Raw genomic sequence first — 230,686 nt, 5'->3', positions numbered from 1 at the left:
GAACGTGGCTACGGCTGCCCTGTGCGCGGAGATGACAGGCGGCATGCAGCGCGCGCTGGAGTTGACCGTGGCTTACGCGAAGACACGCAAGCAGTTTGGCAAGCCGATTGGAATCTTCCAGGCCGTGCAGCACCTCTGCGCTGATATGTATCTTGAAACCGAAAGCTCACGGTCGGCGACTTACTACGCGGCGTGGGCGCTGGAAGAGAGTACGCCGGACGCCGGTACGTCCGTTTCAGTGGCCAAAATGTATGCGAGTGACGCGGCGCGCAACGTGGGCAATCGCGGCATTCAGGTCCACGGCGGCATGGGCTTTACCTGGGAAAATGACATTCATCTTTATTACCGGCGGGCCAAGGCTTCAGAAACCATGCTGGGCGACGCGTCGTTTCATCGTGAGCGCATTGCGCGGCAGATTATTGACGCAGCATCAAGCGGAAAAAACAAGGAACGCCCGCAGCAGGCGGCACTCGCATCCAGATAGGTTGCTTCATGCACGGGGCCTGATTGGAACGCCAGCGGTTCACTAAATCGCTGGCGGCATCTGGCCAATCTGCAAAGTTGAACTTGAAGCCAGCTTCGAGGAGTCTCTGTGGGACAACGCGACGGCTTTTGAGAATCAACTCGGTTTCCGTCCGCAGTAAAACCGCTCCTAATTCCAGCATCCAACGGGTCGCGGGAAGGCCGATGCTGGTTCCCCACGCTTGACGCAAGACGCGCATAAACCTTGATTAGGGAGGGGGATCGCAATCGTTGCCACACAATGCTGGTCGGGCAACGTACCCCAATTCCGCAGCCGAGAGCGGCTGTTGCTCCACTTGTTTTGGGCGGGGTCGTTCCAGATCGGGACAGGGTCTGCACCCTGGAGTGGGCAGATTGCGGAGCCGGGAAGCAGCTGATCCCGCAGGGGTTGCGGGTCGTCCCAGGATTTCCCAAGTGTCCGAAAATGGGATACTCTCAGCTTACGTATCAATGCCCGGGCCGTCCAAGTAATTGCAAGGAGAGAGGATTACAGAGGACAGAATAGATGCCGGCCGACTCAGCATTTATAGGGGTGGCGGTTGGCGCGAGCGGTGATACAAGAAGCTCCCATTCTTCCGGAGAGATGGTGAGTCAAGCCCTAAGTCGAATCAACGACAGTGAGCTGATACGCGCCGCTCAGCGCGGAGACCGTGCAGCTTTCGAGACACTCGTGCGCCAGTACGACCAGGCCGTGCTGCGCCTGGCCATGCACCTGACTGGATCGGACGCGGACGCGCACGACATCTATCAGGAAGCCTTTCTCAAGGCTTATCGGCATATTGGAAATTTTCGGTTCGAATGCTCGTTCTATACCTGGATCTATCGTATTGTGACTAATCTCTGCCTGGACCATCTGAGGAAACGGCAGACGCGCAAAGAAGATCCGCAGATGGTGATGGATTCAAGCGGACAACCGGTGGACGTGCTGGAACGCGTGTCCGATGACCGAGCGGGCGCGAACCCGGAACGCGACCTGATGCGGCGCGAGCTGGGAGCAAAGATCAACCAGGCGCTTACAAAGCTGACTCCGCGCGAGCGCATGGTGTTTGAGTTGAAACATTATCAGGGCCTGCGGCTGCGGACGATTGGCGAGATGCTGAATACGACGGAAGAGACGGCCAAGAATACATTGTTCAGGGCGACGCAGAAGTTAAGAGGAGCGTTGGGGCCAATGCGGTAGTTGGTAATTAGTACTTGGTATTTGGCCAAGGACGGTACGAACCGAAGTCAAGAAATTTTGAACGAGTTAAGAACTGCGATAGGACCAAAAGTTATGACCTGCGATTGGACCAAAGAAAACGTTGTTTTATACATCTACGACGAGCTGGCGGACGACGCCAAATTCGAGTTTGAACAGCACGTGCGCCATTGCCTCGGGTGCAGGCGCGAACTTGAAACAGCGCTTGCCTATAAAGACGCCATGGCCGCGGCGCCGGTAAAAGATGTTTCGCCCAGCTTTTTGGCGGCCAACAGAATGCAGTTGCAGGAAGCGCTGGAGCACGCGGAGCAGTCACGCAATATTTTCAGCTCGTTTATCTTTGATGCCACAGGATGGTTCCACCAGATTAAGCTGGCCCCGGCACTGACAGTCGCGCTGCTGATGCTTGGCTTTGTGGGTGGCGTGGGCACAACCTACAAAATGATGGAGGCGAGCAGACCTCCGATTGCGGCGAATGGCAGCGGCAATACGATTGATGTCCCGGCCACAGAAGCGAACATCGCCAACATTGAGTCCATCGCTCCCGCACCAAATTCCAACCAAGTCCAGATCAAATACAACACATTGCAGCCGCAGATATTGAACGGATCAAGCGATGATCCGCGCATACGGCAATTGCTGGTGCTGGCAGCGCGTAACACGCGCAACCCCGCCGTAGCATTGGATTCCATTGACGTGCTGACGCGCGGCTCAGAAGATGACGCGGTGCGCGAAGTGTTGATCGAAGCCTTGCGATATGACAAAAATCCCGGCGTGCGGCTGAAATCACTGGATGCGTTGAAAGGCTACGTCCGCAATGACGTTCATGTGCGCGATGCGGTGGTAGAAGCGTTGCTGCATGACAACAATGCGGGCGTCCGACAGGAAGCCATTAGCCTGCTGGACGCGGTAAAGGCCGATACCAGCGTGCGCTCCGCGTTGACGGTGCTGGCTGATCGCGACCCGAACAAGTTTATCCGTGAGGAGTCGAAGCGGTATCTGGCAAGCATGCCGCATTTGGATTAAGGCAGCAATTAGCAGTTGGCAATTAGCTTTGTTTGGAAGATGAAAGCGGCTTGGAACCGGAAGGGAAACGGTTTGCAGCCCTTACCAATGAACTGATCGAAAGAGAAGAAACCAGCAGCGATGAAGAAGAGCCTACAACTCGCGACGATGATTCTGGCGGCCACGGCTGCTGCCGTCGCGCAGGGCCCGCGCCTGTACCACGCGCAAGGCAATGAGTGGGTACAGGAAATCTCCGGGACATTTTCCGCGGGGAAGATCGTGCGAGTGAAGTCAAGCAGCGGTTCGATTCACATTGAAGGCGCGCAGCAGAATAACGTTACGTATACGATTCGCGAGCATGTGCACGCCGCCCGTGAAGATCGCGCGCGGCGCGAGTTGAGCCACATGAAGTTTACGACCTTTAGCTCCGGTGATGCAGTCGTATTGCAGGCGGACTGCGAAGGATCAAAACAGGGTTCGATTGATTTTGATATTAAAGTGCCGGCGCAGACTCAGCTTGTCCGGTTGCAGACTGAAGGCGGCGCGGTGGCGGCAAAGAATTTGTCCGGGCGCGTCGAGGCGAAAACGGGTGGTGGCGGAATTCAGCTGGACAGCATCACCGGCGTGATCGCGGTGAGCAGTGGTGGCGGGAATATCGAGATTGGCAAAGTAGGGAATGATGTTGAAGCTTCAACCGGTGGCGGAAGTATCCGGCTGGTGTCTGCGGCGGGGCACGTTACGGCGCGGTCGGGCGGCGGGAATTTGAATATCGGATGGGCCAAGGTGATGACGCTGCAAACTGCGGGCGGGTCAATCCAGGTAATGAAGTGCGATGGCAAGATCAAGGCCGAAACTGGTGGCGGCAATATCGAGCTGAATGACACCGGCGCGGCGGAAATTGAGACGGCGGGCGGAAGCATTCATATTGGGCCGGTGAAAGGCGGAGTGCGCGCGGAAACGGGCGCAGGCGCCATCATGGCCAAGCTGGCGTCGGGCGGCGCGCCATTTACGGATTCAAAGTTGGAAACCCAGATGGGTGACATTATCGTGTTTGTGCCGGAAGGCCTGGGCGTGAACGTACGCGCGGCGGTGGAGTCGGCGCGGAGTTATGGCATCCGCAGTGAGTTTGGCGAGCTGAAGATTACTCATCCTGCAGCCACGATGGGGCCGCGCGAGTTTTATGCTGAAGGCAGCCTGAACGGCGGCGGCCCGCTGCTGCACGTCCACACCACGGCTGGGAATATCGAGATCAGGAGAGAAGCAAGACCGTAAAAGAAAATTTTGGAGCGTTCCCCTATGATTCAGAAAAAGACAGTTGCGCTGTTGCTGGTTGGGCTGGCGCTGCCGTTGATTGCAGCCCAGCCTTCGTCCACACCGGACGCGCTTCCCCACACGGCTGAAGGTTACTTCTCTGCCGCAGGCCGGTCGTACCTTGGGGTGGATATTCGCGATGTGACCACGGACCGCATGTCCGCGCTCAAGCTGAAAGAAGAACGCGGAGTGGAAATCACAATGGTGGACGCTGATGCTCCCGCCGGTAAAGTAGGGTTACGCGAGCACGATGTAATTCTCGATTTCAATGGTACCGCGGTTGAAAGTGAAGAGCAGATTCGCCGCCTGATTCGTGAAGTGCCGCCCGGACGCACTGTTACGCTTGGCATCAGCCGTGACGGCGTTCCCATGAAGATCAACGTCCAACTGGCCGACCACGGCGCGGTCGTGGCGCAGGCTTTTCCGCACATCGTTGTTCCCACGCCGCGCGCGCGCGACTTCCCCCGCAACAGCATGGACCTGCCCTTCCAGATTCAGACGTACTCTTCCGTGCTCGGTGTCCAGACAGAAAGCCTGACGCGCCAGCTGGGTGAATATTTTGGCGTGAGAGATGGCGAAGGCGTTCTTGTGCGCTCAGTGGAAAAAAACAGCGCTGCAGAAAAAGCAGGCCTCAAAGCCGGTGACGTGATCGTGAAAGCCGACAATGAAAAGCTCACTGACCGCAGCGACTTGAGCCACATTCTCCGCAACCATCGTACTGGCGGCAAGATGATTCTCGTCGTCATGAGAGACAAGCACGAGCAAACGCTTACCGTAACGCTGCCGGACCGCGGCTCGCGTGACTCGTCTTTCCTGAACCTCGACGCCGACGAGTTCCAAGCCTCTCTCGCTAACGTGGAAGATATGGTGCAGGGTTTGAATACCGAAAATATCATCTTCCTCGATGACAATATGGCTTCACTCAACCGCAACATGGCTTTTCTGGATCTGACGCGCCAGGGAAAAAGCTTGCTGGAGTCACCAGAAATCCAAAATGCCATGCGGGAAGCGCAAAAAGCTTTGCAAGACTTGAAGATCGGTTCGGACCCCATCTAAGGCTCTTTCATGCTCCTCTCTCAGCTTGAGCGTGGCCACCAGTGGTCACGCTTTTTTTTGCGAAGAGCATCATCCAGACAAACGGAACAATCTCTAACTTCCCGGCGGATGTAATTCCAGCAGCGTGCGCGGATCCAGATATTCACCGCGCCAACGCACGGCAAAATGCAGATGCGGCGCTGTCGCCCTTCCGGTGCCGCCGCTAAGACCCAGTACCTGGCCTTTCTTCACCGTTTCGCCTTCTTTCGCTTTGAACTCAGAAAGGTGTAGATACATCGTCAGCAGCCCCTGCCCGTGATCGATCATCACACAGTTGCCTTCAAAGTAGAGCGGGCGGGCCAGGATCACAGTTCCGCTGTTTGTGGCGACGATGGGGGTGCCCGTCGTCACGCGAAAATCCAGACCGGTGTGCTGGCTTTTCTTCACACCGTTAAACACTCGCGCTGATCCAAACACGCCTGAGACTTCCGCGTCCGCCGGGGGCTCAAAACGTCCGGACCAAAGCGTCTCCGGCGCCGTGGTGGAAAAAACTTTCTTCTTTTCGGCCTGTTCTTCTTCAATGCGCGGCAGCGTTTCTTTCGGCGGTTCCACAAATCCGGGCGCTACTTTAAGAGTGCTGGTTGGATAATGCGCCGCGACCACACGCACCAGGTAACTCATCGCGGCATCTTTTCCGTCTTTGGTCTTTCCCTCGATGCGTAACGTGTACGTGCCCGGCTTCGTCGCCAGGCTCACGCCGGCAAAGCCATACCAGCAATGGCATGCCTGACTGGGGCGAAATGAAAATTCCTGCCCCAGAAAATTTCCCCTTAATTTTTCAAGTTGCAGCGGGGCCGTCACGCGGAACAATACAGGAGAGCCATTCACCAGCTTCGTCGGTTCCCACTGAGCGCCCCATTTTGCTGGCGGAGCAGCGCTGGCAGAAAAACTTGCCCATAGCATAAAGCCGAGAATCGAGAGTTGCCGGCGGAAGGATGACATGTAGTTAATCACCGATAATTTAACTGCAAAGCCGATCTAGATTCAGATCGGCTTCTATCAGTGTAAATCAGTGATGAGATTGCCTTACTCCGTCCATCTTCTGAAGATAAGCGATCCATTCGTTCCGCCGAAGCCAAACGAATTGGAAAGCGCAACATTCAGCGGCGCTTTGCGTGCCACGTTCGGTACGTAGTCCAGGTCGCATTCGGGATCAGGATTCGTGAGGTTGATCGTCGGTGGAAGAATCTGGTCGCGTAGCGCCAGGATTGTAATGCCCGCTTCCAGTCCGCCCGCGCCGCCCAGCAAATGGCCTGTCATGGATTTCGTCGAGCTCACGGGAATTTTTGTGTCTGCGCCGAATGTCCGTTTAATGGCCATGGTTTCCAGCACGTCACCAATCGGCGTGGACGTTCCGTGGGCATTCACGTAATCAATGTCAGACGGACTAAGCTTCGCGTCGTGAATAGCGGTCGTCATCACGCGCCAGCCGCCTTCGCCTTCCTCTGCTGGCTGCGTAATGTGGTAGGCGTCGGCGCTCATGCCGTAGCCAATAATCTCAGCCAGAATGTTTGCACCGCGCTTCTGTGCGGACTCCAGATCTTCCAGCACTACAATGCCGGCGCCTTCGCCAATCACAAAGCCATCGCGGTCGCGGTCCCACGGCCGGCTGGCCGTTTCCGGGCTGTCATTGCGGGTGGAAAGCGCGCGCATGGCGGCAAATCCGCCCACGCCCATCGGCGTAATGGCCGCTTCTGATCCACCGGCAATCATCACGTCCGCGTCGCAGCGTTGAATAATCTTGTAAGCGTCTCCAATCGCGTGTGCACTCGTGGTGCACGCCGTGGCTGTGGCTTCATTTGGACCCTTGGCCCCGTAGCGGATGCTCACGTGTCCGGCCGCCAGGTTCACAATTGCCGCCGGAATAAAGAAAGGAGATATTTTGCGCGGGCCGCCTTTCAGCAGCTCTGCATGTTCGCGCTCAATCACGTCAAAGCCGCCCACTCCGGAGCCAATGTGCACGCCCACGCGCGTGGCATTTTCCGGCGTGATCTTCAGCCCTGACATGTTTATCGCTTCATCCGCCGCCGCCAGGGCGAAATGGATGAAGCGTCCCATTTTCTTAACTTCTTTTTTCTCGATGAATTTTAGGGGATCAAAGTCCTTGACTTCCGCCGCAATCTGGCAGGCGAACTGTGTGGTATCAAACCTGGTAATCTTGCTGACGCCACTTTTTCCGGCAATAATATTTTGCCAGACCTCGGTGCTGGTCTGCCCCAGTGCGCAGATCAGCCCCATGCCTGTTACAACAACCCGCCTGGCCAATCACTTGCCGCCTTTCGCGTGTTTTTCAATGTAATCAACCGCGTCTTTTACGGTGCGGATCTTTTCCGCGTCCTCGTCTGGAATCTCAATGTCAAAGGCTTCTTCAAACGCCATGACCAGTTCCACAGTGTCCAGTGAATCCGCGCCCAGATCGTCCACGAAGGAGGCATTGGGCGTAACTTCGCCTTCGTCCACTCCCAGCTGCTCAACAATAATTTGTTTCACTTTATCTTCAACGGCTGCTGCCATAGGCTTAGCGTCTCCTTCTGTTGTGTACTTAAAAAATGTGTGCTGAAAATTTCCCGATCTGTTATTGCTTAACTGACTTCGCGTTCTTCTGGATGTAATCAACGGCGTTCTGGACAGTTACAATCTTTTCCGCATCTTCATCCGGAATCTCAATTCCAAAAGTTTCTTCCAGCGCCATGATCAATTCCACGCGGTCCAGCGAATCGGCGCCCAGGTCATCCACAAACGATGACGCCGCGGTCACGTCTCCTGCGTCAACGCCCAACTGGTCCACAATAATCTGTTTTACCTTGTCCTCGACTCCCGGCATAGAGGCTCTCCTGCGTACATGTCAAACCGGTTAGTGTAATTGCTCTAAAAATGCTGTGTAAAGGGCTGCCTCAAAAAGGTCTTCTCGCCACCACCAGGGACTGCGGCATCGGGTCCAGCGCAACCAGTCGCGGCGTTTCCAACCCGGCATTGCGGCACATCATGGCATACTCCGCCAGCGTGTAGGCATCTCCCTGCGGAGTATTGCCAAGCATCGACAGGCTAAACAGAGCGGGCACCGGGGGTGAAACACGATCATCGTTCGGCACAAACTCTAAGATTACCACCTGTCCGCCGGGGTTGAGGGCGTTATACGCCTTTTTCAGCATTTTTTCATTAGCGGCTGGGTCGAAATGATGCAGCAGGTTGGTGATCAGGATTGCGTCAAAGCCCGTGCCATAATCCACCTCAAAGGCGCTGCCCGGCAGCAGGTGGTATCGATCAGACAATCCCTGTTTTGCGGCATTTTCCCTGGCTACCTCAAGCACATTGGCCCAGTCCAGGGCGTAAATGTGGGCCTTGGGCAGCCGCTGGGCCACTGTTATGCCAAACAGGCCATGGCTGGCGGCAATGTCCAGAATCTTGGCTGAGGGCCGGGAGCTCAGCTCTCCTGCCAGCAAGACGGCGATCGCCTGCGCTGGCGGGACCATCAGCGGGGCCATGCCCCTGGCAAACTCTATCCAGATTGGGTCGTCCGGCGCCAGCGTGCTGTGCTCTTCCGGAGATCCCCCTTTTCGTACCGCTTTCCCCAAATGCTCAAAGCTCGCTAGTTGTGTTGGATGCAGCAGAAAATTAAACCCCAGTCCCAGATATGCGGGTGATCGACTGTCCAGAAAGAACGCCGTGTCAGGCGTCAGCGAATAACTGTTGCCGCTCTTGGTCAGGAACCCCATCACTACCATTGCATCGCTCAGAATGCGCACACCACGCTCAGACGCATTGCAACTTTTCGCGATCTCGGCTGCTGTGTGACTGCCTTTGGCAATCGCCGTAAACAGGTCAATATCCACGGCTGCCTTTAAGGCAAACGCGCGTTGGTATCCCTGTATTGTGCTGAATATCTGTACCGGATTGGGTGGTGTGCCGGGCTGCTGCTGTGCGGACATGAAATGTTTAAGACCTCCTTACCATTCTATCTGTTTGTGCAGCTTCCAGCAGTGCGGGAGGGGCTTTACAATACATGCTTGTCCGCTCCAAAGTTTTTCCTTAAATACACTGCATGGCTCGCCGCTCTCAAGACGCTTGGGGCGTGGGGCGTCTTTATCATCTCTATTCTCGACTCAGCGGCTTTCGGTGTTCCGATGGACCCTTTGGTTGCCGGATACGTTTACTCCAATCCGCATAAAGCCTGGCTGTATTGCCTTGCAGGATCAATAGGCTCAGCCCTGGGAAGCCTGGTCCCTTACGGCCTGGGACGCGCCGGTGGCGAGCTGTTTTTGCTCAAGCGCATCGACGAAGCCCGCCTCAAGCGCATTCGCGACCGTTTTGAGCGCCAGGAATTTCTGGCCCTGATGGTCCCGGCTATGCTCCCGCCACCGACGCCATTTAAGCTGCTGGTCTTTTCCGCCGGAGTATTTGAAATGAAGCCGGTCGCATTCCTGCTGGCCATCATCAGCGGCCGTCTGGTGCGCTTCGGCGTACTCTCTGTTCTGGTTGTGATCTTCGGGAAGGAAATCGTGAACGAGACAAAAAACCTGATCAAGAAGCACCCGTCATATCTGGTGCTGATCGGCATTGGATTGATTCTGGTTTGTTATCTCATCTACAGACTACTGCGCCAGCCGGCAAAAGAAATTGCCGAAGAAATAAAGTACGAGGAAGAAGCGGAAGCTGAATAGCTCCAATTCGCCCGTGAATTCTCGCGGACCAAGAAAAATACCGGCCACGGATGACTGAGATAAGACGGATTGAATCGATTCCGAAATCTGTGGAATCCGTGTTTACCGCTGGTGAGATTTTTTGAATCTGCGTTTATCTGCGCAAATCTGCGGCTAACAAGGTTTGCCTACGCTGCCGCGCTCTTGCTCACAACGCGTTCATGCTGGCCCTGCGCTACCAGCGCCCCGATACCAAAGAACACCAGCGAGAACAGCACGTCTGAGATCATGCCATTGCGGAAGAACGGAATCGCTTTGGTGTAGCACTCAATCAAACCGGCCAGGTTCTTGGCGTACGCGATGTTGCCAAACGCCCAAACAGCAAAGTTGCTGGTCAGGAAGAAGCCAACGCCCGTTCCAAGCCCCGCGCCAAGAACGTTCAACGGCTTGATGCGATCGCGCAGCAGCAATCCGATGAAGCAGGGAACCAGATACCAGCTCCACATCACAATCTGGTCCAGCGTGAGCGGCAATTGGTAAACGCGGAGGGTCAAATAGATATCGGAGCCTATGAAAAGCGCGGCGGGAATCCAGAAGTGCTTGCGCGGCATTCGTGATCCAAAAAACAGCAGTGAAGCGCCCACCAGGCTGAAGCCCAGGGTCGCGAACGCGCCGGTACCGGCCACTAAACGCAATAACACCGCAAGAACCACAAACAGATAAGCGAGCATACGCACCTCAGAAGTATTGTGACGGCTTGAAACTGTAAACGTCAAGCACCCGCTATTCCCGATTTGGAACTGTCTCCGGCGGTGTTCCCATAAACATCTCTTCCACCCTGAGCTGCGGGTCGAGCACCACATAGCCAGCCAGCGGCGGCCGCCGCTGATGCACGGCGCCTTCAGCGCTATCAAACCGCAGGTCTTCAAACTGCACCTGATATCGTTCGCCTTCCAGCTTCTCCACTGTCAAGTAAGGGTATTTCGCCCAATCAAGGTACACGCGACCCAGGCGCGACTTCTTGGCCGCCAGCGTTATCGGCGTCTCTTCCGGCTTGAAACGCACAACGGCTGTATTTTGTGGATCGACATCACCCGAGCCGGAATCCACGGGAACCATCTCCAGAAAATCCTGCGTCTCCACCATGCCGTTCCACGAAAAAGGATTGATAGGCTGGGGGAAGGCCGACGCGCGCAAAGGATCTTCACCACGATACGTCCGCGCATTCAGCGCATTTACCGCGCGCCGATGTTCGAAGTCGCGCACAAGGATCACCGCAGCCAGGCAGATCAGGGCAAAAATAGCTGCGCCGCGCCCGCGAAACTGCGGCTTGCGCGAGCCAATCTCCTCGGTGACCAGGGCCATCAGGCCGGGCAGCACCAGCGCAAGAACCATCGCGAGCAACATAATGGGATCGACGATAAAAACAATGTCCCACGAGTACCACTTTTCACTGAACGGCGCGAACGGACGCACGCCATAGTTGTTGGTGAAATCCTGGAATAAATGCACCAGCGATCCGAGTAGCGCATATGCGAACAGCAGCTTCCAATTCGGGGCCAGTTTAGGAAACGCGCTGCCTGAAATGCTTTCAACCACGATCTTCTGGCGCGAGCTTCTCCAGCGATAGAATCCATAAACAATCGCAACCACACCGGCTGCTATAAACGGAGCGCCAACCAGGCTGTGCGTAATGCCGCGATGGTGTTCCAGTCCCGCAATCGAGTCCTTGAAATAGAACACCGAATCAATGTCCGGGGCCTCAAAGGCCAGCACCAGCGTGAGTGTTGCCAATGCGGTTTTACGATTCAGTCCGGCGCGGCTCACACAAGCGCCGGTCAGCATGTGCGTGACAGGGTCCAAAGAAATACCTCAAAAAGCAAACTAGCATTCTAAACATGGTTCCGGTCTGCCCCTAACTCCAGACGCCAACAGCCTCTGGGGCTGCTTTTGTTGTTCCGCGATATGTTGTCTGATTGGTAAACAACATGGAATAATAAACATATTCTGGTCATGAACGTCGCCCAAAGATCGAATACGCGTCTGCTCTTATGCTCCCGCCATACGGATTCCGTGCTTGCCATGCAGAGTGAGGTATTCCGCGACTCCGGCTATAGCGTGGTTGCAGCCGCTGCAAAAGAGGAGATTCACGATCACATTGAAAACACGGATTTTGACGTAATCATTCTGAACCACACGCTGAGCTTTGCGGATCGCAAAGCCCTCGCCCGAAAAGCCAAGCAGAGCAATCCTAACAATGGCGTTCTGGTGCTGCACCATAGCGGCTCTCTCGGCAGTCCTTATGTCGATCTCGCGGTGGATTCCCGGGCCGGCGTAAAGCCCATGCTGGACACGCTGAAGCGCATTGAGGCCATGCGCCATGCCCGCACTCACCACGGTCCCGGCGCCGACGGAAAATATGTGGTGGTGGCAGATCTCAACCGCAACTATACCTTTGCCACCGATCCGGTCTGTGAACTGCTGGGCTATGATCGCGCCATGCTGCTGGAACTCCGCATTGATGACATTGTCGATGGCTCAACCCACGTGGCCGCTCCGCTCTTCCAGCAATTTGTGGCCGACGGAAAACAGACTGGAAGAATCACGCTCAAGCATCGCTCCGGCAGGAAGATCCAGGTGCGGTATTCCTCTGCGGTAAAACCAGACGGTTGCGTGGTGGCGCACTGGGAACCTCTGGAATCTTCAATGACCGCCTGATCTCAGGCTTCCAGTCATTTCATCAACAGCTTCACCGGCCTGCTTTCGATCGTCAACTCCGCCGGCAGCACGCCCAGCAACTCGCCATCGGCTTGGGAATGCACTGCGCGCATGCCCGGAATCGCCGTGCAGCGAAACCATTTGGTATGGATGGCGTCCACGCTTTCAACTTTCCAGTTGCGCCCAGTAGCCACGCTGGCAAAGTATGAGAGGAAGCGGCGGATTTTGTTGGTCCTGAACAGCAGCAGGCAAAAATCGTGGCGCAGAAGGCTTGTTCCCAGGTTCACCAGGCTCAGCAGTCCGGGAAACTTGCCCGCGCGGACGCACATCGCCAGCATGGCCGCGCCCTGCTGCCGATTGCCTTGCTCATCTTCCCACTCCACATGAAACATTGGATAACGGCGGCGCACGGCCATGCGCGCCATCTCCAGAAAATATGCGTTTCGTCCCCAGAATTCCTTCGCTTCAACTTCCGTGCGATACATCAACTCCGCATCCGCTCCCACGCCGGCAGCGACTAGAAAATATCTCTTCTCCGGCCCGTTTTCCCCTTGCGAACACACCACTCCAGGACGAAACTCACGCGGCTGATACGTGAGCAGTTTTTTTGCCGCTTCTACCGGGTCCGACGGCAATCCGAGATCTGACGCCAGCAGATTTCCGCTCCCCATCGGCACCAATCCGAGCGCTACATCGACACAATCGCGCGTCGAGCAAGCCCGCATGATGCCGTTGAGTACCTCATTGGCCGTGCCATCGCCTCCACAGGAGATTACCGTGTCAAAGCCTCTGGCGGCAGCTTCCTGCACCTGTTGGGTTGCGCTGCCGATGTGCGTTGTGGCGCACGTCTCAACTTCCACGCCCGCTGCCCGCAGAACTTCCTCCACGTGTGCGATGTCATGCTTGCGCTTCTTGCGCCTGCGTCCGGAAGCCGGGTTATAAATAAGGAAAACCTTGCGCACGGCTGGATTATAGTAGGCTCTGTGCCGGAGAAAGTTTGGAAAGCATGATGTCGCTCATGGAGAAGCTCGTTTTTTGAAACAGCTCGAGCGTGGCGAGATGGTCTGTACAGCTACTATGATCTACTAGGAGTATTTCGCGATAGGAATCTCGTTTCGGAGCAAGCTCAGAGCCGGAATTTCAGAAAAACCGGTGCTCCGGACAAAAAATCGTATCTATAGGGTTCCCTCGCCTCGCTCGGGATCAAAAAGATGACGACACAAGCCTTCCGCGCCGCCCGCGACTTCCTTCTAGCGCACCGCGACGATTACGCCACGGCCTACGCGGGATTCCAATGGCCAAAACTTGACCGTTTTAACTGGGCGTTGGATTGGTTTGACCAGATCGCCGCCGGAGACCGTCGCAACCAGACGGCTCTATGGGTGGCGTATGAAGACGGCCGCCAGGACAAGCTCACTTTCGTGGAACTCTCTGAGCGGTCCAATCGCTTCGCTAACTACTACCGCGGCCTGGGCGTGAAGCGTGGCGACCGAGTGTTGCTCATGCTTGGCAACATCCCTCCGCTGTGGGAGACGATGCTGGCCATGATGAAGCTGGGCGCGGTGATTATCCCAGCTACAACCCTGCTCACGGCGAATGATGTTTCTGACCGCATTGCGCGCGGCCATGTGCGTCATATTGTCTGCGCCGCCGAGCTTGCGCCAAAAATTGAATCTGCTTGCGGAAGATGCACCCGCATCGCCATCGGCGGAAAAGTGCCGGGGTGGCAGGAGTATGAACCAGGCTACGCATTGCCCGCCACGTTTCAGCCCGATGGCGAGACCCGCGCCAGCGATCCCTTGCAGCTCTATTTCACTTCCGGCACCACGGCCAAACCCAAGCTGGTCATGCACTCACACACCAGCTACCCGGTGGGCCATCTTTCCACCATGTATTGGATCGGCATCAAGCCTGGCGACATCCATTGCAATCTCTCTTCGCCGGGTTGGGCCAAGCACGCGTGGAGCTGCTTTTTTGCGCCCTGGAACGCCGAAGCCACAGTCTTTGTGATCAATCAATCCCGCTTCAGCGCGCGCGGCCTGCTGGACGCCATTACCGGCTGCGGCGTAAACACCTTTTGCGCGCCGCCCACCGTCTGGCGCATGCTGATCACGGAGAGCCTGAGCGACTGGAAGGTCCGTCTGCGTGAGCTGGCCAGTGCCGGTGAGCCGTTGAACCCCGAAGTCATCGAACAGGTGCGCACTGCGTGGGGACTGACGATCCGCGATGGCTACGGACAGACCGAGACAACTGCGCAGGTCGGCAATCCGCCGGGACAGAAGCTCAAAGTGGGAGCTATGGGCCGTCCGCTGCCCGGCTATCACGTGCGTCTGCTTGATCCCGATGAGAAAGACGCTGATGAAGGCGAGCTGTGCCTGCCGCTCGATCCTCCACCAGCAGCGCTGATGCCCGGCTACCAGGGTGACGATGGCAAGCTGATTCCGCTGGAAGGGCCGGTCTATCGCACCGGCGACGTGGTGCAGCGCGACGCCGAAGGCTATCTCACGTTTGTGGGCCGTGCAGACGATGTCTTTAAAGCGTCTGACTATCGCATCAGCCCTTTTGAAGTTGAGAGCGCGCTGATCGAGCATCCGGACGTAGTTGAATGCGCCGTGGTTCCCACGCCTGATCCGCTGCGCCACGCGCTGGTGAAAGCCTTCATCACGTTGCGCGCAGGATGCCAGCCGTCGCGCGAGACTGCGCTTTCCATCTTCCAGCACAGCCGCAAAGCTCTTGCGCCGTATAAGCGCGTGCGGCGGCTTGAGTTTGTTGATCTGCCGAAGACAATTTCCGGCAAGATCCGGCGCGTGCAGTTGCGGACGGCGGAAGAGGAGCGAGTGCACAGCGAGCAGCGTCACGAGGAATTTCGCGAGGAAGATTTTCCGGAGCTGAAGTAATTCAAAACCTTTCGCCCCAAAGGAACACGAAAGAACACAGAGCAAGATTCCAAAAATCTGATTGCTGAAATCAACACAAGCCACCATTCGGGTAGACTCACTGCCGAAAGAGCAGATTAAATGCCTGTCGTAGTACTCCGATAAGATATTTCAAATTATTTCTGCTTCGGCCTGCTTCTATTTTCCAAACAAATCGAATACGCAATCGCGAATATTAAAGAGCTCTTAACGCCGCGAAATGCTCCTTCTTTTCGTCTAAATACAAAATCGGCAAGCGTTCTTCTTCTCGAAAACCTTAAAAACGATGCTGTCATGTTTCTTTCATTTGCCAATGCGCGATCATAGGTCGCGGTCCCGCTTGAAGCAAAAATGGGACTTAACCATGTACAACGTTTAGATAGAACGAAAGGAAGAAAATAGTATGAATAACACACTATATGGTACGGAGTTAGTTGAGCATTGGCGTAATGGCGGCGGACAGAATAATCCTGCAGGTCCGCTCTTTGCTGCCGGGGAGTTTGCACAAGCAGATATCGTGAATGCAATGGGCAAGAACACCAGCTGTTGTCTTTGCACTGGCTCACACACGATACAGTGCTGCTAAATTGGCCATGGCATCGCGTTACTTTGATGCGTCACTGGGTTGCCTGCTTTCGCCCGCTTTGGACGAGTTGGCAACCCGGCTTTCTTCTGTTGCGGGCTTGAGCGAGCGAGAGCGCAATGTAATCGCGGACGCAGCCCGGGAATCGCTTTATACGGTCCTTCACAATAAACTCAGCCGATTGCTCGTTCTTGAACTCAATGCCGCGCGGGAGATGGGGCACTTAAGCGGCGAGAGTCCGGAACAGCGTTGGCAGCAATTCATTGAGCTTTCAGCCCGGAAGTTATTCTGGGACGACTTAGCCAGCCATTACCCCTCATTATGGCGAGTAGGAGCGCTCGCTCGAAAGCGATGCGCCGCGACGTTGCGCTTTGCGAAACGTTGGGCTGCGGACCGGCATCGATTGAAAAGGCTGTGTACTGGTGAAACACAAGAATTGAGCGAACTCAGCTTTGGCGCTGGTGACAGCCATTGTGGCGGGGCGACCGTGGCAATTGCCAGCGGCTCAGGCTGGCGTGTGGTCTACAAACCGCGCTTGTTGGCAATCGATAATGCATTGCGCAACTTTATCGTGGGGCTTGCAGACGATCATGGCAGTGCTTTGAGTGTCCGCGTTCCTGCGGTCATCGACTGTGGCGATTACGGGTGGTCTGAATTTGTGACTCACCGCTTCGCGGGAGGGAACGATGAGCTGATTGGTTTTTATCGAGGCATTGGCCACTTACTGGCATTGATGCGGTTGCTCCGCGGCAGTGACCTGCACGCTGAAAATGTGATTGCCCAGGCCGGAAGCCCGGTGGTAATAGACTGCGAAACTCTCTTCACGCCCAAAATTCCGCCGCCGCCATCTGGTTACGGAGAAGCTTATGACCGAGCTAGCGAACTAATAGCTCGAACGGTCATCGCCATAGGCTTATTGCCACGCCGCGCCATCAATTTTGGCTGGCGTGGCGCTGATGTTTCCGCGGTAGGCATGCTTCCCGGTCAGCAGCCCATGCAGCAACAGCAGGGAATCCTTAATGCGGGTTCGGACAAAGCTTACGTCGGCCCAGTCCTTGTGGAGGCGTCGGTATCGCAGAACCATCCCAGCGCGGAACCGGCACTCGCCAAATACTGGCCGGAAGTATTGCGCGGATTTGATGAGTTAACCGCCACCCTGCAACGCCTTGACGCAGCCGGCGTCTTGCAGCCGCGTCTGCGGGCGTTTGAGGATTGCCGTGTTCGCGTGGTGCTGCGTGCAACAGAGGTCTATGCCGAGATCGGTCGTATGCTGTGGCATCCCGTGTCATTGCATGATCCCGGACCAGCGCGGCAGCAAGCGTTCGGCCTGTTGCAGAAAATGGCGGAGAATGTCTCCATGTCGCCGAGTGACCCAGCGGTTATCAACGCTGAGATTGATGATTTGCTGGAGGGCGATATTCCATATTTTTCCACCGTGGCGAGTGATGGTCGCTTGCACGGGCCGGGTGATACAACCTGGCTTCCACCATGCAATCTGCTTGAGGCCGCCCTGGCAGACTGGCGCACTGCAGATTTTGCTTTTGAACACAAAGCCATCCAGTCCTCGCTGGTAAGCGCCTACCTCAATGATGGATCGCCAGCTCAGGGAACATCAGTAATGCGAACGCGTGGACGCGGGGGTGATCTGGAAGGGCGCCGCCGCCGACAAACTGAGCAAATTATCCGATCGATAATGACAAATGCGATTCATGCCGACGACGGCAGCGTGGCCTGGATTGCGCCGGTGCTTACGGCAACTGGCTGGTCCATGGAACCTCTGGGGCAGGACCTCTACAACGGAATCTCCGGTCTGGCGTTGTTGTTTGGCGCTTATCTGCGTGAAGTGGCGGCCGGACGCGCCGATCATATCGCAGATCTGGACAGGTTGTTTGCCGCGGCGCTGCATACCTTGCACCTGGCTGAAGCCAAGCGGGAACGTGCGGCCCAGGAAGGTTGGAAGGTGAGGCCCGAACCGCCCGGCGCATATCTTGGAATTGGCTCGCAAATCTGGACCTACATTGTGCTGGCGCAATGGGAGTTGGATGGCAGCGATGGTTTAGAGCGCGCCGGGAAACTGGCACAGCAAGTTCCTGTAGCCGCTGCAATGGACGATGCCCATGACCTTCTCTCAGGGTGCGCGGGCGCAATTGTTCCCTTGCTGGCGCTTGCAGGCAAAACGGGAGATAAGAGTTACGTCGGCATTGCTTCGAAGCTTGGTGATCTGTTGCAGGAACGTTCTAAACACCGGAACGAACACGCTTACTGGCCTTATGGCAATCTGCCGGAAGGAGTAGGCGGCTTTGCCCACGGAGTTACCGGAATCGGCTGGGCGTTGACTCACCTTGCACGCGCAACTGGCAATACTCAATATGAGCAACTGGCGCACAAGGCATTCGCATACCAGGACGCTCTCTTTGACGAGCAGGAACAGAACTGGCGTGACCTGCGCAAGCTCGGAGGCGATACGTCCATAGCAGCATGGTGCCATGGCGCGGTCGGAATTGGCCTGGCACATCTAAATCTGGATTCGACGCTCACTCGGGAATCCACACGGAAATTCGTACGTCGGGCAGCAGCAGCAACCTGGCGGATGGGGATGGGCTGGAATCATTGCGCGTGCCATGGCGATCTTGGCGCCTGGGAATTGCTGAATCATGCGATCGCCGCCGGAGAGGCGCCGAAGGAGCTAAGCGCCTCATACCTGCTTGACGTAATCCTGACCAGTCTTGAGCAAGATGGACCCTCCTGCGGCATGGGCCGAACTGCGTTTACACCCGGCCTGTTACCTGGACTGGGAGGAATTGCCTACCAACTGATGCGCGCTCATCCTGAGCATGATGTGCCTTCGATCCTGACGCCGGGCGGAAAAGTGCTCTGAGTAGCAACGCTGGGACTCGGATCAATCATGGTGCATGGGCAAATTGAGCGCCTGAAAAAGATGAGGGAGCCTTTTGTTGCAATCCCAACAACAACACATTGCTCCCTCGCCTCGCTAGGGATGGGAAACTATGCCGCTTTGTCCTGTGACGCGCAATCGGGGCAGTCCACTACAATCTTGTCCCGCCGTGAACGCAGATTCTGCTGGAACTCATTCCATCGTCGGCCACGATCAAGATTAGCGAGCCGTTCCGTTGGACCAGCGCCCTGTTCGGTTTCCACGATCGGATCGACTTTATAAACGCCGGGCTCACCGATAGTTTCTGAGCGGACACCTTCCAGGCGGCTGCCAGGCTCTTCCCGTTGAAATTCAATCTCGCCGCCCATGGGGTTCATCACTTCGCGCGGTTCACGATCGCGCCGCATCATCTCAACGTCTTCTCTTCCGCCAATAGAAGGCTTCTTTGGCCGCAGCGTCGTTTTGTTCACTCCGGAAGCTACGCCGAGCAGGTCATCTTCCTTGCCTACTTTCTCCTGTTTCAGATCCAGCCTTCTGCCGGAAGCGGGCGCGCTGCCGCCAACCGCGGGACTTACAACTTCTTCAGGCGGCGGTGTTATCAACCGGCCAGTGTTCTTGTTGTACATAACGGCGCCATCGTTCCAGCGCTTCTCATAGTCCTTTTCATACGTGGGCCAGTCGCCCTGCGCCTTCATGGTGTCTTCATTGAATTCAGGCAACATCTCCAGGCGCTCTTTGTCCAGTTCGGCGTAAAACTTGTCGTCATGGTTTCCATAGGGTTCAACGCGGTTGGCCGGAACCATGACTTTCTTGCGGGAAAGCATGCCTCCGGTCTTAAGCACGATGTAGCGAATGTCTCCGCTGGAATGGTCGAAAATCACGTCGTCGATGGTTCCCAGCTTCTCGTCGTTCACGCCGTAAACGTCCGCTCCACGCAGATCGTCAACGTCTTCCATTTTGTGATCACGAAGAATGCCGTAATGAGGCATAGCTGCTCCTTTTTGAATGTGTCTTTTATTTGAGATGCGGAGGCGCAATCTGGTGAGGCTTGAAAATCGGGAGCTGCGGGGCGGCAGCGCTGCTTTTTTTACTTGCGATGGACAGCAGCAGAACGCGTGCGAACAAGTTTGCGCGAATTGAATTTATCTTTGATTTTTCTTACGATCCCGGCGACGGAGCAACTCTGAACGAATACAGATATTTTTGTTTGTCGGCCAGAGTGATGGAAACGGTAATGATTGCCTCCGCGGGCGCGCTCTTGGCAACCTGCACCATGAAAGCGCCATGCTCGCTCACGATTGTGGCCGGGCCGGCGAAGATGGTTGCCGTTGAGTTCTGCGTGTTGAAGCGCGGATCTAGAAAGTGAATGGGCACCGCACTTCCTGCCCTGCCCTGGGGCAAGGCGGCGATGAAGAAGTGTTTGAAGTCGCATCCGAGGCGCGCGTGCGAAGAAAGCGCGGGCGCTTTTACCGCGCCCCTGCTCAGAATCCGCTCCAGCAGCTCAATGTCATGCGCGTTGATTGAGCCGTTGTCATCCAGATCGGCGGCTGCCAGGCAGGAGATGCCTGCTGTGCCCGGATGCCCAACGTAAGCCCGCAGCAGCTTGGCGTCTTCCTGATCGACCGTTCCATCTTCATTCAGGTCACCTAAGATAAAGAGCGGAACCACGCCCGTTTCAAAGTTGCTGATGGCCTCGCGTTTTTTTTCATAGTCCGGCGGAAGCTTTTTCTGCTGCGCATACATTTCTGCAAAGAACAGCGCGGTGGCGCACAGCAGTGAAACAGCGGCTTTGTGGTTGATCGGCATGGTTATCTTCTCATTCGTCCACTTTCATTGCAGCCTCTCATCGGCCGCTTCTCATTCGGAAAAATCAGGCTAAGGCTGATCATAACCTCCGTGCGTATGCGCTGGATGCTTGTCTTTGGCGTATCCGTGGTCGGCATAGCGGCTGGTGGAAGATTCGCCGGCTTTAGTCCGCAGTGCATCGATCAAGCCGGAATAGCTGGAGGCTGAGCCGGCCTTGCGACGGTCAATTTCCGCATCGAGCGGATCGCCAATGTAACTCTTCTGCCAGCCGATGCTGCCGTTGCTGCACGTTTGGGTGTTGGTCGCGGTAGAAGTGGAAGAATCGGCTTCCCAACCGGCATGGTTCGGGCAGGCCACAGCCGAGGCCTGCGAGCAGGTAGAAGTCGTCAGGTTCTCCAGTTCGTCCACCACTTTGGGCGTAAGCCCGCCGTAGCAGCTGAAATCCGAGGTAAACCACCCGCAGACATTTTTGTTGGCGGCGCGGTAATTGCCTTCATGGAAGCGCGCGCGATAGAGATAGTCGCCGGTGTACTCTTTCCATTCCCAGTCACCACAGGCCAGAATGTCTGAGCCGGTCTTTGGCCCGCCGTGGCCGTTCACGATCTCAATAGCCAGTTCAACGCCCTTGGCTACTTTTTCCTGGTGCTTAGCCACGGCATCGCGGACTTTCTTCCACTCCGGATCGTTGTGTTTGCGGGCCGCGTCCTGGTCCTTGGGATCGGGCTTGGTGGTGTAAGAGGCCACGCCTTCATAGCCGTAAGTCTGCGGCAGCGGGATCTCCATCAGATCGGGCGCGACGTAATCGGTATCGCAGCCTGCGGCGGTGAGCTTTTTGCTGAGGCTCTCCATGTCAAATTCCCAGGTCACATTATGGCTGAAGTCGATGACCAGGGCCACGCAGCCTTTGCCGCGCTGCGGACAGTCTTCTTCTTTCTTCTTCTTTTCATTTGTGACTGCAATCGGTGTGGGCGTTGGAGAAGGCGTGTGTACTGGAGGATTGCCGACGTTGTCATTGTTGTTGCCGCCGGAAACCGTGTTGTCCACCAGTTCTGGCTGATCATGCAGGAACGGGATCAAAGTTCCATCAATGTTGAAGCTGCCTGCGCGCGTGGCCGTGATGACGCCATGATATTCATACTTCGGCTGGCCATATCGAAAGGTGAGCGCGACTTTGTTTCCTCCGCTCATCACCACCGTGCCGGCGGACATGTTTTCCAGCGTCAGCACCAGAACGCCCGGCTGCGATGGCGAAGGCGGCTTGAAGTCAGGAAGAAATTTGCGAATGATGGCGGGATCGATAAAGTCGGGCACTTCGCCGCTGCCGAACCATGCTTCCTGCGGAATTGTCTCGACGCCTTTTACATAGACGTGGAACGCGGTAGACTCGCCTTTCATCAGCTTGAGCTTGTCCGCCGACATCTGCAGCGCCAAGACCCAGCTACGCAGCCGCACGCTGCGCTGCTCATCATGAATGCTCCAGTCGGCGGGGCCGGGCGGCAGGTCAGCAGGCAGAAGGCAATAGACCCCTCTTGGCGATTCAGCCAGGAGTTTGGCCGGCAGATTATTCACGCGTATGACGGTGTGATTGCCGTCGCCGGAGAACGGCCCATGAATGCGCTGGATGGCTCCCGCCAGATTCAGCGGCGGAAGGCTGAAATTTTTGGGCGCCGGAAAGCTTTGGCCGCTGGTCGGCGACAGCGGGATCGTTGTGCTCCAGCCCTCGTCGGCGCGGCCGCCGGTGCGGAAGATGCGAACTGGCAGTTCATTTGTGACCGTAAAACTGAAAGAATGATCGGCGGGCGTCGTCGCCGCGCCGCCAGAACCAATTTGCAGCGAGTAATTGCTGAGCAGGTTTGCGGGAGTGGATCCTGCAACGCCGGGAACTTGTCCGTTGACCACGTGCAAGCCGGGAAGGCTTGCGTAGTCATTGGGATTTAGAACAATGCTGCCCGAAACTGTCTCGCCGGTAATTACATCCTGCGGCAGGACCACGCCGACATCGACCATGGGCGGCTTTTGGGCATGCGCGATGGTTGACAGGATCAAAGAGAAAGCAAGCAGCGTCAATTTGCGCTGCGCGAAAACGGCCCATGACGCGGATGAAGCCAATGTTTGAACCCCCTGACAGAAGCAGTGGTCCCCAACTGTGGTATGAAGCGGATTATGCTACCACTTCTTGCAGCGAAATTTGAGATGAAAGCGGGAAAGCGGAGCCATGAAAAGTTGTCGGTTTTTGAAAGATTCTGATTGATCTAAAGACTCAATTTCAGAATCTCCAGGGCTTTAACCAGATCCGGATCGTCCTCTTTCAAAACGTCAGTTCGTTTGGACAAAATTGCGACCGGCTCGAAAAAGGCCCAATTTTCAAGATCATGTCCGAATCTTGAAAGATATCTGATCCCTTCCGCGCCGCTCTCGTAAGCCACTCGAGAAATTAACTGTGTGAGGCGTCTGGGACTGCTGCTTTGCAATACGGAGGCATCAACGTCAGTCAAGACAAACTCTTTGGCATATGCCAGAAGTTTTGTTCTAAGCCTGGCAAGCCACTCGGCGCTTCCCAGATCCACACACTCAGCCTGCACTTTAGCGATTCCAATTGTGCGAGTACTCAAATAATCCGGCGGAACTTTTCCTCGCGGGTAAAAGTCATCTTCGCCTGCGATTGCAGCTAATTCGGCGGCTGCTAACATGTCCACCCGATAGCACGCCAGAGTTTCAATGAAGCAGCTTAGGCGCTGCGTGGATGCGTAAATAACGCGGTATTTCGCCTGGGGGTCGTCATACCGGTTATAGAATGTTCCATCGTCGTGCGCCCATATCCAGTCAAGCAGCGCCCACGGATCTGGCTTGCGCGCGACGCGATACACCTCGTTCGGCGGTTGCAAATCGCGATCTAGCCTCCAGCCAAAAATGCTCGCCCTGCGCCCAGAACAGCGGGGCCGGCGATCGCTATGTCCTCATCGCGCAAAAGCCGGGCCGGTGAAACGTCACCGAGTTGAGGATTTAATCCGAGAATCCAGCTTTGTACCACTCTGTTTGACTCGTGGTCGCTCAGCAACTTGACAAGGTGATAAGTCGCACGGAGCTTTACTTCCACGCCTTTGTAAGGCTCGCCACCTTCAGCCCATCGATCGACGGTACGCACATCCTTGGCATTGCATATATAAGCCACGATCTTCTTTCCCAGAATTTCAACCAGCCCAGCGACGACTTTTGGAAGGGGTAGTGTTACAGATTCGCGCTGTGCGATCAGGTCTGGCTTCGCGGGTGGGTGAGCGATGACTGCCATGTTGCAACCCTCTTAGATCTCGATCTTTTAACCAGTATACAACAAAAACCCGTCATAAATCCGTTAAAATATACAACATAATAGCCATATAATATACCATGTATATCAAAAAAATAAATCACCATTATTCCATGCATCTTATTGATTATAAAAGACAAGTTGTTTACCTTTGAGTTGTCTGGCGTCCCATATCGTTTGTGAGCTTTGTGGAATGGGACCCGCCTTTTTACGGCGGGCCTTGTCGAGTCAAAGAATTTTACTCATTTAGGTGCTGCGAAAGGGCGGCTGCGAGAACCGCTCGCGGTCGCGCTCTTCAATGCGGCCTATGGCTCCGAGCAGATGGTAATTTGCGCCTGCCCGAAGATGCTCAGACTGGCGTTAAGATTCTGATCATCAGCGGATCGAAAATGCCGACTTCCTGCAATGCAGCCATGTTGCGATGGACGCGAGCGAAAGCTGCGTTGAGACGGTTGAGAAGATGGTAAATGGGCACCTGCCATAATGCATTCTCTGTTAACGCGGGAATGTGTCGAATTCGGCCAGTCTTTCGTGAATCTCTTTCAGGATTTCTGGCTCACTTTCTTTCAACGCTTTGCGATCCTTAGCACTGCCTAGAATCTCATTTCGCGGACGAAGATATTTTCCCCAGACTTTTGTAATTGGCGATCCATCAATTTCTAAGGGATAAAATCCATGTGTCTCGTCGTGCTTTTCTCGTTCACTCTGAGTTTGCTGCTTTCGTAGTGCGATTCTCCTAGCCAAGTCGGCCTTGAGATCAGGCCCCCAAACGAACGTGTTATTGCCAGAAGTCGCAACCCACAAATCGCGATGAAATTTGTCACTTGAGACAAATACGTTTGCAAACGGCGCGTAGAAAAGGTATTGCAGATCGAGATAGTGACTTGGCCGTGGTCCAATAAAGCCACGGCCCAGTCCGGCAACGAACACAAAAGCAAGCCGCGCTACGGAAGCAGCGTAGGGCGCCAGGTCCCCAATGCGCGGAATCAACCCCGCATTCGACAGCATCAGGATTATCGTTCCTGGCCCGGGGGCGACCCGGAGAAACCCGAGTGTTGTTTGCAGAACTTCCCTTTGGGTTGTAAGACTGAAATCGGCAAATAGAGCGTTAACACCCTGCACAAGAGAGGGGATGCTCTTGGCTGACGCAAAATGTTCTTGGACGAAATCCTTCCAGTCGTCGCGTATTCTGTCGAGCCGGATTCTCTCAATGCCCTGGCGCCACACTGTAGCGCTTAGCTCATCCGAGGTATTGAAATTTCCAGCAGCCCATCGATCCCAAAGCTTCTGTTCGGGCGCGGAGTCATACAGCAACCCCTTGCCGCTACGGGAGATGTGAACGTTGGGAGCGTCAGCATCAACAGGAACTTGCCCGGTCAGTGGAACTGAACGGGTAAGTAGGTTGCCGATCGCGGCCTTGCGAAAATTGACCGGCGTCAGACCATGGATATTGCCGAGCTTGGAAGCCAGAGCCTTAACTACATTGTGTGGCACGGTGTGGGCGGTCGGTTCCTTTTTGAGATCACTAATGATCTCGCGAATCAGCACCGGCACAATAACTGGCCGAAAGAACAAACTGAATTCGAAGACTTCTTCCGGATTCAGCATCTGCAAAAACGACTTGTCGATGATTGCATTTGGTCCCATCATTTCGCACCCCCGCACACAGCCGGCCACATCGGGGTTCCGCGTGGCGCCCGCATAACTCCGAGCATGGCCGCGGCCCACCGCTTCCTTTTCCCTGGGAATGTGGCGCGCGGCGACTCCAATCGCCCATTTTTCAGATTTCGTGTTGGATTAAATTGCCCTTCTTTCATCAATTTTCTCCTTGATTGATGAGCGAACAAATGGTAAATTGTTACACCATCCTCCAAGCGAGGACCGCCTGTGCGGGAGGGATCTTTGAAAATTAGCATTCAGCACTCAGCCATCAGCATTCAGCCAAGACAAAAAACCGGCTCAACCTTACACGGGGATACGGATCAGAACAAGACCGGGATAAAATCCCACCGCCGAGGGCGGCGGTGCCACATGGATTACAGATCGCCAGCATCGCCGAGACCGGCAAGGCAGGTGATCAGAATTTGGAACGTAACTTCTTATACGTCGTTTGCAAATCTTCCGGCAGCACGCGCGTCTCGCCGATGGCACTCATGAAATTTACGTCGCCGAACCAGCGGGGAAGGATATGCATGTGGATGTGACCGGCCACGCCGGCGCCCGCGGCCTTGCCGATGTTCATTCCGAGATTAACGCCGTCAGGCCGATAGAGTTCGCGCAGGACGCCTTCCAGCCGTCGCGTCAGCTCCATCATCTCCTGCGCTGCGGGTGGTGAAAGTTTGGATAATTCGTCAACGTGATCGTACGGCACCACCATCGTATGACCGGACGTATATGGAAAAGCGTTAAGCATCACAAAGCAGTATTTTGCGCGATGGACGATCAGCGCCTGCTCATCGTTTTTGGTCTGCAGAAGAGTGCAAAACAGGCAGTCGCCCGGGGCATTTGCGCCGGTGATGTAGGCGTATCGCCAGGGTGTAAACAGATAGTCCATGGGCCTTAAAAACGATACCAGAAGGATTAGGGTTCTAAGCCAATTTTCCCGTTTTGAAGCGTTTGACAGCGTACTGAGCGGTTGTTATAGTCGAAGGAGTCTTATGGCCCTTTCAGGACTGCCGTAAGATCCGGCCGCTGGTTTCTGAAATCATACCAGTGGGACTCGGGGTCCCGAGTCCGCCTTCAGCACTACTGCCTCTCTTCAGTGAGTTCCAGATGTGTTTTGGGTCCGTTGGCAATTATAGGAATGTGGGTCGAGCATACAGCCCGTAGCGAGCACCATGGTTCCGACGCTGAATCCAACAGCTCAACCGATTCCGCCCAGTCCTACGAAAATTCAACAACTATGTCCGGGAACGAATCTCAAACTCAATCTCCTGAGCAGCCCAGCGCGGGCGTAGCTCACAAAGAAGAAACTCACATGGAAGACTTCGCCACAGCTCTTGAATCGTACACCCTAGAAACTGAGCCGGCGCCAAGTGAAGACAACGTCTTTAAAGGCACCGTGATCAAGATCACCGCAACCCATGTCGTCGTTGACATCGGCTTCAAGTCAGAAGGCCTTGTGCCGATTGCTGAAGTCACCGATGCTCACGGTAACGTGAAGTTCCAGCCAGGGCAGGACATTGAAGTGATGGTCCAGCGCGGCGAGAACGAAGAAGGCTCCGTTCTGCTTTCGCATGAACGGGCCGAGCGGGTGCGGGTGTGGGAGAACATCGAGAAGGCCTACCACTCCAAGGAAGCCGTTAAAGGCACGGTGGTGGAGCGCGTAAAGGGCGGCGTCTCCGTGGATATTGGCGTAAAGGCGTTTATGCCAGGATCGCAGGTGGATGTCCACCCGGTGCGCAACCTGGAAACGCTGAAAGGCCAGGAGATTGAAGTTCGGGTCATAAAGCTCAATAAAAAACGCGGCAACATTGTGGTTTCACGCAAGGCCATCCTGGATGAAGAAATTGCCTCCAAGCGCGGCAAGACCCTTGAGAATCTGGCGGAAGGCGCAATCCTTACCGGCACGGTAAAGAACCTCACTGACTACGGCGCATTCGTCGACATGGGCGGCATTGACGGCCTGCTGCATATCACTGATATGTCGTGGGGCAGGCTCACGCACCCGCGCGATCTCGTCCACGTGGGCGATCAGATCCAGGTAAAGGTTCTGAAGTACGATCCGGAAAAGCTGCGCGTTTCACTTGGCTTTAAGCAGCTCACGCCCGATCCGTGGCTTGACGCTTCCGAGCGCTATCCCATTGGCGCGCGCGTCAAAGGCCGCATTCTGAGCGTGACCGATTACGGCGCATTCGTCGAGCTGGAACAGGGCATTGAAGGCCTGGTCCATGTAAGCGAAATGTCGTGGTCCAAGCGCATGAAGCATCCTTCAAAGCTGGTCAACGTTGGCGATGAAATCGAATGCGTTGTGCTCAACGTAAATTCCAACGAACGCCGCATTTCGCTCGGGCTGAAACAGCTTGAGTCGAACCCATGGGAACGGCTGCATGAGAAGTATCCCATTGGATCGACCGTTGAAGGCCGCGTTCGCAACCTGACCGACTTCGGCGCCTTCATCGAGATTGAAGACGGAATTGACGGACTGGTCCACGTGAGCAATCTGAGCTGGACCAAGCGCGTCAAGCATCCTTCTGAGGTCTTGAAAAAAGGCGAGAAGGTAAAAGCCATTGTGCTGGGCATTGAGCCGGAGCAGCGCCGCTTGTCGTTGGGCGTAAAGCAGCTCCAACCCGACGCCTGGGAAAGCTTCTTCCAGACGCATCGCATTGGCGATGTGGTCCACGGAAAAGTGCTGCGGTTGGCGCAGTTCGGCGCTTTCGTTGAGATTGCTGAAGGCGTTGAAGGCCTTTGCCACAACTCTGAAGCCACTGATTCCTCTGGCGCTGGCGTGAAGCTGGATGCCGGCCAGGAACATGACTTCAAGATCATCAAGATGAATGCCGAAGAGAAGAAAGTCGGCCTGAGTCTGCGGGCAGTGGGCGAGGAAGCCAGCCGCGCTGATGTGGAAGCCTACAAACATCCGGCGTCGAGCGCGACGGCTACCACCACACTGGGTGACATCATCAACTGGAAGCGTGCCGGCAACGACCAGGACTAGCGGCTTCGAATCTTGAGCAATCAAAAGGGCCGTTCCGAAATGGGACGGCCCTTAAATTTTCTCCCAAAAACTATTTGCCTTTGATCTTCAAGGTCATGTTCACCTGGCGTCGGCTGTCAAAACCGCTCAGCGTTTTGGTGTCACTGCGCGCGCCTTGATGCTCCGCATAAACTTCGTAGTCGATATTGGCGGAAAGCCCTGAAAACCTGAAAGTACCATCCGGCTCGGTGATGTAGGTCTTGATTGCCAGATTTTTCGTATTCTTCAGATACACAATCGCCTTTTGCAGCGGCTGCTCCCGATCGTCCAGGACGTGCCCTACCAGCGTCCGCGTTTCACTCTGGCCTCGCTGGAACAATGCTGTAGCTCCGGCAACGGGGACGGCAAACGAGGCCCCAAAAGCCAGCAAAATTGCGGCTATAGCGGTAAGCCTTTTCATCGTCTCCACCCCCCTGCCCTGTCTTTTTGAAATTGAGCTACTCTGTCAGATGCAAGCTGATATCGCGCCGCTCCTCGTTATCAATATGAACCCTGGTTTCGCCCTTAAGTCGCACCTTTTTCGATAGTTGCGGCTTGCCATCGTCTCCCAGCGGAGCGTATTCGGCTTCTCCGCGGACCAGGTAGTCATTCGTTTTGGCCGGCACGCGCTGAGCAAACTCGCCGCGATGGTCGGAAATCAAGTCCCAGCTGGGATGCTTCTTCTTTTCCGGTCGGATCGAGATCTTCACGCCGTAAAGAGGCCGGTCATTCGGCCCATAGGCGGTGCCAAAGATCAAAGCATAGGGCTTTTCCTTTTGCGGCTTATCCTTGCCTGCAGCGACGGAGGTTGAGAAGAGCGCCAGAAGCACACACATTCCCAGACGCGCGGCCGTGTTCCGGCTCCAGCGCGGGTTAGTAGTCACCGTCCTCGTCATCCTCGTCGTCTTCGTCGTCGTCCTCATCCTCGTCCAGTTCGTCTACCGGATTTAATTCGAGCGGATGTTTCGTAATCACTTCAAAATCCGAGCCGCATTCCGGACAGGAAACAATTTCGCCTTCGTCGAGTTCTTCCTCATCCAAATCGAGGTCCGTATCGCATTCCGGGCAAATCGGCATTTCTTCCTCCATGGGATATTGTTACAAAGTGGCGGGGGCCATGTGATTATATTTAGAATCTCTTGGGATTGTCGTCAAGCTCTGAAACCGAGGAACTGAATGTTACTCATGGATTCCCTTAAAGATTCCCGCATACGAATTTCCTTGTTTGTCTCGATTGCGCTTCTGATGCTGGCAGCGCCTTTCGCCGTTGCCCAAAAACATAAGCCCAAAACCCGTGCTGCTGAATCCGCTGAAAAACCTTCAGCCACGGCCAAGCGGGACCGAGACCCCGCTATCATTCAGATCATAAAAGATGTTTCGCCACAGCGCGCCCAGCAGACCGACGAGAAGCTGGTTAGTTTTGGCACGCGTAGCACGCTCTCCGTCAATAATCCTGGCGCTGCCAGCTCCCCGCAAGGCATTGTAGCTGCCCGCAACTGGATCAAGTCAGAATTTGAAAAAATCTCCGCAGAATGCAACGGCTGTCTGGAAGTCAAGACTGACACCTTCATTGAGCAGCCTAAGGGGCCCAGAGACCGCATCACTCAACCCACGGAAATCCAGAATGTCTACGCCATCCTGAAAGGCACAGATCCGGCTCAGGCCAAGCGGATTTATCTGGTCACGGGACATTACGACTCGCGCAATTCCAGCAATGAGAACTCTACCGATCCCGCTCCCGGAGCCAATGACGATGGCAGCGGCACCACGGTTTCGCTCGAATGTGCGCGCGTGCTCAGCAAGCATAAGTTTCCCGCCACCATCATCTTTCTCACCGTCGCCGGCGAGGAGCAGGGGCTGAATGGAAGCACTCATTTTGCCAAAATGGCCAAAGAACAAGGCTGGCAACTTGAGGGCGTGCTTAACAATGACATCGTCGGCGGCAACCGCACACCCGGCGACACAATGCAGAACAACAACTGGGTGCGCGTGTTTTCTGAAGGTATTCCAGCCGCCGCCACCGATGCCGATTTGCGCCGCATCAAGGCAATTGGCGGAGAGAATGATTCTTCCTCGCGCGAACTGGCCCGCTACATTCACTCCGTGGGCGAAACTTATGATTTTGGGGCATTTTCTCCCAAGCTGATCTTCCGTCGTGACCGCTACCTGCGCGGTGGCGATCACAGCGCCTTCAATGAGCAGGGCTTTGCTGCTGTCCGCTTTACCGAATATCGTGAAGATTACAACCATCAACACCAAAACGTGAGGACAGAAAACGGCATCGAATATGGTGACCTGCCGAAATTTGTGGATTTTGAATATGTCGCAAATGTGGCGCGCCTGAATGCCGCGACACTGGCGAGCCTGGCTTCATCGCCTGCGCCGCCCAGCGACGTACATTTGTTGACCAAGCAGCTTGAAAACGATTCCAAAATCCAATGGAAGCCCGCGCCCGGAGCTACAGCCTATGAAGTGCTTTGGCGCAAGACCACTGACGCGGATTTCCCGGAAGAAAACTTGTTGCGAACGACCGAGCCAAAAGTTGACCTTCCGGATTCCAAGGACAATGTGATTTTTGGAGTACGATCAGTGGATGCCAAGGGTCACCGAAGCCTGATCGTGATTCCTGAACCGGAAAGATAACAGCATGGCGAGAACAATGACGCTTTCATTCCCGCCGTTTACGCGGGCCATCAAAATATTGGTCGCAATCAACGGCGGTATTTACTTTCTTGGGCTGATACTCGTTGCCATAGGCCAGGGACGTCTTGCCAATGCTATCTTTAATCCGCTGGCTCTCCGTGCGCATGACGTTGTCCATGGACATATTTATCAGTTATTGACGTATGGATTCGTGCACGCTGGTTTTTTTCACGTATTTTTCAACATGCTGATGTTGTGGATGTTTGGCTCCATGCTGGAAGTTCCTTGGGGCAGCCGCCGCTTCCTGGAGTTTTTCCTTTTCGGCGTGATTGGCGCGGGACTGGGCACGGTCGCTCTGGCTTACACGCTCGGGCCTATCGTCCATCTTGTTCCGCAAACTCCAACCGTTGGTTCTTCTGGCGGAATCTATGCAATTTTCATGGCCGCCGCCATGTTGTTTGGCGATCAGGAAGTCTTCATGTTTCCGCTCCCGTTCGCCATCCGGCTCAAATATCTGGTAGGAATACTCGCATTTGTGGCTTTGGCTGGCGCGCTGGGCGATGCCAGTGGGACCGCAAACGTCGCGCATTTGAGCGGTCTGCTCTTCGGTTATCTTTATGTCAAGTTCGTTCCCAGGAGAGGGCTGCTGTTCTCGGCATCTGAGGTCTCTTACGGACTCACGAATCGCTATCACCGCTGGAAACGTCGCCGTGCCGGCAAAAAATTTCAGGTTTACATGAAGAAGCACAACCAGGACGCCAAAGACTATTTCGACGAGTACGGCAATTTCCGTCCGCCTGATGACAAGGACAAGAAAAATGGCGGCAGCACAGGTGGATGGGTGAATTGAGTTTTTATCCCGACCCTGAGCTCGCCGAAGGGGAGGGAGCCCTGTCTCTACATCACCAATTCTCTTCGTGGCTAAACTGAATTTCTAAAGCGCGAAGTGCACCTCTCCACTTTTTGATTCGCGTTCTTTCGCGAAATTCGCGGCTAAGCTGTTCTTTATCCGCTCGATCTGCGCAAATCTGCGGCGACTATCTTTTCCGCCGCTCCAGCGGACTCACCGGTTTTATCCGTGGCGCTTTGCGTCTCTCCTCGCGAACCTGAACCGGATGCTCACCTGTGCCGACCACATGCAATCGCATAAAATTTGTTGACCCGCTGCTGCTGCGCGTCCCTGCTACCACGGCAATGATGTCTCCCGGCTGTACGGCATGCATCTGCAAAAGATATTTTTCAGCTCTGTGCACCATGTCTTCGGCATCTGGCGTCATTTCGCAAGAAAGCGGTGACACGCCCCACATCAGGTTCAGCCGCGCACAAACAGTAGTATTTGCGGCAAACGCAAAGATCGGCGCTGTAGGTCGATACTTGGAAATCAGCCGTGCCGTGGTTCCTGTCTCCGTATAGACGGCGATAGCTTTCATCTCCAGGTCCTGCGCGGCGTGCGCCACGGATTCACAGATCGTCTCTGAGATGGAAAGCTGCCGGTGTTGGCGGCGTCTTTGGATAGGCTCTTCCTTGGCCGACTCCGCTTCCAGCACAATCTTCGCCATCATCGCCACGGTCTCGCGCGGATATTTGCCGCTGGCCGTCTCGGCAGAGAGCATTACCGCGTCGGAGCCATCAAGGATCGCGTTGGCCACGTCGCTGGCCTCAGCGCGTGTGGGTCGCGGGTTTTCAATCATTGATTCGAGCATCTGCGTCGCAGTAATCACCGGCTTGCGCCAGTCCGAGGCGCGGCGGATCACGTGCTTCTGTATGATCGGAACTTTCTCCGGCGGCACCTCCACGCCGAGATCGCCGCGCGCCACCATCACTCCATCTGCGACATCAAGGATCTCTTCCAGATTTGCCGGATCAATGGCCTGAGGCTTTTCCAGTTTGGCGATCACCCATGCATCGGAGTTGTGCAGGCGCACCATGCGCTTTACCAGGCGCACATCATCGGCCGTGCGGATAAATGAAACAGCCACAATGTCCACGCCATGCTTCAGGCCAAACTCAAGATCTTTTTCGTCTTTCTCCGTCAGCGACGGAACGCTCACCACGGTCCCGGGCAGGTTGATCCCCTTGTGCTCGCCCAAAAGGCCGCCGTTGATCACTTCGCACTCAACGTCATCACCGCGAACCGCTGTCACGCGCAATTCAATCAGCCCATCGGAAAGCAGTACCCGGGAACCGGGCTCCACTTCTTTGGCCAGCGTCTTGAAAGTAGTTGAAAGCACTGCTGCTGTTCCGGAAATATCTCTCGGCGTGATGGTCAACTTCGCTCCGCTTTTGATGGCGATCGGCGTCCTGTATTTCAGCCGCCCGGTGCGGATCTTGGGCCCTTGCAGGTCTTGCAGAATGCAGATGGTACGGCCTTCTTTGTCGGCAACTTTGCGCAGCCTGTCAATCATCCGCGCGTGTTCTTCATGCGTTCCGTGGGAGAAATTCAGCCGGGCCACATCCATCCCTAGGCGCATCAGGTCGCGCAGCACCGCTTCTGAGCCGCTGGCCGGCCCAATGGTGCATACGATCTTGGCTTTCCTTATTGTGGGCACAATGCCCGTTTCCAGAGCCTTCGTTCCAGCGGTCACCCGTTCATACCTTCTTTTCCGTGGCGTCGCCTTCCGCCAGCTTGGGATAGACTTGCGCGTTCAATTCCGCTCCCAGCAACACGATCACGGAAACGATGTACAGCCACACTAACAGCGCAATGGCCGCGCTCAGTGAGCCGTAAACCACCGTGTACGTGGCATAGACCCTCACATACCAGCCAAACAGCACTGTCGCCGGAAACCAGAGCACCGCTGCCATCACTGCGCCGGGCAAGACACGCTGCCAGGATTGTGTCTTGGGAAGTCCGTGGTGATAGACCAGCGCGGTGAGCGCAATCGCCGTAAGTAACGCGATGCCCCAGCGCACGCCATCCCATACCAGCAGGATCAGCGGTTTGAAGAGATGCATGGTACCGCTTTGCACCCAGTTCTCTACCTCCGTGCCAAAGGCCACCAGGATTGTGGCAAAGCCCAGCGGAACCAGTCCCAGCAAGACCAGGTAAAGAGCAATCGCGCGCTCACGCCAGAAGCCCCATGTATTGGCCATGCCATAGGCTTTGCGGAAGCCGTCCATCCAGGAGATCATCACGCCCGTGGCCGCCAGCAGCGTCACGATGGAAGCCGAGTATATGATGCGCGTGGCATGGTGCTGCTTGCTCTGAAAGAACGCTAGCGCCACGGATCGCGATCCCGGCGGCAGCACCCAGCCCACGGCATCGCCAATCTGCTCCAGAAAGCCCTCTGTGTTGTGAGAGGCCTCCAGCACAGAAGTGATAACTAGGAATGCGGGAAACAGCGTAAGGATCGACGAATACGCCGCGCCTTTGGCGATGGAAAACTGCCCGTGTTGGAAGGCCTGCCAGAAGGCCCGACGAAGCCGCGTAAAGTGCATTAGCTGAATAGGTTAAAGGGGATTCGGTGCGTTAGCAACTGGGGATTGTGCCCAAAGCAGTTGTTTTTTTATCTGCGGCCATCAGCGCAGATCTGCGGCAAAAAGTAAAACGGGCTGGATCTCTCCAGCCCGCCATAGTTTATCGATCAGTAAATAGTTGTTTACTCTGCTGCCATCTCTTCGGCTTCGCCTTCCTGGCGCAGAAGCTCCAGCGCACGCTCTGCTTCGGCATATGCCTGGGAAACTTCTTCCTGCACCTTGGCGGCGGCCTGCTCGAGTTCCGGAGCCAGCTTCACATTGCGATAGTGCTCCATGCCCGTGCCAGCCGGAATCAAGCGGCCCACGATGACGTTTTCCTTGAGTCCGCGCAGGTGGTCCACAGCGCCCTGGATTGAGGCTTCTGTGAGTACCCTGGTGGTCTCCTGGAATGACGCCGCGGAGATGAATGACTCGGTTGAGAGAGACGCCTTGGTGATACCGAGCAGCAGCGGACGGCCCGTTGCCGGACGGCCACCGTTGGCGATCACACGCTGGTTCTCTTCAGTAAAGCGGAACTTGTCAATCTGCTGTTCCAGCAGGAATGTGGTGTCACCCACGTCCTCCACTTTCACCCAGCGCATCATCTGGCGGACAATCACTTCAATGTGCTTGTCGCTGATGGTTACGCCTTGCAGACGGTAGACTTCCTGAATTTCGTTCACCAGGTAAGCCTGCAGTTCCTTTTCGCCGAGTACGGCCAGAATGTCATGCGGGTTCAGCGGCCCGTCCATCAGCGGTTCACCCGCCCGGACGCGCTCGCTTTCCTGCACGTTAATGTGGACGCCCTTCGGCACCGAGTATTCTTTCTCCGTGCCGTTATCGGCCACCACGTAGATTTTGCGCTGGCCTTTTGAAACCTCACCGAATTTCACCACGCCATCAATTTCGCTGATGATTGCGGTTTCACGCGGCTTGCGCGCCTCAAACAATTCGACCACGCGCGGCAGACCACCGGTAATATCTTTGGTCTTGGTGGTTTCACGTGGGATCTTCGCCAGCACGTCGCCGGGGTGAACTTCATCGCCATCCTGCACCATCAAGTGAGCGCGTGAAGGCATGAGGTAACGCCGGGTTGATTTCGCCTTGATCACAATTGCCGGCTGGCGCTTCTCGTCCGGTGACTCACCCACCACGTGGCGAGAGAGGCCGGTGACTTCGTCCACTTCTTCATGGAGCGTCACGCCTTCCTGCAAGTCTTTGAACTGCACGGTACCGCCGACTTCTGTGAGAATGGCAAAGGTGTAAGGATCCCACTCACCCATTACCTGTCCCACAGTTACCTGCTGGCCATCTTGGACTTTGAGCCGCGCACCGTAAACCACTGAGTAGCGCTCTTTTTCGCGGCCCTTGTCGTCCACGACTGCGATTGACATAGCGCGATTCATTACCACCAGATCGCCTGATTTTGCTTTAACGGTCTGGGGATTGATGAAGCGCACCATGCCGGCCGTGCGTGCTTCCAGTCGAGACTGTTCAGACACGCGCGATGCCGTACCGCCGATGTGGAAGGTACGCATCGTCAACTGCGTGCCCGGCTCACCAATGGATTGCGCCGCGATCACGCCTGTGGCCTCGCCAAGTTCAACCATGCGGCCTGAAGCCAGGTTGCGCCCGTAGCATGCGATGCAGACGCCGCGTTTCGATTCGCAGGTCAACACGGAGCGGATCTTTACCCGCTCGATTCCGGCAGCCTGAATTGCGCTGGCCAGCTCTTCCGTGATGTCCTGGTTCACGTCCACAATTACGTTGCCTTCGTAGTCTTTGATCTTCTCGAGCGATACGCGGCCCACAATGCGGTCGCGCAACGGCTCAATAATGTCGCCCGCTTCCACAATGGAACCTACGTAAATGCCGTCGACGGTTCCGCAGTCCTGTTCGCTGATGATCACGTCTTGCGCCACGTCCACCAGGCGGCGGGTCAGATAGCCTGAATCGGCGGTCTTAAGCGCCGTGTCAGCCAGTCCTTTGCGCGCGCCGTGCGTCGAGATGAAGTACTGCAGCACGGTCAACCCTTCACGGAAGTTCGCCGTGATGGGCGTCTCAATAATTTCGCCCGACGGCTTCGCCATCAGTCCGCGCATGCCGGAAAGCTGGCGAATCTGCTGTTTTGATCCGCGAGCGCCGGAGTCAGCCATAACGTAAATCGGGTTCAGCTGTCCGACTTTATCCAACTCCTGCATGTTGTTGAACATTTCGTCGGCAACTTTTTCAGTTACGTTTGACCAGATTTCAATCACCTTGTTATAGCGTTCGCCGTTGGTGATGGCTCCGTCCAGATATTGCTGTTGAACGTTGATGACCTGCTTTTCAGCCTCTTTCACCAGACCTTTTTTGTGCTCAGGAATGACCATGTCATCAATGCCAATGGACAATCCCGCGCGCGTTGCGTAGCGGAATCCCGTTTCTTTCACTTCGTCCAGCATCTTGACCGTGGTTTCAAGGCCAAAGCGCAGATAGGTATAGTTCACCAACTGGCCAATGCCTTTTTTCTTGAGCAGGCCGTTGATGAACGGCATGTTCTCCGGCAGATGATCGTTCAGGATCGTGCGGCCCACGGTTGTGTTGATGAACTGGCGTTCAAAGTTCACCGGCTCCGTGTGGACGATATCCTGGTCGTCATAAGCCTGGGTCAGGTCGATGACTTCACCGCTATAACGCAAACGGATTGGGGTAAGCGTTTCCACTTCGCCCGCTTCCAGCGCCAGCAGAACGTCTTCAGTGTTGGCAAAAGCGCGGCCTTCACCCTTCGCGCCCGGCTTGCCTTTGGTCAGGTAATACAGACCAAGCACCATGTCCTGTGTGGGAACGGTGATCGGCTGGCCTGATGCCGGCGAGAGAATGTTGTGCGATGACAACATCAGCACGCTGGCTTCAACCTGCGCTTCCGGAGAGAGCGGAATGTGTACCGCCATCTGGTCGCCGTCAAAGTCTGCGTTGAACGCAGTGCAAACCAGCGGATGGATCTTGATGGCCTTGCCTTCCACCAGCACCGGCTCAAAAGCCTGAATGCCAAGGCGGTGAAGCGTTGGGGCACGGTTCAAGAGCACCGGATGGTCTTTAATCACCTCTTCCAGGATGTCCCAGACGATCGGTTCCTGCTGCTCCACCATTTCCTTTGCTTGCTTGATGGTGGTGCAATGCCCTGTCTGTTCCAGCCGATGGTAGATGAATGGCTTGAACAGCTCCAGCGCCATCTTCTTGGGCAATCCGCACTGGTGCAGCTTGAGCTCCGGACCAACCACAATCACTGAACGGCCGGAGTAGTCCACGCGCTTGCCTAGCAGGTTCTGGCGGAAGCGTCCCTGCTTGCCTTTCAGCGTGTCAGAGAGTGACTTGAGCGGGCGATTGTTGGCTCCACGCAGCACGCGGCCACGGCGACCATTGTCGAACAGGGCGTCCACTGACTCCTGCAACATGCGCTTTTCATTGCGCACGATCACTTCAGGAGCATGCAAGTCCATCAGCTTCTTCAACCGGTTGTTGCGGTTGATTACGCGGCGATAAAGGTCGTTCAAATCGGACGTGGCAAAGCGGCCGCCATCCAATGGAACCAATGGACGCAGTTCCGGCGGAATCACCGGGATCACGTCCAGGATCATCCATTGCGGCTTGTTGCCGCTCTTGCGGAATGCCTCGACAACTTTCAGCCGTTTGGCGTACTTGAGCCGTTTCTGCAGAGAAGTTTCGTGCTTCATCTTCTCGCGCAGTTCGACCGAAAGCTCTTCCACTTCAACGCGCTTCAGGATTTCCTTAATGGCTTCAGCGCCCATCATGGCCTTAAAGCCTGTGGCGCGGTACTGCTGGTCAAGCTCGCGGAAGCGTGTTTCTTCCTTGATCACTTCACGCTCTTTTACCGGGGCCTCGCCGGCGTCCACGACGACGTAGGACTCAAAGTACAGGACCGATTCCAGGTCGCGCAGTGAAATGTCCAGCAAGTGGCCAATGCGTGAAGGCAGGCCCTTGAAAAACCAGACGTGCGAGCACGGCGACGCCAGCTCAATGTGGCCCAGCCGTTCACGGCGCACTTTTGACAGTGTGACTTCAACGCCGCACTTGTCGCAGATCACGCCGCGATGCTTCATTCGTTTGTATTTGCCGCACAGGCATTCCCAGTCCGTCACCGGACCGAAGATGCGAGCGCAGAACAGGCCGTCGCGCTCCGGCTTGAAGGTGCGGTAATTGATGGTTTCCGGCTTGGTCACTTCGCCGTGAGACCAGCTGCGGATTTTCTCCGGCGAGGCCAGGCTGATTCGTATGGAATCAAAATCAGTAATCGTGTTACCCAGATCAAATGGACTTGAACGGTACAAGGTGTCCTCCTGCGTCGCTTAACGCGCGCCGCGCTGCGGCTTCCGGTTGCTGCTGATTTCCTGCTCTGCTCTCAACTCCGGCCGGAAGCGGTCCGGAGTTGAGTTGGGCTCGACTAACGGGGCGATGAAGCCCGGTTAGTCAGCCGCCGCGGCAACCTGTTTTCTGCCGCCTTCAGTCTTGATCAGCTCCACATCCAGGCAGAGCGACTGCAATTCGCGGATCAGCACGTTGAATGACTCAGGCACGCCGGGTTCAATGGCGGCTTCGCCCTTCACAATGGCTTCATAAATCTTGGTACGGCCAAATACGTCGTCTGATTTCGCGGTAAGCAGCTCCTGCAGAATGTAAGCCGCGCCATATGCCTCAAGCGCCCAGACTTCCATTTCTCCAAAGCGCTGTCCGCCGAACTGCGCCTTGCCGCCCAGCGGCTGCTGGGTGATAAGCGAGTACGGCCCAATGGAGCGGGCGTGGATCTTGTCGTCAACCAAGTGGGAAAGCTTCAGCATGTAGATATAGCCCACCGTCACCGGCTGTTCGAATTTGTCTCCGGTCATGCCGTCATAAAGATCCGTCTTGCCTGATTCAGGCAGGCCGGCTTCACGCAGCATGGATTTGATTTCCACTTCGCGCGAACCGTCAAACACCGGCGAGGCAAAGAACACGCCTTTAGTCAACGTCTTGGCTACGTGCACCAGCTCGTCGTCTTCCAAAGCGGTGATCTTGTCGCCGAACGGAGTGTCTTTGAAAATGCTCTTCAATTCGCGACGAATGGTTTCTTCGCGCGAGTTCTCTTTCAGGAACTCAGCAATGCGCTCGCCCAGTTGATGACCGGCCCAGCCCAGGTGCGTTTCCAGGATCTGGCCCACGTTCATACGGCTGGGTACGCCGAGCGGGTTGAGAACGATTTCCACCGGAGTGCCGTCTGCCAGATACGGCATATCTTCTTCAGGCAGAATGCGGGCAATCACGCCTTTGTTTCCGTGACGGCCTGCCATCTTGTCACCCACGCTGAGCTTGCGCTTCATGGCCACGTAGCACTTCACCAGCTTGATTACCCCCGGAGGTAGCTCGTCGCCTTTTTGCAGTTTGCCGATTTTCTCATTGGTGATCTTGCGCAGCACGTCAATCTGGCGCGAGGTCATCTCTTCGATTTCGTCAATCTGCTCGTTTACGCGCGGGTCCTTGTCAGCGTATTTAATGCGCTTCAGGTTGCGCGTGGAAATCCGCTCAATGGTTTCGCGATCAAGAATCGCTCCCTTCGTCAACAGGCGCTTGTTTGTGCGCTCGTCATGCAGGTCAGCCTGGACTTCTTTATTTCCCAGGATGGCCTCAAGACGCTTCAAGCGCTCGTCGGTCAGGATTCGGATTTCGTCAGCCAGGTTCTTTTCCAGCCGCTCGATCTGCGAAGCCTCAATGGCCTTGGCGCGCTCGTCTTTTTCCTGTCCCTTGCGGGAAAAGATTTTTACGTCGACGATCGTGCCTTCGATACCCGGAGGGCACGTAAGGGAAGCGTCACGCACGTCGCCGGCCTTTTCGCCGAAGATCGCGCGCAGCAGCTTCTCTTCCGGTGTGAGCTGGGTTTCGCCCTTGGGTGTTACCTTACCCACAATAATGTCGCCCTGCTTTACCGTCGCGCCAATGCGGATCACGCCGCTCTCATCCAGGTCGCGCAGCGCAGATTCGCTCACGTTCGGGATGTCGCGGGTTATTTCCTCAGGACCAAGTTTCGTGTCGCGAGCTTCAATCTCAAACTCTTCAATGTGGACGGAGGTGTAGTAATCCTCCTTCACCATTTTCTCTGAGACCAGGATCGCGTCCTCAAAGTTGTAACCGCGCCATGGCATAAAGGCCACCAGCACGTTGCGTCCAAGAGCCAGTTCGCCCTTGTCCGTGCAAGGCCCGTCAGCGATGACCTGGCCTTTCAGGACTCGGTCGCCTTTCTTGACTACCGGCTTCTGGTTGATGCAGGTGTTCTGGTTGGAGCGCTTAAATTTCGTGAGCTGATAAATGTCACTGCCCACTTCACGCGAGAGCTGCGTGGGATGATGCTCGCCTTCCACGCGCACAATGATTCGCTCAGAATCGACGGAATCAATGATGCCGTTGCGGCGGGCCAGAACCACTGCGCCGGAATCTCGTGCTGTAACGCCTTCCATGCCTGTTCCCACCAGCGGAGCCGCGGCACGAAGCAGCGGCACAGACTGGCGTTGCATGTTGGCGCCCATCAGCGCGCGGTTCGCATCGTCATGCTCCAGGAACGGCACGAGTGACGCGGCCACGGAAACTAGCTGTTTCGGGCTCACGTCAACGTAATCGACTTCATCCCGAGGCACGAGCACAAAGTTGCCGTTTTTACGGGCATCCACGATCTCGCCCACGATCTTGCCTTTATCGTCCAACTCAATATTGGCCTGGGCGATGACGTGTTTGTCTTCTTCCCATGCCGAGAGATAGAACGAGAAGGGTTCGGTCTCCAGCGGCTTCTTGCGGCGCTCTTTCAGGTCAGCCGTAACTTTCTCGGCTTCCTTCATCTCAATGTGATCGCCCACGCGGTATTCGCTATCACCGGCATTCACAATCGTCACAAAGTCCACCACGCGTGAGTCTTTCACGCGGCGGTAAGGCGACTCGATAAAGCCGTAGTCATTAATACGCGCATAACAGCTCAGTGAGCTGATCAAGCCGATGTTCGGACCTTCCGGCGTTTCAATCGGGCATATGCGGCCGTAGTGCGTTGGGTGAACGTCGCGGACTTCAAATCCCGCGCGCTCACGTGACAATCCGCCCGGCCCAAGAGCTGAGAGACGGCGCTTGTGCGTAATCTCTGACAGCGGATTGGTCTGATCCATGAACTGCGAGAGCTGCGATGATCCAAAGAACTCGCGGATCGCCGCCATTACCGGCTTGGCGTTCACCAGGTCATGCGGCATGGCCGTGGACATTTCCTGGTACACGCTCATCTTTTCCTTGATTGCACGTTCCATGCGCACAAGGCCGATGCGGAACTGGTTTTCCATCAGCTCGCCCACAGCGCGAACGCGACGGTTGCCCAGGTGATCGATGTCGTCCACTGCGCCAATGCTCTTGCGCAGCTTCAGGAGGTAGCGGATGGTCGCGTAAAAATCTTCCGGATCAAGCGTCCGCTTGTCCAGGCCAGTCGCTTCGTTCTTGTCATACAGCTTGATGTTGAACTTCAAGCGCCCTACGCGGCTAAAGTCATACTTCCGCGGATCAAAGAACATTCCGTGGAAGAGCGCCGTAGCGGTGTCCAGCGTTGGCGGATCGCCCGGACGCAGCTTGCGGTAGATTTCGATCAACGCTTCCTGCGGCGTCTTGACGGAGTCGCGGCGCAGCGTTGCGCTGATCACGTTGCCCACGTCGTCTCGCTCCGGGAAGAAGACGTGAATTTCTTCCACGCCCGCATCCATGATCTTGCTGAGCTTGTCGGCCGTGACTTCGCTGTTCGCTTCAAGCAAGACTTCGCCGCTAGCCGTGTCGACAATATCGGCCGCGGTAAATGCGCCTTCCAGATCAGTGGTGTCAATATCGATCTCAGTGATCTTGGCTTTTTGAATTTCTTTCAACACCGCCGGCGTAATCTTGCGTCCCGAGTGCGCGATCTCATGTCCGCTCTTGTCCTTGATGCTGTGTGCCAGCTTCAGGCCCAGCAGATTCGTCGGCTTCTCAATGGCGCTTTCCAGCGTCCAACGCAGCTTCTTCTCTTTCAGGCTGATGCGGTCGACTGTGTAGAACGTGCGGAGAATGTCTTCATCGGAACGCAGGCCAAGGGCGCGCAAAAAGATCGTTCCCAGGAATTTGCGCTTGCGATCAATGCGGACATAGAGAACGTTCTTCTGGTCGTATTCAAACTCCACCCATGATCCGCGGTAGGGAATGATCTTGCCCAGGAAATACGTGCGGTTGTTCGCGGTCTCAAAGAAGACGCCGGGCGAACGGTGCAACTGGCTGACGATCACGCGCTCGGTTCCGTTGATGATGAACGTGCCGTTCTGCGTCATCAGCGGAATATCGCCGAAGAACACTTCCTGCTCTTTGATGTCGCGAATGCTCTTGTTGCCGGTCTCCGGATCTTTGTCGTAAATCGTGAGTCGAATCGTGACCTTGAGCGGCGCGGAGTAAGTCATGCCGCGCTCTTCGCACTCGGCTACGTCGTATTTCAGCTGCAGTCCCACGGGGTCGCCGCACTTGTTGCAAAAGTCTGGCGTGTTGGCGTTGTAGGTGCCGCACTTCTGGCAGAGCACGTCGCCGGGGTGGAACGGATCGGTAATCACCGTGTTGCCGCAATTGCGGCAGGTGGTGCGCAGGTGATGGAGACCCTTCAGGTGGCCGCACTTGCACTCCCAGTTGCCAATGGCGAAATCGACAAAGGCCAACTCAGAGACATTGCGGAAATCGGTGATGGGGAAAACGGATTGAAACACTGACTGGAGGCCGCTGTCGTCACGCTCGCTCGGCAGCTTGTCCATTTGCAGAAAGCGATCGTATGAACGCTTCTGGACCTCGATCAGGTTCGGGATCTGGAGAGCTACCGGAATTTTGGAAAAATCGAGACGGTAACGTGCGGCACCATTCTTGTTCGGCATGAATAACTCCTAAAGACTTTTCTGCTTCATCGCGCGGCGGAGCGGATTGAAGCGGCTTGCTCGAAGATCTTTCTTCGTTAAAAGCAGGCCTTTGTTGACCAACGCCATTTCCAATCAGGCGTTAGCTTGCGGCCAAATTCACTGCGAAGCGGAAAAAACGAATCGCGCCAACAGGAGACAAGAGTTCCCGTTGACGCCGTCACAGCGTTGTGCGATATCTAAAATGTTTTTATCCGCGCCCGTCTGAATAGACCGTTCTTGTCCGCCCAATGCGGACCTGTTCAAGAGAACAACAACTGGCAGGTCTGGCTACGACTCCGAGCAAGGCGAATATTGCGGGAGCACCACGCCTGTCCTGCGTCAAAAAAAGATTTGTAAATACCGGTTTGGAGAAGATCTACCGTATCTATTTGATAATAGTAGTGTACTCCAGGATTCAGCCAAATGAAAGATTCAATCTTAATAAAGGCCTTTGCGCCGGGATAAGCGGCCAGCGGGCCCTAAAGCCCGCCGATCCGCTACTTTACTGAGCCAGCTACTTAATTTCGACCGTTGCTCCTGCGTCGGTGAATTTCTTCTTGATCGTTTCCGCTTCTTCCTTGGAAACGTTCTCTTTCACGTTCTTCGGTGCGCCATCCACCAGGTCTTTGGCTTCTTTCAGTCCGAGGCTGGTGACTTCACGTACCGCTTTGATTACATTGATCTTATTGGCGCCAGCGCCGGTCAGGACCACGGTGAATTCGGTCTTTTCCTCAGCCGGTGCCGCGCCCGCTGCCGCTCCGCCGCCGGCCATCATCACCGGGGCTGCTGCCGCTGCGGAGACGCCAAGGCGCTCCTCAAGCTTCTTTACGAGCTGGGCCGCGTCAAGCAGGCTCAACCCTACGATTGAATCTTCTAACTGCTGCAGATCTGCCATGTGTATCTCCACTCTTATTCAGTTTGTGCTGATTCGCCGCTTCCGCCCACCGTGTTCCAATGCGCCCAGACTAGCGCCACGTTGAGCTTCCGTCAGCGATAAACCCATGCCTGGAGGCCGCACTACGTCCCCCAGAAAAACCTTTTCAAACACTACTTACGCCGGGCTGCCGGCTTCTGCCGGAGCAGCTTCAGAAGAAGCGCCGCCCTCGTCTTTGAACTTTTTCTTCTCCACGCCCTGGCTCACCACCACTGCCAGGTCTCGGCCAACGGCATTCATTACCGTGACCAGACGCTGCGCCGGTGCGTTCATCAGGAACAGCAGCTTGGAGTAAATCTCTTCTTTCGACGGCATGGTTGCCAGCGCCTTGATCTCTTTCATGGAGATCACGCGGCCTTCCAGCACACCTGACTTGAAGGAAAATTCCGGGTTGTCGTCAACGTACTTGCTCAGCGCTTTGGCTAGCGCAACCGGATCCCCGCTGGTATAGGCGATCGACGTGACGCCTTTCAGCCCTTTTAGCGCTTCACCCACCTGCGTGCCTTCTGAAGCTCGCTTGGCCAGCGTGTTCTTGACGACTTGATACTTGCCGCCTGCCGTGCGCACCGTCTTGCGCAGCTCAAAATCCTTTGACACCGTGAGCTTGGAGAAAGTGCCCACAATCATGCTGCTGGCCTTTTGCAGGTCCTGGTTCAGCTTTTCAATCTGTTCCGCTTTTTTCGCTTTTGTGACCGCCATTGTCAGAATCCTTTTCTGTTCTGCGATGTCCTTGTGGCACAGCCGCCCTCGGCTGTGTCTTCTTTATCTATTCACACCAGCGAGGGCGCCGGTGCCACAAGTCTTACGCCTTGGCCGCTGTCTCCACCGGAGTAGTATCCACTGAAATTCCGGGGCCCATGGTGGACGAGATGTACGCGCCCTTGATGTACTTGCCCTTGGCCGCCGACGGCTTTGCCTTCACCACGCTCGTGATCACTGCGGTGGCATTCTCAACCAGCTTGTCCGGCGTGAATGAAATCTTTCCCACGGGCACATGCACCAGCGCTGTCTTGTCCGTGCGGAATTCGACTTTACCGGCTTTGATTTCTTTTACCGCGTTGGCAATGTCAAACGTAACGGTGCCGGTCTTGGGATTGGGCATGAGGCCTTTGGGACCAAGCACTTTACCCAGCTTACCGACGGATTTCATCATGTCGGGAGTTGAGATTACGGCGTCAAAATCCGTCCAGCTTTCTTTCTGGATTTTTTCGACCATCTCCTCGCCGCCGACAATGTCCGCTCCGGCAGCTTCGGCTTCGCGGACTTTTTCTCCGCTGGCGATCACCAGGACTTTTTTCGACTTGCCCAGCCCGTGCGGCAGGACCACCGTGCCGCGGACCATCTGGTCAGCGTGCTTTGGGTCGACGCCCAGACGGAGCGTGACTTCCACCGTCTCGTCAAACTTGGCGAACTTTACTTTCTGGAGCAGCGGCACGGCATCACTCAATAGATACTGGCGCTTCTCAATTGCCTCACGCGATTTCGTTATGTTCTTTCCTGCCTTGCGACTCATTTGTTTTTTCCTTATCTCCCACCGCGCCGGGCTCTTCTCCGTCGCCGTAGTACATGCGATTTAACTAACTATCCAACGACTTCAATCCCCATCGACCGCGCCGTGCCCTTCACGCTTTTGATCGCCGTTTCCAGCGATGCGGCGTTCAGGTCCGGCATTTTCTGCTTGGCGATATCGGCAACTTGCTTCTCGGTCACCTTGCCGACTTTATCTTTATTGGGCGCGCCTGAGCCTTTGGCGATGCCCGCGGCCCGTTTCAGCAGAATCGACGCCGGCGGCGTCTTGGTGATGAACGTGAACGACCGATCGGTATAGACCGTGATCACCACAGGAATAATCAGCCCGGCCATCTCTTTATTGTTAGTGCGGGCGTTGAACTGTTTGCAGAATTCCATGATGTTGATCTGCGCCTGGCCCAGTGCCGGGCCGACGGGAGGAGCCGGCGTCGCCTTGCCGGCTTCAATCTGCAACTTAACGGATGTCTGTACTTTTTTCGGTGCCATCTTGTCGTTTACCTGGTTCCTTTTTCGTTGGAACAGCTTGTGCCGCTCATGCTCTCAACTGTCATCCTGAGCGAGCAAAGCTCGCGAAGGACCTGCTTTTTCTCTTTGTGGCACAGGCACTCCTGCCTGTGCTCTCTTAATTTCTTGTGGATCGCAGGACCGCGTCCCGAACCCTTTTCGTTCTCCCCACAGAGCATCTCAGCTCATAGGGTTCCCTCGCTACGCTCGGGATAAAACCAAACTTTATGCTGCTACCTTCTCTACCTGCCCAAACTCCAGTTCCACCGGAGTCGCGCGACCAAAGATCGTTACCATCACTTTCAACGTCTCGCGATCCTCATTCACTTCGTCCACTGTGCCGTTGAAGTTTGCAAACGGCCCATCGGTGATGCGGACAGTCTCGTTCTTTTCAAACTTCACGCGGATCTTGGGCTTGTCCTTGCCCACATTCACGCGATAAATAATCTGGTTGACCTCATCTTCGGTCAGCGGCGTTGGATCGTTTGCCGTCCCAACAAATCCCGTTACGCGCGGCGTCGACTTCACCACATGCCACACATGGTCGCCTTCGCCCCCGGTGCGGAATCCCGTGAGGTCCATCTGCACCAGCACGTAGCCGGGATAAAACATCCGCTCCACGGTATATTTCTTGCCGTTGCGGATCTCCGTCACCGGCTCCGTGGGAATCACGACCTTGCCGATCTTTTCTCCCAGGCCAAAGGCCTGCACGCGCGATTCCAGTGATTCCTTCACCTTGCGCTCAAAGCCCGAATAGCTGTGGATGATGTACCACTTCATGTTCGGGTTGGTGTTCTCCGGCGGTGGGGCCTGTTCGCCTTCGGCGGGAGTCGCGTTGATGTTCTGCTCAGTCATGCTTGCCAACTTGGCTTTCCGGTGTCCACCTACCGCACGTGGTGGTGCAACACCCAATTAATTCCCTTCGCGATCACCTGGTCAATAATGAAAAAGTAAATGCCGAAAAGAATGACCGTGATGATGACCACTGTCGTGGTGGCCTGGACTTCTTTCCTGTTCGGAAAAGTAACTTTCCGCATTTCATTGCGGACGTCAGTAAGAAAACCCTTCGCACGCGCAGGAAATTGCATCATCTTGTTGCCCTGATCTTCGCGCGCCATCGTTACCGCCTTTGCCATTGCTTCCTTCCTTGCCCCAACCTGTTTGGCCGGCTTTCCAAAATCTGGCAGGGGCGGAGGGATTCGAACCCCCAAGTCCGGTTTTGGAGACCGGCAGTTTAGCCGTTGAGCTTACGCCCCTGTACCAGCAATTAGTAATTAGCACTTAGCAATTAGCCCCTTGCCTTCTGGCCTTCAGCACTTTTGGCTAAAGGGCCGCGGGTGCAAGAATTTTGGCTAATTGCCATTTGCCATTTGCTAATTGCTTACTTCACTTCCTTATGCCCTGTGTGCTTGCGGCACCGCTTACAGAACTTCTTGAACTCAAGCCGACCAGTGGTGGTCTTTTTGTTCTTGGTGGTCGAGTAATTCCGCTCTTTGCAGTCGCCGCACTGTAACGTGACTATTTCTCTCATAAAAACCAGCCCTTGGCTCTTAGCCTTTGGCCCTTAGCTTTTGCTGCAGGCCTCATCTGTTTTGTAATTGGGTAATTAAATGATCATGGTTTTGGTTTTTTACAAATTACCCAATTACCAAATTACTCAATTACCAATTTCTTCTTACTGAATGATCTCGCTGATCGTTCCTGCTCCCACCGTCCGTCCACCTTCACGGATAGCGAAACGCAGTCCCTTTTCCATGGCCACCGGCGTAATCAGCTCGATTTGCAATGAAACGTTGTCGCCCGGCATCACCATCTCCGTGCCCGCAGGCAGCTCAGCCACGCCCGTCACGTCTGTGGTGCGGAAGTAAAACTGCGGACGATAGCCCTTGAAGAACGGTGTATGACGTCCGCCTTCTTCTTTGTTCAGGACGTAAATCTCAGCCTTGAACTTGGTGTGTGGCGTGATCGATCCCGGTTTCGCCAGAACCATGCCGCGCTCAACATCGTCTTTGCCGATGCCGCGCAGCAGCAAGCCAGCGTTGTCACCGGCCATGCCTTCGTCCAGCTGCTTCTTGAACATTTCCACGCCCGTCACAACTGTCTTGCGCGTGTCGCGAAAACCGACAATCTCAACTTCCTCGCCTACCTTCACCTTGCCACGCTCGATTCTTCCGGTTACCACGGTGCCGCGGCCCGAGATGGAGAAGATATCTTCAATCGGCATCAGGAACGGCTTGTCGATATCGCGCGCCGGCAGCGGAACGTACTTATCGACGGCAGCCATCAGCTCGTCAATCTGCTTTTCCCACTTGGGATCGCCGTTCAATGCATTCAGCGCTGACAAGCGGATCACCGGAACATCGTCGCCGGGGAACTTGTAGCTCTTCAGCAGTTCGCGAACTTCGAGTTCTACGAGATCGAGGGTTCGGCGTCTCATATTCCACGTGCGCCGTGGCGATGGTAATACCGCGCTCGCGCTCTTCCGGCGCATTATCAATCGAGGCAAAATCGCGAAACTTGATCTTCGGATTGTGCTTCGACAACACCTTGGTGATCGCCGCCGTCAACGTCGTCTTGCCATGATCAATGTGACCAATCGTGCCTACGTTTACGTGCGGTTTGCTGCGATCAAATTTTTCTTTTGCCATTGCCTCTCCTCAAACGCCCCCTGAAGTCGCCAAAAAACTTCAGCAGCGTCAGTAATACCGATAAACCTTCTGGTATTTCTCGCGGACTTTCGCATCCACCTTTTCAATCCGCTCCAGATAAAACTCGCGCATCAGCGCCTGATCAGAAACAGTGAGGGATCCATACAGCGCCTTGGCCGACTTTCCTGACTTCGCCAGCCCGTTATCCACCGACTCCAGAATCCCCTGGTCTAAAATCTTTTCAAATTCCCGCACATATACCGTGCGGCTCTGCAGCTTGCTATAAAGCTTTTCTACCGCGCCAGAGCTGAAGACCCGATCGAGCGCTGATTTCAGCTGATCAAATTCTTCTGTCTTCGTGACCGCGATTTGTGCCTGTTGATACGCCATCTGATTTCTTGTGGCACAAGCACTCTTGCCTGTGCTCTGCAATACTCTTCCAGTACTTAGTATTTGGTACTTAGCCGAAAGCTGACAACCCGCTTTGCTGTCCAGAGCTGCTTGGCCCTTTCGGATAAAGCTAAATACCGAGTACCAAATACTAACTACCGTTTCCTGGAGCGGGAGACGGGAATCGAACCCGCGACCAACAGCTTGGAAGGCTGTGACTCTACCACTGAGTTACTCCCGCCCTGCTTTGAGCTATTTGCTACTCCCCGCCTCGACCAAACTACAAATCTAAAATCTGGAGCTGATGACCAGGATTGAACTGGTGACCTCTCCCTTACCAAGGGAGTGCTCTACCAACTGAGCTACATCAGCTCGAAAACTTTTAAACCGCGTCAGCAGAGGTCACCGAGTGACATCTTCCTTTTTGTTGCGGCTACGCTTCGCTGCCGCAACGTCTTACCAAGGGAGTGCTCTACCAACTGAGCTACATCAGCTCGAAAACTTTTAACCGCTCAGCTCGAAACTTCTTCGTCGTCCTGCTCGTCGCGAATCTCGTCAGCCCGGAAGTGCAAAACTGTTCTTACTGCAAACAGAGCCAACACAATCAACGTCAGGGACCGAATACCGACCTGGCCATTCCCAACAGGCAACGGGACATCTTCCATCGTTACCCAGACCAGCCCGGCTAGAACTGCGTAAATCGCGAGTGCCACATAAAAACGCTTGCGCTTTTGCATTTACAACTCGCGCTAAAAAACATGGTGCACAGGGGAGGATTCGAACCTCCGTAGCTCCGAAGAGCGGCAGATTTACAGTCTGCTACCATTAACCACTCGGTCACCTGTGCATTGAACCGAGCCGTCGTTTTTCTAAGGGCTCCGCAGCAAAGCTGCTGCGCCCTCGCATTCCGTTCGCGCTGAACGGCGCTCACTTCATGCTCACCCGGCTCTTCTCTCAAGGGCTCCGCAACGCCTCGCCCTCGCATTGCGTTCGGCGCTCACTGCATGCTTCGCCCGGCTCTTTTATGCTGGCTCACAAACGGGCGCTTTTCTCCAGCGGACAAAAGCGATTAAGGGACGCGCGAACATACTTCCGCATAAATCGTCAAAAAATCTGACGTTGGGGGAAGTCTTCGTGGGTTTGCCTTCCGGTAGAAAACTACTTATGTGTGCGCAGTGCCTGCTGTGTCGAAAGACGCGTCCAGCTTACGCGCTTCCGAAAATCCCGTCTTGCTATCTGGAGCTGGCGAAGGGACTTGAACCCCCGACCCTCTGATTACAAATCAGATGCTCTACCAGCTGAGCTACGCCAGCGTAAAACTTCCCGTAACCGGGCACAAAGTTAATAAGTTAGCACAGCGGCAATCCGCGTGCAACACCTTGAACCAACGCCTTGTCAGGGGAAACGTAACCTGCGTGGTACCGCTCCAATTCAATATTCTAGCAAGAACTTTGCCCTTGCGGCCACCATGCAACAGAAAAAAGTCACATAATCTATACTGATTGGCACATGTTCAAGCATCGCAAACTGCTGATTTTGGCCACTTTGCTGGTTGCGGCCGCGGCCGTCGGCTTTGTCATCTATCACCGCAGCACGCAGGTGCCTGAAACTGCCCGCCTTCTGCCGGAAGGCGACCTCATCCTCTACGCCAATTTAAAGCCCGTTCATTTATTCGATCTCAACAAATCCGGTTCGGTACAGCCGCAGGGCGACTATAAAGATTTCGTCGATCGCACCGGAATCCAGCCAGAACGCGATATTGATGAAGTTGCCATGTCTCGCCGGGACACACCCGATGGCAGCGATGTAGAGTCTTCAGAAATCCTGACCGGCCATTTCGATCAGAATCGCCTCCGCGACTATCTGCAGCTGCTTTCCTCCGCGCGTGAGCCTTATCGCAATTACACGATTTATTCCATCGCGCATGAGGGCCACACGGTGCGCGTAGCGCTGCTTGAGGGCGCCAAGGTTGCAATCACGAACATGGTTTCTCCGGAGCCCATGCACGGCATCATTGATCGATCGCTTAAACCTTCCGCGGGTCCTGTGCTGCTGAGCCACTACAGTGACGTTCCTCTCGGCAGCCTAGCCTGGCTCATCGATCGGATTCCCAATAAGCCCGATAACGTCCAGCTTCCCGGAGGATTCGCTATCACACTGCCCGCTGAAGCCGTCGCCGTTGGTTCCCTGCGTTACACAGGATCCCTGCTCGTTCGCGCGGATGTGTTCGCTCAAAGCGAAGCTCAGGCGCGGCAAATCGTTGACTCCGCCAACTCGCATCTGGCGCTGGTGCGGAGCATAGGACAGTTCATCAAGACCAAAGGTCCCGATCACGACATCAAAGCGGCGTTTGATAGTCTGCAAGCCACGCAAAAAGAAAATGTGGCGACTTTCACCGCCACAATTCCTCAATCGCTCCTCAAGAAGATCTGGTCAGAAGCTCAATCGCAGGGCGCGATCCCGACGTCGGCGAAGCCCTAAGTTGCAGCCTGAACATCACGATTGCAAAATGAAAAAGCAGCCGCAAACCCTCGGCTGCCCCATGATCGCTAGTTTAGATTGAGACTTACATGGCTCCTGAAGCCACTTGCTGGTTGATGCTGAAACGCAGGTATTTATGCGGGTTCACTGGAGTATTGAAGATTCGCACTTCATAGTGCAGGTGCGGACCGGTGCTGCGTCCGCTCTGTCCCACGTAGCCAATGGAATCGCCTCTGCGGACCAACTGTCCCGCGCTCACGGCAAAGCCTGAAAGGTGGCCGTAGAGAGTACTGATGCCATTGCCGTGGTCGATCATCACCACGCGGCCATAACCGTTCATGAAATCAGAGAAGCGAACAATGCCATCCGCTGGAGCGATGATGCGAGTGCCGTAATCGCTGGAAATGTCCACGCCGCGATGGAACGCTCCTTCGCCGCTGAACGGATCAATGCGCTCGCCAAAAGATCCAGTAAGCCTTCCCTGGACGGGCCACAGTGTGGGCGCCTGCGCCAGCCGCATCCAATCGCGCGTGCTGGTGTCGCGCACATCACCCATGCCAATGCCGACCGAGGCTGCGCCGGTCATGGCCGTATTCCGCAGCGCGTAAAACTGCTGCAGAGAGGCGGAAGCTGGATCGTCATCGTCAAAGGCAGGATCAGGCTTGAGTCCGTAGAGCGAAGAAACTTCACCTGCCAGGGAGCTAAGGGACTGTGCTTGCAGCTCGTTTTCCTGGGCAATCTGCTCAAGCTGAGAGTATTGTGATTTCAGGGCTTTCTGTTCGTCGCGAAGTTGGTTGAAACGCTGCGTCTTCACCACCATGCGGGTATAAGAGCCCAGCATGCCGGTAATGGTAAGCATGCCAATCAGCGCGCCGGCCACAAAAACGTACAGGTAATGCATGGGAACGGGAATTTTCAGCAACTCCCCTTCCGCATTTCTCGCCACCAACATGATGTAAAAACGCTTGCGCAAAATACTTACTCCTGTTAGTGATTTTCCCGATTCAAAAGTGCCCCGCGTGTCGTCCGGCTGGTACGTCTCGCTTTTGGACTCAAAAATTCGTCCGGGCAATTTACCGGTTAAAATCCCTTTGCACTGTCGGTCGGAGGTTAGGCAGCTAAAGGGATATGAAATGTTGGATAACCTTAACAAGCCCACTCTGGCACTGTCAACGTCCGAAGGTCTTGTTTGGGTAACGAAGGTCGATTGCTCCGCTCTGTCATCGAAGTCGATTCGGCCATGTCCTTCCGTTCCTTGGACATGCTGACCTTTTTCAGTTTTTATCTGGTGCCGTTGCTATCTCTGGGGAACAATGTAGCCTAAAAACTATTGTAAGTCTTTATTTATGATGTAGTTGCTTGATTCTCATGGTCAAAGAGAGAAATTTGATTCGGCAAATTCGGCGGCTGGCGTCGGCATCGATGAACCGCGCCGTGAAAATTGGCATTGGTGATGATTGCGCAATCCTTCGCCTAAAGCCTGGCTTTGAACTTTTGGTCACTACTGATCTTTGTATTGAAAACGTACATTTCCGCCGCGCCTGGCATCCGCCACAAGCTGTGGGACATCGTTGCCTTACCCGCGGCCTGAGCGACATTGCCGCTATGGGTGGCGAACCGCTCGCCTGTTTTCTGTCTTTGGGGCTTCCCGCCGATTTGCCACAGGCTTGGGCTAACGGCTTCCTCCGCGGCTTGCTGTCTTTGGCTGGCCGCTACAAAGTCCAGCTTGCCGGGGGCGATGTATCTTCTGCTCCGCAGATCACGGCGGATATCGTCGTTACGGGCCAGGTTCCGTCCGGCACGGCTATTCTCCGTTCCGGGGCGCGTCCCGGGAATCGCATTTACGTCACTGGAGCTTTAGGTGGATCAGGCGGGACTCTGAAGCAGCTTTTGGCTGGAAATGCGATAAAACCAACAAGATCCAACCCCCATTTTTATCCCACACCAAGGCTGGAAGTGGGAAGTTACATTCGAAAGCATGGTCTGGCAAGCGCCATGATCGACATCAGCGACGGCCTTTCTGTCGATTTACGGCATATTTGCGATGAAAGTGGAGCGGCTGCCATTTTGATATCCAACAAGGTTCCTATCCCCAAAAACGCCGATCTTGAGCTGGTGCTCCACGGCGGCGAAGACTATGAACTCCTTTTCACAGCACCTAGGCGAGCCAAAGTCCCGGCCCGAATCGCGGGCGTCATGGTCACAGAAATCGGTGAGGTCAGGAACCGCCGAGATTACTCCTCAGCAATACAAATTCTGGGTAACAATGGCAAAGTCAGGCCGCTGCCTCAGCGTGGTTGGCAACATTTCGCAAAGCAACGCTGACTTGTATCGCGGGCCAAGGTCCAGTAATGAAAGAAGTAGTAACTTTCCACCAATTGAAACGTAGGATGGTTTATGAGCTCACCAACTGGTCCAACTCCACCACCGCCGCCGATGTACCCAGTCGCCTCCTCACCTGTCACTCCTGAACCGGCTGGCCCCGGCCTTTCAGAGTCACAACGGCTGGTGAACACATTTTTCGCGCCGACCAAAACGTTCACCGATATCCGGCGCAATGCGAGTTGGTGGGTGCCATGGTTGATTTCAGCCGTATTCACTCTCATCTTCTCAGTTGTCGCCGTCCAGAAAATTGACATGGCGCGCTTTGTCCAGGAGCAGATCGACCGGTCTCCATCAGCTCAAAAGCGCATGGAACGCCTGACGCCTGAACAGCGGGCCCAGGGGATGGCCTTGCAGGCCACAATTACAAAGGTCAGCTTTTACATGGCGCCCCTTTTCTCCCTGATTATTGGGCTCGTCGTCGCCGCTGTTTTGATGGGCGTCTTTAACTTTATGCTGGGAGCAGAGGTTACATTTCCGCGCGCAATGGCGGTTGTCTTCTATGCTGGCCTCACCGGAATTGTGGCTACAATTCTTCTCACTGCGAGCTATTTGGCCAGCGCAGATCCCTCAACGATCGACATCGCCAGAAATCCTATGCCCACAAATCTCGGGTTCTTCATGGATCCGGAGGGAAACAAAGCGCTGTATGGCCTGGCGTCCAGTATTGACATTTTCAGAATCTGGTTCGTTGCTTTGCTCGGCTTGGGATTTTCAACAGTCTCTACCAACCGCAAGCCAAGCGTGGGGACAGCCATGGTAACAGCGTTCGTTTGTTACGGAATCATAGTTCTGATCGGAATCGGCTTCAAGATGGCATTCAGCTGATCGATTAGTACTTGCAAAAACACCCGTTTGCCCATCAAAATCAACCATTTACTGGTTGTTGCTGCTTTTAATGTGCCCGTTTATGATCTAATAACTAGTTTATACATGGCAGATTTGAAACTCAGGATCAGGCGCCGGCTTAAGGCCGCGCACCGCACTTTCCGCGAACTCAAAATGATCGCGAAGGGTCTGCTTTCGACCGACCATCCCATTCAGGTGCACATCATTCCCATGCGGCGCTGCAACCTGTCATGTGCCTATTGCAATGAGTACGACGATTTCTCTGATCCAGTTCCGCTGGAAGAGATGTACCGTCGCGTGGACAAGCTGGCGGCACTGGGCACCACGCTCATCACCATCAGCGGCGGTGAAACGCTGTTGCATCCGCAACTGGATGACATTATCCGCCGCATCCGTTCTCATGGCATCATTGCCGGACTGATCACCAACGGCTATCTTCTGACGCCGCAGCGTATCCAGCAACTAAACCAGGCTGGTCTCGACCATCTCCAGATTTCCATCGACAACGTGAAACCCGACGATGTTTCCAAGAAATCTTTGAAGGTCCTGGATAAGAAACTGCAATGGCTGCGCGCGAATGCCGAATTCCACGTGAACATCAACTCCGTGATTGGCGCTGGCGTAAGAGAGCAGTGGGACGCGGTTACCATTGGCAAACGCGCCGTGGAACTGGGCTTTACGTCAACGGTAGGAATTATTCACGATGGCACCGGGCAGCTTCGTCCTCTGGATAAAGAAGCGCGCACCGTTTTTGCCGAGATGAAGAAGCTGGGCAAACACAGTTACGCTCGCTTCAATCAGTTCCAGAACAACATCGCACTGGGCCAGCCCAACAACTGGCGATGCCGCGCCGGTTCGCGCTACCTCTATATCTGCGAAAACGGGCTGGTGCATTACTGCTCTCAGCAGCGCGGCTATCCCGGAACGCCTCTGTCCGACTACTCAGTAAAGGACATCCGCCGCGAATTCCTTACAGAGAAATCATGCGCGCCCAACTGCACTATATCCTGCGTCCACCAGACTTCGATAGTCGACTTCTGGCGCGCTCCGCAGGGCCTTGAATCGCATACCACCTTCCATCCGGCAGCACGCCCTGAACTGGTGCAGATTGAATCCGCCCGCGAAGAAGAATCTGTAATGGGCGACTAGCCCTCTACTCTACGGCTTAAATCCAACCGCACTCCACAAAGCCGCCGGCTGATACATTTTCCCAGCCGCAAACACCGTGCTCACTTTGCGGATGTCGCTGATATTTTCCAGTGGGTTTCCATCCACCACGATCACATCGGCACGCTTTCCGGCCTCAATTGTCCCTGAGTCTTTCTCCATGCCCATTGCGCGGGCGGCCACAACGGTCGCTGATTGGATAGCTTCCATCGGCGTGAACCCTGCCTGAACGTGAAGTTCAATTTCGCGATCCAGGCTAAAGCCAGGCACCGTCTGGTCTGTTCCGGAAACAATCGGCACACCTGCCTGATGAAGTACGCGCACCGTCGCCATCATGGCGCGAAACGTCGCTGCGGACTGCTCCGCCCTGGGCGGTGGCGCTCCCATGGTCTCCAGTGCTTCTTTCAGCTCCGGCGCAACTTTCAAGATTCCGGGTTCAAAGGCAGAAATAGGATGGTCCAGAGGATGCAAAATCACTTCCATCAGCGCCAGAGTGTCATCAACAACAATATGATGTTCCAGCAGCAGCTTGATTACTTTCTTCACATTCGGCGCATCGGGATCGATGGTCTGCGATTTGGGATCCACCATAATTTTGGTCAGATATTCCGCATGGTTGATCTGGTCCATGCCGTCTTCAATTCCCTGAATGGCATTCATGCCGAACGGAATGTGTCCCGTCACGGTCATGCCCAGCCGATGCGCTTCAGCCGTAACAATTTTCAGGATGTCAGGTTTCACCGAACTATATATTTTGATCTGCTGGAAGCCGGCGGCTTTGTATTTTTGTACCTGCTCGCGGGCCTGCTCAGGTGTATCGACGCGAATTACGCCCAGCGAAAACGGTCCGCTGCCATCTACCACGCCCGCCATCACCAGCCTGGGCCCAATGCCTTTGCCATCGGCTATGGCATCGCGCGCCGCGACAATAAATTCTCGTTCATTGCCAACGTCGCGCGCCGTGGTAACGCCCGTCGCAAGATAAATCGGTCCCCACTCCACTTGCTCAAAGTGCGCGTGCATCTCCCATAGACCCGGCAGCACGCTCTTGCCATGCGCGTCCACAATTTGCGCGCCTTGCGGAACGGGAGTGCTGGCCGCTGGTCCCGCGGCCGCAATCTTCCCGTCTTTTAAAATTACTACAGAATTGTCGATCGCCGGCTTGCCCGTTCCATCAATCAACCTGCCGCCCACAATCGCCGTTACCGATGCGGGCTGCCCGGTAAAATCTGACGCGACCTTGGCCAGGTTGGCCATCCCGTCACGTGCGGCGCCAGCCACAAATGTCGCTAGACCGTCTTCATAGCCTTCAGCCACGGCTTCAAAGTGGTCCATCTCGGCATCCACACTCACCACCGCCACCAAATGATCCTGCGAATCCAGCCACAGTGATTCCATACCCCAGATCAAGCCACGGATAGAAAGTTTGTGTAGCTGGACCTTGCGGCCGCCGATGGTGAACTCTTCAGTCCCCTGGTCCTGGATTTGCACTTCACCGCGCGGCAACGTCTTCAGCGTCTTTGGGCTGCCGTGCGACCGCCAGTAACGCACCAACATCATTTGCACTGAGACTGGCGCATAGCCCTGAATATCAAAAAAGTTCTCACCCGGCGGAATGCTCACGACACCCGCGGTGCGTCCATGCACCGAATCTTCTATGGAAGAGAAGCGGGAGATCTTCCCTTTGATCTCAAAGTCGCGCGGCATGAGATCTTTGGCCATGGTGAGTGAAGCTGTCAGTGGAACCGCTGTTCCGCGATCAGTAAACTTGAAATCCGACTTCAACGTGACTTCTTCTTGAGTGCGGGCCAGCGTGTAGGTTTCTTTGCCAATCAGCTGCTCGAATTTGTGTAAGTTGAAAACGCCTTGCTCTGGTGTTTGCAGCTCCGTCTGCGCCCAGCCGGACATACACACAAGCATCATTACCGCAAAAAAAACCTTCCTGACTGACTTCACAATCCACTCCTTTGTTCAATCAATTCATTTGGCCAGCGCATGCCGCAAAGCGGCGCGTGCCAGCGTGCGCGTGGAATCCAGCGCCGGCAGCGGCGATTCATTCTCATTGACGAGCAAGGGAAGTTCCGTGCATCCCAGCACCACGGCGTCGCAGCCTTGCAGCTTCAGGGATTCAATCACCTGCTCAAAGTAAAACAGCGACTCTGGCGTTTGCTCGCCCCGCACCAGCTCATCAAAAATAATCGTATTGATCTGTTCCTGCTGCTCCTTCGTTGGCCTCAGATACGCAATGCCCATTTGCTCCAGCTTTTCCGGATAGACCGGGCCGCTCACCAAAAACTTTATTCCGGTAATCCCCAGCTTTCTATAGCCGCGACGCTTTGCTTCCTTGCCGACTTCTTCTGCAATGTGCAGCCAGGGCAGTGGCGTTCGCGGCAACACGAATGGCATGGCTTCATGAATCGTGTTGTCCGGACAGATCAAGAAGTCCGCTCCTGCGCGTTTTAGCACTTCGGCGGACCGCAACATTAATTCCGCCACCGGCTTCCATCCTGCTCCGGCGTCAATCGGCTTCATGTATTCAGCCAGAGCGATGGTATGCATCGTCACTTCAGGGTGGGCATGCCTGCCCATCAGCGGCTCCGCCTCCAGGCAGATCGTCCGATAGCAGAGCGCCGCGCCTTCCGCGCTGCATCCAACAATGCCAATATGCTTGCTCATGCCAGAAAATCAATCTGCTGCATAAAGCGCAGCTTCTTCTCCACCGGCAAAAAAGACGCTTCAATGGAATTACGCGCCAGCTCGCGCAGATGTTCCTCAGTAAAGCTGAATTCCTGCCGCGCGATCTCAAATTCCTTGTTCAACGAGGTCTGGAACATGGCCGGATCGTCCGTGCTTAGGGTAACCATCAACCCTTCATCAAAAAACTTCCGCACCGGATGTTGCTGTAACTCCTTGCATGCGCCCGTGCGCAGGTTGCTGGTAATACACAGCTCCACCGGCACCTGCTTTTGCGCCATCACTTCCAGCAATTCCGGATCGTTCGCCGCGGAAAGGCCGTGCCCAATCCGTTCCGCTCCGATATTCAGCGCGCCCCAAACCGACTCCGGCCCCGTGGTCTCTCCCGCGTGGGCCGTCAGACGCATGCCATTGTCGGCTGCTTTTTTATAAAGATCGCGAAACCACTCCGCTGGCCCGCGCGCCTCATCGCCACCAATACCGATGGCGACCACATTGCGCTCACGCAGCCGCGCAGCCAGATCAAAAACTTCTGCTGCCGCTTCCTTGCCAAAGTGCCGTACCGCATCAAATATCCACAGCAGTGACACGCCAAAGTCGCGCTGGCCGCGCTCGCGTCCACGCTCCATGCCTTCAAAAATCGGCTCCACCGGCTGCCCTCGCCAGCGGATCACGCCTACGCTTACATACACTTCAGCATGGACAATGTTCTGCTGCCGCAGTTTCTGCATCAGCCGGTAGGTCACAAGCTCGTAATCTTCCGGCGATCGCAGCCGCTCCGTCACAGACTTAAACGCCATCAGAAAGCCATTGAAATCCTTGTAAGAATAAAGACGGCGAACATCGCCTTCAGTAAGCACGTCGCCGCTGCCCGCAATGTCATAGCGGTTGTTTTCAGTCGGCAAAGGCGTGTTGTAGCGGCGGCTTAGCTCCGCCAGCGTCGCAGGATCAACACTGCCTTCCAGGTGCAGGTGAAGTTCCGCTTTCGGGAGCGTCTGGATGAACGATTTAGAAGCCATCACCCTTTGCCGGCAGGAATGTTAGCTGGCGCAAACTCGCTGTGGCGGCGGCTATAAAGCCAATAGATCACCATGCCGATGGCCAGCCAGCCAAAGAAGCGGAGCCACGTAATCACCAGGAGGCCCGCCATCAATGAAACGCATAGCACCACAGAGATGATAGGAAAGAGTGGCACCCAGGGGACCTTGAATCCTCGCTGGCGGTCTGGTTGCGCCTTGCGCAGAAACAGCACGCCGAGCGAGACAAGCACAAAAGCGAAAAGCGTTCCAATGTTGGAAAGATCGGCCGCTTCGCCGATGTCCACTAACCCGGCAGGAATGCCGACAGCCGCTCCAGCAATCCAGGTTGACCAGTGCGGCGTCTCAAACCGGCACAGATCCGAAAACAGTTTTGGTAGCAGGCCGTCGCGCGACATGGCAAACCAGATTCTGGTCTGGCCATACTGAAAGACCAGCAGGGAGGAAATCATTCCCGTCAGTGCGCCAATCACAATCACAGCCTGAAAGAAGCGGCTTGTCCCCATTTGTTGCAGCGCGTATGCCACAGGCGCGGAAGCTGCATCGGCGTTGGTGGCAAAGATGCTGTATTTCTGCATTCCCAGCAGCACCAGCGCCACGCCGATATAAAGGACCGTGCAAATGATCAGGGACGCGATGATTCCGAAGGGAATATCTTTCTGCGGATTTTTGGCTTCTTCGGCTGCGGTTGATACCGAATCGAAGCCAATATAGGTAAAGAAAATGATCGCTCCACCGGAAATCACTCCCGCAAATCCAGACGGCGCAAATGGATGCCAGTTCGCACGGTTCACCAGCATTCCACCAACCACCAGGAACGTAATAATGGCGCCGATCTTTACCAGCACCATGATGTTGTTGGCCCCCGCCGATTCGCGAATGCCCCACACCAGAAGCACAGTCAAAATGAAAACGATGAGAAAAGCCGGCACATTGAAGTAAGCGCCCGACCAATGGCCCCCCGTCCATACAGGCGAAGACCAGTTATCTGGAATGTGGAGTCCAAAGGAAGTCAGCTGCGCTTTCAAGTATCCGCCAAAGCCAACTGCTACGGCCACGTTGCTCACCGCATATTCCAGAATCAGGTCCCAGCCAATGATCCATGCGATCAATTCACCCAAAGTTGCGTAAGAATACGTATACGCGCTGCCCGCAATCGGTATCATCGAGGCAAGCTCGGCATAACACAGTCCAGCAAAACTGCAGGCAATCGCTACGAGAAGAAATGAGATAGCGATTGCCGGACCGGCCGGCGGCCGTCCGTGCAGAAGCACACCGGAAAGGTTCCCATGCTGAAACAGGTTCTGGAAGACATCCAGCACCTGAGCGTGCAGCAGGGACGGAGTGGAAAACTCTCCAGCCGCAGCTGTCCCGGTCAGTACAAAAATTCCCGAACCAATGATCGCGCCGATGCCAAGAGCCGTGAGTGACCACGGTCCGAGTGACTTGGGCAGGCGATGCCCCGGCCTTTCCGAGTCAGAAATCAGCTTGTCAATGGACTTCTTGGCGAAGAGTTGGCTGGCCAGAAAGGCCTCCTTAAGAGAGACGCAAGTAATGGTCCTGGAAATACACGATGCGGCGCAGAAGCGCGGCGTAAAAGCGCACCAGGGCGCCTCTACGCCGTCATCAGATGCTTAGCGCTTGGCCGTGCCGCGAGCCATCTTCTTCATCTTGGGCTTTTTGGAGCCGCGCGGATATTCGCGGGGCTTCTTGGGCGCCTGCTTTTTGCGCGCCGTGCGCTTTGATTTCTTGCGTTCTTCCTTGCTCAATGTCTTCGTATTTGCCATGTACCTGTCCTATTTCCTGTTTCTAAATTTTAAAGATATGTTGCGAAGAAGCTTTACGCTCGCTCCAGGTGCGCGTACTTTTCCACCAGCTTTTTCAATCCGAATCGTGGAAATTGTACCGTAATCTTAGCGCTTTCTCCTTCACCTTCGCGCCGATACACCACTCCCTCGCCATATTTCGGATGTTTCACGCGCTGGCCGGGACGAAAAGAGCTGCCGCCCGCCGCCTTCTCCACCGGAATCTGTGGCCGGTTGAACTTCTTGCCGCGCGAAGCAAAGAAGTCGGCAATGTTGTCAATGGAATTGTACTTGGGACCAGTATATCCGCCGTTCGACCCCGACCCGCGCAAAGGCGCCGTCCGGGGGCCCCGGGGTTTGGATCCGTACGATGTCACGCTCTGGTCTTCATCTTCATAGCTGTAATGGCGCTCGCCATGGTCAGCGCTTTGATACGAAGCAGCTTGGCGCGCCCGCGACGAAGTGCCTAGCTCTTCCAGCAACTGCGGCGGCACTTCCTCCAGAAACCTCGAGGGCACGGTGGCATCCGGCATGTCTGTGCCATAGCGACGGCGATAGCGCGCATTGCTGAGCACCAAATGGTCCATAGCGCGCGTCATGCCCACATAGCAAAGCCTGCGCTCTTCTTCCATCTGATCAGGATCATTAAAGGCGCGTGAATGCGGAAACAGCCCTTCTTCCATGCCAACCAGAAATACCAGACCGAACTCCAGCCCCTTGGCCGAGTGCAACGTCATTAGCGTGACCGTGCCGCGCGGATCGTATGTGTCCACGTCACTCACCAGCGCGGCGTGGTCCAGGAATTCCGCCAGCGTCTCGCCTCGATCGCGCGAATCCATGGCGGCATTCACCAATTCGCGCAGGTTATCGATACGCGCCAGCGAGTCCGGCGTGTTTTCTTCTTCCAGTTGCTTGATGTATCCCGTGCGGTCGATCAGAAACTTGAGAATTTCAGGGATCGAGGCGGTACCGCCTGGTGCGCGAAAGCCTTCTACGGCTTCTGCCTTCTCGCCTTCGGCCACGGATTCGGTTACATCCTGGCTGGCTTTTATTTCTTCCGCTTCCGGCTCGTCATTCGCGCCAAAATCGAAACTGATGTTCTCTCCCAGTTGTGCGGGCTCGAACGATACATCCGCATCTATTTCTTCTACTGATTCTCTCCGCGCCTCCGCGTCTCCGTGGTGGATTTGTGAGGTTTCCGCCACACGTTCAGCAAAAGTCCCCAACAGCATGGCCCGAGCGTCTTCAATCAGGTCTTTAAAGCTCTTCAATGCCGCACAAGCACGCTGTGGCAACAGTCTGCGGTCGATAGCTTCGCTAATCGCCGACCATAGCGACATTCCTGTCTCCAGAGAAAGCCGCTCCAGCGTTTCAATGGTCGATTTGCCAATGCCGCGCGTTGGAGTATTGATCACGCGCAGCAAAGCGATGGAGTCCTGGGGATTGTTGATCAGTTTCAGGTAGCTGATCATGTCCTTGATCTCGGCGCGCTCATAGAAAGAAAAACCGCCCACAACCTGATACGGAAGCTGGTAGCGCCGCATGGCTTCTTCAATCAAACGCGATTGGGAATTGAGCCGGTACAACACGGCCACGCGAACATCTTCCGCGCCTTCTTCTTTCATTTTCTTGAGATAGCGCGAAATATAGTCGGCGGCAAAGAGCGATTCATTTTCGCCGTCGGGCGCTTCGTAATAGCCAATCTTGTTGCCGCCCTGGCGCGCGGTCCAAAGTGTCTTGCCTTTGCGTTTCAGGTTGTTCGACACAACCGCTGACGCGGCTTCCAATATCGCCTGCGTCGAGCGGTAGTTCTGTTCGAGCCGGATAATCCTTGCTTCAGGAAAATCTTTTTCAAATTCCAGGATGTTGCGTATGTCCGCGCCTCGCCAGGAATAAATTGACTGGTCTTCATCGCCCACCACGCAGACATTGTGGTCCGGCCCGGCCAGCAGCTTGATCAGCTCATACTGCGGACGGTTCGTGTCCTGGTATTCATCAATCAGCATGTATTGGTAACGCCGCTGGTAACGCTCACGCGTGGTGGCCGACGACTTGAGCAGCCGCACCGTTTCCAGCAGCAGATCATCAAAATCCAGCGCGTTGCACTTGCGCAGTTCCTTGCGGTACTCCTCAAAAATATGCGCAATCTTTTCCGTGATTGGATCAGCCGATTGCAGATACAGCTCCTGCGGATCAAGCATGTGGTTCTTGGCCCATGAAATCCGTGAAAGCACGGCACTCGGCTTGAGCTGCTTGTCGTCCAGACCCAGCCGGCGCATCACACCCTTGACCACAGCCTGCTGGTCGGATTCGTCATAGATGGCGAAATCTTTCTTGTAGCCCGCGCCCCCGATTTTCATTTCCTCGATATCGCGGCGAAGGACCCGCACGCAAAAAGAATGGAATGTGGCGATCAGCGGTTTGCGTAGCGTCCTGCCACCCAGCATGCTGCCAACGCGCTCCGCCATCTCTGCCGAAGCTTTGTTCGTGAACGTAACAGCCAGGATGGAATCCGGCTCAACACCCTTATTCTCAATCAGATGCACAATGCGATAGGTAATTACACGGGTCTTGCCGCTGCCCGCGCCAGCCAGAATAAGCAGCGGCCCGTCAACGGCTTCCACCGCTTGGCGCTGCTGGGGATTGAGCTTGTTGAGGAAGTCAGACACGTTAGATCAAGTATCGCGTGTTTGGGCTTTTACCGCAAAGGGCGCGAAGGAAGGAAAAGCCCAAACCTCACCACGGGAGAACGGAGGCACGGAGGAAAGCTTTTAGCCGCAGATTTGCCCTGATCCGCAGTTCAGCTAGAACACAGTAGCTGCAGTGGAGACGTAGCAGTGCTACGTCTCCACCCTCTAGATTTTCGAGTCGCAACAATCGCCGTTTTCCAAGCTTTGCACCTACCACGAAGCTTTGTGGCCAACGTTACGGCTTCGGAGTCGGGCTGGGCTGCGCGCGTGGTCGTTCCTCCGCTGGCCGAGGCCGCTGCGGACGATCCGCGACCGCAGGATTTGTTACCGGCGAAGCCGGAGCAGCGTTTTCGTCGTCTTGCGCCGGAGGGGTTGGCGGCAGCTCTTTCTCGATCGGCTTGCGCGGGAACATCTGGTCACGCTGCGCCGCCATATAAACAAATGACGCCACGATCACGGCCATCTGCTTCAAGTCTTCCGGTTGCAAGCGGTCATAGACGTCCATGTTGGAGTGGTGCGTGCGTGTGTCGTAGTCCAGCGGGTCCTGTATGAACTGGAATCCGGGGATGCCGACCGCATCGAAAGAGAGATGGTCAGTGCCGCCGGTGTTGCGCATGGTCAAAGTATCCATGCCAAGATCGTGGAAAGGCTTCATCCAGGCTTCAAAGATGGGCTGGACAGCGGCATTTTCCTGCATAAAGACGCCGCGAATCTTGCCGGAGCCGTTGTCCACGTTGAAATAGACGGAAACCTTTGCCTGCTCAGGCTTGATAGACATAGGGCCGTTCTCACGGCGCCGGACGGAAGGATCGCCTTTGCGCTCAGGGTCTTTTGACTCCGGTCGCGAACCAAAGTGATGCGCCACATACCATTCTGAGCCCAGCAGGCCTTGCTCTTCACCGCTCCAGAGGCCGATGCGAATCGTGCGGCGCGGCTTGAGGTCAAGCGCTTTCAGGATGCGCACAGCTTCCATCATTACGATTGATCCTGCGCCATTGTCCGTGGCGCCGGTGCCGCTGTGCCAGGAATCAAGATGCGCGCCCAGCATTACCACTTCATCTTTCTTGTCCGTGCCGGGAATTTCCGCGATGGTGTCATTCTGCGTCATGGCCTCGGGCCCGTCATAGAAATTATTCTTTACGTTCAGTTCAAGTTCCACGTCTTTCTTGGCGGCCAGGATGCGCGCAATACGAGTCCAATGTTCGGTGGCCAGCGTGATTTGCGGAGTACCGGCAGTCTGCCCCACTTTGTATGAGCCGCCTTGCTGTACAAACACCGTCCCGCCGCCGAGCGTGCCACGGCTGTGGTCGATCACCGCAAGAGGCTTTTCGTCGTCGAAAAATTTGTTGAGCTGCCGTTGCAGGCGTGCGCGCTGGAGAAATTCACGGAAGCGGGCCTCATTCCGCTCACTGGGAATCTGGTAATTCGCTATATCCGCCAATGACTTTTCATTCAGCCGTTCTGAAAGGGGCTCTACTGAAGGCTTTACCTCCGGATCGTCTCCGAAAAGCACGATCTTGCCCGCCAGCTTGCCTTTGTATTTCGCAATATCCTGTGGGCCGCGGATATTCACTCGAACAACGCTGCCGCGGACCGTGCCATTCGTGCCTGGCGTCCATGCCTTGGCATACGCGATAAGCGGCGCCGTATCTGGGGACACCATGCGCACATTTACATATTCATTGGCCCAGCCGCGACCGAAAGGTTCCCACGGCTCAAGATGCGAGTTGACCAGCCCAAACTCCTTCAGCTTGTCGCGGGTCCATTCATTCGCCTTGTGCATGTTGGGAGAGCCGGTCAAGCGCGCGCCAATCTGGTCCATCAATCCGCTGGCGATCTCCATGATCTTGGAGTTATGAAAACCTTCATAGCGGATCTTGCTGATCGCATCCAGATCAACTTTCTCCTGGGCGCTGCAATTGAGCGCGATGGCCAGCGAGAGTACCGCAATAAACGAGATAAGGCGCTTGACGATTGGCATTATTTCTCCTTGATGTGGGCCAGAATGGCGGGCAGAGAAGTGTAATCGCATCGCCGGACGCGGTCAAACAATGATGAGTGAAGATTTGTTGAGTTGCTAGCGAGCCGCCCGTGGCCGGCCTACGCGGATCAGCGCGATGGTAAAACCGCAAATTGCGCCTAAGATCGCCACCGGGACAGCGGCTTTGTAAGCCAGCGTCATGTCCGGAGTGGTGTGGCTTGCCGCCCTGAGCGCCAGCAGCACAAAGCACAGGAACGCCACGGAGAGAAAGAAGGTGATTACGCCAGAAACAAGACCGATCCCGGCACTCAAAAAGAATTTGTTCATAAAGGACCCATTGCTTCCGATAAATCAAGTGTACGTTAGAATAATAACGTGAGTCAGGCAGTCAATGCGCAACTCCGCACCGCGCAGGAAATTATTCGCGACGCGCGAGTCAACCAGGCACCCAACGGTATCTGCTATACCACGTCGGGCGAGGTCATGCTTCCTTCCGACGATCTGGAGCGGATCATCGGCGCTGTGCCGCGCCCGATTGCGGCCGCGCTGGAGCGCAAGGCCTTCTATTTTGTGCCGCTCGCCATTAGCGATGGCGACAAAACCCTGGTCGCCGAACGCTTTGACGGCGCGCCGCCAGAAGGAGCAATCTGCCATCGCAATATCGATTCCGGCAACTCGCAGTGCGTCTTTATCTCCACCCGGCTGCTCGATGAACGATTCGCCATTGCGTTTGAGTTTTATATCAATGTAGGCCACGCATTCGTGGACAAAGCCGGCATGTCCCCGGAATTTGCTGAGCTTGTCTGGTCTCAGGCGCAAGCCAACGTCCGCGGTGAGACAAGCCTTGACGCTCATGAATTTCGCAAAATGGCCGGATCTTCAGACCGCGTGGACGAAAAAGCCAAGTCAGACTATCTGGCTGCCACGTTTTGCGACTCCATCGCCATTTACCTGCTCTCGCTTTGCCTGGATGTGGATTATTACGAGCTGCGTGAACGCGATTACCCGCTGCTGGCGCCGTCGGCTCTGGCTGAACGCTTGAAGAAAGTTGCTGCGTTGTTTCCGCCGAACCCGGGATTCCAGTTCAATATTTTTTACAAGCGCAGGAGTTAAAGGTGAAACATCGCGGGCCAAACTGGTAACGTTCGCAACATTGTCTTTTCACCCTCCGCGCGAGGCCGGCTTGCGTGCCCGAGCGCGCTTCCACAGGTGCAGTGCGATTCAATTGAAACCAAGATGTGGAGCGGTGTGGAGCGCAGCGACCAGGCCAGTTGTCATCGCGTGAGGCTGACTCGCGTGCCGAGAGCGCGGCATCAGGAGCAGATTGCTCTGGTCAAATACGAGGATGTTGAGCGGTTGGAGCGTAGCGACAAAAACAAATGATAGCGCACCTAAGAGGCAAGCTTATCTCGAAGCACCCGAACCAGGCGATTGTCGAGGCTGGCGGCGTGGGCTATGACGTAACCATCAGCGTCCCTACTTTTTCTGAACTACCGGCATTGAGTGTTGAAGTTTCATTCTTCATCCATACCCATGTGCGGGAAGATACGCTGGCTCTCTTCGGTTTTCTGCGCGCAGGCGAGAAACAACTTTTTGAAAAGCTGCTGAGCGTGAGCGGGATTGGCCCCAAACTGGCCATTACTATCCTGAGCGGCATGCCCGTGGACGCGATGATAGCCGCCATCAAGGGCAATAACGTGGCCGCCCTCACGCGCGTTCCTGGGATTGGCAAAAAAACCGCTGAGCGTATGGTTCTGGAATTGCGTGACAAGCTGGATGCCTTCGGCGTCCCGCCGGATACCGTCACTACCGCCTCGCCAGTAGAAGAAGACGTGATCTCCGCGCTGGTCAACCTGGGTTATCAGCGGCCTCTCGCAGAGCGAGCGCTGGCCAAGCTGGGCGATGTTTCCAACCAGAGCTTCGATTCGCTCTTCCGTAAGGCTATGGCCGCATTGGCAAAGTAAGAACTTCCGCCAAATCTTGCCGATGAATGGCAGCCAAGTCAGCTTACACTTGCATTAGCCATGCGAGGCAGATCACATTTCGCAGTCTTTTTCTTGCTGATCACGATGTTATTGCAAGCAGTCGGCCAGAAACAACGGCAGCAGTACTATCTCAAGCCCGACCAGACCGCCGACCTTGCCGCAGAAACCAAGCTGAATACAGCAAAACAAAACTGCGAAAACTGGGCCGTGGCCGCGGGTTTGGAGACAATGCTTCAGCGGCAGAATATTCCGCTGGACCAGAGTTTCTGGGTCATGCGCCTGAATGGCGGCGAGCTGTGTGTGGACGACACGCCAAGCATCGACGCTCTGAAGCTGGTGGTGAACCATGACTTTGTTTTAGACGATGGCCGCCACGTTCGCCTGGAAATTCAGTTCGTGCCTGGGCCTCCGGTGAATATCGATCCCGTAATTGCCGACTTGAAACAGCAACAAGTAACGCTGCTGCTGTGGCGCGGGCATCCGTATTATCTGACCGGCGTAACGTATGATGAGCGCATTGGCCGTGACGGGACTCGCTTCTTTGAAGTAAAAGAAATCCGCCTGGCCAACACTTACGCCAAGCTGCCGGGCGTCACCTTTCTAAAAGGGCGAGACGATCCGGCAGAGATCGCCGGGATATTGAGCGTCTCAGTTCTTTCGCAATAGCTTCTTGGGTTTGCTATAACTGCGGCACGCTGTCGGCTGGCTCGGCGAGTTGTAATAGGCGATGCAGCATTTCCGGCGTAAGCGATGCTTGTCTGATCTTTTCACTCCCGAAATAGAGCGCAAGTTTTCCATCTAAGCCCTGGGCAGCACAAACCGCGCTTCGGGCGAAAACCCTGAAACCCAACAGAATGTGGTCCCCGGTCGTAAATTTTGCGATGGCCCAGCAATCACCCAGCAAGATCAGCCGATAGGTGGACAAGCTCCAAAAACCTCGCGAGGAAACTTCCACGGTCGATGACGAAGAGTTCTGGTCCATCAGCAGCTTGAACCACTCGTGTACCTGCGATCGCTCCGTTTCCCATCCTCTGCCGCGAGCCTTAGCATAAGGAATCCCGAGCTCCAGTTCGCGATAGACCATACGCATGCAAACTAGGGGAAGAGTGCACCGCAGGGTCCAGGCAGTGACAGTATGCGGGTGCGGGATGTAAAACCAGAACATCGCGAAGCCGCCGGCAGCCCAGCCCAGGGCGAGAGCATGGAACGCGTAACGCCAGTTCAGCCAAAAAAAAAGAACGATGATCACAGAAACTGCTGCGTTGATTCGAAGGCCAAGAGTCCCAGGCGCAGAAGCTGTCGATCTAACCGCCCAAAAAACAACTAGTCCGGCTATTGCAGTCCAGGAGAGTCGCTCGACATTAAAGGCATGTTCCCCCACCATAGCCCTTGCGGCAATGTTCAGGCGCTCCAGTCTGCTTTGGATCTGTGCCATACCCTAGTTGCCCCGATGGGCGACATTCTAACGCTCCTGAAGCGAAAATAATCTCTTTAGCTACTTTCCAATACAAAAACTGCTGAAGATCAAATTCAGGATGTCATCGGTCGTGGTCTCGCCTGTGATGGCATCCAATGGGCGCAACGCGCCATAAAGATCGAGCATGATCATTTCATGCGGAATGCTTCGCGTCACCGCGTGGCATGCGGCTTCAATACAGCTGAGCGATTCTTCCACCAGCCGCTGGTGGCGGATGTTTGTCAGAAAGCCGGTTTCCTGTTCCCCTCGCACGGAGTGGCCAGCGACTTCTTCAAGGATCGCCGCACGAAGCTCATTGATGCCGGCGCCGGTGACCGCCGAAGTGCTGAATATCTTCATTTCGGTCAGCGCGGGCTGGCCATCGGGAGCAAGATCAGACTTGTTGGCTACGGCCAGCGCGCGGCGCTTGGCGCTAACATCCAATAGCTCGCGATCTTCGGCAGAAAGTTCCTGCGTGCTATCGAGCACCACCAGCACCAGATCGGCCTCGCTCAGCGCTTCATACGACTTGCGGATACCGATGCTCTCGGCTTCGTCTGTGGAGTGGCGTATGCCTGCCGTATCGATCAACTTGATGGGAATGCCGCCCAGAGCGACGGTTTCCGTGACCAGATCGCGCGTGGTGCCGGGCGTGGCGGTCACAATGGCCCTCTCTCGCTCCACCAGCCTGTTGAACAGGCTTGACTTGCCCACGTTTGGCCGTCCTACGATTGCGAGTGTGAGGCCTTCATGCACGATCTTCCCGTAAGCAAAAGACGCGCGCAGCTGTTCAAGCGGAATCTGCACTTCTTCCAGACGCAACAAAATCTCAGCGGGCGGCAGCACCGAAACATCGTCTTCAGCAAAGTCGATGCCCGCTTCCATCACCGCCACCAACTCGACCAGCTTGCGCTTGATCGGCTGCAATCGGCGTGAAAGCGAACCTTCCAGCTGTTGCGCCGCGACTTTGGCCTGATACAGCGTTTGCGACTCAATCAGGTCGCGGACCGCCTCAGCCTGGGTGAGATCAATGCGGCCGTTGAGGAATGCACGCATGGTGAACTCCCCGGGCTCAGCCAGGCGCGCGCCGCGGCTTGTGGCCAGTTCAACAATATGCCGCAGCACAACCGGCGCGCCGTGTGCGGAGATTTCTATAACGTCGTCCGCGGTGTAAGAATGCGGCTTGGCGAAAAAAGTAACCACTGCTTCGTCGATCCGTTCGCCCGTGGCAGGTTCAATCACTTCGCCAAACACGGCACGCCCCGCGGCAAGCTCATGCTTCAGCCTCAGCATTGGGCCGGCGATCGTGCGCGCTTCCGCGCCAGCAAGGCGAACCACGCCAATGCCACCGCGGCCGGGCGGCGTGGCAATTGCGACGATGGTATCGTCCAGGTTCATTGGAGCAATCAGCTTGTTTTCTGAAGTCCCGACCCTGAGCTTGCCGAAGGGGAGGGATCCATATAGCTACGATGTTCTCACAGGATCGCCTTTAAGCAGGCTACGCGAAATCATGAACCTTCAAGATTTCAGTGGCGGTAGGAATCCCTCACCCGCTTCATTTGCGATCCCAAAAGAACCACACCTCGGTGTTGGTTGCGGGTTCGGGGACTTCAGAAAAGCTAATTGCAATTGCTAATTGCTGCCTTTCCGCTCCAGCCGCGCAAAATGGTCTTCAAGCCGCTCGTAAATATGGTCAACTTTGCGATGAAGATGGGCCACTTCCAATTCGGCCTTCAGGTTCACCGCAAAATCCAGGTCCGACTTCAATCGGTCTTTGGATGACAGTCTGTTTTGCGACATCATGATCACAGGCGCCTGAACGGAGGCGATCATCGATAGAAATAAATTCAACAAAATATAAGGGTACGGATCAAAGTGGTCCCGGAGCAGCGCCGTCGAATTAAGAATGACCCAGATGGCAAGAACAACTCCAAAGAGGATGATAAAAGTCCACGAACCGCCAAAAGCCGCGACTTTGTCCGCGATGCGCTGACCAAAAGTCAGCCGTTCTTCTTCTTCCAGGTTGGGATTGCGGGAAACCTGTGTGCGCAGAAGCTCGTCGGTAGCGCGCAGGCGGCGGCCCACAGCGGTGAGCAGGTCCATAGCGGCGTGCGGATGCTTATCGATAAACTCGAGCAAACGGTCGCGATGCATGACCAGCATTTCAGTCGGTTCGCTGGCTACGGCGGTGCCGGTGCGCGCGCCGCCATCAAGAAATGAAAGCTCGCCGATCACGTCGCCCATCTCATTTTCTGAGAGAACAATCTTTTGTCCTTCCGTGCTTTCAATGAAAAGCTCAACTCGTCCGGTCCGCAGGATAAAAATCTCGCCGCCGGCATCGCCATAATAAAAAATAGTTTCACCTGCTTTGAAGTCGCGGCAATCCATAAGCTGGGCCAGAGCTTCGCGTTCTTCGTCGTCCAGCAATCCAAAGATGGGAACTTCACCGATCATCGTCACGGTTGTAGACATAAAAGTTTTATTTTCCTGTCACTTTGGTTTCAAAACCGATCCAACGCCGACAAGCCATCCCTCAATAACTACCCGAGAAAATGCGCTTCGGGCGAGCGATTCCACGCACATCATAGCTGAATGCGGTTGGTATAGCAGCGTGATTTGGGGATGAAAACTGTTACCGGCGAGGCCGCGCCGGCTTGTAATCCTTGGGATAAAGCACCACATACCGGCGTCCGCCTTCGCCTTCACTCTGTGTTATCAGGGAAGCGTGGTCGCGAAACGCCAGATGAATCAAACGGCGCTCGCGTGATGACATGGGCGCAAAAGAATAGGGCACTCCGCTCTGCAATACGCGGTCAGCCGCCACCTTGGCGGCCAGCTTCAATTCCTGCTGGCGGGCGGCACGATATCCCTTGCAGTCAAAGCTGACTTTGTCATGGTCTTCAGCATGCAGGTGGAGCGATTCATGGGTCAGGACTTCAAAGGACCGCAAAACCTCTCCCCCGCGCTCCAGTAGCAGTTGGCTGTCAGGGCCGGCAAATTCCACAAGGATGTCAGGCGTCTCCCCTTCCTGGGCGATGGGGGGATTCACCGTGATGCGGTACTTCAATTTGAACGCGCCTGAAGAAATAACGTTCTTCAGGAATGCATCGATCTTCTTTGCGGTTGCTACCTTGTCCTGCAGCATTTGTCGTTCAAACTCCCCGGGGAATTTTACAGCTTATGCGTTAGCGTTTGCGCGCATTTCTCTTTTCAATAGTTTTCTTGACCTGCTGGCCCAGTTCAGAGCGATTGATGAATATCTGCTGTGCCCAGCCCAGCAGCGTACTGAGCGCCAGATAAATAGAAAGTCCGGCTGGCATGCTCCAGCTGAAAGCCCCAAACATCAGCGGGCCCATAAATGCCATGATCTTCTGCTGCGCCGGATCCATTCCGCCTTGTGGCGCGTTCTTCTGCTGCACGAACATCGCCACAATGATAATGATCGGCAGCAGATGCCAGGGATCCGGCATGGAGAGATCGTGTACCCAGAGCCAGCTCGCCTGACGCAGCTCAATGGCGTTATTCAGCATGGCGTAAAACGCGTAGAGGAAGGGCAATTGCAGCAGCAGAGGGAAGCAGCCGCCCACCGGATTGACGCCCTCTTTCTTGTAGAGCGCTTGCATCTCCTTCTGCATGTCCGCGCGGCGCGGATCGGTGAGGCTATAGCGCTTGTATTTTTCCTGGATCGACTTCATCTGCGGCTGGATTCTCTGCATCCGCAGTGATGATTTCATGCTGGAAATGCGCAGAGGCAGCAGCGCCATGGTTATCACCAGGGTCAGGAACGCGATGGCCCAGCCCCAGTTGTTGATCCAGTGCTCGTATGTCCATTTCAGCCAGAGGAAAAGCGGTCGCGCGATAAGGCTGAAGGTGCCGAAATCATAAATGCCGCGCAGATCAGGGCCGCCGGGATGACTCTGAATACTTTCCAGCACGTCCACCGCTTTAGCGCCGGCAAATACACGAACCCGCGTTGGGCCACCGGTATTTCCAAACGCCAGACCAACCACGTTGGCTTTGTCTTTGCCTTCATTCGGCTTGTCAGGATTTTTGGGGACTTCCGCCTGAGAGTTCAACGTAACCAACGTTGAGTCTTTAGGGCTGTCCGGCAGAAAAGCGACGGCGAAATACTGGTCGGCGGTCGCGGCCCAATCCAATGGACCGGGCACAGTATCTCCACCAACAATCCATTTCTTGCTTCTTATAATTCCGCCTGAAGTTGGGTCCTTGCGTTCCAGCGTTGATCCCTGCTGGTAATCAACCCGGCTCTTGGTATAGGAAACTGGCGCCATCTGGTCACCCAGACCGCTGGCCCACTTGGGATAGGCTGCGACCCTCTGGCCGTTCCGCAGAACTTCAGTTTCAACGCTGAGGATATTGTCTTTGTCAGGACGGAAAGTCTTGCGTACCGTGACCTCTCCATCTGAGAACTCATACGTCAACGCGCCGGATGTTGAGCCGCTTGCCGCGCCCCCGACATAAAGAGACTCATTTAGCTTTTTTTCAAGGTCTTTATCGTAGGCAAAGAATGAAAGTGGATTCCCCAGCTGACCTGCCACTGTCGGATTGACCAATTCAAAGGGCTTGCCGTTATCGTCGGTGTATTTGTACTTCTCGGTGCCGTCTTTGAGCTTTTCTTTTTCCGTAAGCAGCCACGATTTCACGCTGGCGCCGCGGTTTGTGAAGGTGATGCGATAGGTCGGAGTCTCTAAAACTGATTCCGTCTCACTCGCCGCCGTCTTCACGGGGACTTTTACCGCAGATGCGGGAGACTTGGGCGAGACCGGGGTTGAGGACGCTGTAGGTACGGCTACTGGGCTGGGCGTTTGCTGGGCCTGTTGCGACTGCTGTTGTGCCTGGTCTTTTGCCGGCGGCGTCTTCGGCTTCGGCATAAAGTACTGCATCACGCCAAGCACCACGAATACAGCTACCAGGGCCAGAAGCATGCGCTTGTCTGAGCCAGGTTCATTCTGCGGATTACGATATTCAGCCAATGAGGTTCTTCTTTTCCTGTCGCTTCGCTCCAAACCGCTGAAGCATGTCTACCAAAGTCATCTGTCGTGCGCCTGTGGCTCGTGGCTCGGCGACGCTCGGGCCTCGCCACTCCTCGATCAATCCTGTCGCTTCGCTCCAAACCGCTGGAGCATGTCTACCAAAGTCATCTGTCGTGCGCCTGTGGCTCGTGGCTCGGCGACGCTCGGGCCTTATACGCGTTTCAATCAGTCCTGTCGCTTCCCGAATCGTTGCACCTTGCTAGCTCTTCTGCCCTGCTTGTGGCCGCTCAACCGCCACTGCCTTTGTGGCTCCCTTTGCCGGCACAGGATCATAGCCTCCTCGCGCGAAAGGATTACAACGCAGGAGCCGCCAAAGCCCTAGTGCTGATCCATACAGCAAGCCGTGCTTTGCAACGGCTTCTGCTGTGTATTCTGAACAACTGGGCACGAATCGGCAGGCGACCGGAAGATGGGGAGAAATGGCGCCCTTGTAAAACCGCAGGCAAAACGTTGCAAGGTGCTTCATCGTCCACGGCCTCGTTGCACGGCGGCAAATACTTGCATAATCTCTGCATCCAGTTGGGAAAAGTCCAAGGTCAGCACGCTTTTGCGCGGATGTAACACCAGATCCAGCGGGCGGGCGAGTTCTCTCAGGTGGTTTCGCACAGCCGAGCGCATGCGCCGACGAATGCGATTGCGGTCCACTGCTCCACCCAGCACTTTCCCGACAGTAAAGCCTACACGTGGCCCCACGGTATCCTGGTTCTCGCGGTAGAAAGCCGTCATGTTTCCGGAGAAGTGCTTCCTGCCCTGTTTGTAGACCACTTGAAAGTCAGCATGCTTCAGCAATCGCGTTTCCCGGGGGAAGCCTTGCGACACTTTGTTAGAAGTTTCTTTCACGGCTGGTCTGGCAGGCAGAATGGACATTGCGGGTGAAACTATTCCCGGAAGCCAGGCTTCACGGAAACGCGCTTGCGTCCTTTAGCGCGGCGGCGGGAGAGAACGGCCCTTCCGCTCTTTGTTTTCATTCGCGTGCGAAAACCGTGCACCTTGGAACGACGGCGGCGGTTAGGTTGAAAAGTGCGCTTGGGCATTGACTTGTGGAACTCCTACTCAGGATTGTTTGCGCTGGGCAAACGACAAGTATAAAGGAATTCGGGCCTTTCGTGCCACTTTGAGGAACCTGCGAGCAGAAGGAGCTCGTAGGAGTTATTTTCTGCGTTGCCTCCCGTGCAACCAACTGTTGAAGTGACACTTTTCGCCAGTCCGCTGATCGTTGTTTATTCTTCTGGCGGCAAACTGCTCCGTTGCTATTCTCACCAGACAATTTCTCATGTGGCACGCGACAGGAACACCGCTATCACGTAGCAAGTGTGACAACAGAATGGAATCTTGCACCACGCTTGCTGCAATTGCAAAGCTACGATGACAAAACTATGGGCTACCTTTTGAAAAAAATTTGGTGATGGCAAAAAAAAGTCTGGCGTATGCATTTCCAGCGGGTGAACTTCGTGCTAGTATGCCCACCAGTCGAAAAAAAATCTGTTGCACAATGAAGTGTTCAACACTTCTGCTTCGCCCTTGTAGAGTTAAGATCAAGTTTCTTCGAGTTCAACCACGGGCCCTGGCCGGCTCGCAACATAGGAATCATCCCAAGAATGTCATTACCCGCTGCGACAATTACCGCAACTGCGAATCCATGGCTTCGAATACTCGGAGCGCTGGAAAAAAAGATTACTCGTCATTCCTATGACACATGGCTCAAGCCCACACGGTTCAGCCACATCAACGGCAACATAATTTTTGTCCGGGTACCGAACCCGGAGTTTCGTCAGCTGGGAGAAAAATTCGGTGATCTGATTCAGGAAGCCATGGACACGCTGGCGCCTGAATATCAGGACGTAAAGTTCGTTACCGCGGAAGAAGATCCCACAGTGCCTCCGGTCCGTTCCGATGGAGGTTTCGCTCCGGTTTCAGCCAGCGGCACATCGGCGCCATCCACCTCGAGACAGCAGCGCTTTGACTGGGACTCCGCCGCGCAGCTCAGCCCCAAATATACTTTTGGCGCTTTTGTCATTGGCGCAGGTAACCAATTTGCGCATGCAGCGTCACAGGCCGTGGCGGAGCGCCCTTCCAAAGCTTACAACCCGCTATTTCTGTATGGCGGAGTGGGCATGGGCAAGACCCATTTGATGCAAGCCATTGGGCATGAAGTAAAACGCCGACAGCCACAGGCGTCCATTTGCTACATCTCAAGCGAGAAATTCACCAATGAGATGATCAATTCGCTGCGCTACGACAAAATGATCAGCTTCCGCGATAAGTTCCGCAACGTGGACGTGCTGCTGATTGATGACATTCAGTTCCTGGCGCAGAAAGAACGCACGCAGGAAGAATTCTTCCATACGTTCAACGCTCTGCACGAGTCGATGAAGCAGATCGTGATTGCCAGCGATCGTCCGCCGAAGGAGCTGCCGGAAATTGAAGACCGTTTGCGCTCGCGCTTTGAGTGGGGCCTGATTGCCGACATTCAGCCGCCCGATCTGGAAACCAAAGTTGCGATCCTGCAGAAGAAAGCAGAGTCGGAACGCGTCGTTCTCTCAACTGATCTCGCCTTGTACATCGCATCCAATGTGCGCACCAATGTTCGCGAACTGGAAGGCGCGTTGATCCGCCTGATTGCGTATTGTTCACTGACCGGAGCTGAAATCAGCCTGATTACTGCTCAACAGGTGCTGAAGAACTTCATCGACTCACAGGCGCGCAAGATCACGATTGATGCCATTCAGAAAGCAGTGGCAGAGCAGTTTGGCCTGCGCGTGATTGAGATCAAAGCCAAGAGCAACTCTCGCGCCATTGTGTTCCCGCGACAAATTGCCATGTATCTGGCTAAGCAGATGACGGAAGCGTCATTGCCGGAAATCGGCCGGCAATTTGGCGGTAAGCACCACACCACTGTCATGCATTCAATCGACAAGATTGAGGAACAGCGGCAAGCAGACAAGGATCTGAACCGGCTGTTGAATAAACTAACGGAGACCTTGAACAGCTAGAGGTCGACGTTCAATCCATTTTTTGTAGGTTTAGGACAAATTATCCCTAACGATAACGCTATCCTGGGCCGAGCGCACCAGACATTTCCCCTTTTTCTATGTCAAGATGCGAAGGCGAAGGATCGGCTATCGGGCTCGCGTCCACATCGGCGAGTTCGAGCGGTTTGCCGTAAGTTTAGTGCAGAAAATCCACAGGTTCTCCACATTCTGGGGCAGCGATTTTCTACCAAAGACCAAAATGAAAAGATTAGAATGGCAGCCGCAGAACAGAAGCGCTACTAGCAACGGCAGAGCCGCTTTTAGCGGGATTTGCTGTATCCTGCATGAAGTGACATTTTGTGCACAGCATTTAGAATTTATTCAGGGGGCCAAAGATTATGCCTTCCGCCGTGGGCACTGAGGTGGGAACTACGATGGAAATCAGCGTCAGCAAAAACGATCTGTTGAAGGAACTCACGGCAACCCAGGGCGTGGTGGAGCGCAAGACCACCATCCCCATTCTCTCCAACTTTCTTTTTGAAGCGAGCGGGGACAAGCTGTCAATTACCGCAACAGATCTTGATCTGAGCCTGCGCACATCGTGTCCTGCAAAAGTGAAAAAAGAAGGCTCATGCACCATACCGGCGCGCAAGCTTTATGACTACGTAAAGCTGCTGGCTGATGGCGACATCAGCATCAAGCTGCTGGAAAACCACTGGGTACAGATTCGCAGCGGACGCTCCAATACCAAAATGGTGGGCATGGCGCGAGCAAATTTTCCCGCACTGCCTCTGTTTCCCGCCGAATCAGCGCTTCAGCTTCCCGCGCAGGTATTGCGCCAGTTGATTGGCCGGACCATCTTCTCAATTTCCAATGAAGAATCGCGCTACACATTGAATGGCGCGCTCCTGGTGCTCAAACCGGAATCGCTGACCATGGTCGCCACTGACGGACATCGGTTGGCGCATATCGAACACGGCGGCACCAAGCTGCCTGTGAGTGGGGAACTAAAGGTGCTGGTGCCTAAAAAAGCCATGGCTGAGCTGAGCACCCTGCTAAACAGCACTGACACCCAGATTGTGGAGTTTGCCAAAGACGAATCGACCCTCTTCTTCCGAATTGGCGGACGTCTATTGACATCCCGGCAGCTCACCGGGCAGTTTCCCAACTATGAAGCAGTTCTTCCGCGCGAAAACAACAAGTTTGTGACTGTTCATTGCGACGAGCTTTCATCTGCCATCCAGCGCGTCGCGCAATTCGCTGACGAACGCTCCAACGCGATTCGTATGCGCGTCGAGAAAAACGAATTAAAGGTGTCTTCATCAAACACGGAGACAGGCGAATCAGAAGATTCGATTGAAACCGCTTACGCCGGCGATCCCATGGTGATCGGATTCAATTCACAGTACCTGCTGGAATTCCTGAAGGTGGTCGGCTCGGGCGACGTTCGCTTTGAATTCAAGGACGCTCAGACAGCAGGGCAGTTGCGTCCAGACGAGGCCGCGGACAGCGAGTACCGTTATCGGTATATCGTTATGCCGATGCGAATCTGAGATCAGCGAAAAACAGCGCAATAAAACAGGCCGGACAACTGTCCGGCCTGAATTTCTTGGAGGCAATTTTCTTACTGGACTATTTTGCGAGCGAGAACGCGTTCCACCGTTTGTTCCACACCTGGAAGGAATGATTCCATTCCGCTTCCGGCAAAGGCCATTTCGCCGCGGACGGTGTGAGTCAAAAGCGCTTCATTCCAGCGCTGGAAGATGAGGCGGCGAGGCGAATCCAGTACGTTGCCGCGCACAGGCTCAGGCTTGGCCAGGCTGTATGCCCAGAGCGAAGCGGCGCTGATATAGACAAGAGTGGCGAGTGTCTGGAAAACGACGGTCAATGCAGGTAGGCGGTCAATCAGGTACGTGGTGCTTAGATCGACTCCGGCATAGATGCCAAGACCGAGTGCAATGCTCATGCTATGAGTACGCCACGATAGCCCGAGGCGTTTTTCCAGGCCGAAGAAAAGCAGTAAAAGACCACACTGCATCAGGCGAACCGTCCGCTGCAGCAATTCCATAGCAGCAATCATTTTGTTGTTTCCGGAGCCGGCTGTAGCGAACGCTGTAAGTAGCGCGGCCAGAACCAGAAAAACGGCGGCCCAGCGAAACAACATTTTGCCCAGATCGATGAGGGCCGAATACGGCTTGAGCGCATTGACCAGCAGTTCGTACAAAACCCAAAACTCAAAAACCATGGTGAGGCCGGTAAAGGCCCAGTAGACGTAAAAAAACTGAGGGCAAAAGAAAACAAACGGGACCAAGCTCAAGATGTAAGCGGCAATACAGATGGCGGAGTAACGGAAGAAGACGGGGAATTCCGTCCGCAATTTGCGCTGGTTCAGAATGCGGAGAATGAAGCCCTGTATGCCGCCAGCAACTACTGCCAGCGTTATGAAAATCCACTGAGTTTGGGAGATATGCACTTTTGCCTCCGAAGGAGCGTAAGCATACTACCCCTACGGAGGCTCTCACAAGCCTCTCGTCAACACCAAAGTACAATTTACTATTTAGTAATCATAGTCCAGGTTGCTAAACGGGGTAAGCCATTGATTTTAAAAATCTCCCCGACCCGGAAAACCTGGATACCGTAACCATGCCGAACTACTTACTAATGGCACATGTCGCACGTGGCGGACATTGAGGGTACGGTATGGCAGCATTTGAATGCGGCTTGCTGATATCGGTGGCCACGGCAGCATAGCCTGCAAAAACGAACAGAGCGAAAATTGACGAACGAAGAAGCGCTTTCATGGGGAATCTCTCCTGTTTTTATTCTTTTGAAATCTTTTATATGGGTTAAAACTTGGTCCTTGGTGTGGTGCATTTCGGTATTCTGAAACGCGGGCTTGAGTATACATTTCATCCCTGATTTTTCAATGGTTTATTAGTACTATTTGAGAAAGTTTTTTGGGGCAATTTTGTTCCTCCGACCAAATTTGGCAGTGCGTCCCTTATGAGTACTAAGGTGAGTGGCCCAAAGTACCTGTAACCCATTGAGTTTAGGTTACTTTGGTAATAGATGGCACGAGGCAGATGGGAAGGCCTTTTTGAGGGTTGTTCCAGACGCTGGCCGTTGGGGGAATCCTGAAAGGCAACATTTTCCACAGAATTCTTAAAATTCTTAAAACTTTCCAACCTGTTTCCTGGCACGCGGGTGTCCCATTCCGTAGGCGGCTGAAGACGCGCTTCATCCAACTGGAAACGGTTGTCCCGAAAATGGGCTCTGAATGCCTTACTCAAGCGCGTGTTTTGGCTCCTTTAAGAACCCTCGCTTCAACTCCGGTTGTGATACAATAAAAATTACGGCGCACATCCACTAAGCCATTGAATTTACAGTAACTTGAGAGTCATTCAGACTAATTTACATAAGGCCTGAAATAGTGGGCGGTTTGCGTCAGCAAAACAGGAGCCTGCAAGTTGTCTACCCGCGAATCTGGAACTGCGACAGCAAAACAAATGGCAGAACAAAACAAAAGCAAAAAGACCGGCGGCAACGGTAATGGGAATTACACCGCGGAAGATATCAAAGTGCTTGAGGGCATGGAAGCAGTACGGCTGCGCCCTGCAATGTATATCGGCTCCAACGGAGAGATGGGACTCCACCATCTGGTCTATGAAGTTGTTGACAACTCCGTGGATGAAGCGCTGGCCGGATATGCCACTCAGATCGACGTAACAATTCACATTGATAATTCCATAACCGTGGTTGACGACGGACGCGGCATTCCCGTGGACGATATGTTGATCGATGGGGAAAAAGTCCCCGCCGCTCAGGTTGTGCTCACAAAGCTGCATGCCGGCGGAAAGTTTGACAGCTCCAACTACAAAGTTTCAGGCGGACTTCACGGCGTGGGTGTTTCCTGCGTCAACGCGCTCAGTCATCAGTTTGATCTGGAAATCTGGCGCGACGGGCACGTGTGGGAGCAGGGATACTCCAAGGGCGATCCGCAGACCAAGCTGAAGAAAACCGGGACTACGAAAAAGCGCGGCACCAAAATACATTTTCTACCCGACAAGGAAATCTTCACCGCAACGGAATACAACTTTGACACGCTGGCCCAGCGTCTGCGCGAACTCGCCTTCCTGAACAAAGGTCTGGAAATCACGCTTACCGATGAGCGCCTTACCGATCCCAAGACCGGCGAGGCGAAAAAGCTGGAGTTCAAATACTCCGGCGGTATCGCAGAATTCATCAAGCATCTGAATCGTGGCAAGAGCGTATTGCACGACAAGCCGATTTACATGGAAGCCGAGCGTGAAGGCGTGGCAATGGAAATCGCTCTGCAATACAACGACGGCTATTCAGAAACAGTTTTCAGCTTCGCCAACAACATCAACACGGTGGATGGCGGAACGCATCTTTCCGGCTTCCGCACGGCGCTCACGCGCACGATTAACTACGCCGGCCAGCAGCTTGGTCTTTTTAAAGACGTAAAAGAAAACCTGACGGGTGACGACGTCCGTGAAGGTCTCGTCGCTGTGGTTAGCGTGAAGTTGCCGCAGCCGCAGTTTGAAGGTCAGACCAAGGGCAAATTGAATTCTGACATTGCCGGAATCGTTCAGGCATTTCTCAATGAACGGCTGGGTGCTTTCTTTGAACAGAATCCGCCGGTAGCGCGAAAGATCATCAACAAAGCCATTGAAGCCGCGCGAGCGCGTGAAGCTGCACGCAAAGCACGCGATCTTACGCGTCGCAAAGGCGCGCTGGACGGCGGCGGACTGCCTGGCAAACTGGCGGATTGTTCAGAGCGCGACCCAAACCGCTGCGAACTGTTCCTGGTCGAAGGTGAATCCGCAGGCGGCACCGCAAAGCAGGGACGCGACCGGCGCTTTCAGGCAATCCTGCCGTTGAAAGGAAAGATCCTCAACGTAGAAAAAGCACGCTACGACAAGATGCTGAGCCATGAGGAAATCCGCGCCATGATTACGGCGCTGGGCACGGGCATCGGCAAAGACGATTTTGATCCCTCCAAGCTGCGCTATGCAAAAGTGATCCTGATGACAGACGCCGACGTGGACGGTTCGCACATCCGCACGCTGCTGCTCACGTTTTTCTTCCGCCACATGAATGAACTCATCAAGCGCGGAAATGTTTTCATCGCACAGCCGCCGCTTTACGGCATCAAGAAAGGCAAATCACAGCAGTACATCAAGGACGATCGAGAATTTGTAAGGGTGATGGTGCGGCGCGCAGCGGAAGGAATGACTGTCCGCTATGGAGAGGGAGCCGCCAAGCTAGAAGGCGCAGCCCTGGCCAAATTCATGACCACCCTGAATGAGTACCTGGTTTTCTTTGACAAGGTGGACAAGCGCATACGCAATGAGCAGATTACCGAGTGGTTGCCACGGCTCGACATCTCTCAGCGCGCCGACTTTGAAGGTGATAAGAAGAACCCACCAAAGAAGATTGAACGGCTCGTGAAAGAGATCAACAAGCTGGCCAAAGCGGCTCAACTCAAGCAGGTGGAGAGCTACTTTGACGAAGAGCATAACGTCTGGGGCGTAAAGTTCACTGACTCCCAGGGCGCTGAGCGCCAGATCAACTGGGCACTCGCGTCCACGCCGGAATACCGCCAGATGACAGCCAAATTCAAGCAGATTGAAAGCTACATGGAACCTCCGTTCGTGGTGGAAGTGGCGGGCAAAGGCACAGAAGATGCTTCCGCGGATCTGAGCGACGCGGAACGCGAGGACCTGGAAAAAGCCGCCAAGAAATCATCCAAGACCACAATTCGCAGAACCAAGATTGAAGCCGAGCGCGTGGAGAAAAACTCAGCGCGTGAATTATTTGACTACGTCCTTGCTGAAGGGAAAAAAGAATATAGCGTGCAGCGCTATAAGGGCCTGGGCGAAATGAGTTCAGAACAGCTCTGGCAGACAACCATGGATCCTGAGCGGCGCACGCTGCTTTCTGTCCGCGCTGAAGACATTGAAGCCTGTGAAGTAATCTTCACCACGCTGATGGGTGAAGACGTTGAATCGCGCCGGAAGTTCATTGAAGAGAATGCACTGGACGTAAAGAATCTGGATATTTAGCAATGCCTACTTACCATTGGACGTGCCCATTTTGCGGGCGTGATACCACAATTACGCAGTACGACATCTCAAACAGTTCACACACGATGACGATCGCCAATTCACTAGGATCGCGTGTCTGCTCGACACATTTTGTAGTGTGCCCAAATCCACACTGCAAAAAGTACACATTAGATGTGAACCTGTATAAATACGAAAAGAAAGGCACGGATTGGGAAAGAACGGAACTCCTGTCGCAGTGGAGTTTAATTCCAGCTTCTGATGCAAAGGTTTTTCCTGATTATGTCCCTGCCAGTATTCGTGACGATTATGCCGAGGCGTGTGCGATAAAAAAACTGAGTCCAAAGGCTTCTGCCACCTTAGCTCGCCGTTGCTTGCAGGGCATGATTCGGGGCTTCTGGGGAATCAGCAAGGCGCGCTTGATCGATGAAATAGAAGCAATCAAAGACAAAGTTGATCCCCTCACGTGGAAGGCAATAGATGCTGTGCGACAAGTAGGCAATATCGGCGCACACATGGAAAAGACATTAATGTCATTGTAGATGTTGATCCGGATGAAGCAGCTCAGCTGATTGGCCTAATTGAGTTGCTTATCAAGGATTGGTACATCACTCGCTATGAACGTCAAGAGCGCCTCAAGGCTGTCACTGAACTGGCAAACACGAAAAAGGCAGCAAAGACGCCATAGCCTTCGAAGAGATGCAATTTGGGTCTGAAGAAGTGCTCATATAGCAGTCTGTCTACATTTCATCCTGAGCTTCCGCGAAGCGGTAGCGGAGCCAATCCCTCACATGCTCAGCCTCAGCAAAGCCTCGGCTTCGCAGTTCGGGATGGCGTCTCGAGAAGGAAACCGAACGGTTATGGTGATCAGTACAGGAAGTGAACAGGTTCATGCTGGCAAATCTGTTTAATCAAGAAATTTGCCTGATGCCCAAGTTCCTTTGTCCCTGCGACCCAGGCGCTCTCATAATCACCGTAAAAGCCCGCGATCTTGTCCCCAGCCACCACGACGAATTGATTTTCGTATTGCGGTAGCCATTCAGACTTGTGTTGCTCAAAGAATGCCAATTCGCGATCAAGAGGATTGTGCGTTTCGGACATTGATTCTCCATTCAACGCAAGATGCTGATGACTTTGCTAGCAATAATGCTACAAGTAGCATTAAGTGTGTTCAATAAATTATTGACAAGTCACAGGCGAGGTCGGCCTTCGGTAATCACCAGCACCGGTTCACGCCGGTTTCGATAAAGCGCCAGAAAAAGAATTGTCATGAGCACCCAGAGAACCAGCGTGACCACGCTGCCTTCCGGTCCCACGCTGCCGCCGGTGAGCCAGTCAGGCCCTTGCGCCAGGTGCGGATTAAAAAGGTGCCCTTGCGACTGGAAGCCACTGTCATTCACGCCAAAGAAAAATGATTGTCCCCAATCCCAGCCGGCGTGAGTTCCCACGGCAAGCCAGAGATTGCCAGTTCGCCAAAGCGTGGCTGCCGCGAACAGGGCGAAAATGCCTGTTGCGATAATTCCAACGCGTGTCTCGCCGCCATTGCCCATGTGGACTCGAGCGAACAAGATTGCCTGAATGATGGCCGCGGGCCAGAAGCCGATTCCATCCGCTAGGGTGTAAAGAAAATAACCGCGGAACGAGAACTCCTCAAAGAATCCCACGAGTAAAAAGACAAAGAACCAAAGCACACCCCAGCCGATAATCTGGGAATTTAGAGCGCTGAGGTTGCCGAAATAAAAAATGTGAAGTCCTCGCAGAATGCACAGCAGAAGAGCGAGTGGCAGAAATCCCCAGAACAAATATCCTCGAACAAATCTGGAAACAGCCGACCTTTGCAAAGGCAGGCCATAAATGCCTACGGGGCGGCGTTCAATTTTGCTCATGATCCATGCCAGGAACAAGAGAACCAGAAACAAAATGAGTTCACCAATGGCCTGGAAAATGGCGCGAAGAATATCGGAAGATGGAGCGCCCTTTGCCTGGCCTGAGCCAATACGCTTGGCAATGGCTCCCACCCCCAATATCAAGACAAAAATCATCCCGCAATAGATCAGCAGCCGCCAGCCAGCGCGCAAGCCGCGATCGTTGTAAAAGATGAATGAGAGCTTGTTCGATGCCGCGCTAGATGAAATTTCCGGCTCCATATTGCAACTCTATGATGATCCCCGCATGAAAGAACAGCAAAATCTATCAGAATTGGCTTTAATGGGGAACGCGGGGAATCAAGTTGCACGATGGCGTTGAGCTTTCGCCGCGACTGCATGATACAAATGTGAATTCATGCTCCAGGTGATCAGAGAATTCAGGGTTGGCCGGCCGCAGGTTTTTGCCGGGCTCATGCTGCTGGCATTTGTGGTGCAATGCCTTTGGGCGGCCAACACGCGCAAGCTTTCTGACCTGGAATACCGCTACATTGCCGCCGGATTGACAGGCAAAAGTGAAAAGGCCGTCAGCCCTTCTCCCTTTACCGGATGGGTGGCCGCTTTGCCCGTGCGGCTCATTACGCTAGCGAGAAAAATCGCAAATCCCTCGATAAGCGCAGCTCTGGCCGTTCCACGCCCCTGGATGCTGCGGTTGCCATTTGTTGTTTTTGGCCTGTGGCTGGGAGCAGCTTTGTGGTGGGTGGCGCGTCGGCTGTTTGATGACGATGGCGGCTATGTTGCGCTGGCGCTCTATTGCACTTCGCCCGCGATGATTACCGTCTGCAGCAATATTGGTCCGGAAATTATTCTGGCGTGGAGCAGCCTGGGACTGATTTATACGGCGATTGGCGTGGCCCACACGCTTTACGCCCCGCCGAAAAAATGGGTGCCACGCATTATCATCCTGGGACTTTCCATCGGCTTTGCCCTTGCTACCGCGTGGTGGTCCATCACTCTGGTGCTCCTGGCTTTTGGTGACATGATGTACCTTGCGCCAGGATGCCGCAAAAGGGCGTTCATAGTCCTGGCCAGTGCGTCCGGCATTGGCTGTGGGATTTGGGCAGCAATTTATTGGCTCACCGGCAGCTTTGGATTAGGCATCAAGCCGCTTCTGGCACAAAAGCCTACGCTGGACACTTTGAGTAATCTGACCTTCGCGTTGTCCGGGCACACAGATGGTTATGTGCTGGTTTTTCTATTCATTGCGGCGCTCACGGCCTACGGCAGCTGGGGCAGAGCACGCTATTTCGGCAATACTGCCCCTCTTTTAACCAGCCTGGCCGCAGTGCTGCTGTTTAGCCTTGTACCTGCCATCCGCATCTGGGACGCAACTTTAGGGTTAAGTTTTGTGTTTATATTTGTTGGCGGTCTGGCTGCGGACTTCCTGGAAACCCGCTTCCGGCGGCCAATAGCCTTGATTTTGGCTGCATGTTTTGTGGTTCGCGCCGTTCTGACCGTGATGGCGCTCATTACCTGGGTGCGAAATCCGGTGTAAATGCCGGTCGCGTGGGTTTATGATTGAAGTAGCTTCAGGTTGGTACTCCAAGCAGGTGCCTTATGTCTCCACGACTTTTGATCGTTCCTTTTTTGGCCTTCGCCCTGCAAGTGTCTCAAGCGCAGACTTTCAGCCATGGAGCACCGGCGTCGGTGGTGTCCCCGACCGCGGATGGCCGCCAGCATGGAATTCCGGCCAGCGTGGTTTCTCCCACGCAGATACCTTTCGGCGTTCATCCTCAACGCTCAATCCGTATTCATGGTCCGCTGCGCCGGTTTGGAAATCCCCGGTCGCACCGCCAGCTGTTTTTGCCGATACCGGTTTTCTATCCGTACTTTGGCGATGAAAGCTATCCTTCGGCTGCCGATCCATACGTTCCCGAGAGTTCGGCCGATCCAGCGCCGGCCCAGCAAGCCTCCAATGAGCGAAGTGACGATGAATTACGTGCTGCCTATCTGCAAGGCGCTCGCGATGCCATGAATCGTGAAGCTGACAGCCGTTACGGTGAACACTACATGGATTCTCGGGAGCGTCGCCGTCAACAGCCACAGCAGGATGAAAGAAAGTCTGATAAGCGGTCGGAGCCTAGCGAGGACACTGAAATTCAAGCGCCAGCACCGGTGGTAGAAGATAAAACACCCGCGACCGTTTTCATCTTTAAAGATGGTCACCAGCTTGAGACTAAAAACTACGCCATTATGGGCGGAACGCTATTTGATTTCTCCAGCAAGGTACTCAAAAAAATCCAGATGGATGAGATTGATTCTGCGGCTACGCTCAAGGCAAACGACGATCGCGGCGTGGTGATGAAGCTGAATTAGATCCCACAGTGCTCCCATAGCATTATTGGCAGTATGTATTGGGGCCTATCTGCATGGAGATTCAGTGATGCTGAAGCGATCATTCGCAATCCTGCTACTCGTGCTAGTTGTGATTTGCTGTACGGCGCAAACAAATCCACCAAGAGCCAGCGAAATCCACCAGCTTTATATCAATGATCAGACGGACCGCGGTGTTCCTTTCGATGGCAAAAAGCCAGCGGAGATTACGCCGGAACAGATGAATGCCAATGATATCGTTCGACGGCAACGGGCCAGCCAACTTCTAAATCAAGGTGTGCTGCAAACAGGCGAGGATTTCCATGATGCGGCATTCATTTTTCAGCACGGCAACAAAGCAGAGGACTACTTGCTGGCTCACGTATTGGCCATGCTCGCGGTGAGCAAGGGAGACCCTCATGGACGCTGGATTGCCGCTGCCACGCTGGATCGCTACCTTCAGGCCATAGGACAGCCACAGGTTTTTGGCACGCAATATGCGGAGCGGGGATATATGGAATTTTTGGACCAAGCGAGGAAACAGGCGGCTCTCAGCAAGACACAAAGCCAACAAAGTGATAGAAAAGGCGCAGCCCGCAGTCCAGGTGAGCCACTCTTCCCCGAGCGCGGTCGCAAGGAATGATCAGGAGAGCAAAAAGCAGGACGAATATTTACAAGAGCCTTATAACTATTTACTGATCCCGGATTCATTGCGAGCACAATATTGTGTTCCACCTATAGCGGATCAGAAAGCGCGCGTCATTGAATTGAATGGCGGAAAACCTGCTCCCCCCAAGCCCTTACCCGGTTGCTTAAAATGACTTGTCTCTACAAACAATTGTGATTCTTGACGTCTTGCCAATGTCTCGGATTCCGGCCTATGCGCGGCCTATTCGTCGAGCTCAGATTGCGCGCTCATCTATGGTATAATTTCTTGTATTTCTATTGCACATAACTTCCTGTAAATGCAGCTATTTAGCGCACATTTCGGTGTGATCACAAGGTGTGCCGAAATTGTTGCAGCGTTCGTAAAATTCGCCCGTCCTGAATGAGAGAAAAACATGGCCGATGAACAGAATCCGCAGCTCCCCCTAACGCCTCCTCCGGGTGGCGATGGCGGCGGTACGAACGCGGGAAACATACAGCCGATCAACATTGAAGAGGAGATGCGGCGCTCGTATCTCGATTACTCAATGTCGGTAATTATTGGCCGCGCGCTGCCTGACGTGCGTGATGGACTTAAGCCGGTGCACCGGCGCGTCCTCTACACCATGCAGGAGATGGGCCTGCAGTACAACAAGAAGTACACCAAGTGCGCCAAGGTAGTGGGACAAGCCATGGGTCTCTACCATCCGCACGGCGATTCAGCAATTTATGACACGCTGGTGCGCATGGCGCAGGATTTCTCACTGCGCTATCCGCTCATTGATGGCCAGGGAAATTTTGGGTCTGTAGATAACGATCCTCCAGCAGCGATGCGATACACAGAGTGCCGCTTGCAGCGCATTGCCGGCTCGCTGATGGAAGACATCGACAAAGAGACCGTTGACTTTGTACCGAACTATGACGAGTCAACAGTCGAGCCGACGGTCCTGCCAACGCGGATTCCTAATCTATTGGTGAATGGATCAAACGGAATTGCCGTGGGCATGGCAACCAACATTCCTCCGCACAATCTCACTGAAGTTGTGGAAGCGGCGATTTTGCTGGTGAACGCGCCAGCCACGCCGCTCAAAGAGATTTTAAAGATCGTAAAAGGCCCCGATTTTCCCACGGGCGCGTACATTTACGGACGCAGCGGAATTGAAGCCGCTTACACGCATGGCCGCGGCAAGTTTGTAATGCGAGCCAAGGCCGCGATTGAAGACCTGAACCAGGGACGCAAAGCGATCATCGTGCGGGAAATCCCCTATCAGGTAAACAAAGCGAAGATTGTTGAACGCATTGCGCAACTGGTGAATGACAAAGTCATCGACGATATTTCTGACGTGCGCGACGAATCCGGTCGCGACGGAATGCGCATTGTGGTGGAGTTAAAGCGCGGGGCCGAAGCGCAGATCATCCTGAACCAGCTTTTCAAGCACACGCAGATGCAGGAAAGCTTCAGCATGATTTTCCTGGCCGTGGTAAATGGCCAGCCCAAGGAAATGGGGCTGGTGCAGGCGATCCAGCACTTTATTGATCACCGCGTGGACGTGGTGCGGCGGCGCACGGTCTACCTGCTGGAAAAAGCCCGCGAACGCGAACACATTTTAGAGGGCTATAAGATCGCGCTGGACAATATGGACGCGGTGATCAAGATCATTCGCGGATCGGGCTCGCGCGCTGAAGCAAAAGAGAATTTGCTGGCGGCGAAGTTCAAGATCGTAGACAAGGCTATCCAGGCGAAAGTGGGCGGAGCGGAAGGGAAACTTTCACCTCGCCAGGCAGATGCGATCCTGGAATTGCAACTCTATCGCCTGACGCGGCTTTCGACCGAAGAAATCCTGAAAGAACTGGAAGAGATTCGCGGAAAGATTGCCGAGTTGGAATCGATTCTGGCTTCAGACAAGAAGCTGCGCGGCGTAATCGTGAAAGAACTGGAAGAAGTGAAAGAGCAGTTCGGCGACAAGCGCCGGACGGAGATCACCGACGAATCGACGGAAATCACGTTGGAAGACCTCATCGCCGATGAGCAGGTGATTGTGACGGTCTCCCACAGCGGATACCTGAAGCGCACACCGCAATCAACCTATCGCCAGCAGCGGCGCGGCGGAACGGGCCGCACTGGAATGAAGACCCGTGAAGAAGATTTTGTCGAGTATCTCTTCAGCGCATCGACGCATTCCTATCTACTGGTATTTACCAACACCGGACGTGTTTACTGGCTCAAGGTGTATGAGGTGCCGGACGTAGGCGCGGCGGGCAAGGGCAAGCACATTGGCAACCTGGTGGCGCTGCAGCCAGGCGAGACCGTACGCACGCTGCTGGAAGTCCGCAATTTGGAAGAAGAGAACCGCTACATCTTCTTTACCACGCGCAAAGGCACGGTGAAGAAGACACCAGTGAAAGACTTCTCCAATGTGATGTCACGCGGAATCATCGCCATTGGCATCGACAAAGACGATGAACTGGTAGCGGTGCGCCTTACCGACGGCAATCAGATCGTTTTCCTGGCGTCGCATGAGGGCCAGGCCATCCGCTTTGACGAAGAAGATGTGCGCTCCATGGGACGTCCGGCCTACGGCGTTCGCGGCATGGATCTGGACAAGAATGATTACATCGTCGGCATGGCGGTCACTCCGAAAGAGCTCAAGAAGACGAATGGCAAAGGCAAAGATGGCAAAGCAACAGAAGAGACGCTCCCCAGCCTTATTCTGAGCGTGACCGAACAGGGCTACGGCAAGCGCACGCCGGTGGAAGAATACCGGTTGCAGTCGCGCGGCGGCAAGGGCGTGATCAATGTGAAGACCACGGCACGCAACGGCAACGTGGTGGGAATCATGCTGGTGGACGAGACGTCTGAAGCCATGCTGATCAGCCAGTTTGGCAAAATCATCCGCATTGACACCAAGACGATCCGCGAAGCCGGTCGATCCACCCAGGGCGTCCGCCTCCTGCATTTGGAAGAAGGCGATCGCGTTGCGTCAGCGGTGGTGTTGCAGGAAAAAGCTGAAGAAGACACGAACGGGACATTGTTGCAGTAGACACGCCATCGGCGAAGTGAAGAAAAGCTCCCTTAAATATGGGGAGCTTTTTCTTTTGAATACAAACCGACCTAACTTGGTGCGACGGAAATTATTTCTTGATCGCGGCTCTGTTTTTCGCTTCCGGAGTACGTTTTATAAACTCTTCAATTCCGGCCCGAGAAACAAATGTCTTGCCCGCACTCACGATCTTTCTTATGCGGCCTCTCCGGATCAGGTCTACGATTGCCAGTCGGGGCAGACCCGTTTCCCGCGCAGCCTCCACGATGTAAACCCATTTCGTGGGATCAAGCTTTTTCTTCTTGGGACGGACAATTTTCATCCTGACGTAGCCCGTTCCAGCAGCGCCTCTTGGTCGACGGGCGAAGCCCATGACTTCAGCGCGCGAGACATAGACCCTTCCTTTGAACTGGCATGTGGTCAAGCGTCCCCGGTTTACCAACTCCCAAATGGCCTGGCGGGACACGCCCCGGGCGCGGGCGGCATCCCCCTTGGACATCCATTTGTCAGTATTTAACGTCTCGGGTTGTTCGGGCTCAGTGGTCATCGTGAAAGATCCATGCGCATGCTTGCGCAGCCATGGAAGAGGATAAATCAAACAGAGAAGATTTATCGATGCTTGGATTTCACTGGATCAGCCATGCAGGAGCCTTCGCGCAAGCCGGTCAAATTCGAAAAAGTGAAAAATGCTGCCTCGGCTGGCTGGCTGCGACACTTCAGCGTGCAGTGAACTATCCGTGGTTACAAAGCGGCTAGAATTGCGAATGAGTAAACACTTATGAAAGAAAAACACGCAATCTCCAGTCTAGGTTATCTGCTGGCCGATCCGGGAAGAACGGCAATGCTCCTGGCGCTGTTGGAAGGGCAATCTCTGCCGGCGGGAGAGCTGGCGCGAGCAGCTTCTGTCTCCGCACAGAGCGCCAGTGCGCACCTGGCCAAACTGAGCCAAGGCGGCCTGATTACTATGCAACGTGAGGGACGATGCTGCTACTACAAGCTGGCGGGACAGCGGGTGGCGAATGCGCTGGAATCTCTGGGAGCAATTTCAACCAGTCGCCCGGCGGCGGAATACATTCGATCAAAGGCTGACCAGTCCCTGCTAATGGCCCGCAGTTGCTACGATCACCTGGCCGGACGCGCGGGCGTGGCATTGACCGAAGCCATGCAAAATCAGCACGTGATCGTCGCCGAAGGTGACCGCAACTATCGAGTGACAGCCAGAGGAGCAGACTGGCTGAGGGAACTTGGTTTGGAAGTTGAAGAGCTCCGGCGTGGCAAGCGGCATCTCGCACGGCGTTGCCTGGATTGGACCGAGCGCCGGCCTCATGTAGGCGGGGCACTAGGTGCGGCCTTGCTGCAACATTTTCTAGAGGAAGGGTGGCTTGGTCGTTGCCGGGAATCGCGAGCGCTTAGAGTAACGCAAAAAGGCCGAATATCATTTGTTAAGTTGGGAGTGCCGTCACAGCTTGCAGCTAGTTTTGCGGTGAGCTAGATCTCACTTATCCAGGCTTGTCCCAATCGATATAGATTTGATATCGCTACTGTAAAGCCCATGATCGGCTTGTTCACTCATCAGCGCGAGCATTGCGAACTCGCTTTTGCGCACGCGGTAAAGGGGCTCTAAGCCTAACGAAGCCCGGCGCTTCGCCGCAACCCATGTCTCCATCCTGTTATAATCCGCCCGTCTTTATGAAAACTCTGAAACTCTCCCTCTTTGCCCTTGTTCTGTCGTGTGTCTCTTTTGCTCAACAACCCACTCAGCCCGCGCAAGCGCAGCATGTTGTGATACATGCCGGTCACATGCTGGACGTAAAAGCCGGCAAGGTGCTGGATAACGTCACCATTGTGATTGACGGCGACAAGATCACAAGCGTTTCCGGCGGGGGATCTAAGTCCAATGATCAGGCAGGCGCCCACGTCATCAATCTTCCTAACGCCACGCTGCTGCCCGGATTGATTGATGCTCACACCCATCTCACCTACGAGCCTAACTTTGGTTATCAAGAGCTGGGGGTTTCAATCCCCAAGGAAGCCCTGATCGGGGCCAAGAACGCGCGCGTAACGCTTGAGGCCGGATTCACCACGGTGCGCAACGTTGGGGCCAGGGGCTATACGGACATCGCGTTGCGCGACGCCATCAATGAAGGACTCATACCCGGTCCGCGCATCGATGCCAGTGGTCCCGCGATGTCTATCACCGGCGGTCACTGCGATGAAAATCTTCTTCCCTACGAATGGCACGCCAAAGCCGACGGCACCGCAGACGGCATCGAGCACGTGCAGGAGAAGGTCCGCGAGATCATTAAATACGGCGCTGACGTAATCAAGATTTGCGCCACCGGCGGAGTGCTTTCCAAGGGCGACGATCCGCGCGCCTCACAATACACGCTGGAAGAAATGAAGGCCATTGTTGCGGATGCGCATCGCCTGGGCCGCAAAGTTGCAGCGCACGCGCATGGCGCGCAGGGAATTGCCTGGGCGGCCGAAGCCGGCGTCGACTCCATTGAGCATGGTTCTTACATAGACGACGCTGCGATCAAAGTGATGAAAGAGCGCGGCACGTACCTGGTTCCCACGATGTACCTGGCAGACTGGATGCGCGAGAATGCGGTAAAGATTGGCTTGCCGGCAATGTATGCGGAAAAAATGAAATCAGTCACCGCCGCAAGCCGCCAGAACCTCAGACACGCTTTTGAGTCGGGAGTGAAGGTCGCTTTCGGGACCGATGCCGCTGTTTACCCGCACGGACTCAATGCACATGAGTTCGCCGTTTACGTTCAGCAGGGGATGACTCCGATCCAGGCAATCCAGACCGCTACAGTAAACGCTGCTGATCTGCTGGGCTGGTCTGACCGGATCGGGACGCTAGAGCAGGGCAAGTTTGCCGACATCATTGCCGTGTCCGGCGATCCACTCAAGGATGTAACCTTGCTCCAGAACCCGGTGTTTGTGATGAAGGGTGGAACAGTTTACAAACAGAAGTAGGCTCGAGCGTCAAAAGCCAGCAAACGCTCCGATGCCCGCGTATCCAAAGCTCTGCGCTCACAGCTCGACGTGCTGCAAGTCTAATTATTTTTAAATTGCAGGAGACCTTTGTGAAATTTATTCCGTTTTTGGCCGTGCTGTTGTCAGCTTTAGCTGTCCAGGCCCAGCACCCCAGCATGCCCGCTTCCGACAGCGCCAACAATGACAAAGTTTTTAATTCGCTCGCGGACCAATACTTTGATAAATACTATTTCAAATTCAATCCATCACAGGGTACGGCGGCGGGATTTCACCAGTACGACGCTCAGTTGGAAGATTATTCCAAGGCATCGCTGGACCAGCAGATCACGACGCTGAAGAACTTCCAAAAGGTGATCGCCAAGATTGATCCGCTGCAGCTTTCAGCCGCGACCCGGGTGGACCACACGCTGGTGCTGAATGACATCAACGCGCGTCTGCTCTCGCTGGAAAATATCCGCTCGTGGGAAAAGAATCCTGATCTCTATTCTTCCGGCGTCACCAACTCCATCTTTGTGATCATGGCGCGCACGTTCGCGCCGCCGGCAGAACGGTTGAAGTCCGTCATCGCCCGGGAAAAACAGATCCCCGCCGTGTTTCAAGCAGCACGGCAGAACCTGAAGAATCCGCCGCCTATCTATGTGGCCGTGGCGCTGGAGCAAATTCCCGGGTTGATCAGCTTTTTCCAGAAGGATGTTCCTGCAGCGTTCAAGGACGTGAAAGACCAGGCGCTGCTCGCGCAGTTCCAGGCTGCAAATCAGAAAGTGATGGACGAGCTGAAGAGCTATGGCCAATGGATGGAGAAAGACCTTAAACCCCAGGCGCATGGCGATTTTCGCATTGGGGCAGACAATTACAGCAAGAAGCTGCTGTATGACGAAGACGTTGATATCCCGCTGGCTCGATTGCTTGAAATCGGCATGGCCAATCTTCGTTTGAACCAGCAGGCATTCAAAGAAACGGCGGCCAAGCTCGATCCCAACAAAACGCCGCGAGAAATCCTGGCGGAGCTGGAAAAGGACCATCCCGCGCCAGACAAGCTTTTGCAAACCTTCCGCGATACGCTGGGCGGATTAAAAGATTTTTTGGCCCAGCATCACATCGTAAAGCTGCCTTCTGAAGTGCTGCCCATTGTTCAGGAGACGCCGCCATTTGCGCGCGCTCTTACCTTCGCGTCCATGGACACGCCCGGACCATTCGAGAAAATCGCCAAGGAAGCCTTTTTCAATGTCACGCTGCCTGAGCCAAGCTGGACGCCGCAACAGGTGGAAGAACACATGTCCGGCTTTAACCGCGGGACGATCATCTCCACCGCTGTACATGAGGTTTACCCAGGACACTACACGCAGTTTCTGTGGGTGCCATACGCTCCATCAAAAGTGCGCAAGCTGCTGGGATGCAGTTCCAACGCAGAAGGCTGGGCCCATTACAGCGAACAGATGATGCTCGACGAAGGCTATGGCCGCACACCGGGCGTGGATCAAGACCATGACACGGCTTTCCTGAAGCTGCGGCTGGGCCAGTTGCAGGATGCGCTACTGCGCAATGCGCGCTTCATCGTGGGAATACAGATGCATACCGGCACCATGACCTTCGACCAGGGAGTGGAGTTCTTCGAAAAAGAGGGGTATCAGTCGCACATGAACGGGCTGCGTGAAACCAAACGCGGCACGTCTGATCCAACATATCTTTATTACACGCTGGGCAAGCTGGAAATTCTGAAGCTGCGCGAGGACTATAAAAAGAAAACGGGCGCCGCCTTTTCTCTCGAGAAATTCCACAATGAGGTGCTGAAGCAAGGGTTTCCTCCCATCAAACTGCTGCGCCAGATGATGATGGGCGACAATAGCCCCGTGCTGTGATGCCTGATTTGGCTAAGCGGACGAAGCCAGAGAAAGCAGATGCTAGAATTTTTGCATCTCACCATGCGGTACTCAGGAATCAATAATGAAGATGAGAGTTCGCAAAGCCGTTTTTCCCGCTGCCGGTCTGGGCACGCGTTTTCTTCCCGCCACTAAGGCGCAGCCCAAAGAGATGCTGCCCCTGGTGGATAAGCCCATCATCCAGTATGGCGTGGAAGAGGCATTGGCCTCCGGCTGTGACCAGATCATCATCATCACCGGCCGCGGCAAGACCGCTATTGAAGACCACTTTGACGTCAGCTACGAACTGGAGAAAATGCTGGAAGAGCGCGGCAAGACTGAGCTGCTTTCCATTGTGCGCCAGATTTCAGACATGATCCACGTGGCTTATGTGCGGCAAAAAGAGGCTATGGGACTGGGCCACGCTGTGCTGATGGCCCGCGAGCTGGTCGGAAATGAGCCTTTCGCTGTTTTGCTGGCGGACGATGTGATTGACGCGCAAAAACCATGCCTGCGGCAGATGATGGATGTGTTTGAGGAATCGCAGTGCTCGATCATCGCCACGCAGGAAGTGAATGGCCCGGCAATCTCCTCTTACGGTGTGCTGGACGCACAAAGAATTGAAGGCAAGTTTGACGGTCGGGCCTTCGATGTCCGCAGCATGGTGGAGAAACCCAAACAGGAAGAAGCACCTTCCAACCTGGCCATCATTGGCCGTTATATTCTCACGCCGACAATTTTTGAAACCCTGGAACGGACTCCTCTTGGCGCCGGCGGCGAATTGCAACTGACAGATGGCCTGCGTGGGCTGCTCAGCGCGGGCGAAAAGATTTACGGATACACATTTGAAGGCAAGCGCCACGACGCCGGTGACAAGCTGGGCTTTTTGAAAGCGACAGTGGAGTTTGCTCTTAAGCGCCCTGACCTTGGGCCGGATTTCGCGGAGTATTTGCGCTCGTTAAAGATCGAATCGCCGGTCGAAGTAGCGTAGTCCCCCAGCAACAAAATTCCGGCTCGATTAGCTCTAGTCAGCCAGCAGCATGGGAATCCCGTCTTTGATGGGATAGGTACGACCGCAGGCGGTACACTGCAGCGCAAATTCGTCTTCAGCCAATTTCAGCGGCTTGCGGCATGATGGAATCGGGCAGGCCAGAGCGTCCAGAATCTGCTTGAGCATCATCTTTCTATTTTAGAGCACAATCCCATTTGCCCGCTCCGGGTGTACCTTTGCATTTTTTGTGGTTAAGATAATTATTCCCATGAATACTATGGCTGCCACCATCCTTGACGGTAACAAAATCGCCGCACAGATCAAGGCGGAAGTCGCCGAAGAAGTGCAAAAGCTGAGCGCCGCCGGCATTCGTCCGGGTCTCGCTGTCATCCTGGCGGGAAATAATCCGGCGTCTGAGATTTACGTGCGTAATAAGGTCAAATCCTGCCAGCAGCTCGGCATGCTGAGTGAGAATCTGACTCCGCCAGATTCTGTGACCACGGCTGAACTGCTGCAGATGGTCAATGAGTTGAATAATCGCGACGAAATTGATGGCATTCTGGTACAGCTGCCTTTGCCGCCGCAGGTGGATTCAAAAAAAGTGTTGCTCGCGGTCTCTCCGGAAAAAGATGTGGACGGATTTCATCCCGTGAATGTGGGCAATCTCTCAACGCAGCGGCCGGGGCTGGTGCCGTGTACGCCGGCAGGGGTGATTGAGATTCTGAGCCGCAGCAATATTGCCATTGAAGGCCGCAATGCCGTGGTGATTGGACGAAGTGATATTGTGGGCAAACCCGTAGCCATGCTGCTGCTGAACAATAACGCAACCGTTACAGTCTGCCACTCCAAGACAAAAAATATTGCGCAGATTGCGCGGCAGGCGGAGATTCTGGTGGCGGCCATTGGCAAAGCGGGCTTTGTGACGGAAGACTTCATCAAGCCAGGCGCTGCGGTCATCGACGTAGGGATTAACAAGATCACCGACCGCAAGGAGTTTGAGAAGTTCTTTGCTGGCGATCCAACGCGAGAGAAATCGTTTGCCGAAAAAGGCTCGACTTTAGTTGGCGATGTTGATCCCCATGTTGCCGCTGTGGCAGGCGCGATTACGCCGGTTCCGGGTGGAGTTGGTCCGCTGACGATCGCTATGCTGATGGCGAATACAGTCAAGGCGTGCAAGATGCGGCGGGGGCCAGAGCGGCAGGCGCGGAGTTAACCCGTGTTGCGTGTCGGGCTTACCGGCGGAGTGGCATGCGGCAAGTCCACTGTTGCCAAAATGTTCGCCGACCTGGGCGCGACCATCGTAGATGCGGACACCATCGCGCATGAACTCTACCTACCCGGCCATGAAGTGTTGCAAGAACTGGTGAATCATTTCGGCCCGGAGATCTTAAAACCTAATGGCGAATTGGACCGTGCCAAGTTGGCCACGCTGGTGTTTGACGGCGGACGGGTTGAAGAGCTAAATAAAATTGTGCATCCCGCTGTGATTCGGCAGCAGGACCAGTGGATGCGATCGCTGGGTGAAAAAGATCCTAATGCCGTCGCCATTGTGGAAGCGGCATTGATTCTGGAAGCTGGAGTCAAAGATCGCTTTGACCGGATCATGGTGGTGACATGTAAGCCGGAGCAGAAGATTGCGCGGTTTGCCCAACGCACAGGCATGAGCGAAGAGGCCGCGCGGGCTGACGTGGATCGCCGCACCAAAGCGCAGATGCCCGACGAGGAAAAAGCCCGGCGCGCGGATTTTGTGATCGACAACTCCGGTTCCGTAGAGGAAACGCGGCATCAGGTGCAGCGGATTTATTCCGAACTAAAAATCCTGGCCAATCGGCTTAGTTGACAGGTGATATATGAAGTCCTTACGTCCAATCCTGCTCGCATTGTTATTAGTTCTTACTTTTTACTTTGTCACCACACGAATGAGCGGGCCTGATGGTCCTTCCTGGGTGACGCGGCCCTCGCACGTTGAACTTACCGAAGCTGCAGGGCCGTCGAACTACGACGCAGAAGAACAAAACAATATTGCGGTTTATAAAAAGGCGCTTCCTGCCGTCGTAAATATCACGTCCACGGCCGTGGCCTATGACTTCTTTTATGGCGCCGTGCCGCAGCAGGGCATGGGATCAGGGTTTGTGATTGACACTGAAGGCCATATTCTTACGAACTTCCACGTGGTGGAAGGGGCGCGCCAGCTTGAGGTCACCACAAGCGACAAGAAAAAATACAAGGCCCAAATCGTAGGTACTGACCCTGTGCATGACTTGGCGGTGATTCAGATTCCCACCAAGGACGTGCCGCAGGCGGAAATTGGCGACTCCAAAAGCCTGGTTGTGGGACAAAAGGTTTACGCCATTGGAAACCCGTTTGGACTGAGTGGCACCATGACGCGGGGAATCATCAGCTCCATTCGCTCCCTGAAAGGCCAACGCGGATTTATTGATGAGGCCATTCAGACGGACGCAGCCATTAATCCCGGAAATTCTGGCGGGCCGTTGTTAAATGCCCGGGGCCAGGTTATCGGCATCAATACCATGATTTTGACAGGCGGAGTAGAACAGAGCGCCGGAATCGGCTTTGCCATCCCTATTAACACCGCCAAAGCGGTGCTAGATGATCTTGTGCACCTGGGGCGGGTCCGCCGACCGGAACTCGGCGTCCGGACGATTCCGATAGGGCCCGAGCTGGCCAACCAATTGGGACTAGCGGCGGATTCGGGTTTGTTGGTCGTGGATGTGGTGCCGGGTAGCGCGGCTGATCGTGCTGGCTTGCGAGCAGGCACCGAGCGCGCTTATCTAGGAAATTACCCCATCATGCTTGGCGGCGATCTGCTGGTAGCCATTGAAGGCCAGCCCATTGAAGACCAGCAGGACCTTTCGCACGTGATGCAGAACCATCGGTCAGGCGATACGGTAACAGTTACGATCTATCGCGGCAAAAAGCGCATGGATATCAAAGTGGTGCTGGGCGAAGCACGCGTGGTCACCTAAAAACACCCTAACCAGCCCTGTAACCCGTCCCTGAAAAGGGCCAATTTGGCGAGTTAAGCAATTAGTTTTCTTCCATTCCAGCACAGGAAGTAATAAGCTGTACCGCAACAGGAACTCTTTAAGAGCTTACTTTCAGAAGGAGATGAGGGGTATGGCATTTTGTGCAAAGTGTGGGGCTCAACTCAATGCGGGTTCGGGCTTTTGTGCGGCATGCGGAACTGCGGTTTCAGGTCAAAACGTAACGACAACATCGGGGGCGGCTGCGGCGCCGGCGCAATCATCGGCGAGCGCTCCCAGTGCGGGAATGACCAACAACGTGGCTGCATGTCTCAGCTATCTTGTAGGTTGGATTACCGGCCTGATTTTTCTTGTGATTGAACCTTACAAGAATGATAAGTTCGTGCGCTTCCATGCATTTCAATCGATATTTTTGAACGTCGCCGTGATCGCGGTCTGGATTGGCGCTATGATTCTGTCGACGGTTCTGGGCTTCATCACTCACGGACTTGGATTTTTCATCATGGGTCCGTTGATGATGCTGGTTTGGCTAGGCGTTGTAGTTGCAGTAGTTATCTGCATGATCAAAGCTTACGGCAATCAGCAGTTCAAGCTCCCGATTATTGGCGATCTGGCTGCAAAGCAAGCAGGCCTGTAAACCTCTTCGCATTCGCTGAACGCGCGTAACGTAAAATAGGGATTTCCGGCACATTCTTTTTCTCGGGCAGACGCCCTAATGAATGGTCGCCTGAAATCCCTTGCTTTTTTTGGAGTGTTCCCCAGATGAAGTATTGCCGCTTCTCATCTCCTGATGGACCGCAGTTTGGGCTGATTGAAACCGTGGCTGGCACTGATCAAATCATCCAAACGACGACTGGCGGCGTGCTGCCTGATTTTTCCCGGGCAAAGAAAGTCTCTCCGCAGCCACTGGCTTCGGCCGAGCTCCTTTATCCTGTCGAACCTTCAAAGATCGTTTGCGTCGGCCGTAATTACAGTGAGCACGCGAAGGAACTCGGCAATGAGGTTCCGAGGGAACCGCTGATTTTTTTCAAGCCGCCAAGTTCGCTAATTTCGCCGGGCGCAAACATCGTTCGACCCCAGCGCTTTTCCCAGCGGGTGGAGTTTGAGGGTGAGCTGACGATAATAATCGGCAAAAAGTGCCGCAACCTGGGCCCAAACGACGACGTTCGCCCGTACATTTTCGGCTATACGGCCGCCAATGACGTGACCGCCCGCGATCTTCAAAAAAAAGATCCGCAGTGGACCCGCGCCAAGGGCTTTGACACATTTTGTCCCGTCGGGCCAATTGTTACTGATGAGATTGATCCCTGGAAGGGCGTACGCGTGGAAAGCCGCGTGAATGGCGAGGTAAAGCAGTCTGAGAGTACTCTGGCCTTTATTTTCCCGGTGGACGTTGTGCTGCGCTTCATTTCCCAGGTAATGACTTTACTGCCGGGCGATCTGGTTTTGACCGGCACCCCGGCTGGGGTCGGCCCGCTGGTGGCTGGCGATGAGGTGAGTGTTTCTGTGGAAGGCATTGGCGCCCTGAGTAATTCGGTGATCGATGGCGCTTGAGAGCCGCTTGTGGGCTTAGATCGCGCGCTGCGGCTTATGTTTGAGGACGTCTGAATGAATGGTGGCTGCAACACAAAACTATGGTTACCTTGTGATTTTCTGCCGGGCGGGCGATTCTGGTAGGGCTATATTTATCAAAGATCCTTCAAGACCTGAGGTTCAGGAATAAGTGTTCCTTCGGATTTTCTGTGAGCCGAAGTTGGATTAAACTCATCTACAGAATGTGCCGACGTCCTGATGTTTGAGGACGTGATATGTATGAATGAACTTCGTCTATATTCCCTGATTGCGATTGCCGGCGCCGGCTTGCTGTTTGGCGCAAACGCCTGGGCCCGCAGCCGGCGTAAGAGCCCTGATCAAAAAGAACGCGAGCGACGTATGCGCATCAGCGAGATGGGCCGCATTACCGATGGCACCGTGATCGACGTAAATGAAATGCAGATGAACGGTTCCGGTGAACTGCAGCTCTTGATTTATCACTATGATGTCGCCGGCGTCAGTTATGAGGCTTCACAGGATGTAAGCAGCCTGCGCCACATGGTGGACCTGCATTCCTGCCGCGCCGGATTGATGACTTCAATCAAGTACGATCCGGGCAATCCCGGCAATTCCATTGTGATCTCAGAAAACTGGACCGGCTTGCGCCACTAGACCGCAACGGCAACCTCCGACAAAACCTTACTTTTATCGCAAACCGAACAGCCGCTTCACTATATCGATACCTATCGATATAGTTTTACTTCGCAGCCAGTGCTTCTACGATGCGATCAAAGTCTTCCAGCGATCCATACTTCAGAATGATCTTGCCTTTGCCCTTGCGATCATGAATTTCAACCTTGACGCCCAAAGAGCTCTCAAGGCTGCGTTGAGCTTCACGGACATTGGGATCCACCGGGACGGCCTGCTTTTCTTGCTTTTGCTCTGCGGCTTGCGGGTTCAGCAGCCTGGTTACGAGTTCTTCCGTTTGCCGGACGGAAAGCTGCTTTTCTATAATTTCGCGAGCGGCGCGTTCCAGGTGTTCCGGAAATCCGGCCAGCGCCAATAGAACCTTTCCATGTCCAAAGCTCAGCGCGCCTGCTTCCAGCGCGTTCTGCACATCGTCCGGCAATTTCAGCAGACGGATAAAGTTCGCGATGCTGGCGCGATTTTTTCCAGTTCGGCTGGCAATTTGTTCCTGCGTCAAGCTGAATTCTCGGCTGAGACGCTCGAAAGCTCGGGCCTGCTCCATCGGATTCAGGTCTTCGCGCTGCAGATTTTCAATAATCGTGATCTCCATGGCTTGTTCATTGGAGATCTGCCGGACCACTGCCGGGATTGTCGTCTTGCCAGCCCGTCTTGAAGCGTGCCAGCGTCGCTCGCCTGCAACCAGTTGAAATCTTCCATTGGCTGCCGGCCGCAACACCACCGGCTGGACGACCCCGCTTACCCGGATAGATTCAGCCAGTTCCTCAAGGGCGGTTTCATTGATCCGGCGGCGAGTCTGGTAAGGATTGGGATCAATGCTTTCAATGGGGATTTCCTGCGCAGATGCAGCGGCTTGGGCCGGCATGGCTATTGGCGAAATCGTGGGGCGGCTGGGCAGTAAAGAATCCAAGCCGCGTCCCAGGGCTTTGCGCTTGTCATTGATCATGATTCGTTTACTCGCTTCAGTTCAGTACTATTGGGAAACTCTTCCGGTTTATCGGATGCGGTGGTACCTGGAGCTTGTTCTGACGTTGCTACGGTGATCTCGGCGACGACGGGATTCATTCTGCGATGCATGATTTCCTTAGCCAAGCGTATATAGCTTTCGGCACCACGGGAGCGCACGTCATAGAGCAAAGCCGGCTTACCATAGCTTGGCGCTTCAGCCAGGCGGACATTCCGAGGGATGATAGTTTCTAGCAGCTTGTCGCCAAAATGACGTTTCAGTTCCTGCGTTACCTGCTGTGCCAGGTTCGTGCGGTCGTCATACATCGTAAGAACTACGCCTTCGATCGCCAGCCCGGGATTAAAGCTTTGGCGGAGCCGCTCAATGGTATCCAGCAGCTCGCTCACGCCTTCAAGAGCAAAGTATTCAGCCTGCATGGGAACCAACACCGAATCAGCCGCTACTAACGCGTTCAAGGTGAGGAGATCCAGCGCTGGAGGACAGTCTAGGACAATGAAGTCAAATTGATTCCGAATGGATTCCAGTGCATTGCGCAGGCGAAATTCCCTGTTTTCTGCCCCGACCAGCTCAATGTTAGCCCCGATCAGGTTCTTGTGCGACGGGATTAGGCTTAGACCTTCCAATTCTGTTGCGATGACGGCTTCTCTAGCCGAAGCTTCTGCCGTAAGCAGGTGATACGTGCTTGCGCGGTCTGGATCGCGGACAAAACCCAGTCCACCGGTTGAGTTCGCTTGGGGGTCGCAATCGACCAAAAGCGATCGAACCTCTGCAGCAGCAAAGGATGCCGCCAGATTGATAGCGGTAGTGGTTTTTCCCACCCCGCCTTTCTGGTTCGCAACAGCGATTACTATTCCCATGTTATTGAAATTGACAAGAGTGCGTCCTGTTGAATGTAGACGAGTATGCGCGGAAAGCGCAACGCCGCAAAATGGTGCATTGTTCTACGTGGAACATCAAGATACCTATGCAAAGATTGTTCCACATGGAACAATGTTACCTACTTGGATCTCGATGAAATTATTCCCCACTTTTGCCAATAATTAGCGCTTAAATATAGAAATGCGACTAAATAAAAGCGCAATTTGGCACTTTTTGTTCCACTTTACCAATATGGTTCTAGGTACCGGACTCTTAGACGAAATTTGGTACTTTTCCCAAACTGCATGTTTACCACAATGGTTCCGCAGAATTACTTCCCACTTTACAGTCCAATCGGTTTGCTTTTGGAGCATTCAACGGATGAAATAATCCTGCAACCCACCCATCACTCCACTTGTAATGATTTGGTTCCAACCAGCAATTGCCGCGAAGTGCCGCAGGGAACCTGGATCCCGTTGCCCCAATTTACATCAGGGCTCAATCTTTTGGCTGACTCCGTCTGCCCCGAGCCGATCATCAGCGCAATCCGCCCACCGGCCCTCGTCAGCCGCTCTGCCATTGTCAGAGCCTGGTCGAACTTCTCAACCGCACGGAGCATCACTAAATCAGCGGTATCTGGATAATTCTCCGCGCGATCACCAAAAAGTTTTACGTTTTTAAACCCGAGCACGTGAATAAGTTCCTTCAGAAAGGTCCCTTTCTTCTGCTGCGACTCAATCAATGTCACCTGAACTTCAGGCGCGAGCATGGCAAAGGGAACTCCGGGAAAACCGGCGCCAGATCCCAGGTCGATTGCGGTCTGTGGCAGCTGCTGGTCAAGCAGATATTTGGCGACGAACAGAGATTCGCCGAAATGGCGTTGCACAATTTCACTGGGCTCCCGTATGGCAGTCAGGTTGATGCGCGCATTCCACTTGAGCAATAGATCGATATATGTCGATATAGCGCGCAGCCGCGATTCATCGAGCTCGATGAACGGTTCCAGCAAATGTGCGATGGCGGCGGTTTCCACGCATCCCATCGTAAATCAGTTGGGCAGGGGCTTGTTCACTAAACCCGAATCGGCCGGCAGCGAGTCCAGCAACTCCCGGATCGTTCGCTTGAGCACTGGATGCATTACGGCGGGAGCTATCTCCGCTAGGGGCTCTAGAACAAAGCGCCGCTGATGCATGGCGGGATGCGGAACGGTCAGCTCGAGCGTATTTAACACATCATTGCCGAAAAGCAGGATGTCAATGTCAATGGTGCGCGGGCCCTTGGGTTGCATACGAATCCTGCCCATAGATTGCTCGACGGCCAGCATGCGACTCAGAAACTCCAAAGGCATCAGCTCGGTTTCCATTGCCAAGGCACAGTTCAGGAACCAGGGCTGTTCGCCTTGCACCTCAACGGGCTGTGTTTCATAAAAAGCCGAAACCTGCCTGATTACGCCCAAATCTTGCAGGCGGGAGATCGCCTCACGAAGATACCGTTCGCTATCACCCAGGTTCGATCCCAGCGACAGATAAACCATCTTTTTCATAGGAAAATGGAGCCTTAGATTGAAAGATCGAAAGTATTGTCACCCGGCAAAGTGCTGGCCCGTTACGTTGGTTACTTGGCCGTAATATGACGATTTAGATACCCTTTGCAGGTATGGCTTTACAAGCGCTCCTCCTCAGCAATGACCCTGAAGTCCATCGTACGATACGTCGAGTCTTTGACGCTGCCAATATTGATCTGGATCTTTCCAACAACGCCGACCAGGCCCGCCACATTCTGATGCGTCGCAAATATGACGCTCTTTTAGTTGACTGCGATGACATGCCGCACGGTCCGCTGGTTCTCCGCGAGCTAAGGCTGGGGAAATCCAACAAGAGCTGTATCGCCTTTGCCGTGGTGAACGGCAAAACCAACATTCAGCAGGCCTTTGAGATGGGCGCCAACTTTGTTCTGGACAAACCGATTTCGCTGGATCGCGCGACCCGTAGCGTGCGGGCCGCGCAGGGATTGATCATGCGAGAGCGCCGCCGCTACCATCGCCATCTGGTCAAGGCGACAGGAGCAATCCTTGTTGACCAGGGCGCAGAGCTTCCCCTGAACATTACCAACATCAGCCATGGCGGAATTTCAGTGGAATGCTCCCGCCGGCTGGATGAAGGTGGTGCTGCTCGGGTCCGATTGCAGTTGCCCGGTACCAAGCGTTCGCTGGACATCAAAGGCGAGATTGCATGGTCCACGCCCGAAGGCCGAGCGGGAATTCGCTTTCAGGTTTTATCAGCGGAAGCAAAGAAAGAGCTGGATATCTGGCTGGAAAAGCGAGCGTTAACTCTGGGTGGCGGAGCAATGTTCATTAACGCCACAACCGTTTAAGTTCTTAGATTTCTCGCACGGATTGCGCGGTAACAGCAGGTCTCTCAGCAGCATCGTCAGACTGACTGATTTCAGTTGTTTCTTCCCACAAAGAGCGGTCTTTCAACAGCCGTGAAACCAGCGCGGTATGCATCGCATGCCCGGCGCGGTCAGCCACAATCCGCCCGATAATCTGTTTCCCCAGCAATGCCAGATCGCCAATCAGATCGAGCACTTTGTGACGCACAAACTCATCTTCATAGCGCAAAGGCCCATTCTTGACTCCGTTGGCCGTTAGCACAATCACGTTCGCTTCTGAGGCACCGCGGATCAGGCCCATGTTCTTCATGGCCTGCTCTTCACTCAGAAAGCCAAAAGTGCGGGCTGCGGCCAGTTCCTTGCGATAAAGATCTTGTGAAAGGTCAATTTCAAAAGCTTGCGCTCCAATGGGCGGAGCAAAATTTATTTTGTACGCCACAGCATATCCCGATGCAGGATATGCGCCGATAAATTTATTGCCTTCACGAACTTCAATCTCACGCATGATGCGCAGATATGTCCGCTTCTTACGCTGCTGCCTTAATCCGGCTTGGAGGACCATATCGACGAAGGGCTTGGCGCTGCCATCAAGAATCGGAAGCTCAAGGTTATCCAGCTCCACAACGGCATTATCCAAGCCAATACCAATGAAAGCTGAGAGCAGGTGTTCTGTGGTGGAAATCAGAACGCCTTTTTTTTGCAGGCTAGTGGCGTAGCTAACGCGGGCCACGTTGCGGCCAATGGCTTCAATCTCAAAGCCATCTAGATCGCTACGGCGGAAAACAATGCCCGTTCCAGCAGGGGCTGGGAGGATACGGAGGGTCACATTGGCCCCGCTATGCAAACCTACACCTTTGCACTCCACGGGGGCTCGAACTGTCTGTTCAAATGGCAAGCTATTCCAACTAAACAGATTACACCGGCAGGAGCTTGGGCTTGTGTTGTTTTTTTACAACAGATTATTAGGCAAAGCCACAGATCGTGTCCAGGGCGGAACTACTTCTCTTTTACCGGATTGATTTTGGCCACTGTGGGATCGAAAAGCGCGTCAGCAGGATGGATGTTGTAAGTAATATTCAGGATAATCTGCTGGGAAATGGTCTCGCCATTTCGCTTGGTCACCGTCATTCGCGGCGTATTGATGCCCTGGAATACCTTCCAGTCGCCATAAATCAAAACTTCTTCATCGCGCTCACGATAGCGAGGATCACGGGTGGAAAAGCGCTTTTCCAGAGGCAAGTGTGTTTCGGGATCCACCAGGATCGTCACCGACTCATTCTTTGAGTTGATGATCGTCAGCTTTTCCGCCATGTGACCTTCAGAAATGCTTGGACCTTCATCCAGCAGAAGGATTCCCGGCTCTTTCAGCCAGTTGCGGAGAACATTTTCCAGCGTGTAATGGCGGCGGATCATCGCCTGGCGAAGCCTTTCTTCCTTTTGCGGGTCCAGCGGATGAATGCCTTTATAGGTGATTTCGTAAGCCTGGTCGCCGACATAGAGTTGCACGATATCGCGTTGCTTCGTGAGCTCAATGCGGTCCTTGTCCGGCCATTTCCAAAACCGGTAAAACAGGCTGGTGCCCACAAGCGACTCATTGTGAAAGCTGCCGGAACGTCCTTCAGCGTAGTAGTCCTCAACAGTCAGATATGCCTGGCCTCCCAGCGCCTGAATCATCTGGTCAACCATGGTTCGGGCTTTCTGCTGGTTAGTTTGCGTCTCAGCGGGTTTGGCGGACGTGTCTTGCTGGCCGTAGAGGCTGGCCACGCAGAGGCAGATAAGAACAACAATTCTCATGGGAATAATACTTTCTTAGATGCAGGAACGACCTGAGCTGCTGCTTTTGCCATCATCCGACCAGCACCGCGCCGCCGTTGACGTTGAGGATTTCGCCCGTAATAAATCCGGCATGCGACGTACATAGAAACAGGACTGAAGCGGCAATCTCTTCCGGCTTGCCGGCGCGGCCCAGGGGGATGGTCGCGTAAACACGCTTGCTGATCGCAGCGTCATGCAATGCAGGCGCGGCCATATCAGTTTCCACCCATCCCGGCGCTACGCAGTTCACGTAAATGCCGTCGCGCGCCAGTTCCGTGGAAAGTCCTTTCACCATGCTGATAATCGCTCCCTTGCTGGCTGCATAGTCACAGTGGAATGCTTCTCCGCGCTGCCCCGCGGTAGAACTGATCAATACTATATGACCGCCGGAGCGCTGGCGTTTCATCTGCGCCACACCATACTTCACCAGCCCAAAAAGGCTGTCAACATTGATCGCGAGCGTCGAGCGCCATTGCTCATCTGTCATTTGGTCGATGGGAGCATCCTGCGGCGGCCAGACACCATGATTGCCCACAATGATATCGATCTTGCCAAAGCCTTGGATCGCGGCATCGATTAAAGGTTTGGCCGCTTCAGCAGAAGAGAGATCAGCCTGGACAGCAACGCATTGCTTTGCGCCGCCACACTCCCAGCAGAGGTCGTCCGCGACTTTGCTTGCTTTCTGGTAATTAAAGATGACGCGCGCTCCGGCCTGCGTGAACATTCTTACAATTGCCGCGCCGATTCCGCGCGAGCCTCCTGTAACAACGGCAACGCGGCCTTCCAGCGAGAGGACAATCCCTTTTCCCGACATGGCAAGTACGATACGGAAGAATGCACCATCGACGCAAGGCTAGGGAGCGCTAGGAATTCAACTCATTCCAGGCCCGTGCCGAGTCAACAAACGTCCGAAACAAATTGCTGGAAAACTTATCGCTATCAAAAGTCCGCTCCGGGTGCCACTGCACCGCCAGAACATAGTGTCCTGGGACTGTGCCTTCAATTGCTTCGATTACGCCGTCTTCCGCGCAGTGCGCCACCGCGCGCAAACCGTCGCCGACAATATCTGCCGATTGATGATGGCTGGAATTTACTGGCACCTGTACGGCATTTTCTTTGTGAAGAATTTCTTTCGCCAGCAGTGAATCTGCCGCAACCGTCACCTGATGTGCGACTTCCACTTTGGCGCCGGCGCTGTGATTCACCCTGGATTCAATATCCTGAATCAAGGAACCTGTCCGCCAGACATTGAGAGATTGCAAGCCATAACAAATGCCGAAAACCGGCTTGCGGAGGTTGTACGCATCCTGCAGAAGCAGTTCGTCGGCGGCATCACGGGGTTGGTCGGCTGGAGCTGTTTTTGGATGGGCCGCCGCGTTGAACTTTTGCGGATCAACATCCGCCTTGCTCCCCGGCAACAGAATCGCCGAACACGAGGTAATGAGCCGGGCAATCTCTTCCGGCGAACTCCGTAATGGGATGACCACCGGCTCGCCGCCAGCGGCCTCTATCGCTCGCAGGTAAGGCGGTAACGCGCGGCCGCTATATTCAGGGTCGTACGAGCAGGGCTCAGGTATTGCTATTCGGGGCTTTACGCCCACCTTACCGTCGTTTTTTGAAGATTTTGCTGCCATTTCTGGCCTATTGGTGTTCTTTCGTCCCACTATAACTTTATAGGTTCGTTCGATGCCGGCGGCTCTCCACGCAAATCTGGAACCAAACAGCGCGAGTAATAAAGGTCGCCCATCACGACCTGCGCCCGCTCGGTAATTTTGGCGATGTCGCGCGTGGACATGCCCACGGTTGAGATTGGCGAGCCAACCACCATTTGAACTGGCCCTGGCTTAATGTGATATGAGTTCATCTTGAGCATCTCGTACGTTCCAACAAGAACGATCGGAACCACATCCACCTGTGCCTTTACGGCCGCATAAAAAGCGCCACCCATAAATGATTGCAACTGGCCATTAGGCGAACGGCCGCCTTCAGGGAAAATGACCAATGAATTGCCTTTGCGGATTGCCGCCACCGCGAGGTTCAAACTCCGCACAGATGCTTTAGGATTTTCCAGCACCACTGGAATCTGTCCAGAGCGGCGCAGGTGCCAGCCCATAAACGGATAACGAAACAGCTCTTTCTTAGCCAGAATCCTGAACTGAAATGGCAGGTGCGTATACAACACCGGAATATCGAACGCCGAAAGGTGATTCACCACGTACACCTGCGGCCTGGAGGTATCAATCTTCTCCAATCCTTCAACCTGCACTTTGGCGCCCACGGTCCAAAGAATCATCCGCGACCACAGCCGTGCGACATTCTGCTGTCGTTCACCGGCAGGATCAAATAAGGAGACAACAAGCGACACACAGCCCAGGACGAGAGTGTAAAGCCAGACCAGCGGCGTCCACACGAAATAGGAACGCAAGCGGGAACCCAGGTGACGAATACCACTCGTCACTTCCTGCGGCTTGATCTCTGCTTGCATGGTCTCTGACACAGGTCAAACACCCTGCCGAACTGGTTTACGGGCTAGGATGCCCAGCGCTTCACCCACAATATAAATAGAGCCTGTAATCACGATCACGCCTTCGCTCCCAGCGTGAGCGCAGGCACGCTCCAGCGCTTCCGGCACAGATTTCGCCTGCAATATTTCAGTCTGCGCGTGCGCTCCCAGCTCCGCAATCTGCTGCGGAGAAGCTGCGCGCGGATTGTCAGCATGGGTGGCGATCACGCAATCAGCCAAAGGAAAAATAATATCGGCAATCTCTCCGATGGCTTTGTCCCGCATGGCGCCGAAAATAAACGTGAGGGGGCGATCTTCATAGTACGTAGAAAGAGCCGAGCGTAACGCCCACGCACCAGCCGGATTGTGCGCCACATCGAGCACGACTTCGGGGAATCCCTCTGCTGGAGGAATCACCTGAAATCTGGCCGGCCACGTGGTGACGCGAATGCCCTGCTCAATGTCGGCTGCCGAAATGTGAAAACCAAATTTATTGAGTTCTTCGGCTGTAGTAATCGCTAAAGCCAGGTTGCGCAATTGGTGGCGGCCCGCGAGCGGAAAATCCACGTTGATCTCTTTGCCCATCACCGCCAGAATGAACTGGTTGTGGCCAATGGCGGTGTGGTGCATTTCATCATCCGCAACCGGAGTCAATGAAGGCATATGTTTTACCGCGCTCACTGCACGTGCCTCGCGACTCATAATCTCTTTTCCCAGCGTCTCATTCACAATTGGATGCTGTGGCAGCAGGACCACAGTTCCCCTGGGGCGCAAGATACCGGCTTTTTCGCGGGCAATTTCCGGCAAGGTATTGCCGAGAAAGTTCTGGTGATCAAAATCAATATCGGTAATAACGGAGATCAAAGGATCAACAATGTTCGTGGCATCAAGACGTCCGCCGAGTCCCACTTCCAGTACCGCTAGCTCCACGCCAACGCTGGCAAAATATTCAAAAGCCATGGCCGTGAGCATCTCAAAAAAGCTGGGATGCCACGGCAGTTCGCCGCGTTCCACCAACTCATGCGCGCAACTTTCAATGCGGTCGTAGATCACCGCGAATTCCGCGTTGCTGATGGATTCCTGATTGATCTGAATGCGCTCATTCACGCGCAGCAGATGGGGCGAAGTATAGAGTCCCGTACGATAACCAGCAGTCTGCACAATGCTGGCCAGCGTCGCGGCAGTCGAACCTTTGCCGTTGGTGCCGGCGATCAAGACGCTCGGCAGCTTGCATTGAGGATTTCCTAGCGCTTCCGCCAGCCTGCGCATGTGGGCAAGATCAAACTTGCGGTTCGACGCAAGCTCATGGCCCAGGGCCAGCAATTTGTGTACAGCAGATTCGTAAGTAGCGGGCACAGCTCAGGCTGCCTTTGGAGCCATGAAATCAAGGGCGCGGGCAATGTATGACTTCATGTCTTTGCGATGAACAACGGCGTCCAGCATTCCATGTTGCAGGAGGAATTCGCTGGTCTGGAAACCTTCAGGCAATTTCTGCCGGATGGTCTGCTCAATCACGCGCGGCCCGGCAAAACCGATCAGCGCCCCCGGCTCCGCGATGTTGAGATCACCCAGCATGGCATAAGAAGCGGTCACACCGCCGGTCGTAGGATCGGTAAGCACGGAAATATACGGCACGCGGGCTGTATCTAGACGCGCCAGAGCCGCGGAGATTTTTGCCATCTGCATCAGGCTGACCACGCCTTCCATCATGCGCGCGCCGCCGGAGGCCGAGACAACGATAATCGGCTTGCGCTCTTTGCATGCGCGCTCAATCGCCCGAGTAATGGCTTCACCTACAACCGCGCCCATACTCCCGCCGATGAAAGAATATTCCATAGAGCTAACGATTACAGGGCGGCCATGAATTGTGCCGGTGGCGTTTCTGATTGCATCCTTCAAGCCGGTTGACGATTTGCTTTTTTCCAGGCGGGCTTTGTACGGTCGTGTGTCAGTGAAATTAAGCGGGTCGGTGGACTCCAGGCTTTCATCCTGAATTTCAATGCTGTCTTCATCCAAGAGAAGCATCAGCCGCTCGGCCGAGCTAATGCGGAAGTGATAGTCGCACTTGGTGCAGACGTTCAGGTTGTCTTCCAACTCTTTTTTCCAGATGATCTGGCGGCAGCCTTCACACTTTACCCACAGGCCTTCCGTGCGAACACGCTTCTCCTCGGTCGCCTGGATATCACTGGATTCGCGCTTAAACCACGCCAAGATTGTTCACCTTTCTAATTCGATGTTGCTTAATATTCGATGCCACGTTGCGCCATCACGCCCTTTTCATAGGCGTGCTTTACCTGCTTCATTTCCGTTACGGTATCGGCCAACTCAATGATTGTCGGATGCGCGTTCCTTCCCGTCAAGATTACGTGCACCCCGGCGGGTTTGTGCTTTAGAGTCTCCACCACCTTGGCCGGATCGAGCATGCCATAGGTAATGGCGTAATTGATCTCGTCGAGCACTACTAAGTCCCATTTGCCGGACATGATTGCATCGTGGGCTTCCTGCCAGGCCGCTTCGACCATGCGGATGTCTTCAGGATCGGTTTCAGCGCCGCCCACTTTTACAAAACCGCGGCCCATCTGCTTCATCACAAAGTTATCGCCAAAGGCCTTTACCGCATCGAGTTCTCCGTAATGCCATGAGCCTTTCAGGAACTGCAACATCAGGACTTTCATGCCATTTCCCACGGCACGCAGAGCTGTCCCCATGGCTGCGGTGGTTTTACCCTTGCCCGGCCCGGTATTTACGATGATGAGACCCTGGTGAACGTCGCCCATATCATTTTCGCGCAAATCAGTGGCCGGTATGGTACGGATGGCCTTTTAAGATTGTAAATGCCCGGTAGATTTGCTCCAGCAAAACCACCCGAGCCAGCTCATGCGCCAGCGTCATCTTGCCGAAGGAGAGAACCAGGTCGGCGGCGTGGCGGGCTTTATCACTGAAGCCATCCGCCGGTCCAACGCCGAAAAATAGGTTCTGCGTTCCGCGGTCCTGCTGGTCGCGTAGCAGGTTGGCAAACTCTTCTGAGGTGAACTGGCGCCCACGCGCGTCCAGCAGGATAAGAACAGGCGCGGTCCGACCGGTGGTATCGGCGGCCAATTCCAGCAAAGCCTGTTCGGTGTTCATCTCGTGCGATTCCGCGCCACCGTAGCGGGAGATCCGCTTCAGGTATTCGTCCGTCAGCGCGCGAATAGCGACTTCTTTCGTCTTGCCTATCCAGGCGATCTGAAGTTTCACGCCGATTTCCGTGACTTCTTTTTTGACGTTGAACCTTGAGCGCGAGTTCTGTTACGGGCGGCTTTGCGTGGCCCAGCAACTTTCTTCTTTGCAGGCGCTTTCTTGGCGGTTTCTTTCCTGGATGCAGCCTGTTTCTTTGCTGCTGGTTTCTTCGCCAGATCGGCTGGCGCTAATTTTCGCGCCGACTTCCATAGCCGCTCCAGATCATAAAACTTGCGCGCTCGCTCGGAAAATATGTGCAGGACGAAGTCCACATAATCCAGCAGCACCCACTCTGCCTGGTTGTAGCCTTCAACGCTGTTGGGCCGCTGGCCCGCTTCAGATAGGCTTTTTTGCACATCGTCGGCAATCGCCTGTATCTGGCGCGGATTGGTGCCAGAGCACACGACAAAATAGTCAGTAAACGCTCCGCTGCTTTTATCCATTTCAAGGATGACAACATCTTCACCCTTCTTGCCTTCAATGGCTTTCACTGCCTGTGCGACATGCTGTCGGGTCTGTAAACTCATCCGTTCTTATGGCTCCTGCTTGTGTGCCCGTGACGGGCTTCTTGAAAAGATAGCACTTTGTCCTCGCTTGCGGCGCTAGTTTCCTTGCTGGTGGCGTCGACGTAAAGATTCTCTTTCTTGATGTATTCAGCCACCAGCGGCGGCACATAACGGCTGAGCTGCTTGACTGATTTGCCGGCAGCCGCGCGAATCTGCGTGGAAGAAACTTTCTCGCGTACCTCACCCAAGAGATGAATGGTGGCGCCCATCAGCGCAATGGTTCCTTCAGCCCGCTGCGGACGCATGGCGCGCATCATCAAATCGGTTGGACGCAGAGGTTCCGGCAACGCCCGGCCTACATCGGCTAGCGAATACCCCGGCCGGCTGACGACGATGAATTCCACTTCAGCCAGCAACTCTTCCGGCTGCCGCCACGTGGCAATGTCTTTAAAGGCATCAATGCCGATCAGGAAATAAAGCTTGTCAGTCTTCTTGAGTCCACTCTTCAAGCGTCTGACCGTATCGATTGAATAGTTTGGATGGCCGGTGTGGGCATCGAGCAGCGAAGCTACAAAGCGCGGATCATCCGCCGTGGCCAGCGCCAGCATGGCAAAGCGATGCTGAAAATCTGTGAGCTTGCGCTTTTGCTTGTGCGGGGGGAGATCAGCCGGCACAAAATATACCCGCCCCAGGCCAAACTTTTCCGCGGCAGCTCGTGCGACGGCGATGTGACCAAGATGAACGGGATCAAAGGTGCCGCCAAAAAGGGCAATCTTCATGGCTAACGGGTCTGCCTTTGCTTGAAGGCCCGCTGCTTGGAGATGCGCTTCATGCGTTCAGATTTCTTCTTCTCTTTGCGAGCGGAGACAGGTCTCTTTTTCGCCGGAGGATGCTCCGCAGCATAGGAACCGGCGCGGATCTCCGCCACCATCTTGCCCAAAGCGTACTTCAGTTCAGAAATGCCCTTGCCTGTGACAGCTGAAATCTCATACATCCTGAGCTTGAGTTTCTTGCAATGCTTCGCCAGTTTTTCCAACTTTTCCGGATTGGCCACGTCGATCTTCGAGGCCGCCACGATCATCGGCTTCTTTTCCAGATCAGCGCCAAAGCTTTTCAACTCGCCCATAATGACTTTGAAGTCCGCGACCGGATCGGGCCGTCCGCTTGCGTCAGAAACGTCAATCATGTGGACCAGAACTCGAGTTCGCTCGATGTGCCGCAGGAACTGGATGCCAAGACCGGTACCGGTGTGTGCGCCTTCAATCAGGCCGGGAATATCGGCCACAACATAACTTTCCTCATCCGGCAACTCGCCGATCGTGACTACGCCAAGGTTCGGCTGCAGCGTGGTGAAAGGATAGTCGGCAATCTTGGGCTTGGCAGCCGAGATGCGCGAAACCAGCGTGGACTTTCCTACGTTGGGATAACCGACCAATCCGACGTCGGCAAGCAGTTTTAGCTCAAGACGAAGAACGCGCTCTTGTCCGGGGAAGCCCTGCTCATGCTCCTGCGGGGCTTGGTGTGTGCTGGTGGCAAAGTGCTGGTTGCCGCGTCCGCCGCGCCCGCCCTGGGCGACGACCATGCGCTCGTCAGGATGCGAGAAGTCATGCAGGCGCTCGCCGGTTTCATTGTCATAAACAATGGTCCCGACAGGGACCTTCAGGACAATGCTTTCACCGTCGCGCCCAGTGCAGTTGGAGCCTTCGCCGTGGCGTCCGCGCTCGCCTTTGTATTCCGGGTTAAAGCGGAAGTGGACGAGCGTATTATGCCGCTCGCTGGATTCCATCACAATGTCACCGCCGCGGCCACCGTCGCCGCCGGAAGGGCCGCCGCGCGGAACAAACTTCTCCCTGCGAAAGGCCATGCAGCCGTTGCCACCGTCGCCGCCTTTGATCTTGATGATCGCTTCGTCAATAAACATGCTGTCTATATTGATTGTACAGGCCAGGGAGGGGATTCGCCGTGCAGTGCGGGTTGAAGAGGACGCGGGACGGGATTATGCCGCAGTCAGTTCGCGGATAATGGCGGCGCACACTTTGCCGCCGCTAACCTGGTCGAAACGGGCAAACATGGGCGAAGTATTCAGTTCCAGGAAGACCAGTTGGCCCGTTTCCGGATCGGTCTTGAAATCGGCTGCTCCGAAATCGAGTCCCAGGCGGGACATGAGGCTGCGCAGCCGTGAGACTTCTGGGGGGACGTGAGGCAGAAGGATCAGTTCTGCATCCTGGTTCACGCGATAATCCAACGATGGGCTGCGGACTTCAAAAGCGAAATCGGCAGCGCCAATCACGTAGATGCGCACTTCCGGCGGCACCAGGCGCTTTTGCACAATCGCCGGACTGGCCGCCACTCCGTCGCGCAGATCGGTTTTGGCTACAGCTTCAGCAAGAGAATAACAATAGTCGCCGCCACCCACCGGCTTGGCAATCATGGAGTCAAGCTGCTCGGCGCGGAAGCTGCCCACCTGATTGGTGATCCTAGTTGGCGGTATTTGCAGTCCGGCCTCGCTGGCGAGCACCAACGCGGCTGGCTTATTGGTTGCCGACTGACGCATCTCGCGATTGAAGATGCGGACGCGCGGCTCAGACAGAAGCCAGCCCATCATTGTGTGGTACCAGGCGGACGCTCGCGCCGAAACCTCAGGACGGGGATCCTGCATTCCTCTGAACACGTCATGGCGAATGAATGCCGCTGTGGCCTTGAGCTCTTTGCCGGCAAAGTGCGCCACGCGTTCTGCGGGATTCCAGCAGAAGGCAGGACTCGCCGAGGCAGGCAGACGCAAGTCCAGCAGCTCAACATTCGCTCTTTGAGCGGCATGCGCCAGAACGGCCAGATTAGGATCGTCTTGACCGCCAGCCAGCAGGAGCGTCATTCTGAACCAGCCTTGGCACCCACGTGTTTAGTAGGCGCCGAAGGGCCCGCCTTTTCGGCTGAAATCGGCCGGAGATGGGTTCTCTCCATCTGCCGTAGTCGGACCTTCTTCTCCAAGGGCTTCAGTCGTGAGCTCTTCTCCAGAGATGAAAGTCGTTGTCTCTTCACTAATCGGCAGTGTCGTTGCTTGAAGCGTGCGTTCCGTTGCAGCGTGCGTTGCGAAATCTTCTTCGCCCGTGATCGTCGTCGTGTGGCCCTCTTCGCCTATAGCGAGAGTTGAGAAATCAGGAAGTTTGTTCTCTGTCATGGCGTGCCTCGTCCAAATCGTTTTTAAAACTTTGCCAGTATATGCGCGCCCGCAGAGGAAATCTTCAAATTCAAAAAAAACAAATGCATGGTCAGTACTATTTTGGGAATTGCCCCGGACCTGAACTACTTAGCCTGTTGGCTCATGGACGCAATCCGCTTGCCGACTTCTTCACGGCTCACGACTTCAATCTGTGTGGCAATGTACCAGTTGTTCCCGCAACTGTCGCGCACGCTGGCAGTGCGGTCGCCATAGAACTGTGTTGCCGGCGACAAAAGGGAGCTTGCTCCGGCTTTGAGCGCGCATTGATAGGCAGCGTCAGTATCCGGCACGTAAACCTGCATAGCGCACGGCATTGCCGGCCATTCAGGAGCAATGTCCGCGAGTTCCACGACTGAATCGCCGATTCTGAGCGCAGCATGACCGACGGTGCCATCAGGCCGAGCATAGACTGCGATCTCAGTCGCGTTAAAGACTTCTTTCATAAAAGCAATCAACTTGGCCGCGCCATTTACATGGAGATAAGGAATGACGCTCTGATAGCCTTCAGGCTGGTAAGCGGACTTGGTCGTCATAGTTGTGTACCTTACTTTTTTGCCTGTGCGGCCATGCGGCGCTGCATCTCTTCCGGTGAGACGTCTTCCAGATGAACGGCGACAGTCCATTTGTGCCCCCAGGGATCTTCAATGGTGCCGGTGCGATCGCCATAAAACTGGTCAGCCACAGGCTTTTTGATAGTTGCGCCCTTGGCAATGGCGCGCTCCACGGTTTTGTCTACATCGTCAACGTAAAGGAGAAGCCCGACTGGCGAATTACCCAGCGTCTTGGGACCGACAACATCCATCTCAGGAAATTCATCGGCCAGCATTACGATTGAGTCGCCGAATTTGAGCTCTGCGTGGCCGACGCGTCCATCGGGTTGCGGCATGCGCATGATTTCCACGGCGCCAAATACCTGCTTGTAGAAATCAATAGCCGCCGCAGCACCTTTAACTACGAGATATGGAGTTACGTTGTGGTAGCCCTCAGGCATTAGTTTTGCTTTTGCCATAAAATTCTCCTTGGAGAATAATGTTCTACGCCATGGTCTGACTTACATTCTGGTCAGGTGGCACACCGCGCCCCATGGACGCGAACCCTGACGTCCATTCGATTCCGGTAAGAGAGACATTAACCGGAGAAAGAATGGAAGCCGTTTGATCCTGGCCGCCGTCTTCAGCATGGAATAGACATCAACCGGCTTCCAGCCAGACGCAGTAAAGAACTCTGGCCCTTCTTCCGGCCCGAACTTGAGTGGTGATCCCGCCTCGCTCAGTGCACCAAGGTTCTTTTGCAGCATCTTGAGCAATCCGGGGGAACAGAGGTCAATGGCCCAGTCTTTGAAAGTGCTTTGTGCAGCCAGATCGCGCGCAAGTGCTGACACCTCGTCACGTGTCAGGTAAACCAGAAGGCCTTCAGTAAGCACCAGAACCTTTCTCGCATTGCTGCCCAGCCTCTGGAACAGTGAACGGCGTCCGGCCAAATCAGCCAGGTCCATGCGGACCCTCTCCAGCGTGCATCGCGGCTTTTCGCCGGAAAGAACTTCTTCTTTGTAATCGATCATTGCCGGGAAATCGACTTCAATCCACTGCAACAACGGCGGCAGATCCATGCGATAAGGCCGCGTGTCCAAGCCAGCTGCCAGGTTGATGACCATATCAGCGCCTTGCTTGATCTGTTCGGTTACGATCTGGTCAAAGCGTACTGTCCGCGCCGTGTATGGCCATTCATAACGCAGGCCGGCCTGCATGCCTTTAGCAATCTGCTCGCCGCGCTCGCCGGCAAGTTTGCGGGCGAAAGGATCTCTGAACAGTGCGTCCTGCCGCTCAGTTTCACGTGCGCGAAAGACTGCGACCCACAGCGCTGTGTCAGAGATATTTCTGATCAACGGTTGTTCCGGCTTTGCCATTTGACTGCTCCACCGTGCGTGAGACTTGAGCCACAACCTCTGCCGATTGGGCCAAGTAAAAAGCCCCGCATTTACGCGGGGCCGTGGTTTCCCTGTTTTGGATACTAGGCTTTCGCGCTCTCGGCGGGTTCTACGAGCACAAAGCGACCGGAGCCGCCCTTGTCCACGAACTTGATGGTGCCGGTGACCTTGGCAAAAAGAGTGTCGTCTTTGCCGCGACCGACGTTTGCGCCGGGCTTAATGCGGGTGCCGCGCTGGCGGACGATGATGGTGCCGCCGGGGACAAGCTGTCCGCCGAATGCTTTTACGCCAAGCCGCTGCGCGTTGGAGTCGCGCCCGTTTCTGGAACTGCCTAAACCTTTTTTGTGTGCCATAAATCCCTTTTGTTTCTCAGGGGCTAAAGCCCCGGTCGTAAAATTTGTTGACGGCACGACTGCGGTCATGCCCTGTTATGTGATCTCGATTCAAACAGCAGCGGCGTGCGAAACAAAGCGCCGCCCATCTTAATTTCTATTTCTTCTTGCCTTTGGCCGATTTCTTAGCCGCGCTCTTCTTGGCAGCCTTCGGCTTAGCTTTCGATTTGGACTTGCCCTTTGCGGACTTTGCCGGAGCAGCTTCGCCTTCGGCTGATGCAGGCTTTGCCTTTTTGGGCTTGCGGGCCGGCAGGTCGGGAGCGGTAAAGCGCTCGCCGTCAAAAGCGATTTCAGTGATCCTTACCGCGGTAAAGGGCTGGCGATGTCCATAAATCTTCTTGTATTGCTTTTTGCGCTTGAAGTGGAAGACCAGAATCTTGTCAGCCTTGCCGCCTTCCATCACCTGGCCGCTGACCACTGCACCGGCACCGGGACCGATGGTGCCTTCCTGCCCGGAAACGGCCAGAACGTCATTGAATTCAACCACGTCGCCATCAGCGGCGGGCAGCTTTTCCATTTTCACTACGTCGCCGGGTGCGACGCGGTATTGCTTTCCACCGGCGCGAATTACCGCGTACATAACTCTCTCCCATTGCCCCTTCAAAGCTCTTGGCCGGAAAGGACTTATATTGACTTGTAAGATTGCTCAGCAGCCATGCTCAACAGGCAGGAATTTCCACCAGTGGCAAACCTTGTAATTTTAACGTGATAGAGGGGATATGGTCAAATTGGCGCGGCACAAAAGCCAGAGGTAGCCAAAGGCATGCGGATGTGGTGCTCTCCACGCGGACAGCGGGTGAAGGAGAAAAAATTCCACGGCAAGCCGGGACAGGAAAGCGTTCTAAAACGTGCGGTATTACAATGGCCGTCTGAAATTTCCGAATCCGCCGAGCTGGATCGGATCCGTTCGAGTGGGGGTTGCCAATGGCTGGAACCAGCTTCATGTTGTTCTTTTTCTGTCTCGCTGTCACCGCCCTGATTTTCTGGATCTGGATGATCGTGGAGTGCGCGACGAAAGAGCCTAGTCAGGGAAACGACAAGATTGTTTGGATCGTGATCATCGTTTTCGCGCAAGTGATTGGCGCCCTTATCTACTACTTTGTTCGTCGACCTCAGCGCATTGCCCAATACGGAAGTTGATGGCAGGGCTGCCCACCCCAGACCATTCAAATCCCATTTCGCAAATACACCCGCCAGAAGAAATAGGCCGTCATGCTGCAGCCGATAGTGATCACAACGTAACGCACGCTTTTGGGATCCATCTTTTGCGCGTACCAGGCTCCCACATATCCGCCCAGAGCTCCGCCAAAGATCATGACCAGGGCCTGCGGCCAGAAGACGGCCCGCGCCACGATGAATACCGTCACGGCAACGGCATTTCCGCAGGTGGCCAGCAGGGTCTTGAGACCGTTCATGCTGTGGATGTTTTCAATGCCCATCATCGCCAGCAGCGCAAGCATCACGATACCGACGCCGGCGCCAAAGTATCCGATGTAAACAGCGGCGCAGGCCTGCAAAAGGGTGACGCCGATCACCCGCATCGCCGAAGGGCCACCTTCAGAGTGGTGGCGGTTGATCCAGGAGGTGACTTTGCCGCTGAAGGTAAATAACAACGTGGCGCCCAGCAGCAGCCAGGGAATCATCTTGTCAAAGGTCGCTTGCCGAGTCTTGAGCAGCAGCACCGAGCCGACGATGCTACCGAGAAACGTAATGATGATCAGGGGCAGGATGCGCTTGAACAGTTCCGCGCTTAGCGCCTTGCGATATGCGCCAGTGGAAGCCAGCGTCCCGGGCCACAGGGCGACTGTGCCAGTGGCATTGGCATTGATGGAAGGCACGCCGGAAAAAAGCAGCGAGGGAAAGGCAATAAACCCGCCGCCTCCGGCGACAGAATTCACCGTGCCACCGGCTGCGGCAGCGAGAAAAAGAAGGATGAAATGCGAGCTCACCTGACAGTCTATCGAATTTCTTCATCCTGTGGCGGTCACGAAGCGGATTGACAGGAGGCTTATTCTACAAGCTCGGAGAAAGGGCCTCATAACAATGAAACACCGGTTTCTGATTCATTCTTTATCGCATACCATCCTAGTGGTAGATATTACGCAATTCGGAATTGAAAACGGTAGGCGAACCGAGGATCCGAAAATGGTGCCTGCACTTCGGTTCCCAGTTTGGAAGGAGGCCGAGCGGTATTTTCGGGCAAACGGCGCTGATTCCGAAACTCTTGAGGAGGCGCGCACATATTTATCCAAAGCCGGCGTAGCCGTAATGACTATTATTTGAAGCTTCTGGCAATCAACGCGAGGCGTAACGGGTCTTTAGCGCCATGATGATCAGTAGCAGTGCCAGCGTGACGGCATTGGCCACGATGATTGGCATGGCCCACAGCCGAAAACCATAAGTGAGCCAAAGCACCACTCCGGCGGAAAAAGTAAGTAGCATGGCCCAGGAAAGATCGTCACAGCGCTTGCTACGCCATGCATGCAGCACCTGCGGGACGAATGAAATTGTGGTCAATGCTCCGGCGATGAAACCAAGCAACGAGGTCAGGCGCATGTGGGACTCTTTCTCATAAATGGTTCTGTCATCTTATTCTGTTACCAGCCCTGGATCTCGACCTACCGGCGCGGATATAAAATTATTTTCCCTCCAGCGTCCAGGCGCCAACATCTCTTGATACAACTTGATCGAGGTCAATTTCATGCCTGAGAAAGCCGCCTTTCTCGCTTTTCTGATCGCAGCATTCGCACTCAACATTGCGCCGGGGCCAGACATGCTTTACGTAATTGGCCGTAGTGTGAGCCAAGGCCGCAGAGCCGGAATTGTTTCATCCCTCGGAGTATTTGTGGGCTGCTGGGTACACATTCTGGCTGCGGCTTTTGGGATTGCCGCGCTGCTGCGGTCCTCACCGATGGCGTTTAATCTGGTGCGATACGCGGGCGCAGCTTACCTGATCTATCTGGGAATAAAAATGCTGGCGCAGAAAACCGACCTCGCGGCGCAGCAGCTCAAGTCGGAAAGCCTTACCAGCATTTTCCGCCAGGGCGCGATCACGAACATGCTCAATCCCAAGGTCGCGATATTTTTTCTGGCGTTCCTGCCGCAATTCATTGATGCGCGCCGCGGCAGCGTGGCATTGCAGATTATAGTGCTGGGGCTGATATTCAATGTAGGCGGAACTCTGGTCAATCTTGCAGTCGCATATGCGGGTGGGACACTGGGTGAATTACTGCGCCGGAATCAATCCATTGCGCGGTTGCAACGGCGATTTACCGGGCTGATTTTTGTGGGACTGGGATTGCGGCTGGCGTGGCAGAAGAGATAGCCATACTTTTTTAAGATACCCGCGTGCCATGTACCTCAGCGGCTGAAGCCAGAGGGTCTAATCAAACTTTACCGCAGGTCTAAAGACCTGCTCCACCCCGTTGTGGGACACAGTAAAGGTTGGGACACAGTAAAACCTAAATACCAAAATGAAAAAGAGCACGCCAAACTGGCTGCGTGCCCTGTTTTCTTAACGTCGATTCTGAAGTTACATCAAAAATTCATTCGTCTGCCGCGTGATGGGATGCTGCATCTCTTCCAGTTCATTCTTGACGTGGTTCAGGCCATACACCAGTTGCTCAAAATCATGGGACATCCTGCGGAAGAGCGGCGCGACCTTAGCATACTCAAAGTGCTCGAACTTCGAGACGATGTAGTAACTCTCTTTGCCAGCCTTCACAAAGTCGATGAGGCTTTCCATGCGGGTGCGGCGCAGGCGATATTTGTTCAGGCCCTGCGGGAACATACCAGTGAAGAAGAGCGAGTAATCGCCAATATGCTTGCGCACCTGGCGCTCGCGATCAAAGGACGGAGCAGGTCCGTAAACGGGATCGGACTCCAACAGCATCTCGCCTACATCGCATAGCGGGCGTCCGTCTGCGTTTTTGATCTTGTAGAGAGTTTCTGCTTCGCAGAATTCTGTGAGCAGGTTGGCTACGTAGTCGTGCACTTCTGCACTGCGCACGCCAATCTCACCATAATTTCTTTCAACTACTTCCTTGAAAAACCGCTGTAACGGATTCGATTCAGGTATCACCTTGTCACCCCTTTTCCCTGCACTACGCCGTTTATGCCGTTACGTCGTCACCGCCCCGGCACTTAACACGCAAAGCAAATTGGGGAACGCTGATTAATATGAGTGCAGTATGAGTACTCTGGGTTATCTGAAGCAAGTAATTTGTGAGGTAACTCCGCACTTTGGCAGCAGCACGAATAGAGTGCTAAAAAGCAGAGGGACAATGAACAACCGTGTGGAGCAAGCAACTAAGCGAACGGAACGTTCATCCACCAAACTTTTTTCAGTCTTTTTCTTCTACGTCGCACCGGTAGCAAAGAGATCTTCCCCTTCGGCAAGGCTCAGGGTCAGGATTTCGCCTGCGGGCTCGTACGCCCGCAAAACGGCTCAACTCTCATCCACCCAAACTTTTTTTCACCAGCTCACTTACGGTCTTGCCTTCCACGCGCGCGCCGGTGGCCTGGAGTTTTGCCATCACGTTTTTCATCACCGTGCCCATGTCTTTCATCGTCGGTGATCCCATCTCAGCGATAGTGGCTTTTACGGCTTCAGCGATCTGCTCTTCACCCATCGCCTTCGGCAGGTAGTGTTCGATCATTTTAATCTCCGCCGCTTCTTTGTCCGCCAATTCCTGGCGGCCGCCCTTGGTGAACTGCTCAATGGAATCACGGCGCTGTTTTATCAGCGTGCTCAGGATCTGCTGCGTCTCCTTGTCATCGAGCGGCGCGCGTTTTTCAACTTCCTTATAACTGAGCGCGGATTTGACCATGCGCAAGGTGGAAAGCCGCAACTCGTCGCGGCTGCGCATTGCGTCAACCATGTCTTTTTGGATCTGCTCGCTGATCGTCATTGATGGAAACCTCACAGAGATGGAGAAAGAGAATTATAAGCTGAGCCGTTTGATTCCGGCCCTACGGGCGAATTATGATCGGAACTCCTCCGGAGAAATCATGCAGCCGCTCGCCCTTATCCTGAACATTGCCATTGTTGTGGGCATTGTGGGGATCGTGGTTTATTGGGTACGGCGATTCGCCGTGTTTCTGGGCTATAAAGCCATTGAGCCGGACGTACTTAAGATTGCGGAGCTGCTGAAGGCGCAGCCATTCCGTGATCGCAGTGATGTGGTGCTGGAAGGGCATTACGGCGGCAATCCCACGATTGTCCGCTTCTCTCATCGCGTGGATACGCCGGGGCTCGACATCCAGATGCGCGTGCCGGCAGCCATTAACTTTTTCCTGGTCCCCAAAAATATTCCTGCCACCAATGAGGGACGCGTGCTGATGCGCACCGGCAGCGCGGCATTGGACAGAAGGTTCAACGCCCGGACGGACCATCCTATGGAATTCATGATGCTCACCGCGGTCGCCGCCATAAAGAGCGGCCTTGAGCAGCTTTGCTGTTCAACGCAAACTGGGCTCACCGTCCGTGATCGCATGATTGAACTGAGTGAACTCACCATACCGCCATTTGCCGCGAACCATGTTTTTGATCATCTGCAATCCATGCTGACGCTGGCACAAGCCATACACGAAATGCCGGGAGCAGACCGCATCAAGGTTGATCCACTGCCGCGAAGGGGCAGCAGTTGGCCGGTGCGGATAGCGCTGGCCGGTGGGCTGGTGTGCCTGGTGGCGCTGCTTTTCACGCAACCTTACAGCCGAATGCCGGGCGCCAGCGCGAACGCAAATACCACTGCGCCGCCTACCGGCGTGGCGCCGGGTGACACGATCCGCTTGCAACAATTGCAAGGATGGCACGCAGCGACAAGAGACGACTTCCCTGCCGCAGTGCAGCGCTACCTACAAGAACGCCGGTTGGAGCCTTCAGGGCATATTGTGGCCGATTTTAGCGGGCGTGGCAGCGCCATTGACTCGGCCTATCTTCTGGTGGATACCACAGGGCGGAAACGTGTGAGCATGCTGGCAAGGGGAACAGTGGCTTACGACGCACTTTTTCCCAAAGTGGATTTTCTGGCGCGCATATCCAAGAGCACGCTGGGAAAGATACAATGGATGTCGTCAGGTCCTCCGTTATCTCCCGATGGCGATGGTTTACTGGTTGTGCAAAATGCGAACGATCCAACCGCAAGCGTGGTGTTGTTGAGACACGGCGCGCAAACCCTCTCGGCCCGTCCCGCAGACTTCAACAAAATCGATCTGGCTCAGCAATAACAGAATTCAAGAACAGGAACAGTTAAATATGATTCGCAAAGGCCGTCTTTTTACTCCGGGTCCAACCCAGCTTTTACCTTCAGCCCAGCTCGCCATGGCCGCCGCCACTATGCACCATCGCACGGCGGAGTTCCGCGCGTTGTATACCCGTGTGCTGGCGGATTTGAAAATCTTTGTCGGCACAAAGAATGATGTTGTGATGTTTACCGCTTCCGGCACCGGCGCGATGGAAGCCGCCGTGGCCAACCTGACTTCACCCGGAGACAAAGTGTTGATCGTTTCCGCAGGCAAATTTGGCGAACGTTGGGAAGGGCTGGCCAAGGCTTACGGTCTCCAGTTTGACACTGTCCGAGCGCCTTACGGCGAGACGGTGACGCCGCAACAGGTACGCGAAGCGCTGAAACCCGGGCATAAAGTTCTCTATATACAGGCCACTGAGAGTTCCACCGGAGTGCGGCACGATGTTAAAGAAATTGCGCGGCTGGTGAAAGCCACGGACACGTTGCTCGTCGTCGATGCGATCACTGGCCTGGGCACCACGCATTTTGATGCGGATGGCTGGGGCATTGACGTGCTGATTGGAGGATCGCAAAAGGCAGTGATGGTGCCGCCGGGGCTGGCTTATTGCTCCGTGAGTGAACGCGCATGGCAGCGCATGGAAACCACGAAGAATCCGCGCTACTACTTTGATCTGCGCAAGGAAAGAAAGAACGGCGCGAAAGGCGAGTCCAGCTATACGCCTTCTACCGCGCTGGTAGCGGCGCTGGCAGCGGCGCTTGATTACATTCGCGAACAAGGCGGCGGAGATCTGGCTGCCGGACGCAAACTTTTGATCGACAACGCGGAAACCGCAGCAGCGATGACCCGCGCTGCAGCCAAAGCTCTGGGATTGAAACTTTTTTCTGCCAGTTCACCGGGCGCGGCGCTCACGGCAATCGCTGCGCCGGATGGCGTGGATTCAAGCGACATAGTAAAAGCGTTTCGCAATCGCTTTGGCGCGATTGTGGCCAATGGACAAGGCGAGATGAAAGGACAGCTTATCCGCATTGCGCATCTTGGCTATTACGACTATCTGGACACAATCGCCGCGATTGGTGCGCTGGAGCAGGTGCTGGCAGAGATGGGCATTCCGATTGAATTAGGTGCGGGATTGAAAGCGGCGCAGCAGGTTTATGCGGAAGCGACACAGCCGGCGTTGGCGACGAGGTAATGGCGAACTCAAGGCTACTGGCGCTGAGCGGGAAGTTGCAGGAGCACGACTAAGTCTGCCAGCAGAACATACTGTAGCGGTTTGGAGCGAAGCGACAAGATGAAGATAGTGGTTGCGGAAAAAGTTGCGGCCAATGCCGTTCAACTGCTGAAAGACGAAGCGGACTGGAGCGTGCTTACGCATGATCAACTCCCCAATGGCCTGGAAGCGGCGCTGAAAGATGCGGACGCGCTGATTGTGCGGTCGGCCGTAGATGTGAATGCGCAAGTGATACGGAGCGCGCCGAAACTGCGCGTGATCGGGCGCGCTGGCGTAGGCGTGGACAACATCGACCTGGAAGCCGCGACCAAAGCAGGAATCGCCGTGATGAATACGCCCGGCGCAAACGCCGTGGCCGTGGCGGAACATACCATCGCGCTGATGCTGGCGCTGGCGCGGCATCTCTGCCGGGCAGATTCAACCACGCGCGCAGGCAAGTGGGAAAAGAAATCACTGCAAGGAACGGAGCTGCGCGGCAAGACGCTGGGAATTGTGGGACTGGGACGCATTGGGATAGAAGTGGCGCGGCGCGCACAAGCTTTTGACATGAAGGTAATCGCACATGATCCTTTCGTTTCTGCGTCAGTGGCGCGCGAACAAGGAATTGCGCTGGCGGAGCTGGACCAGGTCTATGCGCAGGCTGACTACCTGACGCTGCACGTCGGCCTTACGCCGCAGACGGGCGGCATGATCAATGAAAAATCGCTGGCGCGAATGAAGAAGGGCGTGCGCATCATCAATTGCGCGCGCGGCGAGCTGCTGGATGAAGCAGCAGTAGCCGCAGCGCTGGCGAGCAAGCAAATCGGCGGAATCGCGCTGGACGTCTTTACGGAAGAGCCGCCAAAGAATTCACCGCTGCTGGCGCTGGAGAACGTGATGGCCACGCCACACATTGCAGGATCGACAAACGAAGCGCAGGACGCAGTGGGCTTGCAGATTGCCAGTCAGGTACGCGAATACCTGAAGCGCGGCGTGATCCAGAACGCCGTGAATATGCCATCAATCGATCATCAGCAGTACACGCAGATGCAGCCGTACATTGCGCTGGCGGAAAAACTGGGCGCGTTTCTGGCCAACATTGTTCCGGCGGCTGGATCAATAGAGGAAATCTCTATCCGCTACACGGGACGGATTGCCGAGTGGAACACGGAGCTGATTCGCAACGCCGCAATTCAGGGAGTGCTAAACCACCGCGGGGCAGAACGTGCCAATGTGGTGAACGCAGCAGCCATTGCGCACGAACGCGGAATACAGGTGCATGAAGGCAAGAAACCTGAAGTCGCCAGCGGCACCGTGACGGGCGTGATTGCCCTGACGCTCAAAACCACGCAGGCCGAACGGCAGGTACGCGGCGGAGTGTTGCGCGGAAATTCTTTGCGGCTGCTGGGCGTGGATGAAATCGATATTGAAATGCCGCTGGGCGGCAATCTGATTTTCTTTCGCAATCTGGATGTGCCGGGCGTTGTAGGAAAAATCGGAACATTGCTGGGCCGGCACAATGTGAACATCGGCAACTTTGCCCTGGGACGCCGCGGCGCCGAAGCCATCGCCGTGGTTGAGGTCGATTCTGCTGCTCCCGAAGACGTGCTGGAAGAGCTGCGGCAATTGCCGGAGCTCCAGGAGGTCCGGGGAGTCAGGATTGAGGAAATTGCCAAGATCGCATCATAAAAGCTCTAAGATTGGCCACAGCCGAAGGCGGCTCTGCCACACGGTCTACGACAAGGTAGTTATCAGCTATTTTGCGCGGCTTTGAGCATCAGCCATGCGGCATTCAGGAGGGCCGTAGTCCAGGCGGCGATTGTTACACCTTTCAGGGTGCGGATTTTCCCGTTTTTGTTCATAGCCCGGCAGACAGGAATGACGTAGAGAAGTTGAAGCAGGCCGGTGCTGAGCGTCATCACGATTGCGGCGTGGACGAGTGCATTCGAGCCTCCGGGACGTTCGTCTTCGATCATCGCAACGGAGCACCCGGTGAAGGCCAGCACAAAGTTTATTCCCCAGCAGAGCAACAGTCCTTGCCATATACTTCCCTCATTGCGCGACGCTTCTGTCATAGAGGAGCCTCTTAAGAGGGTACCATCACGCAGGGAACGTGACTTTGCTCAGCCTCGGCGGAACATGCTCCTTGCCTTGCTGCCGATCACATTACACGTAAACGTCGGATCCTTAACCGGACACTAGTGGCCAACTGCTAATTATGAATATGCGGGCTCGTCCTCGTGGGCCGCGCTTTGGGAACGCTCTTGCCGCCGCTGCCCACTTTCACATTAAACGTAAACGGCAACTTCTTTGGCGGGTAGCACGCATTGTTATCGCAGGCCTGATATTTCAGCTCGCCGTGAACGGTGTAAATCCCCGATGACGCCTGTCCGGGCGCCATGACAATGCCTTTAATCACAAAGTCGCCGGAATAAACGCTGAGCTTGGTGCTGGGATCGAACGGGAAGCTCATCAGCTTTCCCGCGGGATATTGCAGTTTGCCAAACGCAACTTCAGGCGGCAGCGAAAAATGCAGCTGCGTGGGGATCAACTCTTCTGTAAGCGGCTGGCTGGAATTGATGTGATACGGGTCTTGGACGTGAAAAGTGAACTGCACCGGCGCGGAGTGTCCGGGTGAGACAACGATGTTGTTGGCCGCAACAAAATCAACAAACGTGCGCGGCTTGGGAGCGCCTGGCTCCTGCGCTTTCGTTAGGCTAACCAGCGCGCTGCTCAACAAGCCTGCGCTCACTACCAACAAAATTAGTCGATGAAGTCTCATTCCGCTCCTGTATTAATTGCCCTGCGCCAATGCGCGTTTGATAGCTTCTTCAAATGTCGCCTCACCCGCCATGCCCAGGGTTGAGTCCACCACTTTGCCGGAACGATCAAGATAATACGTCATGGGCAGTTGTTGGATTCCGCCATAAAGATCGCCAACTTTTTCTGTCCCGCGCAGCACCATATAGTTCACGCCCATTTTGTGCGTGAACGTGCTGATCTCTTTGTCATCGGCGTCGTCCATGGCCACGCCCACAATCTGCAATCCCTGCGGGCCATATTTCTTTTGCATATCCACCAATGACGGCATTTCTAGTTTGCAGGGCTCGCACCATGTTGCCCAGAAATTCACCAGCACTGCTTTGCCGCGCAGAGAAGACAGGCGAACTTCTTTGCCGTCAGGCACGCTCTTCAGCGCGAAATCCGGGGCCGTGGAGCCTTTCGGCGGCTCTGGGAAATCGGGCGGTGGTGCCTGAGCATCCGGGCTCGCGGCTTGCTGTACGCCAGAAGGCTGCGCGGCGCTCAGATCCACAACGTTACTCGGGCGCGAGTGGCCTTTCAGCACCATCACCACGCCGGTGAACGCGACAACCAGAGCAAGAATCAGGACAACTCTTCTATCCACAAAAAATCCTCAAATAGCTTTTGCTGCGCTGAGATCAACCGTTAGAGCAGCGCTTGTTTAATAGCGTCTTCAATTTTTGATTCGCTATCCAGGCCAATAATCTCATGCACCACTTTGCCGGAACGATTCACAAAGAACGATGTCGGCAGGCCGCCAACGCCGCCGTAGAGATCCACGACCTGCTGGTTGCCGACCAAAACCGTATAGTTCACGCCCATTTTCTTCGTAAACTTGGCGATGGTCTCTTCGTTGGAATCGTCCTTGGTGATGCCCACAATCTGCAGGCCTTGATCGCCATATTTCTTCTGCAGGTCAATGAGCCACGGCATTTCAAACTTGCACGGACCGCACCAGGTGGCCCAGAAATTTACCAGCACGGCTTTGCCGCGCAGTGAAGAAAGCGTTACGGTCTTGCCGTCTGGAACGCTCTTTAAGGAAAATTCCGGCGCAATGGAACCAATGGCAGGATCGGCGCCGGAAGGCTCCTGTGAGCCACTGACGTTTTGCTTCGCGGGATCAGCGGAAGCCTTTGGCTTGGACGCTTTCTTGCCCAGCAGAAGCAACGCGGTGATCGCAACCACCACACATAGCACTACAACAACGGTACGGTTCAAAACAATTTCCTCACAAGGTAAAGCGGTTTAAAAATCCTAGATAGCTTGAAAGCACGGCAAAGTGTCGCGTAAGGATCAACACGCCAAACACCATCAGGAACACGCCGCTTACAACTTCCAGCGTGTGCAGATGCCGGCGAAAGCGGCCATAAAAGCCGAGGAACCGGTCAATCAGAAGCGACGTCAAAAGAAATGGTACCGCCAGTCCCAGCGAATAAATCCACAGCAGCAGCACGCCTTTGTTCACGGTATCCGCCGAACCGGCCATGATCAGGATCGCGGAAATAATCGGTCCCAGGCACGGCGTCCAGCCAAAGGCAAAGGCAAAACCGACAACGAACGCCCCCAGCGGAGACTTGCCGCCCTTCACCGAATGCAGCCGTTTGTCCGCATACAGGGCCTTGATCTTAATGATGCCGGTCAGATGCAGGCCAAAAATGATCACCACCGCGCCGGCCACCCATTCCAGGTACTTCTTATATTCATGGACCATCTGGCCAATGCCAGTGGCAGCCGCGCCCAGCATTACAAACACCACGGTAAAGCCCAGAATAAACATGAGCGAGTGCAACAGCACTGTATTCAACAGCTTGCGGTCTTTAGACTGCAGCTCTTCCACGCTGGCGCCGGAAATCAGAGAGACGTATCCGGGAACCAGCGGCAGCACGCATGGCGACAAGAATGAGACGATCCCGGCCAGGAACGCGGTAATTGGAAAAGGTAATGAGGACATAGGCCTTTCTAAACAGCAAGTAGAAGGATGTCCTTTATTGTAATCTGGTTACAATTTTTGTTACAGACGGAAATCGCGGCGAAGGCCTGCCAAATCCAAACCTTACCGCTGATAACACTGATAACGCTGATTTACACGGATCAAAAGAGTTCAAATGGGACTACTTTTGGATTTATAAATCCGTTTGACCGTTAATTCTTGCTCTTGAGGTTTTCTCAGCGTCTCCGCGCCGATTGCGGGTTAGAGCGCGGCGAAGGCCTGCCAAATCCAAAGCTTACCGCTGATAACACTGATAACGCTGATTTGCACGGATCAAAAAGCTCAAATCGGACCACTTTTGACTTTATTAAATCCGTTTGACTGTTGATTCTTGCTCTTTCTCAACGTCTCCGCGCCTCCGCGGTGAGATTTCGATTACAAATTGCTGAAAGTCTCCGGCTTCTTCTTGGCTGGCGGCGGGGTCTTCTTTTCCGGGATGGTGTCATCCACAATGATCTTCTTCACGCCGCCATCATCGACCACCTGCGTTGCAGGAGCAGCGGCCTTCTGCGAGCGCGACTGCGTGCGCTGCTGAGCTGTTTGTCGCGGCTGAGCGGGCGTCGCGGAAAGCGCGGCGTAAGGCGCTTTGCCGTGATTTTCCCACTGCGCTGAGGCTTCCTGGATATAGCTTGAAAGCGAGCGGCGGACCTTCGCTAAGGCCGTGTAATCTTCCACCAGCGGCGCGGCTTCACTCTTTTTGCCGGCGGCCTCGCTGGCGTTGATGAGCGAATCCACGGCCTCGCAAACCAGGCTTACATCGTCATAGAGCTTGAACGTGGTGGACATGCTTCCGCGCGAGCTCTGCACGTTATGGATCAGCTCCGGCAGCGCGTAGCGCAGGTTGCGCTGTAATGAAGTTGCCGCCTGCTGCGCTTCCGCCTGGTGTGAATTGCCCTTCATAAAGCCCGGCTTCCACCCGGATTTCCAGCTCTCCACGCGCATGTTGGCAATGTCATTCTGGGTGGCCTGTGATACGCGGTCCAGGCTGATCAGCGCCGAGTTCAGGTCCATGCGGCCGGAGTCGGCGCCGCGCGCCTGCGCAGACAGGTTGTAACCCAGGGCAAACATCATTACCAAAATGGCTGCGGCGGAAATCAAGACTTTGGCGGCCAGGCGGTTCTTCATTCTAAAAATTCTCCCTCGCGATAGAGCACTGGTTCAAAACAAAACGTTCAATAACACAACGCTCAATCATGTCCGATGCTCAAGTAACCCCAAGAATAGCGTTACTTTAGGCGAATCAGCGCATTACAAAGGGTCAGGGAACCATCGGGGTGAGTGTTGGGACGTTCGGGGGTGACGTTGCTCACGTGGCACAGTCCGGGGTTCCCGGCAAGCCCGATTTTGGCTTGCTGGGGTGGAGGCGCCCTCGGCTGTGGCTTTTCCGATCAGTGTAATCAGTGTTAATCAGCGGTGAGATTTTGCTTTTTCTCTGTGTTCCTTTGTGTCCTCTGTGGTAGAGATTTTGGGGTTTTCCTAGAGTTGCGCGATTTCATGGGGATCATGGGTATACCCCTACCCCTCCCCTCGTCCCCATTTCTAAAGGACTTAGGGGTTTCCTCCCCATGTGTCCCCATTCAGTCGATGTTGAAGACAAAAGGGTTACGTCATTCCTCCCCATTTCCTCCCCATAATGGGTTTTAGGGCCTTTGGCCAATTGCCAGTTGCTAACTGCTAGCTGATCAATTTTCAAAGAGCTTTCTTGCGACTTTCACACCCTGAGGCGCTGCCTGACTATAGCTATTTTCTTCGCCCATATCAATGGCGAATTAGTACCGTACATCCGTGTGCCAAAATCTCACAAAAAGGACGCGAGTTGGTAGTCCTTGCGCGCTGCTTCATCAACGGCATTGATGGCCTGAGCGAGGTACTCGAAGCGTGTCAGGAACTCATCAAGTGTCATGGGGTATTCATCATTGAGGTTAGCGGTAGGAAAGTATTCCCGGAACTTGTCGTCAACAAGTCCGTTCTGGTGGGCATAGAGGTGTCGAATCTGTAAAATTCTTTCGATCTCTTCCTGCCGCGCGTCGAACACGCCGAGTGACTTTATTTGTTTGTTGTCCGCTATAAATCCTTTGACGCTCCCGCGTTGCAGCTTCTTGAGCTTGCTCTTGGCGTGTCGGCTGATGAACTCTTGCATGTCGGAGCAGTCAAGAACTTCTTTTACTGTCACTTGTGCGTTTGATTTGAGTGTCTCCGGCTTCGCGAGGTAAATCTCGTAGAGCAGGTCTGAGATGAAGATTTCGAACGTATCGGCGCAGGATGAGAAGAGGATACGCATAAGCATCTTGCCTTCAGGGTTATCAGTCGGGATGTCGGACCCTTTTGGATACAGGAGGTTGCCGAGATCGTCAAGAATGCGAAGTACGCTTTCGTAATGGTCGAGCAGCTTCGCTCTAGCGGCAGTGCAGGATTTGCGATCCTTCTCCAATTCCTTCGACAGGCGGGCAATGCCGGCTTCGCGGATAGCTTTAACAGGGCTTACTTGCTTGAGCGTTGTCCGTTCGCCAATCCTGACATAGGTCTTTCCGCCAAGCGAGACTGGTACGTCAGACTTCTTCACATTGATGACAAACAGGCGCTTGCCTTGATGGGCCACATAGTCATACGCCACCGTGGGAGGTGGTGAGAGGAGATCGATTGCTTTACGAGTAATTTGTACAGCGCGGAATTCATCGCTGAGGCCGTTGATGCGTATTTCCTTGCCATCTTCGACGACGCCGAGGACGATGCCTCCGCCGCCAGAATTCGCAAAAGAACAGATCAGTTGCGCAACGGTCGCGGCGGGCGGCAGAACCGCCTTGTATTCCAGTTGCTCGGATTCGGGCTGCCCGATGCTGTCCAAGATGTCTTGAGCGATGTCCATAGAGTTATATCGGGAATCGTCGGATGCCCGTCTTCTTCAGGATATGGCCGAACGTGATCCGCCGGACGTCCGTGCCCGTATCTACCCAGAGTTCGTGGTCTTCAAAGTCAAGCACGTCTCGTTCGGACTGGTAGTAGATGATCACAGTGCCATCGTACGCGGGCCGAACGACAATATTCACATCTCGGCCATCATGCTTGACTCCCGCGAGGACGGTGATGGCCGTCTCATCCATCTCGGAGAGGTCGTACTCTGGGAGAGTTAATAAGTGGGCCTTCACGCGGGCTTTGGCCTTCCTAATCAACGATTGCGCATACACGAACATGTCGGTCGTGGGTGTGGATTGGTGAGAGAACAGAGCAGCCAGATTCTCGTCTTCGAGCGCTTTCGTCCACTCTTCTACAGAAGTAATTCCCAAGCTTGCGATGATCTGTTGCGTTACAGGCAAGAGCTTCGGGGTCGTAGCATACTGCTCGATGACAGCCCGGAGTTCAGTAACATTCTTCACGTTGTATTCGGTGAGGAGCTCATTCAACTCCTCGGCGCGCTCAATGTTATTTTGGATTTCCTCATCGTCATAGAGTAGGTGCTTTTGGTCGTAGAGTATAGGAAAGAGCTTCCTTGCGTGGGACGTGTTTTCGCGGAACCACCGCAGCAGCTTGGTAAGTGCCGGGCGCAATCGTTTGGTAGCAGCCCTATCGTTGAGGTTTTTCTCGATAGTTGCGGTGATTTCCTTGACCACGAACGCGCCGTCCTTTTTGGACAGATCATCAAGGTGCGTCGTGATCTCTGTATCCAGCAGCTGATCGCGTAGGTCGGTCCCCAATAGTGCGAGGACTTCCATGAGCATGGGGTCTATGTCGCCTGCGTCGCGGGAGAGCTCGGCTTTTCGCTTGAATGTTCCGTTCTGGTTCGGAAAGATGCGACGCTTGGTGATCACTGCCTGGAAGGACGCCTCCTCGAGTTTCAATGTGTCGTAGAACTCCATCAGCCATTCGTGTACGTCCTTTTGCTGGAGTTCGGATGCCAGCTTTTCCGTCGTTCCGTCTTCCTCTATGAATATGGCAACCTGATCGAGCGTCAATTCGTCGCATTCCTGCCAGATGATCTCATGCCAGACTTCGATGTCTGATTGCGCTGGGAGCTGTCCGGGAATCCATGTCTTGCAGCAGAGCCAAATGGCACGTCGGATTTTGTCATTTGCACCCGTCGGAAACCAGATGTTGTTCGTACCGCCAGGCGTATGGATGGAAGCCAGCGTGCCCGCGGCCGTCCGCACGATCTTCGTACGCAGGAGCGTGTCCCGTATCGGCTTGAGGATCGCGGTCCTGTACCACTGCTGATCGAGCCGCGCGAGCTCCGCGGGAACCGGCTTTACCGCAGCGAGGAAATGAAGATTTTGCCAGTCGTTGTCCGACGCGTATTCGAGCAGCGAGAGGTAGAGCCCGAGCGCCTGCTCGATAATTCGTTTGTTGTGGTCGATCTGAGAAATGGAGCGCTCCGTTCTGGTGAGGAATACGCCGTCCCGTGGTTCGGTCGGATTGAATGTCGGATTGTTGATGATCACCGGGAACGGGAACGCCTCGCCTGCCTAGCAGCGGAAAATCGCAGAATAGTCGGGGCACGTCTGGGCCGAGCGGGAGGATGAGCACACCGTTGCTCGTCTGCTTAACCGGTAAGGCAATCGTCGTCAGGCCGCTGCTCAATACCGCGATCGAGAAAACTTCAGGATCGGCAAACCCTTCGGGATCCGCGGCGGTCACGGAAAGGATTTGCACCTCGCCGTCTAGCTGTTCGCCGTCAGAATTTTGCAGGTTCAACCTACGGTTCGGGTACTCGATGCTCTCGATCTCCCGCACGAACGAGAGCGTGTAGGGCAGGCATATATCAAGGTCAGCCAAACCAGCGCTTGCTACTTTCCTAGCTGTCTTGTCGGCGAGTTCATAGCGGAAAGCAGTATTGAATTTGCCGGGAACGTATCCTGTGTACTCCGGTTGGTCGTCTAGGTCCAGGATGGAATCTTTCGCGGCTTGTACGGCATCGATGATGTCTTGCAACTCATCGCCGCTGCGATCCAGTGACAGTTTGAACTTCCTCGGGGTGAAGCCTCGTCCCTCCGCAACACCCCTGACAAGAACGCGTTCGGACAAGAGGTGAGTGGTGAGAAATCCCGTGCCGAACTTTCCTGTCGTCGTGGGCCGCCCATCGCTGTCATTCGTCCGGTCCTTCGATGATACCTGCTCGATAAGGAAGCGAATGTTCTCCGGTGAGAACGGCCCACCGTTGTGCTTGAAAGTGACGTGTGCATCCGTTCCTTCTAGGTCGGCTTCGATGCGAACGCGAACCTTTCCGTCGATATTCACGTCCTTGGCGTTCTGGATCAACTCCCAGACCCAACGCCGTTGCGTCGTGGGCGATGCATCTACGCTAGCCCGGAGCTTCGCCATCTCCTCATGAATTTTCGTCGCGATATTACGGCTGTGGGCCTTGTCTTGCGATGCTGAAAATTGCGATTTAAACGACACAAAAACCGAACCTTTCGAATCAAGTTTACTGGAACGTGCCCCCCGAGATACAAAGTTCAGTGGGGTTGTTTTCACGGGAATTTAGGATGAGAAATGAGTTGCCTTCGTTTCCCTACACACCTCTATCAACGGCTTCCCTGGCGGAAGCACTTCGCCGATCTCTACGGCTGGCACACCGGCGCTCCTTAGAGCATCGAGCAGCGCAGCCGTGTCGGCGCGGGCAGCGGAGAGCAGCAACCCGCCAACGGTCTGGGGATCGAAAAGAATGGTCCGGCCTTCTGCCGGGGCGCTCTCGTAACAAAACAAGCGGCGCACCCACTCAAACCCTTGCCAGTTCCTTATTCTCCTGGCGGGATTGTCTCCTGAGCGCGCGCTCCTTGATCATCACAAAAAATACCGGAACCAGAATAAGGACGTGAATGGTCGATGTGATCATGCCGCCGACAATCGGAGCGGCGATGGGCTTCATTACGTCTGAGCCCACGCCGGTTTCCCAGAGGATTGGTACAAGGCTGGCCAGCACCGCGGTGACGGTCATCAGCTTGGGACGCAGGCGCCGGACGGCGCCTTCAATGGCCGCATCCTCAATTGCCTGCTTCGTGATGGGCGCGCTGGAAGCGATGTGCCGTTCCAGCGCCTCATGCAGGTACACCACCATGACCACGCCGGTTTCCACGGCGATCCCGAACAAGGCGATATAGCCCACCCAGACGGCCACGCTGAAGTTGTATCCGAGAATCCATTGCAGCAGCAGACCGCCGGTCATGGCGTAAAGCGTGGGAAAGATCAGCACCAGGGCTTCCACGGCGGAATGGAAGACCATATAGAGCAGCATGAAGATGGCAAAGAAAACAATGGGCAGGATCAGCTTAAGCCGCTCCCGCGCGCGCAGTTCAAACTCATACTCTCCGGACCACTGGTAGGTATAGCCGGCAGGCAATTTGAGCCGCGCGTTGAGCAGGCGCGTGGCGGCGGAGACGAAGCCGCCGTAATCTTTCGTGTTGAGGTCAAGATAAACGTAACCGGTGAGCAGGCCGTCTTCATCGCGGATCATGGCCGGGCCGCGCGAAAACGAGATAGAAGCCAGTTCGCCGATGGGAACCTGCGCGCCGCCCGGGGCGCTGACCAGCACGCGGCGCAGGCTGTCAATATCGCTGCGGAAATCGCGCTGATAGCGGACGTTGATGGGATAGCGCTCACGGCCTTCAACGTTTTCCGCTACGTTTTCACCGCCGATGCCCGAGGTGACCGCGAGCTGTACATCTTCAATGGTCAGGCCATAGCGCGCGGCCGTGGTGCGGTTGACGTCGACATTGATATAGAAGCCCTGGGAGACGCGCTCGGCAAAGACGGCGCGGGCGCGTGAGTCGCCGGCAAGAATTTGCTCGATCTGCGAACCGAGCTGCTGAATGCCTTCCAGGTTTGGTCCCTGGATCTTCAGTCCAACCGGCGTCTTGATGCCGGTAAGCTCCATGTCCAGCCGGTTCTGGATCGGCATGGTCCAGGTATTGGAAAGCCCGGGAAACTGCAGTTTGCCGTCCATCTGCTGGATGAGTTTTTCATAGGTCATGCCGGGGCGCCATTGCTCGCGCGGCTTGAGCACGATGGTGGTGTCATACATATCGAGCGGAGCATTGTCAGTTGGGCTGTCAGAGCGGCCTGCTGCGCCGAAAACAGTCTCCACCTCTGGGAAGCTGCGGATCATGCGGTCCTGCTCCTGCAGCAGCGTGGTGGCCTGCGTGATGCCGATGCCGGGCAGCGCCGTGGGCATATACAGCGCTGAGCCTTCATACAACGGCGGCATGAACTGGCTGCCCAGCTTGAACGCCAGCGGAAAGGTGACGACAAGAAAAATCAGGTTCAGCGCGAGCGTGGTCTTGCGATACTTCAGGCACCAACGCAGCACCGGCAGATAAATCGCCTGCGACACGCGGGCAAATGGGTTCTGGCTTTCCGGGCGCAACCGCCCGCGAATCCACATGACCATCAGGACCGGAACCAGCGTGATGGCCAGGATGGAAGAAAAGCCGACGGCCAGCGTCTTGGTCCAGGCCAGCGGACGAAACATGCGGCCTTCCTGCGCCTCCAACAAGAAGACCGGAAGGAATGACACCACGATGATCAGCAGCGAGAAAAATAGCGCCGGGCCAACCTGCTTTGCGGCCTCGATCAGGATGCGCCGCCGCTCCGGTTCGGGCACTCCGCTGGCGTTGAGCGGATGCTCCGAGAGATGGCGATATCCGTTTTCCACCATCACAATGGCAGCGTCAACCAGAACGCCGATGGCCAGCGCGAGTCCGCCGAGCGACATGATGTTGGATGTGACGTGCAGGTAATACATGGGAATAAACGCCATCAGCACGGCCAGCGGAATGGTGAGAATCGGAATCAGCGCGGAGCGGAAGTGAAACAGGAAGAAGATACAGACCAGGCTGACGATCACCGCTTCTTCAATCAGGTTGAATTGCAACGTTCGGATGGAATCATGGATCAGCCCAGAGCGGTCATATGCCGGCACAACTTCCACTCCGGCGGGCAACGACGGTTTGATCTGTGCGAGCTTGCGCTTGATCCCGTCAATCACCTGGAGCGCGTTCATGCCGTCGCGCATCACGACGATTCCGCCCACGGTTTCACCTTCACCGTTCCACTCGGCCACGCCTTCGCGAGTGTCCGGCCCAAAGGAGACGGTGCCCAGGTCTTTGATCAAGACCGCCGTGCCGTTCTTGCTCATGACAGGAACATTTTCCAAGTCCGCCAGGGAACGCAGATATCCCAGCCCGCGAACCATGTAGCGGGCGCCGTTCAGCTCCAGCACGCGTCCGCCAACTTCATTGGTGCTGGCCTTCACGCGCTCAATCACGGTAGACAGCGGAATGCCGTAAGCCAGCAGCTTGTTGGGATCGACACTGACCTGATACTGCTTGACGAATCCGCCGATGCTGGCGATTTCGGCAACACCCGGAACAGTCGCCAGCTGATAGCGGAGCTGCCATTCCTGGATACTGCGCAAGTCGGCCAGGCTGTGGTTGTGGCTGCGGTCTATAAGCGCATATTCAAACACCCAGCCTGCGCCGGTAGCGTCAGGGCCGATCATGGGACTCACGGCTGCGGGCAGGCGTCCGCGCATTTGCTGTAGATATTCGATTACGCGCGAACGCGCCCAGTAGAGATCGGTGCCATCCTGAAACACGACGAAGACGTAAGAATCGCCCAGCATGGTCTGCGCGCGCACAGCCTTCACACGCGGCGCGGCCAGCAACGTGGAGACGATGGGGTAAGTAACCTGGTCCTCAATCACGCTGGGCGGCTCGCCGGACCAACCGGTATGAATAATCACCTGCACGTCAGAAATGTCCGGCAGTGCGTCAAGCGGAATGTGGCCCATGGCCCAGATGCCCATCAGCGTAAGCAGCACTGCCCCGGTAAAAACCAGGAAACGGTTACGCTCGCACACCTCAATGATTCGGGAGATCATGGCTACATGCCTCCTTCAGCGTTGAGCGTGAAATGGCGCGTGCCGATCACGCGACCATTCTGCTGCGCCGTAAGCGTGACCTGCCACGTTCCGCCGGAGCCAAGTTCGCCTGCGCCTTCATACATGCCTCCGCCTTTGTCGGTGAGATCGATGCTGGTCTTCATGGCAGCCATGCCCATGGCCGGCATGGCAGGCATAAAGAAGGTCACGTTTACTTGCGCGCCGATGATCGGCGAGCCGGCGGCGTCAGTCAGCTTCACCCGAAAAACATTGCTGCCTTTGCGCGGCGGATCAGGCTGCGTGGTCAGTTCAAGCTTTGTCTGCGCGGCTGTGGTCTGGTTCATCGCGGCGGCCGCGCCAGCTCCCGGCGGTGGAGGCACAAACGCTCCGGCGGCGGCCTGCAACTGGCTTTCTGAATCGATCAGGAAGCTGGCTGAGATCACGATGCGCTCTCCGGCTTTGAGTCCTTTGGTGACGATCACTTTGTCGCCCGCCTGTCCCGACGTCTGGACCTCGCGCGGCTGGAACAAGCCGTCGCCCCCGCTGACAAAAACCAGCTGTCGCATCCCGGCATGCAGCACAGCCGATGCGGGAACCACCAGCTGGCGTCCCAGCGGGATTTGCAGCGCGACATTCACATACATGCCCGGCTTGAGTTTGAGTCCGGGGTTCGCCAGAGCAATGCGCACGCGCGCCGTGCGCGTATTCATATCCACCTGCGGCAGAATGTCCCGGACGCGACCGTTGAATGTTTGCCCCGGATAGGCGTCCACCGTGACAGCCGCGGGATCGCCCGGCTTGATCCGGCCCAGGTCGCTTTGAAAGACTTGTGCCGACACCCAGACGCTGGAAAGATCAGCCACTGTATAGAGCTTCGTCTCCGGCTGGACAAACATATTGGGCAGCGCGTTGCGTTCAGTGATGTAACCGGTGACAGGAGAGTTGAAAGTGAGATCGGTGATTACCTTGCCCGTGGATTCAAGTTTCTGGATCTCGCTGGCAGGAACCTCCCATTGTTCCAGCCTCTGTCGCGTGGCTGCGAGCAGGCTCTGCGACCCTGCGGCCACGCCGCTCACGCTGCTGGACTGCACCGCTTCGGCGTTCTTTTTCGCCAGTAGATATTCCTGCTCGGTAGTGACCAGGTCAGGACTATAGATGGTGAACAGCGGCTCGCCTTTGCGAATGAACTGGTAGCTCGCATCGGCGTACACATTGCGGATCCAGCCGGGAAAACGTGTCTGCACAGAAGCAACACGTCGTTCGTCGACCTCAACGTTGCCGGTGGCGCGGACAGCATCGCTCACATTTTGGATTTCCGCCGTGCCCAGCTTCACGCCGATGGACTGCATGCGCTCGGGAGTAAGCTGCACGGGTGATAGTGGGGCATCTGTAACGTTCGCAGCGGGTGAAGGAGCCGGTAAAGAGACGCTCGTTGTGGCTTCCGCGGCAACGCTGCTCTTATCGCCATGTGCGTTGCGCCAATCCAGAACCAGCCAGCCGGCAAGCGCCACAACCACCGCCAGCGCAGCAAAGAATGCGATCTTGTAACCGGATCTGTTGTTCATGGCAGCATTACTCCTGTCAGCGACTCCAGCCGCGCCAGCGCCGACTCATGCTCGCTGAGTTCTTTCTGGTATTGCTCTTCGAAATCGAGCGCATCGCGGAAGGAGGAAAGCAGCGTTTCAAAATCCTGGCGGTTGGCCTGGTAGGCAGCCATTGCCGCGCGAAATGTCGCTTCGGCCTGCGGCATCAGTCCTTCGCGAAAAATCCTGAGCTGCTCGGCGGAAGTTTTGGCCATCACATATTGGTCCTGCACTTCCGCCTGGCGCCGCTGGATCTCTGCATTCAGTTCGGCATTTGCGCTTTGCCGGTTCTCGGCGGCCTCCGCCAGTTCCGCGCGGCGGCGGCCGCGGTTGGGCAGCGTGACCGTAAAGGTCAGCATGTAATAGTCGCGGAACTTGCGGTCAGTATTCTGGTACAGGTATTGCAGCCCAAAGTCGGGCCTAAATTCCTTCCGCGCCAGTTCTGTTTGAAGATCGGCGCGTTGCACCAGCCGCTCGCGCGCGTTGATCTCCGGATTGTTTTGCCGCGCCTGTTGCAACAACTCAGACGCACTCTCAGGAAGCGACCGCTCGCGCAGAGGCTCGGTCACAATGTCCGGCGAATCTTGCGCGCGCGCCAGCAGTTGCTTGATCTGCGCCTGAAGCTGGCCCTGCTCACGATGGTGAAGGTTGATCTCCTGCAGAATGCGCGTGTGCTGCAACTGCGCCTTGAGCACCTCCTGCTGGTTGCCCTGGCCCACGCGATAGCGCGATTCGGCGATTTGCTCCATCTCGCCCAGGAGCTTGTCATCGCGCAGCAGGATTTCGAGCGTGGCTTGCAGGTATGCCAGCTTGAAGTAGGTCATCTTCACCTGCTCCACCACCATGCGGCTGACCGCACCCGACTGTGTGCGCATGGCGTCGGCCTGCGCGCCCGCGACCTGCATTCGCAGAGCGCGCTTGCCCGGCCAGGGCAACTCCTGTGACGCGCCCAGCCCAATGTAGGCAAAATCGCTGTTGGTGTATCCAGCAAAGGGGCGCGGACTGCCCACGCTCAGGTGTTGCAACATGATCTGCGTATCGGGCAATGCACCGGCCTGTTTGGCGGCGTGACCAGCAGCCTGCGCTCCGTGCGTCGCAGCCTGAATCTCAGGATTGTTATGCTGCGCTTCTTCCACCAGCGTGGCCAGCGGGGCCGGAGGCGCTGGCGGCATGGGATCCTGCGCGGCACACGCCGCGCCGGCGAAAAAAAATAACAGATATAACGCTTTCATCTTGACCTCTTCACTCGAATGCAGAAAGAGAGACACGCGTTCGCAAACTTCCGCGGACGCCGGACAGACGAAAGCGAGACTAGATTCTTAGAATGGAGATGGAACCAGGTGGCGACGGGGAATCATTGCAGGGATTGTGCGTACCAGGAAGCCGGTTAGCGGCCATCTCCGGCGCCGAGCAAAGCGAGGCATGCGGTGCCGCCTGAGGCGCGGCTGGAGAGTATTTGCTGCTGGCCTTAAGCGTGCTTCCTTCCACTTGCGGAGTCTTGGTACAGCAGGTGTGAGAGTCTGACATTTGCGAGCCGCCGCACTCATCACTCATCTGCAGGCAGCAGTCCTGCTCTGCTTTGGTCATTTCCTCGCCAGGCAGAGCACATGCTATCAGCGGCGCTGACAGTACCAGCAGAACCAGAAACAAGCAGACGGGTTTGCCGACAGGAACCACATTTCGATTGTAGACGAAAAGGCGGCAGTGGCTGTGAGCCACGTCACAGCAGCGGGCAAATAGCAATTGGCTGCTCGAACGCACTACTTCAAGCTTTTCAAACAACCTCTAACACGGCTGGCCCAAGTTTGCCACGGCAGAAAAATCCGGCCCGAGTTTTGCTCAAGCCGGATGTGAGTTTCGCGTCGTACCCATGCTACTGAACATTCAGCGTGGCGCTCGTCGAGTGACTCAGAGTGCCGCTCACGCCAGTGATGGTTATGGTCCGGGCGCCTCTGCTCGCATTACGGGCCGCCTGCACCGTGAGCGTTGAAGTTCCCGATCCGCTGACGGATGTGGGGCTGAAGGTTCCTGTCACGCGTGAGCCCAATCCGCTAACACTCAGGCTTACCGTGCCGGCGAATCCATTCACTGCGCCGATCGTCACCGTGTAACCTCCCGTATTTCCACGGGTCACGTTGAGACTGGCGGGCGAAACCGAAATAGTAAAGTCCGGTACGCCACCCACTGGATTTACCACCAGGTTGACGTTGGTGGAGTGGCTCAGGGTGCCGCTGGTTCCAGTGATTGTCAGCGTGTAAGTGCCGGCCGGAGTTGTAGTGCTGCTGCTGACTGACAGGGTTGACGAGCCTGAACCGGTCACCGAAGTTGGATTAAAGCTGGCGCTTGCGCCGGTGGGCAGGCCGCTGACGCTGAAAGCAACAGCGCCCGTAAATCCCCCGGATGCAGTGACTGTCGTGGTATATGAAGTGCCTGCGCCCGCTGTAACCGTCTGCGATGCCGGTGTTGCCGCGATGGAGAAATTTGGCCCGGACGGAGGTGGCGGCAGCACGCAATTGTTCGCCGCATTCGAAAATTCCAGCTGGATGGTGTACGCGGTGCCGTTGGCAGTGTATGTTCCTTGCTGGCCGTTGCAGATGTCGCCAATTTCGCCGTTGACCATGTCATACCAGGCCAGCGGAGGCGCAAAGGTGGTTGCAATGCCTACGTCCGCGTCGGTAATCGCTTCCGTTAATTCATGGCTGGTAACTGACGTGTAGTTGCCGAACACGCCGGCGCTGCCGCACCCGCCGGTGGAGCAAAGGCCGCTCTGCATATCCGGCATCACACCGTAAAGAACATTTTTCCCATTGAGCAGGGTTGACGTGGTGCCGTGATAAGCGCAGAAGCCGCCCGCCACGCAGCTTGATGACCCGCCCTGCGTAATGGTCTTTCCCGGTGGGAAGAAGATCATATAAAGGGTGTTCACGTTGCCTGCGGCGTCAAGGATCGGCGCCGGCAGGTGCCCTGCGGTAATCTGGGCCAGAAGTTCAGACTGGATTTGCGCATCGCTGATCGTGGAGCCGTTGTTGCCGGCCGAGGGAACAATCTGAAACAGTCCGTCAAACGTGCCGTTCCCGATCGCCTGATTGGTGCCGCCCGAAACTGGAGTGTTGTATTGGGTCAGCAATGAGGTGTAGCCGCTGTTGGTCCCGGTAAGGTCGCCATAGAACTGGCCCATGGTGGGGCTGGTGGTGCCGGCAACTTGTGCGTTATAAGAGCCGCTTCCGTATAGCACCTGCACCACGTGGACGTTCGAAATCACCGGTCCGCCAAAGTAGCTCAGGTGAGCGCCTGCGGGTGCCGCAAAGCCCACGGCGGCCGCATTGGGATTATTGGGATCGAGCACCGGAACAATGTGCAATCTGGGCCGGGCAGGCACATTTGGCAGCGCCTGTTGGGCTGAAGTTGCCGCTGCCGGCTGTTGCGCTGCTGCATCCGTGCCGACTGTACGATCAACCGGGGCTACCTGCGCCAGGGCAGAGAGGGCGCTGAAAAGCACCAGGGTTGCTACACAAAGAAACATCCACGCGGGGTGACGTGTTCGCTGCACCATTCATGATCTCCTAAGCCGTAATTTTCGAGCGGATAAGGCCGGACCCTGCCATATATGAAGGTATGAAGCCGTGCGCGAGCAAGCAGTGTGTCTGCTGAAGTTTACTACGATCCATGAAGGACAGGAACCAGTCTTTTTCCTACAATAGCGGCGCAATACTGCTGGTCCTTCATTTCGCGGCAGAATCGGCTGCTCTTCAGGATGACAGATTGAGGCGCGACGATTTTCCGCCGCGTAGCTTCTGTGATGGCCGATGATCGGAAAAACCCAAAACTCACAGCCGAGAGCACCTCCACCCCACCAAGCCAAAAGCAGGCTTATCGGGGACCCCGGGGCTGTGCCACACGAGCATCGTTAGTCGTTACACCACCTGAATCAACGGCTTTCCTGGCGGCAGCACTTCACGATCCGCCGCGGGCACGCTGGCACTCTTGAGAGCATCGAGCAGAGCGGCGGCATCAGCGCGGGAACGCAGAGCAGATTTATATTGGCGCGGCGATCTTTATTGTGGCGGACAAAGCGGCGGACAGACTGAACAGCAGTCGAGGGCCGGCGACAGCTTGGCGGCACGGACTGGCTGGTTTACGGCGTGAGTGAGCGGCATAGCCGATCCGAACAGAATAAAGAAGACTACGAGCAGGCGTGTGATTTTCACCTAGTATCTCCTTGCCGCAAGTGGCGGCTAGGGGTTGAGTGTACAGCGTTTCTGGCATGGCTGGCTGCCTCGTTCTCAAGTTGTAGGGTTTACCGAAAAACGAACATTGGTAAAATCAGCCCTGTGAAACTTGAGCGGGTGGCTGACGCCAACGCGAGTTCACACCACCTGAATCAACGGCTTCCCTGGCGGAAGCACTTCGCCAATCTCCACCGCGGGCACGCCAGCGGTCTTTAGAGCATCGAGCAGGGCGGCGGTATCGGCGCGGGCAACGGAGAGCAACAACCCGCCGGCGGTCTGGGGATCGAAAAGAATGGTCCGGATTTCTGCCGGGACGCTCTCACCATAGCTGACCAGGCATTCCGCGAAGTCGCGGTTATTGTTGAGGCCTCCGGGGATGAAGCCGGCGCGCACGCAGTCCATGGCCCCGGCCAGCAGAGGAACGTTGGCGGAGTTGATGCGCACGGAAACGCCGCTGCCTGCGGCCATCTCCCGCGCATGGCCGATGAGGCCGAAGCCGGTAATGTCCGTGGCAGCGTGCACCGTGAACTTGCCGGACGCGGCAACTTCAGCGGCGCGGGCATTCAGCGTGGTCATGGATTGCGTGGCGGAATCAATCCACGCCTGTTTTGCCTCACCGCGCTTGATGGCCGTGGATATCACGCCCGTCCCCAGGCCCTTGGTGAGGATGAGCGCGTCCAGGATCTGCGCGTTGGAGTTGGCCCAGACTCTTTGCGGATCGACCATGCCGGTGACCGAGTAGCCAAACTTGATTTCAGGATCGCGTACGCTGTGACCGCCGATCACGACGCATCCGGCTTCCATCATCTTGGAAAGGCCGCCGGCAAGAATTTGCCCCAGCACGTCGAGATCGCCTTTATCGGGAAAGCAGACGATGGCCAGCGCGGACAAGGGGCGTCCGCCCATGGCGGAAATTTTGTACACTCCGGCGTCGTCGGCTGTGTCAAAGCCAACGAGCACATTGGGATCATTTTGCCGGGCTAATTTCCCAAGCACCGCGTCCAGCGCCGCCGGACTCAGCTTGCTTGCTCAACCCGCAGCTTTTACCTGCTCCGTGAGCCGGATTGTTTTGAGTTCTGCCATCATGGACATTCTAAAGCATGACTGCGGCGACGTTGGCAGTTAGCAGCTAGCAGTTAGCAATTGGCAAAAGCCAAACCTTACCGCTGATGAACGCTGATGACACTGATTAACACGGATCTTTCGGATTGGCGGAATTTGATTTTTAAGCAATGAATCGATCCGTGAAATCGGTGTTCATCCGTGGTAAGGTTTGTCACCCGATGCCAGAGGTTTTCTGATCAGTGTTCTCAGTGAGAATCAGTGGTAAATAGTTCTGAAAATCCGTGAAATCTGCGTTAAGGCTTTGCAGTTGCTTTGGCTAATTACTAATTGCTAATTGCCAACTGCTAGTAAGCAATCGTCACGACTTTCACCGTGGGCACCTGGCCGTCCCAGTCGGTGGTTACGTGCTCCAGCGTAAGGCGGAAATCGCGTGTCTGGCCCGGTGCAAGCGGCGCGCGGTCGATCAATCCGTAATCGACGTAAGGAACATTGGGCAGCAGGACAGTTACAGGGAGCGTATCTTTTTGCGCGATTTCACCCAGAGAATTCTTGAAGATCACCTGCACGCTCGCGCCGGTAACTTTGCGATCGGTGCCGTTGGCAATCTTGCCTTCGATGTAAGTCACCGATCCGCCGGCAAAGTTTTCCGCCGTGGCCATATGCAGTCCGGAAACCTGCAGCTTCGCTAGATTAGGATCGCCGGACGAAGTGTTTGCAGGCTTTCCCGCGCGCGTAAGCAGGACCACGCCAATGATCAGCACCAGCACAAACACTACCCCAGCCACCATCGGAATCCAGTTGCGTTTTTCGCTCTGTTCGGCGGGAGGAGAAAATACCGGCTCGTTTTCGGAATCGCCCATGGCGGAAATTCTAATCTATTCTCCCGCGATGGTCATGCCGTCAATCCGCAGCGTGGGCGCGGCGGTCGAGCCCCGAAATTCCAGGTCATTGCCAATCTCAGAGATGTTATTCAGCATGTCCTTAAGATTCCCGGCAATAGTGACCTCTTCCACCGGATAAGTAAGCTCGCCGTTTTCAATCCACAGGCCGCTCACGCCGCGGGAAAAATCGCCGGTAACCATGTTCACGCCAAAGCCGAGAAACTGGAACACATACAGTCCCTGCTTAATGTTCCCGATAATCTGCTGCGGCGTGCGATCACCTTTTTGCAGATAAAAATTTCCACTGCCGATCCCCGGCGTTGCCGCCAACCCGCGCGAAGCGTTGCCGGTAGTCTTCATCCCCAATTTTTTCGCCGTGTAAGTATTCAGCAGGTAAGACTTGAGCACGCCATTTTCGATGACCACGGTTCGCCGTGTGGGTACGCCTTCGCCGTCAAAAGGTTCAGTGCCGAATCCGCCAGGCATTGTGCCATCGTCAACGACCGTAATGTTGCTGGCCGCTACCTGCTCTCCCAGTTTGCCGGCCAGGAACGACGATTGCCGATAAACCGCCGAGCCATCAACCGCGTCAAAAATGTTATCCAGAATCGATTCCGCAACCATGGGATCAAGCACGATTGGGACCTGCGTGGAAGCAATCTTGCGCGAGCCCAGCCGGCGCAAAGTGCGGCGCGCCGCTTCACGTCCCACGGATTCAGGAGATTCCAGCTTTGCCAGCGTGCGGGCCAACGAGTACCAGGAATCGCGCTGCATGTTGCCGTTTTCATCCTGCGCAATCGGCGCGGCAGAAACAGAGCAATACGACCGGCGAAATTCGCCCACAAAGCCATGCGAGTTGGCCAGCACCTTGTGACCAATGGCAGCATCAAAGGTGCCGCCATCAGAATTTTTCATTCGCGGATCGGCTTCCAGCGCTGCGCGTTCGGCCCGTCGCGCGTAGTCAATGCGCTGCTCAGGCGGAAGAGAATAAACATCGTCGTAATAAAGCTGGAGATCGCCCGGCACAGAGCCAAGCTGGTCCGGCTCCGGAATCCCCGCGTAAATATCTTCAGAAGTTACGCGCGCCAGCTCAAGCGCTCCGTTGATCAGCCGCTGGATTCCGTCTTTAGAGAAGTCACTGGAATAGGTGCTCGCCGTGCGATGTCCAAGAAACGTCCGCAGCCCAATGGCGCGCGATCCTGATTCTTTCAGAGTCTCAACTTCGCCCATGCGCACCACCGTGGAGAACTCCGAGCTTTCCCGGACCACAGCGTCAGCCGCGGTTGCTCCAGCCTTGATGGCGCGTGAGACCACGCTGACCGCCAGATCACGCAGCTCTGCGTCAACTTCAGTGATTGTTTGCGTATTGGTTGCCATTATCTTGCGGTGCCGCCCACGGTCATGCTGTCCAGCTTCAGCGTGGGGATGCCCACGCCCACGGGCACGGACTGTCCATCCTTGCCGCAAGTGCCAACACCTTCGTCAAGCTCAAGATCGTTGCCCACCATTGAGACTTTCGTCAGTGCATCCGGGCCGTTGCCAATCAGCGTGCAGTTTTTCAACGGCGCGGTTACGTGACCGTTCTCAATCATGTAAGCTTCAGACGCGGAAAAGACAAATTTGCCGTTGGTAATGTCCACCTGGCCGCCGCCAAAGTTCACCGCGTAAACGCCGCGCTTTACAGATCGAATAATGTCTTCCGGAGAATCATCGCCCGCCAGCATGTAAGTATTGGTCATGCGCGGCATGGGAATATGCGCGTAACTTTCACGGCGTCCATTGCCGGTGTCTGGCATTCCCATCAGCTTCGCGGAAAGCTTGTCGCTCAGGTAGCCTTTCAGAATTCCTTTTTCGATCAACACGGTGTTCTGCGTCGGCGACCCCTCATCATCCACGTTGATTGATCCGCGTCGCGAAGGCAGCGTGCCGTTATCGACGACTGTGCATTTGTCTGACGCAACTCGCTTGCCCACCATGCCGGAAAAAGCCGATGTCCCTTTGCGATTGAAATCCGCTTCCAGTCCGTGACCAATGGCTTCATGCAGCAGGATTCCCGGCCAGCCCGGTCCCAGCACAACTTCCATCTCACCCGCAGGAGCTTCAACCGCGCCCAACTGAATAATGGCCTGCCGCGCGGCATCCTTCGCAAAGTGCTCTGGGGTCTTGTCGGTCAGGAAGAAATCAATGCCTACACGTCCGCCACCACCGGCTGCGCCTTTGGCGGAATTCTCGCCAGACTTGGCAATCGTGTTCACGGTGAACCGCGCCATCGGCTGTAGATCAGTGGCAAAAGTCCCGTCTGAGCCAATCACCAGGATCTGGCGCATCTCATCAAAATAACCGGCCCGCACTTGCACCACGCGCGGATCATAAGCTCGCGCGGCGCGGTCCGCTCGCATCACCAGCTCCAGCTTCGCTGCAATGTCCGCATCGGCAGAAGGTGAAGCGACGGGATATAGCTGGTGATTCAAATTCTCCTTAAATCCTTCAATAGGACTCTTGGCCGGTCCGCGCGCAATCAGCGCCGCAGTCCGTGCCGCGCGCAGAATTTTTTCCGGGGCAAGATCGTCTGTATAGGCATAGCCCGTGCGCTCGCCGGCCAATACGCGCACACCGCAGCCGGCGGAAATCCCCTGCGATGCGGATTTCACGATCGACTCATCCACGCTGATGGAAGTGGATGTTAGGTATTCAAAGTACAAATCGGCATAATCGCCCCCGGCGGAAAGCGCCTCGCCCAGGTAGCGCTGTAGATCGTTTGGAGTAATGCCAAATTTCTGAAAGAAAAGATTTTGATTTTGTGTCATTGCTCTCTTATTGGATGCCCCGGAAGCCAGAAAAGGACCAGTTCTTAACTCCTATTGTCGCACTTTTCCCCTCTGTCGATAGTAAGAGTAACGGCCCTTGGCAAAAATAGGCGGAAAGTCAAAAATCGCCTGCTTTAAACACAGTTAGTCCCATAATTTAGATACTTAGTTCCCATTTCGGCTCTCGTGATACGATTTTTTGGGGCAGGAGCTGCCTTTATGCCGCAGTCAAAACATTCCCGGCTTCGTAAACTTTTGCGTCGACTGACCGGCTGGCTTCCCCAACGCGCTCGTAAGGAACCTGATCCGCCTCCCGTCGATCCTTACGCCTACGTCACTGCCCCCAAAAAGCCGCGGCCATCCAATCGCAGCGGTGCGGCCGTTGCCGAGCTACCGGAAGACTGATCTGGTACGTCCAACTACTGCCCAATAGTGTGCCGAATTACAATCCTTAGCTGAACCAGGTTTTAGCTGAACTAGGACCTTCTTATGAAAAAATTCCTTCTTCTCTTCCCCATATTTGCTGCCCTCGCTCAATCTCAGACCACTGCGGTTCCGTCATCTGAAGCGGCAAAGTCCGCTCGATACACGTTTATTCTTTCGGGCAACAAAGCCGGGTATGAAAGTTCCACGCGTAATCCTGACGGCAGCCTGCAAGTCCATTTTGAATTCAACGATCGCGGCCGCGGGCCCAACGTCAATGAAAAGATTCGCATCGGCAAAGATGGTATTCCGCTTGAAATTGAAATCACCGGCGTTGACTACCTCAAAGCGCCTGTCGATGAGCGTTTCTCCTTCAAGCAAGGCGTCGCAAGCTGGAAGAACCGGTCTGAAGAAGGACACAAAAGCACAAACGGAAAAGCGTTTTATGCCAGCATTTCCGGCGCCACTGAAGAAACAGGCCTGTTGGCGCAGGTGCTGCTCGCCGCTCCAGGACACAGACTACCTCTGCTTCCTGAAGGCGAGGCCTCCATTGAGAAGCGCGGCGATCTCAAGATCAACGCCAATGGCCAGTCGCGTACCGTCGCTCAATACGCCATCAGCGGCCTTGGGTTCTCTCCCGTCCCACTCTGGCTGGAACAGGACGGAAAGTTTTTCGCTTTTGTCTCCTCCTGGAATTCCGTGATTCCAGAAGGCTGGGAAAGCGCCGCTGCCGATCTGCTTAAAGAGCAGGACAAATTTGACAATGAGCGCTCAAAGAAGCTGGCGCAGACTCTTGCCCACAAACCAACAAGTCCTCTGGTCTTCGTGCACGCCAACCTGTTCGATTCCGAATCAGCACAAATGCTGCCGAATCGCACTGTGGTCATCACGGGCAATAAGATCACTGCTGTCGGCGCTGACGGCCAGGTGCCGCTTCCGAAAAACGCTGAGACCATTGACGCCACCGGCAAAACCCTGATGCCCGGCCTTTGGGATATGCATGTTCACGTCGCACCCGGTGATGGCCTTCTGCACATGGCTTGTGGCGTAACTTCTGTCCGCGACCTGGCCAACGATACTGATTTCCTCATACAGACGCGCAGCCGCTTCGATGCCGGGACAGAAATCGGCCCGCGTATCGTAATGGCCGGATTCATTGATGGTCGCGGCCCCTATCAGGGGCCAACCAAAGTTTTTGCCGATACTGAAGAAGAAGCCAAAGCCGCAATCGATAACTATGCCAAGCTCGGCTATATCCAGATCAAGGTCTATAGCTCGCTCAAGCCTGAGCTCTTGCCCAAAATTGTTGAGATGGCGCATGCCCACGGCATGCGCGTGAGCGGACACGTTCCTTCAGGAATAAATGCGGAGCAGTTCGTGCGTGATGGCGTAGACGAAATTCAGCACATGAATTTCATCTTCCTGAACTTCATGCCACAGCTAAAAGACACTCGCACCCCGGCCCGCTTTACTGAGGTCGCCGCTCACGGCGCTGAGATCGATCCAAAATCAGAGCAGGTACAGGACTTCATTCAGCTTTTGAAAGAGCACAAGATCGTTCTTGATCCCACGCTCAGCATCTTTGAGAGCATGATTGATGATCGTCCCGGCAAAATGGCGCAAGGCTACGCCGCCGTGGCAGATTCCATGCCGGCGCAGGTGCGGCGTGGCTTTCTCTATGGCGGGCTGCCAGTCCCTGCCGGCCAGGACCAGCGCTATCAGGATTCTTTTCAGCGTATGCTCGACATGGCTAAGGCGTTCTATGACTCCGGCGTGCCAATCGTGGCAGGTACTGATTCCCTCGCCGGCTTTGCTCTTCACCGCGAACTTGAGCTTTATGTAAAAGCCGGCATTCCCGCGCCGAAAGTTCTCCAGCTTGCCACTCTTGGGGCTGCACGCGTGGTCAAGCGTGACGGTGAACTCGGCTCCATCGCTCCGGGCAAGCTCGCAGATGTGATTCTCGTCGACGGCGATCCGGCGACCCACATCAGCGATATTCGACGCGTAAAGACCGTGGTGAAAGATGGCATCGTGTTTCAGGTGGCAGATATGGATAAGGCGCTGGGCGTGATCCCGGTCAAATGATTTTGGAAAGAAAATGCTGAAAAGAATTGCGCCTATTTGAAGGCGCCAGCCAAGCGGCGCTTGGCAAGAGCCTGCGCAAGGTCAATGAGTTCCTCGCCGTTTACAGACTGAACCACGCGGTACCAATTTTCGTTGACCGTTTCCGGGCGAAGCGACCCTGCGATTGCCGAACCTATCGATGCTACCGAATCTGAGTCACCGCCAAGATTTGCAGCAAGCAACGTCGTTTGTTCAGCAGACTCCGTGATTAAAGCAAGATTTATTGCTAGAGGCACCTTGGTTCCAGGCCCGTCCGGGAAGAATTTCTCCGCAAGCTCCCTTACCATCAACGCACCGGGCTTCGAAAGCGCTGAATGCATTTCCAGGATTGATTCGGCGATATTCAATCCAGCGTTGCTGCCGGCCAAAGGTGTGAAGATTTCGGCTTTACGAGCGGCTGCCAGGGCCAGTTCCAACACTTGAGCTGCAGGAAACCCTTCCAGGGCCGCAGAGATTGCCGCGGCAACGGCCGCTGCAGCGCATATGGCCAATTGACCACCGTGGGTCGGGATGGATGATTCATACGCGCCACGAACTAATTCATCTAAACGCTTTGGCGAATAAAGTATTCCAACAGGCGCGACACGCATCGCTGCACCGCAGCCGTCGCCCTCCGATGTTACGCGATTGGGATCGCCTATCTGATGAAATGTCCAAAATGACGCAATACCGGGATGCAGAGATTTACGGCACTTTAGCAGCTCGCGACCAATCGCGGTGTGAGACACTTCCTGTTGGCCGAGTATTGCCCTCGCTACTGCTATAGTTTGCTCAGTGTCGTCGGTCGTCTCGCCGATCCGCCATTTATATTTCCGGTTGCCCACGTACCGTGGGATGATGTCCCCGGCAGAGCCTTGGAATCCGCAAATTCCGTCTGGATACCAGTACCCTACATCTGAATAGGAGAGCGTTTCAGTTTGCTTGCCGATGGCGTCTCCAATTGCGAGAGCCTTGAAGCATGCGACGGCTCGTTCTTCGTAGCTATTGCTCACAAATGACTTTTTCAGCCGTTTCAGTCGCATGCAGGAAGTAAGTCCATCTCTTTTTCCGCAACCGGCACAGCCTGAGGCGCGTTTCCGCTTAGCAGCTCTTCAAAGAATCGCTCCACGCTCGCCAGAATTGCCGGCCCTGTATGCGCGTCATAACAAGCGCGGCGTAGCGCGCTTCCGCCCGGGATACCGTGGGTGAACCAGGCCACAAACTGCTTCATCTTGCCAGGTGAGCCGTGCATGGTTTCATCCACCAGCATTTTGAAATACGTGCGGATCATCTGGTAGCGATCAGCTTCGGTGGGTTGGTCGTACCGTCCGGTCTCCGCATGCTGGCGGATCTGGCGGAAGATCCACGGATTCGACGCAGCCGTGCGCCCGATCATCACTCCATCGCAGCCTGTCTGCGCCACCATGGCGATAGCATCTTCCGGCGTGCGGATGTCACCGTTCCCAACTACAGGAATTTTCACCGCATCTTTTACCGCGGCAATCCATTCCCAGCGCGCATTGCCACTGTAGCCCTGCTCGCGCGTGCGAGCATGCAGCGCCACGCCGCTCAGTCCGCAGTCTTCCGCCATCTTGGCCAACGGAACGCAGACAATATTTTCATCGTCCCAGCCCAAACGGAACTTCACGGTAAAAGGAATTCTCACCGCAGCGCGAACCGATTCAAAAATCGTCTTGATGACCGGCAGGTCTTTCAGCAACCCTGAGCCGCCATTGCACTTGACCACGCGCTTCGCCGGACAGCCCAGGTTGAGATCGACCAGATCAAAGCCAGCGTCTTCCACAATCTTTGCCGACTCCGCGAGCGTGTACGGATCGCTGCCAAAAAGCTGGGCGGAGATAGGATGCTCGTCTTCGTAAAAAGTCAGATAGCGTTTGCGCTTGGATTCGCGGGTGCGGAAGAGCCCGTCGGCCGAGGTGAACTCGGTCATCAGCAGGCCGCAACCGGAAATCTCGTTTGTTTTGGAAACCGCTTGGGTGTTTTGCTGTGCACCGACGGTGATCTGCGCTTGATGCAGTTCGGCGTGCGACAATTCACTTTCGCACTCTTCCGGCGCGGACATGATTTCGCCCGGTGGACGTACAAAGCTGGCATTGCGGATAAACCGGCGAAAGACCGTGTCCGTCACGCCCGCCATGGGCGCAAGAATCGTTGCCGGAGCAATGCGCACATTGCCTATCTGGAGAGAGTCCGGCACTTGCGCCCCCTGCGGTGCGACGGTCGAGTCGGCCGGATTTTCCCAGAATTTCTTCATACGTTCTTTTATCCCGAGCGTAGTGAGGGAACCCTATGTGCTTCTATGATGTCTCGGGTTTCACCAGCAATCAAGCACCAATCGTCCCAAGCCTCAAATGTTTGCAAGCAAAAGGGGTCTCTCGCTCTGCGAGAGATTTCACGCCAAAAACAAAGCCTCCGCCGTGGCGGAGGCCTCAATCAAACTTGCGGCCTTATTGCTTGGCCTCTGCGGTCTTCGCTGCCTGGGCCTTGCCGGCATCGGACTTCGCATATTTCCGGCGGAAGCGCTCCACGCGTCCGGCGGTGTCCACCAGCTTCTGCTTGCCGGTAAAAAACGGATGGCAATTCGAGCAGATTTCCAGGTTAATGGCGCCCTTATGGGTGGACCGGGTGGTAAACGTGTTTCCGCATGCGCAGTGCACGCGCACTTCTTCATACTTGGGATGGATCGCTGCCTTCATTGCCTCTCGATACCTTTCGCGGTAAAGCCTTATTTTACCTGAAATTAGCTTATTTTGGCTAGATATGCCGACCTGCTTTGATGAGACTGCGTCGGTAAAAGATTCAAGGCTCCCAAACCGTTGACCCCGTTAGTGTGGCTACTCAGCTCTTCACTTTTATGGGAGCCCACTGTGCCAGTTGTGACCTGATCTCCTGGTACTCGGGCATCGTAGCGGGAATAAAGACAAATCCCAGCATCCTGGCGGCAAACTCTCCGCGATCCATTACGCACAAGCCACGCTTACTTTCCGAAATCGACTTGATCCGTTCCCTGCGAATGCGCTTCTTGTAGGTAAACCACCGCGCTCGTGTACGGCCCTCCAAGAAATCTTCCCCAATGATTAGGCTGCCGCCCCTAGAGAGCCATTTGGGAAAGCGCAAGCCTAAAACAGCGCCAAGTACCACGGGCATGAACAGAGATCTAGGCATGGGTTGGCGGCCCCAATGGAAAATGCCTTCCACTATCCAGCGGAAAATGAACGTGAAGCAGCCAATACCAAGAAAAAGCGCTATCCGTCTCCACCAAGACACCTTGATCTGCGGAACTGGAATCTCGTATTGGCGAATGGCGGCTTCCATCTGCTGGCGCTGCTTAAAACATTCTAAATCGCTCTATATGGCGTAAAATCGATTATTTAGCCTAGTGATTACGCCAGCCCAGGAGCCCTTGCCCATGATCCGCAGTGACATCCTTCAAAAATTCCCTGACCTCTTCGGCGCCAAGAAGGTGAATGGCCGCGATGTCAACGTCCAGGAGACCATCACCACGCTCACCCGTGAACTGCGACCGGAGATCGCCACTGCTTTGACCGCGCGCCGCCAGATTCTTGAATCGCCTGCGCCGGTGCGTGAGAAATATGCCTGGCCCAGGTGGGAAGAGAAGTTTGAAGACCCGATCAAGGGCGGAACGTGGACCTATCGCCAGATCGTCCAAGGGATGATCGACAATTTTCTGGGACGTGAAACCGAGTGGCGCTGGCGGCTTAATGATGAAGTGCCTATCCCCAAAGACGCTCATCCTCTGAAGAATCCCGGCCTGGAGCTCACCGGGCCGTGGCATCCGCTGGATATGGCTTTCAACGCGCTCAACAGCCCCGCGCCCATGAACATGCCGGACTTTGAAGACGCCTCGCCTACGCATTTCCTGCCTGACGGCACGCCCAGCAACGTGCCTGTTGGCGTATTTGCCGCGCTGCAGAATGCGAAAGAGATTTTTGCCGGCAACTGGACCGGCAAGCCCTATGAAGTAGTGAAGAAGGGCAAGACGCGCGCTTACAACATCACCAAGCCTCCGGCACAGTGGCCCACGCGCTTTGGCCGCCCACCCGGACTTCACATCAACTACGATCACGTCACGGTCGACGGCCGTCCCGCGCCAGCCACCATCGTGGTCGCCACTCTCTGGGCGTTCAACAATTATGACTCGCTCAAGAACGCGGGTAGCGGCGTGTATTTCTACATCCCCAAACTGCAAACGCCCAAAGAAGCTCTGATCGTTGAAAAGATTCTCTCGCGCCTGGAAGGCATGATCGGCATTGTCGCAGGCTCCATCAAGATCAAGATGCTCTATGAAGAAGGCAACGCCGGCCGCACGCTGCCTGCCATCGCGTGGACTCTGCGCCGCCGTCTGCTGGGCACCAACGTGGGCCGCTGGGACTACCTGGGCAGCCTGATTGAAATGTGGAAGGACGATCCCAAGGGCGTTTATCCCGACCCGCAATCCATCGGCATGGCCTCGCCCAACATGATTGCCTACCAGCGCTTCAACGCGCTCATGATGCTGATGGGCGGGATGAAAAATGGCGAACTGGAGAATGCCGCGCCTATCGGCGGCATGGCTGCCGTAATGATTTATCAGGCTGGCGATCCCTACGGACGCTCCCGCTACAACCCGCTAGCCCTGCGCGCCATGGTGATCGACAAGCTGCGCGAGCGGCTGCTCGGCCTGATCTTTGTCCCCGATGAGCCTCTTGCACCCAACCAGCAACCCACGCTCGATGACATTCTGTCGAAGCGCGTCAAGGGCCATCTCTATGACGTTTACCGGCAGAGCTGGGTCGCCAGTCCTGAAAAAGACTACGTCGCTGCTGGCAATGCGCCGTTGCAGGCCAAGGTTGAGCAACTTCAATCAATCCTTGACGCGCCAAGAGACATGGTCAAAGTAAAAGAGCAGGCTGTGCCCACCGCAACCAGCGGCCTGAGTGATGCTGAGCGCAGCGTGCTTGAGTCGCGCGGCCTGCTGAACCTGCAAGGCAAGATCACGCCGCAGGTCATCACCAAAGAATCGCTCGATACGCCGGAAAAACTTCTCTCACCAGAGCGATGGGAAGCGATCTATGGCATCCCCAAGGGCGATATCACTATTGAGCGCATTCAACATGCGTTTTATATGGCGGCGAATTACGGCTTCCAGATTCTCAACGGCAACTTCGCCGCCGCCATTGACGACTACGAACTCAAGCTGCGCTTCATGAATGATCTGGCCACGTACCGCATTGACGTCTCCTGGCTCTGGACTCTGCTGCGCCATCAGGCCGCCATCACCAAGGATGGCTACCTTAAGCGTCCGGCGATGACTGAAGACGGCGTTGAGCCAGCGGAGAATGCCGACCACGTGAAAGCCGGCACGCGCTTTACCAAAGACCTGTTCGACAAACTCTGGAAGTACCACAATGAGTGGACGCAGGCATTCTTTGCCGAGCAAGACCGCCGCAACGAACGTGGCCGCTTTGACCGCGAGAAAGCAAACCTCATCATGGAAATGCTAATGAAGCAGCTGCCCTCGCCGCGCTACATCCAGCACAGCGCGCGCGTGCTATTCGTTGTGGGCCAGGCCAACAAGCAGGAAGGCAAGCAAATGCTCGAAGCCATCTTTGACCTGACGCGAGAAGAGGCCGTTAAACGCGTCCAGGCAGGCACCCTGAGCTCGGCAGCCCTCGCGGCACATGATTACGTGTTCGATATCTTCCCTGAAGGCGGAAAGCAGATTGCGCCGTCGAAGGGAAATGCGGCCGACTAGCAGCCAGCACGCGGGATTAATTACGGCGGTCACTCTTGTGGGCCGCCGTTTTTATTTCAGCGTAAGACACGCCCGCTTGCAGTGCATCGCCTGTGTAAATCCTGTGCACAAGTAGAATTCTCTCTCTGCGGAAGCTCACCTTATCTGTCCGAATAGTGGTATTTTCTTAAAGAGACCTTGTTCCCTGATCATGGCAACGCAGCATCAATCGCAGCCCGCAGAAGCTTGCCCCGTTTGTGACGGCACTGGCTGGAAGCAAGTCGCGGTTCCCGGCAAAGCCAGCCGCATGACGCGCTGTGATTGCCGCATCTCCGCGCGCAACCAGCAACTACTGGAAAAAGCCGGCATCCCTGCCCGCTATAAAAATTGCTCTTTGGCTAATTTCAACCTCGAGCTGCATGAGATCTCACTTTCAGTCAGGAACGCTCATCGTGACGCGCTGCGTTTTGTGCAGGAGTATCCGCTGGAAAAGCAGGGCATGCTGCTGATCGGCTCCATCGGCGTAGGCAAAACGCATCTGGCGGTGGGAATGATTCAGGCTTTAATGCAGGATAAAGGCGTCCCCTGCCGCTTCTGCGACTATCGCGAGCTGCTCAAGGAAATCCAGAACTCTTACAATCCGGCGGTCCAGGCCACGGAGCTAGAAATCCTCAGGCCGATTCTTGAAGCTGAAGTGCTGGTGCTGGACGAACTCGGCGCGGTGAAATCGTCAGAGTGGGTCTGGGACACTGTCAGCTACATCCTGAACAGCCGCTATAACGAACAGAAGACTACCATCATCACCACTAATTTCCCTGATGGGCCATCTGGCAAGGCGGAAAAGGAAATCTCACGACTCAAAAAATCCCGCGAAGAAGAAGACGCCCGCTCTGCCTCGCGCGAGGAAACTTTGGGAGACCGTATTACCGACCGTATGCGCTCACGCCTGCATGATATGTGCCGCGTCCGCACCATGAAGGGCCCAGACTTCAGGACGCTCCACAAAACCAGAGCCTAATCTGGTTCCCTCTCGTTTTTATAAAGACTAAGACTTGCTGCTGAAATTAAAGTCTCCGATACGGACGCCCCGGCCTTCCTTGTGAAACGCCTGTCGCTTACTTCTTCTAAGAATATAAAGACTTATATTTATATAAATACAGTAGTAGTAGCCGATGCCTGTGGAAGCTTCGGATATCGTGCAAACAGTGATGGATACTGGCGATTCATCGTGCACAGGCTGTGAAGAAGAGGACTTAGGATCTGATGACGGTGTGAGAAAAACGCCGGAGCAGTCGCGTGCGGCTTCGCTTTCCAACCAAATCCACAGTACAGAAGCCATCGGTCAGAGGAAGCCGTGGAAATCGCGACCGACACATCAACTCAGCCTGTAAAGCCGCCCAGATAACGCGTGCACGTTTTCCGCAGCTCCATGAATCCTGTTCTGGAAAACTCGCAAACAAAGTCTCTCTGCCATTTACATTCCTGATGCGCACCAGCATTGCCCTGTGCCAGACTGAATAGATCAATGTAGTTTTGTGATCAGGTGCTCAGGAGTTGCTAGCGCATTCCATCTCGTTCTCGGCTAATCATGCTGCGGATTTCTTTGCTCAATTCCCTGCGGCGCCGGCAGTCTTCGCCCTGCGCGGAGCCGACCAAGACGCCGAGCCTTACGTCAGCAAGACCACCAACCTCAGAAAACGCCTGCAGCGGCTGCTGGCTCCGCCGGAATCACAGTCCAAGCGCCTGAATCTGCGCGAGCGCACCGCCAGGATCGATTATTCCCTTACCGGATCTGACTTTGAGTCCGTGCTGTTGCTCTACCAAACCCTGCGGCAGGAGTTTCCGGACACATACCAGAAACGCCTTCGCCTTCGACCCGCCCCGGTCATCCGCCTGAATCTAGAAAACGAATATCCGCGCGCTTATGTAACCACGCGCATCGGCAAGCTTGGCGGACGCTCGCTCTACTACGGCCCATTCCGTTCGCGCGCCGTGGCAGACAAGTTTCTCAACGATTCGCTCGACCTGTTTAAGATGCGGCGCTGCACGTTTGATCTGAATCCCGATCCCAGTTTTCCCGGCTGCGTTTATTCAGAGATGAAAATGTGTCTTGCGCCATGCTTCAAGGGCTGTACCGACGAAGCGTATGCGGCCGAAGTTGCGCGGGTGCAGGAGTATTTTGATTCCGGCGGACAGTCTCTGCTGCGCGAGATGGAAGCCGAGCGGGAACGGCTCTCAGCTGCCCTGGATTTTGAGGGCGCCGCGGCGCAACACGCCAAAGTCGCCAAGGTCAAAACTATTCTCTCCGCCTGCGACGACATTTGTGGCCGCCTGGATCGCCTGGACGCGGTGATCATTCAGCCATCGGCTGAAGCGAAGTCTGTGGCGTTGTTTCGCTTTCATGGCGGTGAACTCGTCGGTCCGCAACCGACCCCAATGGAATCGGATACGGCGGGATCGGAAGACCTTGGACCAGAAGGTGTCGAATCAAAAAACAAGGAATCAGAAAATCTCAAGCCTGAAAACCAGGAGCCGCCTCCGGATCCCGATAAGCCACCGCAGCCGGCACTAACGGAGCCCCTGTCCGCCCAAGTCCTCGATAGCCGCCTTCGCGCCGCCTTAGAATCGACCGTGACCAAAGGAAACTCGTCGGCACAGCGTTTCAGCCAGGAGTTGGCCATCCTCAAACGTTGGTACTATCGCACCCACAAAGTAGGAGAAATATTCTTTGCCAATGATCGCGGTGAACTACCTCTACGCAGAATAGCGCGTGGTGCGATGAGGGTCTATCGCGGAGAGAAAGACGTATTGCAGCCTTCAGCTGAAGCCTCGACGGATTCCGTCTGATTCGTGCTGCTCTCAATTTCCCGGTGAAGCAAGGAAAATGCAATGAACAATGGCGGCTCCAGAACTGCCGCTGTGACAATATAGAGGACCCATTCCAACCAGGAGTAGACATCAGGGGCGACACGGCTTCGTTCCCAGAGAAAGTCCATTCCAATGCCGAGTAGCCAGTAAGCGCAATAGGCAATGACCGCAGACTTGGCCAGTAGCAGAATGAAAAAGCGTTCCCAACCCTCGCTTTTTCTCAAACTGTTTTTGATTGCTGTTTTGAGCTGCGTGTCGGGGTGCAGAACTAGCTCAGGAATAACTAGTCCTAGCCTGGACAGCAGACCTCCTATCACGACCAACAGTAAGCCGAGCAGTAACTCCAATAGCCAGTTGTATCGAGAGGAAATCCGCCCTAGGAGCGGCCAAAGAATCGCAAACGCTGCCAGCCCTCGCAGAAACCAAAAAAGTGTCCACGTCAGCAATGCGATTGTAACGAGCTCTCCCAGGCGGCTTTTGGCAACTGAATAAGCGTCGGAAATCGCCGACTCATGAAGCGATTTCGGCGCTAGGACGTGAGCGGCAACGGCAGCGAAGAAGAATGCACTTATTATCCAATACCCAGCGCCAGAACCCCACCCATTCAATATTCCCACCAGGCCCCGCTGGACAGAACGGGACGGAAGCTGATGAAGGACCCATCGCGTAGCAATCCGCCAGAACAGAGTGAAGCCGTATGCAACAACAGCTGGAACCAAAGCCATCCGGAAGAATATCGCGAATTGCTCCCAGTAAATCTCATATGTGCGCAAAAACAAACGACGCCAGGTTGCATCAGTTTCATTCACAGCAAGCGGGGTCGCACTCATTTCAGGAGCATTCATGCCGTCATCCTTTGTGCAGAACTCTTCCTGTAAATCACCTTGATCCCCTCGCGCCAGCGTTCGTCCACGCCGATCAACGACCATTCAATCGCGGGCGAAAAATATCGCAACACAGTATCCGTGGCTGGATGCACGCGCAATGATGGCGCGATGAGCATCAACAACGGCGGCTGAGGCGAAAGTTGAAGGCCGGGGAAATATCCATACTGCTGGAACTCGCCGCGGCTATGGTGCCAGTGCACGCGCGCCCAGTAATCTAGACCCTGGAGCGGCAAGTGCATATCTTCATCCGCTTTCAGCTCCAGGACGGCAAGCCGCGCATCACGCGTACAGGTCAGCACGTCAATCATGGCGCGATCGGAGGCGGAAAAGGCCGGCACCTGCGAATACACACGAGCGGGATCCAGCCGGGAATCAATGGCTGCAACGTTCTTGAACACCAGCGATTCGAGCCAGCGCTCCGGATACATGCGCCATAGCGGATCACGACGGTCGCCACTCGGGCTGCGACCTTCCACCGCGATTCTTATGAACTCTTCGAAAGCAGGCGAGGTTTCTTCGTTCAATCGCGTTTCGTAGCCGGGCGGGCCAAAGATAACTTCTTCCGTCACCTGAAATGTTCCCGGAGCATTGGCCAGCCTCACGCGCGCAAGCTCCAATCCGTGGAGACGAAAAGACAGTTCAGTCGCAGAGACGAGAGTGATCTCCGCTTGCGGTGCCGGCGCCATGATCTTGCTTATGGTCGCGGCAAAACGTGAGCGTACCTGCGCAGCGTCCGGCAGCCGCACAAGGCGTGTTTGTATGTTGCCGTGATCGGCAAGATCTATCTGGGTTGAAGATTCGTCGCGCTCGTCGAATTCAAACAGCTGAAACTTTGCGGCTGCATGGTTGAGATGCGCCAGCCGAATCTGCAATGTCGCCGAACTTTTTGGCGGAACATAAAGCCGCAAGCCTTCCACAACAGAGCGTCCAGCTTCACGCTCCCGGCATGCATCCAGCCAGAGCAGGCCGAAGGTAAGCCCCGCGTCAATCGAGCCTTGCGTCTCCTGCTGATTCACGCCCATCACGGCAAAGGCGCTTCGGTCTTTACGCACCAAGCCGCGCGCGTACACCGGAGAAAAGCTGCGCTCCAGGTCCATGGAAGTGGAAAGTCTGCCTTTATCCAGCGACCAGCCCGGCATCTGGCGACGCAAAGTGTGCTCCAGGAGTCGCGCATAGCGGCTACGGGCAGCTTTCTGCGCCGTCGGGGGACGGCGATCGCGGTCGCGGCATATCTCCATCTTGATCGGGCGCGCCTGTCCGAAGCGCCGAACGGTCAACGTCAACGTGCCATTTTTCAATTCGGCATCAAGCACGTGGCGCACGGTGTTGCGCTCTTGCGACCACAGATGAAGCAGGCACCGGCCTTTTTCCGATGACAGAGAATATTGCGCTGTTTCAAGATCGAATAACACCTGCCCGTCTTCCAGGACCACGGCGTTGCGCGAGGCAGCCAGAAATTCCTGAAGTGAACGTGCGAGCAGGTCAGGCCCCATTTGAGGTTCTCATCAATCAGATCAACCAGGCTGAAACTATTTCACAATCAGGGTCACCGGGGCAGAGGCATTCGCGTTCGGGCTGATTGCATTCACCGTAACCGTGTAAGTGCCCGCCGGAGTACCTTGCGGATTCTGCACAATCGTAGTGTTTTTACTGCCTCCGCCTCCACCGCAACCGGAGAGCGCCGCAAGCAGCAAGAGCCCGGCCACCACACTCATGCGTAATCCCAGCGCCGGTTTAAGCCCTCTACCCTGGGCCAGGCCATGGCGCAGGCTGATGGCAGCCAGTACCGTTGTAAGCAAGAGAAGTAGCGGGAAAAGGGGCCTGTAGTTCCGCGGGCCTGCGCCAGGATCGATGACGGCCGCCGTCCTCGCGGTGGTGTTAATCGTGAGAGTGACTCCCACACCGCCAACTCCGGCTGGCACCGTGGCAGGGCTGAAAGTGCAGGTTGTTGCGGCCGGCAATCCACTGCAATTCATGGTGGCGGGACCGGCGATCGGCAAGGGGTTCACCAGGATCAAATAGGCGGCCGATGTTCCGGCGTTGACTGTCTGAGGGTTCCCAAGTGGACTAATGCTCAGCATGGGCTGAATATTCACGAACTCAGAGCTTGTGTTGTTGGCGCTGTTTCCATCGCCGCCGCCGGAAACGGTTTCGCTCACGCTGCCATTGGCCGGTGCGTTCTTGGCGAAATTCACCGTAACGTTGATCGTGAAGATGTTAAAAGGTGTCAGAGCATCCGAGCGGGTGCAGGTGAGCGTGGCCAGGGTGCAAGTCCATCCGGTGCCGCTGATCGCCGAAGCGGTAAGACCCGTAGAGAGAGTCGTAACGGCAGTCATGGTTCCGCTTGAAGAAACGTTTCCATTATTTTGAATGAGGATGGGGTAATTGACGCCGGTGTCCCCTTCCGCCTGAAATGCGTTTCCAGCTACCGACGGCGACAGGTCCACGAGCGGAACCGCAATTGATGTGGGATCGCTGGCAGTGTCGTTTGCCACATTCACTTCACCGCCGCCGGAAACCGTCACCGTGTTAACGACGCTAGTGGGCGCGTTGGCGGCAATGGCCACCGTGATAAAGATCGGGGCATAGCTATTGTTGAACTGCAGGGGGGTCGACTGCGTGCATATTGAGGTGACGCCCGCCGTGCAGGTCCAACCGATTCCGCTCACGTCTGTCGCCGTCAGGCCGGTTGGCAGAGTGTCAGAGACAGTGACCACGCCGGAAGTAATGGCCGTTCCCACGTTGGTGATATCAATCCTGTAAAAGCCGCCGCTCTGGCCCTGCACAAAGTTGTTGAATGAATGGTCCATGAAGGGGGTGAGGTCGGGATTGGGCGGCGGAAGAATCACGGTGGGGTCCTGTGTTACGTCGTTGGCGGTATTGACCTCGCCGCCACCGGAAACTGTCGCCGTATTAATTACATTGGCTGGTGCACCCAGAGGTACATCCACGGTTACGGTGATCTGCGGATAGGAAGAGAACGCAGCCAAAACATCGTTACGCGTGCATGTAAGAGTTGCCAAAGTGCAACTCCATCCCGTTCCACTGATTGCTGTTGGAATCAGACCACTAACAGGCGGTGTGTCCACCATGGTTACCGTTCCAAAGGTTGCTAGGTTTCCCGGGTTCTGAACGGTGATGATGTACGTGGCCCCGGTTTCCCCCTGAAAGAAGTTCCCATTGATAGGGCCGAAGTGACCCATGGCCACCATGAGGTCAGGAGCCAACACGCTGGTAGGATCAGAGGCTGTATCGTTGGCGATATTCGTCTCGCCGCCGCCGGAAATCGTGGCGGTATTTGTGACCAATGAAGGCGCATTTGCGGAAACATTTACCGTCAGAGCGATTGCAGGGTAGCTGTTGTTGGCGACAAGTGCGTCGGAGCGCGTGCAAGTGATCGTTCCCAGAGTGCAAGTCCAACCGGTCCCGCTGATTGCTGTGGCCGTCAGCCCGCTGGGCAGGTTGTCAATCACCGTAACGGTCCCTGAAGTCGGGCCATGTCCCGTGTTGGCAACCGTGAGCGTGTAAGTGGCGCCCGTTTGCCCGACGAAAAAGCTTCCTGCGTGGCTCTTGCTGATTGTCAGGTCAGGAGTCGTGTTTACATTGATGGTCGCGGTGCCGGTAAAGCCTGCCGAACGCGTGTCTGTGACCGTGATCGTCTGGTCACCCAGCGTTTTCAGGGTAAAAGGAAATATGTGCGTGCCTGCATCGGATGGCAGGAAAGTGTAATCAGCCGGCAAAATAGCCTGGGTATCTGAACTGGTGAAATGGACCGTTCCGGTGTAACCGGTCAGCGTGAATGGGTTCGCGCTGCTTTGGACCGTCAGGGTTATGTTAAAGGGCAACGATGGCGCTACACCAGCGGCAGGGCTGGCCATGTTGAATACCGGCGGTGCGTCCACGCAGTCATTTTGCACGTTGGAAAATTCCTGCTGCACCACGTAAGTGGTGCTACCGGCATTCACAATGGCCCCCTGCCCAACGCAGATATCCCCAATTTCTCCCAGAGGATTGGTAGCCGGATCAGGGTCATACCAGGCCAATGGAGGCGCTGTAGTGGTGGCGGATCCAACCTGCGCGTCGGTAACAGCCTCAGACATTTCGTGGCTGGTCACCTCGGTTACGTTATCGAACATGGCGGGATTGCCGCCGCAACCAAGAGCGCACGCGCTTGGAGGCGCAAAATCCGGCTCAACCCCGTACGGCACCAGTTTTGGCGTGAAACTGGCAGGAGTGTTGGAGTGATAAGCGCAGAACTGTACGCAGCTTTTTGTGGCTGCATCAACGGCAATGGTGACTCCGGGCGGGAAGTAGATCATGTAGAAGGAGTTCACATTGCCCTGGATATCGCTTACAGGCTGCGGCAAATTTCCGGCAATGATCTGGCGCGTCAACTCAGCCGCCACTTGGGCATCTGAGACGGTACAGGCCGTCGGCCCGGGACAAGTCGATGGCGTAATGGTGAATTTTCCGTCAAAGACGCCATGTCCAATATTCTGGTTGCTGCTCGTTGCCGGGATTCCAGATCCCGTGATTCCCACCGTGCTGTACTCTGAAAGCAAATCGTAATATCTGCTCGTAGTGATATCAGTAAAGAACTGCCCAATGCCCGGAGCGCCCGTAATGGCTGCGTTCACGTTGGGCCCCCAGAATACGGCCACTATGTGGATATTTGAGATCACCGGCCCGCCCCAATACGTCAGGTGCGCCCCCGCTGGAGCGAAGCCTTTTTGAATTGCGCTTCCCACCTTTCCAAACGGCACAATGTGGATTAAACGCTGCGTCTGCCCTGCGCCGACGACGGCAGCGGCCTGGGTCTGCGATGAATCGCCGGATGAGGTCTGTCCGGCTGCGACAGAAGCGCCTGGCTGCGAATCAGCCGGCTTGTCCTGGGCTAAAGCGCTGCTCAGAAATCCCAAGAGCACAACAATGACGGTGCAGACAAACGTGAGGCTTCGCGGGCCAAACATTGCGGCCAGAGAACGACCAGAAACGGGTGTTCCGAACAAGGGCTTGAACACAGATACTCCTTTAGCTGCGCAGGACAACAGGGCACATTTCAGGGCAGGTCAAGGAGTGTACGAAGCAGAGTTCCTGCTCGTCAAGAGAAAACCGTCGCAAATGCAGGTTATACGGGGCTTTCAGCAACTTTCAGATTTCAAGCCTGAGGCGGTTGGTTCTACCTTCTAAGTTTCTTATAGATTAAGCTGTGTACGGATGGTTTACAGCCATCCTGAGCTTAGTAGGTTATCTTGTCCGCCTTGGACTTCCACGCTTCAAAAGGCGCCAGCGCCTTTGCATCAATAAGTTGCTCAATGGGCAATTCCTGCTGTGCCAAAGGCAGACACACTTGCGTCTTGATGAATGAATCGTCAAAGCCCGCGTCCGCGGCAGCACCTGCGGTGGCGGCAAAGAAGACGCGCGCGGGACGCGACCAATAGATCGCGCCCAGGCACATGGGGCACGGCTCACAACTGCAATAAATCTCGCATCCGCTAAGCTCGAAATGGTTCAACACGCGGCACGCAGCGCGTATGGCCACAACTTCAGCATGGGCCGTGGGATCAAGAGTTGGCGTAACCTGATTTACTCCGCTGGCGATGATCTCTCCATCTTTGACCACAATCGCGGCAAATGGCCCGCCGCCACGATTTACGTTATCAATCGCCAACTGGATCGTTTTATCTATGAGTTCGTTACGGTTCATTCTGCTCCCTGTCGATCATCCTGCTCCTGTGCGCTTCTTGCACCGTGCATCGCCAGAAAAATCATCCGTACGGATAGAAGATAAAAAACAACAGACAAAGAGCGGTCAGCACATAAAGCCCGGGCCGCACCTGGCGAATCTTTCCGGCAACAAGTTTGCACAATGGATAAAGAACAAAGCCGGCGCTGATGCCCACAGCGATATTAAACGTGAAGCACATCAAGGCCACCACGGCGAACGCCGGAATCGATTCAGAATAGTCAGTGAAGTCAATGCGTGTGATCGGCTCCAGCATGAATAGTCCCACGATGATCAGCGCGGGCCCGTATGCCTGCGGAGGCACCGACGTGACAAACGGCGCAAAAAACAACGTCAACGCAAAACAGCCAGCAACCACCAGAGCGGTTAATCCGGTGCGCCCGCCCGCCTCAATTCCGGTAGCTGATTCCACATAAGCGCCGGCCGTTGTTGTGCCCACGGCGGGAGCCAGGCATGTGGAAAGCGCGTCCACCAGCATGGGACGCTCAATCTGCGGCAGGTTGCCGTTTTTATCCAGAAAGCCGGCGCGAGCGGAGAGGCCAATCAAAGTTCCCATGGTGTCCACAAACGCCATGATGAAGATGGTAAGCACCACGGGAAAAGCGCTCCATGTGAATACGCCGCGAAAATCAAGCTGCCACAGGATCGGCCCAAGCCCCGGTGGCAGACTGACCAGATGAGCAGGGGGCGCGACGATCCGGGCTACAAAGGCAATCATGGCCGTTGCGACAATACCCAGCAAGATTGCGCCACGTACTTTGCGGACCACCAGAATTGAAAGCAACAGAAAACCGCTGATCGCAACCAGCACTGGCGCGCTGGTAAGATGCCCCGCGCGGACCGGCGCACCGGTGACTCCAAGCGCAACAATCCCAGTCTGGTTCAGGCCGATGAAAGTCAGGAACAAGCCGATCCCAACGGCGAAGCTGTATCGCAGAGACAATGGTACAGCTTCCACCACCCATTGCCGCAGGCGGAACACGGTAAGCAGCACAAAGAGCACGCCGGCAACAAAGATTCCTGCCAGCGCGGTTTGCCATTTATAGCCAAGTTGTCCGCACACGGTGAACGCAATAAACGCGTTTTCACCCATATACGGCGCAATGGCAAACGGACGGTTGGCGTAAAGGCCCATCAGCGCGCAGCCAAACGCCGCCGCCACTACCGTGGCCACAAAGCTTGGCCCTGCGGGAATGCCTGCATTGCCCAGGATCGCGGGATTCACTACCACTATGTAGGACATGGTAGTAAATGTGGTCAGCCCGGCGATGACCTCACGCGACAGCGTGGTGCCGTGCCGATCAAATTTGAAGAACTGCCCTAGAGCATTCATTCCGGGCGCTGCCTTGGCTTCAGCGTCTGGTCCAGATAAGCCAGGTAACCACACAGCAGGCGATAGGTATCGTAATAATTATTGGGACGGAATTGCGTGGTCGCGCCAGTGGTGACGTTTTGCTGCGTCAGCGAATGGATTGTTATCTGCGGGATGTGGCGCGCCGCAAACGGATCGGAATCCGTGGTGCCTGCTGCCGCCATATCAATCTGGCTGGCGGAAAGTTTCAAGGCATAGACCATTACGATCAGGGAATGGACAAGGTCCTTATCGGAATGCGCGCTCCAGATCTTTGTTGGTGAAAGGCCAAGTGCATCCACGTTGATCATGGCCTCAGTCCGCTCCAGCTGCGTGCGGCCCAGGTGGTTGACAAAAAATTGAGCGCCCAGGGGATTCGCGCCGCTATCCGCAAACGCCACGAATAGAAAACTGTGGCTGCGCTTTCTGTTGCGCAGGCTCTGGTAGATCGCCGGAAGAATTGCGGCCCCGCTCCAGTTGTCGAGCGGGCGCTGCGCGGATGAATTGCGGTCATAGTGCGCGCCCACAATCACCGTATCTTCATTTTCAGTGCCAAGCCGGCAGATAATGTTGGGTGTATCAACGCCATCCACCTTTTGCTCCATCAGAGACTTTCCGTTGCAGCCGGCGTTGCTGAAGAGTTCTTCCAATTTTTCCGCCCGGTCCGCATTGGTCTCAGGAATGGTCTTCATGCGTTCCAGAACGGCGGCCTTTTCGGCAGGAGTAAATTGGACCTTCTGCGCCGGAGAGGCCGCGCACAACATTAGGATCAGGACTGGGTGGATCAGAACCTTCCCGCGCATGGTCAAGCTATCTTACACGTCAAGTGGGAAGGTCTTGAAATCGACGGGCCACCGCCAGCAGTTACTGAACATTCATTGGGACAGTAAGCGTATGGCTTACTCCGGTCGAACCAACCTGCTGGCCAACTGTGATTGTAAGAGGCGTCGTGTTTCCTCCATTGGAGTTGCCTCCGCAGGCAACCAGGCAACCGGCAAACACCATTGCTGCGGCCAGAGCAGCCGTGGCCCACGTCATGCGCCGCCGGAAGACCGGTACGATTCCCGACAAGCACACCAGACCCCACAACACAGGCAAGCTCCGATGCAACAATGCCGCAGCAGCAGGCGGAGTCACCGAGACTGTTATCTTTGCTCGTGGATTGCCCGTATTCAAGGCGAAGAACCCCGTTGGGTTCGTTGTACACATGGTCCCGGTTGGGCCACCAGTACATTGGACCTGGGCGAATGCGCTGATTGGCGTGTTCAATCCAGGTCCGGCCAGGGACCAAACGGTAAATGTGGCTGTTTGTCCCCGACTTACGGTAATCGTCGTCGGCGCGCCGGGGTCCAGAACCACGCCAAAGTCGTTGCTGGCGATGTTCATTCCGGTCCCCATCAGTTGAACCGTGTGCGGACTTCCAGGAGCATTGTCGGTGCTGATGAATTGTCCTGTCCTGGGACCGGCGGCGGACGGCTTGAATTGTAGGCCGCCCATAACGCTCGACGCAGCCGCCACCGTTACAGGAGTAACGAAATGGGTGGCCGGATCAAAGCTGAAATCGGAAGAGCTGAAGCTGAAAGTGGCCGTCAAATCCGCCGTGCCGGAATTATTGATCTGCAATGGCTGAAAAAATGGAGGCGGAGCACCAAAAAACGGCGTGGGGACGCCTACGGCAACAGGCCCCATATCCACTGAAGATGGCGTCGCGCTGAAGGCCGGTGTTCCCTGCAGGGCCATCGCGCGCCCAGACGCTCCGAACAGAGAGACCGCGACGACAACGATACTAAAAATAGTTTTCAACCGCATGTTACTAACCTTCCATGAGAACTATGTTTACCGCAGAAACTACAAGAGAGTCTCTAGCAATTAACCACCCATCGACCAAGCGGTAGTATAGCTAAGAAAAGACAAGGATGCGCCACGTGTCGGTTGTTCGCATCTATGGGTTATTTTGATGCAGTCCCGTGTTCCAAATGGACACGTGCGCTATGCGGCTTTGAAAGTCATCTTGCCGTCAACCTTATCCACATAGGCCCACGGCACGTTGGGATCATGGGTGAACATAGTGAGCCACTTTTCTGGAATGGCGCGGGAGTAATATCGCTTGCGATTGTCCAGCACCTCCATGGGAAACAGATCATAGGCCATTGCCCACACGGGATCCAGGTGCCATGTGGTTGGGATGAGATCAGAGATATAGCAAGCAGTCTTGCCGCTGCTGCGAAGGAACACGGCCCACATGTTGCGTGTGTGCCCGGGCCAGACTTCCACGGAAATTCCCGGGGTGATTTCCGCGTTGCCGTCAATGAGCTGCATCTGGCCGCTTTGGATTAAGGGATCATAGTTCGGGCTGAGATAGCTTACGCGGTCGCGTTCCGTTTGCAGCTTGCCATGTTCCCACTCGCCCTTTGGCGCGAAATATCTTGCATTGGGAAACGTGGCTACGGCTGCGCCGTTCTTGTAAACGGTGTTCCAGCCGCAATGATCGAAGTGCAGGTGAGAGTTAATGACAATATTGATTTCTTCCGGGGCAACACCGGTGGCGCGCAGATTTTCCAACAGCTTTTCCTGCGATTCAAAAATCTTCTTCCTCTTTTCCTCCAGTTTATTGCCGATGCCGGTTTCAATCAGGATGTTCTGCTTCCCCGTGCGGACAAGAACAGAATTGCAGTTCACGGTGATACGGTTGAGCTCGTCCGCTGGAACTTTCTTCTGCCACATAACCTTGGGAATGATGCCGAAGAAAGCGCCACCATCGGCTACATACGTTCCGTCCGTGATGGACGTCAGTTCAAAATCACCCAGGGTGATGGTTTGGTTTTTCAATGTCGGCTACTCCGTCCCCAGGAGTTCGCGGTGGAAATGCGACCGGATGCGGGTATACAAATGGACGCGCGTCCCTGGCCCGGAGATGTTATGCGTCTTGCGCGGATAAAGCTGCAAATCAAACTGCTTGCCCGCGTTGATGAAGGCATTGATCATCTGCATGGTGTTCTGCATGTGCACATTATCGTCACTGGTTCCGTGGACTTCCAGCAGATGGCCTTTCAGGTTGGCCGCGTACGTAATGGGCGAGCCTTTCTTGTACCCTTCTTCATATTGCGGCACCAAGCCAGCATAACGCTCCGTATAGATGGAGTCGTAATCTCTCCAGTCTGTTACGGGCGCTACAGCAACTCCGGCCTTGAAACGGTCAGAGTGCGTCATGGCCTCAAGCGTCATATAGCCGCCGTAACTCCAGCCCCACCAGCCCATGCGTGATCCATCCAGTTGTGGGAATTTTTGCAGCGCCTGATCGATGGAAGCGAGCTGGTCCTTCAATTCGACTTCGCCGAAGTTATGGATCAACGCTGCAGCAAACTTCTTGCCCCGAGCGCCCATGCCTCGATTATCGACGATCAGGACGGCGATGCCATCGCGCATCAGGATCTCATTGAAGAGGAAATTAACGCCGCCCCAGGCGTTGCGCACGCTCTGCCCATGCGGACCTCCGTAAGGATTATTGACCAGCGGAATCTTCTTACCTTCGCTATTGGGAGGAAGGAACAAAAGTCCATGCAATGTTGTTCCATCTTCAGCCTTAAAGTCGACGAATTGCGGCGCCACCAGGTTGAGGGAATCAATACTCTTGGATCGCCAAAAGGTTTCGCAGGTTCCACCCACACGGCAGAAGGCAAGCTCTGGAGGCGTCATGAGCGCGGAAAAATGGTCGACGTAGTTTTTGGCATTGGGAGACAGCACGGCATCATGCATCCCGGGCTTGCTCTGTGTCAGAATCTGGAAGTTGCTGCCATCCAGTTTCACGCTGCAAAGATGTCCCTGGCGATCATCTCCCGCATTTGAGGTGAAGAAGACCGTTCCGCCCTCGTCGTCAAATCCTGCGACTTTCTGTACTTCAAAATCGCCTTTGGTGATCTGGTTCACTAGTTTGGCGTCTGAGGAAAGAGGATTGGCTTTGTCAAAGGAATAAAGATAGAGATGCGTGTGGCCATCGCGCCAACTGGGCCAGGTAAACTTGTCGCCGGATTTCAGGAACTGCAGATTGTTGTCGGTTTCAATCCATGTGTCACTCTTTTCGGTGAGCACCCGCCGCGACTTGCCGCTGGCTGCGTCGACAAAATAGAGATCCAACTGGTTCTGTGCGCGATTGAGCACAGTGGCCCACACTATGTTGTCATTGACCCAGCCGAAGCGCGGCATGTACATGTCTTTTTCATCGGTCAGGTGAAACCACTTCACGGCCCCGCCGCCGGCGTTCACCACGCCAAGCTGTACCTGCGGATTGGGATCGCCAACCTTGGGATATTTTTCGTTGTAAACAGTCGGGTGCTGGGGAATGAAATCCGTGATGGGATAAGTAGGGACCTTTGTCTGGTCCATTTGCAGCAGCGCAATCTTCCTCGAGTCCGGCGACCAGAAATAATTGCTGCGGACTTCCAGTTCCTCGCCATAAACCCAGTCCACTTCGCCGTTTAGCAGATTGTCGTCACCGTTCGTGGTGAGCGCTTTTTCCACGCCGCCATCAATATGCTTCACAACCAAATTGTGCTTGCGAATATAAGAAACGCTCTTGCCGTCGGCTGAGAACTTGGGGTCCGTTGCGGATTCTCCGGGAGCGCTCACGGCTATGTATTTGCCAGACGACAATGTGAAGTACCAGAGCTGGCCGTTAGCGTCGAACAGGATATGCTCGGAATCCGGAGCCCAGTGGTATCCCGCAACGTGATAGCGCGCGCGATTGTCTTTCTCGCGATCGTCTTTGGAGCCGGTGACAGGCGGCTTCATGGCGGCAATTTTCTCTGAAGCCACCAGCACGGCCGGCTTGCCTGAGGTCACGTCAATGTAATAGAGGTCGGCCTTGTCGCCTTGCTCCTGATGCAGAAAGTATGAGACCTTCTTGCCGTCAGGACTCCACTCAATTGTGTCCGGCGCGCGCCCGGTGAGCCCATTGGGGGCGTAAATGGATTCGATGGTCAGCTCTTGCGCGGCGGCGACGGCACAAACTGCCGCTATCAGGAAAAAAGAAAGAAAAAGCCTCTTCACGGGTACTCTCCAAGGTGGGTAGAACGGAGAAGTGTAACACTTGCGATCATCAGTCAGCCAAAGCCATTTACCGCAACGGACGCGAAGGACGCAAAGGAACTGGAGCAATAATTGAAACTCTTCTTCGCGCACTTTGCGGCCTTTGCGGTGAATAGTCCCGGCTGAATGCCGAGGGCTGTTTACGGCTGCTCTTCCATCCGTCTTCTCAGCCTGCGTGATTCATTCAGCAGTCCCATGCTGTGCATCAGGTGCTGGAGAGTGACAATCCCTACCAGCCGTTCCTGATCGACCACGGGAATCAAGCTGAGGCCACGCGACGTGAGCTTGCGGAAGGCCGAGCCGAGCGATTCCGTTCGAGAAGCGATCTCAAAGGCCTTGCTCATTGCGCCCTGGACGTAGCCGTTTCCTTCCGCGCGGAGACGGTCCACAATCGTCTGGCGCGTGATTACACCTACCAGATCGCCGCCGCTGACCACGGGGAAATCGTCCTGCAAGCAGTGGACGGCCTTATTGAGCGCGTCTTCCAGCGTGTCTGCCGGTGAGAGGATGGAGAATTCCGTGAGCATAATATCTTCCATCTGTACCGCTTCCACTACGGTCTGGAACATCACGGTGCGCTCTTCCATCTGCGCCGCGATAAAAATAAAGAAGCCAATCAGCATCAGCCCCTGGATATTGAGCGCGGCCCCGGCCAGCATGAACAGCCCGGCAAAGATCTGGCCCAGGCTGACCGACCGGCGAGTAGCCAGACGAAAATCCATGCGCTGCGCGAGAACCGCACGCAGGATTCGTCCGCCATCGACTGGGTAGGCCGGCAGCAGGTTCACTGCGACAAGGCAGGCATTGATCCAGAAGAAGCTGGTGGCGAGGTTCAATGGCGTAATCAGGGGCGTGAGGCGAAGCATCTGCGCTTTGCCTATCGCCAGCATGGCCAATGCCGTTATGCCCGCCAGACAGGCATTCACAAGCGGTCCGGCGAGCGCGATGGATATCTCTTTGCGCAGACTGCGGGCGCTTTCTTCCTGGGCGCTGGGGTCGCCCATGGTGAGTCCGCCAATAGGCAGCAGGACAAAGCCTTTAATGGGAAATCCCTGGCGCGCGGAAGCCCACACATGGCCGAACTCATGCAACAGGGCCGAGAGAAAAATCAATCCGGTAATAATGAAAACGCGCGTGACCACCCGCGGGCCATTGCGGTTCACCTCCACCAGCAGCAGAAAGAGCAGCAAGACCACAAACGTGAGGTGAATGCGGACTTCTCTTCCGCTGAATCGCACCGTGAATATTGACCAATTTCTCATTAGTCTTGTCGCTTCGCTCCAAACCGCTAGACTGCAACTGTGGCCCAATAATCCTTCTGCGCTTGTGGCAGGCAGCTCGCCGCGCAAGTCGGGCTCGCTCATCCAGCGTAAATCGGAACCGCCAGCCAATCTGTGATTCTATACGGTAGATTAGATGTCAGGTAGCGGAGTACTGGCCATGCGCGTGATCGCGGGAAAATTTAAAAGCCGGAAGCTGGAAGCGCCTGCCGGCATGCATACGCGCCCGACCTCTGACCGTCTGCGGGAAACACTCTTCAACGTGGTTGCGCCTATGGTTGCTGATTCCGTGTGGCTCGACCTTTTTGCCGGAAGCGGGGCCATCGGAATCGAGGCGCTGAGCCGAGGCGCCCGCAGCGTCTATTTTGTGGAGTCTGCCAGCGCCGCGGCCCGGACAATCCGCAAGAATTTGCATACTCTGGGGATCAATGAACGCGCAGAGGTGATCGAACGTGATACGGCGGTCGCTTTGCGCATGCTGGATTCACAAGCGGTGACGTGTGACTTTGTTTTTCTCGATCCGCCGTACCGCAAGGTGGGCGACTATGAGCAGGTGCTTGGATTTCTGTCCCAATCGCAGTTGCTGGCCCCGGAGAGCCAGGTGATTGCCGAGCATGACAAGCATTTCGATCCCGGCAATGAATTTGGTTCACTGCGGCGGCATCGGACGTTGCGGCAGGGTGACGCCGTCCTGAGTTTCTATAGGCGCTAGACCTATGCAATCGTTTATCACCGCTGTTTATGCCTGTTTTCCACAGAGGCCCTAGAAAAAGCCGCATAAAATCAGGTGAAAATGCTTGCATCGACCCTTTGCTGATGTAATATACCCAATGAGTGCAACAAAACGTGCTCATATTCCGACGCAAGTGTTCAATTTTCAAGGAGGAAAGATGGCAGCAGGCATGACCAAGACCCAACTCGTCCGTCACATGGCGGAGAAACTGGAAACGAACAACAAGACCGCAGCAACGTTCCTGGAAACGCTGGCGGAGACCGCGATCAAGGAAACAAAAAAGAACGGTGTGTTCGTGATTCCTGGCCTGGGACGCCTGGTAAAGTCCAACCGGAAAGCGCGCATGGGACGCAATCCGCAGACCGGAGAACCCATTAAAATCGCGGCCAAGACCGTGGTAAAGTTCCGCGTTGCCAAGGCCGTGAAAGACGTAATCGCTCCGAAGAAGTAACTTCTTTTACATAGTAATTTCCAAAGGTCAGCCGATATGAGCTGGCCTTTTTATTATGTCGCTTCGCTCCAAACCGCTTGGGAGTTTTTCCGACCAGAAATCCCTCTGCGCCTGATGCAGGCAGCTCGCCGCGCAAGCCGGGCTTGCTGCTGGTCGATTTAACAAAGCTTATAGCTGCGTTCCAAACGCGCGAGAGTTTTCCGACCAGAAATCCCTCCGCGCCTGACGCAGGCAGCTCGCCACGCAAGCCGGGCTTGCTGCCCGATTGAAAGAAACTCTTGATCAGAAATACTCAGCGCTCGAGTCTTGCAGTACGCCGATTCACTCCACCACGATCGCTTCCGCTTCAATCTCTACGAGCATCTCCGGCGAAATCAGCTTTGATACTTCCACCATGCTGGTTGCCGGACGAATCTCACTGAAGAACTCGCCGTGGGCGCGACCAACTTTTTCCCAGTCAGCGGAAATGTTGGTGACGTACATGCGTGTCCGCACCACATCTTTCATGTTGGCGCCGGCGCGCTCCAATGCCGATTGAATATTCTTGAGCGTGTGCACCGCTTGCACGTAGGCGTCGCCCATGCCAACGATGTTTCCGCTTGCGTCCGTGGCTGTGGTGCCGGAAACATGAATCACATTGCCCATGCGCACCGCTCGGGAGTAGCCAACTACTGGCTCCCATTTTGTTCCGCTCGCAAAGTTCTGTCGCGTAATCGCCATCAACGTGCTCCTCTCCCCCGGCTATCCAGCACCTGGTTGACCAATGCGTCAGCATCTTTGTTGTACTGCCGCAAAACATGGTCGATAGAAAAGTGTTCAAGCTTGCGAACCAGCGCCCGCGCACGATCATAAAGGTCAATCAACCCGGGACTCTTCACCTTGTAACGGCCTTGCATCTGCCGCACCAGCAGCTCAGAGTCGCTCAACACCTTTAATGACAGATGTTTTTCCCGCACGGCAAAATCAAGCGCGGCCAACAGCCCGGAATATTCCGCGTAATTGTTCGTCTGTATGCCCAGATAATCGGATAGCTCGGCAATGACTTCGCCTTTGGCATCGCGCACTATCACGCCGTAAGCCGCAGGACCGGGATTGCCGCGCGCACCGCCATCGATATTTGCTTTGATTGCGTGCGAGGCGCTGCGAGGCTTCGGTTCCGGCTGCGGCTTTTCAAACTCCGGTTTGTCAAAAAGTGACTTCTGGGTCAACGGCCTTCCTCCAGACGAATGGCAAGCCGTTCCGGCAAACCGGCGGCAAAGATTTTTTCCTGTGCGCCCTGAATGTTGTAAGGCACGCGATAAAACGTAATCACGCCAGCATCCGTGTCATACAGCAAGAATGCGGCGCGCGGATCGCCATCGCGCGGCTGGCCTACCGATCCAGGATTCACCATGTACGTCGTCTTCGGTTTTATCTCCAGCCTAGAGGTCTGCTTGCCCTTGGGAGACTTGTAATCCGGGGCGAACGACTTTCCCTGTCCGCTGTCTTCAAGAAGAAGGCAGCGTTGGACATGCGTGTGACCAAAAAACGTCAGCGGCACCGCCGCGTCCTGCAGGATCGCATAACCGTCGCTGGCCATCAGCACGTACTCATCTTCGTCACGCGGCGACCCATGTACTAGCTGCACATTTTCTATCGGCGAAATTGGACCATGCGGCAGCTCGCGCAGAAACTCAAGGTGATCTTGCGTTAGTTTCTGTCGCGTCCACAGCGCCGCGAGGCCCGCAATGGGATTGAAGTCGCTCAAGTCAGTCACGCCAGAACAGGCCTTGTCATGGTTCCCGCGGACAAAAATCGATCCCAGCTCACGCGAGCGCGTCGTCACCTCATTGGGATTTGCGCCGTAGCCAACAATATCGCCCAGGTTATAGACCTGGTCGTACTCGGGGGCGGCGTCCAGGCAAGCCTCCAGCGCTTCAAGGTTGGCATGAATGTCAGACAGGATCAGTACGCGCAAGGTGCTTTGCAGTCCTCAATGAGATAAACAATGAGTGTATCAATATTTATGGTGTCGCTTGCGGTGAGACGCGGGCCCAATGCCCCGGCGCAATTTCCAGCAACGGCATAGTGCCCACCGGACGTGCATCTTTTTCCACCATAGCCAGCGGGCATGCACGATCAGTCTTCAGCGTGGGAATGGCGCTGATCAGTCCGCGCGTGTAAGAGTGTCGAGCAGAAGAAAAAATCTGGTCTACGGGACCCATCTCGACAATTTCTCCCGCATACATCACGGCTACTTGTTCCGCCACGCGTGAAACCACGCCCAGATCATGCGAAATAAAAAGTACGGCCAGCCGGTGCTTTTCTCGCAATGCCGCCAGCAGATCGAGGATCTGCGCCTGGATGGTGACGTCAAGCGCCGTCGTCGGCTCATCAGCGATCAGGAGCTGTGGATTGTTCACCAGCGCCATGGCAATCATCACGCGCTGGCGTTGCCCGCCAGAAAGCTGGTGCGGATAATCGCGCGCACGCTTCTCAGGATCAGGAATCGCAACCTCGCGCAACGCATCCACGGTGCGCGTCCATGCCTCGGCCTTGCTCACGCGATGGTGTGCCAGGACTGCTTCAGCCACCTGATCGCACACGCGCATCACCGGATTCAGCGCGGTCATGGGCTCCTGAAAAATCATGCTGATGCGCGCTCCGCGAACGCGCCGCATTTCGTCATCGGGCAAGGCGAGCAGGTCTGCGCCTACAAAGTTAATCTTGCCGGTGGTGCGTGCCTGCGGCGGCAGCAGACGCATGATCGCCAGAGATGTTGCAGATTTTCCCGAGCCTGATTCGCCCACCAATCCGAGCGTTCCTGATTCAGGGATAGAGAAAGTGACGTCGCGCACCGCAGCTACTTCGCCCGTCTGCGTGGCAAAGCTTACGTTCAGGTGCTCGACTTGGAGGAGAGAGGGGATCCGAAATATCCTCGCAATTGGATTTGAAGCAATGGCTAAAACTATCCTAAAATTCGAACGTGACTAACAAAGCTAACGAAGCCGATGCGCTAAGGGCTTGGGACGATGAAATAGCTCGGCGCATTGAGGAACTCGACTCGGGTAAAGCTAAAACAATTCCATGGGATGAAGTGCGCCGCCGGATTGCCGCCAAGCTCAACCATCGCCAGTAACTTGCTTACGCGCTGACCTTATTTGCCGCGATTCCCGCTTCAACGCCTTTGTGCATCGCCGCGACAAACGCCGGTTCTTCTTTCAGCAGCGCAGGAGTTGCGGTGGCAAATTCGCTTTCCACGTTCAGCCAGCCTTCGGCGGCAAGCTGCTTGGCCAGTTCCAGCATCTTTTCCCGCGAGAAATTCACGTACTGGCAATCATACGGATGCGCCACGCTCATCGGTTGACCTTTGCCGGTTTTGGCGCTCAGCCAGAAGATGCGGCGCTTCAGCATCTCTTTCACGTCCTGTTCTTGCTGTTTGGGAAACTCGATCCTCTTCTCCCTGAAGCTATAAAACCGGCTGGTCACGTGCACCGGTTGAAGCTTGCCGGACTTCACAAACGCAAGCTGCCCATTGTCGATCGTCTTACGAATCGAGTTCACCACCAGGCTTTCCGCGTGTTCCGGCTCCAGCGAACCCAGCGCATCTTTCATTGTCTGAGTCATTCCCACAGCTACTTCCACGTGTAACCCATTTTCATTGCCCATCAACTCAGCGCGGCCATGCAGCACATGCCAGTCAGCCCCGGAAGTGGACGGATGAAAAGGCCATTTCAACTCGGAGACGTGGATCGGCACGCCCGACAAAGTCACAAAATGTAAAGGACGGTTTCCCATGAAATCAACTCGCATCAAGAAGTTACGCTATAGATAAATTCTAAATGAAGCGCCTCGCGAATCGCCCGCTGAAATGCCGTTTTCAGCCGCGCTGCGCAGGGCCGCAAACTTTTTCCAGCCCCCATTGCACGATCTCTAAAAAAATGAAAGCGAGGAGCTTTGAATTTCTCCCCGCTTTGCACAAACACTTCGCTTCAAGCGCAGCCTGTCTATGCCGACTTCATCATAAAGAACGTATCCACATCGGCGTCCACGGTTGGCAGGTTCGCGGCTTCGTCTTTCAGGCCCTGGAAAAGGATAGTGCTCAGGTAGCGCTCGCCAAAGTCCGGGACCACCACCACAATCAGCTTGCCGGCATTCTCGTCGCGTTGCGCCAGCTTCACTGCCTGTGAAACCGCGGCCCCGCCGGAAATGCCGATAAAAATACCTTCTTCCTTCGCCATCCGGCGCGCCGTGTCCAGTGACTCGTCCAGCGTGACCGTCATGACCTCATCGATCAGGTTGGTCTTCAGCACGTCCGGCACAAATCCGCCGCCAATCCCCTGGATTTTATGCGGCCCCGGCTTGCCGCCGGAAAGCACCGCCGACTCAACCGGTTCAACGGCAACAACCTTAAAGCCCGGCTTCTTGGGCTTGATGTATTCGCCCACGCCGGTCAGCGTGCCGCCCGTGCCCACGCCGGAAACAAAGATGTCAACTTTGCCGTCCGTATCATTCCAAACCTCGGGCCCGGTCGTCTCGCGATGGATCTTCGGGTTCGCCGGATTGGCAAACTGCTGCAAGATCACCCCATTCGGAGTCTGCTTCAGCAGTTCATTGGCCTTGGCAATCGCGCCTTTCATGCCCTTTGCCCCGGGCGTCAGGATAATCTCCGCGCCCAGCGCCAGCAGCACCACGCGGCGTTCCTGACTCATGGTATCCGGCATGATCAGGATCAGCCGATAGCCTTTGGCCGCCGCGGCAAATGCCAGCCCAATGCCGGTGTTCCCGCTGGTGGGCTCAATCAGCACGGTTTTGCCTGGCTGTATGCGCCCGGCTTTTTCCGCTTCATCAATCATGCTCACGCCAATGCGGTCTTTCACGCTGTGGCATGGATTAAAGCCTTCCAGTTTCACTGCCACTGTTGCCTTGGCGCCCTGGGTTAGCTTGTTGAGTTGAACCAGCGGTGTCCGCCCGATGGTCTGTGTAATATTCTTATAAATGTTCATCTCTCCACCTTTCATCGCTGTACTGACGTACGAAATCAGGCGTCCCGCGAGAGGTGTATTAGATTAAATGACCCGCCCCAAGGAAGCAAAGTTATTGGAGTTTTTGTACCAAAGATAAAAAATGAGAGGGCCATCGGCGGCAGGTTCTCCGCTACAACGGCCCTCAAATTTTAATTCCGGCGAATACTGGCTTAAGGGCAGCCTTACAAGATGTCAATCGATACCCTAATCCCCGGATGTGCCGGGCTGCACATGTAGTAGCCGTCGTTTACGTAGTCAACATAAACTGTGTCAGTGTAGCGCCAGCCGGGAGGCAACGGCCGGCCAACAACAAACCAATACCCGTCATACTGGAAGCGCGGATGTCCGGCGACAACTACCGGGTGACCAATGCGAAACCAGTGCTCCCGTCCAAAATGTGCCCTGAAGTGATCTTCTGGAATGCGCCTGTGATGATGGCCTTCGTGCTCTTCATAGCGGACAAAACGCGCGTCATGTTCGCGATGGTGGTCGTGGTGGTCCCAGTCTTCATGGCGATCTCTTCCATGCCTTGAATCGTCGTCCCTGTCCCGGTCATGCTTTTCCAGAGCCGTTGCGCTCACGGCAAAAACCAGGAGCCCTGCCAGCACCACTCGAATCAGCTTCATGAAGTTATCTCCGTTCATCATGGGGAAATCTAAAGCCAAGGCAGATTATGCGTTGATCTCACACCTACGTCCAAGACACGTTGGGACATGTACGGAACCGGCCTTGTTCCTGCGAGGGCGGGGATTGATGAGTTGATTTCAGTTCGGGCCGGTTAACCTCTGCTGTACTGGTTTTTCTTTTTTTCCTTATACCGCTCCAGCGCCAGTTGAATCAGCCTGTCGATCAGCTTAGGATACTCAAGCCCTGAAGCCGCCCACATTTTGGGATACATGCTGATCGAAGTAAACCCCGGCATGGTGTTGATCTCATTTAAGTAAAGCTTCCCGCTTTTTGGGTCCATCAGGAAGTCAACCCGCGCCAGTCCTGAGCAATCCACTGCCTGGAACGCCCGGATGGCCATTCCTTGCACCGCCTCCATCTGTTTCTTGCTGATCTTTGCCGGGATCACCGGCTGCGATCCCTCGTCAATATACTTGGCGTTGTAGTCGTAAAATTCCGCTGCCGGAACAATCTCACCCACCGTGGATGCCTGTGGCTCGTCGTTGCCCAGCACGGCACATTCAAGTTCGCGCGCCTTGTGTTTTTTCCCGCCCACGCCCTGCTCGATCACGATCTTGCGATCATATTTGGCGGCTTCTTCAATCGCCGGTCCCAGTTCCTTGCGATCATGTGCCTTGGAAATTCCGACTGACGATCCCAGGTTCGCCGGCTTCACAAATACCGGATACTTTAGCTTGCTCTCAACCAGCTTGATGGCTTTCTTGGGATCTCTTTCCCAGCGGCTGCGCAGGATCGTTACGTGCTTCACGATTTCCAGCCCCGCAAAGGCAAAGAGCTGCTTCATGATGTCCTTGTCCATGCCCGCCGCTGAGCCAAGCACGCCTGCGCCAACGTAAGGAATGTCCGCCAGTTCCAGCAGGCCCTGGATGGTTCCATCCTCGCCGAACGTGCCGTGCAGTACGGGAAAGATCACATCCACGTCAATACCTTTTTGCGTGGCGACCGCTGCGCTCTCAAACGGAACCAGTCCGTGCGCCTGCGGCACCGGCGGCACAATCACCGCTTCGCCCTTGGCCAGCACCACTGCGCCGGGTGTGGCTTCCGGGTCGCCTGCACGAAGATGGCGGGAGCTTTCATGCGAAGCTTTTTCTCCACGCAGCAACTGTTCGGCGTAACTGTCCGTCAGCCAGCGGCCTTCCTTGGTAATGCCGATCGGCACCACTTCATATTTTTGCTTGTCAATGGCGTTGAGGACTGACGCTGCGGAAAGCAGAGAAACTTCATGCTCGCCACTACGCCCGCCGAAGAGAATTCCCACTCTGAGTTTCTTCATCACCAAATACTGTAAAGCACTCAGGACTGATGCGTCAGCAGGTGATTACAGATTTCGTCCAAATGTTTTCTTGACGCGGTCTGAGCGCTTAAAGTAAAGGAACCAGGCAATGGAATAAATCGCACTGCGGAAAATCAGAGCGATTTCATGAAAATTCTGGTTTGACTCCACAAAAGCCAAATCGGCAATTCTCATGACTAGAAGTAGAGCTGTGACTCCGAAATAAATCCACAGCCATACAAATGAATGCCGGTACAAATTCCAAATCATTATTCCTGCCGTGATTCCCAGACCGGCCCACACAATATAGGAGGCATTGTCCGGCCCAGCGTCCGCAGACCACGTTATGAGCATTACGAAAAGCGGATTGACGACAATCAACAGAATGCAAAAAAACATGAGCCAGCCGCCGATCTCCTTTCTGTTGGCTGGAGGTATGGCTGCCGGCATGAGGTTCGGCACAGCCGAGGGGCTTGATTGCTGCGTCGTCACAGAAGATGAAAGAGGCAGGCTTAACGTAGGTTTACGCCCGCATTGCGGGCAAATTTCAGAGGCATCGTCAATTTCTCGACCACATCGTGCGCAGAACACTTGCCCCCTTGGTAAGGTGGTACTCGTTTATAAGTCCAGATTAAGGGACGAATCTAGCACAAGTTTAGCGAGTGAATGGAACGAATCGACTTTTCTTAATTCGTGTTCTTTCGTGAAATTCGCGGCTGAGTTTCTGCTTTTGCAGGCTGCTGATTTCTAGGCAGCTTCTATTGGCAGCTCTTCATGTGCGTCCGCCACCCTGCCTTCACGCTGCTTGGCCAGAAGCGCGTTGAGTGACTTCGTGGCGGTCTGCGGATCAGCGGCAAGGCAGAGTTACGTTCCTTCTTTCTTGTCTTCGCAACTCTTGCTGGCTGACCGCACAAACTCCGCCAGCTTGCCCTGCTTTTGCTTTTCCAGCAATGCGTCCAACGCCTTGGACTTGGCATCGGGATCGCTCTTCACGATCGCGCTATAAGACTTGAGAGCGCTCTCAACCCCGGCAATAAACTGTGAGTCGGTATCGCCGGCTTTGTCCGGATGCTCAATGATGTAGGCAGCGCTGCCGAACGTTGCCTGATAAGAAAGCTGCGGCGTGTACTTGTTCTGCTCCGTTACAAAGTCCATGCCGAACAGGATTGGCGCACAGATATTCACGTTGATGTCCGGAATGTCCTCAAGCCATTTCTTAGCCCAGGTTTTTTCCGCGTATAGAGATTTATCCAGCGGGTTCTGTTCCAGCTTGCGCGTCAACGCCAGGAACCGCTGGCGTTCCGCAGCCGTGGAAGGAGGATGCTTCGGTTCGTCTTTGGGTTCGTCCTGGGCAAAGGACAAAGCAGCCAGAAACAGTATGAGCGAAAACAGGCCCGCTTTACGCATTCTTCCTCCAACTACCCGGAAAATGATGACAGATGATTATAAAGAGTTCTCAGAGAGAGTAGAAAAACCTTGAAACACGAAGGAAACAAGAGGCGGGAACTAGCCGGTTCCCGGTCTCGATTTACCGTGTCTCGTCGAAAATGCCGCTACCCTCAGAGTTGCCATCCCGACAGATCCGTCCGCGAGCAAGCGTTTTCTTCAGCTTGCGAGCAGGACCGGAGGGATCGGCTCCGCTGCCGCTGCGGGATCTAAATACATTTTCATGTCCGCCGGGAACGCCCGCTGCTCGTGACGATCCGTAATCAAACATTGCTTAAACTAGAGGATCTTTTTCCCAAACGCTGAAAGCGCCAGTTCTACGGCCAGATCGGCGGTCCGATTATGCTCATCAATGACTGGGTTGACTTCAACAATCTCAAAGCTGGTCATGCGGCCGTGGTCCGAAATAATTTCCATGGCAAGATGGGCTTCACGATAACTAGCGCCGCCCCGTACCGGTGTTCCGACCCCGGGAGCGTCCTCTGGATCGATCCAGTCCATGTCGAGCGAAACGTGGTAACCGGCGGTGTTGCGTCCGGCAATGCGCAGAGCTTCTTCAATCACCGTGCGCATGCCGCGCTCATCGATATCGCGCATGGTGTAAACCTCAATTCCGGTCTCCTTGATGTTTTCTTTTTCCCGCGCGTCCACATCGCGCACGCCCACCAGCACGCAGTTTTCTGGCTGGACTTTAGGCGAGAAGCCGTAAATGTCGCGCAGGTCAGAAGGCCCCAGTCCCATGATGGCGGCCAACGGCATGCCGTGCACGTTGCCGCTGGGAGAAGTGTCTGGCGTGTTGATATCGGCATGCGCATCAATCCAGATCAAGCCGACCTTCTGCTCCTGCACGCGCCGCTGCTGGCGGAAAAATTCGGCCACGCCCGCCATTGTGCCCGCTGCCACTGAATGATCGCCACCCAGGACAAGGGGGAATTTTCCCGCTTCCAAGGTTTTAAATACCTGCTCTGCATGCTTGGTGCAGGTAGCGGTAATTTCTTTCAGATACTTGGCGTGCGGATCACCCGATTTTTTTTGCTCGGCAATCGCCACGGCGATATTGCCGCCGTCCTCTACTATGTGGCCCAGTTGCTCCAGCCGCGCTTCAAGTCCAGCGACACGTACCGCGGAAGGTCCCATATCCACGCCGCGGCGAGAAGCGCCAAGGTCCAGCGGCACGCCAAGAATCCTGATCTTCTTGGGAACAATGTTGTCCGCCACCACAGGCGGATTGGCAGGTTCTGTCTTGATGGCTGCTGGCGCCGTTGTTGTAGTTTCCGGAGTCATAGGTTTTTCCAGTCTTCGATCCTCAACGCAACTAGCCAGAAAAATTAGTCGCGAATCAACGCGAAGTTACGCGAATCAGATGCAGTAATTCGTACGGTTCGCGGTTCTAGTTTCAAAATTCTCAAATCCGTCTGAATTTGTGTTCATTCGCGAAATTCGCGGCTGCACTTTCTTATCTGCACTTCATCGCCGGAAATCTGCGGCGACTCCTATGGATAAATACGGGTCAATGTTCGGGCAAACGGAATAGTTTCCCGCACGTGCTCCAGCCCGCATACCCAGGCCACGGCACGCTCAATTCCCATGCCGAATCCGGAGTGCGGAACTCCGCCAAACTTGCGCAGGTCCAGATACCACTTGAACGCCGCTTCGGGCAGGTCGTGTTCCCGTATGCGCTTCAGCAGGAGTTCATAATTGCCAATGCGCTGCGATCCGCCAATGATCTCGCCATAACCTTCCGGGGCCAGCACGTCCACACAAAGCGCCAAATCCGGACGCTGCGGATCAGGCTCCATATAAAACGCTTTCACCTTGGCCGGATAGCGATGCACCATCACCGGCTTGTCAAACTGCGATGAAAGGTATGTCTCGTCGGGTGAGCCAAAATCGCCGCCATACTCAAACTTCGCCTCGACCTGGCCTTTGGCATGACCTTCCTGCAGCATTTTTACAGCTTCATCATAGGTGATGCGGGGGAACGGCGGCTTGATGTTGGCCAGTTTGGTTACATCACGGCCAATCGTTTCCAGATCGGCTTTGCGGTTGGTTACCGCGCTTTGCACCAGATGGCTGATGAGCTCTTCTCCCAGTTGCATAATGTCATCGAGCTCGGCATAAGCAACTTCGGGCTCGACCATCCAGAATTCCGTCAGGTGGCGGCGCGTCTTGGATTTTTCCGCGCGGAACGTGGGGCCGAATGAATAGACCTTGCCCAGCGCCATGGCCATGGCTTCAATATAGAGCTGGCCGGACTGCGTGAGAAAAGCCTGTTCGTCAAAGTAGTCGACCTCAAACAAAGTTGACGTACCTTCGCAGGCCGCTGGGGTGAGAATCGGCGGATCAGTGAGCGTGAAGCCGCGTTCATCAAAAAAGTTGCGCGCCGCGCGGATAATTTCCGCACGCACGCGCAGGATGGCCGTCTGCCTCGGTGTGCGCACCCAGAGATGGCGATTCTCCATCAAGAAATCAATGCCATGCTCCTTTTTGGCGATGGGAAACGGATCATCTTCCGGCACGCGTTGCAGGACCTTCACGTCCACAACATCCATTTCATAGCCGCCTGGAGCCCGCTGGTCCGCGCGGATTTTTCCCGTCACGATCACGCTTGATTCATCGGTGAGATTTTTGAGCGCGTCAAATACCTCTGGCGTGACCTGATTTTTGGGGACGACCCCTTGGATCACGCCCGTGCCGTCGCGGAAGATGGGAAAGATCAGCTTGCCGCTCTCGCGCTTGTTGTAGAGCCAGCCCCGAATGGTGACGGCCTGGCCGTCATGCCGGCCAACTTCTGCAATCGTTGTTACTGGTGCCTGTGTCGTGGTTTCCATTTTGTCAAAGTCTCAAAGATTATCGTCAATTAGCGAGCATAGATTCACCGCAAAGGACGCAAAGCAGTACTTGGTACTTAGTATTTAGCTCGCCGCTTTGTTTGCCATCCCGGGAATGTCTGGGCCAGGCAATGCCAAATACCAAGTACTAAGTACCAAATACCTATCCCGTTGCGCCCTTCGCGCCCTTTGCGGTAAAAACGCCTTGGGCTATTCCGCTGCCACGCCCGCGCTCTCCAGCTTCCCGTAGCATTCCGCCATTTTTCTCGGGACGTCCATGTCTTCCGTGCCTTCAATTTCCAGCAGCATGGCCGGTTGGCCGGTAGCGGCACGCAACGACTGCATTGTCTGCTCCCAGTCAATGGTGCCTTCGCCCGGCCACAGATGAGAGTCTTTGTCTCGCTTATTGTCATGGATATGCGTAGAACGGACGCGATCTTCAAGCACGCTGAACGCCTGGTGAACGGAACTCATCATGTGGGCGTGGCCTACGTCAAAGCAAACGCCCAGATCTTCATAGCGCAGGAGCCGTATCAATTCTTTCAGCTTTTCGGGGGTCGCTAGATCGTTCGGGGTATTTTCCAGCAGCAGGCTCACGCCTAGCGGCCGGGCAAAAGCGCGCAGGTGTTCAATGCCGCTCAGCGCATTCTCAAACTTGCGCGGATCGTCATATTCATCGGTCTTGCCAATGTGCTGGATCAGGTAGCGGAAAGGCACGTACTCCGCCACTTCAATCGCGCGCTTGATCTCGTCCATGGCGTCGATGCGGTTCCGCTTGTCCGGATCAACAATGTTGACGGGCTGTCCGCCGGAATGGAAATTGTTATCCATGTAAATGGGCGCGTGCATGGAATGAAATTCAATCTTTTCTGATTTGAACCAGTTGCCTATCTCCTTCACGTGGTCTTTATCGTGATAGTTGAAGTGGCCACGGGCGGCAAAAATTTCCACCGCTTGCGCTCCGCCGCGGACCATGGCGTCCAGCAGGCCGGGATGCAGCCGCCGCTTGATATACACGTGACTCGACATTGCGCGCAGCATCAGTAGCCTACCGCCTTTCCCCCACTGCGCCCGTCGGGCGCGCCCAGCAGCTCACCGGTCTTTGGATCCACAGCTATGCACTCGCCGTCACTCCAATAGCCTTCTGCCTTGATCTTGTGGCCGCGCGCCTGCAGCAGCTTGATCGTGTCCGGTGAGATTCCGTTCTTCTCAATGTCAATTTCATCCGGCTCCCACTGGTGATGGAAACGCGGCGCGTTGACTGCCTGCTGAATATCCAGCCCGTAATCGATTACGCCCATCAGGATATTGGCCACGGTGCTGATGATGCGCGGACCGCCGGGTGAGCCCAGGACCATGAAAAGCTTGCCATCTTTCAGCACGATTGTTGGCGCCATGGCGCTGAGCGGACGCTTTCCCGGCGCAATTGCATTGGCCTCGCCCTGGATCAGTCCATAGCCGTTCGGTACTCCGGGTTTGGAAGTGAAATCGTCCATCTCGTCATTGAGAACAAAGCCCAGTTTGCCTGCAGTCACTGCAGCCCCAAAGCTATCATTGAGTGTGGTCGTCACGGCCACAGCATTCCCCTGCGCGTCAACCACAGAATAGTGCGTCGTGTTGTTCGATTCGCGGCCGGTAAAAGGCGGATGCAGCGCGGCCGGACGATCAAGCTCGCCAAAGCCGGAAGGCCGGTGGACGTCTTTGCTATCTGTGGCGCGCATCGTGTCCAACGACTCGCGCCATGCCTCGGCATATTTTTTGTCGATCAACTGGGCCACGGGAATCTGGCTGAAATCGGAATCACCCAGCAACTCTGCGCGATCAAAAAACGCCCGGCGAAAGGCTTCAACGGTAACGTGCATTGAATCGGCAGAGCGATTGCCCATCTTGGCCAGATTGTAGCCTTCCAGAATGTTCAGCGTCTCCATGAGCGTGATGCCGCCGGAACTAGGCGGCGGAGCGCTGATGACTTCATAACCGCGATAGGTTCCCCGAATTGGCCGCCGTTCCTTCACCTCATATTCAGCCAGATCTTCCGCGGTAATGAGTCCGCCGCCGCGCTTGATTTCTGCAGCCAATTCCTGCGCCATTGCTCCTTTATAAAACTCATTGACTTTAGGATTGGCGGCAATCCGCTCCAGCGTTCTAGCCAGTTCGGGCTGGCGGAAGATTTCTCCCGGCTCATAGAACTTGCCGTTACGCTGGAATATCCGGCGGGCATCGCCCAGAAACACGCGATCTTCTTCCAGGTTGGTAGTGGAATTTTCTTCATAGCGCATGGAGTGCGCTTCCTGATATGTCAGCCGGACACCCTCACGCGCCAGCTTGATAGCTGGAGCCATTACGGCGCGGAGTGGAAGCTTGCCCCAATGTTGTTGCGCGTAAAGCAGTCCTGCCACTGAACCGGGCACGCCGATGGCTTTGTATCCAATGAGACTGGCATTGGGAACCACATTTCCCTGCGCATCTAGATACATGTCACGGGTGGCGGCTTTGGGAGCTTTCTCACGGAAGTCGAGAAAGTGCAGCTCTCCGTTGGCTTTGCGCAGCAGCATGAAACCGCCGCCGCCAATATTGCCTGCCGCAGGATGGACGACAGCCAGCGCAAAACCTGTGGCCACGGCTGCATCCACGGCGTTGCCACCCTGGCGCAAAATGTCCGCGCCCACTTGGGAAGCCTGCGGGTGAATGCTGACCACCATGGCCTTGCGGGCATGGACTGGCCGCAAGCCTTGGGCGTGACCCAGCTCAGCCGCTGCGATGCAGCAGACAACTAGCTTACATATCAGAAGTTTACGCAGAACTGTCATCTGAATCGCGGACTCCGATGAGCTGGTGCAAGCTGGCCTTGCTCGCTGCCAACTCTTGCCGCCAAGAGCAGGGCCTGTATCAATTACGATTGAGCTTACAGGCCAGCTAATGAGGCTAGCTTACCCATTGCAGGACAGTCAAATCAGTGATTGCCACAGCAGTCTCGTCCGTCAGGATGGGCGCGCGCCCGCTCTCTTAATCTTTCGGTACGGTTTCCGATGTTTCTTCTGACTTGCCGCTTTCATTGCCGCGCAGGTCAACGGCCGTGACGGAATAAAAATATTTCATTCCCGGCTGGACTCCCGGATCGGCAAAGCGCGGCGTCTTGACCAGCTCTGAATTGATCTTTACCGGCGATTCATTTTCACGGTGACGATAGATGTTGTAGCCTGCCAGGTCAGGTTCAGTGTTGGCGGTCCATGTAATGTCGATGAAAGAATTCTGTGCCGCAGGGCTATAGACGGCCTCAATCCCTGAAGGATTCGCTGGCGGGAATGAATCGTGCGCCAACACATCGACAACCGGTGAGTCCTCGCCTTCGATTTCGCCTTTGCGATTTTCATCCTGCCACACCGTGACGGAAACAATCCAGTACTGGTAACTCTTTTCCCATTCAATGCCCGTGTCGATAAAGCTTGCAGGGTGGTCACTGACATTAAGTTGGGTCACCAGCACAGGATCTTTTGCGCCCTGCAACCGCCGCATCAGCTTATAGACATACTGCGTTTGCGGATTTGCGACTGGCTGGGCAGAGCCGGATTCCTCCCAACTGATCATCACCCCGGTAGGAACCGCCTTTGCCGCTACCTTCTGGGGCGGCGGCAGATTGGGAGCCAAGGGTACGGAAACGCGGTTCGGCAGTCCAAACGATTTTCCGTTGTGGCCCTCCGCCAGCACCGTGTAAACCGCGAAGTCAGGGCCGCCGGAATGTAAAACATTCGTCAACGTGTCTCTAGCGGTAGCCTGGTCACCGCGACCCTCTTTCAAGGTAGGCTGCAAAGGCAACTCGGAAATAGTCTGGAACACAAGGTCTGAATTCGGTCCTGACCGCAGTGCGCGTTGCACCAGCATCTTGCCCGGCTTGCGAATCAATTCGCCATCGCTGGTTTCAGTTGGCGTGGTCCACGTCAGCGTGACCGTGTCTCCTTTGCGAACGGCCTTGAGATCGCCCACAAATCGAGGAATGTCTGCCGACGGAGGCAGCGGAGCGCCTGGGACGCCGCAGCCGAGAAGAGTGGAGAGGGCGAGGATAAGGATGGCTGCATGAAATCCCGAACCCCGCGACTGGAAGCCTTGTGCGGTGTTCGCATTGTTACAAACGAGGGGGTGAGGGATCGCTATGGCCATGAAGATTCGAATTGAAATCTTATCAGGCTGGCCGTTTCCGGAAATCCCCGAACCCTGCTGTTGCAAGCCTGGGCCGCTACCGCAGGGCGCAATGCCAACTAATTACTTCTAGCCGATCTCTGCCGTTCAATGCCGTCCAGTACCCGCCAGAGCGCCAGGGCAATTCTTTCCGCGGCTTGCAGCGCCTTCGTCTGGCCATCAGCGTCACCATGCACCTGTTTTTCCAGTTGCTCGTCCCACACGCGCGCATGGTGCACGTCCGCCGTTTGATGGACGGTGAAGTAAGCGCAGGTTCTGGCATCAGCGCCGTACATCTCCAGCAGGCCTCGGGCTTTTTCCTGGGCGATCCGTGGCACCTGCGATTCATACGCGTAAAAAGCAGCCAGCCCCTCTGCGGCTGAGCCCTCGCGGGCAACATTCTGGAAGGTATCAATCAAATCCTGGATCTCCGCAAGCGGCTGCTCGCTGGACACGCGGGCGCGGTCCGCTCCCATACCTTCCGCAAAATCCAGCCACAGCTCTGCGTGGCCGTCTTCCCCGGCCCGGTTTTCAGCTACGGCCTGCATGAGTTCACCGTCGAGCTGCGGACGCGACTCAAACATCTCAAGGTAATCCGGAAACGCCGCGACATGATGAAAGTACTGCATGGCGTAGAAGCGAAGGTCTTCGCGCGTGAGTTCGCCTTTGGCCCAAGCCTGGTAAAACGGATGCGTCAACAAGTCGTGCCGAACGATGCGCGCATGAAGCTCTTTGCGGAATTCCTGAGTATTCATCATTATTCCTTTTAACTTTAATCGTGGTACAGCAGGATACGCGAAGCAATACGGACGGTTCAACTGCCCTACGCGGAGTGAGCTACTTCTTTCCCAGCAGGACTAATAACCCCTAAGGTCCTTCGCGGCGATAGTGATCCCTCGCGTCGCTTCAAGGATAAGGTCAGAGGATATACCGCGATAAATCCTGGTCCTTCACGATATCGGCCAGCATTTTCTTCACATAGTCGGCATCCACGTTGACGCCCTTCTCTTGCATGTCCGGCGCGTTGAAGCTGATTTCATCGAGCACGCGCTCCATGATGGTATGCAGCCGGCGCGCGCCGATGTTCTCCGTGGCTTCATTCACCTGGAAGGCGAAGCGGGCAACTTCATCAAGCGCTTCGCGCGTAAACGTCAGCTTCAGGCCCTCGGTTTCCAACAGCGCCGTGTACTGCTTTACCAGTGAAGACTTTGGTTCAGTCAGAATGAGAATGAAGTCTGACATGGTTAATGATTTCAGCTCCACGCGGATCGGAAATCGTCCCTGCAATTCAGGGATGAGATCGCTCGGTTTGGAGACGTGGAATGCGCCGGCCGCAACGAACAGGATATGGTCGGTGCGCACCATGCCGTAGCGAGTATTGACGGTGGTGCCTTCCACGATTGGCAGAATGTCACGCTGCACGCCTTCACGCGAGACATCTGGCCCGTGACCACTTTCGCGTCCGGCGATCTTGTCGATTTCGTCAAGAAAGATGATGCCGGATTGCTCCACGCGCTCCACGGCCGTGCGCGTTACCTGGTCCATATCGATCAGCCGCGATTCTTCTTCCTGCACCAGATACTCAAACGCTTCGCTCACTTTCATTTTGCGCTTCTTGGTGCGCTGGCCAAAAATATTGGGCAGCATGTCCTTGATGTTGATGTCCATCTCTTCAACGCCCTGGTTGGAGATGATTTCAAACGCAGGCGTGGAACGTTCGCGCACTTCCAGCTCCACCATGTTTTCGTCGAGTTTGCCCTCACGCAACTGGTTGCGCAATTTTTCCCGCGTGCGGGAAGTCGAGCTTTCTTCAGTGACCAGCGCAAACCCGGCGGTGGAATTTGCGGCTGCGGGCGTTGACGGCAGCAACAGATCGAGCAAGCGCTCTTCCGCCTGCGCCTCGGCTTTTTCCGTGACTTCTTCCAGTTTTTCCTCGCGAACCATATCGATGGCGATTTCCACCAGGTCGCGGATCATCGATTCAACGTCACGGCCAACATAGCCGACCTCAGTGAACTTGGAAGCCTCGACCTTCAGGAACGGAGAATTGGCAAGCCGGGCGAGGCGGCGCGCGATCTCAGTCTTGCCCACGCCGGTCGGGCCGATCATGATGATGTTTTTGGGCATAATCTCTTCCGCAATGTCAGGCGGAAGCTTCTGCCGGCGCATGCGGTTGCGCAGCGCAATGGCCACGGCGCGCTTGGCGTCATGCTGGCCAACTACGTATTTATCCAATTCAGAAACAATTTCTTTGGGGGTAAGATCGTCCAGCAGGACGTCACTTTCTTCGGCCACGCTGGGTAGATAGATTGCCATGGGACTATTACTCCTGTCGCTTCGCTCCAAACCGCTCTAACATTCTCTTGCGAAACAAGTGGCTCAGCCTTGCGCCAAGCCGCTCGGCGGCCACGGGCCTCGCGGCTTGGTTCGTGTCTAGCCGATTCGGTTTGGCTAATTGCTAGATGCTATTTGCTCTTCCTGTCCTTCACACGAATCACAAACTTCAATCCTGACCACGTTTCGTCGATGGCGCAAACTTTTATGTCCACCAGCCCGCATTCAAGTCCCACGCGGCGGACAATATCTTCCGTCAGATCGGTTGGGCGTCCGCTGGCTTTCTTGGGCCAGCCGATCCACAGCATGCCATCGGGAACCAAAGCTGCGGAGAGTCGCGCGAAATCTTTCTGCAATTCGGCCAACCGGTCAGTGAAATAAACAATAACGTTGGCATGGCCAGAAAGCCTGTCCGCGCTTTGCGCGCCGTCAGGAAGCTTGCCCAGATCCTTAACAAAGCTGGCTGGGTGATTGCGCAGGATGATCCGGTGACCGGGCTTGATCCCGATCTTCTGGATGAGCGGCGTTCCTGAATAGCCTGCCATAGGCTTTAACGTGCCGGGGCTGATGTGCCCGCCTTTTCCGGAACCGACGAGAGCTCCTCAACGGTGACATTGTCATTGGTGAAGATGCAGATTTTCCCGGCGATCTTCATCGCCTCTTCGGCGATCTTGCGCGCCGGGAGCTCAGTGTTCTCAATCAGGGCGCGGGCGGCGGCCAGCGCGTAGGATCCTCCGCTGCCGATGGCGGCCACGCCGCCGTCCGGCTCAATTACGTCTCCGGCACCGCTGATGAGGAAAGTCAAAGTGTTGTCGGCAACGAGCAGCAGCGCTTCCAGATGGCGCAGCATTTTGTCCGTGCGCCATTCCTTGGCCAATTCGACGGCCGCGCGCCCCAGGTTGCCGTGATACTGCTCCAATTTGGCTTCAAAGCGAGCAAATAGTGAGAAGGCGTCTGCGGTCGAGCCGGCAAAGCCGGCCAGAATCTTATCGCTATAAAGCCGGCGAATCTTGCGCGCCGTATGCTTGATTACGCCTTCGCCCAGCGTGACCTGGCCGTCGGCGGCCATGACCACACTATCGCCACGGCGCACGCACACTACCGTGGTGGAGCGGATTTTTGCCTTGTTGGCTGCAAGCTGTTTTGTTGCGGAATTTACTGATCGCTTTGATGGCATGAGGACAATTCTTAATTATACCGCTATATAGATTGCATCGCCCGCATCATGGACTCATGCCTCTTTTCAGGTGGGCTGCGTGGCTGGGCGGCGCATCCAAGAGTAGGATGTACAAGCAAGCCGAGGAGGAAGCATGTTCAAGAGAGTCAAGACACTGATTGCGGCGTTTGTGATTTTGTCGTTTCTGAGCGGAGCGGTGCCCGCGCGGGCGATGGATCGCGATCACGATGACGACAGACGGTGCGAACAGCAGATCCGCAATGCGGAGCGCAAGTTGCACGACGCGGAACGCAAGCACGGTGAACACAGCCGCCAGGCGCAAAACCGCCGCCGTGATCTGGAAAACGTGCGCGCGCGGTGCCATCGCGATCGGGACCACGATCACGATCATGACCATGACCGCCGCTAAATTCCGCTAAGTGAAGAAGTGATTGATGCTGTGCGATCTTTACATTGGGCCAGGCTCCTGCCGTCTGGCCTTTTCTTTTTTCCAGCGACATTTTTCCCGCGAACGGCGATTTGATAAATTCTCTGCATGGCAAAAAAGGTCCCTCTGGGTATTCGCGGCGAGGCGCAAGAAACGGTGGAGCACAAGCACACGCTCCACCATCACCATGACAAGCTGCCGCCAATTTATTCCACGCCCAACATGATTGGGCTGATGGAGTGGGCTGCGGCAAACGCCATGCTGCCTTTTCTGGATGAAGGCGAGATCAGCGTGGGCACGGCCATCAACATTGAGCACCGCGCGCCTACCACGATTGGCGACCTGGTAAAGACCGAGGCGGTGCTGGAGTCGCACAACGAGCGGTTCTACATTTTTCGCGTGACCGCGCACAACGGCAAGGCCGAGATCGGGCGCGGGACGGTGACGCGGGCCATTGTGAATCCGGCAAAGGTCGCGGAGCGGCACGCCAAACGTTGATATGGCGAACATGGATTTTCTTCTGAAATCCCGACCCTGAGCTTGCCAAAGGGGAGGGATCCATATGATCACAAAGGGCCTTGGTGATTTATAGGGATCTCTCGCTCCGCTCGAGATTTCAGAAAGAGAATCTGGGGAGACAGCTTGTTCACAGGACATTACAGCTTCAGCTTCGCTGGTAAATCTGCAGAAAAGCGCATTCCCCTCTGGCTGCTGTTCCTCGCTGTGCAGTGGATCGATGTGATGTGGAGCATCTTCGTTCTGCTGGGAATTGAGAAGGTGCGCATCGTCCCCGGCATCACCGCTTCCAACGCGCTCGATCTCTATTACATGCCTTACACGCACAGTCTGCTGGGCGTCCTGTGCTGGTCGGCGCTGGCGTATGTTGTCTGCCAGTTCGTTCCAACTCTTCGCGGCAAACACACGGGATTGATTGTGGCTGGCGCGGTCTTCTCCCACTGGATTCTCGACTTGATCGTCCACCGGCCCGATCTTTCGCTTTATGACAGCGTGGGCAAGATGGGATTTGGATTGTGGAATTATCGCGGTGCCGCGTTTGCGCTGGAGATGGCTGTGTTGTTCGGCGGCGCGGCGATGCTATACCGAACTGCGGCGCATAGAGGTCGGCTCATTGGATTTGTTGTTTTCCTGGCGGCCTTGCAGGTCTTTGGAACGTTCTTCTTCCCGCCGCCACCCAGCGATCACGCCGCTGCGACTACGGCGCTGGTTTCTTACAGTGTGCTGGCGCTGGTGGCGTGGTGGGTGGATGGAAGTCCTGCCACACAATCCTAAATTGAGTAGTACACGAAAGGAGGATGGAAAAATGAGTGCTCTAGCCGTTAAGACGCCAGAATATGCGAAACTACTCGCCCAAATCTTGCCGGGCGTTATCCATTCTGAAGATGAAAACGACCACTTCATTGCGGTCCTTGAGAAACTGGAGCATCGCAGTTCAAAATGGAGCAAGGCAGAAGCAAGGCTTGCCGAGCTGCTGACACTGTTAATTGAGAATTTTGAAGACAAAAATTATCAGCTTAAGGCGTCAACTCCAATTGAGGTTTTGCAGGAGCTGATGGAATCAAACGATCTGAAACAAAAGGACCTGGTTGACATTTTTGGCGCTGAAAGCACGGTGTCAGCAGTACTGAATGGCAAGAGAGACATGACGCGGGAACATATTAAGCGTCTCAGTAAGCGTTTTCAGGTTTCGCCGGAAGTTTTCTTCTAGACTTTTCCTGAACTTATGGACTTCTGTTCTTCTGGCGTTCTTTCCGCCGCCGACAAAGCGATCATGCAGCCGCGAACACGGCGCTGGGCTCTTACATTGTATTGGCGCTAGCGGCGTGGTGGGTGGATTGAAGGTGTTGGCTTCGGTTCCTGTCTGCCGCGGATCAATCGAATGATCACCCGCAAAAGTCTTAAGAAAGGCATGACACGTCTATATCGTTTTTGAAAGGCGATTGTCAGCTTCTTTTCCCATCCTTCTGCAACATCTTCTCTCTCTTTAAACTCGGGGCGCCTTGTTTTGTGAAGGTGATGACCAACCTCATGGAAGAGGACATGCCCAAACAGGAAAAAACCCACAAGGGGAACATGTGCCCACCAACCTGGCGCTTGAGCCAGGATTTTATCCACATAAAGCTCAATGCTCGCAGGCTGGCCCTTCCAAGTCTGGCGATAAAAGCCAAGTACTCTCGATACCGGATACCTTCGGCCCCGGCTCAAGAATTTTTTGCGCCGACCCCGGCGCGCCAACTGCGCTTGGCTCGTTAGAATTATGCTGCCTAGTCCATGCAGATACTCCGGATCGATTGAGTCCAGCAGCTTCTCGATAATCCTACGGACGTTCAGGTTTGGCTTGAATTCACCGTAGTGCTCATGAATTGGAATTTGGGGTTTCAAAGGGTTGGCGATCCAGAGATTTTGTACCATAGATTCTTGTGTCCCTTCCCTTCACAATCCAGGCCCAAGCCGGCCCTGCCCGTCAGTCGGTTATTCACACCGCTCATGGCCCGGTAGAAACGCCTGCATTTATGCCAGTAGGCACAGCGGGAACGGTGAAAGCCGTTCCACAGGACATCCTTGAAGACCTTGGCGCGCAGATCATTCTGGGCAATACCTACCATCTGTATCTGCGGCCGGGGCATGAGCTGGTGCGCAAATTGGGCGGACTGCACAAGTTCATGAGCTGGGAGCGCGCTTTGCTAACCGATTCCGGCGGCTTCCAGGTGTTCAGCCTGAGCGAACTGCGCAAGGTGAAGGAAGAGGGCGTAAGTTTTCGCTCGCATCTGGACGGCACGTCGCACCTGTTTACGCCGGAGCGGTCGATGGAAATCCAGATAGCGCTGGGAGCCGATATTGTGATGGCGTTCGACGAATGCACCGAACATCCAGCAGAGCGCGAGAGGGCGCGAGAGTCGATGGAAATGACTTTGCGCTGGGCCAAGCGGTCGAAGGATTATTTTGAAGCACACAAGCATGAGTGTCCGTGGAGCCAGCAAATATCTGCGGGGCAGACAACTGAACGGACTGGATCGGGGCATCGGGACATCGGATCATCAGGACATCGGAAACCAGACGCGCCTGCCCTATTCGGCATTGTCCAGGGAGGCATGTACGCGGATTTGCGGCGCGAGTCGGCCGAACGGACAGTAGAGCTGGATTTTCCCGGTTACGCCATTGGCGGGCTGAGCGTGGGCGAATCGCGGGCCAAGACCATGGAAATGATCGCCACTGTGCTGGAGCTACTCCCAAAGGACAGGCCGCGCTACGTCATGGGTGTGGGGTATCCGGAGGAAATCGTACAGTACGCTGCCATGGGAGTGGACATGATGGACTGTGTGCTGCCCACGCGGGCTGCGCGGCATGGTTTGCTATTCACCTCTGAGGGAAGAATCAACATCAAGAACGCGCGCTATGCGCAGGACCAAGGCCCGGCCGACCCTAAATGCGCCTGCCGGGTCTGTGCGCGATACACGCGTGCTTACCTGCGGCATCTTTTCGTTTCAGCAGAGCCGCTGGCCGGCGTGCTCAACACGGTGCATAATCTCGCGTTCTACCTTGACACTATGCGTAGTGTGCGTCATGCTATAACGCTTGGGGACCTCTCAGGAATACTGTCAGGAAGTGTGTCCTTGACCTGAGCTCCCTGATTCAAGCGTCAAGAAGAGCAAACCTCCGAAATACTCCTGCACCGGCATGTCATGTGCGGAGTCCCAGGCGGGATTTGATCAGCGGTCACAATCAGGGTATAGGCTCTCACACTCCTGAGAGGCGAGTGTGCGTGCGGCTGTGAAGGCAATCATTCTAGAATAATGATGAATAACGCAATAACTATGTTTCTGTTTCAGGGCGGTAGCGCGGGCGGCGGCCTGGGCATCTTCCTGCTGCTTCCCCTGCTTTTTATTTTTGCCACATTTTATTTCCAGCAGCGCAAAACCAAGCGCTGGCAGGAAGTATTGAATAGCGTGAAGAATGGCGACCGGGTGACCACCAGCGGCGGAATCCGCGGACTGGTTATCGCGCTCAAGGATGACGCCGTGCATCTGCGAGTTCCGCCCGACAATTTGCGGCTGGAAGTGGCAAAAGCGTCAATTACCTCCATCAATCGTGAAGAAGAAGAAAAGAAACCATCGTAAGAGTGTTTAGGACATGCAGAAAAACTTACTTATAAAAACCGGAATCATTGTCGCCATCCTTCTAATTTTTGTTTATGGCATGCTGGGCCCCAAACTGCTTAGCGGAGCCGGATTCAAAGCGGCGCTTTTGGATCGTATCCATCTGGGTTTGGATCTGAAGGGCGGTACACACCTGATTCTTCAGGTGATGGTGAATGACGCTGTTGGCGCACAGTCTGACCACGCCACGGAAATTCTGAAAGACGAGTTGCAAAAAGCCAAGGTCAACTATGCCGATGTCGGCAAGCTGGATAACCAGCCGGAAAAAGTAGTGATCAAGGGTGTTCCCCTGGATGCGTCTTCAACCGTGCGCGGGATTGTAAGCGACCGCCTGCCGGAATATGACGTGGCTGCCGGGCCGGACAACAGCTGGATCCTGACCATGAAGCCTCAGCAACTGGCTGATTTGAAAGATCGCACGCTGGAACAGTCGATTGAGGCGATCCGCACCCGCGTGGACAGCCTGGGCGTGAGCGAGCCGCTGATCCAGAAAAATGGACTGGGTGACAACCAGATTCTGGTCCAGCTTCCCGGCGTGGACGATCCGGGACGCGTGAAGGAAATTATCCAGTCAACGGCGCGGCTGGAACTGCGTGAAGCGCTTGATCACGGCCAAAGCTACCCCACTGAAGCAGCGGCGCTTCAGGCCCATAACGGCATTCTGCCGGCGAATTCAGTAATCATGCCGAGCAAACCGCGCAGAGGCGAGCAAGAAGGCGGCTTCATTATTGTGAGCCGTGTCCCTGTGGTGAGCGGAACCGACATTCGCAGCGCCGATCCAGGCAATAAACCCGACACGAACGAGCCGATCGTTAACTTCTACCTGACGGCGGCAGCGGGCAAAAAGTTTGGGGTGTTTACCGCAGCGCATAGCAAAGACAGCGCCGATCCCAGCAATCTGGCTATTGTGCTGGACAACAAGGTAATTACGGCTCCTTCCATCAACGGGCAAATCAACGATAGCGGCATTATTGAAGGCGGATTTACAGAAGAGAGCGCTAAAGATCTGGCCATGCTGCTGCGCTCCGGAGCGCTGCCGGCCAGCCTCCATTACCTGACGGAACGCACCGTTGGTCCATCGCTCGGGGCCGACTCCATCCGCGCAGGCGTCAAAGCCGCGATTGCCGGAATGACCGCCGTCCTGATTTTCATGCTTATTTATTACCGTGGCGCAGGCGTCAATGCCGATCTGGCGTTAATTCTGAACCTGGTAATCCTGCTGGGCTTTATGGGGTTCTTTGGCGCGGTGCTTACGCTTCCCGGAATTGCGGGCGTGATTCTCACTGTAGGTATGGGCGTGGACTCCAATGTGCTGATTTTTGAACGCATTCGCGAAGAGTTGCGCAGCGGCAAGGCCGCTGCCGCCGCTGTGGACCAGGGCTTTGATCGCGCCTGGACCACGATTCTGGATACCCACGTCACGACCATTGTTTCCGCATTGATTCTGTTTTTTGTGGGCACTGGGCCAGTTAGCGGATTCGGTCTTACGCTGATTTTCGGCCTTCTGGCCAACCTGTTTACCGCGGTTTTTGTTTCCCGCGTCATTTTCGATGCTGTCCTCAGCCGCAAGGGGCGAGGCGAAGCTTTAAGCATTTAGTTCAAAAGGTCAAAACAAAGTGGAATTTTTTCGCAATACAAATATCGATTTCCTGGGTAAAAAGTGGTATTTCCTCAGCTTCTCGCTGATATTCAGCATAGCTGGCATCCTTTCCATGTTGTTCTGGCACGGCATTCCGCTGGGCGTGGACTTCCGCGGCGGCACGCTGGTGTACGTGAAGTTTGTCAACACGCCAAATGTGCAAACGACCCGTGCTGCCCTGGACAAGGCCGGACTGCACAACGCGACGATCCAGCGCTATGGCAATCCCGTCGATAACGAAGTGGTGATCAAGCTGGATTTGAAGGAAACCAGCGAGGCCGATCTTTCCAAGGGCAAGAACCAGATTATCAACGCCCTGGAAACCAATCCCGTTCCGGGCAAAGAGAACATCAATAACAGTGACAGGATTGGCTTTACCGCCGTCCGGGACGCTTTATTGGCCGCCGATCCTTTGCATGCCGAGCCTACGGAATATGATCGGCAGGCACGCCGCGTGCTGGATTTCCGCGATAAAGAGCATGGCGGTGTAATTAAATCCATGGACGACCTGAAGGGCGTGGTTCCGGACGCCGTTCTGAATGCACTAAAACAGGCCTTTTACACCAGTGATTTCGGAGTTCGCAGCGCTGATATTGTTGGCCCTCAAGTGGGCAGCCAGTTAAAGAAACAGGCCACACTCGCTGTGTTGTTTTCACTGGTCGCCATGCTGGTGTATCTGTGGTTCCGGTTTGAGATGATCTACGGCGTGGCCGCGGTAGTAGCGGTTTTTCACGATACTTTAATCACAGTGGGAGCGTTCTCCTTGACGAATCAGGAGATAACCCTTACTGTTATCGCCGCGATTCTAACCCTTGTTGGTTACTCCATGAACGATACCATCGTGGTGTTTGATCGCATTCGAGAGAACGTAAAGATCATGCGGCGGGAGAGTCTGGCGGAGATTGTAAATAAGAGCATCAACCAGACGCTGAGCCGGACGATCCTGACTTCAGGACTTACATTCCTGACGGTGCTCTCGTTATATCTTTTTGGTGGCGAAGTACTTCACGGGTTTTCCTTTGCCCTGGTAGTCGGCATCATAATAGGTACGTATTCGTCGATTGCCGTAGCAGCTCCCATGCTCGTGGCTTATACGGAATGGCGTTCAAAAAGCTCAGGAAGAGGAGCAATTCCTCTTCCTACCCAAGGCGCGAAGGGCAAAGTTCGCGTAAAAGTATAGGGCCGGAAAATTTTCCGGTTGTTGGGAGCAAAACTAGCAGTCCCGGTGTCCAATATGTTAATCGCTTAGTCCCCCTAGGATTGGAGATATCGGCATGTTTGAAGACAGCCTGATGGAATCCGGAGGCAGAATCAAGACCAACCAGAAGTGGACGGGGTTGATTTCGACTCTGGTGCAGCTCGGATTGGTGGGTTTTCTGGTACTGCTGCCCCTGATCTTTACTGAGGCGCTACCCAAAGGACAGCTGACGACGTGGCTCGTCGCTCCGCCTCCGCCCCCTCCACCGCCGCCCCCGGCTGCCCCACAAATTCAGCAGCATGTGCAGAAAGTCAGCGAAATCGTAGACGGGTCGCTCCGTACGCCCAGCAAGATTCCCAAAAAAGTTCAGATGATCGAGCATGAAGAGGCCCCGCAACAGAACTCCGGCGTAGTGGGTGGAGTGGTTGGCGGCGTGCCCGGCGGCTCGGCCGGAGGCGTCATTGGCGGAATTATCGGCTCAGCCGCGCCACCTCCAAAAGTGGCCACACCGCAGAAGTTACGCGTCTCATCTGGCGTTGCTGACGGACTGAAGATCCACGATGTACAGCCGACGTATCCCCAGATGGCCCGGATTGCCCACATTCAAGGTGACGTGACGCTGCAAGCAACCATAAGTAAGACTGGAGTAATCGAAAACCTTCATGCCACCTCAGGGCATCCAATTCTCATCCAGGCTGCGATGGATGCCGTGAAGCAGTGGAAGTACAAACCTTACATCTTGAACGGCGAACCAGTGGAAGTGGAAACAACGATTAAAGTCCAGTTCCATATGTAAAGCAGTTAGTTCAACGAATACTGATGGCTGGTCAATGCCAGCCATCCGGCCCCGAGAATGAAGAAGGTTCATCGCGTCCTGTAGCCGCGCGCTGTTCTCCGTTCTGTCCCGCCCCGCGAGGGGGCAACACTCTCGGAAAATAAATTGATTAAAAGTTCTGAGGAGGAAAACTTAAACCCATGCTTGTCGCAAATATTGCAACTCTTATGATCGTCAAAGCGCATATGGTGGCCTTCTGGCTGCTCCAGGCAGCAGGCGCCGATGATGCCGGCACTATCGGATGGGACCCCATCCACTTGTGGAAACAGATGAGCTGGGTTGCCCAGGTCGTCGTGGTCGTTCTCTTTATTATGTCGGCGTGGTCCATTGGCGTCATGATTGACCGCTGGATCGCATTCAGCGCCGCCCGCAAACAATCCCGCCAGTTCGCTCCCGTGGTTGCCGGCGCCTTGCGCGAAGGCAAACTGGACGAAGCCATCCGAGTGGCGGAACGCAACAAGAAGAGCCATCTGGCCAAAGTGGTGACCGCAGGCCTGCAGGAATTCAAGGCCCATGGCGAATCCACGGAAATTCCCGGCGAGCAGATTGAAGCCAGCAAGCGCGCGCTGGAACGGGCGGAAGCCATTGTCCACGCTGAACTGAAGCGCGGCCTGGGCGGTTTGGCCACCATCGGATCCACAGCGCCTTTCGTCGGCCTGTTCGGAACGGTTATCGGAATTTTGAACGCTTTTAAGAAGATCTCTGAGCAGAAGGCCACAGGTCTGGGCGCGGTCGCCGGTGGTATTTCTGAAGCGCTGGTAACAACGGCTCTGGGACTGTTCGTCGCTATTCCCGCCGTGATGATGTTCAACTATTTCACCGGCAAAGTGGAAGCGTTTGACGTGGAAATGGACAACTCATCCAGCGAACTGGTTGATTACTTCCTGAAGCGGAGCGGTGCTACCACGGTGCGGCGGTAAGCCGGGAGCTGAGCAATGGCCATAAGCGTTCGTAATGAAGGCGTAAAAGTAAACTCCAATATCAACGTAACCCCCATGGTGGACGTGATGCTGGTGCTGCTGATCATTTTCATGGTCATCACGCCCATGTTGCAAAAAGGCCAGTCAGTGGATTTGGCCAAGGCCACCAACCCCATGCCTATGCCGGATGCGGACAAGGAAGATGCCGTGATCGTCGCCGTGATGAGAGACGGTCAGGTGTTTCTTGATACGCAGAAGGTAACGCCTGAAGAGTTAACGCAAAAAGTAAAGGACCGCGTTTCCAGTCGTACCAACAAGCAGGTGTTTGTGAAAGCTGACGCGCGCGCCAAATACAAAGGGGTGGTCGAAGTTGTTGACGACGTCCGCTCCGCCGGCGTTGACCAAGTGGGCCTGTTGACTGAACAGAAGCGTGACGCCAACAAGCCACCGCAGTAGTGGACCAGAACCAGAACAGAAGAGGATTAATTTTATGGCAATGACAACTGGCGGAGGAGGCGGGGGGCAGACCTGCGATATGAATGTCACGCCGCTGATCGACGTATTGCTGGTGCTGTTGATCATTTTTATGGTCATCACGCCGCTGACGCCGAAAGGACTTGAGGCGCTGGTACCGCAACCGCCGCCGCCGCATCAGCCGGAAACCCAGACAGACCGCACCGTGGTGGTGCAGGTTCTACTGGATAACGGCAAAGTAAAATTGAAGATCAATCAGGAAGACGTAGCGCAGGAAAATCTGCAGCAGCGGCTGACTGATATTTTCAAGACGCGCGCAGAACGGGTAATGTTCGTAAAAGGCGATCCTGACGTTGAATTTCAGAATGTGGCCCAGGTGATCGATATAGCTCGGGGCACGAATGTCATCGACAGAATCGGTCTCATCACAGCAAAGATCGAAGCAGGGCAGTAATACGGTTTAACTCCTCAGAATGGGGATGATCGGATGGCCGTTCATCCCCGTGAGTTTTACCCACCTCAGGGCGCAAAAAATTTTCTCCACTCCGATAAGGGAGCAGCAAAGATGAATAGGACCGCACGACTCGTGACGGTAATAGCCGTCGCAGCCGCGCTGCTGAGCACGGCGGGTTGCAACAAACTAAAGGCTCGCGATCAACTTAACAAGGGCGTTCAATCCTTCCGCGGCGCCAATTATGAGGAAGCGATTGGGCATTTCCAAAATGCCGTCAGCCTCGATAGCGACCTCAAGGTTGCCAAAATGTATCTCGCCACCGCTTATGCTCAGCAGTATGTGCCTGGCGTAGAGACAGCGGAAAACCTGCGTAATGCGCAGCTCGCCATTGATCAGTACAAGCAGGTGCTGGCGACCGATCCGAACAACGTCACCAGCCTCAAGGGCATCGCCTTCCTCTACATGCAGCAGAAAAAATTTGATGAGGCGAGGGAATATTACAAAAAAGCAATCGCTGCCGACCCCAACGATCCGGAAACTTATTATTCCGTGGGCGTAATTGACTGGTCCCAGACCTATAAAGACGCGGCAGACGTAAAAAGCAAGGAAGGCCTGAAGGTTGAAGACGAACTGAAGGGCAAAGGCAGCCAGAAGCTCTGCGATCAGTTGAAAAGCAAAGATGGCGAGGTTGTGGATGAAGGCATGAAAATGCTCCAGACAGCCATTGACAAGCGCCAGGACTATGACGACGCAATGGCCTATATGAACCTGCTCTATCGCCGCAAAGCGAACGACATGACCTGTGACGATGCGGAAACCCGGGCGGATTACGTAAAGACGGCCAATGAGTGGAGTGACAAGGCCATGGCTGCGCGCAAGAAAAAAGCAGAAGAAGCTTCAAAGAAAACCAGCGGCGGAATCGTGCTGGACCAGCCGAAATCGAAATAAACGATTTTTCATTGTTAACGGCCCCTCCTGCGGGAGGGGTTTTTTATTGAGTAGCTGCTAGCTGTGAGCTTTAGCTTCTAGCTGCATTTGGGCTCGTTTGCTCGGAAACGACTAATCGGCATCAGTTCAAACCTGAGTGGTCGCCAATGCGGGAAGACATTCTACCTTCCAGCTCCACCAAATCTTGCAGGGGGTGCTCCGAATCAAGCTGAGGGCCGGTGGCTAGCAGCTAGTAGCTGTTCTACAATCAAAGTTTCCGCTATGTTCACCAAGGTCCTCATTGCTAATCGTGGCGAAATCGCCGTTCGCGTGATGCGCGCCTGCCGCGAAATGGGCATTACGTCTGTGGCTGTGTTTTCTGACGTTGATCGCCGGTCTCTTCATGTCTCCAAGGCGGACGAAGCTTATTTGCTTGGGCCTGCGCCTGCCCGCGAATCGTATCTCAACATCACCAAAATCCTTGAAGTAGCCCGCAAATGCGGGGCTGAGGCCATTCATCCCGGCTATGGATTCTTGTCTGAAAACCCCAAGTTTGCGCGAGCATGCGCTGAAGCAGGAATCAAATTCATTGGTCCACCGCCATCCGCGATGGAGTTAATGGGCTCCAAGACACGCGCGCGTACAGCCATGCAGGCCGCGGGAGTGCCCATGGTTCCGGGCTCTGCGCGCGGCCTCAGTATTGCCGAAGCGGAAGCAATGGCTGCGGAGATCGGATATCCCGTAATGATCAAAGCTGCGGCCGGCGGCGGCGGCAAGGGGATGCGCTTGGTCAGCAAGCCTGCCGATCTCAAATCCAGCTTTGAAACCGCACAAAGCGAGGCGTTGCGTTCCTTCAACGATAGCGAAATCTATATTGAAAAATTTATTGAGAACCCGCGTCATATTGAGATACAGGTGCTTGGCGACGAGCATGGCAACGTGGTTTATCTGGGCGAGCGCGAGTGCTCCGTGCAACGGCGTCATCAGAAGGTGATTGAAGAAGCGCCCTCGGCCGTTGTCGACGAAGAAATGCGCCGGCGCATGGGCGCGGTGGCTGTGCAGGCCGCAAAGTCGGCTGGATACGCCAACGCTGGGACGGTGGAGTTTCTGGTAGATGGCAAACGCAACTTTTATTTTCTGGAAATGAACACCCGGCTCCAGGTGGAACATCCTGTTACGGAACTGGTCACCGGGCTGGATCTAGTGCATCTGCAACTGCGGATCGCCAGCGGAGAAAAGCTGCCTTTCCGCCAGGAAGATGTCCAACTTCGCGGACATGCCATTGAATGCAGGATTTATGCTGAAGATCCCGACAATAATTTCTTTCCTTCCCCAGGGAAAATCACACAGCTTTTGCGTCCTTCAGGTCCCGGCGTGCGTGAAGATAGCGGCGTTTATGAGGGCTGGACGGTACCGCTGGATTATGACCCCATGCTCTCCAAGCTGATCACTTACGCTCCCGATCGGCCAATGGCCATTGCCCGCATGAGGCGCGCTCTGGACGAATACTTTGTTGGCGGCATTAAAACCAATCTGCCGCTGTTCCGGCGCATTCTGGAGCACCCAGACTTCATCACTGCGCGCATCGATACAGGCTTTCTCGACCGCCTGCTGGCAACTCCCGCCATTCCGGCAAGCACTAAAAACGGAATGGCTGAGATTGCCGCTATTTCCGCTGCGCTGTTTGCCGCCACGGCGCAACCGAAAAATGGGCAGAATGGGATGTCGAAATCCGGCGACGAAAAGCGATCCGCCACATCGATGTGGAAGCGTACGGCGCGCAGTGAAGGAGTTGGCGGCGAATGATTTATGAGGTCACGCTTGCGGAGAAAGTCTATCGCGTTGAGCTCACGAAGGTCGGCGAGCGCTGGAAGTGCTTGCTGAATGGCCGCGAACTATCAATCGACGTTACTGATGGCCGGAGCGGGGTTCTTTCTCTCCTGCTGGGCGGCAAGTCATATGAAATAAAGCAGGAAATTGTAGGAACCGAGACGAATATTGTTGTGGGCCACGAGCGCTTTACCGCTTCTGTTCGCGATCCACGGTCGTTTCGGTCTCGCAGCCGGGCCGGCGCCAGCGAGCAGGGCGTGATGAAGATCAAGGCGCCCATGCCGGGCAAAGTTGTACGGGTGCTCGCGGGCGTGGGAACACCCGTGGAAGTGGGTCAAAGCGTGCTGGTGATTGAAGCCATGAAGATGCAGAATGAGTTGAAGGCTCCCAAGACCGGCGTGGTGAAAAAGATTAACGTTGCGGAAGGGGCCGCCGTGGACGCAGGCCAGAGCCTGGCAGAAGTGGAGTAGCGACTAGCTGTGCGCTCCGGCTCAGCCACGGCGTGAGTGTGACTGGGGTGATGAAGCCCGTAACTGATTAAAATATCGCGACACAGATAGCCACTATTGCACCATAAATTAAAGCAAACACTTCTTATTAGATCCCGAGTTGCGGTTGGAGCGAAACCTGCCTCATTTAAGCGTGGCTGAGAAAGAAGATTCGCATCTCCGCTCAGCGCGAAAGAAGAACGTGGTGTTGCCGAACGCGAGCAATTTCAGACTGGCTCACCTTAGCCCGCTTTGCGAAATCTGGCCAGGATGAAACTGCAGCACTGACCTCTTTGACCACCTTGGCAGCCGTTCCGATCCCAAAATGATCAGCGACAACCATAAGATCGTCCCACGTGATGTCGGCAAACTTGCCGTTCACAGACATCAGGTGCTGATACGTCCATTCTCCCTTTGGGTTGTAGGCGTGAGTCACATCGTAGGCTGGAGCCAACTCCCATCTTTTACCCTCACGAAGCAGAAATGAGGTGTTCTTTGTGTGGTCGTCACAATTGGCGGCCATGATGTTGAATGTGACTCGCCGGAACGCTTGCTCCATACCTGAATATCCGATTCCCAAGCGATTGATGGCCATGAACAGCTGGCTGGAATCGTGAGTGGCCCTCTGTCGATAGTCAAGGTGTGCCAAGCCACATAACGTCTGGAGGTGGTGCTTCTTGTTCCCGTCACGATCGAATCGCTTCGTCATGAAGTGTGCTCGATCATGTTCCTCCAACAATTGAGATTCTGACATCTCGATCCCCGCAGCCTTCGCCATCAAGTAGTACGCATACTCGATCCGTCCATAGTCTTGGCTGACGCCGAGACGTTCATCCGGTCCAACGCCATCGAACTTGATAAGCCAATGCTCGAATCCGGGCTCAACATCGAATTGGCCTGCGCGAATCTCGTGTGTCTTTGGATTCCACGAAATTACAGCCTTTGCTCTAGCGCCTCCTGCCGAAGTTCCGACCTGAATGATTTGCGCGAATGCGGCCTTGGCGTGTGCGTCGGTATCAATCTCTCCTTGCACAGCACGCCTGGCACTTTCGACGAGTGCCGACAACCTGATCGCGGTCGTTGACTTCGAACGTCCAGGACCGCGCGCTGGCTTAAATTCCAACGCACCGATTCCTCTCTTTGCCATGTACGCGAGACGGTCAAGTGAAGTTATCTGTGACTTGTTCACGCCTTCCTGTGCCATCCATGCATCGATGAGGGCGTTCCCAAAGTCGTCAGGCAGTGCGTCTGCGAGCATTCCCGGCAACCGTCGATAGGTGAGTTCCGCCAGGTCCGGAAAAATAAAAGGTTCTGTAGCAGATGCGATCGGCATTGTGATTGGCGCCAGATCGACGCCAGACTCGCGAAAGGCTGGTAGATATTCAAAAGCGTAGTAGCCAAGCTTCGGATCGAGCGCTACTGCCCCGACGGCCTTGCCCCAAATGAAAACCTCGACAACATGAACAGGTCGGTACACAATCTGGCTCCGTCAAGCCTTATTGGTTTTCATCCGCCGTGGCGATGCTCGCTGTCGTGGCGTCTTTGTTTTGAGCATTTGCACCGGGCTGATCGAAACGGTAGGTGCGAGTGTTCCGAGCCAATCCGTTCTGTTTAGGATGCGAAGAACTTGAATGAGAGAACGCAGGGAGGCGCCTTTCCCGGCCTCAAGGTTCTTGACCGCGTTGAGGGCAATTCCGGCCCGTTCTGCCAGCCGCTTCTGATCGAGATCCAGCCGGAGTCGGAGGGTGCGGATCTGCTTTCCGAGTTCCGCCTCCCACTCTCTCGTCGTGGTTGCCATCATATGTAAATTAATATCCCTATTTAAGGCTATAGTCAATGTAATTGCTATCTTTAGCCCTATTTAGGTCTATAAACAAATATATTTCAAAGATCTCGCTACCTAACGAATCACTCCCCTATTTTGAAGTAACACGTTCTATTTGGTCCCTGCACTCTTCAAGATCTGTTCAGCGTAATAGTTGTGGACTTCAGCATTGTCACGCAACACTTCATCATACGCGGCGCGCAGAATCTGCTCGCGCTGGCTGCGCAGCTGATTGCGGATGAACTGCTGCACCTGGGGATCATTCAGGTCGCGCTGTCCTGCGGTCTCTTTGCCAATCAACTTGATAATGCGATAACCGAATGGCTGATGCGTGGTTGGATTTACAACCGGAATCACATCGCTGAACTGGCCGGGTTTTAATTTCAAGATTGCATCACGGGTCGCGGAATCAGTGTTTTTGAGTTGCGATTCCGGCATGGGCCCCAGCTCACCGCCATTGCGTGCGGTATCCGGATCTTCAGAATACTTTGCCGCAACGCTGGCAAAATCCTCGCCGCTTGAAAGCCGATTCTCGGCCTCCTGTATCTTCTTACGCGCTTCCGCCTCGTTCTGCGCTTTGCCCGGACTCTCTCCCGGCTGGCCCATTGGCTGGTTCGTCACCAGGATGTGGGCCACGAAATATCGCGGCTCAATCAGATTAAAGTCGGCCTTATGCTGGTTGTAATAATTCTGCAGGTCAGCATCGGAGATGGTGACTTTTGATCCAATCTCTTTGTTGAGCAGCTTATCAATCGTGAGGTTGCGGCGTATCTCCTGCTTGGAGTCTTCCTCCGTCATGCCCAGATCTTTCAGCCGCTTCTGAAATTCTTCTTGCGTATAAGGGGCCTTGGCCTGGCTGAATTTGCTTTCCACCTCGTCATCGGTGGCAAGGATTCCGAGCTTTTCCGCCTTCTGGAGATGCAGTTGGATATCGATGATCTGGCTGAGAATATTCAGCCGCAGGGCTTCCTCTTCCGCGGCGGTGGGCTTTTGCGGCGACCCGGCGACCCGGCTGTTGTAATTCTTGTCCAGTTCGGAACGGAAAATTTTGTAGCTGTTCACCTTGGCCACTACTTCTTTATCGGTGCCGCGGCCTGTGCAGCCGGCCAGCATAAGTGGCAAAGCGACCAGCAACAAGAGAAAAGACAGACTGCGCCGAAATTTACGCGCCTGGATCAACAGTCGCCTCCATGGGCAATTCAGATACGGTACGATAACCGACTTCAACGTGCCTGGCTAGTTTTTTGCATTCGCCGGGGTCTGCTGCGCACTATCAGCCAAAGCACGATCCAGTGCAGCGCGCAATTCCGATTCCGGCACCGCGCCAGTGTACCTTTCTCCATTGATAAATAGAGTTGGCGTGGAATCCACCCCGAGCTTATCACCCTCAGCCATGGATGCGCGCACGGCGCTCTCATCCTGCTTTTGCATGCAGGCCTGCAATTTGTCCGCGTCAAGCTGATGCTTCTGTGCCTGTTCCTTGGCCAGATTATCAATGTTCTGGAATGCGTCTGTACGCGATTTGCCTGTCATCTGCTTCTGGTTGGCGTGTATGTAATCGGCAAAGTCCCAGTATGCCGGAGCATTCTGCTCGCCCAGGCAATTGCCGTCAATGGCGGCATGCATGGCCCACGGGTGGATCTCAATCAGCGGATAATCCTTGTAAATCACCTTGATCCGGTCAGCATAGTCCTTGAACACATTTTCAAAAAGAGTGGAGTGCAGGCGGGAGCAGAAAGGACACTGAAAATCATCGAAATTAACGATGGTGACCGTGGCGCTGGGATTGCCCTTCACCGGACGGCCCTTCACGTCGATCTTGGACATCAGGTCCTGGGAAATATCGATCTTTTCCACGTGGGCCAGGGTTTTGCGGTCTGTAGAAATCAGGAAGTCGTGTTGCGTTGTTTTGCTTCCCCCGGTAAAAGAGACAACCACCTCGTCATAGTCGGCCGTCGTGCTTGGCTTGGGATCAGACAGGGAAATTGTGACCTGGGCCGGGACGTTGTAGTGGGAGCGAATCTCTGTGGTTATCCGGTGGGTAATCTCCGGGGTCAGAGGAACTGGCTTGGCAGCTGCCGTGGCTGCGGGCTTCTTCCGTGCAACTTTCTTATTTGCAGTCTTAGCCCCACCTTTTCCTTTTGCAGCAGTCCCGCCTTTTTTGGCGGCAGGAGTCGCGCTGGCTGCGGCTTTCTTTGGGGCGGCGGTACCCGCGTTTTGAGACACTCCCGGCTGAGCAACCAGAAGCACAAGCAGGAAAGTATTTAGAAAAATGCCTATAAATCTAGCCAAAAAGGTCACCTCGTCGTACAAGACAGCTTTCCAAATTATCTCATGAAGGCGCAAGCCCCATGGTTAAGAGATGAGCTTAATCAGGGGTGGGGCGGTTTTGGCGGAATTCATTGATCCGGAACGGAATCCCTCGGTGTCGATGGTCACAAACGTGAATCCCAGCGCTTTAAAGGTCCGGGTGAACTCGCGGAACATCTCCGGCGTGAGTGCGCGGGGCAATTCGTCCCGGGCGATCTCAATCCGGGCAATCTCGCCGTGATGCCGTACGCGGCACTGGCGGAAGCCGAGACGGCGCAGGGCTTCTTCTCCCTGTTCGACCGCTGAGAGGGCCTCCAGCGTCACAGGACGGCCATACTCAATGCGGGATGAAAGACAGGCGGAAGCAGGTTTTTCCCAGACGCGCAGACCTGCCGCGCGGGCCAGTTCCCGGATATCAGCTTTGGTTAAACCAGCCTCAAGCAGGGGAGCAGCTACGTGATGCTGCTTGGCTGCCGCTTGGCCGGGACGAAAATCGCTTTGATCATCGACATTCACACCATAGGCAATGGATTGGAAGCCTCTTTTCGCGGCAAATGCCTCCATCGCCTGGAAAAGTTCATCTTTACAGTGGAAGCACCGCTGCCGGTCATTGCGAACGTATTCCGGTCGGTCCATTTCGCTCGTCTGGACCACCTCAACGGCGATTCCATGCTCCTGCGCGAAGGCTAGAGCGTCGTGCAATTGAGTTCGTGCCAAGCTGGGCGAATCTGCGATCACCGCAAGTGCATCCCGCCCCAAGACCTTGCTCGCGACCCACGCCAGATAGGCCGAATCGACACCACCGGAGTAAGCGACCAGGGTGCGACCGAGCGATCGAAGCGAGTCTTCAAGGAGGAGCTGTTTGGCGGACAAATCCATAGCTAGATTCTAAACCTGAAAGACTGTTCTTTCTGAAATCCCGACCCTGAGCTGGTCGAAGGGGAGGGATCCCTATCGTTCCGATGCTCTCAACTTCGATATCGATGGAACTCGCTGGCACTAGGGTTCCCTCACTGCGTTCGGGACTAGAACTAGAACAGCCGTTCCTGGCGTTTCAGGTTTCCGAACGATCCAATATTTGCCAGCGTGAACGCGAAGCGGTATTGGTTTTCATTCCGCACTGAACCGAGAGAAAAGCGGCGATATTCAAAGCTCAAGCCGCAGCAATCCCAGTTATAGGAAGTTTGGGCGGCCCCGTATTGCAGGAGATTGAACTCGCGATCGAACCCGATGTTTGCGGCGGCGCTCCAGCCTCTCTTGGTGGGACTGCCATATCCAAGTTGCGCGCGTACCTGGTCAAAGAGCGGAGGCACGCATGCCGGCTGGTTAAAGACGTGCGGGATACAAGTGGGCAACACGGCCCCCGTTGTGGGATCGTCCACCACTTCACCTGGAACCTGAAGATAAGCGTGGCTGGCGCCGACAAAGAAATCGCCGAAATGAAAGCCGGTGTAAAGCGTGCTGGAATTGATGCGGCCCTTTTTGCTGTCATAGTCGAGCTGCCATTCCAGATCGCTGTTGCTGCTGGTACGCACGCGGAGCCGCGAGACCACAGGAGAAAACCGCCGGGGATCGGTAACAAAAGCGATGCCGGTGAAGCTTGCGGTGGTGGTCAACACATTGCGCGTGCCGTTCACGATCGCGCCACCAAAAGTCGGGTCGGCAAAATACTTCATCTTTACGTCCCAGCTCACGAATTCATCGGCGCCCGCGGGCGCACAGGAATCAGCCGCAGCAATGGCTTGTGCGCTGGCAGTGGAAACCGTGTTTGTTGTCTCCTGGTTGCATTCTGGACGCTCACGCTTGGTAAAAAGCCTTTGCAGCAGGCCGAATTCAACTTCATTCGTGTTGCTGAGAATGTCCCTGAAGTCAAAACGAATGATGGAGCCAAGTTTCTCTACGCCGTTGGTGTAGCGATAGACAAACCGTGGCTCAATGGTGTGCTTGATCTTGCGGCCGGCGATTGTTCCATCAAAAACTTTGCTCAGTACCGGCGGACGCAGTTCAGCGCTGGTGGCAATGGTGCGGCGATTGAGCACATTGTGGTGCGCTATGGTGATTCCCTGCTCTGTAGATTCCTGCTGGGAATAAGCCGTATTGCGAAGTTGAACGTCCGGGCGGAAAGTCCAGCCTTTGTAAAAAATGGGAAGACTTACGTCAGGATCTACGTCAATGCGGCCAACCAGGCCGGGAGTAACAAAGGGGGGCTTTCCGGGCTGGCTGCGTCGCAAGCCGCCGGCATCTACGTCATACGACCAGTAAATCGGCGTGCCAAAAATTTTCCGATCCACACTGGAAAATTCGACGCCCGGCGCGTGCAGGATCGTTATTACGTCGTCATTTTTCTTGCTCTGGAAGTTCTGGTAGCGCGCGCCAAATCCGTTGAATGAGAAGCCCTGGAGGTTCTTGGTGAGGAAGGCCACCGACTTCACCTCAGAATCTACGGCCTGAGAAAAGTTCTCTGTAAAAGCCAGGCGGAAGATGAAGGAGCTCAGGTAGTCAATGGACGCGACACCCCGGACATCGTGGGCGAATGTGGTTTCAGCATTGAGTTTTACGTCTTCTCCGCCCTGCTGGGTGGTTGTCGAAAGAGTCTTCCCGGTCTGATCGATTGATGTTGTGGTGATGCCGCGGTCGAGCACGCCGAAGTAACTGAGATTAAGAAACGATACTTCATTGGGCCGGTAGCGATAATTTTCCTGCAGGGCCCAGCCGCGCTTGGAAAGGTATTCACCGCCCACGGTGGCGTCCATGCTGCGGTTGATGGCCCAATAAAAGGAATCGCCAATCACTGTGCCCTTGGTATTCGAGGTGCCGAAATTCGGGATCAGGAAACCGCTCTCGCGTCCAAGACGCTCCACCGGCGGAGACGCATACGGCAAATAGAAAACCGGAACGCCTTTGAGGCGAAAAGTGGCGTTGTAAACATGCGCGGAGCTGCCCACTTTCATGATGATTTTGGCCGCGGTAAATGTCCACTTGGGACGCGGCAGTTCGCACGAGGTTACCGATCCGTGATGCAGTACATATTCGTCCGGCGCCGTTTGCTCCACCATCTTGCCTGTAAAGGAAAGCGGGCTTGATGATGTGAGCGTAACGCTGCGGCCTTTAAAGCGCGCTCCCGTGGAACCGCGTACATCGTAGAACTTTCCGGTCTGCAGATGCAGGTTATAGCTGCCTTCACTGCCGCTGATGTGTATATCGCGCCGGCCGCCGTCTAAAGAAACATGGCCTTTTGCGGTGACGTCGCCAGAGGCGGAATCATACGTCACCAGGTCGCCGTGGAAGGTATAGTCCGCGAATTGAATCTGCACATCGCCACGCAGCGTGTAAACCTTGCCGGCCTGCTCGCACTCGCGTGCATCAATGACCACCGGATGCTCTTCGCTGATCGGTATACGCATTTTCTTGTTGCTCTGCGCTGCGGCCGCGGCATTCCCCTCAGTTTGGGTTGAAGTAGTTGACGACGCAGACTGCGGTACCGCAGGCGGAGAGGTGATGACAGAATGGCAGTTTCCGATTGGAGCTTTCTCACCGGTAGCGCCTTGTTCCAGTTCGACGGGCGTGGGTGTGGGCGTTGGCGTGCTTTGTTCCGTTGATGCAGCAGGATTTTGCGCGCTCTGGTCTGCGAGCGCCTGGCTTGTCACTAGCGGTGCGGTGACAAACAAGTGACAAAGCAGCCCTGCTGTGATAACAAATTTATGTTGGGAACGCATGCCGTAAGAAAGCCAGTCTGGGCAAGTTACCACGGCAAGTTTTGTAAAAGCAAAAGTTGGCCCAGTCAACATGCCTCCCGCTCCTGGCGAAAATCTCCGAATCGGCCCATGACTTGCCCTCTCTGCGGTAAGGCGTCTCCTTGCGTTCACACTCGCAGGAACACCTCAGCCCTGGTGGACCACCACGCGGACCACGACATTCTTGCTGCCGATTTTGCTGGTGACGAGCAGCCGCTTGCGCCTCCTGCGCCGCCCATTCGCGCAGTGGCGGGCGAGGCGCGCCCTGCGGCCGATCCGGCATGGAGAAGAGAAATTGTTTCGCGGGTGCAGCAGCATCGCGCGCGTCGCCGCCGTCCAGTTGATCCCAATGCCATGGAATTAAATTTTCCTGCGGATGGCCCACATTCCTTTGGTGCGGACCCCGAAGATGGCCGGATGCCGCCTCCGCCCGAGCGCTTTCATGAGATTGTGATCCCGCAGAACATGGTCAAGCCGGTAATGGGCAGGCCGGAGCCACCTAAGGTCATCCGCTTTCCGCGCACACAGCCTGCGTACGTGCCTACAGTTGAAGAAGTGATGCTCGATGAGCTTGAGCAGGCCGCGCCAGCGCCGGAGTCGCCCAGAATCACCATGGAAGCCTACGATGCTGAGCCGATGGAGTTACTGCAACAAGAAATCGAGCCGCTCGAGATCGAGCCAATGGCAAGACCGTCTCTGCGGGGCCAGCAGATGGATTTATTGCCCAGCTTTGACGACATTCAACTGGACCCCCAAGACGAGCGCATTGACCACGATGATGAAGTGATCCCGCATCCTGCGCCGATGCATCAGCGTCTGGTGGCCGGACTGGTGGATGTGGCAATCGTTTTTATCGCTACTGGCGCCTTTGCACTGACTTTTCTGGAAGCGGCGGAGCAAGTCCCGCATTCAAGCATGACAATGCTATGCATCCTGGCGGCCGGTGGAATCTTCTGGCTGGTATTTCAATACATCTTTCTTGTCTACCGACGCGCCACACCGGGAATGAGCTTCGCTGGTCTTGAACTTTGTACTTTCGAAGGAAAAGCCACCACCATGTTTGAGCGGCAATGCCGCGCCGCAGCCAGCGCGCTTTCAGGGTTTTCCGTTGGGCTGGGCTACTTGTGGGCGCTGGTGGATGAGGATCGCGTCGGCTGGCACGACCGTATCAGCCGGACGCATGTGCGCTCAGCACTCAGCAGTCAGCCTTCAGCACTCAGCCAAAGAGAAATTTACCGCTAAGGACGCAAAGGTCGCGAAGGAGAGGAAATCTAGGATTGTTTTGGCTTAGCGTTCTTTGCGTCCCTTTGCGGTAAATAGATTTAGCTGATTCGTGTTCATTCGCGTTGATTCGCGGCAGGATGTGTTTGGTGACTATAGGGTTCCCTCGCCGCACTTCGGGATAAAAAATCTACGCCACCAACTGTCCCGGTTCTTTTTCCACTGCGGTGATCTTTTCTGTTGTCGACGTGTCGCCCGAAAGCAGCGGCCAGCCTTTGCGCAATACGAATTCCAGCCATGCTCCGGCAGCTTGTGATGTGAGCACTGCGACCAGAACCAGCGTGGTGTAAAACGCGGCGCTGATGATTCCGGCTTCAAACGCTACGCTGGCCAGCACGATGCCGGGACCGCCGCGAGCATTCGTTGCGACAGCGAGGTTCGTGATGTCGAGGCCGCGGAAGCCTGCCAGGCGCGCTCCCAGCGCGACTGCCAGAAGCTTAAGCACACAGGCACCAGCCAGGAAGGCCAGCAGCATCGGTATGGAGAAAGCTTTCCCAAAGATCAGGCTATAACCCACCAGAGCGAAATAGACAGGGATGAACAGCGCGAAGGAGAAGCCAGAGATTGTGGCTAGGGCATCGCCCAGCCGCTTGCGCGAAACGGCAAATCCCGCGAGGAAGGCGGCAAAGACCAGATTCACGTCCAGCAGGCCAGCAACAGCCACATAAGCAAATGCGATCAACAGAGTGAACGTCACTGGGGAGTTGATGGCAAGCAGGTTGAATCGTGATTTTGAAATCCGCTTGGTCGCGCGCGGAAACAGCATCAATCCCAGGATGAAATAGACGAGCGTGATGCCGATGTGCAGAGCAATCTTGCGCGCCGGAAGACCGGATGAATCGGCAATGGCAGTGGCGATGGCAAGCACCGCCCAGAGAACTATGTCTTCCAGAACCGCCACGCCCAGCACCAGCCGGGCAAAACGCGTGTGAAGGATTTTAAGATCGAAAAAAATGCGCGAGATGACCGGAATGGAAGTCACCGCGACCGCAATGCTCATCACCAGAAGCAGAGAAGCGCGGCTGGACTTTGCGCCCATGAACCAGCCCAGGGGCAGCACCGATCCTAGGGCCAGCATGATGAAAAAGGGCAAGGCCGTGCCAACGGCGGCCAGCCAGCCAATCTGCTTGCGCTCATGCTTCTGGAAAAGCGCTTTGGTTTCCGCGCCGGAAAGAAACATCAGCATGAGCAGGCCGAGATAGTAGAGCAGGTCGAGCGCGGCCTTCTTCTCATTGGCGGCAACGTCAAGCTGAAGAAAATGCGTGTAAGCGGCCCATCGACCGAGAACGAACGGCCCAAGGATGCAGCCTGCCAGAATTTCTCCGATTACGCGCGGCTGGCGAAGGCGAGCAAACAGGTAGCCGAGCAGATGAGCGCCGGTGAGCAGGATCGCAAGAAATAGGATGAGTGGGCCGATGGCGCTGGAAGGCATGAATGGGAATCCGGAGCTGCTGTCATAGGATCAGATGAAATTCCGACTGCGGGCGTTGGCTGGGCAAATCAGGCGATTGGCTTTTGTTACCATGGATATACATGTCATCGAACGATAAAGTTCGCGTCCGCTTTGCGCCGTCGCCCACGGGACACATCCACCTTGGCAATGTGCGGACAGCGCTGTTTAACTGGTTGTTTGCCCGCAAGCATGGCGGAACGTTCATCCTCAGGATTGAAGACACTGACCTGGAGCGCAGTGAGGCGCGATACGAAACCCAGCTCATCGAAGACCTGAAGTGGCTGGGCCTTGATTGGGACGAAGGGCCGGACATCGGCGGCCCGTATCCGCCTTACCGGCAATCGGACAAGATGGACGTGTATCGCGACTATGCTGAGCGGCTCATCAAGGAGCGGAAGGCGTATTACTGCTTCTGTACCGCCGAGGAACTGGAGCGCGATCGCCAGCAGGCCATGGCGGAACAGCGCCAGCCAAACTATTCCGGCAAGTGCAGGAACATTGATCCAGCGGAGGCGGAGCGGCGCCGGGCAGCGGGCGAGCCAGCGGCAATACGCTTGCAGATTCCTGAGCGTCCCATCCGCTTCCATGACATTGTGCGCGGCGACCTTGAATTTTCAAATGAAGTAGTGAGCGATCCCATCATCGTCCGCTCCAGCGGCATGCCGACCTATAACTACGTGGTGGTGATCGATGACGCCGATATGAAGATCACACACGTCATCCGGGGCGACGACCACATTTCCAACACGCCGAAACAGGTTGCCGTGTATGAGGCGCTGGGGCTGCCGGTGCCCGAGTTTGCGCATCTCTCGACTATCCTGGGGCCCGATCGCGAGCGGTTGTCGAAGCGGCACGGAGCCACGTCAGTGGCCAGCTTCCGCGATATGGGCGTGCTGCCCGAGGCCCTGATGAATTACCTGGCGCTGCTGGGCTGGGCCCCGAGCGGCGGCGATCGCGAGATCTTTTCCAAGGACGAGTTGATCAAAGAATTCGACCTGGACCGCGTGAATGCGGCGCCTGCGGTTTTCGACTTCACCAAGCTCTACTGGATCAATCGGCATTACATCAAGCAAAGCCCGCCCGAGCGCATTCATCAAATGGGCACGGAGGCTTTGCAGCGCGCAGGGCTGCTGCCGTCCAGCGTGAATGGCAACGTCAAAGGTTGGACGAATGGGCTGATTGATTTGCTGGCACCTTATGTTGATCAGCTTGATCAGTTGCCGGAGAAAGCAAAGATCATCTTCAACCATGACGCTGCCGCGGCGCTGGCCCTGCCGGAGAATGCAGAGGTGTTTGCCAGCGACAAAGCAAAGGCCGTAGTGCAGGCGTTTGCGAAGCGCGCAACGAATGAGTCGCCGCTGACGCCGGAGCGCTTTAAGGCAATCATGGATGAGATCAAGGCAGAGACGGGCGCAAAGGGAAAAGATTTATTTCATCCGGTGAGGATCATGCTGATTGGATCGCATTCCGGACCGGACTTCAACAAGCTTATTCCAGTCATCGAAGATGGAAGCAGGCTGGAATTGCCGGTGCACGTGAAGAGCGTGCGCGAACGGATAATAGAGTTTACAGCGGCACAAAAGAATTGATTTGAAATAAATGCGCGGAGCGCAGGCGCCCTCGCCTGCGTCCCTACCAAATTCTTCATCGCAGCCGAGGGCGGCTGCGGTCCACGTTTTTCGATGTTAAGAACGCAATGAAACCTCACTTCCGATTCGACTTTACCTTCCCGCGCAACTATGAAGTTAGAATCCTGGAAGCTGCTCCGCCCGTTCATCCTATTGAGAAGCTGTACCACTATCCCGTGGAACTTGAGGAAGGCGACCGCAGCGGCGCGTACGTGCGCGTCACGCCGCAGAGCGGAGCGGCGTGGGCGGGATTCTTTGCGCTGGGTTTTGACTCTGACCAGGTGGTCAGCCAACTTTGTTCAACGCCTGATCCCGAGCGTTTTTGCGTGGTGGTGGGCGGCTACGCATACTTGGTGAAGGCCTCTGACCACGCTGACTGGCTGCGAATCGAACAGCGCCCGGTGGTGGACTTGCGCGTGCTGTCGCAGCAGGGGCTTCTGCTGTTTGCTGGTTTCACGTCAATTGTTGCAGTTGGTAGTCTGGGAATTGCGTGGACTACGGAGCGGCTCACGTGGGAAGGATTAACCATCAGCGCCATCGATGGAGACAAGCTGCTGGGCCATGGATGGGACGCGCTGGCAGATAAAGAAGTGCCGTTTGAGGTGGACTTGAAGACTGGGAAGCACACGGGAGGAGCAAGGCCCTAAGGCTGTGCGTTCCGCGTGAAAATTTCACAATTAAATCAAAATTTCATGTTTATGAGGTAGCATGTTCTTTGTTAGAGCGTGATTTTGTCTCGCGGAGGCTGGCTATGATCGTTTCGTTCTCTGTGTCTAACTTTCGTTCTTTTCAGTCGGAAGAGACATTTTCTCTCGTAGCGAGTAATCGATTGGCGGGGAGTCACGAAGATCATGCAATTCCAATTCCAGGCTCTAAAGAGCGTGTTCTACGTACAGCTGTCCTTTATGGGGCTAATGGAGCTGGTAAATCGAACCTTTTCAAGGCGCTTCGCTATCTAAGGTCGGCGGCTCTTAAGGCTAGGGAGAGGAACAGTGGAACCGGAAGAGAGGCGTTCCGCTTTGGAGGTGTAGATGGGGAGCTTTCTAGTTTTGATTTGCAGTTCATTGCGGGAGAAAAGCTGTTCCGTTTCGGCCTGAAATTAAACGACCAAAGAATTACAGAAGAATGGTTATTAGAGATCGATGGCAGCCGGGAAAAAACTCTGTATGAGAGGATAACTGACGAGCATGGAAAAGTGACAATCGATGCTCAGGGCATCAAGAACGCCGGCGAAAAATTGCGCGCCCTAGCCACAGTGGGTGGCCCCCAGAATCAGTCATTCTTAGCCACGATTTACGCCACGCTCGAAGCCCCCGACTATGGCGAAGAGCTAAATGCGATCTTGGAATGGTTTAATTCTGGCTTGAATCTGATAGCCCCTACTGCTTCATTTCGTACGCTAGGGGATCTCCTCGCACGCGATTCGCATTTTAAAGAATTCGCCGACGATTTTTTGCGATTGTCTTCTACGGGAGTCGATCACCTGAAAATTTCGAAAGCGGAAATCGCAGAAGATGATCTTAGAACTTTTCTACCCGCCGATACCTTTTCCAGTGTGTTAAAAAGCATTGCTGAAAGTGATGATGACATGGCCATTGTCCGCTTAAGTGAAGGGAACGAACTCCTAATCGAGCGGTCGGAAGAGAAGCATTTCTACTTGATCACAATCCAAGCAGCGCATCAGGATCTTGCGGGCAAGGAGATAACATTGGAGCTTGCAGATGAGTCGGATGGTACTCGGCGTCTCCTCAACCTTATGCCCGCTTTGCACCATATGAAAACCAGCGGTGCAGTATACCTAATCGACGAAATTGATCGCAGCTTGCATCCGATATTGGTCGTGAATTTTCTACAGCTATTTTTAAAATCCTGTAAAGGTAGATTGGGTCAAGTTATTGTTACCACTCACGAGTCAAATCTATTGGATTTAGAACTGCTTCGCCGGGATGAGATTTGGTTTGCCGAGAAAGATTCAGGAGCCGCTACACGGCTGTATTCGTTGGCGGATTTTAAAGTTCGTAAGGATCTGGAGATTCGCAAGCATTACTTGCAAGGAAGGTTTGGCGCAGTACCTTTCATGGGGGATATCAACCGTTTGCTGCTTGAAAAGGGTAACGCGAATGAGCCTTGTACAGCGTAAGCCGAGACCACTAGCTAGAGACCGCGACAGCCTTCGGGACGACAGGCTCTTTATTGTGGCCTGCGATGATACATATGCGCCAAGGCAATACTTCGAGTTTTACAGAGTTCCGAGAGTGCAGGTTCACGTGGTTCCGACCATTGATGGTACCTCCGTCGCGGAGCACGTATTAACACGTTTGCTGGGATTTGAACACGAAGATGACGACGAACTATGGATGGTTATCGATATCGACCACTGTGCACAAGGAAATCACATAAAAAGCTTTCTCGCAGCGATTACTCAGGCCCGTAAGAGTGGGGTGAATATTGCCGTAAGCAAACCATGCTTCGAGCTGTGGTTGCTACTGCACCACGTCGAAGAGGCGGCGGTCCGCGGTCTTTCAACTGCAGCAGATGTCGAGGCGGCGCTACGTTCTCAGCTGGGGCAATACAATAAGGCGAATCTGAGGCAGAAGGATTTTCCACTCGTATCAGTCGCAGCGGCTTGTATGCGAGCAAGAAGGCTTGATCAAACGGTTGCAGGTGGAGAGGTTCCCGCTGAAAACACCAGTAGGGTGTATCAGTTGTGGGAAGCAATTGCAGCGAAAGCGCTCCCGCTGCAGCTTCCTGATGAACTGAAAGGCCTGTGCAGGTAGCCGCGCATCGAGCGGCTGGCTAAGCGCTCGTCCGTGCAAAGTCCGCATTTTTTCACGCTATAATTGAACATGGCGACAAACCCGCAGCCCGCTTCGCAAAAAGAGCTGAAGCTGCTGAATGGTAAGTTCCAGCAACTGCTGGCCAAGGTCGCCGAAAACCGCCCTTCTGACGATCTGGAAATCATCCGCAAGGCCTACGATTTTTCTCTCAAACATCATCAGGGACAGACGCGCGCTTCCGGCGAGCCATACCTGATTCATCCGCTGGAAGTGTCATTGGTGCTGGCGGACATGAAGCTGGATTCCACGGCCATCTCCGCCGGGCTGCTGCATGACGCAATTGAAGACACGCCGGTAACGCATGAAGACATACGCCGCGAGTTTGGCGATCAGGTAGTCCACATTGTTGAAGGCGTTACCAAGATCGACAAAATTAATCTGGCCAGTCGCGAAGAGCGCCAGGCAGAGAACGTGCGCAAGATGGTACTGGCCATGGTGGATGACATCCGCGTGGTGCTGATCAAGCTGGCCGACCGCCTGCACAATATGCGCACGCTCAAGCACCTGCCGGAAGAGCGCAGGCAGCAGGTGGCGAAAGAAACGCTGGAAATTTATGCGCCGCTGGCGCATCGGCTGGGCATGGGCAAGGTGCGCGGCGAGCTGGAAGATCTTTCATTCCGTTATGTTGATCCCATCGGCTATGACCAGGTGCGGACAGCGGTGGAGAAGCGCCGCAAAGCCGGTGAAGCGTTTCTGGCCAAACTGGTAAAAATACTGCAACAGAAGCTTACGGAAAATGGCGTTGACGCCAAGGTGGAAAGCCGGATCAAGCGGCTTTACAGCATTCACCAGAAACTATTGCGGCAGCGCATTACCGTCGATCAGGTTTATGACTTGCTGGCTGTCCGCATCATCACCAAGTCAGTCAAGGATTGTTACACCGTGCTGGGCGCGATCCATCAAATGTGGCGTCCGGTGCCGGGACGGATTAAAGATTTCATCGCCATGCCGCGGCCGAATCTTTATCAGTCACTCCACACGACGGTGATCACCGAAGATGGCCACCAGTTTGAAGTGCAGATCCGCACGGAAGAGATGCACAAGATGGCGGAAGAAGGCATCGCGGCGCACTGGAAGTACAAAGACGGCAGCCCGGTAAGCGCCAAAGATGAGCAGCGGCTCGCATGGCTGCGGCAGGTCGTGGAGTGGCAGCAGGACGTTAAAGACCCCAACGAATTTCTTTCCACGCTGAAGGTCGATCTCTACCCGGAAGAGGTTTACTGCTTCACGCCCATGGGCAAGGTGGTGATTTTACCGCGCGATGCCAGCGCAATTGATTTTGCCTATGCCATTCACACTGAGGTGGGACACTCATGCGTCGGCGCCAAGGTGAACGGGCGCATTGTGCCGCTGCGGAACAAGCTGCGCAATGGCGACGTGGTGGAGATCATGACGCAGCCGGGACACAATCCCAGCCGCGACTGGCTGGGCTTTGCCAAGTCCACGCGCGCGCGCAATAAGATACGGCACTGGCTGAACATTCATCAGCGTGAGCGGGCCATTGAGATCGGGAAAAAGCTTTTGGAAAAGCAGGCGCGCAAATATCGGCTGGCGCTGAAAGATTTTAACGAGAAGACAATGGACGCCATCGCCAAGGAATACGGCCTGGGCGGCGGACAGGACCTGCTGGCGGGAATCGGCTACGGAAAATATTCCGCACGGCAGGTGCTGGCCAAGCTATCACCGGAAATTTCCGAGCAGACGCCTGCCGCGGAAGAAGCGCCGAAGGCCGGCAGCACGCTGGGCACTGTGATCCGTCGTGTGTTTGGACAGAGCGCGGACACGGGCGCGATCAAGGTAAAAGGCTATAACGATCTGCTGGTGTATCGCGCGCGATGCTGCAATCCGATTCGCGGTGAAGCGATTGTGGGCTACGTGACACGGGGCAAAGGCGTAGCCGTGCACGCGGTGAGCTGCCCGAACGTGAACAACCTGATGTATGAAGCGGATCGCCGCATTGCTGTGGAATGGGCCAAGCCGCTTAAGATCGACAAGACAGATGGTCGCGGAACGTATCCGGTGAAGCTGACGGTTTTCTGCGACGACCGTCCGGCGATGCTGAAGCAGCTCACCGCCGTGATCTCTGACGACAATACCAACATCCGCAACATTGAGGCGCGCACCGCCGACAGCCAGGCAACGATCGATATTGTGATTGATATTGAAGACGTGAAGCACCTGGAGCGCGTGATCGGCGGGTTGAGGAAGATCCCGGGGATACACGATGTGCAGAGATTGAATAAGGTGTGAAGGCAGTATTTAGTATTTAGTACTTGGTATTTAGCTTGGCCTTGGAAGATGAAGGACATTTTGCAGAGTGGCAACACAGATCATAAGCTTCCGGCTAAGTACCAAATACTAAATACTGAGGTTGGCAAATCAGCGGCGAGAATCTTCGGAGGAAATAAATGAGCGGCTTTACTCGAGACGTGGTTTCAACTCCCAATGCACCGAAAGCAATCGGACCATATTCGCAGGCAATCAAAGCCAATGGATTTCTTTTTATCTCCGGGCAGATTCCCATTGATCCGGCGACCGGAAACCTGATTGAAGGCGGGATTGAGGCGCAGACGGAGCAGGTGCTGAAAAACCTGACGGCAATTCTTCAGGCCGCGGGCAGCAGCTGGGAAAAAGTGGTGAAGACAAGCGTCTTTTTGAGGAGCATGGCAGAGTTTGGGCAGATGAATGAGGTATACGGAAAAACCTGCAAGAACGCGCCGCCGGCACGTTCCACGGTGGAAGTAGCACGCCTGCCGAAGGACGTCGCGGTGGAGATTGACGTGATTGCGCTGGCGTAAATCACCACCGGAGGAGCAATGTTCCTTAGGCGATTCGCTATCACCCTGTTTTTGTTCACCACATTTTCAACCCTTTGTCTGGCGCAAAAAGCCGACGTGTCTTTTGTGGCTGGCGGGGCTTTTGTCTCCGAGGACCACGTGGCGCCCGGAGTGACCTGCACAATTCCATGTCCGCTGGCCTTTAATTTCCGGACCGACACTCATGTGTTCTATGAAGGAACAGGGGCCGTCCGCCTGGCAAATTTCAGAGTGGCATCTCTTCATCTGGAAGTGCCGGTGGCCGGCATACCTTCGGCATCCATCAATTTTTCCGGCGCTCCATCAGGCACTCAGCTGAAACTTTCCAGTGTGTTTGTCACGCCATCGCTGCGGGTGAAGTTCGCGCCGGGATTTCCCGTTTCTCCCTGGGCCAGCATTGGTGGAGGCTGGGCGCATTACAACCTGGCCGGTTCGTCGATGAACAAGGGAGCGCTGCAGTTTGGCGGGGGAGTGGACATCAAGACAGGAATCCCGCTGCTGGGTTTCCGTGCCGAGGTGCGGGATTTCACTACCGGCCAGCCGGATTTCGGGATCGTGAGCATACAGACCGCCGGCTCGCCAAGCCTTGGGCGGAGACACAATGTGCTGGCCGGCGGTGGAATCGTATTGCGGTTCTAAAAGAGTCCATTTCGAAATCGCGGCAATCTTTCCGGCATGACCTTTGGTTACCGGAACTTCCTCTCCGGCGCTGTGTTTTCTTGTTCCGCAGGCAACGAATTCTGCATCTCAGGTGGGAGAGCCAACTAAAAACTTTAATGCCAGCTAAAGGAGCTTCTGAATGAAGCGTTATTCCATTTTGTTTGTCATATTGTGCGCCTCAACGTTCGCGATGGCGCAGAAAGCGGATGCGGCGTTTGTGGTGGGCGGATCGTTTGTTTCCGATACGAAAGAGACTTTTCTTGCTCCGTCGCTAACGCTTACAGA

Annotated in this window: 218 protein-coding genes, 5 tRNA genes and 2 pseudogenes (2 of these 225 cut by a window edge); 78 read left to right on the top strand and 147 right to left on the bottom strand. The window is 55.1% G+C overall.

The window, feature by feature from the left end; genetic code table 11:
* Nucleotides 1-484: the final stretch of an acyl-CoA/acyl-ACP dehydrogenase gene (locus LAO76_18295; GenBank protein ID MBZ5492873.1), read on the top strand. 650 nt of this gene lie to the left of the window's left edge; the window shows 484 of its 1,134 coding nt (coding positions 651-1,134); the start codon falls outside the window, past its left edge; it ends in the stop codon at nucleotides 482-484.
* On the opposite strand, the gene LAO76_18290 is transcribed toward LAO76_18295, so the two are convergent.
* Nucleotides 417-722 carry a DUF1731 domain-containing protein gene (locus LAO76_18290; protein MBZ5492872.1) on the bottom strand — a complete coding sequence of 102 codons (306 nt, stop codon included), beginning with the start codon at nucleotides 720-722 and terminating at the stop codon, nucleotides 417-419. The genes LAO76_18295 and LAO76_18290 overlap by 68 nt on opposite strands.
* Before the next feature lie 305 nt (nucleotides 723-1,027).
* On the opposite strand from LAO76_18290, the gene LAO76_18285 reads away from it, so the two are divergent.
* The 4 genes from LAO76_18285 (at nucleotide 1,028) to LAO76_18270 (ending at nucleotide 5,092) form a co-directional block, all read left to right on the top strand.
* Nucleotides 1,028-1,702, top strand: a complete 675-nt coding sequence (locus LAO76_18285) for a sigma-70 family RNA polymerase sigma factor (GenBank protein ID MBZ5492871.1) — start codon at nucleotides 1,028-1,030, stop codon at nucleotides 1,700-1,702.
* A 93-nt stretch (nucleotides 1,703-1,795) separates the two neighbouring features.
* Nucleotides 1,796-2,746 (top strand): HEAT repeat domain-containing protein, encoded by a 951-nt coding sequence (locus LAO76_18280; protein ID MBZ5492870.1) that lies wholly within the window; start codon nucleotides 1,796-1,798, stop codon nucleotides 2,744-2,746.
* 120 nt (nucleotides 2,747-2,866) lie between these two features.
* The gene (locus LAO76_18275; GenBank protein MBZ5492869.1) at nucleotides 2,867-3,997 is read left to right on the top strand and encodes a hypothetical protein; all 1,131 of its coding nucleotides are present in this window, start codon (nucleotides 2,867-2,869) and stop codon (nucleotides 3,995-3,997) included.
* Between the two features lie 24 nt (nucleotides 3,998-4,021).
* Nucleotides 4,022-5,092 carry a PDZ domain-containing protein gene (locus LAO76_18270; GenBank protein ID MBZ5492868.1) on the top strand — a complete coding sequence of 357 codons (1,071 nt, stop codon included), beginning with the start codon at nucleotides 4,022-4,024 and terminating at the stop codon, nucleotides 5,090-5,092.
* A 93-nt stretch (nucleotides 5,093-5,185) separates the two neighbouring features.
* On the opposite strand, the gene LAO76_18265 is transcribed toward LAO76_18270, so the two are convergent.
* The 5 genes from LAO76_18265 to LAO76_18245 all read right to left on the bottom strand — a co-directional run bounded on the left by LAO76_18265 (nucleotide 5,186) and on the right by LAO76_18245 (nucleotide 9,060).
* The gene (locus LAO76_18265; protein ID MBZ5492867.1) at nucleotides 5,186-6,073 is read right to left on the bottom strand and encodes a M23 family metallopeptidase; all 888 of its coding nucleotides are present in this window, start codon (nucleotides 6,071-6,073) and stop codon (nucleotides 5,186-5,188) included.
* Between the two features lie 84 nt (nucleotides 6,074-6,157).
* Nucleotides 6,158-7,396 carry a beta-ketoacyl-ACP synthase II gene (gene fabF / locus LAO76_18260; protein MBZ5492866.1) on the bottom strand — a complete coding sequence of 413 codons (1,239 nt, stop codon included), beginning with the start codon at nucleotides 7,394-7,396 and terminating at the stop codon, nucleotides 6,158-6,160.
* The gene (gene acpP / locus LAO76_18255) at nucleotides 7,397-7,645 is read right to left on the bottom strand and encodes an acyl carrier protein (GenBank protein MBZ5492865.1); all 249 of its coding nucleotides are present in this window, start codon (nucleotides 7,643-7,645) and stop codon (nucleotides 7,397-7,399) included.
* A gap of 61 nt (nucleotides 7,646-7,706) precedes the next feature.
* Nucleotides 7,707-7,955 (bottom strand): acyl carrier protein, encoded by a 249-nt coding sequence (acpP, locus tag LAO76_18250; GenBank protein MBZ5492864.1) that lies wholly within the window; start codon nucleotides 7,953-7,955, stop codon nucleotides 7,707-7,709.
* Between the two features lie 70 nt (nucleotides 7,956-8,025).
* Nucleotides 8,026-9,060: a methyltransferase domain-containing protein gene (locus LAO76_18245; protein ID MBZ5492863.1), complete on the bottom strand. Its 1,035-nt coding sequence runs from the start codon at nucleotides 9,058-9,060 to the stop codon at nucleotides 8,026-8,028.
* Between the two features lie 3 nt (nucleotides 9,061-9,063).
* Here LAO76_18245 and LAO76_18240 point away from each other — a divergent pair, with 3 nt between their 5' ends.
* On the top strand, nucleotides 9,064-9,792 hold the full coding sequence (locus tag LAO76_18240) for a VTT domain-containing protein (GenBank protein ID MBZ5492862.1): 729 nt from the start codon (nucleotides 9,064-9,066) through the stop codon (nucleotides 9,790-9,792).
* Nucleotides 9,793-9,959: 167 nt separating this feature from the next.
* On the opposite strand, the gene LAO76_18235 is transcribed toward LAO76_18240, so the two are convergent.
* Both LAO76_18235 and LAO76_18230 read right to left on the bottom strand, forming a co-directional pair.
* The gene (locus LAO76_18235; GenBank protein MBZ5492861.1) at nucleotides 9,960-10,502 is read right to left on the bottom strand and encodes a hypothetical protein; all 543 of its coding nucleotides are present in this window, start codon (nucleotides 10,500-10,502) and stop codon (nucleotides 9,960-9,962) included.
* A gap of 52 nt (nucleotides 10,503-10,554) precedes the next feature.
* Nucleotides 10,555-11,634, bottom strand: coding sequence for a metal-dependent hydrolase (locus LAO76_18230; protein ID MBZ5492860.1), 1,080 nt, complete (start codon nucleotides 11,632-11,634; stop codon nucleotides 10,555-10,557).
* Between the two features lie 219 nt (nucleotides 11,635-11,853).
* On the opposite strand from LAO76_18230, the gene LAO76_18225 reads away from it, so the two are divergent.
* Nucleotides 11,854-12,489: a PAS domain-containing protein gene (locus LAO76_18225; GenBank protein ID MBZ5492859.1), complete on the top strand. Its 636-nt coding sequence runs from the start codon at nucleotides 11,854-11,856 to the stop codon at nucleotides 12,487-12,489.
* A 14-nt stretch (nucleotides 12,490-12,503) separates the two neighbouring features.
* Here LAO76_18225 and LAO76_18220 read toward each other — a convergent pair whose 3' ends face one another.
* A complete protein-coding gene (locus LAO76_18220) occupies nucleotides 12,504-13,451 on the bottom strand; it encodes a diacylglycerol kinase family lipid kinase (protein MBZ5492858.1) in 948 nt (315 codons plus the stop codon).
* Between the two features lie 249 nt (nucleotides 13,452-13,700).
* Between LAO76_18220 and LAO76_18215 the strand changes: the two genes are divergently transcribed.
* From LAO76_18215 to LAO76_18205, 3 genes are all read left to right on the top strand, one after another.
* Nucleotides 13,701-15,386 carry an AMP-binding protein gene (locus LAO76_18215; GenBank protein MBZ5492857.1) on the top strand — a complete coding sequence of 562 codons (1,686 nt, stop codon included), beginning with the start codon at nucleotides 13,701-13,703 and terminating at the stop codon, nucleotides 15,384-15,386.
* 421 nt (nucleotides 15,387-15,807) lie between these two features.
* The gene (locus LAO76_18210) at nucleotides 15,808-15,990 is read left to right on the top strand and encodes a DUF6229 family protein (GenBank protein ID MBZ5492856.1); all 183 of its coding nucleotides are present in this window, start codon (nucleotides 15,808-15,810) and stop codon (nucleotides 15,988-15,990) included.
* Nucleotides 15,991-15,997: 7 nt separating this feature from the next.
* Entirely contained in the window at nucleotides 15,998-18,865 is a 2,868-nt protein-coding gene (locus LAO76_18205; GenBank protein ID MBZ5492855.1) for a type 2 lantipeptide synthetase LanM family protein, read from the top strand.
* Nucleotides 18,866-18,993: 128 nt separating this feature from the next.
* Here the strand turns inward: LAO76_18205 and LAO76_18200 are convergent, their stop codons facing one another.
* From LAO76_18200 to LAO76_18170, 7 genes are all read right to left on the bottom strand, one after another.
* Nucleotides 18,994-19,872: a PRC-barrel domain-containing protein gene (locus tag LAO76_18200; protein ID MBZ5492854.1), complete on the bottom strand. Its 879-nt coding sequence runs from the start codon at nucleotides 19,870-19,872 to the stop codon at nucleotides 18,994-18,996.
* A gap of 169 nt (nucleotides 19,873-20,041) precedes the next feature.
* Nucleotides 20,042-20,689 (bottom strand): hypothetical protein, encoded by a 648-nt coding sequence (locus LAO76_18195; GenBank protein MBZ5492853.1) that lies wholly within the window; start codon nucleotides 20,687-20,689, stop codon nucleotides 20,042-20,044.
* Nucleotides 20,690-20,758: 69 nt separating this feature from the next.
* Nucleotides 20,759-22,798 (bottom strand): hypothetical protein, encoded by a 2,040-nt coding sequence (locus LAO76_18190; protein MBZ5492852.1) that lies wholly within the window; start codon nucleotides 22,796-22,798, stop codon nucleotides 20,759-20,761.
* Nucleotides 22,799-22,941: 143 nt separating this feature from the next.
* Nucleotides 22,942-23,574, bottom strand: a complete 633-nt coding sequence (locus tag LAO76_18185) for an RES domain-containing protein (GenBank protein MBZ5492851.1) — start codon at nucleotides 23,572-23,574, stop codon at nucleotides 22,942-22,944.
* An 8-nt stretch (nucleotides 23,575-23,582) separates the two neighbouring features.
* Nucleotides 23,583-23,978 (bottom strand): DUF2384 domain-containing protein, encoded by a 396-nt coding sequence (locus tag LAO76_18180; protein ID MBZ5492850.1) that lies wholly within the window; start codon nucleotides 23,976-23,978, stop codon nucleotides 23,583-23,585.
* Between the two features lie 513 nt (nucleotides 23,979-24,491).
* Nucleotides 24,492-25,646, bottom strand: a complete 1,155-nt coding sequence (locus LAO76_18175; GenBank protein MBZ5492849.1) for a hypothetical protein — start codon at nucleotides 25,644-25,646, stop codon at nucleotides 24,492-24,494.
* Nucleotides 25,647-26,073: 427 nt separating this feature from the next.
* Complete coding sequence (locus LAO76_18170) at nucleotides 26,074-26,550, bottom strand: HIT domain-containing protein (protein ID MBZ5492848.1); 477 nt, start codon at nucleotides 26,548-26,550, stop codon at nucleotides 26,074-26,076.
* 249 nt (nucleotides 26,551-26,799) lie between these two features.
* Between LAO76_18170 and LAO76_18165 the strand changes: the two genes are divergently transcribed.
* On the top strand, nucleotides 26,800-28,653 hold the full coding sequence (locus LAO76_18165; GenBank protein ID MBZ5492847.1) for a 30S ribosomal protein S1: 1,854 nt from the start codon (nucleotides 26,800-26,802) through the stop codon (nucleotides 28,651-28,653).
* 70 nt (nucleotides 28,654-28,723) lie between these two features.
* Here the strand turns inward: LAO76_18165 and LAO76_18160 are convergent, their stop codons facing one another.
* From LAO76_18160 to LAO76_18150, 3 genes are read right to left on the bottom strand one after another with little or no spacing between them, the layout of a single operon-like run.
* Nucleotides 28,724-29,092, bottom strand: a complete 369-nt coding sequence (locus LAO76_18160; GenBank protein ID MBZ5492846.1) for a carboxypeptidase-like regulatory domain-containing protein — start codon at nucleotides 29,090-29,092, stop codon at nucleotides 28,724-28,726.
* A gap of 37 nt (nucleotides 29,093-29,129) precedes the next feature.
* Nucleotides 29,130-29,555: a hypothetical protein gene (locus tag LAO76_18155; GenBank protein ID MBZ5492845.1), complete on the bottom strand. Its 426-nt coding sequence runs from the start codon at nucleotides 29,553-29,555 to the stop codon at nucleotides 29,130-29,132.
* On the bottom strand, nucleotides 29,545-29,748 hold the full coding sequence (locus LAO76_18150) for a hypothetical protein (GenBank protein ID MBZ5492844.1): 204 nt from the start codon (nucleotides 29,746-29,748) through the stop codon (nucleotides 29,545-29,547). Before LAO76_18150 ends, LAO76_18155 begins: the two co-directional genes overlap by 11 nt.
* 108 nt (nucleotides 29,749-29,856) lie before the next feature.
* Between LAO76_18150 and LAO76_18145 the strand changes: the two genes are divergently transcribed.
* Both LAO76_18145 and LAO76_18140 read left to right on the top strand, forming a co-directional pair.
* Entirely contained in the window at nucleotides 29,857-31,314 is a 1,458-nt protein-coding gene (locus LAO76_18145) for a M28 family peptidase (protein ID MBZ5492843.1), read from the top strand.
* 4 nt (nucleotides 31,315-31,318) lie between these two features.
* Complete coding sequence (locus LAO76_18140) at nucleotides 31,319-32,164, top strand: rhomboid family intramembrane serine protease (GenBank protein ID MBZ5492842.1); 846 nt, start codon at nucleotides 31,319-31,321, stop codon at nucleotides 32,162-32,164.
* Nucleotides 32,165-32,351: 187 nt separating this feature from the next.
* On the opposite strand, the gene pyk is transcribed toward LAO76_18140, so the two are convergent.
* The 19 genes and pseudogenes from pyk to LAO76_18045 form a co-directional block, all read right to left on the bottom strand.
* Complete coding sequence (gene pyk, locus LAO76_18135; GenBank protein ID MBZ5492841.1) at nucleotides 32,352-33,863, bottom strand: pyruvate kinase; 1,512 nt, start codon at nucleotides 33,861-33,863, stop codon at nucleotides 32,352-32,354.
* 40 nt (nucleotides 33,864-33,903) lie between these two features.
* Entirely contained in the window at nucleotides 33,904-34,752 is an 849-nt protein-coding gene (locus tag LAO76_18130) for a YihY/virulence factor BrkB family protein (protein MBZ5492840.1), read from the bottom strand.
* 161 nt (nucleotides 34,753-34,913) lie between these two features.
* Nucleotides 34,914-39,101, bottom strand: a complete 4,188-nt coding sequence (gene rpoC, locus LAO76_18125; GenBank protein MBZ5492839.1) for a DNA-directed RNA polymerase subunit beta' — start codon at nucleotides 39,099-39,101, stop codon at nucleotides 34,914-34,916.
* 135 nt (nucleotides 39,102-39,236) lie between these two features.
* Entirely contained in the window at nucleotides 39,237-43,706 is a 4,470-nt protein-coding gene (gene rpoB / locus LAO76_18120; GenBank protein ID MBZ5492838.1) for a DNA-directed RNA polymerase subunit beta, read from the bottom strand.
* Between the two features lie 535 nt (nucleotides 43,707-44,241).
* Nucleotides 44,242-44,622 (bottom strand): 50S ribosomal protein L7/L12, encoded by a 381-nt coding sequence (rplL, locus tag LAO76_18115; protein ID MBZ5492837.1) that lies wholly within the window; start codon nucleotides 44,620-44,622, stop codon nucleotides 44,242-44,244.
* A gap of 156 nt (nucleotides 44,623-44,778) precedes the next feature.
* Complete coding sequence (gene rplJ / locus LAO76_18110) at nucleotides 44,779-45,360, bottom strand: 50S ribosomal protein L10 (protein ID MBZ5492836.1); 582 nt, start codon at nucleotides 45,358-45,360, stop codon at nucleotides 44,779-44,781.
* 103 nt (nucleotides 45,361-45,463) lie between these two features.
* The gene (gene rplA / locus LAO76_18105) at nucleotides 45,464-46,174 is read right to left on the bottom strand and encodes a 50S ribosomal protein L1 (GenBank protein ID MBZ5492835.1); all 711 of its coding nucleotides are present in this window, start codon (nucleotides 46,172-46,174) and stop codon (nucleotides 45,464-45,466) included.
* A 68-nt stretch (nucleotides 46,175-46,242) separates the two neighbouring features.
* Nucleotides 46,243-46,677 (bottom strand): 50S ribosomal protein L11, encoded by a 435-nt coding sequence (gene rplK / locus LAO76_18100; GenBank protein MBZ5492834.1) that lies wholly within the window; start codon nucleotides 46,675-46,677, stop codon nucleotides 46,243-46,245.
* A 243-nt stretch (nucleotides 46,678-46,920) separates the two neighbouring features.
* Nucleotides 46,921-47,550 (bottom strand): transcription termination/antitermination protein NusG, encoded by a 630-nt coding sequence (gene nusG / locus LAO76_18095; GenBank protein MBZ5492833.1) that lies wholly within the window; start codon nucleotides 47,548-47,550, stop codon nucleotides 46,921-46,923.
* A gap of 29 nt (nucleotides 47,551-47,579) precedes the next feature.
* Complete coding sequence (gene secE / locus LAO76_18090; protein MBZ5492832.1) at nucleotides 47,580-47,831, bottom strand: preprotein translocase subunit SecE; 252 nt, start codon at nucleotides 47,829-47,831, stop codon at nucleotides 47,580-47,582.
* 45 nt (nucleotides 47,832-47,876) lie between these two features.
* Nucleotides 47,877-47,952 (bottom strand) — tRNA-Trp (locus LAO76_18085).
* A gap of 124 nt (nucleotides 47,953-48,076) precedes the next feature.
* Entirely contained in the window at nucleotides 48,077-48,226 is a 150-nt protein-coding gene (gene rpmG, locus LAO76_18080) for a 50S ribosomal protein L33 (GenBank protein MBZ5492831.1), read from the bottom strand.
* A 144-nt stretch (nucleotides 48,227-48,370) separates the two neighbouring features.
* Nucleotides 48,371-49,343: pseudogene (gene tuf / locus LAO76_18075) on the bottom strand (elongation factor Tu).
* 48 nt (nucleotides 49,344-49,391) lie between these two features.
* On the bottom strand, nucleotides 49,392-49,733 hold the full coding sequence (locus LAO76_18070; GenBank protein ID MBZ5492830.1) for a hypothetical protein: 342 nt from the start codon (nucleotides 49,731-49,733) through the stop codon (nucleotides 49,392-49,394).
* 166 nt (nucleotides 49,734-49,899) lie between these two features.
* Nucleotides 49,900-49,974 (bottom strand) — tRNA-Gly (locus tag LAO76_18065).
* Nucleotides 49,975-50,029: 55 nt separating this feature from the next.
* A tRNA-Thr gene (locus LAO76_18060) sits at nucleotides 50,030-50,105 on the bottom strand.
* A gap of 140 nt (nucleotides 50,106-50,245) precedes the next feature.
* On the bottom strand, nucleotides 50,246-50,470 hold the full coding sequence (locus tag LAO76_18055) for a hypothetical protein (GenBank protein MBZ5492829.1): 225 nt from the start codon (nucleotides 50,468-50,470) through the stop codon (nucleotides 50,246-50,248).
* 22 nt (nucleotides 50,471-50,492) lie between these two features.
* Nucleotides 50,493-50,580: transfer RNA gene (locus LAO76_18050), tRNA-Tyr, on the bottom strand.
* Nucleotides 50,581-50,970: 390 nt separating this feature from the next.
* Nucleotides 50,971-51,046: transfer RNA gene (locus tag LAO76_18045), tRNA-Thr, on the bottom strand.
* Between the two features lie 196 nt (nucleotides 51,047-51,242).
* On the opposite strand from LAO76_18045, the gene LAO76_18040 reads away from it, so the two are divergent.
* Complete coding sequence (locus LAO76_18040; GenBank protein ID MBZ5492828.1) at nucleotides 51,243-52,214, top strand: hypothetical protein; 972 nt, start codon at nucleotides 51,243-51,245, stop codon at nucleotides 52,212-52,214.
* A gap of 85 nt (nucleotides 52,215-52,299) precedes the next feature.
* Here LAO76_18040 and LAO76_18035 read toward each other — a convergent pair whose 3' ends face one another.
* Nucleotides 52,300-53,187: a M23 family metallopeptidase gene (locus LAO76_18035; protein MBZ5492827.1), complete on the bottom strand. Its 888-nt coding sequence runs from the start codon at nucleotides 53,185-53,187 to the stop codon at nucleotides 52,300-52,302.
* 395 nt (nucleotides 53,188-53,582) lie between these two features.
* On the opposite strand from LAO76_18035, the gene thiL reads away from it, so the two are divergent.
* From thiL to LAO76_18020, 3 genes are all read left to right on the top strand, one after another.
* Nucleotides 53,583-54,539 carry a thiamine-phosphate kinase gene (thiL, locus tag LAO76_18030; GenBank protein ID MBZ5492826.1) on the top strand — a complete coding sequence of 319 codons (957 nt, stop codon included), beginning with the start codon at nucleotides 53,583-53,585 and terminating at the stop codon, nucleotides 54,537-54,539.
* Nucleotides 54,540-54,611: 72 nt separating this feature from the next.
* Nucleotides 54,612-55,424, top strand: a complete 813-nt coding sequence (locus tag LAO76_18025) for a YIP1 family protein (protein MBZ5492825.1) — start codon at nucleotides 54,612-54,614, stop codon at nucleotides 55,422-55,424.
* A 105-nt stretch (nucleotides 55,425-55,529) separates the two neighbouring features.
* Nucleotides 55,530-56,594 carry a radical SAM protein gene (locus tag LAO76_18020; GenBank protein MBZ5492824.1) on the top strand — a complete coding sequence of 355 codons (1,065 nt, stop codon included), beginning with the start codon at nucleotides 55,530-55,532 and terminating at the stop codon, nucleotides 56,592-56,594.
* A gap of 9 nt (nucleotides 56,595-56,603) precedes the next feature.
* Here LAO76_18020 and LAO76_18015 read toward each other — a convergent pair whose 3' ends face one another.
* From LAO76_18015 to LAO76_17980, 8 genes are all read right to left on the bottom strand, one after another.
* Entirely contained in the window at nucleotides 56,604-58,319 is a 1,716-nt protein-coding gene (locus LAO76_18015; protein ID MBZ5492823.1) for an amidohydrolase family protein, read from the bottom strand.
* A 273-nt stretch (nucleotides 58,320-58,592) separates the two neighbouring features.
* Nucleotides 58,593-59,288 (bottom strand): amino acid racemase, encoded by a 696-nt coding sequence (locus tag LAO76_18010; GenBank protein ID MBZ5492822.1) that lies wholly within the window; start codon nucleotides 59,286-59,288, stop codon nucleotides 58,593-58,595.
* Nucleotides 59,285-60,325 (bottom strand): adenosine deaminase, encoded by a 1,041-nt coding sequence (add, locus tag LAO76_18005; GenBank protein ID MBZ5492821.1) that lies wholly within the window; start codon nucleotides 60,323-60,325, stop codon nucleotides 59,285-59,287. Before add ends, LAO76_18010 begins: the two co-directional genes overlap by 4 nt.
* Nucleotides 60,325-61,797 (bottom strand): amino acid permease, encoded by a 1,473-nt coding sequence (locus LAO76_18000; protein MBZ5492820.1) that lies wholly within the window; start codon nucleotides 61,795-61,797, stop codon nucleotides 60,325-60,327. Before LAO76_18000 ends, add begins: the two co-directional genes overlap by 1 nt.
* Before the next feature lie 180 nt (nucleotides 61,798-61,977).
* A complete protein-coding gene (locus LAO76_17995; protein MBZ5492819.1) occupies nucleotides 61,978-62,130 on the bottom strand; it encodes a hypothetical protein in 153 nt (50 codons plus the stop codon).
* A 53-nt stretch (nucleotides 62,131-62,183) separates the two neighbouring features.
* On the bottom strand, nucleotides 62,184-64,817 hold the full coding sequence (locus tag LAO76_17990) for a UvrD-helicase domain-containing protein (GenBank protein MBZ5492818.1): 2,634 nt from the start codon (nucleotides 64,815-64,817) through the stop codon (nucleotides 62,184-62,186).
* A 256-nt stretch (nucleotides 64,818-65,073) separates the two neighbouring features.
* The gene (locus LAO76_17985; protein MBZ5492817.1) at nucleotides 65,074-66,819 is read right to left on the bottom strand and encodes a M20/M25/M40 family metallo-hydrolase; all 1,746 of its coding nucleotides are present in this window, start codon (nucleotides 66,817-66,819) and stop codon (nucleotides 65,074-65,076) included.
* A 96-nt stretch (nucleotides 66,820-66,915) separates the two neighbouring features.
* On the bottom strand, nucleotides 66,916-67,146 hold the full coding sequence (locus LAO76_17980) for a hypothetical protein (GenBank protein MBZ5492816.1): 231 nt from the start codon (nucleotides 67,144-67,146) through the stop codon (nucleotides 66,916-66,918).
* Between the two features lie 48 nt (nucleotides 67,147-67,194).
* Between LAO76_17980 and LAO76_17975 the strand changes: the two genes are divergently transcribed.
* From LAO76_17975 to LAO76_17965, 3 genes are all read left to right on the top strand, one after another.
* Nucleotides 67,195-67,932, top strand: a complete 738-nt coding sequence (locus tag LAO76_17975) for a hypothetical protein (protein MBZ5492815.1) — start codon at nucleotides 67,195-67,197, stop codon at nucleotides 67,930-67,932.
* Between the two features lie 266 nt (nucleotides 67,933-68,198).
* Entirely contained in the window at nucleotides 68,199-68,783 is a 585-nt protein-coding gene (gene ruvA / locus LAO76_17970) for a Holliday junction branch migration protein RuvA (GenBank protein MBZ5492814.1), read from the top strand.
* Between the two features lie 105 nt (nucleotides 68,784-68,888).
* A complete protein-coding gene (locus LAO76_17965; GenBank protein ID MBZ5492813.1) occupies nucleotides 68,889-69,470 on the top strand; it encodes a hypothetical protein in 582 nt (193 codons plus the stop codon).
* Nucleotides 69,471-69,483: 13 nt separating this feature from the next.
* Here LAO76_17965 and LAO76_17960 read toward each other — a convergent pair whose 3' ends face one another.
* The 8 genes from LAO76_17960 to rpmH form a co-directional block, all read right to left on the bottom strand.
* On the bottom strand, nucleotides 69,484-70,053 hold the full coding sequence (locus LAO76_17960) for a hypothetical protein (protein MBZ5492812.1): 570 nt from the start codon (nucleotides 70,051-70,053) through the stop codon (nucleotides 69,484-69,486).
* A gap of 246 nt (nucleotides 70,054-70,299) precedes the next feature.
* Nucleotides 70,300-71,658, bottom strand: coding sequence for a tRNA uridine-5-carboxymethylaminomethyl(34) synthesis GTPase MnmE (mnmE, locus tag LAO76_17955; GenBank protein ID MBZ5492811.1), 1,359 nt, complete (start codon nucleotides 71,656-71,658; stop codon nucleotides 70,300-70,302).
* A gap of 234 nt (nucleotides 71,659-71,892) precedes the next feature.
* On the bottom strand, nucleotides 71,893-72,732 hold the full coding sequence (locus tag LAO76_17950; GenBank protein MBZ5492810.1) for a DUF1003 domain-containing protein: 840 nt from the start codon (nucleotides 72,730-72,732) through the stop codon (nucleotides 71,893-71,895).
* Nucleotides 72,733-72,892: 160 nt separating this feature from the next.
* Nucleotides 72,893-73,405, bottom strand: coding sequence for a single-stranded DNA-binding protein (locus LAO76_17945; protein MBZ5492809.1), 513 nt, complete (start codon nucleotides 73,403-73,405; stop codon nucleotides 72,893-72,895).
* A 40-nt stretch (nucleotides 73,406-73,445) separates the two neighbouring features.
* A complete protein-coding gene (gene yidC / locus LAO76_17940) occupies nucleotides 73,446-75,254 on the bottom strand; it encodes a membrane protein insertase YidC (GenBank protein ID MBZ5492808.1) in 1,809 nt (602 codons plus the stop codon).
* Nucleotides 75,255-75,513: 259 nt separating this feature from the next.
* Nucleotides 75,514-75,780 (bottom strand): membrane protein insertion efficiency factor YidD, encoded by a 267-nt coding sequence (gene yidD, locus LAO76_17935; GenBank protein ID MBZ5492807.1) that lies wholly within the window; start codon nucleotides 75,778-75,780, stop codon nucleotides 75,514-75,516.
* The gene (gene rnpA, locus LAO76_17930; GenBank protein ID MBZ5492806.1) at nucleotides 75,777-76,181 is read right to left on the bottom strand and encodes a ribonuclease P protein component; all 405 of its coding nucleotides are present in this window, start codon (nucleotides 76,179-76,181) and stop codon (nucleotides 75,777-75,779) included. The genes yidD and rnpA overlap by 4 nt, the downstream gene beginning before the upstream one ends.
* 11 nt (nucleotides 76,182-76,192) lie before the next feature.
* Nucleotides 76,193-76,348 carry a 50S ribosomal protein L34 gene (gene rpmH, locus LAO76_17925; protein ID MBZ5492805.1) on the bottom strand — a complete coding sequence of 52 codons (156 nt, stop codon included), beginning with the start codon at nucleotides 76,346-76,348 and terminating at the stop codon, nucleotides 76,193-76,195.
* A 564-nt stretch (nucleotides 76,349-76,912) separates the two neighbouring features.
* Here rpmH and dnaA point away from each other — a divergent pair.
* Together dnaA and dnaN are read left to right on the top strand one after the other, a co-directional pair.
* A complete protein-coding gene (gene dnaA / locus LAO76_17920) occupies nucleotides 76,913-78,307 on the top strand; it encodes a chromosomal replication initiator protein DnaA (protein ID MBZ5492804.1) in 1,395 nt (464 codons plus the stop codon).
* 413 nt (nucleotides 78,308-78,720) lie between these two features.
* Nucleotides 78,721-79,839, top strand: a complete 1,119-nt coding sequence (dnaN, locus tag LAO76_17915; protein ID MBZ5492803.1) for a DNA polymerase III subunit beta — start codon at nucleotides 78,721-78,723, stop codon at nucleotides 79,837-79,839.
* Between the two features lie 71 nt (nucleotides 79,840-79,910).
* Here the strand turns inward: dnaN and LAO76_17910 are convergent, their stop codons facing one another.
* Nucleotides 79,911-80,759 carry a hypothetical protein gene (locus LAO76_17910; protein ID MBZ5492802.1) on the bottom strand — a complete coding sequence of 283 codons (849 nt, stop codon included), beginning with the start codon at nucleotides 80,757-80,759 and terminating at the stop codon, nucleotides 79,911-79,913.
* A gap of 1,033 nt (nucleotides 80,760-81,792) precedes the next feature.
* Here LAO76_17910 and gyrB point away from each other — a divergent pair.
* Both gyrB and LAO76_17900 read left to right on the top strand, forming a co-directional pair.
* The gene (gene gyrB, locus LAO76_17905; protein MBZ5492801.1) at nucleotides 81,793-84,372 is read left to right on the top strand and encodes a DNA topoisomerase (ATP-hydrolyzing) subunit B; all 2,580 of its coding nucleotides are present in this window, start codon (nucleotides 81,793-81,795) and stop codon (nucleotides 84,370-84,372) included.
* A 2-nt stretch (nucleotides 84,373-84,374) separates the two neighbouring features.
* A pseudogene (locus tag LAO76_17900) lies at nucleotides 84,375-85,060 on the top strand (DUF4145 domain-containing protein).
* Nucleotides 85,061-85,239: 179 nt separating this feature from the next.
* Here the strand turns inward: LAO76_17900 and LAO76_17895 are convergent.
* Nucleotides 85,240-85,473: a hypothetical protein gene (locus LAO76_17895; GenBank protein ID MBZ5492800.1), complete on the bottom strand. Its 234-nt coding sequence runs from the start codon at nucleotides 85,471-85,473 to the stop codon at nucleotides 85,240-85,242.
* Nucleotides 85,474-85,562: 89 nt separating this feature from the next.
* A complete protein-coding gene (locus LAO76_17890; protein MBZ5492799.1) occupies nucleotides 85,563-86,519 on the bottom strand; it encodes a CPBP family intramembrane metalloprotease in 957 nt (318 codons plus the stop codon).
* Between the two features lie 136 nt (nucleotides 86,520-86,655).
* On the opposite strand from LAO76_17890, the gene LAO76_17885 reads away from it, so the two are divergent.
* From LAO76_17885 to gyrA, 4 genes are all read left to right on the top strand, one after another.
* The gene (locus LAO76_17885) at nucleotides 86,656-87,792 is read left to right on the top strand and encodes a glycosyltransferase family 39 protein (GenBank protein MBZ5492798.1); all 1,137 of its coding nucleotides are present in this window, start codon (nucleotides 86,656-86,658) and stop codon (nucleotides 87,790-87,792) included.
* A gap of 62 nt (nucleotides 87,793-87,854) precedes the next feature.
* Nucleotides 87,855-88,613 (top strand): hypothetical protein, encoded by a 759-nt coding sequence (locus tag LAO76_17880; protein MBZ5492797.1) that lies wholly within the window; start codon nucleotides 87,855-87,857, stop codon nucleotides 88,611-88,613.
* 67 nt (nucleotides 88,614-88,680) lie between these two features.
* Complete coding sequence (locus LAO76_17875) at nucleotides 88,681-89,253, top strand: hypothetical protein (protein MBZ5492796.1); 573 nt, start codon at nucleotides 88,681-88,683, stop codon at nucleotides 89,251-89,253.
* 418 nt (nucleotides 89,254-89,671) lie between these two features.
* Nucleotides 89,672-92,296, top strand: a complete 2,625-nt coding sequence (gene gyrA, locus LAO76_17870; GenBank protein MBZ5492795.1) for a DNA gyrase subunit A — start codon at nucleotides 89,672-89,674, stop codon at nucleotides 92,294-92,296.
* A 91-nt stretch (nucleotides 92,297-92,387) separates the two neighbouring features.
* Here gyrA and LAO76_17865 read toward each other — a convergent pair whose 3' ends face one another.
* Nucleotides 92,388-92,843 carry a helix-turn-helix domain-containing protein gene (locus LAO76_17865; GenBank protein MBZ5492794.1) on the bottom strand — a complete coding sequence of 152 codons (456 nt, stop codon included), beginning with the start codon at nucleotides 92,841-92,843 and terminating at the stop codon, nucleotides 92,388-92,390.
* Nucleotides 92,844-92,875: 32 nt separating this feature from the next.
* Between LAO76_17865 and LAO76_17860 the strand changes: the two genes are divergently transcribed.
* The 5 genes from LAO76_17860 (at nucleotide 92,876) to galU (ending at nucleotide 98,152) form a co-directional block, all read left to right on the top strand.
* Nucleotides 92,876-93,052: a hypothetical protein gene (locus tag LAO76_17860; GenBank protein ID MBZ5492793.1), complete on the top strand. Its 177-nt coding sequence runs from the start codon at nucleotides 92,876-92,878 to the stop codon at nucleotides 93,050-93,052.
* Nucleotides 93,053-93,074: 22 nt separating this feature from the next.
* On the top strand, nucleotides 93,075-93,788 hold the full coding sequence (locus LAO76_17855) for an ArsR family transcriptional regulator (GenBank protein MBZ5492792.1): 714 nt from the start codon (nucleotides 93,075-93,077) through the stop codon (nucleotides 93,786-93,788).
* A 197-nt stretch (nucleotides 93,789-93,985) separates the two neighbouring features.
* Entirely contained in the window at nucleotides 93,986-95,281 is a 1,296-nt protein-coding gene (locus tag LAO76_17850) for an amidohydrolase family protein (protein MBZ5492791.1), read from the top strand.
* A gap of 176 nt (nucleotides 95,282-95,457) precedes the next feature.
* Nucleotides 95,458-97,161, top strand: a complete 1,704-nt coding sequence (locus LAO76_17845) for a DUF885 domain-containing protein (GenBank protein MBZ5492790.1) — start codon at nucleotides 95,458-95,460, stop codon at nucleotides 97,159-97,161.
* An 85-nt stretch (nucleotides 97,162-97,246) separates the two neighbouring features.
* Nucleotides 97,247-98,152, top strand: a complete 906-nt coding sequence (gene galU / locus LAO76_17840; GenBank protein ID MBZ5492789.1) for a UTP--glucose-1-phosphate uridylyltransferase GalU — start codon at nucleotides 97,247-97,249, stop codon at nucleotides 98,150-98,152.
* Nucleotides 98,153-98,185: 33 nt separating this feature from the next.
* Here galU and LAO76_17835 read toward each other — a convergent pair whose 3' ends face one another.
* Nucleotides 98,186-98,338, bottom strand: a complete 153-nt coding sequence (locus LAO76_17835; GenBank protein ID MBZ5492788.1) for a Trm112 family protein — start codon at nucleotides 98,336-98,338, stop codon at nucleotides 98,186-98,188.
* Nucleotides 98,339-98,429: 91 nt separating this feature from the next.
* Between LAO76_17835 and LAO76_17830 the strand changes: the two genes are divergently transcribed.
* The 6 genes from LAO76_17830 (at nucleotide 98,430) to LAO76_17805 (ending at nucleotide 103,362) form a co-directional block, all read left to right on the top strand.
* Entirely contained in the window at nucleotides 98,430-99,365 is a 936-nt protein-coding gene (locus LAO76_17830; protein MBZ5492787.1) for a bifunctional 5,10-methylenetetrahydrofolate dehydrogenase/5,10-methenyltetrahydrofolate cyclohydrolase, read from the top strand.
* Nucleotides 99,366-99,368: 3 nt separating this feature from the next.
* Nucleotides 99,369-99,992 carry a dephospho-CoA kinase gene (gene coaE, locus LAO76_17825; GenBank protein MBZ5492786.1) on the top strand — a complete coding sequence of 208 codons (624 nt, stop codon included), beginning with the start codon at nucleotides 99,369-99,371 and terminating at the stop codon, nucleotides 99,990-99,992.
* Between the two features lie 10 nt (nucleotides 99,993-100,002).
* Complete coding sequence (locus LAO76_17820) at nucleotides 100,003-101,139, top strand: trypsin-like peptidase domain-containing protein (protein ID MBZ5492785.1); 1,137 nt, start codon at nucleotides 100,003-100,005, stop codon at nucleotides 101,137-101,139.
* Nucleotides 101,140-101,290: 151 nt separating this feature from the next.
* The gene (locus LAO76_17815; GenBank protein MBZ5492784.1) at nucleotides 101,291-101,794 is read left to right on the top strand and encodes a DUF4870 domain-containing protein; all 504 of its coding nucleotides are present in this window, start codon (nucleotides 101,291-101,293) and stop codon (nucleotides 101,792-101,794) included.
* Between the two features lie 125 nt (nucleotides 101,795-101,919).
* Nucleotides 101,920-102,711, top strand: coding sequence for a fumarylacetoacetate hydrolase family protein (locus LAO76_17810; protein ID MBZ5492783.1), 792 nt, complete (start codon nucleotides 101,920-101,922; stop codon nucleotides 102,709-102,711).
* Nucleotides 102,712-102,969: 258 nt separating this feature from the next.
* Nucleotides 102,970-103,362, top strand: a complete 393-nt coding sequence (locus tag LAO76_17805) for a hypothetical protein (GenBank protein ID MBZ5492782.1) — start codon at nucleotides 102,970-102,972, stop codon at nucleotides 103,360-103,362.
* A gap of 85 nt (nucleotides 103,363-103,447) precedes the next feature.
* Here LAO76_17805 and LAO76_17800 read toward each other — a convergent pair whose 3' ends face one another.
* The 4 genes from LAO76_17800 to folK form a co-directional block, all read right to left on the bottom strand.
* On the bottom strand, nucleotides 103,448-104,341 hold the full coding sequence (locus LAO76_17800) for a ParB/RepB/Spo0J family partition protein (GenBank protein ID MBZ5492781.1): 894 nt from the start codon (nucleotides 104,339-104,341) through the stop codon (nucleotides 103,448-103,450).
* Nucleotides 104,338-105,219 carry an AAA family ATPase gene (locus LAO76_17795; GenBank protein ID MBZ5492780.1) on the bottom strand — a complete coding sequence of 294 codons (882 nt, stop codon included), beginning with the start codon at nucleotides 105,217-105,219 and terminating at the stop codon, nucleotides 104,338-104,340. The genes LAO76_17800 and LAO76_17795 overlap by 4 nt, the downstream gene beginning before the upstream one ends.
* A gap of 407 nt (nucleotides 105,220-105,626) precedes the next feature.
* Entirely contained in the window at nucleotides 105,627-106,262 is a 636-nt protein-coding gene (rsmG, locus tag LAO76_17790; GenBank protein ID MBZ5492779.1) for a 16S rRNA (guanine(527)-N(7))-methyltransferase RsmG, read from the bottom strand.
* A gap of 6 nt (nucleotides 106,263-106,268) precedes the next feature.
* On the bottom strand, nucleotides 106,269-106,754 hold the full coding sequence (folK, locus tag LAO76_17785) for a 2-amino-4-hydroxy-6-hydroxymethyldihydropteridine diphosphokinase (GenBank protein ID MBZ5492778.1): 486 nt from the start codon (nucleotides 106,752-106,754) through the stop codon (nucleotides 106,269-106,271).
* A gap of 122 nt (nucleotides 106,755-106,876) precedes the next feature.
* Between folK and LAO76_17780 the strand changes: the two genes are divergently transcribed.
* Nucleotides 106,877-107,593, top strand: a complete 717-nt coding sequence (locus LAO76_17780) for a PilZ domain-containing protein (protein ID MBZ5492777.1) — start codon at nucleotides 106,877-106,879, stop codon at nucleotides 107,591-107,593.
* A 4-nt stretch (nucleotides 107,594-107,597) separates the two neighbouring features.
* Here LAO76_17780 and lpxC read toward each other — a convergent pair whose 3' ends face one another.
* From lpxC to rplU, 19 genes are all read right to left on the bottom strand, one after another.
* Nucleotides 107,598-108,506: a UDP-3-O-acyl-N-acetylglucosamine deacetylase gene (lpxC, locus tag LAO76_17775; GenBank protein MBZ5492776.1), complete on the bottom strand. Its 909-nt coding sequence runs from the start codon at nucleotides 108,504-108,506 to the stop codon at nucleotides 107,598-107,600.
* A 101-nt stretch (nucleotides 108,507-108,607) separates the two neighbouring features.
* On the bottom strand, nucleotides 108,608-109,405 hold the full coding sequence (locus tag LAO76_17770; protein MBZ5492775.1) for a hypothetical protein: 798 nt from the start codon (nucleotides 109,403-109,405) through the stop codon (nucleotides 108,608-108,610).
* A gap of 52 nt (nucleotides 109,406-109,457) precedes the next feature.
* Nucleotides 109,458-110,240 (bottom strand): glucose 1-dehydrogenase, encoded by a 783-nt coding sequence (locus LAO76_17765; GenBank protein ID MBZ5492774.1) that lies wholly within the window; start codon nucleotides 110,238-110,240, stop codon nucleotides 109,458-109,460.
* Nucleotides 110,241-110,289: 49 nt separating this feature from the next.
* Entirely contained in the window at nucleotides 110,290-111,060 is a 771-nt protein-coding gene (locus LAO76_17760) for a gamma-glutamyl-gamma-aminobutyrate hydrolase family protein (protein ID MBZ5492773.1), read from the bottom strand.
* 29 nt (nucleotides 111,061-111,089) lie between these two features.
* Nucleotides 111,090-111,923 (bottom strand): 1-acyl-sn-glycerol-3-phosphate acyltransferase, encoded by an 834-nt coding sequence (locus tag LAO76_17755; protein ID MBZ5492772.1) that lies wholly within the window; start codon nucleotides 111,921-111,923, stop codon nucleotides 111,090-111,092.
* Nucleotides 111,924-111,926: 3 nt separating this feature from the next.
* The gene (locus LAO76_17750; GenBank protein ID MBZ5492771.1) at nucleotides 111,927-113,198 is read right to left on the bottom strand and encodes a bifunctional folylpolyglutamate synthase/dihydrofolate synthase; all 1,272 of its coding nucleotides are present in this window, start codon (nucleotides 113,196-113,198) and stop codon (nucleotides 111,927-111,929) included.
* 90 nt (nucleotides 113,199-113,288) lie between these two features.
* Nucleotides 113,289-114,140 carry an acetyl-CoA carboxylase, carboxyltransferase subunit beta gene (gene accD / locus LAO76_17745; GenBank protein MBZ5492770.1) on the bottom strand — a complete coding sequence of 284 codons (852 nt, stop codon included), beginning with the start codon at nucleotides 114,138-114,140 and terminating at the stop codon, nucleotides 113,289-113,291.
* 29 nt (nucleotides 114,141-114,169) lie between these two features.
* Entirely contained in the window at nucleotides 114,170-114,706 is a 537-nt protein-coding gene (gene cobO / locus LAO76_17740) for a cob(I)yrinic acid a,c-diamide adenosyltransferase (protein ID MBZ5492769.1), read from the bottom strand.
* Between the two features lie 16 nt (nucleotides 114,707-114,722).
* Nucleotides 114,723-115,166, bottom strand: coding sequence for a 23S rRNA (pseudouridine(1915)-N(3))-methyltransferase RlmH (locus LAO76_17735; GenBank protein ID MBZ5492768.1), 444 nt, complete (start codon nucleotides 115,164-115,166; stop codon nucleotides 114,723-114,725).
* On the bottom strand, nucleotides 115,163-115,675 hold the full coding sequence (rsfS, locus tag LAO76_17730) for a ribosome silencing factor (protein ID MBZ5492767.1): 513 nt from the start codon (nucleotides 115,673-115,675) through the stop codon (nucleotides 115,163-115,165). The genes LAO76_17735 and rsfS overlap by 4 nt, the downstream gene beginning before the upstream one ends.
* The gene (nadD, locus tag LAO76_17725) at nucleotides 115,672-116,433 is read right to left on the bottom strand and encodes a nicotinate-nucleotide adenylyltransferase (protein ID MBZ5492766.1); all 762 of its coding nucleotides are present in this window, start codon (nucleotides 116,431-116,433) and stop codon (nucleotides 115,672-115,674) included. Before nadD ends, rsfS begins: the two co-directional genes overlap by 4 nt.
* 2 nt (nucleotides 116,434-116,435) lie before the next feature.
* Nucleotides 116,436-117,575 (bottom strand): GTPase ObgE, encoded by a 1,140-nt coding sequence (gene obgE, locus LAO76_17720; protein MBZ5492765.1) that lies wholly within the window; start codon nucleotides 117,573-117,575, stop codon nucleotides 116,436-116,438.
* Nucleotides 117,576-117,650: 75 nt separating this feature from the next.
* Entirely contained in the window at nucleotides 117,651-118,526 is an 876-nt protein-coding gene (locus LAO76_17715) for a hypothetical protein (GenBank protein MBZ5492764.1), read from the bottom strand.
* 27 nt (nucleotides 118,527-118,553) lie between these two features.
* Nucleotides 118,554-118,832 carry a hypothetical protein gene (locus LAO76_17710; protein MBZ5492763.1) on the bottom strand — a complete coding sequence of 93 codons (279 nt, stop codon included), beginning with the start codon at nucleotides 118,830-118,832 and terminating at the stop codon, nucleotides 118,554-118,556.
* 125 nt (nucleotides 118,833-118,957) lie between these two features.
* The gene (locus LAO76_17705; GenBank protein MBZ5492762.1) at nucleotides 118,958-119,407 is read right to left on the bottom strand and encodes a VOC family protein; all 450 of its coding nucleotides are present in this window, start codon (nucleotides 119,405-119,407) and stop codon (nucleotides 118,958-118,960) included.
* Between the two features lie 11 nt (nucleotides 119,408-119,418).
* Nucleotides 119,419-119,883 carry a VOC family protein gene (locus tag LAO76_17700; protein ID MBZ5492761.1) on the bottom strand — a complete coding sequence of 155 codons (465 nt, stop codon included), beginning with the start codon at nucleotides 119,881-119,883 and terminating at the stop codon, nucleotides 119,419-119,421.
* Nucleotides 119,884-119,925: 42 nt separating this feature from the next.
* A complete protein-coding gene (locus tag LAO76_17695) occupies nucleotides 119,926-120,780 on the bottom strand; it encodes a class I SAM-dependent methyltransferase (protein MBZ5492760.1) in 855 nt (284 codons plus the stop codon).
* 104 nt (nucleotides 120,781-120,884) lie between these two features.
* Nucleotides 120,885-121,154, bottom strand: coding sequence for a 50S ribosomal protein L27 (rpmA, locus tag LAO76_17690; protein MBZ5492759.1), 270 nt, complete (start codon nucleotides 121,152-121,154; stop codon nucleotides 120,885-120,887).
* 136 nt (nucleotides 121,155-121,290) lie between these two features.
* Nucleotides 121,291-121,773, bottom strand: coding sequence for a 50S ribosomal protein L21 (rplU, locus tag LAO76_17685; protein ID MBZ5492758.1), 483 nt, complete (start codon nucleotides 121,771-121,773; stop codon nucleotides 121,291-121,293).
* Between the two features lie 344 nt (nucleotides 121,774-122,117).
* On the opposite strand from rplU, the gene LAO76_17680 reads away from it, so the two are divergent.
* A complete protein-coding gene (locus tag LAO76_17680; protein ID MBZ5492757.1) occupies nucleotides 122,118-122,333 on the top strand; it encodes a PLD nuclease N-terminal domain-containing protein in 216 nt (71 codons plus the stop codon).
* Nucleotides 122,334-122,359: 26 nt separating this feature from the next.
* Here LAO76_17680 and LAO76_17675 read toward each other — a convergent pair whose 3' ends face one another.
* Both LAO76_17675 and LAO76_17670 read right to left on the bottom strand, forming a co-directional pair.
* Complete coding sequence (locus LAO76_17675; protein MBZ5492756.1) at nucleotides 122,360-123,154, bottom strand: sulfite exporter TauE/SafE family protein; 795 nt, start codon at nucleotides 123,152-123,154, stop codon at nucleotides 122,360-122,362.
* 334 nt (nucleotides 123,155-123,488) lie between these two features.
* Complete coding sequence (locus tag LAO76_17670) at nucleotides 123,489-123,749, bottom strand: SemiSWEET transporter (protein MBZ5492755.1); 261 nt, start codon at nucleotides 123,747-123,749, stop codon at nucleotides 123,489-123,491.
* A 145-nt stretch (nucleotides 123,750-123,894) separates the two neighbouring features.
* Between LAO76_17670 and LAO76_17665 the strand changes: the two genes are divergently transcribed.
* Complete coding sequence (locus LAO76_17665; GenBank protein MBZ5492754.1) at nucleotides 123,895-124,518, top strand: LysE family translocator; 624 nt, start codon at nucleotides 123,895-123,897, stop codon at nucleotides 124,516-124,518.
* Nucleotides 124,519-124,725: 207 nt separating this feature from the next.
* Here LAO76_17665 and LAO76_17660 read toward each other — a convergent pair whose 3' ends face one another.
* Both LAO76_17660 and LAO76_17655 read right to left on the bottom strand, forming a co-directional pair.
* The gene (locus tag LAO76_17660) at nucleotides 124,726-125,202 is read right to left on the bottom strand and encodes a hypothetical protein (GenBank protein ID MBZ5492753.1); all 477 of its coding nucleotides are present in this window, start codon (nucleotides 125,200-125,202) and stop codon (nucleotides 124,726-124,728) included.
* Nucleotides 125,203-125,647: 445 nt separating this feature from the next.
* Nucleotides 125,648-126,103, bottom strand: a complete 456-nt coding sequence (locus tag LAO76_17655) for a GatB/YqeY domain-containing protein (protein ID MBZ5492752.1) — start codon at nucleotides 126,101-126,103, stop codon at nucleotides 125,648-125,650.
* Between the two features lie 100 nt (nucleotides 126,104-126,203).
* Between LAO76_17655 and LAO76_17650 the strand changes: the two genes are divergently transcribed.
* From LAO76_17650 to serA, 3 genes are all read left to right on the top strand, one after another.
* Complete coding sequence (locus tag LAO76_17650; protein MBZ5492751.1) at nucleotides 126,204-127,424, top strand: hypothetical protein; 1,221 nt, start codon at nucleotides 126,204-126,206, stop codon at nucleotides 127,422-127,424.
* A 28-nt stretch (nucleotides 127,425-127,452) separates the two neighbouring features.
* Nucleotides 127,453-128,634, top strand: a complete 1,182-nt coding sequence (locus tag LAO76_17645) for an alanine--glyoxylate aminotransferase family protein (protein MBZ5492750.1) — start codon at nucleotides 127,453-127,455, stop codon at nucleotides 128,632-128,634.
* A gap of 99 nt (nucleotides 128,635-128,733) precedes the next feature.
* The gene (serA, locus tag LAO76_17640; protein MBZ5492749.1) at nucleotides 128,734-130,341 is read left to right on the top strand and encodes a phosphoglycerate dehydrogenase; all 1,608 of its coding nucleotides are present in this window, start codon (nucleotides 128,734-128,736) and stop codon (nucleotides 130,339-130,341) included.
* A 62-nt stretch (nucleotides 130,342-130,403) separates the two neighbouring features.
* On the opposite strand, the gene LAO76_17635 is transcribed toward serA, so the two are convergent.
* The 19 genes from LAO76_17635 to tldD form a co-directional block, all read right to left on the bottom strand.
* Nucleotides 130,404-130,727, bottom strand: a complete 324-nt coding sequence (locus tag LAO76_17635; protein ID MBZ5492748.1) for a hypothetical protein — start codon at nucleotides 130,725-130,727, stop codon at nucleotides 130,404-130,406.
* A 137-nt stretch (nucleotides 130,728-130,864) separates the two neighbouring features.
* Nucleotides 130,865-131,434 (bottom strand): disulfide bond formation protein DsbC, encoded by a 570-nt coding sequence (locus tag LAO76_17630; GenBank protein MBZ5492747.1) that lies wholly within the window; start codon nucleotides 131,432-131,434, stop codon nucleotides 130,865-130,867.
* Nucleotides 131,435-131,446: 12 nt separating this feature from the next.
* A complete protein-coding gene (locus LAO76_17625; GenBank protein MBZ5492746.1) occupies nucleotides 131,447-132,058 on the bottom strand; it encodes a TlpA family protein disulfide reductase in 612 nt (203 codons plus the stop codon).
* 41 nt (nucleotides 132,059-132,099) lie between these two features.
* Nucleotides 132,100-132,672: a TlpA family protein disulfide reductase gene (locus LAO76_17620; protein ID MBZ5492745.1), complete on the bottom strand. Its 573-nt coding sequence runs from the start codon at nucleotides 132,670-132,672 to the stop codon at nucleotides 132,100-132,102.
* 10 nt (nucleotides 132,673-132,682) lie between these two features.
* Nucleotides 132,683-133,405: a cytochrome c biogenesis protein CcdA gene (locus LAO76_17615; GenBank protein ID MBZ5492744.1), complete on the bottom strand. Its 723-nt coding sequence runs from the start codon at nucleotides 133,403-133,405 to the stop codon at nucleotides 132,683-132,685.
* Between the two features lie 414 nt (nucleotides 133,406-133,819).
* Nucleotides 133,820-134,569, bottom strand: coding sequence for a hypothetical protein (locus LAO76_17610; GenBank protein MBZ5492743.1), 750 nt, complete (start codon nucleotides 134,567-134,569; stop codon nucleotides 133,820-133,822).
* A 673-nt stretch (nucleotides 134,570-135,242) separates the two neighbouring features.
* Nucleotides 135,243-136,310 carry an ATP-binding protein gene (locus LAO76_17605; GenBank protein MBZ5492742.1) on the bottom strand — a complete coding sequence of 356 codons (1,068 nt, stop codon included), beginning with the start codon at nucleotides 136,308-136,310 and terminating at the stop codon, nucleotides 135,243-135,245.
* Between the two features lie 4 nt (nucleotides 136,311-136,314).
* Entirely contained in the window at nucleotides 136,315-137,394 is a 1,080-nt protein-coding gene (locus LAO76_17600) for a hypothetical protein (protein MBZ5492741.1), read from the bottom strand.
* A gap of 112 nt (nucleotides 137,395-137,506) precedes the next feature.
* Entirely contained in the window at nucleotides 137,507-138,757 is a 1,251-nt protein-coding gene (locus tag LAO76_17595) for a hypothetical protein (protein MBZ5492740.1), read from the bottom strand.
* Nucleotides 138,758-139,154: 397 nt separating this feature from the next.
* Nucleotides 139,155-142,313, bottom strand: a complete 3,159-nt coding sequence (locus LAO76_17590) for a CusA/CzcA family heavy metal efflux RND transporter (GenBank protein MBZ5492739.1) — start codon at nucleotides 142,311-142,313, stop codon at nucleotides 139,155-139,157.
* Nucleotides 142,314-142,315: 2 nt separating this feature from the next.
* Entirely contained in the window at nucleotides 142,316-143,878 is a 1,563-nt protein-coding gene (locus LAO76_17585; GenBank protein ID MBZ5492738.1) for an efflux RND transporter periplasmic adaptor subunit, read from the bottom strand.
* Nucleotides 143,875-145,128, bottom strand: coding sequence for a TolC family protein (locus LAO76_17580; GenBank protein ID MBZ5492737.1), 1,254 nt, complete (start codon nucleotides 145,126-145,128; stop codon nucleotides 143,875-143,877). The genes LAO76_17585 and LAO76_17580 overlap by 4 nt, the downstream gene beginning before the upstream one ends.
* A gap of 79 nt (nucleotides 145,129-145,207) precedes the next feature.
* Nucleotides 145,208-145,483: a hypothetical protein gene (locus LAO76_17575; GenBank protein MBZ5492736.1), complete on the bottom strand. Its 276-nt coding sequence runs from the start codon at nucleotides 145,481-145,483 to the stop codon at nucleotides 145,208-145,210.
* Between the two features lie 286 nt (nucleotides 145,484-145,769).
* On the bottom strand, nucleotides 145,770-147,449 hold the full coding sequence (locus tag LAO76_17570; GenBank protein ID MBZ5492735.1) for a hypothetical protein: 1,680 nt from the start codon (nucleotides 147,447-147,449) through the stop codon (nucleotides 145,770-145,772).
* Between the two features lie 502 nt (nucleotides 147,450-147,951).
* Nucleotides 147,952-148,104 (bottom strand): hypothetical protein, encoded by a 153-nt coding sequence (locus LAO76_17565; protein MBZ5492734.1) that lies wholly within the window; start codon nucleotides 148,102-148,104, stop codon nucleotides 147,952-147,954.
* Nucleotides 148,105-148,263: 159 nt separating this feature from the next.
* Complete coding sequence (gene selD / locus LAO76_17560) at nucleotides 148,264-149,211, bottom strand: selenide, water dikinase SelD (protein MBZ5492733.1); 948 nt, start codon at nucleotides 149,209-149,211, stop codon at nucleotides 148,264-148,266.
* Between the two features lie 323 nt (nucleotides 149,212-149,534).
* Nucleotides 149,535-150,050 (bottom strand): DUF2393 domain-containing protein, encoded by a 516-nt coding sequence (locus LAO76_17555; GenBank protein MBZ5492732.1) that lies wholly within the window; start codon nucleotides 150,048-150,050, stop codon nucleotides 149,535-149,537.
* Between the two features lie 15 nt (nucleotides 150,051-150,065).
* On the bottom strand, nucleotides 150,066-151,448 hold the full coding sequence (locus LAO76_17550) for a TldD/PmbA family protein (protein ID MBZ5492731.1): 1,383 nt from the start codon (nucleotides 151,446-151,448) through the stop codon (nucleotides 150,066-150,068).
* On the bottom strand, nucleotides 151,448-152,878 hold the full coding sequence (gene tldD / locus LAO76_17545; GenBank protein ID MBZ5492730.1) for a metalloprotease TldD: 1,431 nt from the start codon (nucleotides 152,876-152,878) through the stop codon (nucleotides 151,448-151,450). The genes LAO76_17550 and tldD overlap by 1 nt, the downstream gene beginning before the upstream one ends.
* A gap of 219 nt (nucleotides 152,879-153,097) precedes the next feature.
* Here tldD and LAO76_17540 point away from each other — a divergent pair, with 219 nt between their 5' ends.
* Complete coding sequence (locus LAO76_17540) at nucleotides 153,098-153,283, top strand: hypothetical protein (protein ID MBZ5492729.1); 186 nt, start codon at nucleotides 153,098-153,100, stop codon at nucleotides 153,281-153,283.
* Nucleotides 153,284-153,367: 84 nt separating this feature from the next.
* Complete coding sequence (locus LAO76_17535; protein ID MBZ5492728.1) at nucleotides 153,368-155,386, top strand: amidohydrolase family protein; 2,019 nt, start codon at nucleotides 153,368-153,370, stop codon at nucleotides 155,384-155,386.
* Nucleotides 155,387-155,418: 32 nt separating this feature from the next.
* Here LAO76_17535 and LAO76_17530 read toward each other — a convergent pair whose 3' ends face one another.
* From LAO76_17530 to LAO76_17515, 4 genes are all read right to left on the bottom strand, one after another.
* A complete protein-coding gene (locus tag LAO76_17530; protein MBZ5492727.1) occupies nucleotides 155,419-156,447 on the bottom strand; it encodes an ADP-ribosylglycohydrolase family protein in 1,029 nt (342 codons plus the stop codon).
* A complete protein-coding gene (gene dusB / locus LAO76_17525; GenBank protein ID MBZ5492726.1) occupies nucleotides 156,438-157,679 on the bottom strand; it encodes a tRNA dihydrouridine synthase DusB in 1,242 nt (413 codons plus the stop codon). Before dusB ends, LAO76_17530 begins: the two co-directional genes overlap by 10 nt.
* Before the next feature lie 193 nt (nucleotides 157,680-157,872).
* Nucleotides 157,873-158,121 carry a 50S ribosomal protein L31 gene (gene rpmE, locus LAO76_17520; GenBank protein MBZ5492725.1) on the bottom strand — a complete coding sequence of 83 codons (249 nt, stop codon included), beginning with the start codon at nucleotides 158,119-158,121 and terminating at the stop codon, nucleotides 157,873-157,875.
* A 142-nt stretch (nucleotides 158,122-158,263) separates the two neighbouring features.
* Nucleotides 158,264-158,590 carry a hypothetical protein gene (locus LAO76_17515; GenBank protein MBZ5492724.1) on the bottom strand — a complete coding sequence of 109 codons (327 nt, stop codon included), beginning with the start codon at nucleotides 158,588-158,590 and terminating at the stop codon, nucleotides 158,264-158,266.
* 15 nt (nucleotides 158,591-158,605) lie between these two features.
* Between LAO76_17515 and LAO76_17510 the strand changes: the two genes are divergently transcribed.
* The 4 genes from LAO76_17510 (at nucleotide 158,606) to LAO76_17495 (ending at nucleotide 164,006) form a co-directional block, all read left to right on the top strand.
* A complete protein-coding gene (locus LAO76_17510; protein MBZ5492723.1) occupies nucleotides 158,606-158,767 on the top strand; it encodes a hypothetical protein in 162 nt (53 codons plus the stop codon).
* Between the two features lie 67 nt (nucleotides 158,768-158,834).
* The gene (locus tag LAO76_17505) at nucleotides 158,835-161,180 is read left to right on the top strand and encodes a malate synthase (protein MBZ5492722.1); all 2,346 of its coding nucleotides are present in this window, start codon (nucleotides 158,835-158,837) and stop codon (nucleotides 161,178-161,180) included.
* 190 nt (nucleotides 161,181-161,370) lie between these two features.
* Entirely contained in the window at nucleotides 161,371-162,177 is an 807-nt protein-coding gene (locus tag LAO76_17500; GenBank protein ID MBZ5492721.1) for an ATP-binding protein, read from the top strand.
* Nucleotides 162,178-162,713: 536 nt separating this feature from the next.
* Nucleotides 162,714-164,006, top strand: coding sequence for an excinuclease ABC subunit C (locus tag LAO76_17495; protein ID MBZ5492720.1), 1,293 nt, complete (start codon nucleotides 162,714-162,716; stop codon nucleotides 164,004-164,006).
* Here LAO76_17495 and LAO76_17490 read toward each other — a convergent pair.
* From LAO76_17490 to LAO76_17445, 10 genes are all read right to left on the bottom strand, one after another.
* A complete protein-coding gene (locus tag LAO76_17490; protein MBZ5492719.1) occupies nucleotides 163,946-164,872 on the bottom strand; it encodes a hypothetical protein in 927 nt (308 codons plus the stop codon). The genes LAO76_17495 and LAO76_17490 overlap by 61 nt on opposite strands.
* Nucleotides 164,869-166,407 (bottom strand): hypothetical protein, encoded by a 1,539-nt coding sequence (locus LAO76_17485; GenBank protein MBZ5492718.1) that lies wholly within the window; start codon nucleotides 166,405-166,407, stop codon nucleotides 164,869-164,871. Before LAO76_17485 ends, LAO76_17490 begins: the two co-directional genes overlap by 4 nt.
* Nucleotides 166,408-166,443: 36 nt before the next feature.
* Nucleotides 166,444-169,233, bottom strand: coding sequence for a DUF11 domain-containing protein (locus LAO76_17480; GenBank protein ID MBZ5492717.1), 2,790 nt, complete (start codon nucleotides 169,231-169,233; stop codon nucleotides 166,444-166,446).
* Nucleotides 169,234-170,153: 920 nt separating this feature from the next.
* Nucleotides 170,154-170,621: a nucleoside deaminase gene (locus tag LAO76_17475; GenBank protein MBZ5492716.1), complete on the bottom strand. Its 468-nt coding sequence runs from the start codon at nucleotides 170,619-170,621 to the stop codon at nucleotides 170,154-170,156.
* 61 nt (nucleotides 170,622-170,682) lie between these two features.
* On the bottom strand, nucleotides 170,683-171,993 hold the full coding sequence (locus LAO76_17470; protein MBZ5492715.1) for an NCS2 family permease: 1,311 nt from the start codon (nucleotides 171,991-171,993) through the stop codon (nucleotides 170,683-170,685).
* Nucleotides 171,990-172,814 (bottom strand): M28 family peptidase, encoded by an 825-nt coding sequence (locus tag LAO76_17465; GenBank protein MBZ5492714.1) that lies wholly within the window; start codon nucleotides 172,812-172,814, stop codon nucleotides 171,990-171,992. Before LAO76_17465 ends, LAO76_17470 begins: the two co-directional genes overlap by 4 nt.
* Before the next feature lie 61 nt (nucleotides 172,815-172,875).
* On the bottom strand, nucleotides 172,876-173,820 hold the full coding sequence (locus LAO76_17460; GenBank protein MBZ5492713.1) for a hypothetical protein: 945 nt from the start codon (nucleotides 173,818-173,820) through the stop codon (nucleotides 172,876-172,878).
* Between the two features lie 180 nt (nucleotides 173,821-174,000).
* A complete protein-coding gene (locus tag LAO76_17455; protein MBZ5492712.1) occupies nucleotides 174,001-174,840 on the bottom strand; it encodes an MBL fold metallo-hydrolase in 840 nt (279 codons plus the stop codon).
* A gap of 6 nt (nucleotides 174,841-174,846) precedes the next feature.
* A complete protein-coding gene (locus LAO76_17450; protein ID MBZ5492711.1) occupies nucleotides 174,847-177,057 on the bottom strand; it encodes a S9 family peptidase in 2,211 nt (736 codons plus the stop codon).
* Nucleotides 177,058-177,236: 179 nt separating this feature from the next.
* Nucleotides 177,237-178,358: a site-2 protease family protein gene (locus LAO76_17445; GenBank protein ID MBZ5492710.1), complete on the bottom strand. Its 1,122-nt coding sequence runs from the start codon at nucleotides 178,356-178,358 to the stop codon at nucleotides 177,237-177,239.
* Between the two features lie 178 nt (nucleotides 178,359-178,536).
* On the opposite strand from LAO76_17445, the gene rsmD reads away from it, so the two are divergent.
* Both rsmD and LAO76_17435 read left to right on the top strand, forming a co-directional pair.
* Nucleotides 178,537-179,088, top strand: coding sequence for a 16S rRNA (guanine(966)-N(2))-methyltransferase RsmD (gene rsmD, locus LAO76_17440; protein MBZ5492709.1), 552 nt, complete (start codon nucleotides 178,537-178,539; stop codon nucleotides 179,086-179,088).
* 178 nt (nucleotides 179,089-179,266) lie between these two features.
* Nucleotides 179,267-179,560, top strand: coding sequence for an HU family DNA-binding protein (locus LAO76_17435; GenBank protein MBZ5492708.1), 294 nt, complete (start codon nucleotides 179,267-179,269; stop codon nucleotides 179,558-179,560).
* A 321-nt stretch (nucleotides 179,561-179,881) separates the two neighbouring features.
* Here the strand turns inward: LAO76_17435 and LAO76_17430 are convergent, their stop codons facing one another.
* The 4 genes from LAO76_17430 to LAO76_17415 form a co-directional block, all read right to left on the bottom strand.
* Nucleotides 179,882-180,274 carry a RidA family protein gene (locus LAO76_17430; GenBank protein ID MBZ5492707.1) on the bottom strand — a complete coding sequence of 131 codons (393 nt, stop codon included), beginning with the start codon at nucleotides 180,272-180,274 and terminating at the stop codon, nucleotides 179,882-179,884.
* Between the two features lie 5 nt (nucleotides 180,275-180,279).
* The gene (locus LAO76_17425; protein MBZ5492706.1) at nucleotides 180,280-180,687 is read right to left on the bottom strand and encodes a ribonuclease HI family protein; all 408 of its coding nucleotides are present in this window, start codon (nucleotides 180,685-180,687) and stop codon (nucleotides 180,280-180,282) included.
* Nucleotides 180,688-180,764: 77 nt separating this feature from the next.
* Nucleotides 180,765-181,517 carry a metallophosphatase family protein gene (locus tag LAO76_17420; GenBank protein MBZ5492705.1) on the bottom strand — a complete coding sequence of 251 codons (753 nt, stop codon included), beginning with the start codon at nucleotides 181,515-181,517 and terminating at the stop codon, nucleotides 180,765-180,767.
* A gap of 46 nt (nucleotides 181,518-181,563) precedes the next feature.
* Nucleotides 181,564-182,466, bottom strand: coding sequence for an ABC transporter ATP-binding protein (locus LAO76_17415; protein ID MBZ5492704.1), 903 nt, complete (start codon nucleotides 182,464-182,466; stop codon nucleotides 181,564-181,566).
* A 59-nt stretch (nucleotides 182,467-182,525) separates the two neighbouring features.
* On the opposite strand from LAO76_17415, the gene LAO76_17410 reads away from it, so the two are divergent.
* Nucleotides 182,526-182,678, top strand: coding sequence for an addiction module protein (locus LAO76_17410; protein ID MBZ5492703.1), 153 nt, complete (start codon nucleotides 182,526-182,528; stop codon nucleotides 182,676-182,678).
* A 5-nt stretch (nucleotides 182,679-182,683) separates the two neighbouring features.
* Here the strand turns inward: LAO76_17410 and LAO76_17405 are convergent, their stop codons facing one another.
* The 15 genes from LAO76_17405 to hslV all read right to left on the bottom strand — a co-directional run bounded on the left by LAO76_17405 (nucleotide 182,684) and on the right by hslV (nucleotide 198,490).
* The gene (locus LAO76_17405) at nucleotides 182,684-183,337 is read right to left on the bottom strand and encodes a hypothetical protein (protein ID MBZ5492702.1); all 654 of its coding nucleotides are present in this window, start codon (nucleotides 183,335-183,337) and stop codon (nucleotides 182,684-182,686) included.
* Nucleotides 183,338-183,546: 209 nt separating this feature from the next.
* Nucleotides 183,547-184,545 (bottom strand): cysteine synthase A, encoded by a 999-nt coding sequence (gene cysK / locus LAO76_17400; GenBank protein MBZ5492701.1) that lies wholly within the window; start codon nucleotides 184,543-184,545, stop codon nucleotides 183,547-183,549.
* Nucleotides 184,546-184,748: 203 nt separating this feature from the next.
* Nucleotides 184,749-185,192, bottom strand: a complete 444-nt coding sequence (locus tag LAO76_17395) for a hypothetical protein (protein MBZ5492700.1) — start codon at nucleotides 185,190-185,192, stop codon at nucleotides 184,749-184,751.
* Nucleotides 185,193-185,344: 152 nt separating this feature from the next.
* On the bottom strand, nucleotides 185,345-186,526 hold the full coding sequence (locus tag LAO76_17390; GenBank protein MBZ5492699.1) for a D-alanine--D-alanine ligase: 1,182 nt from the start codon (nucleotides 186,524-186,526) through the stop codon (nucleotides 185,345-185,347).
* Between the two features lie 45 nt (nucleotides 186,527-186,571).
* Nucleotides 186,572-186,925, bottom strand: a complete 354-nt coding sequence (locus LAO76_17385; protein ID MBZ5492698.1) for a DUF2569 family protein — start codon at nucleotides 186,923-186,925, stop codon at nucleotides 186,572-186,574.
* Nucleotides 186,926-187,390: 465 nt separating this feature from the next.
* The gene (locus LAO76_17380; protein MBZ5492697.1) at nucleotides 187,391-187,933 is read right to left on the bottom strand and encodes a hypothetical protein; all 543 of its coding nucleotides are present in this window, start codon (nucleotides 187,931-187,933) and stop codon (nucleotides 187,391-187,393) included.
* Between the two features lie 318 nt (nucleotides 187,934-188,251).
* Entirely contained in the window at nucleotides 188,252-189,256 is a 1,005-nt protein-coding gene (gene rocF, locus LAO76_17375; protein ID MBZ5492696.1) for an arginase, read from the bottom strand.
* Between the two features lie 209 nt (nucleotides 189,257-189,465).
* Nucleotides 189,466-190,803: an asparagine--tRNA ligase gene (asnS, locus tag LAO76_17370; protein ID MBZ5492695.1), complete on the bottom strand. Its 1,338-nt coding sequence runs from the start codon at nucleotides 190,801-190,803 to the stop codon at nucleotides 189,466-189,468.
* A gap of 210 nt (nucleotides 190,804-191,013) precedes the next feature.
* Nucleotides 191,014-191,832: a sugar phosphate isomerase/epimerase gene (locus tag LAO76_17365; protein MBZ5492694.1), complete on the bottom strand. Its 819-nt coding sequence runs from the start codon at nucleotides 191,830-191,832 to the stop codon at nucleotides 191,014-191,016.
* Between the two features lie 11 nt (nucleotides 191,833-191,843).
* Nucleotides 191,844-193,613, bottom strand: coding sequence for a gamma-glutamyltransferase (ggt, locus tag LAO76_17360; GenBank protein MBZ5492693.1), 1,770 nt, complete (start codon nucleotides 193,611-193,613; stop codon nucleotides 191,844-191,846).
* Nucleotides 193,614-193,809: 196 nt separating this feature from the next.
* Entirely contained in the window at nucleotides 193,810-194,961 is a 1,152-nt protein-coding gene (locus tag LAO76_17355) for a fibronectin type III domain-containing protein (protein MBZ5492692.1), read from the bottom strand.
* Between the two features lie 98 nt (nucleotides 194,962-195,059).
* Nucleotides 195,060-195,734 (bottom strand): CADD family putative folate metabolism protein, encoded by a 675-nt coding sequence (locus LAO76_17350; protein ID MBZ5492691.1) that lies wholly within the window; start codon nucleotides 195,732-195,734, stop codon nucleotides 195,060-195,062.
* 163 nt (nucleotides 195,735-195,897) lie between these two features.
* Complete coding sequence (hslU, locus tag LAO76_17345) at nucleotides 195,898-197,295, bottom strand: ATP-dependent protease ATPase subunit HslU (protein ID MBZ5492690.1); 1,398 nt, start codon at nucleotides 197,293-197,295, stop codon at nucleotides 195,898-195,900.
* 149 nt (nucleotides 197,296-197,444) lie between these two features.
* Nucleotides 197,445-197,858, bottom strand: a complete 414-nt coding sequence (locus LAO76_17340) for a DUF3052 domain-containing protein (protein MBZ5492689.1) — start codon at nucleotides 197,856-197,858, stop codon at nucleotides 197,445-197,447.
* Between the two features lie 5 nt (nucleotides 197,859-197,863).
* Entirely contained in the window at nucleotides 197,864-198,490 is a 627-nt protein-coding gene (gene hslV / locus LAO76_17335) for an ATP-dependent protease subunit HslV (protein MBZ5492688.1), read from the bottom strand.
* Nucleotides 198,491-198,623: 133 nt separating this feature from the next.
* On the opposite strand from hslV, the gene LAO76_17330 reads away from it, so the two are divergent.
* The 4 genes from LAO76_17330 (at nucleotide 198,624) to LAO76_17315 (ending at nucleotide 200,643) form a co-directional block, all read left to right on the top strand.
* On the top strand, nucleotides 198,624-198,899 hold the full coding sequence (locus LAO76_17330) for a hypothetical protein (GenBank protein MBZ5492687.1): 276 nt from the start codon (nucleotides 198,624-198,626) through the stop codon (nucleotides 198,897-198,899).
* Between the two features lie 126 nt (nucleotides 198,900-199,025).
* Entirely contained in the window at nucleotides 199,026-199,415 is a 390-nt protein-coding gene (locus tag LAO76_17325) for a thioesterase (GenBank protein ID MBZ5492686.1), read from the top strand.
* Nucleotides 199,416-199,559: 144 nt separating this feature from the next.
* A complete protein-coding gene (locus LAO76_17320) occupies nucleotides 199,560-200,207 on the top strand; it encodes a hypothetical protein (protein MBZ5492685.1) in 648 nt (215 codons plus the stop codon).
* A gap of 31 nt (nucleotides 200,208-200,238) precedes the next feature.
* Nucleotides 200,239-200,643: a helix-turn-helix domain-containing protein gene (locus tag LAO76_17315; GenBank protein MBZ5492684.1), complete on the top strand. Its 405-nt coding sequence runs from the start codon at nucleotides 200,239-200,241 to the stop codon at nucleotides 200,641-200,643.
* Nucleotides 200,644-200,750: 107 nt separating this feature from the next.
* Here LAO76_17315 and LAO76_17310 read toward each other — a convergent pair whose 3' ends face one another.
* Nucleotides 200,751-201,347: a hypothetical protein gene (locus LAO76_17310; GenBank protein MBZ5492683.1), complete on the bottom strand. Its 597-nt coding sequence runs from the start codon at nucleotides 201,345-201,347 to the stop codon at nucleotides 200,751-200,753.
* A gap of 2 nt (nucleotides 201,348-201,349) precedes the next feature.
* On the opposite strand from LAO76_17310, the gene LAO76_17305 reads away from it, so the two are divergent.
* The 11 genes from LAO76_17305 to LAO76_17255 all read left to right on the top strand — a co-directional run bounded on the left by LAO76_17305 (nucleotide 201,350) and on the right by LAO76_17255 (nucleotide 211,839).
* Complete coding sequence (locus LAO76_17305; GenBank protein ID MBZ5492682.1) at nucleotides 201,350-202,558, top strand: tRNA guanosine(34) transglycosylase Tgt; 1,209 nt, start codon at nucleotides 201,350-201,352, stop codon at nucleotides 202,556-202,558.
* A 192-nt stretch (nucleotides 202,559-202,750) separates the two neighbouring features.
* Nucleotides 202,751-203,053 carry a preprotein translocase subunit YajC gene (gene yajC / locus LAO76_17300; GenBank protein ID MBZ5492681.1) on the top strand — a complete coding sequence of 101 codons (303 nt, stop codon included), beginning with the start codon at nucleotides 202,751-202,753 and terminating at the stop codon, nucleotides 203,051-203,053.
* A 13-nt stretch (nucleotides 203,054-203,066) separates the two neighbouring features.
* A complete protein-coding gene (gene secD, locus LAO76_17295; protein MBZ5492680.1) occupies nucleotides 203,067-204,689 on the top strand; it encodes a protein translocase subunit SecD in 1,623 nt (540 codons plus the stop codon).
* A 19-nt stretch (nucleotides 204,690-204,708) separates the two neighbouring features.
* Nucleotides 204,709-205,911, top strand: a complete 1,203-nt coding sequence (secF, locus tag LAO76_17290; protein MBZ5492679.1) for a protein translocase subunit SecF — start codon at nucleotides 204,709-204,711, stop codon at nucleotides 205,909-205,911.
* A gap of 94 nt (nucleotides 205,912-206,005) precedes the next feature.
* Nucleotides 206,006-206,725 (top strand): TonB family protein, encoded by a 720-nt coding sequence (locus LAO76_17285; protein MBZ5492678.1) that lies wholly within the window; start codon nucleotides 206,006-206,008, stop codon nucleotides 206,723-206,725.
* A gap of 179 nt (nucleotides 206,726-206,904) precedes the next feature.
* A complete protein-coding gene (locus tag LAO76_17280; GenBank protein MBZ5492677.1) occupies nucleotides 206,905-207,684 on the top strand; it encodes a MotA/TolQ/ExbB proton channel family protein in 780 nt (259 codons plus the stop codon).
* A gap of 15 nt (nucleotides 207,685-207,699) precedes the next feature.
* Complete coding sequence (locus tag LAO76_17275) at nucleotides 207,700-208,140, top strand: biopolymer transporter ExbD (GenBank protein ID MBZ5492676.1); 441 nt, start codon at nucleotides 207,700-207,702, stop codon at nucleotides 208,138-208,140.
* Nucleotides 208,141-208,174: 34 nt separating this feature from the next.
* Nucleotides 208,175-208,612, top strand: a complete 438-nt coding sequence (locus LAO76_17270) for a biopolymer transporter ExbD (protein MBZ5492675.1) — start codon at nucleotides 208,175-208,177, stop codon at nucleotides 208,610-208,612.
* Between the two features lie 111 nt (nucleotides 208,613-208,723).
* Nucleotides 208,724-209,560, top strand: coding sequence for a tetratricopeptide repeat protein (locus tag LAO76_17265; protein ID MBZ5492674.1), 837 nt, complete (start codon nucleotides 208,724-208,726; stop codon nucleotides 209,558-209,560).
* A 261-nt stretch (nucleotides 209,561-209,821) separates the two neighbouring features.
* Nucleotides 209,822-211,345, top strand: a complete 1,524-nt coding sequence (gene accC / locus LAO76_17260) for an acetyl-CoA carboxylase biotin carboxylase subunit (protein ID MBZ5492673.1) — start codon at nucleotides 209,822-209,824, stop codon at nucleotides 211,343-211,345.
* Nucleotides 211,342-211,839, top strand: a complete 498-nt coding sequence (locus LAO76_17255) for an acetyl-CoA carboxylase biotin carboxyl carrier protein subunit (GenBank protein MBZ5492672.1) — start codon at nucleotides 211,342-211,344, stop codon at nucleotides 211,837-211,839. The genes accC and LAO76_17255 overlap by 4 nt, the downstream gene beginning before the upstream one ends.
* Before the next feature lie 202 nt (nucleotides 211,840-212,041).
* Here the strand turns inward: LAO76_17255 and LAO76_17250 are convergent, their stop codons facing one another.
* The 6 genes from LAO76_17250 to lptD all read right to left on the bottom strand — a co-directional run bounded on the left by LAO76_17250 (nucleotide 212,042) and on the right by lptD (nucleotide 219,780).
* Nucleotides 212,042-213,337, bottom strand: coding sequence for a type II toxin-antitoxin system HipA family toxin (locus LAO76_17250; protein MBZ5492671.1), 1,296 nt, complete (start codon nucleotides 213,335-213,337; stop codon nucleotides 212,042-212,044).
* A 9-nt stretch (nucleotides 213,338-213,346) separates the two neighbouring features.
* On the bottom strand, nucleotides 213,347-213,655 hold the full coding sequence (locus LAO76_17245; GenBank protein MBZ5492670.1) for a type II toxin-antitoxin system MqsA family antitoxin: 309 nt from the start codon (nucleotides 213,653-213,655) through the stop codon (nucleotides 213,347-213,349).
* Between the two features lie 138 nt (nucleotides 213,656-213,793).
* Complete coding sequence (locus LAO76_17240) at nucleotides 213,794-214,753, bottom strand: peptidylprolyl isomerase (GenBank protein MBZ5492669.1); 960 nt, start codon at nucleotides 214,751-214,753, stop codon at nucleotides 213,794-213,796.
* Between the two features lie 165 nt (nucleotides 214,754-214,918).
* Entirely contained in the window at nucleotides 214,919-215,974 is a 1,056-nt protein-coding gene (locus LAO76_17235; protein ID MBZ5492668.1) for a DsbA family protein, read from the bottom strand.
* Between the two features lie 63 nt (nucleotides 215,975-216,037).
* Nucleotides 216,038-216,871, bottom strand: coding sequence for an ATP-dependent sacrificial sulfur transferase LarE (larE, locus tag LAO76_17230; GenBank protein MBZ5492667.1), 834 nt, complete (start codon nucleotides 216,869-216,871; stop codon nucleotides 216,038-216,040).
* Nucleotides 216,872-217,023: 152 nt separating this feature from the next.
* Complete coding sequence (gene lptD / locus LAO76_17225; protein MBZ5492666.1) at nucleotides 217,024-219,780, bottom strand: LPS assembly protein LptD; 2,757 nt, start codon at nucleotides 219,778-219,780, stop codon at nucleotides 217,024-217,026.
* A 102-nt stretch (nucleotides 219,781-219,882) separates the two neighbouring features.
* Here lptD and LAO76_17220 point away from each other — a divergent pair, with 102 nt between their 5' ends.
* Nucleotides 219,883-220,968 carry an RDD family protein gene (locus LAO76_17220; protein ID MBZ5492665.1) on the top strand — a complete coding sequence of 362 codons (1,086 nt, stop codon included), beginning with the start codon at nucleotides 219,883-219,885 and terminating at the stop codon, nucleotides 220,966-220,968.
* Nucleotides 220,969-221,137: 169 nt separating this feature from the next.
* Here the strand turns inward: LAO76_17220 and LAO76_17215 are convergent, their stop codons facing one another.
* Complete coding sequence (locus LAO76_17215) at nucleotides 221,138-222,439, bottom strand: cation:proton antiporter (GenBank protein ID MBZ5492664.1); 1,302 nt, start codon at nucleotides 222,437-222,439, stop codon at nucleotides 221,138-221,140.
* A 101-nt stretch (nucleotides 222,440-222,540) separates the two neighbouring features.
* Between LAO76_17215 and gltX the strand changes: the two genes are divergently transcribed.
* From gltX to LAO76_17175, 8 genes are all read left to right on the top strand, one after another.
* Nucleotides 222,541-224,049: a glutamate--tRNA ligase gene (gltX, locus tag LAO76_17210; protein MBZ5492663.1), complete on the top strand. Its 1,509-nt coding sequence runs from the start codon at nucleotides 222,541-222,543 to the stop codon at nucleotides 224,047-224,049.
* Between the two features lie 107 nt (nucleotides 224,050-224,156).
* Nucleotides 224,157-224,735, top strand: coding sequence for a hypothetical protein (locus tag LAO76_17205; protein ID MBZ5492662.1), 579 nt, complete (start codon nucleotides 224,157-224,159; stop codon nucleotides 224,733-224,735).
* A gap of 104 nt (nucleotides 224,736-224,839) precedes the next feature.
* Nucleotides 224,840-226,228 carry an ATP-binding protein gene (locus tag LAO76_17200; protein ID MBZ5492661.1) on the top strand — a complete coding sequence of 463 codons (1,389 nt, stop codon included), beginning with the start codon at nucleotides 224,840-224,842 and terminating at the stop codon, nucleotides 226,226-226,228.
* A complete protein-coding gene (locus LAO76_17195) occupies nucleotides 226,209-226,865 on the top strand; it encodes an RloB family protein (protein MBZ5492660.1) in 657 nt (218 codons plus the stop codon). The genes LAO76_17200 and LAO76_17195 overlap by 20 nt, the downstream gene beginning before the upstream one ends.
* A gap of 69 nt (nucleotides 226,866-226,934) precedes the next feature.
* On the top strand, nucleotides 226,935-229,175 hold the full coding sequence (locus LAO76_17190; GenBank protein MBZ5492659.1) for a bifunctional (p)ppGpp synthetase/guanosine-3',5'-bis(diphosphate) 3'-pyrophosphohydrolase: 2,241 nt from the start codon (nucleotides 226,935-226,937) through the stop codon (nucleotides 229,173-229,175).
* 158 nt (nucleotides 229,176-229,333) lie between these two features.
* Nucleotides 229,334-229,723 carry a RidA family protein gene (locus tag LAO76_17185; protein ID MBZ5492658.1) on the top strand — a complete coding sequence of 130 codons (390 nt, stop codon included), beginning with the start codon at nucleotides 229,334-229,336 and terminating at the stop codon, nucleotides 229,721-229,723.
* A gap of 18 nt (nucleotides 229,724-229,741) precedes the next feature.
* Entirely contained in the window at nucleotides 229,742-230,380 is a 639-nt protein-coding gene (locus LAO76_17180) for a hypothetical protein (GenBank protein ID MBZ5492657.1), read from the top strand.
* Between the two features lie 160 nt (nucleotides 230,381-230,540).
* Nucleotides 230,541-230,686, top strand: the beginning of a protein-coding gene (locus tag LAO76_17175) for a hypothetical protein (protein MBZ5492656.1). 466 nt of this gene lie beyond the right edge of the window; only the first 146 of its 612 coding nucleotides appear in the window; the start codon lies at nucleotides 230,541-230,543; its stop codon lies off the right edge, out of view.

Source organism: Terriglobia bacterium (genome assembly GCA_020072645.1).
Classification (GTDB): Bacteria; Acidobacteriota; Terriglobia; order Terriglobales; family Acidobacteriaceae; genus Angelobacter.
The sequence above is the reverse complement of the archived record's forward strand: the minus strand, read 5'-3'. Positions and strand labels throughout refer to the sequence as shown.

Bases quoted from the DNA above. Each gene is read 5' to 3' on its own strand.
- LAO76_18290 (MBZ5492872.1), bottom strand. From the start codon at position 722: ATGCGCGTCTTGCGTCAAGCGTGGGGAACCAGCATCGGCCTTCCCGCG.
- LAO76_18285 (MBZ5492871.1), top strand. From the start codon at position 1,028: ATGCCGGCCGACTCAGCATTTATAGGGGTGGCGGTTGGCGCGAGCGGT.
- LAO76_18280 (MBZ5492870.1), top strand. From the start codon at position 1,796: ATGACCTGCGATTGGACCAAAGAAAACGTTGTTTTATACATCTACGAC.
- LAO76_18275 (MBZ5492869.1), top strand. From the start codon at position 2,867: ATGAAGAAGAGCCTACAACTCGCGACGATGATTCTGGCGGCCACGGCT.
- LAO76_18270 (MBZ5492868.1), top strand. From the start codon at position 4,022: ATGATTCAGAAAAAGACAGTTGCGCTGTTGCTGGTTGGGCTGGCGCTG.
- LAO76_18265 (MBZ5492867.1), bottom strand. From the start codon at position 6,073: ATGTCATCCTTCCGCCGGCAACTCTCGATTCTCGGCTTTATGCTATGG.
- acpP (MBZ5492865.1), bottom strand. From the start codon at position 7,645: ATGGCAGCAGCCGTTGAAGATAAAGTGAAACAAATTATTGTTGAGCAG.
- acpP (MBZ5492864.1), bottom strand. From the start codon at position 7,955: ATGCCGGGAGTCGAGGACAAGGTAAAACAGATTATTGTGGACCAGTTG.
- LAO76_18245 (MBZ5492863.1), bottom strand. From the start codon at position 9,060: ATGTCCGCACAGCAGCAGCCCGGCACACCACCCAATCCGGTACAGATA.
- LAO76_18240 (MBZ5492862.1), top strand. From the start codon at position 9,064: ATGTTTAAGACCTCCTTACCATTCTATCTGTTTGTGCAGCTTCCAGCA.
- LAO76_18235 (MBZ5492861.1), bottom strand. From the start codon at position 10,502: ATGCTCGCTTATCTGTTTGTGGTTCTTGCGGTGTTATTGCGTTTAGTG.
- LAO76_18225 (MBZ5492859.1), top strand. From the start codon at position 11,854: ATGCAGAGTGAGGTATTCCGCGACTCCGGCTATAGCGTGGTTGCAGCC.
- LAO76_18215 (MBZ5492857.1), top strand. From the start codon at position 13,701: ATGACGACACAAGCCTTCCGCGCCGCCCGCGACTTCCTTCTAGCGCAC.
- LAO76_18210 (MBZ5492856.1), top strand. From the start codon at position 15,808: ATGAATAACACACTATATGGTACGGAGTTAGTTGAGCATTGGCGTAAT.
- LAO76_18205 (MBZ5492855.1), top strand. From the start codon at position 15,998: ATGGCATCGCGTTACTTTGATGCGTCACTGGGTTGCCTGCTTTCGCCC.
- LAO76_18200 (MBZ5492854.1), bottom strand. From the start codon at position 19,872: ATGCCTCATTACGGCATTCTTCGTGATCACAAAATGGAAGACGTTGAC.
- LAO76_18195 (MBZ5492853.1), bottom strand. From the start codon at position 20,689: ATGCCGATCAACCACAAAGCCGCTGTTTCACTGCTGTGCGCCACCGCG.
- LAO76_18180 (MBZ5492850.1), bottom strand. From the start codon at position 23,978: ATGGCAGTCATCGCTCACCCACCCGCGAAGCCAGACCTGATCGCACAG.
- LAO76_18175 (MBZ5492849.1), bottom strand. From the start codon at position 25,646: ATGATGGGACCAAATGCAATCATCGACAAGTCGTTTTTGCAGATGCTG.
- LAO76_18170 (MBZ5492848.1), bottom strand. From the start codon at position 26,550: ATGGACTATCTGTTTACACCCTGGCGATACGCCTACATCACCGGCGCA.
- LAO76_18165 (MBZ5492847.1), top strand. From the start codon at position 26,800: ATGTGGGTCGAGCATACAGCCCGTAGCGAGCACCATGGTTCCGACGCT.
- LAO76_18160 (MBZ5492846.1), bottom strand. From the start codon at position 29,092: ATGAAAAGGCTTACCGCTATAGCCGCAATTTTGCTGGCTTTTGGGGCC.
- LAO76_18150 (MBZ5492844.1), bottom strand. From the start codon at position 29,748: ATGCCGATTTGCCCGGAATGCGATACGGACCTCGATTTGGATGAGGAA.
- LAO76_18145 (MBZ5492843.1), top strand. From the start codon at position 29,857: ATGGATTCCCTTAAAGATTCCCGCATACGAATTTCCTTGTTTGTCTCG.
- LAO76_18140 (MBZ5492842.1), top strand. From the start codon at position 31,319: ATGGCGAGAACAATGACGCTTTCATTCCCGCCGTTTACGCGGGCCATC.
- LAO76_18130 (MBZ5492840.1), bottom strand. From the start codon at position 34,752: ATGCACTTTACGCGGCTTCGTCGGGCCTTCTGGCAGGCCTTCCAACAC.
- rpoB (MBZ5492838.1), bottom strand. From the start codon at position 43,706: ATGCCGAACAAGAATGGTGCCGCACGTTACCGTCTCGATTTTTCCAAA.
- rplL (MBZ5492837.1), bottom strand. From the start codon at position 44,622: ATGGCAGATCTGCAGCAGTTAGAAGATTCAATCGTAGGGTTGAGCCTG.
- rplJ (MBZ5492836.1), bottom strand. From the start codon at position 45,360: ATGGCGGTCACAAAAGCGAAAAAAGCGGAACAGATTGAAAAGCTGAAC.
- rplA (MBZ5492835.1), bottom strand. From the start codon at position 46,174: ATGAGTCGCAAGGCAGGAAAGAACATAACGAAATCGCGTGAGGCAATT.
- rplK (MBZ5492834.1), bottom strand. From the start codon at position 46,677: ATGGCACCGAAAAAAGTACAGACATCCGTTAAGTTGCAGATTGAAGCC.
- nusG (MBZ5492833.1), bottom strand. From the start codon at position 47,550: ATGACTGAGCAGAACATCAACGCGACTCCCGCCGAAGGCGAACAGGCC.
- secE (MBZ5492832.1), bottom strand. From the start codon at position 47,831: ATGGCAAAGGCGGTAACGATGGCGCGCGAAGATCAGGGCAACAAGATG.
- rpmG (MBZ5492831.1), bottom strand. From the start codon at position 48,226: ATGAGAGAAATAGTCACGTTACAGTGCGGCGACTGCAAAGAGCGGAAT.
- LAO76_18070 (MBZ5492830.1), bottom strand. From the start codon at position 49,733: ATGGCGTATCAACAGGCACAAATCGCGGTCACGAAGACAGAAGAATTT.
- LAO76_18055 (MBZ5492829.1), bottom strand. From the start codon at position 50,470: ATGCAAAAGCGCAAGCGTTTTTATGTGGCACTCGCGATTTACGCAGTT.
- LAO76_18040 (MBZ5492828.1), top strand. From the start codon at position 51,243: ATGTTCAAGCATCGCAAACTGCTGATTTTGGCCACTTTGCTGGTTGCG.
- thiL (MBZ5492826.1), top strand. From the start codon at position 53,583: ATGGTCAAAGAGAGAAATTTGATTCGGCAAATTCGGCGGCTGGCGTCG.
- LAO76_18025 (MBZ5492825.1), top strand. From the start codon at position 54,612: ATGAGCTCACCAACTGGTCCAACTCCACCACCGCCGCCGATGTACCCA.
- LAO76_18020 (MBZ5492824.1), top strand. From the start codon at position 55,530: ATGGCAGATTTGAAACTCAGGATCAGGCGCCGGCTTAAGGCCGCGCAC.
- LAO76_18015 (MBZ5492823.1), bottom strand. From the start codon at position 58,319: ATGCCGCGCGACTTTGAGATCAAAGGGAAGATCTCCCGCTTCTCTTCC.
- LAO76_18010 (MBZ5492822.1), bottom strand. From the start codon at position 59,288: ATGAGCAAGCATATTGGCATTGTTGGATGCAGCGCGGAAGGCGCGGCG.
- add (MBZ5492821.1), bottom strand. From the start codon at position 60,325: ATGGCTTCTAAATCGTTCATCCAGACGCTCCCGAAAGCGGAACTTCAC.
- LAO76_17995 (MBZ5492819.1), bottom strand. From the start codon at position 62,130: ATGGCAAATACGAAGACATTGAGCAAGGAAGAACGCAAGAAATCAAAG.
- LAO76_17985 (MBZ5492817.1), bottom strand. From the start codon at position 66,819: ATGCCAATCGTCAAGCGCCTTATCTCGTTTATTGCGGTACTCTCGCTG.
- LAO76_17980 (MBZ5492816.1), bottom strand. From the start codon at position 67,146: ATGAACAAATTCTTTTTGAGTGCCGGGATCGGTCTTGTTTCTGGCGTA.
- ruvA (MBZ5492814.1), top strand. From the start codon at position 68,199: ATGATAGCGCACCTAAGAGGCAAGCTTATCTCGAAGCACCCGAACCAG.
- LAO76_17965 (MBZ5492813.1), top strand. From the start codon at position 68,889: ATGTTATTGCAAGCAGTCGGCCAGAAACAACGGCAGCAGTACTATCTC.
- mnmE (MBZ5492811.1), bottom strand. From the start codon at position 71,658: ATGAACCTGGACGATACCATCGTCGCAATTGCCACGCCGCCCGGCCGC.
- LAO76_17950 (MBZ5492810.1), bottom strand. From the start codon at position 72,732: ATGTCTACAACCGTGACGATGATCGGTGAAGTTCCCATCTTTGGATTG.
- LAO76_17945 (MBZ5492809.1), bottom strand. From the start codon at position 73,405: ATGCTGCAGGACAAGGTAGCAACCGCAAAGAAGATCGATGCATTCCTG.
- yidD (MBZ5492807.1), bottom strand. From the start codon at position 75,780: ATGAAGCACCTTGCAACGTTTTGCCTGCGGTTTTACAAGGGCGCCATT.
- rnpA (MBZ5492806.1), bottom strand. From the start codon at position 76,181: ATGTCCATTCTGCCTGCCAGACCAGCCGTGAAAGAAACTTCTAACAAA.
- rpmH (MBZ5492805.1), bottom strand. From the start codon at position 76,348: ATGCCCAAGCGCACTTTTCAACCTAACCGCCGCCGTCGTTCCAAGGTG.
- dnaA (MBZ5492804.1), top strand. From the start codon at position 76,913: ATGTCATTACCCGCTGCGACAATTACCGCAACTGCGAATCCATGGCTT.
- dnaN (MBZ5492803.1), top strand. From the start codon at position 78,721: ATGGAAATCAGCGTCAGCAAAAACGATCTGTTGAAGGAACTCACGGCA.
- gyrB (MBZ5492801.1), top strand. From the start codon at position 81,793: ATGGCAGAACAAAACAAAAGCAAAAAGACCGGCGGCAACGGTAATGGG.
- LAO76_17895 (MBZ5492800.1), bottom strand. From the start codon at position 85,473: ATGTCCGAAACGCACAATCCTCTTGATCGCGAATTGGCATTCTTTGAG.
- LAO76_17890 (MBZ5492799.1), bottom strand. From the start codon at position 86,519: ATGGAGCCGGAAATTTCATCTAGCGCGGCATCGAACAAGCTCTCATTC.
- LAO76_17885 (MBZ5492798.1), top strand. From the start codon at position 86,656: ATGCTCCAGGTGATCAGAGAATTCAGGGTTGGCCGGCCGCAGGTTTTT.
- LAO76_17880 (MBZ5492797.1), top strand. From the start codon at position 87,855: ATGTCTCCACGACTTTTGATCGTTCCTTTTTTGGCCTTCGCCCTGCAA.
- LAO76_17875 (MBZ5492796.1), top strand. From the start codon at position 88,681: ATGCTGAAGCGATCATTCGCAATCCTGCTACTCGTGCTAGTTGTGATT.
- gyrA (MBZ5492795.1), top strand. From the start codon at position 89,672: ATGGCCGATGAACAGAATCCGCAGCTCCCCCTAACGCCTCCTCCGGGT.
- LAO76_17865 (MBZ5492794.1), bottom strand. From the start codon at position 92,843: ATGACCACTGAGCCCGAACAACCCGAGACGTTAAATACTGACAAATGG.
- LAO76_17860 (MBZ5492793.1), top strand. From the start codon at position 92,876: ATGGAAGAGGATAAATCAAACAGAGAAGATTTATCGATGCTTGGATTT.
- LAO76_17855 (MBZ5492792.1), top strand. From the start codon at position 93,075: ATGAAAGAAAAACACGCAATCTCCAGTCTAGGTTATCTGCTGGCCGAT.
- LAO76_17850 (MBZ5492791.1), top strand. From the start codon at position 93,986: ATGAAAACTCTGAAACTCTCCCTCTTTGCCCTTGTTCTGTCGTGTGTC.
- LAO76_17845 (MBZ5492790.1), top strand. From the start codon at position 95,458: ATGCCCGCTTCCGACAGCGCCAACAATGACAAAGTTTTTAATTCGCTC.
- galU (MBZ5492789.1), top strand. From the start codon at position 97,247: ATGAAGATGAGAGTTCGCAAAGCCGTTTTTCCCGCTGCCGGTCTGGGC.
- LAO76_17835 (MBZ5492788.1), bottom strand. From the start codon at position 98,338: ATGCTCAAGCAGATTCTGGACGCTCTGGCCTGCCCGATTCCATCATGC.
- LAO76_17830 (MBZ5492787.1), top strand. From the start codon at position 98,430: ATGGCTGCCACCATCCTTGACGGTAACAAAATCGCCGCACAGATCAAG.
- LAO76_17820 (MBZ5492785.1), top strand. From the start codon at position 100,003: ATGAAGTCCTTACGTCCAATCCTGCTCGCATTGTTATTAGTTCTTACT.
- LAO76_17815 (MBZ5492784.1), top strand. From the start codon at position 101,291: ATGGCATTTTGTGCAAAGTGTGGGGCTCAACTCAATGCGGGTTCGGGC.
- LAO76_17810 (MBZ5492783.1), top strand. From the start codon at position 101,920: ATGAAGTATTGCCGCTTCTCATCTCCTGATGGACCGCAGTTTGGGCTG.
- LAO76_17805 (MBZ5492782.1), top strand. From the start codon at position 102,970: ATGAATGAACTTCGTCTATATTCCCTGATTGCGATTGCCGGCGCCGGC.
- LAO76_17800 (MBZ5492781.1), bottom strand. From the start codon at position 104,341: ATGATCAATGACAAGCGCAAAGCCCTGGGACGCGGCTTGGATTCTTTA.
- LAO76_17795 (MBZ5492780.1), bottom strand. From the start codon at position 105,219: ATGGGAATAGTAATCGCTGTTGCGAACCAGAAAGGCGGGGTGGGAAAA.
- rsmG (MBZ5492779.1), bottom strand. From the start codon at position 106,262: ATGGGATGCGTGGAAACCGCCGCCATCGCACATTTGCTGGAACCGTTC.
- folK (MBZ5492778.1), bottom strand. From the start codon at position 106,754: ATGGTTTATCTGTCGCTGGGATCGAACCTGGGTGATAGCGAACGGTAT.
- LAO76_17780 (MBZ5492777.1), top strand. From the start codon at position 106,877: ATGGCTTTACAAGCGCTCCTCCTCAGCAATGACCCTGAAGTCCATCGT.
- LAO76_17770 (MBZ5492775.1), bottom strand. From the start codon at position 109,405: ATGAGAATTGTTGTTCTTATCTGCCTCTGCGTGGCCAGCCTCTACGGC.
- LAO76_17765 (MBZ5492774.1), bottom strand. From the start codon at position 110,240: ATGTCGGGAAAAGGGATTGTCCTCTCGCTGGAAGGCCGCGTTGCCGTT.
- LAO76_17760 (MBZ5492773.1), bottom strand. From the start codon at position 111,060: ATGGCAGCAAAATCTTCAAAAAACGACGGTAAGGTGGGCGTAAAGCCC.
- LAO76_17750 (MBZ5492771.1), bottom strand. From the start codon at position 113,198: ATGCGCAGGCTGGCGGAAGCGCTAGGAAATCCTCAATGCAAGCTGCCG.
- cobO (MBZ5492769.1), bottom strand. From the start codon at position 114,706: ATGGGCGACGTTCACCAGGGTCTCATCATCGTAAATACCGGGCCGGGC.
- rsfS (MBZ5492767.1), bottom strand. From the start codon at position 115,675: ATGAGTTTACAGACCCGACAGCATGTCGCACAGGCAGTGAAAGCCATT.
- nadD (MBZ5492766.1), bottom strand. From the start codon at position 116,433: ATGAAGATTGCCCTTTTTGGCGGCACCTTTGATCCCGTTCATCTTGGT.
- obgE (MBZ5492765.1), bottom strand. From the start codon at position 117,575: ATGTTTATTGACGAAGCGATCATCAAGATCAAAGGCGGCGACGGTGGC.
- LAO76_17715 (MBZ5492764.1), bottom strand. From the start codon at position 118,526: ATGACGCTCCTGCTGGCTGGCGGTCAAGACGATCCTAATCTGGCCGTT.
- LAO76_17710 (MBZ5492763.1), bottom strand. From the start codon at position 118,832: ATGACAGAGAACAAACTTCCTGATTTCTCAACTCTCGCTATAGGCGAA.
- LAO76_17705 (MBZ5492762.1), bottom strand. From the start codon at position 119,407: ATGACGACCAAGTCCGCTTACCAGCCTGAAGGCTATCAGAGCGTCATT.
- LAO76_17700 (MBZ5492761.1), bottom strand. From the start codon at position 119,883: ATGGCAAAAGCAAAACTAATGCCTGAGGGCTACCACAACGTAACTCCA.
- LAO76_17695 (MBZ5492760.1), bottom strand. From the start codon at position 120,780: ATGGCAAAGCCGGAACAACCGTTGATCAGAAATATCTCTGACACAGCG.
- rpmA (MBZ5492759.1), bottom strand. From the start codon at position 121,154: ATGGCACACAAAAAAGGTTTAGGCAGTTCCAGAAACGGGCGCGACTCC.
- rplU (MBZ5492758.1), bottom strand. From the start codon at position 121,773: ATGTACGCGGTAATTCGCGCCGGTGGAAAGCAATACCGCGTCGCACCC.
- LAO76_17680 (MBZ5492757.1), top strand. From the start codon at position 122,118: ATGGCTGGAACCAGCTTCATGTTGTTCTTTTTCTGTCTCGCTGTCACC.
- LAO76_17670 (MBZ5492755.1), bottom strand. From the start codon at position 123,749: ATGCGCCTGACCTCGTTGCTTGGTTTCATCGCCGGAGCATTGACCACA.
- LAO76_17665 (MBZ5492754.1), top strand. From the start codon at position 123,895: ATGCCTGAGAAAGCCGCCTTTCTCGCTTTTCTGATCGCAGCATTCGCA.
- LAO76_17655 (MBZ5492752.1), bottom strand. From the start codon at position 126,103: ATGACGATCAGCGAGCAGATCCAAAAAGACATGGTTGACGCAATGCGC.
- LAO76_17650 (MBZ5492751.1), top strand. From the start codon at position 126,204: ATGCAGCCGCTCGCCCTTATCCTGAACATTGCCATTGTTGTGGGCATT.
- LAO76_17645 (MBZ5492750.1), top strand. From the start codon at position 127,453: ATGATTCGCAAAGGCCGTCTTTTTACTCCGGGTCCAACCCAGCTTTTA.
- serA (MBZ5492749.1), top strand. From the start codon at position 128,734: ATGAAGATAGTGGTTGCGGAAAAAGTTGCGGCCAATGCCGTTCAACTG.
- LAO76_17635 (MBZ5492748.1), bottom strand. From the start codon at position 130,727: ATGACAGAAGCGTCGCGCAATGAGGGAAGTATATGGCAAGGACTGTTG.
- LAO76_17630 (MBZ5492747.1), bottom strand. From the start codon at position 131,434: ATGAGACTTCATCGACTAATTTTGTTGGTAGTGAGCGCAGGCTTGTTG.
- LAO76_17615 (MBZ5492744.1), bottom strand. From the start codon at position 133,405: ATGTCCTCATTACCTTTTCCAATTACCGCGTTCCTGGCCGGGATCGTC.
- LAO76_17610 (MBZ5492743.1), bottom strand. From the start codon at position 134,569: ATGAAGAACCGCCTGGCCGCCAAAGTCTTGATTTCCGCCGCAGCCATT.
- LAO76_17605 (MBZ5492742.1), bottom strand. From the start codon at position 136,310: ATGGACATCGCTCAAGACATCTTGGACAGCATCGGGCAGCCCGAATCC.
- LAO76_17595 (MBZ5492740.1), bottom strand. From the start codon at position 138,757: ATGGCGAAGCTCCGGGCTAGCGTAGATGCATCGCCCACGACGCAACGG.
- LAO76_17590 (MBZ5492739.1), bottom strand. From the start codon at position 142,313: ATGATCTCCCGAATCATTGAGGTGTGCGAGCGTAACCGTTTCCTGGTT.
- LAO76_17585 (MBZ5492738.1), bottom strand. From the start codon at position 143,878: ATGAACAACAGATCCGGTTACAAGATCGCATTCTTTGCTGCGCTGGCG.
- LAO76_17580 (MBZ5492737.1), bottom strand. From the start codon at position 145,128: ATGAAAGCGTTATATCTGTTATTTTTTTTCGCCGGCGCGGCGTGTGCC.
- LAO76_17575 (MBZ5492736.1), bottom strand. From the start codon at position 145,483: ATGACCAAAGCAGAGCAGGACTGCTGCCTGCAGATGAGTGATGAGTGC.
- LAO76_17570 (MBZ5492735.1), bottom strand. From the start codon at position 147,449: ATGGTGCAGCGAACACGTCACCCCGCGTGGATGTTTCTTTGTGTAGCA.
- LAO76_17555 (MBZ5492732.1), bottom strand. From the start codon at position 150,050: ATGGGCGATTCCGAAAACGAGCCGGTATTTTCTCCTCCCGCCGAACAG.
- LAO76_17550 (MBZ5492731.1), bottom strand. From the start codon at position 151,448: ATGGCAACCAATACGCAAACAATCACTGAAGTTGACGCAGAGCTGCGT.
- tldD (MBZ5492730.1), bottom strand. From the start codon at position 152,878: ATGACACAAAATCAAAATCTTTTCTTTCAGAAATTTGGCATTACTCCA.
- LAO76_17540 (MBZ5492729.1), top strand. From the start codon at position 153,098: ATGCCGCAGTCAAAACATTCCCGGCTTCGTAAACTTTTGCGTCGACTG.
- LAO76_17535 (MBZ5492728.1), top strand. From the start codon at position 153,368: ATGAAAAAATTCCTTCTTCTCTTCCCCATATTTGCTGCCCTCGCTCAA.
- LAO76_17530 (MBZ5492727.1), bottom strand. From the start codon at position 156,447: ATGCGACTGAAACGGCTGAAAAAGTCATTTGTGAGCAATAGCTACGAA.
- dusB (MBZ5492726.1), bottom strand. From the start codon at position 157,679: ATGAAGAAATTCTGGGAAAATCCGGCCGACTCGACCGTCGCACCGCAG.
- rpmE (MBZ5492725.1), bottom strand. From the start codon at position 158,121: ATGAAGGCAGCGATCCATCCCAAGTATGAAGAAGTGCGCGTGCACTGC.
- LAO76_17515 (MBZ5492724.1), bottom strand. From the start codon at position 158,590: ATGCCTAGATCTCTGTTCATGCCCGTGGTACTTGGCGCTGTTTTAGGC.
- LAO76_17510 (MBZ5492723.1), top strand. From the start codon at position 158,606: ATGGAAAATGCCTTCCACTATCCAGCGGAAAATGAACGTGAAGCAGCC.
- LAO76_17505 (MBZ5492722.1), top strand. From the start codon at position 158,835: ATGATCCGCAGTGACATCCTTCAAAAATTCCCTGACCTCTTCGGCGCC.
- LAO76_17500 (MBZ5492721.1), top strand. From the start codon at position 161,371: ATGGCAACGCAGCATCAATCGCAGCCCGCAGAAGCTTGCCCCGTTTGT.
- LAO76_17490 (MBZ5492719.1), bottom strand. From the start codon at position 164,872: ATGAATGCTCCTGAAATGAGTGCGACCCCGCTTGCTGTGAATGAAACT.
- LAO76_17485 (MBZ5492718.1), bottom strand. From the start codon at position 166,407: ATGGGGCCTGACCTGCTCGCACGTTCACTTCAGGAATTTCTGGCTGCC.
- LAO76_17480 (MBZ5492717.1), bottom strand. From the start codon at position 169,233: ATGATCTACTTCCCGCCCGGAGTCACCATTGCCGTTGATGCAGCCACA.
- LAO76_17475 (MBZ5492716.1), bottom strand. From the start codon at position 170,621: ATGAACCGTAACGAACTCATAGATAAAACGATCCAGTTGGCGATTGAT.
- LAO76_17470 (MBZ5492715.1), bottom strand. From the start codon at position 171,993: ATGAATGCTCTAGGGCAGTTCTTCAAATTTGATCGGCACGGCACCACG.
- LAO76_17465 (MBZ5492714.1), bottom strand. From the start codon at position 172,814: ATGCGCGGGAAGGTTCTGATCCACCCAGTCCTGATCCTAATGTTGTGC.
- LAO76_17460 (MBZ5492713.1), bottom strand. From the start codon at position 173,820: ATGCGGTTGAAAACTATTTTTAGTATCGTTGTCGTCGCGGTCTCTCTG.
- LAO76_17445 (MBZ5492710.1), bottom strand. From the start codon at position 178,358: ATGAGAAATTGGTCAATATTCACGGTGCGATTCAGCGGAAGAGAAGTC.
- rsmD (MBZ5492709.1), top strand. From the start codon at position 178,537: ATGCGCGTGATCGCGGGAAAATTTAAAAGCCGGAAGCTGGAAGCGCCT.
- LAO76_17435 (MBZ5492708.1), top strand. From the start codon at position 179,267: ATGGCAGCAGGCATGACCAAGACCCAACTCGTCCGTCACATGGCGGAG.
- LAO76_17405 (MBZ5492702.1), bottom strand. From the start codon at position 183,337: ATGGGAAACCGTCCTTTACATTTTGTGACTTTGTCGGGCGTGCCGATC.
- cysK (MBZ5492701.1), bottom strand. From the start codon at position 184,545: ATGAACATTTATAAGAATATTACACAGACCATCGGGCGGACACCGCTG.
- LAO76_17395 (MBZ5492700.1), bottom strand. From the start codon at position 185,192: ATGAAGCTGATTCGAGTGGTGCTGGCAGGGCTCCTGGTTTTTGCCGTG.
- LAO76_17390 (MBZ5492699.1), bottom strand. From the start codon at position 186,526: ATGAAGAAACTCAGAGTGGGAATTCTCTTCGGCGGGCGTAGTGGCGAG.
- LAO76_17385 (MBZ5492698.1), bottom strand. From the start codon at position 186,925: ATGTTTTTTTGCATTCTGTTGATTGTCGTCAATCCGCTTTTCGTAATG.
- LAO76_17380 (MBZ5492697.1), bottom strand. From the start codon at position 187,933: ATGCGTAAAGCGGGCCTGTTTTCGCTCATACTGTTTCTGGCTGCTTTG.
- rocF (MBZ5492696.1), bottom strand. From the start codon at position 189,256: ATGACTCCGGAAACTACAACAACGGCGCCAGCAGCCATCAAGACAGAA.
- asnS (MBZ5492695.1), bottom strand. From the start codon at position 190,803: ATGGAAACCACGACACAGGCACCAGTAACAACGATTGCAGAAGTTGGC.
- LAO76_17365 (MBZ5492694.1), bottom strand. From the start codon at position 191,832: ATGTCGAGTCACGTGTATATCAAGCGGCGGCTGCATCCCGGCCTGCTG.
- ggt (MBZ5492693.1), bottom strand. From the start codon at position 193,613: ATGACAGTTCTGCGTAAACTTCTGATATGTAAGCTAGTTGTCTGCTGC.
- LAO76_17355 (MBZ5492692.1), bottom strand. From the start codon at position 194,961: ATGGCCATAGCGATCCCTCACCCCCTCGTTTGTAACAATGCGAACACC.
- LAO76_17350 (MBZ5492691.1), bottom strand. From the start codon at position 195,734: ATGAATACTCAGGAATTCCGCAAAGAGCTTCATGCGCGCATCGTTCGG.
- hslU (MBZ5492690.1), bottom strand. From the start codon at position 197,295: ATGGCAATCTATCTACCCAGCGTGGCCGAAGAAAGTGACGTCCTGCTG.
- LAO76_17340 (MBZ5492689.1), bottom strand. From the start codon at position 197,858: ATGGCAGGCTATTCAGGAACGCCGCTCATCCAGAAGATCGGGATCAAG.
- hslV (MBZ5492688.1), bottom strand. From the start codon at position 198,490: ATGCCATCAAAGCGATCAGTAAATTCCGCAACAAAACAGCTTGCAGCC.
- LAO76_17330 (MBZ5492687.1), top strand. From the start codon at position 198,624: ATGTTCAAGAGAGTCAAGACACTGATTGCGGCGTTTGTGATTTTGTCG.
- LAO76_17325 (MBZ5492686.1), top strand. From the start codon at position 199,026: ATGGCAAAAAAGGTCCCTCTGGGTATTCGCGGCGAGGCGCAAGAAACG.
- LAO76_17315 (MBZ5492684.1), top strand. From the start codon at position 200,239: ATGAGTGCTCTAGCCGTTAAGACGCCAGAATATGCGAAACTACTCGCC.
- LAO76_17310 (MBZ5492683.1), bottom strand. From the start codon at position 201,347: ATGGTACAAAATCTCTGGATCGCCAACCCTTTGAAACCCCAAATTCCA.
- yajC (MBZ5492681.1), top strand. From the start codon at position 202,751: ATGTTTCTGTTTCAGGGCGGTAGCGCGGGCGGCGGCCTGGGCATCTTC.
- secD (MBZ5492680.1), top strand. From the start codon at position 203,067: ATGCAGAAAAACTTACTTATAAAAACCGGAATCATTGTCGCCATCCTT.
- LAO76_17285 (MBZ5492678.1), top strand. From the start codon at position 206,006: ATGTTTGAAGACAGCCTGATGGAATCCGGAGGCAGAATCAAGACCAAC.
- LAO76_17280 (MBZ5492677.1), top strand. From the start codon at position 206,905: ATGCTTGTCGCAAATATTGCAACTCTTATGATCGTCAAAGCGCATATG.
- LAO76_17275 (MBZ5492676.1), top strand. From the start codon at position 207,700: ATGGCCATAAGCGTTCGTAATGAAGGCGTAAAAGTAAACTCCAATATC.
- LAO76_17270 (MBZ5492675.1), top strand. From the start codon at position 208,175: ATGGCAATGACAACTGGCGGAGGAGGCGGGGGGCAGACCTGCGATATG.
- LAO76_17265 (MBZ5492674.1), top strand. From the start codon at position 208,724: ATGAATAGGACCGCACGACTCGTGACGGTAATAGCCGTCGCAGCCGCG.
- accC (MBZ5492673.1), top strand. From the start codon at position 209,822: ATGTTCACCAAGGTCCTCATTGCTAATCGTGGCGAAATCGCCGTTCGC.
- LAO76_17255 (MBZ5492672.1), top strand. From the start codon at position 211,342: ATGATTTATGAGGTCACGCTTGCGGAGAAAGTCTATCGCGTTGAGCTC.
- LAO76_17245 (MBZ5492670.1), bottom strand. From the start codon at position 213,655: ATGGCAACCACGACGAGAGAGTGGGAGGCGGAACTCGGAAAGCAGATC.
- larE (MBZ5492667.1), bottom strand. From the start codon at position 216,871: ATGGATTTGTCCGCCAAACAGCTCCTCCTTGAAGACTCGCTTCGATCG.
- lptD (MBZ5492666.1), bottom strand. From the start codon at position 219,780: ATGTTGACTGGGCCAACTTTTGCTTTTACAAAACTTGCCGTGGTAACT.
- LAO76_17215 (MBZ5492664.1), bottom strand. From the start codon at position 222,439: ATGCCTTCCAGCGCCATCGGCCCACTCATCCTATTTCTTGCGATCCTG.
- gltX (MBZ5492663.1), top strand. From the start codon at position 222,541: ATGTCATCGAACGATAAAGTTCGCGTCCGCTTTGCGCCGTCGCCCACG.
- LAO76_17205 (MBZ5492662.1), top strand. From the start codon at position 224,157: ATGAAACCTCACTTCCGATTCGACTTTACCTTCCCGCGCAACTATGAA.
- LAO76_17200 (MBZ5492661.1), top strand. From the start codon at position 224,840: ATGATCGTTTCGTTCTCTGTGTCTAACTTTCGTTCTTTTCAGTCGGAA.
- LAO76_17195 (MBZ5492660.1), top strand. From the start codon at position 226,209: ATGAGCCTTGTACAGCGTAAGCCGAGACCACTAGCTAGAGACCGCGAC.
- LAO76_17190 (MBZ5492659.1), top strand. From the start codon at position 226,935: ATGGCGACAAACCCGCAGCCCGCTTCGCAAAAAGAGCTGAAGCTGCTG.
- LAO76_17185 (MBZ5492658.1), top strand. From the start codon at position 229,334: ATGAGCGGCTTTACTCGAGACGTGGTTTCAACTCCCAATGCACCGAAA.
- LAO76_17180 (MBZ5492657.1), top strand. From the start codon at position 229,742: ATGTTCCTTAGGCGATTCGCTATCACCCTGTTTTTGTTCACCACATTT.